This window comes from Streptomyces sp. NPDC101110 (assembly GCF_044759525.1).
GTDB lineage: Bacteria > Actinomycetota > Actinomycetes > Streptomycetales > Streptomycetaceae > Streptomyces.
In genome coordinates, this window is the sequence record NZ_JBIVZM010000005.1 from 1 (window position 1) to 222005 (window position 222005).

The window sequence follows — 222005 nt, forward strand, 5'->3', positions numbered from 1 at the left end:
GATGGTACTGCAGGGGGGACCCTGTGGGAGAGTAGGACGCCGCCGAACAATTTTTGGGAAAACCCCGCATCTTCGGATGCGGGGTTTTCTGCGTTCAGGGCCGCTTTTCAGGCTTTCGTTCTGCGCTTTCTCACGACGGCTGAACCAGCTTCGTGTCATAGGCCAGGATGACCGCCTGAATGCGATCGCGAGAGCCCGTCTTCGCGAGGATGCGGCCCACATGGGTCTTCACCGTCGATTCGGCGAGGTGCAGGCGCGTGGCTATCTCCGTGTTCGTCCAGCCCTGGCCGACGACCGTGAGGATCTCGCGTTCCCGGTCGGTGAGGGAAGCGATGCGGGGGTCCTCCTGGGTGCCGGCCTCCGCGGTGGGGTCGGACGGCAGGTGGTGGACGTAGGCGTCCAGGAGCCGACGGGTCAGGCTGGGGGCCACGACCGCTTCGCCGGTGGCCACCGCGCGGATGCCTGACAGGAGTTCCTCGGGCTGGGCGTCCTTCACGAGGAAGCCGGAGGCGCCCGCGCGCAGGCCCGCGTAGGCGTACTCGTCCAGGTCGAAGGTGGTGACGATCAGGATGCGCGTGCGATCGCCGGCGGCGGTGATGCGGCGGGTCGCCTCGATACCGTCCAGGCCGGGCATGCGGATGTCCATGAGGACGACGTCGGGGTGGAGCTCGGCGGCCATGCGGACCGCTTCGCTGCCGTTCGTCGCCTCGCCCACGACCGTCATGTCGTCCTGGCTCTCCAGGAGCATGCGGGAACCGAAGCGCTGGAGGGGCTGGTCGTCGGCGATCAGGACTGTGGTCACTGCGGGGATTCCTCCGGGAGGTGTAGACGGACGCACCAGCCCTGCTCGGGGTGCGGACGCGGGCCGGCCTCAAGTGTGCCGCCGTACAGGGCCGTTCGCTCGCGCATTCCGGGAAGCCCCCGGCCCCCACGGTCGCGGCCGGGGGCGTCGGCAGGGCGGCAGTGGCCGGTGTCCGTGATCGTGACGGTGACGGAGGCCTTCTCCTCGTAGGAGAGCTCTATCGCGGCGGTGGCGTGGGGGCCGCCGTGCTTGAGGGTGTTGGTGAGGGCTTCCTGGACGACGCGGTAGACGGTGAGCTGGCGGCCCGGGGGGAGCTCGGGGACGCCGTGGGCTATGACGCTGACGGGGAGCCCCGTGGAGCGGACGCCGTCGAGGAGCCGGTCGAGGTCGGTGAGACCCGGCTGGGGGGCCAGGTCGGGGTGGTTCTTCTCCTCCTCGCGCAGGACGTCGAGGAGGCGGCGCAGCTCGGTGAGGGCCTGCCGGCTGGTGGTGGCGATGGCGTCCAGGGCCTGGGCGGCACGCTCGGGGGACTTGGCGGCGGCGTACCGGCCGCCGTCGGCGAGGCCGGTGATGACGGAGAGGTTGTGGCCGATGATGTCGTGCATCTCGCGGGCGATGCGGGCGCGCTCGGCGGCGGTGGCCAGCTGGGCCTGCTGGTCGCGTTCGGTCTCCAGGCGGCGGGCCCGGTCCTCCAGGGCCTCCGTGTAGTCGCGGCGGGTGCGGACCGTGACGCCGATGAGGACGGCCACCGTGACGGACATCAGGTGGGAGCCGATCTGCTGGTCCCAGGTGCCCTCCCCGTGGCGGACGGCGGACACCAGGACCGGGCCGAGGACCAGGGCCGTCGCCCACCACAGCTCGCGCAGTGGGCGGCGCAGGGCGAGGTGGTAGACGAGGACCAGTTGGAGCAGGGCCGCCTGGAGGGCAGCGCCGGTCCAGGCGTTGGCGACGGCGAAGGGGATCGTGACGGCCAGGGCGGCCCCGGGGTGGGTGCGGCGCCGCACGAGGGGGACCGAGAGGCCGAGGCTCATGGTCAGGAGCAGCCAGCCGGGGACGTCGAGGCTGTGGGCGTTGTGGCGCCAGCCGCCGCCGGCGTAGTCGATCAGGGCGGCTGTCACCCAGAAGGCGGTGAAGTGCAGGTCCCACAGCAGCGGGTGGCGTCGGTCGAAGGCGCGCACCCTGCGGGTGAGGCGGTGGGCGTACTCGGTGAGGGGCTCCGGCGCCCGGTTTTCCGTCACGGGGTCCATCGTGGCGGTTCCGGTGCCGGGCGTCACACGTCCCGGCGGCGCAGGACCGCCGAGGCGAGCGTGAGGACGGCCGTCGTCCACAGGGCCATGGCCAGGAGGGCCGTGCCGGGTGTCGCCAGGCCGGGCGACGACTGCGCGGTGGTGAGGGCCTCCAGGGCCTTGCCGGGGAAGTAGCGGGCGGCGTCGTCGACGAACGCGTAGGGGAGTGCGGCCAGTACCTCCGGGAGGATCATGACGATGCCGATGAAGACGCCGATGGCCATCGGGACCGAGCGCAGCAGAGCGCCGATGCCGAGGGCGAGGACGGCGAGGAGGGTGAGTCCGGCCGCGTTGCCGACGAGGGCGCGAAGGACGCCGGGATCGCCGAAGGAGGCCGCCTGGTCGGTGCCGGTGAGGAAGGACTGGGCCAGGGGGAAGGTCAGGAGGTTCGTCGCCAGGGTGAGGGGGAGGGCGACCCCGGCCAGGACGGCGGCCTTGGACCACAGAACGGGCAGACGGCGGGGCACGGCCGTCATGGTGGCGCGGATCTGGCCCGTGGAGTACTCGCCGGCGGTGGCGAGGATGCCCAGCACGCCGAGGGTGATCTGGGCGAACTGGGTGCCGAGGAGGACGAAGAGGACCGTGTCCATGCCGTCCTCGCCCGTGCCGTCGTAGGCGGCGGCGAGGCCCACGCCCATCGCCGCGCTGACGGCGCTGGTGACGACGAGGGTGATCCAGGTGGAGCGCAGGGTCCAGAACTTGTGCCACTCGGAGCGCAGGACGCGAGCCGGGGTCACGCGGTGGGGGAGGGTTGCCGTGGTCATGCTGCCGCTCCTTGCGGGGTCGCCGGGTACTCCACCGCGTCGCGGGTGAGATCCATGAAGGCCTCTTCGAGGGAGGCGGAGCCGGGGGTCAATTCGTAGAGGGGGATGCCGTGGGCGGCTGCGGTGCGGCCGATGTGTTCGGCGTCCGTGCCGCGGACCTGGAGGGTGCCGGGGGCGTCGGTGGTGATGTCGACGCCGGGTGCGGTGAGGAGGTCGGCCAGGGCGGTGGCGTCCGGGGTGACGACCTTGGTGGCGCCCGCTCCGCAGTGGCGTACGAAGTCGGTGACCGTGGTGTCGGCGAGGAGGCGGCCGCGGCCGATGATGACCAGGTGCTCGGCGGTGAGGGCCATCTCGCTCATCAGATGGGAGGAGACGAGGACCGTGCGGCCTTCCGCGGCGAGGGACTTGAGCAGGTTGCGGATCCACAGCACGCCCTCCGGGTCGAGGCCGTTGACCGGCTCGTCGAGGATGAGGGTGGCGGGGTCGCCGAGGAGGGCGGCGGCGATGCCGAGGCGCTGTCCCATGCCGAGGGAGAAGCCTTTGACGCGGCGGTGGGCGACGTCGGTCAGGCCGGTGAGGCCGAGGACCTGCTCGACCCGGGTGCGGGGGATTCCGTGTGTGTGGGCGAGGGCGCGCAGGTGGTGGTAGGCGGTGCGGCCTGGGTGGACGGAGCGGGCCTCCAGCAGGGCGCCGACCTCGGTGAGGGGCGCGGGGTGGGCGGCATAGGCGCGGCCGCCGACGGTGGCGTGGCCGCGGGTGGGGGCGTCGAGGCCGAGGAGCATGCGCATGGTCGTGGACTTGCCGGCGCCGTTGGGGCCGAGGAAGCCGGTGACGGTGCCGGGGCGGACGGTGAAGGAGAGGTCCGTGACGACCGTCCGGTCGCCGTAGCGCTTGGTGAGTTCGTGTGCCGTCAGCATGCTTCGATGCTCGTGCGGGCGGGGGCGGCGGTCGTCGGACCGGCGGCGGTAATCGGGGTGAGCGGGGTCGTACCCGGGTACTACCGTGGCCCGCATGAGCTATGTGATCCGGTCCGTACGTGCCGATGAGTGGCCCGCGGCGAAGGAGCTGCGGCTGGTGGCGCTGCGGGACCCGGTGGCGCACCTGGCGTTCCTGGAGACGTACGAGGAGGCCGCGGCGCGGCCGGACTCCTTCTGGCAGGAGCGGACGGCGGGGGCCGCCGAGGGGGCGGACAAGGCGCAGCAGATCATCGCCGAGGGGCCGGACGGGCGGTGGGTGGGGACGCTGACCGTGCTCGTGGAGGAGCCCGGGACGACCGACTGGGCCGGGTTTCCGGTGGAGCGGAAGCAGGGGCACGTGGTCGGCGTGTTCGTACGGCCCGAGGAGCGCGGTAGCGGGCTGACCGAGGTGTTGTTCGACGCGGCCCTGGAGTGGTCGTGGGGGCGGGGTCTGGAGCGGGTGCGGCTCATCGTGCACGAGGAGAACGGGCGGGCGCAGCGGTTCTACCGGCGGGCGGGGTTCCTGCCGAGTGGGCTGACGGTGCCGCTGGGCGATGCCGGGGAGCGGGAGTTGGAGTTCGTCCTCGAGCGGGAGTGAAGGGGGCGGCGCGACGGTGCGCCGCGGGTCAGCGGACCGGCAGCTCGTCGTGCGGCCAGCGGGCGCGGCCCTGTTCGCGGGACCGGAGCAGGGCCAGGGCCGGCATGCCCCGGTCCGCTCCGGCGGCCAGCAGCTCCGGGAGCTGGGGAAGCGGGGCCACGGCCGCGACGTCGTCCAGGACGAGCGTCATTGGTGGGTCGAGGCGACCGGCCGATGACCGTTCGGCCATGTGCCGGCCGCGCTCGACCACGCTGGAGACGAGGGCCGTCAGGAAGGGCATCGCGCCCGGGTTCGTCCTGGGGTCCTCGATGGATTCCCCCACCACATAAAGCGTGCCCCCTTCGTGGACGAAGGAATCCAAGGCGAGGGCATCAGTTCGGTTGGGAGTGCAGGCCTCGCGGATGTTGATGGTGGAGAGGGCCGTGAGGGCACGGGTCGTCAGCTGCTGGGCCATGTCGCGGCGTTCGGGGTGGGCGGTGAGGGCGCCTTCGAGTTCGCCGGCGGAGCCGGGGGCGGCTTTGGGGCTGGTGCGGAGGATGCGTACGGCGTCCTGGATCTGGGTGCCCTGGGACCAGCGGTGGACGTGGCGGATGGTGCGGCCGTCGATGGCGGCGGCGTGCAGATAGCTCCGCAGGAGGGTGGTGGCCGTGTCGCTGAGCGCCTGGTCGAGTTTGGCGGTGGGGCGTACGGGGGTGAGGAGGGCGGTGGCCGTTGCCGCCGCGGTGCGGGGGTCCTCGCAGCCGGTGGTGGGGGACCAGTGGAGGCGGGACGGGGTGTTGCAGAGGTGGCTGGGGTCGTAGAGGTGGGTGGGGCCGAGTTTGGCTCTGGCGTCCTTGGTGTCCTGCCAGAGGAGGGGGTTCGACGTGACGACGAGGACTGGACCCTCCGCGTCGCGTACGGCCTGGGCGGCGGTGGTTCGGCGGGTTTCCCTCGGGGCTACGAGGATCTTCTCCCACCCGGCCAGCCGTTCCTGGGCGAAGAGAGGTGCCGGGGTCGCGGGGGTGATCGTCGGCTGGGGGGAGTCGTCCGGGGTCGCCGTGGAGTCCACGGGGCTCGCAGGGTCGGAGGGCGAGCGGCGCGGTGTCGGAACCTCGTGCTGCACAGCTGTGGACGCCTGTTCCGGCGCTGCCTGCACCTCGTGCGGCGTAGGTGCCGGCCGTTCCTCCTCCGCCGGGAACCTCTCGTCCCGGTTCCTGGCCCGGACGGCCCGCCAGCGGGCCAGGGTGCCCATCACGAACACCGTCAGGACGACCAGGATCATGAGCTGGCCGATGAACAGGCCCCAGAACAGGCCGTAGCCGGAGAGGTCGCCGGGGGGTGTGTCGGGCCAGGCGCCGGGAATGTCGTGGGGCTTGGCAATGAGGGCGCGCATGGCGAGGGGCGTGCGGGTGAAGGTGACGCCGGACGGCCAGGTGCCGTGGGCGAACCAGGCGGCGAGGCCGGTGGCCGTCCACACCAGCAGGGTCATGCCGAGGAGGAACGCGAGTATGCCGACCAGCAGGCCGTCGGGGATGCCTCCCTGGCCGTCCCGCCGGGTGTGGTGGTCGTCCGGTCTCACGTGTCCTCCTCTGCCGTCTACGCCACCGTCGATTCCGAGTCGCCCAGGTGGTGCTCCACGAAGGCCGCGGCCCGTTCCTCCGCTTCGAGTTCCGCGGCGTGCAGGGCGTCGTCCGCGAGGTCGGCGGACGCCTCGGTCATCGCGCGGTCGGTGAAGACCAGGGGGCGTTCGGTCTCGGTGACCAGGTGTTTGACGACCTGGACGTTGCCGTTGACGTCCCAGACGGCGATGCCGGGGGTGAGCGTCGGGATGATCTCCACGGCCCAGCGGGGCAGGCCGAGGACCCGGCCGGTGGCCCTCGCCTCGTCGGCTTTCTGGGCGTAGATCGTCCTGGTGGAGGCCATCTTGAGGATGGCTGCCGCTTCCTTGGCGGCGGCGCCGTCGACGACGTCGGACAGGTGGTGGACCACGGCCACGAAGGACAGGCCGAGGCGTCGGCCGAACTTCAGCAGGCGCTGGAACAGCTGGGCGACGAAGGGGCTGTTGATGATGTGCCAGGCCTCCTCGACCAGGAAGATGCGCTTCTTCCGGTCGGGGCGGATCCAGGTGTGCTCCAGCCACACGCCGACGATCGCCATGAGGATGGGCATGGCGATGGAGTTGCGGTCGATGTGGGACAGGTCGAAGACGATCAGGGGGGCGTCGAGGTCGATGCCGACCGTCGTCGGGCCGTCGAACATGCCGCGCAGGTCACCGTCGACGAGGCGGTCCAGGACCAGGGCGACGTCGAGGCCCCAGGCCCGTACGTCGTCTATGGCGACGTTCATCGCCTCGGCCGACTCGGGTTCGGGGTGGCGCAGTTGTTCGACGATGTCGGTCAGGACGGGCTGGCGGTCGACGATGGTCTCGTTGACGTAGGCGTGGGCGACCTTGAGGGCGAAGCCGGAACGCTCGTCCAGGCCGTGGCCCATGGCGACCTCGATGATCGTCCGGAGCAGCGCGAGCTGGCCGGTGGTGGTGATCGCGGGGTCGAGAGGGTTGAGGCGGATACCCATGTCCAGGGCCGCCATCGGGTCCAGGCGGATGGGAGTTATGCCCAGCTCCTGCGCGATGAGGTTCCACTCGCCGACGCCGTCCTCGCCCTGGGCGTCCAGGACGACGACCTGGCGGTCGCGGAAGCGGAGCTGGCGCAGGACGTACGTCTTCTCCAGCGCCGACTTGCCGTTGCCTGACTCGCCGAGGACCAGCCAGTGGGGGGCCGGGAGCTGCTGGCCGTAGAGCTGGAAGGGGTCGTAGATGTAGCCCTTTCCGGAGTACACCTCGCGGCCGATGATGACGCCGGAGTCGCCGAGGCCGGGGGCGGCGGTCGGGAGGTAGACCGCCTGGGCCTGGCCCGTGGACGTGCGCACCGGGAGCCTGGTCGTCTCGACCTTCCCGAAGAGGAAGGAGGTGAAGGCGTCGGTGAGGACGGACAGCGGGTCCCGCATCAGGTCCTACCTCCGAATGCCGGTGGCGAAGGGAAGGGTGTTCACGAAGGCGCGGTGGTGCTCGCGGTCGCACCATTCCAGCTTGAGGTACGACTTTCCGGCCGAGGCTCTGATCGTCCGCTTGTCGCGGGCCAGGGCGTCGGGGTTGCGGGAGCTGACGGTGATGTAGCCGACGAGGTTGACGCCGGCGGCGCCGCTGGCGAGGTCCTCGCCGCGCTGGTCGAGCCGGGAGTGCGCGGCGACGTCGCGTGGGTCGACGGTGCGGTTCATCTTGGCCGCGCGGGACGCCTCGGCCTCGTCGTTGGTCTTCTCGGTGAGCATGCGCTCGATGGCGACCTCGGTGGGTTCGAGGTCCATGGTGACGGCGACCGTGCGGATGACGTCCGGGGTGTGGACGAGCAGCGGGGCGAGGAAGTTGACGCCGACGGGGGTCATCGGCCACTCCTTCACCCAGGCGGTGGCGTGGCACCAGGGGGCGCGGGTGGAGGACTCGCGGGTCTTGGCCTGGAGGTAGGTGGGCTCCACGGCGTCCAGTTCGGCCGGCCAGGCGTTGCGCTTGGTCATCGCCTGGATGTGGTCGATGGGGTGGTCCGGGTCGTACATGGAGTGGATCAGCGAGGACAGCCGCCCCTGACCGAGGGGCTGCCGGACGCGGATGTCGGCCTCCTGGAGGCGCGAGCAGATGTCGGTGAGCTCGCGGGCCATGACGACGGCGAGCCCGGCGTCCCGGTCGACCTTGCCGCCGTGGGCGCGGGCGGCCCGGGCCATGGCGTTGGCCTCGGCGGCGAGGTCGCGCGTGTAGTGCATGCAGGCGACGAGGTAGGCGCGGTGCTGCTCGCTGCTGGTGGACACCATCGACTGGAGCTGGTCGTAGGACTCCTGGAGCCACGGCAGGGCCTTGTCGTCGCCACGGACGGCGACGTCCTTGGCGTGGGCGTCCGGGTCGGCCGGGAGGGTGCGGGCCAGCATCTGCAGGCGGGTGACGAAGCCGTCGCCGTTGGCCACGTGCTTGAGCAGGGTGCCGAAGCGGTCGACGAGGGCTTCCTGGTCCTCGCTGTCGCGCAGACCGACGCCGGGGCCCTCGATCTCGATGGCGGCGGTGACGGTCTTGCGGTCGGCGTGCAGGAGCACGGCGATCTCGTCGGGGCCGAAGGGGGCGGCCAGCCAGGTGATGCGGCCGATGCCGGGGGGCGGGCCGACCTCGATCTCCTTGCCGTCCAGCCGGGTGCCGGCCTCGATGGCGGTGGAGCGGTAGGTGGTGCCCTGTTTGAGGGTCCGCTTGTAGCTGCGGTTGATCTCGAACCACTTGTAGAAGGTGCGGTGCTTGTACGGCACGTACACCGCGGCCAGCGCCAGCATCGGGAACCCGGCGAGCAGCACGATGCGCAGCGACAGGACCGGGACGAGGAGTCCGCACATCATGCCGAGGAACGCGCCCACGACGATCAGGGCGATCTCGCCGGTCTCGCGGTTGCGTCCGATGATCGCGTTCGGCCGGGCGCGGCCGATCAGATATGTCCGGCGGGGCGTGACCGGATGGGACACGTGGGACTCGGTCGTCAACGCCCTTCACCTCCCGTGCGGTTGGTACTGCTGTTGCGGGTGTTGCTGGCGTGGGGAGTGTTGACGGGGCTGCTCGAACGTGGGGCGGGTGCGGCGGAGGGGACGGATCCGCCGCCGCCGGTCGAGGGGCGCGCGCTGTGCGCGGCGACTCCGCCGGAGGCGGGGTTGCTGGGGCGGGGTGCGGTGGACTGGCTGCCTCCGCCGTTGTTGTCGGCGCGGGAGCTGTGGGTCTTGATGCCCTGCGCGACGAGGGTGGCCGGGGAACTGATGACCGCGGCGGCCTTGCTTTCGGCGCCCTGCATGAGGCGGTTGTTGCGGGAGCCGGCGATCTCGTCGCCGAAGCCGGGGACGAAGCGGTAGATCATCGCGCTGGCGAAGATGGCGAGCAGGATGATGGCGAGGCCGGAGACGACCGCGGAGAAGGCGTTCGGGCCGTCGTCGGCGGAGAGTGCGCCGGCGAGGCCGAGGACGATGACGATCACCGGCTTGATCAGGATGACCGCGATCATGATGCCGGCCCAGCGGCGGACGTGGCCCCACAGGTTCTTGTCGACGAGGCCGGCGTAGACGACGGTGCCGAGGAGGGCGCCGACGTAGAGGAGGGCGGCCCTGATGACGAGCTCCAGCCAGAGGACTCCGGCGGCGAGGATGCTGACCAGGGAGACGACGATCAGCATGATCGGGCCGCCGCCGATGTCCTCGCCCTTCTTGAGGGCTTCGGAGAAGGTGCCGAAGAAGGCGTCGGTCTGGTCGCCGGTGGCTTTGGCCAGGACCTCGGTGATGCCGTCGGTGGCCGAGACGACGGTGTAGAGGATGAGCGGGGTGAAGGCGGAGGCCAGGACGGTCAGCCAGAGGAAGCCGATGGCTTCGGACAGGGCGGTGGTCAGGGGGACGCCGCGGACGGCTCGTTTGGCGACGGCCAGGAGCCAGAGCAGGAGCGTGAGGACCGTCGAGGCGGCGAAGACGACGGCGTACTGCTGGAGGAACTTGGGGTTGGTGAAGTCGACGTTGGCGGTCTCCTTCACGGCGTCGCTGAGCTTGTCGACGGTCCAGGAGGCGGCGTCGGCACAGCCCTTGGCGAGGGAGGAGAGGGGGTCGAGGGTGGAGGTCGGGTCGAGCCGGGAGGTACCACCGCCGCCGCTGGACCCAGTGCCCTCTTCACAGTACTTTCTGGCCGGAGGAGCGATCAACGAGCAGTCGCCGCTGTCACTCGGCTTCGGTGTGGGAGCGGCCAGGGCCCGCGCGGCGAAGAGCATGGTCGACGCCTGCGCGGCGGCAACGAGACCAACGAGCCTGAGTACGCGGTGCGAGCTACCGGGCATATGTGAACCCTCCGTACTCCTCGACGGTCTTTGCCATCTCTTCGGCGCTGGAGGCTCTGTCATCACCGGGCACGGGGGCCGGACCGTCCTTCTGCGAGTGCGTCACGATCTTCCAGTCACCGTTGGACCATTCGAGTTGCATAGTGATGGTGAACCAACTGTTGGTGACCGGGGTCGTGGAGTTCTCGCCCGCGAGGCCCAGGAGACCGCTGCACCAAACGTCGACGTTCGCGGCGGTGGAGGAGTATTCGGTGACCTTGGTGCCGATCGGGCTGGTACGGGAGACGAATGTGACGCCCTTGGGTGCCGAGCCGTCTTCGTTCAGACCGATGTTCTTGTTGAACTCCGAGGTGTACGCCTTGTTCAGTTTCCTCTCGAAGTCGGCCACTCGGGAAGGAGCGATGATGGCCTGCAGAAGGGCATCACGCTTGGCCTTGTCGAACATGTCGGCAGAGCCCAGCACCACGGCGTAGTTCGCCGCGGCGCTCTGTGCTCCCTCCCGGTCCTGGGCGAAGCCGGAGGGGATGCCGTTGGCCGACTTGGACTTGACGGGGCGTTGGCCGGAGGGGGCCGTTGCCGATGATTCCGGTTTGCCCGAGGAGTCGTCCGCCGAGGAGGACGTGTCGCCGCCCCCCCGATTGGCGAAAGCGATCGCTGCGATCAGGAGGACCACCACGCCGACCACCGTGACCAGGCTGCGGGACGAGGTGCGGCGGCGGGGGTCGCCGAAGGCGTCGCCGGGGTCGGGCAGGCGGGTGCGGGTCTGGCCCGTGCCGGCGTAGCCGCCGGAGGACTCGTGGTCGTCACCGAGACTCATGCCGCGTACGCCCCCTCGACGTCGTGCGGAAACACTTCGTACCGGTCGTACTTCTCATACTCCTCGTACGACGGTAGCCGTGCTGGTTCCCGCGCGGGCGCGGTGTGGTGACTCGACATCAGGGAAACGCAACCTCAGCCGGTGGGCACGACGGGCGGGTGGGGTGGAGGGGAGGGGAGCGAACCGGGCGTCCCGGCGGGCGCAGGGGTGCCCGGGCTACACGGCCATGCCGTACACGATCGTGAAGAGGGTGCCGAGGGAGCCGATGATGAAGACCCCTGTGAGGCCCGCGATGATGAGGCCCTTGCCCTGTTCCGCGCTGAAGGTGTCGCGCAGGGCGGTGGCTCCGATGCGCTGCTTGGCGGCGCCCCAGATGGCGATGCCGAGGCAGAGCAGGATGGCCACCGCCATCACGACCTCGATCATCACCTTCGCCTCGTTGCCCAGGCTGCCGAAGGGGCCCCAGTCCGGAGCGATCCCGCCGATGATGGTGTTGATGTCTCCCTTGTCGGCCGCAAAGAGCATGTAAGTCACCGCCCCCTGTTGGGTAGTTCCGCATCCTCTGCGGTCGTGCAGAGGTCAGGCCTCATTGTCGCCGACAATGAGGCTGTCGGATGTCGACTTGGCGTCATTGATTGGCGGGTTTCGTACGAATACCTTGCCACCGTTCCGCTCCGGCCCCTAGGGGAGGTGACGGGCGATGCACGAAGGATCGTATGGTCACTCTGTGTATCACGGCAGGTCACGCCGGGCAATGAGGCCTGAGCGGAACCTGATGTGCGGTTCCGTCGTTGTGCTGCTCTTGCGGCCTTTCCCACCTTCACAGGCTGTTTCTGACGGCTGGTCGGGTGAGTGGTCGCGCCGGTGTTCTCCGGGTGAAGGCTACCCGGCGCGGCGAAGGGGCCGTGGCTGGGATGCCAGCGGCCCCGGAGGGACTCGGGGCCTTCACCGGCTGACGCACTTCCCTTCTGGTGACAGTCAGTCACCGGGAGGGCGCCGCCGTCCGGTGCCGTGAGGGCCCGGGACGGCTGGGAGGCGAAGGGGCCGCGGTGACGTCGTTCAGGGCGGTGGTATTCGCGGAGGGGAACCGGAGCCGGCGGACGGGGTGACGGCGGACGGGTCCAGGACGCCGTCGCGGCTGTACGGGCGGGCGGTGGGGAGAACGTGACGGGTCGTGAACCCGTGCGCCGGGCCGGGCCCTGGGTGCTCTCGCCGTGCTGTCCGTGCCGTGCCCGTCGCGCCGGGTGCCCCGACTCTCCTGCTCGTGATCATTCCCGGGCGTGGCGGCCGCCTCTACACTGGCCGACGGACTCCTGGGCGGCGAGGGGCGGTTGACGGTGCGTAAGGCATGGATCGTGGCGAGTGTTGCGATCAGTTCCGCGCTGGCCTTCGTGATGCTGCTCGTCGTCGGGGTCTATCTCGTCGCCGGGAACCTGGTCAACGGCGTGGGAGGCGGGGCGAAATCGCTGGCCAAGGGGTCGGTGCCCGCCGCGTACGCCGCCCTCGTGTCGAAGTGGGGCAACCTCTGCCCCGCCATCAGCCCGGCCCTGCTCGCCGCCCAGCTGTACCAGGAGAGCGGCTTCAACCCCAGAGCCCAGAGCCAGGCCGCGGCGCAGGGCATAGCGCAGTTCATCCCCGGCACCTGGGCCAGTCACGGCATCGACGGTGACGGTGACGGCGACCGTGACGTGTGGGATCCGAAGGACGCGATTCCGTCGGCCGCCTCCTACGACTGCGAACTCGCCTCCTACGTGAAGAAGGTTGGCGGGAATCCGACCGCGAACATGCTGGCCGCCTACAACGCCGGGGCGTACGCGGTGATCAAGTACGGGGGCGTGCCGCCGTACAGCGAGACCCGGAACTACGTGAAGCGGATCACGACGCTCTCCGAGAGCTTCGAGGCTCCGGTCGGGCGGGTCGATCCCTCCGAGCAGGCCGCCGCCGCGATCGAGTACGCGCAGAAGAAGCTCGGCACGCCCTATCTGTGGGGCGGCACCGGCACCGCTGAACAGGGCGGACGCTTCGACTGCTCGGGCCTGACCCAGGCCGCTTACGAGACCGTGGGCATCAAGCTCCCGCGTGTGGCCAACGACCAGTACAACGCCGGTCCGCACCCCTCTCGGGACGAATTGCTCCCCGGCGATCTGGTGTTCTTCTCGGACGACCTCACCAATTCCCGCGCCATCCGGCATGTCGGCATTTACGTCGGAGGCGGGTACATGATCGACGCGCCCCGGACCGGTGCCGTCATCCGATTCGACCCGATCGACACGCCCGACTACTTCGGAGCCACCCGCGTCACCGAAGATGGCGCGAAAGCACTGCCCACGACGGTGTAAACCGTGTGTGAACCCACCCCCTGAGCTGCGAAGACTTATCTCTCTTCGATAACGTCTGCGTGATCATTCGGTGGAGTGTGGAACGTATCAACGGGGACCATGCGTTCCTGTTGACGTAGCCGAGCAGACGTCCATTCGGTACGCGTCACGCATGCGTGCGGCGGAAGCGGATCTACAACCACGGGGGTGGCAGCAGCGGCGCACGCACGGGTGCGCCGGCACAGACGACGAAGGGGCCGCAGCACCATGGCTGGACTCGCCGAATCCGGGTCGAACCCCGACGTCGACCTGCTGTACGACATCAATGGCCTGGCCAAGGACGCGCCGGCCTGGTCGGACCGCGTCATGGAGTACGTCGGTGAGTACGGGCTGCTGCTCGGCATCGTCCTGCTCGTGGTGTGGTGCTGGTGGTCGGTGCGGCGGCGCGGCGGCGAGGACGCGGCGTCGACCGTCGCGGCCCTGGTCTGGGCGCCGTTGGCGGCCGGCATCGCGGTGCTGGTGAATGTGCCCATCCGGGGGTTCGTGGAGCGGCCGAGGCCGTTCCTGGACCACCAGGGGCTCGAGGTGCTGGTCCAGGGCAAGACCGACTACTCGTTCGTCAGCGACCACGCCACGATCGTCATGGCGATGGCGGTCGGACTGTTCGTCGCCCACCGCAAGTACGGTCTCGTCGCCCTCGTACTGGCGTTGTTCGGCGGGTTCATCCGCGTCTACATGGGCGTGCACTATCCGACCGACGTCGTGGGCGGGTTCGCGCTGGGCACCGCCGTGGCACTGCTGCTGTCGCCGCTCGCCATGGCTCTGCTGACGCCGCTGGTGAAGGCCGTCGAGCGCTCGCCCCGGGTGGGATGGCTCGTGCGCGGCAGAGGGCGTGCCGAAGGGGAGGACACGGTGATCCCCGAGACGCGCAGCGAGCGTCCCTCGGAGCGGGACCTCGCCGCGTAGCGGCACGGCAGCCCGGCGCGCAGCCGGGCAACCGGCCCCTGGCAACCCCCTTACAGCGCCTGGGGATACGTGAAGAAGCGGTTCGGGTCGTACTGCTTCTTCAGCTTGGCCAGGCGGGTCGCCGCGTCCCCGTAGTACGCCTTGCGCCAGTCGGTCAGGGTCGGGTCCGCGTAGTTCTGGTAGGCCGCCCCGGACGCGTGGGGGCGCATGGCCTTGTGGGCCGAGGCCAGCCAGCCGCGGGCCGTCGTGCCGCTCGTGCCGGCCCGCCACGCCCCGATGTACTGGGCCAGCATCCGGGAACGGCGGTGGACGAACGCCGTGGCCGTGGGGGAGACGCGGTTGACCGCTCCGCCCAGGGCCGTGAGGGCGATGCTGCCGGTGCCGCCGCGGACCGAGGCGATCTGGGCCAGCAGCGTGCGGATGCCGGCCGCGGACAGCGAGTGGTCGAAGAAGTCCGACGCAGCGGCGTACGTCTCGCGGCCCAGCGCGCCCTTCGGGGAGCGGCCCGGGGTCGAGCCGGGCAGATGGCACTGCGCGTCCGTCGGGAACGAGGAGCAGCCGGCGTACACCTCCATCGACTCCTCGTACGAGCGGCGCTTCAGGGAGACGCTGCGGGCCGGGGCGCCGACGCGGTCGGCCAGGCGGTCGACGGCGTTCTTCAGCTCGCCGTGGGTGCCGAGGGAGAACGCCGCGACCGAGACGGTCGGTGTGCCGCCCGCGGTGTTCGCCAGGTGCAGGGACGACCAGATCTCGTCGGGCTGCGAAGGCCCCCACTCCTGCCAGGCCTTCACCACCGCGGCCGCCTTCGACCAGGGCCAGGACAGGTACGCCGAGACGCCCTGCGGGGCCGGGTGGGTCTTGAAGTGCAGTTCCGTGACCACGCCGAAGTTGCCGTTGCCGGCGCCGCGCAGCGCCCAGAAGAGGTCCTTGTTCTCCCGGGAGTCGGCCGTAATCTGTTTGCCGTCGGCGGTCACGAGGGTGGCCTGGGTGAGGCTGTCGCAGGTCAGACCGTAGGCGCGGGAGACCACGCCGTGGCCGCCGCCGAGGGTGAGGCCGGAGACGCCGACGGTGGGGCAGGAGCCGGCGGGGATGGTGACGCCCTTGGCGGCGAGGGCCCGGTAGACGTCGATGAGTTTGGCGCCGGCGCCGACCACCGCGGTGGTGCCCGAGGCCCGGACGCGGTTGAGCTTGGAGACGTCGAGTATCAGACGGCCGTCGCCGGAGGACCAGCCGCCGTAGGAGTGGCCGCCGTTGCGGATCGCCACGCGCAGGGCGTGGGCGCGGGCGTAGGCCAGGGTCGTGCGGATGTCGTCCGTGTGGGACACGTACGCGACCGCGGCGGGCTTCAGGTTGTCGAAGCGGGTGTTGTAGAGCTGCCGGGCCGCGGGCCAGCCGGCGTCGCCGGGACGGACCAGCGGGCCGTCGAGGTCGCGGGCCAGGGCTGACCAGTTCGCGGCGGCGGTTCTCGACGTGGTGGAGGTGCGCACGGCGTCGGTGGCCGTACCCGCGGAGCGCGTGCCCGACGGGGTGCAGGCGGTGGTGAAGGGGGTCGCGGCCGCGGCGATCGCCGCCGTGCCGGCTGTGAGAATCGTGCGCCGTTCCATGGGGCCTCCCGGTGGTTCCGCCCTGGGAGACGGGGTGATGGGGGGTGGGGGTTCCATGGTCCGGACACGGACGGGGCGATGTCCGCCACCGTCTCAGCCCGTCGTGTGCCGCTCGGCGTCCGTGCGCGCCTGGCTTCTCGCCCTGCGGGCCGGACCACGCCAGCCGCAGCTGCAGTGGGCCATGCAGAAACGGCCCTTCTCCATGGTCGTCGTGCGGTGTTCCGGGAGGTTGGGGGGAGGCTCCGGCCCGTCCTGCTGCGCCACACCGACCACGTTACCCAGCGCCGGTGAGGGGTTCGTACGGCGGTCGGCGCCGGACTCGCGTGACGGGGGCACAAACCCGTCGTTAACCGGAACAACGAGGGGGCCCGTGACGGACGTACCGGCTGGGGGTAGGCAGGCGATGACTGGGCGGCAGCGGGAACGGCGGCACCGGCGGACGCGAGCGGCGGTCGCCGCGGCCGTGGTCCTGGCCGGAGCGGGCCCGGCGTGCGCCGGGTGCTCCGGGGGTGACGCGGTCGCCGGGGACTCCCGCGGCGGGGATGCCGTCACCGCGTTGCGGCAGGCCGCCGACCGGCTCGTCGACGCGGGCAGCTCCAAGGCCCGTACGTCGATGGAGATGGCCGCCGGCGGGACCCGGGTGACGATCCGCGGTGCCGGGGCGTACGACTACCGCAAGCGGATGGGGCGGCTGAAGGTGATGCTGCCGCAGGATCCCGCGGGGGCCGCCGAGCGCCGGCCGATCACGGAACTGCTCGCGCCCGGTGCGCTGTTCATGAAGAACCGGGGCGCCGGGGTGCCCCCGGACAAGTGGGTGCGGGTGGACACGCGGACCCTGTCCGACGGCAACCTCGTCACCGGCGGCGCCACCGACCCGTTCACGGCTGCCGAGGTGCTGCTCGGGACGCGGACGGCGACCTACGTCGGCAGGACGGAGGTCGCGGGGACCGCGGTGCGGCACTACCGGGGGACGGCGGACCTCGCCGACGCGGCCCGGCGGGCGTCGAAGGAGAACGAGGGACCTCTGAAGGCGGCGGCCGAGGGGTTCGCCACGGCCGCGGTGCCGTTCGACGCCTACCTCGACGACGAGGGACGCATCCGCAAGGTCAGGCACCGTTTCAGCTTCCTGAACGGGCACCAGAAGAGTCCCGTCGCCGTCGCCTCGACCACGCTGCTCTACGATTTCGGGGCCTCGGTGCGCGTACGGTTGCCCAGGACCGCCGACATCTACGCGGGCAGGATCGCCGAGGAGTGACCGGCGTGAACTAGCCCGTCCGTGCCATGCGCGGTGTGTGTGCCGCTCCCTACTCTAGGAAGTCGGCAACGGCAGAGACGAGGTGATGCACGTGGCTCCGGTCGGCGGTACGGCAGTTCAGGACCACGTGGCCCTCGCCGAGATCGAGCTGTGCGGAGAGCTGATCATCGCGGCCTCGGCCGCCCGCGAGCGGCTGAGCCTGGAGAGCATCGACGAGGTGCTGAAGGTGGCCGAGGAGCGGGGCTCCTCCGCAGGCTGAAACGGTGCCCGGCTCACGTCCGCAGCATGCGGGCGATCGCCTGGGTCGCCTCCTTCACCTTCGCGTCGATCTCGTCGCCGCCCTTGACGGCAGCGTCGGCGACGCAGTGCCGCAGGTGCTCCTCCAGCAGCTGCAGGGCGAAGGACTGCAGGGCCTTGGTGGAGGCGGAGACCTGCGTGAGTATGTCGATGCAGTAGACGTCCTCGTCGACCATGCGCTGCAGGCCGCGGATCTGGCCCTCGATGCGGCGCAGGCGCTTGAGGTGTTCGTCCTTCTGCTTGTGGTACCCGTGCACACCGTGGTCGTGATCGGCCGGCGTCCCGGTGCCGGCGCTGTCGGCGGTGCCGGTGGTGACATGTGCGACATGTGTGGTGTCGGTCACGTCCGTCATCGCTTCCTCCTGGTGAGCAGTGGGCCGACATATACCCCTGGTGGGTATATGGTACCGCTCTTTACTGGGTATACGGCCCTGGGAACCGCCCCCGTGCTCATCACTGTGCCTGATGGGCGACACTGGTGGGCGGCCCGATAGCCGTGGCCGGATGATGCGCCTAGCATCGGCCTGACCGAAACCGAAGCACCCCGAGGACCCCACGTGCGCTTTCGTCTGACCCCCAGGGAGACGAGCTTCTACGACATGTTCGCCGCCTCCGCGGACAACATCGTCACGGGCTCGAAGCTCCTGATGGAACTGCTCGGGGCGGACTCGTCCGCCCGGGCCGAGATCGCAGAGCGTATGCGGGCAGCGGAACACGCAGGTGACGACGCCACGCACGCGATCTTCCATCAGCTGAACTCCTCGTTCATCACGCCGTTCGACCGCGAGGACATCTACTCCCTCGCCTCGTCGCTCGACGACATCATGGACTTCATGGAGGAGGCCGTCGACCTGGTCGTCCTCTACAACGTCGAGGAACTGCCCAAGGGCGTCGAGCAGCAGATCGAGGTACTGGCGCGCGCCGCCGAACTGACGGCCGAGGCGATGCCGCACCTGCGGACCATGGAGAACCTCACCGAGTACTGGATCGAGGTCAACCGGCTGGAGAACCAGGCCGACCAGATCCACCGCAAGCTGCTGGCGCACCTCTTCAACGGCAAGTTCGACGCCATGGAGGTCCTGAAGCTCAAGCAGATCGTGGACGTCCTGGAGGAAGCGGCGGACGCGTTCGAGCACGTGGCGAACACGGTGGAGACCATCGCCGTCAAGGAGTCCTGAGCCCTTCATGGACACCTTCGCTCTGGTCGTGACCATCGCGGTCGCGCTCTTCTTCACGTACACCAACGGCTTCCACGATTCCGCGAACGCGATCGCCACGTCCGTCTCGACGCGGGCGCTGACGCCGAAGGCCGCGCTGGCCATGGCCGCGGTGATGAACCTCGCCGGTGCGTTCATGGGCTCCGGGGTCGCCAAGACCGTCAGTGAGGGGCTGATCCAGACGCCGACCGGCTCGAAGGGGATGGGCATCCTCTTCGCCGCGCTGGTGGGCGCGATCGTCTGGAACCTCATCACCTGGTACTTCGGCCTGCCCTCCTCCTCGTCCCACGCGCTGTTCGGTGGCATGGTCGGGGCGGCGCTGGCCGGCGGCACGACCGTCTACTGGAGCGGGGTGCTGGAGAAGGTCGTCATCCCCATGTTCATCTCCCCGGTGGTCGGTCTGCTGGCCGGTTACCTGGTGATGACCGCGATCCTGTGGATCTTCCGCAAGGCCAACCCGCACAAGGCCAAGAGGGGTTTCCGCATAGCGCAGACCGTCTCGGCGGCCGGCATGGCGCTGGGTCACGGTCTGCAGGACGCGCAGAAGACGATGGGCATCGTGGTGATGGCGCTGGTCATCGCCGATGTCGAGGACTACGGCGATCCGATCCCGGTGTGGGTCAAGATCGCCTGTGCGGTGATGCTGTCGCTGGGCACCTACGCCGGTGGCTGGCGAATCATGCGGACGCTGGGCCGGAAGATCATCGAGCTGGACCCGCCGCAGGGCTTCGCGGCGGAGACGACCGGCGCGTCGATCATGTTCACCACGGCGTTCCTGTTCAAGGCGCCGATCTCCACGACCCACGTCATCACGTCCGCGATCATGGGCGTCGGGGCGACGAAGCGCGTCAACGCCGTGCGCTGGGGCGTCGCCAAGAACATCATCCTGGGATGGTTCATCACGATGCCGGCCGCCGCGATCGTGGCCGCGGCGTCCTTCGGGATCGTGAATCTGGCGTTCCTGTAGCGCGCCGGACGCAGACGAGAGGGCCCGCCCCTGGGAGAGGGGCGGGCCCTTTTTCGGCCTCGCGGTGGCACCGCCATGCAGCACCGCGAGGAGTCGGGGGGGTGCGGCTCAGCCGAAGCGGCCGGAGATGTAGTCCTCCGTGGCCTGCACCGACGGGTTGGAGAAGATGCGCTCCGTGTCGTCGATCTCGATGAGCTTGCCGGGCTGGCCGACGGCCGCGAGGTTGAAGAACGCCGTGCGGTCGGAGACGCGGGCCGCCTGCTGCATGTTGTGCGTCACGATGACGATCGTGAAGCGCTCCTTGAGCTCACCGATCAGGTCCTCGATGGCGAGCGTGGAGATGGGATCGAGCGCCGAGCAGGGCTCGTCCATGAGCAGGACGTTCGGCTCGACCGCGATCGCCCGGGCGATGCACAGACGCTGCTGCTGACCGCCGGAGAGGCCCGAGCCGGGCTTGTTCAGGCGGTCCTTGACCTCGTTCCAGAGGTTCGCGCCCTTCAGGGAGCGCTCGACGATGTCGGTGAGTTCGCTCTTCTTGTAGTTGCCGTTCAGCCGCAGGCCCGCCGCGACGTTGTCGAAGATCGACATCGTGGGGAACGGGTTCGGACGCTGGAACACCATGCCGACCTCGCGGCGGACCGACACCGGGTCGATGCCGGTGCCGTAGAGGTCCTCGTCGTCGAGGAGCACCTTGCCCTCGACCCGGCCGCCCGAGGTGACCTCGTGCATGCGGTTGAGCGTGCGCAGGAACGTCGACTTGCCGCAGCCGGACGGGCCGATGAACGCCGTCACCGAGCGCGGCTCGACGGTCATCGAGATGTCCTCGATCGCCTTGTGGGAGCCGTAGAAGGCGGTCAGTCCGCTCACGTCGATTCGCTTGGCCATGACTACTTCACTTCCAAAAAGTCTGGGGGGTCGCTGTGGCCCCGGGCGGCGGTAGCCGCAGGTTGTCGCGTCAGCGACCGGTCTTCGGGGCCTTCCAGCGGGCGATACCGCGGGCCACCAGGTTCAGGAGCATCACGAAGGCGATCAGGGTGAGCGAGGCCGCCCAGGCGCGGTCGTACGCCGCTCCGGAGCCCGCGCTGTTCGCGTACTGCTGGTAGATGTACAGCGGCAGCGAGGCCTGCGCCCCCTCGAAGGGGTTGGCGTTGATGAACGCATTGCCCCACACCAGCAGCAGGACCGGGGCGGTCTCACCGGTGATGCGGGCGATCGAGAGCATGATGCCCGTGGTGATGCCGCCGATGGAGGTCGGCAGGACCACCTTCAGGATGGTGCGCCACTTGGGGACGCCGAGCGCCAGGGAGGCCTCGCGCAGCTCGTTCGGGACGAGCTTGAGCATCTCCTCCGTGGAGCGGACGACGACCGGCATCATCAGGATGGCCAGGGCCAGCGAGCCGGCGAAGCCGAAGGGCTGCATGTCGAACATCAGCATGAGGCTGAGGATGAACAGACCCGCGACGATCGACGGGATGCCCGTCATGACGTCGACGAAGAACGTGATGGCCTTGGAGAGCCTGCCCCGGCCGTACTCGACGAGGTAGATCGCGGTGAGCACGCCGACCGGCGCCGCGATCACCGTGGCGAGTCCGACCTGCTCCAGGGTGCCGAGGATGGCGTGGTAGATGCCGCCGCCGGGCTCGGTGTCGGCGACGACGCCCATGGAGTGCGTCAGGAAGTAGACGTCGAGGACCTTCACGCCGCGCGCGACGGTCGACCAGACCAGGGAGGCCAGCGGGACGACGGCGAGCAGGAAGGCGACCCAGACCAGGGAGGTCGCGATGCGGTCCTTCGCCTGCCGCTTGCCCTCCACGCCCGCGGCGATGGCGTACGTGCCGACGACGTAGAGGATCGCGGCGATCAGGCCCCACTGGACGCGGCTGTGCAGGCCGCCGACGAGGCCGATGCCGATCGCGAGGGCGATCGAGCCGGCGGCGATGGCGTAGGGGGACCACTTGGGCAGACGGGCGCCGCGCAGGGTGCCGGGGCCCTTGGGGGTGATGGTCGCGGTGCTCATGCGTTGGCCCCCGAGTACTCCTTGCGGCGGGCGATGATCGCGCGGGCCGCGCCGTTGACCAGCAGGGTGATGACGAACAGGACCAGACCGGAGGCGATCAGCGCGTCGCGGCCGAACTCGGTGGCCTCGCCGAACTTGCTGGCGATGTTCTGGGCGAACGTGCCGCCGCCCGGGTCGAGCAGGCTGGCCTGGATGTCGAAGGTCGGGGAGAGCACGGTGGCGACGGCCATGGTCTCGCCGAGGGCGCGGCCGAGGCCGAGCATCGAGGCGGAGATGACACCGGAGCGGCCGAAGGGCAGGACCGCCATGCGGATCACTTCCCAGCGGGTGGCGCCGAGCGCCAGGGCTGCCTCCTCGTGCATCTGCGGGACCTGGCGGAAGACCTCGCGGCTCACGTTGGTGATGATCGGCAGGATCATGATCGCGAGCAGGATGCCGACGGTCAGCATCGAGCGGGGGGCGCCGCCCTCCCACGAGAAGATTCCGGTCCAGCCGAAGTAGTCGTTCAGCCAGCCGAAGAGGCCGGTCATGTGCGGCACCAGGACGAGTGCGCCCCACAGGCCGTAGACGATGGACGGTACGGCGGCGAGCAGGTCGATCACGTACGCGATGGGGCCGCGGATCCGGCGCGGGGCGTAGTGGGTGAGGAACAGCGCGATGGCGACGGCGACCGGGACCGCGATGACCATGGCGACGATCGAGGAGACGACCGTGCCGAAGGCCAGGACGGCGATGCCGAAGTTCGGCGGGACGAGGTTGGTGTCCCACTGGAAGGTCGTGAGGAAGTTGCCCTGGTCCTTGCTGATGGCGAGGGAGGCGCGGTAGGTGAGGAAGACCGCGATCGCGGCCATGATCACCAGCAGCAGGATGCCCGAGCCGCGGGAGAGGCCGAGGAAGATCCGGTCTCCGGGACGGGTGGCCCCGCGCGCGGCGCGCTTGTCGGTGGTCGGCTGCGGAGCGGGGGGAGGTGCGTCGGTTATCTGTGTGGGTGTGCCCATCGGGTTCTCCGGTCTGCGGAGCCGTACGCGGGGTACGGCCACTGGCGGCGGTGCACCGGACGGTGCGGCCCGGTCCCGGGGAGGGGGCCGGGCCGCACGCGGGTCAGCTCAGGCCCTCGATGGTGGTGCGGACCTGGGAGATGATGTCGGCGGGGATCGGCGCGTAGTCGTTCTCCGAGAGGACCTTCTGGCCGTCCTCGGAGGCGATGTAGCGCAGGAACGCCTTGGTGCCGGGCAGGGTGTCGGACTTGTTGCCCTTGTCGCAGACGATCTCGTACGTGACGAGGACCATCGGGTAGGCGCCCTCGGCCTTGGTGCCGTAGTTCAGCTCCAGGGAGAGGTCCTTGCCCGTGCCGACGACCTTGGCCTCGGAGATCGCCTTGGTGGCGTTCTCGACCGTGGCCTTGACCGGCTGGGCGGCGCCCGTGTCCAGGTCGACCGTCTTCAGGCCGTCCTTGGCGTACGACAGCTCGAAGTAGCCGATGGCGCCGTTGGTCTGCTTCACCTGCTGGGCGACACCGGAGGAGCCGGAGGCGGACTGGCCGCCCTTGGCCTGCCAGGTCTTGCCGCCGTCGTAGGGCCAGTCGCCCTTGGCGGTGGCGATCAGGTACTTGGTGAAGTTGTCCGTGGTGCCGGAGTCGTCCGAGCGGTGGAACGCCTGGATCTTGAGGTCCGGGAGCTTCGCGTCGGGGTTCAGCTTCTTGATCGCCGCGTCGTTCCAGTTGGTGATCTTGCCGTTGAAGATCTTCGCCAGGGTCGGGGCGTCCAGGACGAGGTTGTCCACGCCGTTGACGTTGTAGCCGACCGCGATCGGGCCGCCGACCATTGGCAGGTCGATGCCCTGGCCGCCGTTGCAGACCTTCTTGGAGGCGACGACCTCGTCGGGCTTCAGTGCCGAGTCGGAGCCGGCGAAGGCGACCTGGCCCTGGGTGAACGCGGTGACGCCGGCCCCGGAGCCGCCGCCCTTGTAGTTGATCTGGAGGCCCTGGCAGGCCGCGGTGAACTGCTTCACCCAGGCGTCGATCGCGTTCTTCTGCGCGGACGAGCCGTCGGCGAGCAGCTGGCCCTTGGCGTCGTCGCACTTGACGTTGCTCGGCGCGGCGGCGTTCGAGGAACCGCCGCCGTTGCTGTTGCCGCCGGTGTCGTCGGAGCCGCACGCCGTGAGGGCCAGGGCGCCGGAGACGGCGAGAGCACCGAGAGCGAGGGCCCGCCGGTTCATGCGCTGAAGCTTCACTTGAGTTCCTTCCGGGAGCCGCCGTCCTGATCGGCGGCGTGCGAAGTCTGAGTGACGCGGACGCGTTCGCGCCCTGTGGGCGCGGCTCACGTCGGTAAGGCCGAAATTAGGCAGATCAGGTGAAGCCGCCGATGGCCGCACATGAACGAGGGGTGAACCCCTGCATAAGGCCTGGTTAGGTCACGGAATGCTCACGGGGAGAGAACGACGGCGTTCCGCTTCAGGGATGAAGCGGGACCGTTCGGTCAGCCGGTCGTGCGGGGCAGGTGCAGCACGGCGAGCAACTCGTCGACCAGGGGCCGGTCGTGGGGCTGGGTGAGACGGTCGTGGGCGGCGGCGGGCGCCAGCCACAGGACCCGATCCACCTCGTCCGTCGGCACGAACGCGCAGCTCACCGCCTCGGCGGCCCAGTAGCGGACCTGCTTGGGCCGACCACCCGCGAGATACCGCTGGGTGGACAGCTCGGGACCCGGCACGGCCTGGCAGCCCGTCTCCTCCGCCACCTCGCGCAGCGCTCCGGCGAGTGGCTCCTCGCCGCGCTTCAGTTTCCCCTTCGGCCACGACCAGTCGTCGTATTTCGGCCGGTGGATGAGGCAGAGCTCCGCCTCGCCGGTGGCCGGGGACGGGCGCCACAGGACGCAGCCCGCCGCCTGGACCGTGGTGTCCTTGGGGGTGTTCACCGGGTCTCACCGCCTCCTGGTGCCGGGCCTGGTCATGACACGCCCACGGGCTCCTTCTGCCAGGCCTGCTGGAACGCGAAGCGCGCCGCCTCCACCTCGTGCCGCTGGTCGGCGTGGAGCACGCCGAGGGCGTAGGCCGTGGCCGGGGCGATGCGCGGGGTACGGGCCGCCTGGGCCGCCGCTGCCGCCGCCTCCGAGGCGTCGCGGTGCAGGTTGAGGGCCTGGCCCGCGGAGAGCAGGCGCAGGTCCACCACGGCGTTGCCCTTGGGCCCGCTGACGGCCTCGCGGGCGTAGCGGTGCAGACGCAGCAGCAGCCTGACCTGGTGCCACGGGGCGTCCTGCGGGTGCGGGACCGTGTCCGGGGACAGGCCGTGGACGAGTGCCGTGGCGTTGTACGGGTTTCCCGCGGTGACCAGCGGCAGGGAGCTCACGGCGTCCGCGAGACGGTCCTGGGCGGCGGCGGCCAGGGGACGCAGGTCGGTGGTGCCGGCGGCCTCGGTCAGGGGAACCTCGCTGGCCAGGACCGCGACCTTGTCCGCGACGGCGTGGAAGCGGCTGCTGCCCAGGGCTTGCAGGGCCGTGGAGTGGGCCCGGGTGCGGGCGAGGGTGAGCTGGCGGTCGAGCAGGGCGCCGGCCTTGGCCGCTCCCACGGTCAGGTTGCCGCGTTCCGGTGCCGAGGCCGAGGCCGAGGCTGAGGCCGGGGCGGTGCGCAGCCCGGTGTCCCCCGGTGCCGCCTTGCGGGGCACGGGCGGCGCGCCGGTGGTACTGCCACCGGCAGTCGGGGCGGCCGCCCGGGACGGGAGGGCCGAAGAGCCCGACAGGCGGTGCAGGGCCGTCAGCAGGCGTTCCAGCCGGGCCGTGTACGCGTGTTCCATGGCCAACGTCCCCGACACCCAAGCCAGTTCGGGGCGCATGGCCTCGCACCAGTCCGCGTCGAGGAGGGACTGGAACGAGTGCAGGCTGGCGCTGATGCGCCGGGCCGAGCGGCGCAGGGCGCGTGCCGCCTCGGCCGAGCCTTCCGAGCCGCTCGCCCCCGACCCCGTCTCCCGGTGCAGGCGCAGCGCCCGGAGGAACTCCGTCGCCTGGGCCCGCAGATAGCCCGCGAGGGCGTCTCCCGTGGGGGCGGGCCCGACGTGCCTGGACCGGGGGTCCGTCGGGTCAAGGTGTCGCTGTGCCACGCCGGCGCCTCCGGGCGTCTATGAGCATCTCCTGGACGTTGCGCAGGGGCTGTCCGTCCGCGTCGGTCGCGTGCCGGGTCCAGTCGCCGTCCGGGCCGAGGTGCCAGGAGGCGGTGGAGTCGGACATGCCGGTCTCCAGCAGCCGGTTCAGGGCAGCCCGGTGGGCCGGGTCGGTCACCCGGACCAGGGCTTCTATCCGGCGGTCGAGGTTGCGGTGCATCATGTCGGCGCTGCCGAACCACACCTCGGGCTCGCCGCCGTTGCCGAAGGCGAACACCCGGGAGTGTTCGAGGAAACGGCCGAGGATCGAGCGGACCCGGATGTTCTCCGACAGGCCCGTCACGCCGGGGCGCACCGCGCAGATGCCGCGCACCCAGATGTCCACCGGCACGCCCGCCTGGGCCGCGCGGTAGCAGGCGTCGATGACGGCTTCGTCGACCATCGAGTTGACCTTGATGCGGACGTACGCGGGCCGTCCCGCGCGGTGGTGCTGGATCTCCTTGGTGATCCGCGAGACCAGGCCGTCGCGCAGCGACTTGGGGGCGACGAGCAGACGACGGTAGGTCTCCCGGCGCGAGTAGCCGGACAGGCGGTTGAAGAGGTCCGAGAGGTCCGCGCCGACCTGCGGGTCGGCCGTGAGCAGGCCGAGGTCCTCGTAGAGACGGGCCGTCTTGGGGTGGTAGTTGCCGGTGCCGACGTGGCTGTAGCGGCGCAGCGTCTCGCCCTCCTGGCGGACCACCAGCGACAGCTTGCAGTGGGTCTTCAGCCCGACCAGGCCGTAGACCACGTGGCAGCCGGCCTCCTCCAGCTTGCGCGCCCACTTGATGTTGGCGTGCTCGTCGAAGCGGGCCTTGATCTCCACCAGGACCAGGACCTGCTTGCCGGTCTCGGCGGCCTCGATGAGCGCGTCGACTATCGGGGAGTCGCCCGAAGTCCGGTACAGGGTCTGCTTGATGGCGAGGACGTCCGGGTCTCCGGCGGCCTGCTCCAGGAAGGCCTGGACGGACGTGGAGAACGAGTCGTACGGGTGGTGCAGCAGGACGTCCCGTTCGCGCAGCGCGGCGAAGATGTCCGGCGCGGACGCCGACTCGACCTCGGCGAGGTCGCGGTGGGTGCCGGCGACGAACTTGCGGTACTTGAGTTCCGGCCGGTCCAGGGAGGCGATGCGGAACAGGCCGGTGAGGTCCAGCGGGCCGGGCAGCGGATAGACCTCGGCCTCGCTGATCTTCAGCTCGCGCACCAGCAGGTCCAGGACCTCGCGGTCGATGGACTCCTCGACCTCCAGGCGCACCGGCGGCCCGAACCGGCGCCGCATGAGCTCCTTCTCCAGCGCCTGGAGGAGGTTCTCGGCGTCGTCCTCCTCCACCTCCAGGTCCTCGTTGCGGGTGAGGCGGAAGGCGTGGTGCTCCAGGACCTCCATGCCCGGGAACAGCTCTTCCAGGTGGGCGGCGATGACGTCCTCGATGGGGACGTAACGGCCCGGCGAGCTCTCCAGGAACCTGGACAGCAGTGGCGGCACCTTCACCCGGGCGAAGTGCTTGTGGCCGGTGACCGGGTTGCGCACCACGACGGCCAGGTTCAGGGACAGGCCGGAGATGTACGGGAAGGGGTGCGCCGGGTCGACCGCCAGCGGGGTCAGCACGGGGAAGATCTGGTGCCGGAACAGGGTGAACAGGCGGGCCTGCTCCTTCTCCTGCAGTTCGTTCCAGCGGACCAGGTGGATGCCCTCCTCCGCGAGTGCGGGGGCGACGTCCTCGTGGTAGCAGGCGGCGTGCCGGGCCATGAGCTCGCGGGAGCGGGCCCAGATCATCTCCAGCACCTCGCGCGGCTGGAGGCCGGAGGCGGAGCGGGTGGCCACGCCGGTGGCGATACGGCGCTTCAGTCCGGCCACCCGGACCATGAAGAACTCGTCCAGGTTGCTGGCGAAGATCGCGAGGAAGTTGGCCCGCTCCAGCAGGGGCGTGTCGGGGTCCTCGGCGAGTTCGAGCACCCGCTCGTTGAACGCGAGCCAGCTGCGCTCCCGGTCGAGGAACCGGCCCTGGGGCAGTTCGGCGCCGTCGGCCTGCGACTCCTCGTAGGCGTCGAGGTCGGCGTCGATGTCGGGTTCCAGATCGGAGACGGTTGCCGCGACCGTGTGCGGGCGGTGGGCTGCGATGGAGCCCACGGAGGGCTGCGCGTTGGGATTGCTGCTGTGGCCCGCAGAGCCTCCACCACGGGCGGTGGTGGGAGACGGGTGGCCTTGTGCCTGGGTGTTCGGCTGGCTCATGGACCCATTCTTCCGCGCCGCGAGCATCACGGGCGCGTCGGACAGCTCGGGCGGGAGCGGAGGTGCCACATGAGTGCTCCCGTTTCCCTCGGGACCCTCACGGGGCGGGGGAGGCTCGGGCACGGCGGGATTCATTGGCCGAGCTTCGCAAGCTCGTCTGAATCGATGGTTACGGAGACATGACGTGCGGGACACCGGGGGGCGGACCGCGGGCGTCCACAGGCCGGGTGGAAGGCCGGGTCTGCCGCCCACAGGCTGTGGACACCGCTCGGCGCGACGCCACGCCACCGGCCGGGACGTGTCCGCGCACCGGCGTCGGTGTGTACGGTCCGCGCGTCCATCCCCCCGTGGAAGGACGCGCGGACCGGGCTCAGGGGAGGCGGCGGGACAGGACGAGGAAGGCGGCGGCCGTCGCGGCGGCGGCCACGGCCAGCAGGAGGCCGGTTTCCACGTACTGCAGCGGCCAGAAGTGCGACTCGGGGTGGAAGGTCGCGCGGGTGAGCGTCACGCCGTGCCGGGGAGCGTCCTGCCAGGCGACCTGGAACGCGGAGCGGGGCAGCTCGAGGGTGCCGGCCTCGGTGCGGGTCACGGCCGGCCAGAGGTCCTCGCGGTGGCGCTCCAGGAGGCTGTGCACGAGCAGCGCGGCGGCGAGGGCGACACCCGTGGCGGGCAGGGCCCGGCGCCACACCAGGCCGGCGAGGGCCCCCAGGGCGAGGCCGGCCAGGGCGTAGGCCACGGCCACCGGGCCCGTCGACACGAACGCGTCGGGGTAGTACCAGTCGCCGACGAGGTCGGGATCGCCGTCCCCGCGCGCCCAGCGGTTCAGCAGGACGAGCGTGCCGGTGCCGGCGGTGAGCAGGGCGGCCGGGGCGGCCAGTTTCACGGCCAGCCAGCGCAGGGGGCCGACCGACTGGGTCCAGGCCAGCCCGGCGGTGCCGCTCTCCAGTTCGCGGCCGACCAGGGCGCCGCCCGCCCAGGCGGCCACGGGGAACATCACCCAGGACAGGGCGGTGGCGAGTACGGCGATGCCGTTCGCGTACGTCTCGTCGGCGCTGATCGCCTCGACCGCCGCGCAGGAGGGGAGCCGGTCGGTGGGGGGAGTGGCGCAGGCGCTCATGCCGGCCCTTGCCTCGTCCCCGAGGGCGTGCAGCAGGATCAGGGCGGCCGTCGCGGCGGCCAGGGCCGCCAGCGACAGGACGAGGGCCGTGCGGTGGGTCCGGGCGACCGCCCGGAGCAGGCCGCCCCGATGGGGGCCGGGCCGGGTGGCGGGTTTGGCGGGCACTGTGTCGAGGGCGGTCATACGGCGGCTCCCGTGCGGCGGCGCAGCAGGACGAAGGCGGTCGCGGCCGCCAGGGCGGCGACGGTGAGGAGGAGCCCGGTCTCCATGAGCTGGAGGGGCCAGAAGTGGGACGCCGGGTGGTAGTCGGCGTAGTAGTGGGTGATGCCGGTCCTGGCCTCGCAGCCGGGCTCGCCCGAGCACGCCGGGATCGGGACGCGGGCACCGGAGGCGGACAGGGCACCGGTCTCGACGATCATGCTGTCGGAGCCGGCGGTGCCCTCGTCCAGGCCCCTCACGACCGTCTTCACCGGCCACAGGTGCGGGCGCAGCTCGTCGATGACGTAGACGAGTGACACCACGGCCAGGACCGCGACGCCCAGGGCGGGCAGCGTCCGGCGCAGCAGCAACCCGACCAGGACGCCGAGGGCCAGGGCGGCGAGGGCCTGGGCGGCGGCGATGGTGCCGTTGATCTCGAAGGTGCCGTCGTCGTACCAGGCGCGCCAGCTCATGACGCCGAGCGGGGCACGGTCCGACGACCACAGCATGCGATGCAGCAGCGTCAGCGTGAGCGTGCCCGCCACCAGCAGCAGGGCCGGGACCGCGAGCTTGGCGGTCAGCCAGCGCAGGGGGCCCACCGACTGGGTCCAGGCGAGCTGAGCGGTGCCGTTCTCCAGCTCGCGGCCGATGAGGGCGCCGCCCGCCCAGGCCCCGATGAGTAGCGGGAGGAGCCTGACGAGGCCGATGCCGACCGCCACGGCCGTCTGGTAACGGCTGCTCGCGGGGCCGGGGATGTCGCAGCCCAGGTTCGGGCGGGACAGGTCGCAGCCCGTGTCCGCGTACTCGGTCCAGGCGGCGTCCGCACCCGGGCCCATCGCCCACAGCAGCGCCCCGGCGGCCACCACCACCAGCCCCAGCCAGAACAGCAGCGCCGAGCGGTGCAGCCGGAGCATGGCCAGGACCAGGCCGCGCGACGGTGAGGTGCGCCCGGGGACGGCTGGTGTCGCCATGGTGTCGAGGGCGGTCATACGGCGGCCTGCCGCGCGTCGAGCAGCAGCGGTGGGGCGTCGGGGGCGCGCAGGTGGGCCAGGACCACTTCCTCCAGGGACGGGCGGTCGCCGTGGAGTCCGTCGCCGAGGGGGCCCGCGGGCCGGACCAGGGCGGTCAGCTGGCGGCCCGTGGTGCGGGACTCGACCACCGTGTGCGGGTCGAGGGCGGCACCCGCGCGGCCCGTGACCAGGGTGTGCGCGGCGAGCAGCTCGTCGAGCGGCCCGGCGAGCCGGACCCGGCCGGAGCCGAGCAGCAGCAGGTGGTCGCAGGAACCCTCCAGTTCCGCGACGACGTGCGAGGACATGACAACCGTGGTGCCGTGTTCGGCGGCGTCGGCCATGAGCGTGGCCGTCAGCTGGTGCCGGGCGAGCGGATCGAGGTCGGCCATCGGCTCGTCCAGGAGCAGCAGTTCGGGGCGCTTGCCGAGGGCCAGGGCGAGGGCGACGCGGGTGCGCTGGCCGCCGGAGAGCGACCGGATCTTCGTGTCGGGGTCGAGGTCGCCCTCCGCGACGATCCGCTCGGCCGTGCGGGCGTCCCAGCGGCGGGGGTTGAGGTCGCGGCCCAGTCGCAGGGTCCCGGCGATGGTGAGCTGGGGGTACAGGGGCTTGTTCTGGGCGACGTGGGCGAGGCGCGCGCGGGCCGCGGCCGGGGTCGTGCCGAGCACGGTGACGGTGCCCTCGGTGGGGCGCAGCAGCCCGGCCGCCAGGGCGAGCAGGGTGGACTTGCCGGCGCCGTTGGGGCCGGTGAGGGCGCAGACGCGGCCCGCGGGGAGCCGGAATGCGCAGCCGTCCAGGGCCGGGGCGCGGCGTCGCCCGAACCTCCTGCCCAGGCCCGCCGCCTCGATGGCGGTGTCGGTCATGCGTCCCCCTTGAAGTCGGCGAAGTGCGCGTCGAGTACGGAAGTGAAGAGGGCGGCCACGTCCTCGCGCTCCAGGCCGGCCTCGCGGGCCCGGGCCGCCCAGGCGTCCAGGTCGGCGCGGAGCGGGGAGTCGGCGGGGGCGGTGCTCAGGGACTTGCGGACGAACGTGCCCAGCCCGCGGCGGGCCTCGACCAGCCCCTCGCGTTCCAGCTCCCGGTAGGCCTTGAGGACCGTGTTCGGGTTGATGGCGGTGGCCTCCACGACCTCACGGGCCGTCGGGAGCTTGTCCCCCGGCTCCAGCAGGCCGAGCCGCAGAGCCTGTTTGGTCTGCTGGACGATCTGGACGTAGGTGGCCACGCCGCTGCGCCGGTCGATGCGGTACTCGACCACTGCTTGAACCACCCTTTCACTAATTGAGTAGTGAAAGGGTGGTGGAAGGGGGGCCGGAAAGTCAAGCGCGGTTACCCTGCCCCTCGTGGACCTCAAAGCCGTACGGGCCTTCGTCGCGATCGCCGACTCCGGGCAGTTCCAGCGGGCGGCCGCGGATCTGGGCCTCACCCAGCAGGCAGTCTCCAAGCGGATCGCCGCGCTGGAGAAGGACCTCGGGGTGCGGCTGCTGGTGCGTACGCCGCGCGGGGCTGAGCCCACCATCGACGGGCAGGCCCTGCTGCCGCACGCCCGGGCCCTGCTCCGGGCCGAGGAGCGGGCAACGGCCGCCGTGCGCCCCGGAAGCCGGGCGCTGCGGGTCGACGTCGTCGGACGCCGGGCCGCCCCCGGCGGGCTGGTGCAGGACTTCCACCGGGCGCACCCGGAGATCCCGCTGGACGTCGTCACGCTCTTCGACGTGGACACGGCCGTGACCGCCCTGCGCGACGGGGCCGTCGACGCCACCTTCCGCGCCGTCACCATGCCCGGACACCCACTCCCCGACGGCATCGCCGCGCTGCCGGTCCTGGACGAGCCGATGCACCTGTGCGTCGGCCCCGGCCACGCCTTCGCCCGGGCCCCCTGGGTGACGCCGGAGCAGCTCGCCGGGCACCGCGTCTGGATGCCGGGCAACGCGCCCGGGACCGAGTGGCACGCGTACTACGAGGCGCTGGCCGCCGAGTTCGGGCCGGCCGTCGACACCATCGGACCCAACTTCGGCCTCGAGGCTCTCCTCGACACCATCGCGGGATCCCCGGCCCTGGCGACCTTCCTCAGCGAACGGACCCCGCACGTCTGGCCCGTGGGCCACGACCTGCGGCTCCCCCTGCGTGACCCCACGCCGGTCTATCCGCACTCCCTGCTGTGGCGCGCGGACAACCCGCATCCCGGTCTGACGGCACTGCGCGAACATCTGACGGCGACCCGCCCGCGACCGCCGGAGGGTGACCTCTGGCGGCCGTCTTGGGCGAACCCGGCGCCTAGGGAGTGTCGAGCCGCTTCTCCAACAGCGTGAAGGACTTGGGCGGTCCGCCCGGCTGCGGCTTGCCCGCCTTGTGGCCCACCACCCGGTAACCGGCCTCCGCGTAATAGGCGTTGAGCGGTGCGTTGCCCGCCAGGCAGTCCAGCCGCACCCTGGTCCGCCCCGCCTCGGCCACACGGCGTTCCGCGGCTGTCAGCAGCAGCCGCCCCGTGCCGGGCGCGGCGGCGGTCCGGTCCACCATCAGCCGGTGCACGTACCCGGCCACGGGCGGCTGCGCGCCCCAGGCGTCCTCGTCCTCCCACCACAGCTCCCAGGCCCCGACCGGACGCCCCCCGGCCTCCGCCAGCCAGACCTCGCCCCGGGTCATGATCCGGCGGAAGTGGTCCTCGTCCAGCTCCCCCGGCCGCCACTGCCCGGTGATGCCACGGGCCAGCATCCAGCGGGCGGCGTCGTCGCGGAGGCGGACGAGGGCGGCGAGGTCGGACTCGGCGGCGGGCCGGACACGCGGGCCGGTCGTCGACGGCACGGCTCAAGTCTCCGTCCGGTACATCAGGTCCACCTCGTGCGTGGTGAACCCCAGCCGCTCGTACACCGACACCGCCGCCTTGTTGTCGGCGTCGACGTACAGCATCGCCGTGGGCAGCCCCTGCCCCGCGAGATGCCGCAGCCCGATCGTGGTCAGGGACTTGCCGAGCCCGCCGCCCTGCGCGCCGGGGCCGACGCCGAGCACGTACACCTCGCCCAGGCCCTCCTCGGCGTGCACCTTCGTCCAGTGGAAGCCGACCAGTTCGTCGCCGCGGAAGGCCAGGAAGAAGCCCGCCGGGTCGAACCACGGCTCGGCCTTGCGGTCGTCGAGGTCGCGCTGGGTGAGGGAGCCCTGCTCGGGATGGTGGGCGAAGGCGGCCGCGTTCACCGCCAGCCAGGCCGCGTCGTCCTCGCCGGGGACGAACGTACGGACCGTGACGCCCTCGGGGAGCACCGGCTCGGGTGCGTCGAAGTCGGTCAACGGCCTTCTCATCTGCCGCAGTTCACGGAAGAGGGTCAGGCCGAGGACCTGCGCGAGGTGCCGGGCGGCGGAGTGCCCGCCGTGTGCCCACACCCGCAGCCGCTTGCCGGAGGCGGCCAGCAGGGCGGAGCCGAGTGCCCGCCCGTGCCCGTGCCCGCGGTGCCCGGGATGCACGACCAGCTCGGCGGCCGGCGGCTCCACCAGGTCCGTGTCCTCCAGCTGGGCATAACCGACAAGTTCCCCGCCGGCGGTCAGCAGCAGATGGGACACGCCCTCCCGCTCCCCGCCGCGCAGCTGCAACCGGCCCTGTTCGGACACCGCCTGCTGTCCGTCGGTCCGGGCCGCCTCGTCGAGCAGCCCGAGCACGGCCTCGGTCTGCTCCGCGGAGAGCGCGGCAAGGGTCTCGATCGAGCGGGGGCGGCCTGGCCTCACGGTGTCGTCGCTGGTCATGCGTACGAGGGTACGGGGCACCACCGGCAAATCGGCGGCAAAGAAGCAACCAGGTCGTAACCACGAAAGGCCTGTCGCGCTACGCGCGTTGACTCTAGGCTGCGCCGGACGGCAACACCGTCCGAGCACAACTGAAAGCACACCCACAGGGGGGCGAATGCCAGCCACTTCACCGGCGCACTCGGAGCGCCGCAAACGTCGTACGAACCGTTTGGTCGCTCTCGCCGCCGGTGTCGTCACCGTCGGCGCGCTGGCCGCCGCGGGGTTGCCCGGGTCGGCGACCGCCGGGGAGGAGCACCGCGCGGGCGGGTACTGGCCCGGCCGCTACCAGGACGTCCAGCTGCTGTCCTTCAACGACCTGCACGGCAACCTGGAGCCGCCCGCCGGTTCCTCCGGCCGGGTCACCGAAACCCAGCCCGACGGCACGACGAAGACCATCGACGCGGGTGGCGCCGAGTACCTCGCCACGCACCTGCGGCAGGCCCGCAAGGGCGAGAAGTACTCCATCACCGCGGCCGGCGGCGACATGGTCGGCGCCTCCCCGCTGATCTCCGGGCTCTTCCACGACGAGCCCACCATCGAGGCGCTGAACAAGCTCGACCTCGACGTCACCTCCGTCGGCAACCACGAGTTCGACGAGGGCGCCAAGGAGCTGGGCCGGCTGCAGAACGGCGGCTGCCACCCGAAGGACGGCTGCTACACGGACAAGAAGTTCAAGGGCGCCGACTTCCCCTACCTGGCCGCCAACGTCCTCGACGAGAAGACGAAGAAGCCGATCCTCAAGCCCTACTGGGTGTGGAAGAAGAACGGCGTCAAGGTCGGCTTCATCGGAGTGACCCTGGAGGGCACCCCGGACATCGTCTCCGCCGAGGGCGTCAAGGGCCTGTCCTTCAAGGACGAGGTCGAGACGATCAACAAGTACGCCAAGGTGCTGCAGAAGCAGGGCGTGAAGTCGATCGTCGCGCTCATCCACGAGGGCGGCTTCCCGGCGTCGACGTCGTACAACTACGACTGTGACTCCCCGGGTGCGGGCGACGGCGTCTCCGGCCCGATCGTCGACATCGCCAAGAACGTCACGCCGCAGGTGGACGCGCTGGTCACGGGCCACACCCACAACGCGTACGTGTGCAGCATCGCCGACCCGGCGGGCAAGCCCCGTATGGTCACCTCGGCCGCGTCGTTCGGCCGCCTCTACACCGACACCACGCTGACCTACGACCGCAAGACCGGCGACATCGCCCGCACGGCGGTGAAGTCCGCGAACCGCGTGGTCACCCGGGACGTCCCCAAGGCGCCCGACATGACCGAGCTGATCGGCAAGTGGAACACGCTGGCCGCGCCCATCGGCAACAAGCCGATCGGTTACATCTCCGGCGACATCGGCAACACCGGCAGCGAGTCCCCGCTCGGCGACCTCATCGCCGACGCCCAGCTCGCCCACGGCAAGCAGCTCGACCCGGAGACCGACCTGGCACTGATGAACCCGGGCGGCATCCGCGCACCGCTGACCTACGCGGCCAAGGCCGGTGAGGGCGACGGTGTGGTCACCTACGCCGAGGGCTTCACGGTCCAGCCGTTCGCCAACACCGTGAACCTCCAGGACTTCACGGGCGCGCAGGTCATCCAGGCGCTCAAGGAGCAGGTGTCCGGCCCGAACGCGGCCGCGCCGAAGATCCTCCAGATCTCGTCCGGCCTGACCTACACGCTGGACCTCACCAAGTCCGGTGCCGACCGGGTGGTCACGGACAGCATCAAGCTGAACGGCTCGGCCATCGACCCGGCGGCCACCTACCGCGTCGCGACGAACAGCTTCCTCGCGGGCGGCGGTGACGGCTTCCCGACCCTCGGGCAGGGCACGAACGACGTCGTCGGCAGTGACGACCTGACGGCTCTGGAGCAGTACCTGACGGCCAACTCCTCGGCGTCGGACCCGATCGCTCCGCCGAAGGCGGACCGCATCACCATCGTGAAGTAAGTCGCATACCCGGGGTTCAGGTTGCGAGTGGGGGAGGTACGCATGATCGGATGGATCGATGCGTACCCCCCACCACATCGATGCGCATCCCCGTCCGAACCCGTACGAGGAGCTCGCCGCCCTCGATGACGGGCCTCTGGAGGAGACCCCTCTGGAAGAGTTCCTCACGGAGGAACGCGATGCGGGCGCCGAGGACGCCTGGGCTCCGCCGGACCACCGCCGCGGCGGCAGGCGACGCAGGAAGAATCGTTTCGCTGGCCTGCCGCTCGCGGTGAAGGCGGTCGTCGGCCTGGTCGTCCTCGCCGCGTTCGCCGCCCTCGGCGACCGCTGGGCGGTGCTCTACGCCGAGCACCGCGCAGCGGACACCCTCAAGGACCGTCTCGACCTGGCCGCCGCGCCCGAGGTGGAGATCGGCGGCTTCCCCTTCCTCACCCAACTCGCCGACAAGCGGCTGGAGTCGGTGAAGGTGACCGTCCCGGATGTCGCCGCCGACCGGGTCTCCCTGGCCAAGGTGTCGGCCACGGCCCACGACGTGACGCTGAACGCCGACGGCCTCACCTCCGTGCGCGGCGCCCGCGTCCCCCGCTTCGACGGCGACGTCCAGCTCTCCTTCGCCGACCTCAATCGCGAACTCGGCGCCTCCCAGGTGACGTTCACCGGCGAGGGCCGCGACCGGGTCCGGGCGAGCGGCACCCTGCCGGTCGCCGGGCACGACCTGAAGCTGCGGGCCGAGGCCCGGATCCAGCGGCAGGGGGAGCGGGGCATCGCCACCGAGATCGGCGGCATGCGTCTGGACATCGGGGACCTGGCGACCTACCGCCCCGGCAAGCGCGCCTCCGAGGGACTGCACCTGACGCCCAAGGCCTCCGCCGACCTGGCCCGGGAGACCCGCAAGGCCAAGGCGCTGCTGTCGGTCCCGGCCATCGTGCAGCGCATGGGCGTGCCCGAGGCGACCGTGCGGCAGGCTCTCGCCGACGACGGCAAGCTCGCCGAGCTGACCGGCTCCCCGCGCTTCGTCCGCCAGGCCGAGCGTCTGAACCTCATCGACCTCGCCCTGGAGAATCCCCAGGTGCTCAAGAGCCTGGGCCTCGACCCCGATCTGCTCGGGGAGTTGTCGGGCCTGACCCGTCCGGTCCTGGCCGACCGGCTCGCCCTGGCCTTCGAACTGCCGAAGCCGGAGCAGGGGAACGTGCAGCTGGAGGACGTCCGGGTGGAGGAGGACGGCATCCGGGTACGGCTCTCCGGCTCGGGGCTGACCGTGGGCAGCTGAGACGTTCGGCCGAGACCTCGGCCAGAGACCTCCGGCCGAGGCGTTCGGCCGAGACCTCCGCCAGAGACCTCCGCCGGAGGCCTTCGCCAGGGACCCCCGCCAGAGACCTTCGGCCGAGGGCGCCCTTGGTGAAACTTTGTGTGCAGAAGTGTTGACCTCTGTTCGAGTCCCCTTCTAGTTTCGTGCTCCACTGAGCGGTCTCCTGGGGCCGCTCGCCTTCGCATCTGCTCAGAAGGGGATGTCGTGCCCACAAAGATCCAGTGCGGAACAGCCGGCGTGGGGGCGCTGCTGGCCTGCGTCACGGCATTCGGTGGAGCGTTCGCCTCCCCCGCCGCCGCCGCACCCGCTCACCGTCCGACCCCGCCGCCCGTCAGCGACTTCAAGGGCGTCAACTGGGCTGACCCGCGTGACAACTACGCCCACGACGCGGTCGTGCCCTCGGGTCTGTCCACCGCCGACAGCTACGCCACCACGTACGCCAAGTCCAAGGCGATCATCGGCGGGTTCTCCGGGCTGGGCGCCAACACCGTCCGCCTCCCGGTCAACCCGACGTCGGTGAACGGGCCGTTCTGGAAGTCGTACCGGGGCGCGATCGACGCCGCCGCCGACAAGGGCTTCAAGGTCATCCTCGGCTACTGGGAGGCCGACGACGCCAAGGACGGCAAGATCGACGACCAGGCGTCCTGGGACCGGATGTGGGCGCGGATCACCTCCGCCTACGCCCGCAACTCCAAGGTGTACTTCGAGCCGATGAACGAGCCCTTCGGCTACACCGCCCAGGAGTGGACCGACATCGCCGCGAAGTGGGTGGACACCCACGCGAACGTGCCCCGCGACCGGGTCCTGATCGGCGGCTACAAGTACAGCGAGGACGTCAAGCCGGTCTGCGCCGACCCGCGCCTCAAGGGCGTCCGGCTGGCCCTGCACAACTACGGCTTCTGGCACACCGACTGGACCAGCGTCGACCAGTGGAAGCAGGACTTCAAGGCGCGCATCGGCGACTGCGCCTCGCGCACGATCCTCGACGAGTTCGGCGCCTCCATGACCACCGGTCTGGACTACAACGGCCCCGCGGGCACGTCCAGCGAGATCGCCTACATCCAGGCCGCGACCGACACCATCCGGGAGCTCGGGCTGGGCTCGGTCTACTGGCCCGGCCTGCGCAACGGTGACACCTACTCCCTCACCACGCTCCAGGGCACGGGCACCGACCTCAGCCTGACGGTCAACAACCAGAGCGGCCTGGACCGGCTGCACTACGCCTGGAAGCAGTGAGCACCCCTTGAGGTGGTGGCCCTTCCGGGTCCGGCGCCGCTCGTCAGCCGGACCCGGAAGGGAGCCGTTCAGGACGCCGAAGGCGTCCAGCCGGCGAGCCAGTCCGCGACTTCCTGGTTCGCGGCCTGCGCGTCGGTCAGATGCGGCCGGTCGGCGCTCGCCTTGCCCGCGCCGGCGCCGTAGTTGCCGTACTCGGCGAACCGGTCGTCCTTCCACGAGAACCCGCTCATGTCGGTCCACGGGGTCGACTTGATCGCGTTGCTCAGGTTGGTGTTGCGGACCGTGGTCTGCGGATCGAGGGATGCGTCCCCACCGGCGTGCCAGGGCCGGCCGAGGTGGAAGCTCCCGGCCGACACGTCACCGTTCACCGTGGAGTTGGCGATCAGGAAACCCTTGCGGTTCGCCGCGGTGCTCGGCGCGGTGACGTACCCGGCCGAAGTGCCGTTCCAGCGCTTCTTCAGCGTGATCACGGACTTGTCGACGACGGCCGTGGCCCGGCCGAAGACGAAGTCGACGTTGCCGATGACGTAGGAGTTGCCGACGTAGACCCGGCCCAGCCGGTCCTTGGACGCGGTGTCGAGCAGCAGGGTGTCCTGGTCCCCGCTGACGATGATCCCGTCGAGGAACACCCTGTCGGCGGCGGTCCGCAGGGCGACGGCCTGCTGGTCCTTGATGTTCTGGTTGGCCTTCTCGTCGAAGTCGTTGGAGATCGTCAGGTTGCGCGCCTGGAAGTCGTCGGCCTCGACGGCGACGGTGGCGCTGCCGCCGGTGCCGTAGGTGCCGCCGCCGGGCTTGGGGGTTCCCGAGGCGTTGTTGTAGACGATGGTCGTGTCCTTGCGGCTGGCGCCGGTGCCCTGGATGGTGACGTGCGGCTTGTTCGAGGGCACCTTCACCAGTTCCCGGTACGTGCCCGGCTTCACGGCGATCACCACGCGCGAGGGGTTGTTCGCCGGTACGGCGTTCACGGCGGCCTGCACGGTGCGGTACTGGCCGCTGCCGTCCGCCGCGACGGTGAGGGTGGTCGCGGCCGCGGCCCTGGTGGAGGCGGTGGCCGTGGCGGTGCCCAGGGAAGGTCGTGGCCCGGCACCGGACTTGAGGATCGCCGGGAGGTCTTCGGCCCGGTCGAGGGTGTACGGGTAGTGGGCCTTCGGATCGAAGGCGCTCCCGCCGCTCTCGTTGCGCCCGCCGGTGCCGGAGAAGACGTTGCCGCGCTGCACGATCGCCGCGCCGCTGTCCTTGATCACCGGGTTCTTGACGCCCTGGAAGCGGGAGTTCTCCAGCACCATCTTCGTCTTGCCGCGCGAGTAGTTCCCGTACGACGAGCCGATGCTCGTGTTCGGCGCGTCCTCCAGGAAGTTGTTGTATAGGTGCGCGTGGGCGGCGTTGTCCGTGGAAGGGTTGCGCTGCTCGGTCTCACGGATCCAGTTGTGGTGGATCGTGATGTCGGTCTTGACGTTCTCGGTCCAGCCGATGCCGAAGGTCTTGTTGTTGTCGCTCAGCTTGTTCCAGGAGACGGTGACGTTCGTCGAGTCCTTGCGGACGTCGATGAGCCCGTCGGCCATGTGCCGCAGGTCGTTGTGATCGATCCAGACGTGATGGGCGCCGTCCATCTGGATCGCGTCGAAATCGTGCTCCTTGTCGTTCCAGATCCCCTGGTACGCGTCCCGGATGGTCAGGTTCCGGATGATCACGTTGTGCACGCCCTGGCCGAGGAAGAACCCGCCGCCGACGATGTGTCCGGCGGTCCCCTGACCCACGATGGTCTTGTCGGACTGCACCCTGATCTCTCTGCCGACGGGGTTCATGTCGATGACCCCGGCGACGACGATGACGTACGGCTGGGTCGCGGTGGCGTACTTCTCCAGTTCGGCCTGCGTCTTCACGGTGACGACCTGGCCACCGCGCCCGCCGTACGTCCCGTTCTGCCCGAGGGAGTTGACGGAGGCGAACCCGTCGGCGGTGTCGGCGACCCAGGAGGGGGTGGCGGAGGCGGCGGAGGCCTGCCATGCGGTGGAGCCCAGGACGCCGAGGTCACCGCCGTAGGCGAAGGCGCCGGCGGCGGTCAGGGCCAGCGGGACCCCGACCGCCAGGGCGGTACGGCTTCTGCGGCGACGGTGCTGGGCTGTGCTGCGCGGCTCACTCATGCGGCGATCCGTTCCGTGTGGGGGAATGACCGCTGACCAGTCGCCGCCCCACGGGGAAAGGTTGCCGGGGTGTCTGCCGTCATGGATCGCTGCGCGGCTGCGACTGACCGCGGCTGAGGGCGATCCGCAGCACGTCCGTCAGGGATTCCACTGCCCGGGTGAGAGCGAAACGCACGGCGCGGTCGGCGGCCTTGGGGTCGTCGAGTACGGCTCTGGCACCGGCGACGACCTGCTCGGCGGAGGCCAGTTGAGCGGCTTCCAGATCGTCCGCGAGCCGGGAGAGCAGGCTGTCGGGGTCGTCGGTGCTGAGGTAGCAGGGCCTGCCGTCGGAGCCGGTCCAGGGGAGCAGCCTCACGTGTGAGCCTCCAGGGTGGGGTGTGACGAGCGGTGATTACCGTTCGTGCCCACATCGTCACTACTTGCCCCTACGCTGCGGAAGAGGCCAGGTGTTGTCCGGGCGCTCAGGCAACGGGGAGGGGTGACGTGGGAGAAGTGGTTGACGGCGGGCGGGAGGTCCTGGGGCGGACGCTGAGGTTCCTGCGGGAGCAGGCGGGCAAGTCACTGGGGCAGTTGTCCGAGGAGACCGGCTACGACAAGAGTTACTTGAGCCGCCTGGAGAAGGGGGACCGGCTGTCCAAGCTGGCGGTCATGGAGGACCTGGACAGTTACTACGGCTCTGCTGACCTGCTGGTTCGTGAGTGGCGGAACGCGCGCAGGGAGGTCATCAAGGACAAGTACAAGGCATTCATGGACCTTGAGGCGACAGCACAGATCATGTGGATGTTCCAGCTGCGCGTGCCGGGCCTCTTGCAGACCGAGGACTACGCCCGGGCGGTGTTGTCAGGGTTGTCAGGCGCCCAGACAACGGCAGGCAACAGTGAGGAAGTCGAGGAACAGGTGGCTGCGCGGATGGGGCGGCAGGAGTTGCTGTGCCGTGAATCGGCGCCGGACGTGCGGGTGATCCTGGACGAGGTTGCTCTGCGGCGCTCTGTCCCTGACCGCAAGGTGTGGGCGGAGCAGTTGTCGCACCTCCTGGACGCGGCCGAGTTGCCCAACGTCGCGATCCAGGTGTTGCCCTTCCGCGCCGGGGTGCACGACTTGATGGACAGCCACCTCTGGCTGTTCTGGCGGCGTGGTGGTGATCCAGTCGCCTGGACGGAGGGAATTGGCTTCGGAGAGTTGATCACGGAAGCGGACAAGGTCATGCGTATCCGTTTGTCCTACGATCGCGTCAGGGACGCGGCGCTGACTCCCGTGGAGTCGACGGCGTTCATCAAGCGCCTTCTTGAGGAGTGCAGAGAATGAACCAAGCCCCCGACAACACCGCCGCCGCGTGGCGCAAGTCGTCCTACAGCGACGGGGGTGGCACGAACTGCCTGGAGGTCGCCGACGGCCACCCCGGCATCGTTCCCGTCCGCGACAGCAAGAGGCCTGACGGCCCGATACTCGTGTTCGCCGCGGGCCCCTGGGTGTCGTTTCTCGAGGGCGTCAGAAACACGTGACAGAGCGCTGACCTTGCGAAAGCGGGCCGCCCACACGCGTCAGGCCGAGGTGGGAGGGTTCTCCGGCGGAGGCACCGATGCCCCCGGCAGTCGTACCGTCGCCACCGTGCCGCCACCGTCCGCGCCGGACAAGGAGACCTCGCCCCCGGCCTGCTGCACCGTGCGGGCCACGATCGACAGGCCCAGGCCCGAGCCCGGGAGGGCTCGTGCGCTCGGGGAACGCCAGAAGCGGTCGAAGACGTGGGGAAGTTCCTCGGCGGGGAGGCCCGGGCCGTGGTCGCGGACCGTGAGGACGCCCCCGGTCAGGCGGACCTCGATCGTGCCGCCCTCCGGGCTGAACTTCACCGCGTTGTCCAGAACGTTGACCACCGCTCGTTCCAGCGCGGAGGGTTCCGCGCGGACGAACCAGGGCTCGACGTCCGCCGTGATCGTCAGCTCGGGGCCCCTCAGCCGTGCCCGCCGCAGCGCCGACTCGACCGTGTCGTGCCAGGCGACGATCTGTGTCCGGCCCCCGTGCTGGCCCGTGTCGGGACGGGACAGTTCCTGGAGGTCGCCGATGAGCGCGGCCAGCTCCGTCATCTGCGCCTTCACCGACGCGAGCAGCGCCTTGCGGTCCGCCTCGGGGATGGGCCGGCCCGTCTCCTCGCTGCGGGTGAGGAGTTCGATGTTGGTGCGGAGGGAGGTGAGCGGGGTGCGCAGTTCGTGTCCGGCGTCCGCGATGAGCTGCTGTTGCAGCTCCTGGGAGCTGGCCAGCGCAGACGTCATCGAGTTGAAGGAGCGGGACAGGCGGGCGATCTCGTCCTCGCTGTCGTCCTCCACGGGGATGCGGATGTGCAGGTCCTCGGTGCGGGCCACGTGCTCGACGGCCTCGGTCAGTTTGTCGACGGGGCGCAGCCCGGCCCGCGCGACGGCCAGGCCGGCGGCTCCGGCGCCGATGACCCCCACGCCGGAGACCAGGAGGAGGATCAGGGCCAGCTCGTTGAGCGTGGACTGCGTTCCCTTGAGCGGCAGGGCGATGACCAGGGAGTAGTCGGCGGCCACGCCCTGGGTCAGGGGCCCGTCCTTGATGACGACCGCCGTCGTCAGGACGCGCAGCCTGTTGCCCTCGTCGTCCGTGCCGTCGCGGATGTGACCCTGGTTCGGGTCGGGTTCCTTGGCCACGGCCTTGTCGTCGCCGGTGACGTTCACCTGGGTCGTGGACGTCGGGAAGAGACACACCTTGCCGTCGGCGTGGACCAGCTGTCCGTAGGTCTTGGGCCGTGCCCCCATGCCCAGCGAGTCGGAAGGCGTCTGGCGGCAACTCTCCGTGAGTTCCTGGAACTCTCCCGAACGCAAGGGCCCGACCGACGACTTCAGGTCGTTGTCGATCTCGTCGTACAGCTTCCCCTGCACGATGAACCAGCAGGTCACCGAGACCGCCGCCACGGCGAACGCCACCGCCGCCGCGACGAGCAGCGCCAGCCGGGAGCGGATCGGCAGGGCGCGGAAGCGGCGTACGGCCCTGTTCACTCGGCGCCGCCCTGCCGCAGCACGTAACCGACGCCCCGCACCGTGTGCACCAGCCGCGGCTCCCCGCCCGCCTCGGTCTTGCGCCGCAGGTACATCACGTACACGTCCAGGGAGTTCGACGACGGCTCGAAGTCGAAGCCCCAGACCGCCTTGAGGATCTGCTCCCGGGTGAGGACCTGGCGCGGGTGCGCCATGAACATCTCCAGGAGGGTGAACTCGGTCCGGGTCAGCTCCACTTGGCGCCCGCCCCGGGTGACCTCCCGCGTCGAGAGGTCCATGCGCAGGTCGGCGAAGGTGAGCGCGTCCTCGTCGGCCGGGTCGGCCGCGCCCACGGCGGCGGCGTAGGAGCTGCGGCGCAGCAGGGCGCGGATGCGGGCGAAGAGTTCGTCCAGCTCGAAGGGCTTGACCAGGTAGTCGTCGGCGCCCGCGTCGAGGCCGGTGACCCGGTCGCCGACCGTGTCGCGGGCCGTGAGCATCAGGATCGGCGTGGTGTCGCCGGTGGCGCGGATGCGGCGCGCCGCCGTCAGGCCGTCCATGTGCGGCATCTGGATGTCGAGGACCAGCAGGTCGGGCCGGTAGGCCGCCGCCTTGTCCAGGGCGTCCGCGCCGTCGACGGCGACCTCGGTCCCGTACCCCTCGAACGCGAGGCTGCGCTGGAGCGCTTCGCGTACGGCAGGCTCGTCGTCGACGATCAGGATGCGCTGCGGGTCACGGTCGCCGTCTGCGGGGCTCATGGGTCGGGGTCCTCGGGGGTGAAGGGGGACGAGGGTGCTGCTCGGACGCTCTCAGCGTCCCACGCCGGCCGTCCGCGCCGGGCGGAACGCCTGCCCGGGGGCGGGACGCGTCAGGGGCGGGTCAGCCTTGCACCGGCCGGCGGCCGGCCCGCCCTCCTGGGCGCCTGCCCGCCCGCCGACGCGACCTCTGCCGCCCGGCCCGTCGGCGCGTGCAGGGCGTACGCCACCGGCAGGACCCGCGGTGCTCGCCGCTCAGCCGGTCGGGACTCAGTCGGTCGCCCCCGCCCGCAGCTTCGCGAGGTCGGCCTTGACGGTGTTGATCGGGATGGCGAAGCCCAGGCCGACACTGCCGGCGTCGGTGGACGAGGAGGCCTGGCCGGCCGGTGAGTACATCGCGGAGTTGATGCCGATGATGTTGCCGTTCATGTCGATCAGCGCGCCGCCGGAGTTGCCCGGGTTCAGGGACGCGTCGGTCTGAAGCGCCTTGTACGTCGTCGTGTCGGAGCCGGTGTCGCCGTTGAACTGGCGGCCGCCGAACTCGAACGGCCACTGGTCGCCCTGCCCCTGGCCCTGCCCCCACTGCTGCCCGCCCTGGTCCTGACCCCCCTCGGTCGGGACGGTGACGTCGCGGTCGAGAGCCGAGACGATGCCGCTGGTGACCGTGCCGGACAGCCCCTCGGGGGAGCCGATCGCCACGACCTGGTCGCCGACCTGGAGCCCGGCCGAGTCACCGAGCGTGGCCGCCTTCAGGCCGGACGCGTTCTCCAGCTTGATCAGCGCCAGGTCCTTCTTGCTGTCGGTGCCGACGACCTTCGCCGTGTACGACTTGCCGTCGCTGGTCGTCGCCTTGATCTGCGAGGCCCCGGCGATCACGTGGTTGTTGGTGACGATCTCGCCGCCGCTGGTGATGATCACGCCGGAGCCGGTGGAGGAGCCCGCGTTGGAGTCGGCGCTGATCTCGACGATGCTCGGGCTGACCGCCTTGGCGACCCCGGCGACCGTGCCCTTCTGGCTGGAGGGGACCACGTTGGTGCTGGTGGAGCTGGAGGCGACGGTGTCGTCGCCGGTCAGCTCCTGGATGCCGTAGGCGGTGCCGCCGCCTATCGCCGCCGCGACGATCGCCACGGCGGCGATCAGGGCGACGGGGCCGCGGTTGCGCTTCTGCTGATGCGGAGCATGCGCCGGGGCGTACGCCGGCGGGGGCGGCCACTCGGGGTTCACCGGGGCCTGCTGCTGACCCTCGTAAGGGTTCTCGTACTCGCCACTGCGGTGGAAGCTCTCGGTCATGGAAGCGAGCTTGTCGCCCGACCATGAGAGCTTCCTGAGTGCTCCCTGAGAAGCCCGACAGAACCTCGTATGCCCGATATAAAGACCGCCTGTCGCCCGGAGGCCGCGGTCCACCGCCGGAAGGCTACGCGCAGCCGCAGGACTGCCGGGTGACCAGCCGCGACGGGAACACCTTCAGCCGCTCGCGCCGGGCTCCGGCGACCCGCAGCCCGTCGTCGAGGACGAGGTCGACCGCCGCCCGGGCCATCGCGGAACGGTCGGACGCGACGGTGGTCAGGGGCGGGTCCGCGAGGGCCGCCTCCTTGATGTCGTCGAAGCCCGCCACCGCCAGCTCGCCGGGGACGTCGATCCGCAGCTCGCGCGCCGCGCGCAGCAGGCCGATCGCCTGGTCGTCGGTGGAGCAGAAGATCGCCGGCGGGCGCTCGGGGCCGGAGAGGATCTTCAGGGCGGCCTGGTAGGCGTCGTAGCGGTTGTAGAGGGCCTCGAAGAGACGGCCCTCCGTGGAGATCCCGGCGTCGTCCATCGCGCGGCGCCAGCCCTCGACGTGGTCGGAGACCGGGTCGCCGACCGCGGGGGTCTCGGCTATGCCGCCCATACAGGCGACGTACTCGTAGCCGTGCTCCAGCAGGTGCCGGACGGCGAGCTCGGCGCCGCCCAGGTCGTCGGTGGTGACGGCGACATCGTCGATGGCCTCCGGCCGTTCGTGCAGCAGCACGACGCGGGCGTCCCAGGCCTCGATCTCGGCGGCCGCCAGGTCGTTGAGCGCGTGGCTGACGAGGATCAGGCCGGAGACCCGCATGCCCAGGAAGGCCCGCAGGTAGTGGACCTCGCGTTCGCCCACGTAGTCCGTGTTGCCGACGAGGACCATCTTCCCGCGCTCGGATGCGGCCTGCTCGACCGCGTGCGCCATCTCCCCGAAGAAGGGCTGGCGGGCGTCGGGGATGATCAGGCCTATGAGGTCCGTGCGCCGGGAGGCCATCGCCTGGGCCACCCGGTCGGGCCGGTACCCCAGTTCCTTGATCGCGGCGAGGACACGCTCGCGCGTGGCCGGGGCGACCGGCCGGGGTCCGTTGTTGATGACATAGCTGACCACGGCAGTGGAAGTCCCTGCCAGCCGCGCCACATCATCCCGAGTCACCTTGGCCACGCGCGGAGTCTACGCGGATATACCGGCTGTGGGCAGGGCGTAAAGGAGGTTCCGTACGATATCCCGACTGCCGTCCGGGACACCCTGTGCGGGGAGCGATGCCCAGGTCGGCGGGGCAATACGCCTCTTTACGCCTTGGCGCGGGCGCCGGCGGCTTCCGGGGCGGCCGACTTGTCCGCGGTGTCCTGCTTTGCCTTGGCCGCCTTGGCCTTCGCCTCCTCGGCGGCGCGCTCCATCTTCTCCGGCTTCTCCGGCGTAACAAATCGATAACCGACGTTCCGGACGGTGCCGATCAGCGACTCGTGCTCCGGGCCGAGCTTGGCGCGCAGCCGCCGTACGTGCACGTCGACCGTGCGCGTACCGCCGAAGTAGTCGTAGCCCCAGACCTCCTGGAGCAGCTGGGCGCGGGTGAAGACCCGGCCGGGGTGCTGGGCGAGGTACTTCAGGAGCTCGAACTCCTTGAAGGTGAGGTCGAGGACGCGGCCCTTGAGCTTCGCCGAGTACGTCGCCTCGTCCACCGACAGGTCGCCGTTGCGGATCTCCATCGGGGAGTCGTCGCTGACGATCTGCTGCCGTCCCATGGCCAGCCGCAGCCGCGCCTCGACCTCCGCCGGGCCGGCGGTGTCCAGCAGCACGTCGTCGATGCCCCAGTCCGCGGTGACGGCGGCGAGGCCCCCCTCGGTGACGACCAGGACGAGCGGGCAGCCCGGTCCGGTGGAGCGCAGCAGCTGGCACAGGCTGCGGACCTGTGGCAGGTCGCGGCGGCCGTCGATGAGGATGACGTCGGCGCCGGGGGTGTCGACGAGGGCGGGTCCCTCCGCGGGCGCCACACGCACGTTGTGCAGGAGCAGGCCGAGGGCGGGGAGCACCTCCGTCGACGGCTGGAGGGCATTGGTCAGGAGCAGCAGAGAACTCATACGTCTGGTTCCTCCTCGGTCCCTGCGAGGACGTTTGTTGGCACAGCACCGCTCTGCGATCCCGAAGGCCCCGTACACCTGCGGTTTCCCGCGTCGTATACAACGCTTCCGAAAGCACAAAAGGACCCGGGGGCTTCGCTGCCCGAGTCCTCTGTCCAGCAGAATAGCCCACATGAGCTCCGGTCGGGCAGGTCATGTGGCGCGTTCCACCGATCGTCCGCATGCCGAGACGAGTGGGGGAAAGCCTGTGCGGATGTCTTCGCGGGCGTTTTTGCGGACGTCCGACGGTGTCGCGATCGACGCCCTGTACGAGCCGGGAGCGGCCGTGCACGACACGTCGGGGACGCCTTCCGCTCATCCCGTGTTCGTCGTCGCCCACGGGTTCACGGGCGCGGTGGACCGCCCGCACGTGCGTCGGATCGCGCAGGCTTTCGCGCGGTACGGGGGCGTGGTCACCTTCTCCTTCCGCGGGCACGGGACGTCCGGCGGGCACTCCACGGTCGGCGACCGGGAGGTGCTCGACCTGGCGGCGACGGTGGCCTGGGCGCGCCGCCGCGGGCACGCCCGGGTGGTGACCGTGGGCTTCTCGATGGGCGGCTCGGTGGTGCTCCGGCACGCGGCGCTGCACCCGGGGCAGTCCGACGCGGTGGTGTCGGTCAGCTCGCCGGCCCGCTGGTACTACCGGGGGACCGCGCCCATGCGGCGGCTGCACTGGCTGGTGACCCGGCCCGAGGGGCGGATCGTGGGCCGGTACGGCTTCCGCACGCGCATCCACCGCCGGGACTGGAACCCGGTGCCCCTCTCGCCGGTGCAGGCGGTGCCGAGGATCGCCCCCACCCCACTGCTGATCGTGCACGGCGACGCCGACGGCTACTTTCCCGTCGACCATCCGCGGATGCTGGCCGCGGCCGCCGGTGACCAGGGCGAACTGTGGCTGGAGCCGGGCATGGGGCACGCCGAGCACGCGACGGGCGACGAACTGCTGGCCAGGATCGGGGAGTGGGGCGTCGCCCGGGCGGGCTAGCCTGACGGGGTTCACCGTCGAATTCATTGAGGAAGCAGATGCCAAAGGTCACGGTGCGCTACTGGGCCGCCGCCAAGGCCGCGGCCGGGGTGGCCGAGGAGCCGTACGAGGCGGTCACGCTCGCCGAGGCGCTCGACGGGGTGCGCGAGCGGCACCCCGGCGAACTCGAGCGCGTCCTGCGCCGGTGCTCGTTCCTCGTGGACGGTGACCCGGTGGGCACCCGCGGACATGAGACGGTACGGCTGGCCGACGGCGGCACGGTCGAGGTGCTCCCGCCGTTCGCAGGAGGGTGACGATGACCGACCAGCCGAACCAGCCCCACCAGCCGTACGACGGCTACGACCCCTACGGGCAGCAGCCACAGGCGTGGCCCGGCCAGGGGCCCCAGGGGTACGAGGACCCGCACGCCGCTCAGCAGTACACACAGCAGTGGCAGGGACAGACCTGGGAGACGCAGAATCACCGGCAGGTGGCCGCGCAGGCGCCGGACCCGGAGACGGCGATCCTGACGCCCCAGTCGTCCCGGTCACCCCGGCCGCCCCAGTCCCCCCGGAACCCCGCGACACCGCAGCACCAGGCACCCGCGGCCCAAGCCCACGCCCCGGCCACGGCCGACGCCGCAGGCGCCTCCGCCCCCGGCTACGGCCCCGCCACCGTCGGTGGCAACACGCGCGTCACGGACGCGCAGCGGGCCCGGGCGGAGGGGCGCTCCCCGATCATCGAGCCCGGCATGCAGCCGGCCGCGCTGACGGCGCTGCTCGGGCTGCTGCTGGCCGGTGCCGCTGCGGTCGGGACGTACGCGCTGCTCGTGCCGCTGGTCGTCCTCCAGGCCGTCACGGCGGCCGGCTGGTTCCGGCTGAACGGCATGTGGCCCGCCCGGCAGGGCATCGCGCTGGGCTTCGCGGGCGCGCTGGCCGCCGACGCGGCGCTGCTGGCCTCGGACCGCTCGCCGGCGGCGATCCTCGGCACACTCGGGGTGTGGGTGCTGCTCGCGCTGGTCCTGCAGCTGCGCTCGCACGCCGACCCGGACGAGCGGATGTACGGGCTGATGGCGACGGTCGCCGCCTCGGCGCTGGCGATCGTGGCCGGCGGATACCTCGCGGCCGAGGCGGACGCGGTGACCGTGGGCGCGGTCGGGGTGGCGGTGGCCGTCCTGGCCCGGGCCCTGCCGCTGCCGACCCCGGCCTCGGTGGTGGTGTCCCTCGTCGCCGCGGCGGGTGCGGGCATCGCGGCCGGGTCGGCCACGGGCCTCGGCACCCCGGGGGCCCTCCTCGGCGCGGGCGCCGCCGCCTGCGCCCTGATCGGCCACCGCGTCGCGAGCTACGACTACCCCTCCCGCTTCGTCCACTTCACGGCGGGCGTCGCCCTGCCGCTGGCCGCGGCGGCCCCGGCGGTGTACGTCCTGGGCCGGGCGCTGGCGTAACCGCGGCCCGGGAGGTCCGCGGGCGCGGAGGCCCGGATGGCGGGCCTCCGCGCCTGTCACAGGTGATCAACAATTCCGCGGTCCCCCTTCCCCTCGGCGTTACCCTCGCGCCAGGGACGGCCACCGGGTCGTCGAAGCACCGGACCGGTGGGGGACACACCGCATGCGCGCACTGCGAATACTGCTGATCTTCGTCGTGATCCTGGGTGGGCTGTTCGTGATCGCCGACCGCATCGCGGTGAACTTCGCCGAGGACGAGGCCGCCGACCGGCTGAAGACGACGGAGAACCTGTCGTCCACCCCCGACGTGTCGATCAAGGGCTTCCCGTTCCTCACCCAGGTCGCCGGCGGTTCCCTGGACGACATCGAGGTCGGCATCAAGGACTACGAGGCCGCCGCGGGCAACGACGGCCGGAAGATCCGTATCGACGATCTGCGGGCCGACATGAAGGGCGTCGAGTTCTCCGGCGACTACAGCTCCGCCACCGCCACCAGCGCGACCGGCACCGCGACCATCGCCTACGACGAGCTGCTGAAGACGGCGAAGTCCGAACCCACGCAGGTCGCCCCGGGCGTCACCGCCAACGTCGTGGGCCTCTCCGACGGCGGCAACGGCAAGATCAAGGTCACCGTCGAGGCCACGGTCCTCGGCACCAGGCTCCCCGAGCCGGTCTCCGTGCTCAGCTCGGTGAAGGTGGACGACGGCACCGTCCGCGTGCACGCCGACGGCCTGCCCAGGTTCGGCGGCGTCGACATCGCCGAGAACCGCGTCCGGGCGATCACCGACTTCCAGCAGAAGATCGACGGCCTGCCCGGCGGCATCGAGCTGGACACGGTCCAGGCCGCTCCGGACGGCGTCGAGATCACGGTGAAGGGTTCCGACGTCCGGCTGGCCGGGTAGGCGGAAGCACGGCGGCCCACGGCCCTCCGGGTGGCGGGCCCTCCGGCGGGGGCCCGCCGGCGACGGCCCTCCGGCGGGGGCCAGCCGTGGTGCCGGACCAGGGCTGTCCGGTGGGCGAGACGGCGATGTCCGTAGCGTAGATGTGATGGTGGATACGGTCGGCCGGAGGCCGTGCGGTGACCGGCTCGACAGTCTCTCGATCCCATATGGCGGATTATCGCGTCTCAATATGCGACACACCGGTGACACGCCTGCCCAACCGTCCCTACGATCGACGCTATGAAGCGACAGGCGGACCTCACGAAGCGGCGGGCAGTAGACCTGTGCCGCGTCGCCGCCATGCTCTGTCGCACCTTCTGAGCGATCGCGTCGGCAGTCGCGCCGACGCGCGCATCCCCGCAGCCCCGCACCAAGGGCACCCGTGCGCCGCCCTGCCTCAAGGGCGCGCCCTGCAGACCTCGCACGCCCCGCCGTAACTGCCCCGGAGGAGAAGAAGCATGAGCCGCAGCGACGTCCTGGTTGACGCCGATTGGCTCCAGGAGCACCTGGACGACCCGACCATCGCCATCGTCGAGGTGGACGAGGACACGTCCGCCTACGAGAAGAACCACATCCGCAACGCCATCCGGATCGACTGGACGCAGGACCTCCAGGACCCGGTCCGCCGTGACTTCGTCGACCAGGAGGGCTTCGAGAAGCTCCTGTCCGACAAGGGCATCGGCAACGACCACACCGTGGTCCTCTACGGCGGCAACAACAACTGGTTCGCCTCCTACGCCTACTGGTACTTCAAGCTCTACGGCCACGACAGCGTCAAGCTCCTCGACGGCGGCCGCAAGAAGTGGGAGCTCGACGCCCGCGAGCTGGTCCCCGGCGACGAGGTGCCGGAACGTCCGAAGACGGACTACAAGGCCAAGGCCCAGGACACCTCCATCCGTGCCTTCCGCGACGACGTCGTGGCCGCCATCGGTTCGCAGAACCTCGTCGACGTGCGTTCCCCCGACGAGTTCTCCGGCAAGCTGCTCGCCCCGGCCCACCTGCCGCAGGAGCAGTCCCAGCGCCCGGGCCACGTCCCGTCCGCGCGCAACATCCCGTGGTCCAAGAACGCCAACGACGACGGCACCTTCAAGTCGGACGACGAGCTCAAGGAGCTCTACGCCGCGGAGAGCGTCGACCTGGCCAAGGACACCATCGCCTACTGCCGCATCGGTGAGCGCTCCGCGCTGACCTGGTTCGTGCTGCACGAGCTCCTCGGCGTGGAGAACGTCAAGAACTACGACGGCTCCTGGACCGAGTACGGCTCCCTCGTGGGCGTGCCGATCGAGCTCGGCGCCAACAAGTAAGCAACCCCGACCGACCTTTCCAGACTTCAGGAGTACGACATGTGCGGTGCGAAGGCCGGCGGCCCCGACGCCTCGACGATCAAGCCCGGTGAGACCACCATCCAGGGTCAGGTGACCAAGGACGGCGAGCCCGTGGTCGGCTACGTCCGTCTGCTGGACTCGACCGGCGAGTTCACGGCCGAGGTGCCGACCTCGGCGACCGGACAGTTCCGCTTCTACGCGGCCGAGGGCACGTGGACCGTCCGTGCCCTCGTGCCCGGCGCCACCGCCGACCGCACGGTCGTCGCCCAGCAGGGCGGCCTGGCGGAGGTCGCGATCGCCGTCTGACGGCGACCGGTCCTCGAAGGGCCGCACCCCCCGGGTTGGACGCCTGGGGTGCGGCCCTTCGGCCTGCGCGGACCTACGCTGGAGACATGTACGCACGCCGGCGTCACACGTACTTCGCGATGATGGGCCTCTGCATCGGCCTCTTCGTGCTGGCCTGGGGTGTGGTGCGGCTGTGGTCCGTTCCCGTCGCCGTCGGGATGTGTGTGGTCGCCATGGTCATCCCGCCCGTCGCGGCCATGGTCGCGAACCGGCGCGGCCCCGAGGACCGGTGGTGGGACGACCCCTCCGGGGATCCCCAGTCCGACGACTGGTGGGACGAGCTGGACGGCAGGAAGCGGCCGCACTGAGCGGCGTCGTCCCGCCCTTCCGGGGTATCCCGGCCCCATGAGACTGACAGCGGCGGTCCTGGACGCTCCGAACGCCCGCGAGCTCGCGGACTTCTACCTGCGGCTGCTGCCCGGCTGGCGGGTGTGGTGCGGGCAGGACGGGAAGGACTGGGTACACATCCGCCCGCCCGGCGGCGGTACGGGGCTGTCGTTCCAGACCGAGCCCGCCTACCGGCCGCCGGCCTGGCCGAGCGCCGCGGACCGGCAGCAGATGATGATCCACCTCGACATCGAGGTCGACGACCTGGAGCAGGAGACCGCGCGGGCCGTCGCCGAGGGCGCGCGGCTCGCAGAGCTCCAGCCGCAGGACGACGTCAGGGTTCTGCTGGACCCGGTGGGCCACCCGTTCTGCCTCTACACGGACCCGTCTCAGTAGACGAGCGCCTGCGTCCCGTCCGCCGTGGCCTCCTGGACGAAGACCTGCGCGCCCGCGATCCGCACGCCGTCGAGGACGTCCTGCTCCGTGATGTCGCGGCGGGCCGCGCACTGCGTGCAGAGGGTGACGCGGCCGCCCGCGAGGAGGGCGTCCAGCAGGTCGGGCAGGGGAGCCGCGTGCGGCAGCTCGAACTCGGCGGCCCGGCCCGGCAGGGCGAACCAGGCTGACTCGCCGGTCAGCCACAGGGAGACGTCGACCCCGCTGGCGACGGCCACCGCCGCCACCGTGAACGCCTGGGAGCACCGCTCGGGGGAGTCCGCCCCCGCCGTCACCTTGATCACCAGCTTCTTCGCCATAGCCGGAAGCCTAGTCCGGAATCGAAGCGCCGAACGGGCCCGCGTAAGCTGGGCTCGGCCCTGTGCAACCGTTCGCACCCCCGCTCAAGGAGCACCCCGTGGAGATCTTCTTCGAAATCCTGTTGGTCCTGGTCGCCGTCGGCGTCCTCGCCTTCGCCGGACTGACCGTGAAGAAGCTGTACCAGGGCCAGCGCTGACCCACGTCTAGGAAGTTCCCATGATCGAGATCCCGTCCGACCTCCACAAGGACCTCGTCCCGCTCGCCTTCCTGCTCGGCAACTGGGCGGGCGCGGGCGTGCACGACTTCCCCGGCTCCGAGAAGTGCAACTTCGGGCAGGAGGTCACCTTCACCCACGACGGCCGGGACTTCCTGGAGTACCAGTCCCACAGCTGGGTGCTGGACAAGGACGGCAACAAGGTCCGCCCCCTGGAGTCCGAGCACGGCTACTGGCGGATCGACGCCGACCGCAAGGTCGAGGTGACGATGACCCGCGACGACGGCGTCATCGAGATCTGGTACGGCGAGCTGGCCGACAAGAAGCCGCAGATCGACCTCGTCACGGACGCGGTGGCCCGCACGGCCGCCTCGCAGCCCTACACCGGCGGCAAGCGCCTGTACGGCTACGTCAAGAGCGATCTGATGTGGGTCGGCGAGAAGCAGACCCCCGAGGTCGAGCTGCGCCCCTACATGTCCGCCCACCTGAAGAAGGTCGTCACTCCGGAGGAGGTCGAGCGCTGGGCCAAGGCCCTGCCCGACGACATGCCGGACGACGGCATCGCCTTCTTCAAGTAGCCGTACGCCTTCCTCGACCGGTCCTGTGCAAGTGGTCCTAGACTCTTGGGTGTGGTGAGCACCGACTGGAAGAGCGATCTGCGGCAGCGCGGCTACCGGCTGACCCCGCAGCGGCAACTTGTGCTCGAAGCCGTGGACACCCTTGAGCACGCGACCCCCGACGACATCCTCGTGGAAGTGAGGAAGACGGCGTCGGGGGTCAACATTTCGACGGTGTACCGGACGCTGGAGCTCCTGGAGGAGCTCGGCCTGGTCAGCCACGCGCATCTGGGGCACGGGGCGCCGACATACCACCTCGCGGACCGGCACCATCACATCCACCTGGTGTGCCGGGACTGCCAGAACGTGATCGAGGCGGACGTCTCGGTGGCCGCCGAGTTCACCGCCAAGCTGCGGCAGACCTTCGGCTTCGACACCGACCTGAAGCACTTCGCGATCTTCGGCCGGTGCGAGGACTGCACGCTCAAGGCTTCAACTACCGAGTCGTAGGCTTACGGATATGAAGAGCCCCCTGCTGACCCTGCCCGGTGCCGTCCCCGCCGAGGGCGTGGACGAAGGTGTCGCCGCCCACTACGGCGACCTGTTCCGTGAGCAGCGTGCCCTGGCCGACGGCACCGGTTTCGTGGACCTCTCGCACCGGGGGGTCGTCACCGTCACCGGCGAGGACCGGCTGGCCTGGCTGCACCTGCTGCTCACGCAGCACGTCAGCGACCTCCCGGTGGGCCGGGCGACCGAGGCGCTGATCCTCTCCGCGAACGGCCACATCGAGCACGCCCTGTACCTCGTCGACGACGGCGCCACGGTCTGGGCCCACGTGGAGCCGGGCACACAGGAGGCGCTGATCGCGTACCTGGAGTCGATGAAGTTCTTCTACAAGGTCGAGGTCGCCGACCGGACGGCCGACATCGCCGTCGTGCACCTCCCGGCCGGTTTCATCGCCGAGGTGCCGGACGGCGTCGTCGTACGGGAGACGCCGCACGGCCGGGACCTGTTCCTGCCGCGCGCCGAGCTGGAGTCGTTCGCCGGGCAGGCCGGGCCGCCCGCCGGGCTCCTCGCCTACGAGGCGCTGCGCGTGGAGCAGCACCGGCCCCGGCTGGGCTTCGAGACCGACCACCGCACCATCCCGCACGAGCTGGGCTGGATCGGCTCGGCGGTGCACCTGCAGAAGGGCTGCTACCGGGGGCAGGAGACGGTCGCCCGGGTGCAGAACCTGGGAAAGCCGCCGCGCCGGCTGGTCTTCCTGCACCTCGACGGCAGCGAGGTCCACCTGCCCGCGGCCGGGACGGAGCTCCGGCTGGCGGACGACGGCCCCGACGGCCGCAAGGTCGGTTTCATCACGACGTCGGCCCGCCACCACGAGCTCGGACCGGTCGCCCTCGCGCTGGTGAAGCGGAATGTGGCGGTGGACGCCCCGCTGGTGGCCGGCGACACGGCCGCGGCCCAGGAAGTCGTCGTCGAGCCGTAGGACTTGTAGATCTTTCGGGTCAGATTTCGATCTGCACCGTGAACGGGCCGTCGTTCGTCAGCGATACCCTCATCGCCGCGCCGAAGCGGCCCGTGGCCACCGTCGCGCCCAGGGAGCGCAGCTGGGCGACGACCTCGTCGACGAGAGGCTCGGCCACGTCACCGGGCGCGGCGGCGTTCCAGGTGGGACGGCGGCCCTTGCGGGCGTCGCCGTAGAGCGTGAACTGGCTGATCACCAGGAGCGGTGCGTCGATGTCGCTGCACGACTTCTCGTCGTGCAGCATGCGGATCGACCAGAGCTTGCGGGCCAGCTGGGCCGCTTTCTCCTTGGTGTCCTCGTGTGTGACGCCGACGAGGACGCACAACCCCTCGCCCTCGATCGCACCCACGGTCTCGCCGTCCACGACGACGCTCGCGCCGTCCACCCTCTGCACCACTGCTCGCATACGTCCATCATGCAGGGCGGTGACATCGGCGCCTCGCGCGGTCGGCGGATGGCCCGAAAGGGTGGTTTGCGCGGACGCCAACAGCCCCTGCACGGCCGTATTTTGCCGCTATACCGCCCAACTGGGGTCTATCGGGGGCACTCGTTCTCATAGCGGCCACTCGGGGTGGCACGATGCTTGCACACACCGGTCGAGGGGACGGTTGAGGCACATGAGCACATCAAGCACCGGACAGCAGCAGGCGGCTGTCCGGTCGACGTACACGGGGATGGGCGCGTCGGAGTACCACCGGCCGCCCACACAGCGCACGGACAGCCCGCGGCTGCCCTCGGACAGCTCCGCGCCCGAGCTGCCCGCGCTGAGCCTGACCGAGCTGCGCACGCTGCGCCGCGAGGCCCAGCGCGACGAGGCGGACCTCAGCTATCTGCGGCGGCTGCTCCAGGGGCGGATCGACATCCTGCGCGCGGAGGTGGCCCGGCGCACCCCGGCGGGAGCGGCCCGCGCCGCCGTGCCGGAGGAGACGTCGGTGGTGGAGCGGCTGGCGGAGATCCTGCGGGACGGCCCGGTCCGGCACCGCTCCTCGGCCCGCCACGTCACGCTGGGCACCCCGCAGGGCGAGGAGTGCCGGCAGCTGGCCGCGGAGATGCTCGCCGAGGTCGAGCTGTCCGACCTGGGCGCGCGCACGGACCTGGAGCTGGACACGGCGATGGGGCGGCTGGAGCGTCACGAGCAGCAGGTGTCCCGGCGCCGTCGGCGGCTCCAGCGCACGGCCGACGAGTGCAGTGCCGAGATCGCGCGCCGCTACCGCGAAGGGGAGGCCCAGGTCGACGACCTGTTGGTGTGAGCGGCTCGGGGGGCCGGGGAGGGGGGGGGAAGGGCCGGGGGCGGGATATTCGGACGACACCGGTCGGCCCTCCGCCTAGCGTGAATCCATGACCTCCGTGCCCCGTGCCGACGACATCGAGATACGCCCGATCGCCGAAGCCGAGTTCGCCGACTGGCTGCGTGCCGTGAACACCGGCTTCCTGCGGGCGCCGGCCCCTTCCGAGGAGGAGATCGAGGGCCGGCGGCGCGGGCGGTTCATCGAGGGTCGCTACCTCGGAGCCTTCGACCAGGGCCGATGTGTGGCGACCTTCCGCTCCTTCGACCAGGAGCTCACGGCCGTCGGCGGTGCCGTCGTCCCGGCCGACGCCGTCTCGGGCGTCACGGTCACCGCCACCCACCGCCGCCGCGGACTGCTCAGCCGCATGATGGCGCGGGATCTCACGGCCGCGAAGGACCGCGGGGACGTCGTCGCGACGCTGATCGCCGCGGAGTACCCGATCTACGGCCGGTACGGCTTCGGGCCGGCGACTTCGGTGGCGGAGTGGACGGTCGACGTGCCGCGCACGGGCCTCGACACCCGGTGGGCGGGTCCGGCGGACGGCGGGCGGATCGACCTGGTGGACGGCGAGGACGTCCGCAAGCTCGGACCCGAGCTGCACGAGCGGATGCGCCGCGGCCGGCCGGGCGCCATCGACCGCGACGAGTTCTGGTGGAAGGCGAACACCGGCGCCCTGCCCTGGGATCCGACGTGGAAGCAGCCCTTCTTCGCCGTCCACCGCTCGGCGTCCGGTGAGGTCCAGGGCATGGCCGCGTACGAGGTGGACGACAACTGGGGAGACGCCAAGCAGCCGTTGAACACGGCGACCGTGCAGTGGCTGATCGGCACGACACCGGCCGCGGAACGCGCGCTGTGGGAGTACCTGTGCTCCGTCGACTGGGTGGTGCGGGTGAAGAGCGGCCGGCGGGCGCCCGACGACCTGCTCCCGCACCTTCTCCCCGACCCGAGGGCGGCCAGGATCACCACGCTCGCCGACTGGCTGTGGGTGCGCATCCTGGACGTCGAGCGGGCGCTTGAGGCGCGGACGTACGAGGGTCGGGGGACGCTGGTGCTGGAGGTCGCCGGCGTGGACGGGCTGACCGGCGGACGCTACCGGCTGGAGGCCTCGCCCGAGGGGGCGTCCTGCACGCCCACCACCCAGAGCGCGGAACTCGAATTGGGGTTGGGCGAGTTGGCGGCGCTGTGGCTCGGGGACGAGTCGGCGGTGCGGCTGGCGGCGCTGGGACGGGTGCGTGAGGAACGAGTGGGCGCCGCCCGGAAGGCCGACGCCCTGCTGCGTACGTCCAGGCGGCCTTGGTGCCCGGACATGTTCTGAGCCGCTCCCTCCTGCCGGTGTGCCGGCGGTGGCCGCTGGTGTGCTGGGACCCGCATCCGTAGCGAGCTGTTCTGTTGTGGTTGCCGTGCGGCCGTGCCGGCCGGGCGGGACTCCCGGCTCCCCTCCGGATGGGAGTCCTGTGGCAGGTGGCCAACCGCCTTGAGGGTGTGACCATGTTCCTCAGGTTGGCTACCAACTTCACCGTACTTATCTCCGCCTGGAAGCGGCTCATAACCACCTTCCGCTGAACTGCCCAAAGATGGCGGGAAGTTGTACCGTGCCGATGTGGACCCGGAATCGGACCCGGAAGACGGTTCCGTCCCAGGACGGAAGAGGTCGGGGCGGCCACGGAGAACCCATCACGAGGTGGCCGAGGAGCTGCGTGCCCGCATCAGATCGGGGGCGCTGCGCCCGGGTGCGCGCATGCCCACCCAGGCCCAGCTGGCACACGAGTTCCAGGTCGAGCGCGGTGCCGTGCGGCAGGCGCTGCGCATCCTGCAGTCCGAGCGGTTGCTCACCAACGTGTCCAAGGGCAGCCCGGCGACCGTCGCGTACGATCCCGCCGGCGCGCTGACCGGCCCACAGGCGCTGCCGCGGCCCACGACGGTGGCCCTCGCTCCGCGGATAGCCAAGGCGTTCGCGGCGGAGCACGTCGAGATCGACGCCGTGTGCCTGACGTCCGTCTCCCTCACGCTCGCCATCGGCGAACCGCTGCGTCAGATCCACGCCGGGCGGCTGAAACCGGCCAAGGTCGACGTCCGGGTGCTGCTGCCGAGCCGGGACATCGACCTGGCCTTCCCGGTGCCCGTCGAGGGGCGCGGCGACGACTGGGTGCACGAACGGTGGCTGGCGATGCGCAACGCCCAGGGGCAGGTCCTCCAGCACAATCTGCTGGCCCTGCGCGCCACGCACGGCATCGACGTGCACGTCACGTTCCGGGCGCTGCCCTTCACCCCGCCGGTGAAGCTGTACCTGCTCAACGGCACGGAGGCGCTGTTCGCGTACTACACGCTGACGCGCCGGGAGGCCGATACCGACCGCGAGCAGCCGGCGCTGTACGACGCCCAGGGCACCCGGTCCATGCTGTTCGCCTTCCGGCAGGGCGCCGGGCTGCGTGACACGACGTTTGTGGAGCAGTCGCACCTGTGGTTCAACGCGCTGTGGGAGACGATCAGTTCGGAGCTGGTACTCACGGGCTGACGTCTCCCACGGGTCGTTCCGGGGTGGTGCGGTGACTCATCGGGCGGGCCCCGTCATCAGCAGTGCGAGCACGACCGCTCCCGCGGAGCTGACGGCCGGGCTCTTGGCCTTGACGCCCACGGTGAGAAGGATCAGGCCGACGATGCCGGCCGGACCGTACTTCCACTGGACGAGCTGCTCGAAGGCGACGACGAAGGCGGCGGAGAGGAGAGCGAGGGCGGGCATCGGTGTTCCCCCTTCGGAAGTCCGGAAGCAAAACTTCCGCCAACTCCGAGAAGTTGGCAACCAACTCTGATTAAGTTGTCCCCACTTGGCCCCTAGTCATAAACAACTTTCAAACAACTCCCGCCAGATAAATCAGAGTTGTAGCGTTTGGTCGTGACCCAGGAGAGTGTGGCGGAGAACGTGGCAGTCAACGGCAGCAAAAGGTCATCGCCCCAGGAGATCGCCGACAGCCTGCGGGAACGCATCCGAGCCGGTGAGCTCAAGCCGGGGGACCGCCTGCCCACCCAGGCGGAACTCGCGGAGCAGTTCGGTGTCGAACGCGGCACGGTCCGCCAGGCCCTCCGGGTCCTCCAGGAGGACGGTCTCCTCACCAACGTCAGCAAGGGCAGCCCCCCGCGCGTCGCTGCCCCGGCCCCCGCCCGGGGCGAGCCCCAGCCGACCATGGTGGGTCTGGCCCCGCGCCTGGTGGAGGCGTTCTCGGCACGGGCCGTACGTGCCGACGTCGTCTGCCACACCGCCGAGACGCTCATGGTCGCCCTCGGCGAGCCGCTGCGCCTGATCCACGAGGGCCGCATCCGCCCCGAGTCGATCGACGTCCGCATCCTGGTCCCGTCCCGCGACATCGAACTCGCCTTCCCCGTCCCGGTCGAGTCCCACGGCGAGGACGACTCCGTCCACCAGCGCTGGCTGGCCATGCGCAACGCCCAGGGCCAGGTCCTCCAGCACAACCTGCTCGCGCTGCGCTCCACCCACGGCATGGACGTCCGGGTCCGCTTCCGGGCGCTGCCGTTCACCCCGCCGGTGAAGCTGTACCTCCTCAACGCCGAAGAGGCCCTGATGGGCTACTACATGCTGACCAGACGCGAGGAGGAGTGGGGCAGCCGGACGCTGGACATGTACGACGTCCTGGGCTCGAAGTCCCTGCTCTTCTCCTTCGCCCGGCGGGCCGGCCGGCGGGACGCGGCGTTCGTGGAGGAATCCCAGAAGTGGTTCGACGCCCTCTGGGAAACCATCACGACCGACCTGACACTCTCCTAGTGACTCCTGATACGGCGCAGACTGGTGCGGTGACAATCGAGACCGAGAACGATCCGTACGAACTCCGCGATCTGACCGGACGCGCGCGCGTCGTGCTCTGGGACTTCGACGGGCCCATCTGCCGCCTGTTCGCCGGGCATTCGGCGGAGCGGGTGGCGAGCGACCTGGTCTGCTGGCTGGAGAGCCGGGGCCTGCACGGCCTGCTCACCGAGACCGAGCGGGAGTCCCTCGACCCGCACGTGGTGCTGCGCGCCGTGGACCGCCGTCACCCCGGCAGCGACCTCGTCGCCGAGCTGGAGGAGCGTCTCACCCAGGAGGAGCTGCGAGCCGCGTCCTCGGCCTGGCCGACCGCGTACGCCGACCCGCTGATCCGCACCTGGGCCGCCGTGGGCTCGCGCCTGGCCATCACCACGAACAACTCGCCCCGGGTGGTCCGCAAATACCTCGCGGGGCGCGGCCTCGCCGACTGCTTCGCCCCGCACATCTACGGCCGGACCCGGGAACTGCACCACCTGAAGCCGCATCCGCACTGTCTGAACCGGGCGCTGAACGCGATGGGGGTGGCGCCGGGCGATGCCCTGATGATCGGTGACACGCCGTCCGACCGCGAGGCGGCCGAGGGGGCCGGGGTGCCCTTCCTGGGGTACGCGCGCAACGGAAGAAAGGCCAAGCTCCTGAAGGCCGCCGGCGCCGACGTGGTCCTGGACTCCCTGGAGCCGCTGCTACGGCTGCTGCGCCTGCGTCGGCCCTGAGGGGCTTCTGACGGATCTCCGCGGTGGAAGGAGCCTCTAGTACCGGGCCAGTAACAGGCCCAGCAGGACGGCGGCGACGAGCAGGCAGGTCGGGTTCCGGGTGCGCAGGCCGGCTCCGAGGAGGAAAAGGCAGAGCATGCCGGAGGGCCCGTAGCGGGTCTCGATCATGCTCTCGAACGTCAAACCGAAGAGTGCGGACAGCAGTTGTGCGAGTTTCATGGCGCCCCCAGAACCACCCCGGAACCACTTCCCGATGAGCGATCAACTTGCAGTCAAATTGGACTGGTTGCCGCACAGTGGTTCTGCCCTGGGCTGCTGATCCCTTAACCAGCGGCCAAGTTGACTGCCCCAGTTGACCGAAGGCGGTTTGGCCACGTGGGGGAAGAGGTACGGTCGCGGTGTGAGTGAGGGGCACACCGGCGAGGGCGGCGGCAGATCATTCGAGCGCGTCGCGGGCGAGCTGCGGGCGCGGATGGCAAGCGGCCGCTACCCGCTGCACTCGCGCCTGCCGTCACAGCGCGAGCTGGCCGACGAGTTCGGCGTCTCCCGGGACACCGTGCAGCGGGTCCTCGCGGAGCTGAAGAGTGAGCGCTGGATCGAATCCCGTCAGGGGAGCGGCTCCCGGGTGATCAAGTCGCAGCGGATCCATTCGCCGACGAGCAGTCAACGGCTCGGGCCGCTCATCAGCGCGGCGTTCGAGCAGAAGGAAGTCACGCTGGACGTCTACACGTTGACGTCCGAGTCGCTGGACGTCCACATCCGGCTGCAGGCCGAGCGGATCCGCTCTGGCGAGATCGCGCCCGAGCGCATCGTCCTACGCATCCTCCTGCCGTCGGAGTCGCTGGAGCTGCCCTATCCGCGAGCCCTCGACGCCGCCGACGCCCCCCGCCTGAGGGACCGTTTCCGGACCATCACCAGGCGGAGCACCGAGTCCCTGATCCACGTGCTGAGGGACCTGAAGGCGGCGGCACTGGTTCCGTCCGTGGAGCTCCACATCCGGCACGCGCCCCTGACGCCGACCTTCAAGCTGTACGTGATCAACGGGGTCGAGGTGCTGCACGGCCTGTACCAGATCGTCGAGCGGGATCTGGTGCTGGACAGCGGGGAGCAGCTGCGGGCCCTCGACGTCCTGGGCCTCGGTGCCACGCTGACGCACCACGTGCAGGACGGCGATCCGGACTCGGCCGGCACCGTCTTCGTGGACACCATGCGCAAGTGGTACGGCTCCGTCTGGGACCTGTTGTCCGAGGGACCCGAGTAGCGGAAAAGGCCCTATGGAGACAGGAGGGGGCCGGGGGGCGGCTGGGTGTAGCATTCCCGCACCGTGCAGCGATTGAGTCAAACGCTCGCCCTCGTTCGTATGGGAAGGGGCCGACCGGCTGCCATCGAACAAGCTCGCGCACGCTCATGCGGACGAGTGGCAAACCACCCGTGATGGCGCACTCCGCCGTGCGCCGCACCGACCGCGAACCTACCGTTTGCCTGACCGTCCCCCCTTCTCGTACTTCCGGAGCGGCCCGTGGGCGCACCCTCTCCTTCCCGTCCTCTTCTCGGGGAGCGCGCCTCGCACGACGCCACCTGCCGGGCCTTCGTGCAACGGGCCGCCGAGCTGGGTGTGGCGACCAGCGGCCACCACAACCGGAACTACGTCCTTCCGCTCACGGAGGGCATGGCCCGCCTGGTCGGGCGTGAGGCCGGTACGTCGGTGACGGTTCGGATCCGGCGTCCGGACGCGCTGCCCGTCGTCATCCGGACGTGGGAGGACGAGGCGGAGATCCTCCGCGCGGTCCGGGGGGTCCTGCCGCACGCGCCGGAATGTCTGGTCAAGGGCGAGGACTTCGCCGTCCACAGCTTTGTGGAGGGCGTTCCGCTCTCCAGCGTCTGCGCCAACGGCAAGCCCGTCGACACCCTGCTCATCCGGGCCCTGGCCGGTCTGCTCGCCCAGATGGCACACGTACGGCGGGGTGCGCTGCCCGCTTTGCCGTCCGGCTGGCCCCGCAACGACACGGACAGCCAGGGCTTCCTCCAGACGCTGGTCCACCTGGCCGACCGGCAGATCAGGCAGCCCAACTGGACTGCTTTCGGTGGGCTGTTCGCGGCGCTCGGCATCCCGGAGGACGCGCTCGCCGGGCTGGCCGGGCGGGTGCCCGCGATGGCCCGGCGGCCGTACAGCCTGCTCCACGCCGACCTGCACCGCGACAACGTGATCGTGTCGTACGCGAGCGACCCGCCCCTGATCTGCGTCGACTGGGAGCTCGCCACCTACGGCGACCCGCTGCACGACCTCGCGACGCACCTCGTGCGGATGCGGTACCCGGCGCACCAGTGGGCCGAAGTGGTCGACGCCTGGGGCGAGGCCATGCAGCAGGTCCGTCCGGCCGCGGTCAGCGGTCTGACCCGGGATCTGCGGCACTATCTGGCGTTCGAGCGGGCGCAGTCCGTCTTCCCGGACGTGATGAGGGCCGCCCGGTCGCTGGAGGAATCGTTCACGCAGACGAGCCTGGACGAGGCGACGGCCGAGGTGCGCCGGGCCCTGGAGGCGGCGGCGGAACCGCTGCGGCTCGTCGGTGTGCCGCGGGAGGGCGAGATCCGCCGGGCCCTGTTCCGGTGGCTGGTGTCGCGGATGAACGGGGACATCAGCGGCCGGGCGTGGATCGCGGAGGCGTTCGAATGGCGCCCCGACCGTCGGGTGCCCGAGCGCTCCGACTTTCCGTCCGCGGCGGTGCGGGAGGCCCTGCTGGCAGAGGGGGCCGCGCCCGCGGGCCGGGTGTTCAAGGGCACCGCGCACCTGAACACCGTCGTGGCGGTGCCGGGTTTCGGTTCGCCCGTGGTCGTACGGCGGAAGCTGCCCGACGTGTGCCGCCGGGAGCGCGGCTTCCTCAGCGAGCACGCCGTGCTGCGCGCGATCGAGGAGTCGTCGGTCGGGGTGGCCGCGCCGCGGGTGCTCGCCCTGGGCGAGACCTACCAGAGCGACACCATCGCCCTGCACACCTATGTCGGGTCGCGGGACGTCGACCGGCCCCCCAGCCACCCCGTCCACGGTCTGCTGCCGCACGAGGCGGACGGCCTGGTGGACCAGCTGTGCGCCCTGACGCAGGTCAGGTACGAGCAGGTCGACCCGACCGCCGGGGAGGGCGCGTTCCACCGCTGGCTGCGCGACCAGCTGGTCGCCCTGGTGCGGGACCTGCCGAAGGCCTCGCAGCAGCTGGCGCGGCACCTCGGGCTGCCCGACCCGGAGCGGCTTCAGCTGATCCTCTCCCGGCACGAGGTGAGCGACCGGGAGCCCGCGCTGCTGCACGGCGACCTGAACCCCTGGAACCTCGTACGCCGCGACGACCGGCTGGCGCTGACCATCATCGACTGGGAGATGGCCGTCGTCGGCGACCCCCTCTACGACCTCGTCCGGCACATGCACCTCACCCCGACCCGGCCGGAGATCAGGGAGCGCATGTTCCGCCGCTGGGAGCGCCTGCTGCCCGCCGCGTACACCCGCGACTGGCGCAAGGACTGGCGGGTGTACCGCCGGCTGGAGATCGTGCGCTCCGCCTACGTCGACCTGGACCGCATCGTGACGGGCGCGAGCCTGGACGCCCCCAACGTCCGGCGGGCGGTGGACTCCTACGCGGTGACGCTGGCCGTCGCCACGGGCTCGCTCGGCCTGCCGGTGCGCTCCACGGCGAACCCGTACCTCGCCCGCGCCCTGGCCTGACCCCGCCGCTGCGTAGGCTCGCCGGTATGACCAAGCCGGGCCTGCGTGAGCGCAAGAAGCAGCGGATGTACGAGACCGTGTCGGACATCGCCGTGCGGCTCTTCCTGGAGAAGGGGTTCGACGCGGTGTCCGTCGCGGAGATCGCGGCGGCGGCCGACATCTCGAAGCCGACGCTCTTCCGGTACTTCCCGGCCAAGGAGGATCTGGTGCTGTACCGGATCGCCGACCACGAGGGGGAGGCGGCCCGGGTGGTGGCGGAGTCCGGGATCGCGCCCGTGGAGGCGCTGCGGCGGCACTTCGTGGACGGGCTGGAGCGGGGGGACCCGGTGACCGGGCTCAACGACCATCCCGAGGTGCTGGCCTTCCACGCCCTGCTCTACGGGACGCCCTCCCTGGTCGCCCGGGCGCACGCGCATCAGGAGCGGTCGGAGGCCGCGCTCGCCGAGGTGCTCGGAGGGGACCTGGACGCGCGGCTGGCCGCCGGGCAGATCATGGCCGTGCTGCGGGTGCTGGCGCTGGAGAACTGGCGGCGGATCGCCGCGGGGGAGCGGGTGGCCGACGTGCGGCCGGACGCGGTGGCGGCCGCGGAGCGGACCTTCGGCCGGCTCGCCGCCGTGCTGCCCTCCGGTCCCTGGCCCGGCCCAGCGAGTGAGACTCGGTAATTTATTTAACTCAGTTAGATTTTCGCGTACGCTCGGTGGAATGACCTCGACCGAGCCCTCCCTCCAGCACGCCCTCGACAAGGAACGCGCCCACCACGAGCGCTGCCGGGCCGCTCTCGCCGCGATGGTGGAGGGCGCCGGTGAACAGGTCGTCACCGGCGAGGACGTGTCCGCGTCCGGGGCCGACGCCGAAGTCCTCGGTTACCGGCTGCGCAGTCGGGCGAAGGCGCTGCGGGAACTGCCCGAGGGGCCGCTGTTCTTCGGTGCCCTGGAGAGCGGGGACGGGCCGTTGCACATCGGGCGGCTGCGGATCTCCGAGCACCCGGCCGAACCGCCCCTCGTCGTCGACTGGCGTGCGCCCGTCTCACGCGCCTTCTACCAGGCGTCGACCCGTGACCCGCAGGGCGTGGCGGTGCGCAGGCGCTTCGGGTGGGCGCCCGGCAGCCGGGGCGACTCCGGGGACCTCACCGGCCTGGAGGACGAGCACCTGGAGCAGGGGGAGACCCGCGACAGCGACATCGTCGCCCGGGAGATCGAACGGCCCCGGGTCGGGCCCATGCGGGACATCGCCGCGACGATCCAGCCCGAGCAGGACGACCTCGTACGGGGGGACCTGGCGGTGTCGGTGTGCGTGCAGGGCGCGCCGGGCACCGGCAAGACCGCTGTGGGGCTGCACCGGGCGGCGTATCTGCTCTACACCCACCCTCAGCGCATCCGGCGCGGTGGTCTGCTGATCCTCGGACCCAACCGCACCTTCCTGTCGTACATCGCCGAGGTGCTGCCGGCCCTCGGCGAGACCGGCGTGCGGCAGTCGACCCTGGGCGAGGAGATCGCCCGCTGCCCGGTCCGGGGCGCCGACGACGACCCGGCCGCGGTCGTGAAGCACGACGCCCGGATGGCCGAGGTGCTCCGGCGGGCGCTGTACGCGCGGGTGCGTGCCGACGGCGGCGGCGCGTCGCTCACCGTGCCGGACGGGTCGTACCGGTGGCGGGTCCCGGCGGGGGAACTGGCGCAGATCGTGGCACGGGTGCGGGAGGAGGAACCGCCGTACGGGGTCGGGCGGGAGCGGGTGCGGGCGCGGATCGTGCGGTGTCTGCGCGAGCAGGCCGAGCGGCGGGCCGGGCCGCCCCCGAACGCCTGGGTGCGGCGGATCGAGCGGGCACGGCCGGTGTCGACGTACGTCGATGCCGTGTGGCCGCGGGTGCGGCCCGAGGAGGTCGTGGCCGGACTGCTCGGCGACGCGGAGGCGCTGGCGACGGCCGCCGAGGGACTCCTCGACGCCGGTGAGCAGCGGGCGCTGCTGTGGCGGCGGCCGCCCGGGTCCTGGAAGTCGGCGCGCTGGTCGGCCGCCGACCTCGTGCTGCTCGACGAGGTGGCGGGGCTGATCGAGCACCCGGAGGGGTACGGGCACGTCGTCGTCGACGAGGCGCAGGACCTGTCCCCGATGGAGTGCCGGGCGATCGCCCGCCGGGCCCGCTTCGGTTCGCTGACCGTGCTGGGTGACCTGGCGCAGGGGACGACACCGTGGGCGGCCCGGTCGTGGCGCACGGTTCTCGCACACCTGGGGAAACCCGACGCGGCCGTGGTCGCCCTGACCACGGGGTTCCGGGTGCCGCAGGCCGTCGTCGGGCTCGCCAACCGGCTGCTGGAGCGCCTCGACGTGGACGTGCCGGCGGCCCGTTCGCTGCGCGGGGACGGGGAGTTGAGGATGCGGGAGACGACCGTCGACGGCGTCACCGGGGCGGTCGTGGCGGCCGTACGAGACGCGCTGGGGCGGGAGGGTTCGGTCGGGATCGTCGCGGCCGACGCGGACGTTCCCCGCCTGCGGGCGGCACTGCACGCGGCCGGTATCGAGGCGGCGGGCCCGGACGAACTCGGCGCGCGTGTCGCCCTGGTGCCGGCGAGCGTGGTCAAGGGCCTGGAGTACGACCAGGTCGTCGCCGTCGAGCCGGCCGCGATCGCCGAGGCGGAGGCACGGGGGCTGCACCGGCTGTACGTCGTGCTGACCCGGGCGGTCTCCCGGCTCGAGGTGGTGCGGGGGAGGCCAATGCCCTTCTAGGGAAAGGTGGGGGCATCCCCGTCCCGGGCAGCAAGTCGGCAGCCCCGCCGCTGAAGGAGCGGGTGCGCTGCGGCGGGGTCACCGTCGACGCGGGCGACACGGTCGACGCCGATCGGGAAGGCGTGGTCGTGGGCCCCCGGCCCGCCGCGCGGAGGCCCTGGCCGCGGCCGGGCCCAGCCGGCCGAGGAGGCCGGCGAGACCCAGGACGCCCGGGAGTCGGCCCCTCGCACGCGCATCGACGGGATCCTGGCGCACCAGGGCTTCGAGGGCTGACCGCCGGCCCCGGCCGGCCGGTCGCTACGCCGCCGCGAAGGGCCCTCCGCCGGTGAAGGCCCGTGCATGGAAGCGGTCGCCGATGTGGCGGTGGGTGGCCGCGTCCGGGTGGACGTGGTCGGGGAGGGGGAGGGCGGCGGCGTCCTGCGCGCCGTAGAGGTCGAGGCCGTCGAGGTAGTGCAGGTTCGGGTCGTCGGCGGCGCGCTGCCCGACGATGCGGGACAGCTCCTCGCGGATGACGGTGAGGGTGAGTTTGCCCAGGGGCTTCTCCGCCGGGTCGCCCATGGCGGAGAAGACCAGGCGGCCCTTGCCGATCTCGTCGCGGTCCGGGGCTGTGGGACCGGGCGTGTCCTCGTGGATGGCGCAGTGGATGGGGGAGACGAGCAGCAGCGGGGTGTCCGGGTGCCCCTCCCGGATCGTGTCGAGGAAGCCGTGCACGGCGGGGCCGAAGGTGCGCATCCGCATCGCGTCCTGGTTGACGATGTTGATGCCCATCTTCACGCTGATCAGGTCGGCCGGGGTGTCCCGCATGGCGCGTGCGGTGAACGGGTCGAGCATCGCGCTTCCGCCGAAGCCGAGGTTGACCAGCTCCACACCGCCCCGCAGTGCGGCGATCGCGGGCCAGATGGCCGTGGGGCTCGCGGCGTCCGAGCCGTGGCTGATCGAGCTGCCGTGGTGCAGCCACACCCGGCGTCCCCGGTCCGGGGCCGGCGCCACGGGGGCGTCCGTGCGCAGCGCGACCAGCTCGGTGGTCTCGTTGTGCGGCAGCCAGATCTCGACGTCCTTCTCCTCGGCCGGCAGGCCCTTGAAACGGACGGTACCGACCGGGCCGGGCGTGAGCTCGCTCTCCCAGGTGACGAGGTCGACGGTGAGGACGTTGCCGCCGGTCCCGGTGGCCTGGCCGGCCGGGCGGCCGTCGACGAGCAGGTCGTACAGGCCGTCCGGGCGCGACGGGAAGCCGGTGTAGTCGCGCTTGGTGCGCAGCGTGTCCAGCTCGACGACGGTCGCGGCGGTACGGAACGCCAGCCGTACGCCGGAGGGCTGGGCCTCGGCCATCGCCAGCTGCGGGTTGGTGTTCTGCGCGCGGGCCCGTGCGGGCAGGCGGTGGGGGAGCAGGCCGTGCTCGGTGCGTTCCACGTCGAGGGCGCCGCGCAGCAGGTCCGTCGTGAGGGGCGTGGTGATCCAGTCGTGCTCGGTGTGCATGGGTGTCAGCCTCGGGGATCGGTGGGGGCCACGGGCCAGTTCCGCAGCAGCGTGTCGAGGGCGTCGAGGATCCGGGCCCAGGTCTCCTCGGTGTCCGGCGCGCTGTGGCTGAAACCACCGCCGAGTTCCAGGCTGACGTAGCCGTGGAAGACGCTGCCGAGCAGCCGGACCGCGTGGGTCTGGTCCGGCTCGGTCAGGTCGTAGCCGCGCAGCAGGGCCCTGGTCATCCGCGCGTGCCGGACACCGGCGCTCGCGGCCGCGGTCTGCGGGTCGAGTCGCAGCTGGGCGGCGGCGTAGCGGCCGGGGTGTTCCCGGGCGTAGTCGCGGTACACGTTGGCGAGGGCGGACAGGGCGTCCTTGCCGGCCCGTCCGGCCAGGGCTTCCGCGGCCCGGTCGGCGAGTTCGGCGAGGGCGAGCAGGGCGATCCTCGTCTTCAGGTCCTGGGAGTTCCGCACGTGCGAGTACAGGCTCGCGACCTTGACGTCGAACCGGCGGGCCAGTGCCGAGACGGTCACCTGCTCGAAGCCGACCTCGTCGGCGAGTTCGGCGCCGGCCTCGGTCAGGCGCTCCGGCGTCAGTCCCACGCGTGGTGCCATATTGATGCTCCCCTCTACCTGAAGAGAGTGTGCATCTGCCTAAAGGTATTAGGCAAATGGCCTTGAGGTAGATGTGCTCGACCTTCTGCCCCGTCGGGTCTTGCCCCAGGGCTTGAGGACGGAGATCGCCGTCATGAACACATAGGCGGACAGCGACACGACCGGCCCGAACAGCACGTCACCGGCGTCCGGCAGCGGCCCGCCCGCGGCCACGGCCGTGACCGCCGCGTGCACCGCGGGGCGCAGGGCGAACACCGTGGCGGTGGTCGTGGCGAGGGTCAGCCAGAACTTCGTGTACACCCACCGGTACCGGGCCAGACCCCACACCGTGCCCAGCGACAGCACCAGGCCGCTGAGGAGCGTGAGCAGGGCGACGGGCGGCAGGAGCCAGTCGGCGAAGAGCCGCATGGCCCGGACGGACGCCGCCACGGTCACCGCGGACTCGGTGGTGGCCGCGGTGGTCCCGAGCGCGAGCAGCCCGAGCGAGAGCCCCAGCCAGCAGGCGGAGGCGGTGACGTGCACGACCAGAGCGGCCCGGCGGGCGGAGCGGCCCAGCCTCCGGGGCGGGCTCGGCCGCGGCTTCTGCCTCGTATCCGTGTCCATGCCCGGCACCCTGCCGGGCCGGCTCCGCGCGGTCGTCCTCCGGCGGGAGCAGACCGGTGTACCGACGCCGGAGTACGGCCCGGTGTCACAGCGGTCGTCTGGCTTCGCGGCATGACCGAACCTTCGCACCTCTCCGCGATCCGCGAGTCCTACGACACCGTCGCCGCCGCCTACGTCCGACTCGTCCCGGCGCCAGCCGAGTTGGACCCGGTGTCCCGTGCGATGCTGGCCGCCTTCGCCGAACTCGCCTCCCCCCTCGGGCCGGTCGCCGACCTGGGCTGCGGCCCCGGCAAGGTGACGGCACATCTGGCCGCGCTGGGCGTACCGGTCCACGGCGTGGACGTGTCGCCGAGGATGGTCGAACTGGCCCGGGCGGCGTACCCGGAACTCCGCTTCACCGTCGGCTCGATGACCGCGCTGGAGATCGGCAGCGGCGAACTCGGCGGCATCCTGGCGTACTACTCCACCCACCACACCCCTCCACAGTGGCTGCCGACCGTCTTCGCCGAGTTCCACCGCACGCTCGCACCCGGGGGCCGGCTGATGCTGGCGGGCCACGTGGGCGACGGCGAGCACCTGCACCCCACACGGGCCTACGGCGACCATCCGGTGTCCTACGAGTCCCACCTGCTGCCACCGGACCACATCGCCGAACTCCTCGACCGGGCCGGGCTGGTGGTCACGACGCGGGTGGTGCAGGAACCGGAGGGCAGGTCGAAACGCCGGGCGGGGACGTTTCTCGCGTACAAGCCGGGATGACGTACCGGGGCCGCGGATCAGGCCGACGGCTCGTGCACCCACACGCGCAGCGGTCCGACAGCCCCGAAACCGTGCCGGAGAGCGGCCGCCAGGTCATCGCCCTGCTCGTAGCCCACGACGGGCAGACCGGGGAAACGCAGGCCGACGGCGTGCAGGACCAGGGGCCAGATCGCGTGGGGCGGTCCGAAGAGGTTGGACACACCGACCACATGGTCACTGCGACGGGCCACCGCGCCACCGGCCACCCGCCCGTCGGCGGACCGCCCGGCGAGCACGGACGTCTGCGGATCGTCCAGCAGCCCCGGCCCGAAAAGATCCGCGTTCCCGCCCCCGTCGTCCCAGGCCAGCGCCCAGTCGCGCAGCGCGACCCGGTCGCTCACGACCTCCCACGCGAACTCCGGGGGCGGGGCGGGCACACCTGGCTCCCGATGGATCCACTCCGCCTCGAACAACACCCGGAACCCCGCCCCCGTCAGGTCGAGGTCGGCGAAACTGTCCTTCACCGAGGCGCCGGGGGAGGCCGTGTCGATCCGTCCCACGAGTGCGCCCGGGTCGGCGCCCGGCCGCAGCGTCACCGCGTCGGGGTAGTACACGGGCGTACGCCGCGCAGCGGCCCAGGCGTCCTCCCCGAACGAGCTCTCCACCCCGTGCACCCGGCACATCACGGCACACCAGGCGGCGTTGTCACGGGCGGCGGCCCGCACCAGGGCCTGCTGCGAAGTCGTCATGACACGGATCAAATCGACGGCCGTCCCGTCCGTCCACCGATTTGCCGGTCGCCCGAGTGAGGCGGTCGACCCGAAGAAGGGCACAAGCCCCGGCCGACGGGCGGCGGCTCGGTCAGGTGGCTCCTCGTACGGTCGGCCCCATGGCTGACGAGTGCTCCGGGCATCCACGGCGATCCCGGGTGCCGGCGCTTTCGGGAGCCGGGTCCAGGTGGTCGTCGCGCGACGTCCTTGGGGCGCCCCCGCAGGCTGAGGTGTGGAGAGCAGGCCGCAGGCGGTCGGGCGTGGTGTGGCGCACTATTGCAAGCGGGTGCTTGCAATAGTTAGCGGGGTGTTGCACTGTGGAGGCATGGCCTCGCTCAACGTCGGCAATCTCGGTGACTACCTGCGCGAGCAGCGGCGCACTGCGCAGCTGTCGTTGCGGCAGCTCGCCGACGCCGCCGGGGTGTCCAATCCGTATCTGAGCCAGATCGAGCGCGGGCTGCGCAAGCCGAGCGCGGAGGTGCTGCAGCAGGTCGCCAAGGCGCTGCGGATCTCCGCCGAGACGCTGTACGTCCGGGCCGGCATCCTCGACGCCGAGCGCGACCGGGACGAGGTGGAGACGCGTGCCGTCATCCTCGCGGACCCGACGCTGAACGAACGGCAGAAGCAGGTGCTGCTGCAGATCTACGAGTCCTTCCGCAAGGAGAACGGGTTCGGGGACGGGGACGGTGACGCGAACGACTCGGACGGTGCGGGTGTCGTCGGTGTCGTGACGGCCGACGGTGCGGTGAGCGTCGACGGGGACGCTCCCGGCACCGGGATACCCCCGGCCGGCCCGGCCGACGGCGACAGACCCGCCCGGCGCCGCAGCCGCACGAGCGCGGGACAGAGCGACAGCACGAACGACGGCGGTACGACCGCCACCCGCCGCACCCGCAAGGGCAGCGGGCGCAGTGACACCGATCCGCAGCAGACGGCCGGCTGAGCCGGACCAGGGCATGGGCCGCCCGCCGCGGATCACACAACCCTCAGCCGAACCCTCGAGCGAAACAGAATCCGGGAGGACCATCACCATGGCCATCACCGACGACCTGCGCAAGACCTTCAGCGACCCGACGCCGCTCTACTTCGCCGCAGGCACCGCCGACCTCGCCCTTCAGCAGGCCAAGAAGGTGCCGGCCCTGGTGGAGCAGCTGCGCTCCGAGGCCCCCGCGCGGTTCGACGCCGCCCGCAACACCGACACCAAGGCCGTCCAGGAGAAGGCCTCCGCCCGGGCCAAGGAGGCCTCCGCCCGCGTCAAGGAGACGCAGGAGACCCTGCAGACCAAGGTCACGGAGTTCATCGGCTCCATCGACGTCGACATCAAGAAGCTCGGCAGCACGATCGACGCGGACCTGAAGAAGATCGGCGAGAGCGCCCAGGACTTCGCGCTGCGCGGCGTCGGCGTGGCCGCCGAGTACGCCGTCAAGGCCCGCGAGACCTACGAGAAGGTCGCCGAGCACGGCGAGCAGGCCGTGCGGACCTGGCGCGGCGAGGCCGCCGACAGCATCGAGGACGTCGCCGAGGGCGTCGAGGAGCTGGCCGTGGCCGTCGAGCCGAAGCCGAAGCCGCAGCCGGTCGCGGTCACCGAGGAGCCGGCGAAGCCCGCCGCCGCCCAGGCGAAGAAGGCCCCGGCCGCCAGGAAGGCCCCGGCGCGCAAGCCCACCACCGCCAAGAAGACCACCCCGCCCGCCAAGTAGTACGGCGGAGCGGCCACACGGGCCGGGCACCCCGGGGGTGCCCGGCCCGTTGTACGGGTACGGTGACCGCGTAGGACGAGCCGAGTCAGGTGGTGGACGTTGTGCTGATGCAGGGCTTCGCAGGGTTTATGTGGCTTCTGAGCATGGCCCTGATCGTTTTCAGCGGTTTCGCGCTGCTCGACGCCGCCGTGCGCCGGGAGGACGCCTACCGCGCGGCCGACAAGAAGACCAAGCCCTTCTGGCTGATCATCCTCGGGATCGCCTTCGTGGTGAACCTGCTCTTCCCGATCCTGTCGTTCCTGCCGATCATCGGTCTCATCGCGACGATCGTGTACATGGTCGACGTACGCCCCGCGATCCGGGCGCTCCCGGGCGGCGGCCGCAGCCGGCGCGGCTCCAGCAGCGACGGCCCCTACGGCCCCTGGAACGGCGGCCGGTAAGGGCCCCTCGGCACTCCCTTGAAGCCCCTTGCAGCGGGTGAGGCCCTGCCACGGCCAAGGCCCCTGCCACAGGTATGGCCCCCGCCCCGGATAAGGCCCCGCAACAGGTAAGGGCCCTCGGCAGAGCGGAGCCGAGGGCCGGAGCAGCAGCGGCCGGGGCTACGGCACCCGGTCCAGCAGCAGCACCGCCACGTCGTCCGTCAGCTCGCCACCGTTGAGGTCGCGCACCTCGTTCACCGCCGCCCGCAGCAACTGCTCGCCCCGCAGGCCCTCGGCGAACTGGCGACGGATCATCTCCGTCATGCCGTCCTGCCCGAGCCGCTCCCGGCCCTGGCCGATGTGGCCCTCGATCAGGCCGTCGGTGTAGAGCATCAGGCTCCACTCGGCGCCCAGCTCCACCTGCATCCGCGGCCAGCGGGCGCCGGGCAGCAGTCCGAGGGCCGGGCCGTTGTTGTCGTAGGGCAGCAGACGCGCCGGCTTGCCCGGGCGGGCCAGCAGTGGCGAGGGGTGACCCGCCAGGCACAGCCCGGCCCGGCGGCCGTCCGGCGCGATGTCCACCGTGCACAGCGTCGCGAAGATCTCGTCGTCGGCCCGCTCGTGCTCCAGCACCTGCTGGAGCGTGCCCAGCAGCTGGTCGCCGCACAGACCCGCCAGGGTCAGCGCCCGCCACGCGATCCGCAGCTCCACACCGAGCGCGGCCTCGTCCGGGCCGTGCCCGCAGACGTCGCCGATCATGGCGTGCACCGTGCCGTCCGGCGTGCGCACCACGTCGTAGAAGTCGCCGCCGAGCAGTGCGCGCGAGCGGCCCGGGCGGTACCGGGCGGCGAACCGCAGCGACGAGCCCTCCAGCAGCGGCGTCGGCAGCAGACCGCGCTCCAGGCGGCGGTTCTCCTGCGCGCGCAGCCGGCCCTCGGCGAGCCGGCGCTCCGCCGACTCGGACCGCTTGCGCTCCACCGCGTAGCGGATCGCGCGGCTCAGCAGCCTGCCGTCCAGTTCGTCGCGGAAGAGGTAGTCCTGGGCGCCCACCCGCACCGCCTCGGCGCCGCGCTCGGCGTCACCGGACGCGGTCAGCGCCAGGACGGCGTGCCGGGGCGCGAGCTCCAGTACGTGCTTGAGCACGGCGAGCTCGTCCGCCGGGTCGCTGTGGCCCGGCGCGGGCAGCGCCAGGTCCAGCAGGATGCAGTGGACGTCGTCGGTCAGCAGCCGGCCGGCCTCCGTCAGGTTGCGGGCCGTGCGGACGCGGATCGGCTTGCCTGCCTGGTCGAGCATGTCCGGCACGATCGGCGAACCGGCCGGGTCGTCCTCGATCAGCAGCAGCGTCAGGTTGGTGTGGGCGGTGTTGTTCTCCACCTTGTCCGTGGTGTTCCCGGCGGCGTCCGGCGTGCGGGTCGCGGGCGAGACGTCCTTCGCGGACTCCTCGGCCGAGCCGCCGCGCGGGGACGCGGCCTGCGCCTGACCACTCTCCGCGGCCGGGATCGCTCTCTGCCGCGGTATGGGTACGGGCATCGTCTTGGGTTCCTTCCCTCCCCCCGAGGGCACGGTGGGGCGAGGGACCTCGACCCACCGAGCGGGACCATAGCGGGTGTCGGCGCCGCATTGGAATGGTGTGAGCCACGCCGCTGTGCCACCGGCCAGTGTCATATGCCGCGATATGCACCTCAGTTGGACAGCTCGGAGATGCTGCGGGGATGACGAACGTCACGTCAGCGCACGGACCGCTCGTGAGGGGGCGTGCGGTGGGTCACGTGGGCCAGGTCACCGCGGGCGTCCGCTATCCGGTGTACCCGGTCCGGCCGATGCCGTGCTCGGTCACGCCCGGGCCGTCGTCCGGCCGATGCCTGCTCGGTGGCATCGGGGCCGGTGTCCGTCCGGTCCGTTTCCACCGCTCAGTGGCGTGGGAGCCGGTGCCGCCGTCCGGTCCGCTTTCGCGCTCAGTGGCAACCGAGTCGGTGCCGCCGTCCGGCAGACGTCCGTGCTCAGTTGGCGTCGGTGCCCGTGTCCGGCCGAACCACCCCGAGGATGGGCATCGTGCCTGCCCCCGCGATCGTCACGGTCCGCCCGGGGCGCGGCGCGTGCACGATCGCTCCGTCACCGATGTACATGGCGACATGGCTGGCGTCGCCGAAGTAGATGATGAGGTCGCCGGGGCGCATGTCCTGGATGTCGATGTGCCGCAGCCGCTTCCACTGCTCCTGCGAGGTGCGGGGTATGCCACGCCCGGCGGATATCCAGGCCTGTGACGTCAGCCCCGAGCAGTCGTAGGTCCGCGGCCCCTCGGCGCCCCACTGGTAGGGCTTGCCGATCTGGGCCGTGGCGTACTTCACGGCCTTCTTGCCCTGCGCGGAGGCCTTGCCGTCGATCTCTTCGAGGATGCCGGAATCGAGCCAGGCGGTCTGCGCCTTGTCCGCCGCCTCCTTCTCCAGCTCGGCGAGGCGCTCCTGCTCCTCCTTCTGCAACTCGGATTCGAGCTTCTCCGCCTGCTCGATCTGCTTCTCGATCTTCTTCTGTGCGGCGGCCTTGGCCTTGCGGCCCGCCTCCAGCTTCTTCAGCTGGGCGGAGGCGTCCTTGGCGTACTGCTCCAAGGCCTCCTGGGTGCGGGTCAGTTCGCCGAGGAGGCCCTTGGTCGCGTGGTGGCCCTCGCGGACCCGGCCCGCGCCGTCGAGGAAGTCCTGCGGGTCGTCGCTCAGCACCAGGTGGGCCTCGGGCGGCAGTCCGCCCCCGCGGTACTGCGCGGCGGCCGCCGCGCCCGCGCGGTCCTTGAGTTTCCTGAGCTTCTCCTGGCCCTTGACGATCTTCTTGGCCAGTGAGACGACCTCGGCGGACTGCTTGTCCGCCTTCTCGTCGGCGGCGTTGTACTCGTCGGTGGCGCGGCCGGCGGCGCGGTAGAGCTTGTCGAGCTTCTTGCGGACGGCCTCGAGGTCCTTGGCGGGGGCGAGCGCCGCGCCCGCGCTCGGGGTGGGGGAGGGGGTGGGGTTCGCGAACGCCGTGCCCGGTGCCGCCAGCACCGTGACCGCGCAGACCACGGCCACCGCCGTCGCGATCAGGCCACGCTTGCCCGTTCCCATACCTCGGCCCCCAAACTGATTAACCGTCAGTAACTTGCGGCTCGCCTGGGGATGCTGCCATGCCGGCCCGGAAAGCGACAGGGGTAGTACTTCCCGCAGCTCCCACGCCGGCATGCCCCCGGTGGGACGATCTCCCGGTCCGTGTGACGAACGACTCAAAGAGATCGTTCCAACGGCCCCTGACCGGACGGGAGGAATCAGGCGCAGGGGGCCAAAGCCGCCCAGCGCACCGTCACTTCGCCCTGTCGCCACCGCGCGGGCCCGTCCACCACCGGCCAGTCGGCCGCCAGGTCCCGTACCGCGCGGATCCAGCGTTGCCGGGCGCCGTAGGAGGCGTAAGGGGCGGCGGCCGCCCAGGCGCGGTCGAAGTCGCGCAGGAAGGAGTGCACCGGCTCACCCGGGACGTTGCGGTGGATGAGTGCCTTCGGCAGGCGTTCCGCCAGGTCGGAGGGGCGCTCCAGGGAGCCGAGCCGGGTGGCGAGGGTGACCGTGCGAGGTCCCTCCGGGCCGAGCGCGACCCACACGTGCCGGCGTCCGATCTCGTCGCAGGTCCCCTCGACCAGCAGCCCGCCGCGCGATCCCGTCGCCGGGTCGGCCGGTGCGAGCCGTGCGCACAGGCGCTGCCACACGGCCGCGACCTCGCCCTCCTCGTACTGCCGCAGCACGTTGGCGGCGCGGACGAGTAGGGGCCGCTGCGGAACGGGGATCTCGAAGCCGCCGTGCCGGAAGGTGAGCCCCGGCCGCTCGTAGGGCAGCGCCGCAGCGACCCGGGCCGGTTCGATCTCGACGCCCACCACGCGCGTGCGGGGAGCGACCGTGCGCAGGCGCTCCAGCAGCTCTACGGCCGTCCAGGGGGCCGCGCCGTAGCCGAGGTCGACCGCCACCGGGTCGGCGGCGCGGCGCAGCTCGGCGCCGTGCGTGGCCGCGATCCAGCGGTCCATGCGGCGCAGCCGGTTGGGGTTGGTCGTCCCGCGCGTCACCGTGCCCAGGGGCCGGGTCGCTGCACGGGGTGTCATGCCTACGAGGTTAAGCGGCTTCCGGCACTGGTCGGGGCCGAGGTGCCGCATCACCTCGTCGAACGGTTGAGCGATACGCGGTAATGATTCGGTAAAACTCCCGAATCAGGAAATGGAGCACCCCCCTCCGGTGTTGCACCCCGTCGGAGGGCACCGTGCGCCCTGCGAAGGCATGCCCGGAGCGAGGAGGAACGCCACGTGAGCCAGTACATCGGCAGGCTCGGCAGGCGCTCCGCGTCGTCGCCGACGCGCCTGCGGCTGCACCGCAGGCCCCGTCGCGTCGCCATGCTCTCCGTGCACACCTCGCCGCTCCACCAGCCCGGCACCGGCGACGCGGGCGGTATGAACGTCTACATCGTGGAGCTGGCCCAGCGCCTCGCCGCGCACGGCGTGGAGGTCGAGATCTTCACGCGCGCGACCGCCGCCGCGCTCCCGCCGACCGTCGAGCTGGCACCCGGCGTCCTCGTCCGGCACGTCGACGCCGGCCCCTACGAGGGCCTCAACAAGGAGGACCTCCCCGCCCAGCTGTGTGCCTTCACCCATGGCGTGATGCAGGCCTGGGCGCATCACCGCCCTGGCCACTACGACCTGGTCCACTCCCACTACTGGCTCTCCGGCCACGTCGGCTGGCTCGCCGCCCAGCGCTGGGGCGTCCCCCTGGTGCACGCCATGCACACCATGGCCAAGGTCAAGAACGCCAACCTGGCCGACGGCGACACCCCCGAACCGGCCGCCCGCGTCATCGGCGAGACCCAGATCGTCGCCGCCGCCGACCGCCTCATCGCCAACACCACCGAAGAGGCCGACGAGCTGGTGCGGCACTACACGGCCGAGCCCGACAAGGTCGCCGTCGTCCACCCCGGCGTGAACCTCGGCCGCTTCTCGCCCGCCGACGGCCGCGCCGCCGCCCGGGCCCGCCTCGGCCTGCCGGGGGACGCGCTGATCCCGCTCTTCGCCGGCCGCATCCAGCCCCTGAAGGCCCCGGACGTACTGCTGCGCGCCGTCGCCGTCCTCCTCGACCAGCGTCCCGAACTGCGCTCGCGCATCCTCGTGCCCGTCGTCGGCGGCCCCTCCGGCAGCGGCCTCGCCAAGCCCGAGGGCCTGCAGAAGCTGGCCGCGCGCCTGGGCATCGCGGACGTCGTACGGTTCTGCCCGCCGGTCGGCCAGGAACAGCTGGCGGACTGGTTCCGTGCCGCCTCCGTGCTGGTCATGCCCTCCTACAGTGAGTCCTTCGGCCTGGTCGCCATAGAGGCACAGGCGGCCGGCACCCCAGTGCTCGCGGCCTCGGTGGGCGGCCTGCCGGTCGCCGTGCGCGACGGGCACACCGGCTTCCTCGTCCGCGGCCACGATCCGGCCGACTACGCGCGCGTGCTGCGCGACTTCGCCGACGACCCGCGGCTCACGCACCGGCTGGGCGAACAGGCCGCCCGCCACGCCCAGTCCTTCGGCTGGGACACGGCGGCCGCCGCCACCGTGGACGTCTACACGGCCGCGATGCAGGCCCACCGGCGTCGCGTACGCTCGCTGCATGGGTGAAACCGATCAGGAACAGCGTGCGGCACAGGTCATCGAGGGAGTGCTCAAGGACGCCGACCTGGAGTGGGAGAGCCCCGAGCGCGGTACCTACGTCGCCCAGCTCCCGGGCACCCGCAAGCTGAAGACGACGATCTCCCTGATCGTCGGCCGCCACTCCCTGTCGCTGAACGCCTTCGTCATCCGCCACCCCGACGAGAACGAACCGGGCGTCCACCGCTGGCTCCTGGAGCGCAACCTCAAGCTCTACGGCGTGAGTTACGCCGTCGACCAGCACGGCGACGTCTACGTCACCGGCCGCCTCTCCCTGGCCGCCGTCACCGCCGACGAGCTGGACCGTCTGCTCGGCCAGGTCCTGGAGGCCTCCGACGGCGCCTTCAACACCCTGCTGGAGCTGGGCTTCGCGTCGGCGATCCGCAAGGAGTACGAATGGCGGGTCTCCCGGGGGGAGTCGACCCGGAACCTGGACGCGTTCACCCACCTCACCCAGCACCCGGAGCGCTGACGGGCCCGGTACGACTTGGCAGCCGCACCGGAGCGCGACGACAGGACCTAGACGGCCCGGTACCGCCCCGGCGGTACGCCCACCAGCCTGCGGAAGTGCCGGGTGAGGTGTGACTGGTCGTAGAAACCGGCCGCCACCGCCACCTCGCCCGGTGGGCGCCCCTCCAGGAGCAGCCGCCGGGCGCGCGCCACGCGCAGGGACGTCAGGTACTGGTGCGGGGCGATGCCGTAGGCCGCGCTGAACGCCCGGACGAGATGGGCGGGATGGGCGCCGAGCAGCCCGGCGGCCTCGCGCAGGACGACGCCCTCGACGATCCGCTCGTCCAGCATCTCGCGCAGCCGCCGCGCGAGCACGGGATCGGCCGGCCGAGCGGCGGCGGGATCGCCCCGCAGGTGCCCGCGCAACCGCTCCCCGACGAACAACAGCCTGCTCTCGGCCTCCAGTTCCTCACCGGGCCGTCCCAGCGCGCCGTGCAACTGGCCCACCCGCCGGCGCAGCAGCGGATCGCGCAGATCGGGCCGGTCCACGGCCGCCCCGATGAACTCGTCCCCCAGGTACGTCCCGTCGAGGTACAGCACCCGCTTGCGGAAGCCCTCGGCGGTGACGGGGGAGCCGTTGTGCGGCACGTGCGGCGGCAGCAGCGTCACGGTGTCCTGCGGGGTGCCGTGCTCGTGCCGGTCGAGGTCGTACCGCACGGCCCCGGTGTCGACGATCAGCAGTGTCCAGGCGTCGTGGACGTGCATCGGATACGCGTACTCGGTGAACCGCGCGTGGAAGACCTCGACGACACCCTCGACGGCGGGCCGCCAGGCGGAGACGATCCGGGAGGACTCGGAGGCCATGCAAAGAACGTACAAGACCCCGGCGGCGGTGGGCGGGCACGCTCGGACCATGAACACCGAACCGATCCGCTTCGACACGAAGATCGCCGTGCTGCTGCGCGCGGACCTGGAGCCCTGGCAGCGCCTCAACGTGACGTCGTTCCTGGTCAGCGGCCTCGGAACGCAGGTCCCCGAGGTGATCGGCGAACCGTACGAGGACGCGGACGGCGTGCCCTACCTCCCCATGTTCCGCCAGCCGGTCATGGTCTTCGAGGCCACGAAGGAGACCCTGACCACCGCCCACACCCGTGCCCTCTCCCGCGCACTGCCCCGCGCGGTCTTCACCTCCGACCTCTTCACCACGGGCAACGACCGCGACAACCGCGCCGCGGTACGTGCCGTGCCGACCGCGGACCTGGATCTCGTGGGGCTCGCCGTGTACGGCCCGAAGAACGCGGTGGACAAGGTGGTGAAGGGGGCGCGGATGCACCCCTGAGCGGGGAGCCGCGGGGAGACCAAAGTCGCGGGCGCGTAGACCGACGGCTGCGGGCGCGTAGACCGACGGCTGACGACAGGGGGGTGGCTGCTCAGGAGACTGGCCGTATGGAGGAAGCCAGGAACGTTCCCATGCGGAAGAGCCCGGAGCCACGGACGGCCGGGGCCACCGAACTCGCCGAACCGGCCTGGGCGGTCGTGCTCTTCTGCGTGGCCTGCGGTGCCGTGGCCGGCGCGCTGCTGCCGCTCCTCGCCCGCCTGCTGCTCGCCCTGCCGTGGGCCCCCCTCGAAGGCCCTGCCGAACTGCTGACCTCGGTCCCGGAACCCGCCCTCACCCTCGGTACGACCACGGTGGGTGTGCTCGGCGGACTGCTGCTCGGCTTCACGGCGCTGCACGAGTCGCTGTCCGTCCGCGTCTGCGACACCCACGTGACCCTGGCCGTCCGGGACGGCGTCCAGGAGTTCACCCGAGAGGAGGCCTCCGTGTTCTTCCGGGACGGCAAACAGCTCGTCCTGCTCGGCCCGGACGGCCTCGAACGGGCGCGGGAGCGCAGCGGCCTGAACTGGAGCCGCCTCGCCGGCACCCTCACCGCACACGGCTACACCTGGGCGGAGCAGGACCCGCACCACGCCGAGTTCCGCCGCTGGGTCCCCGGCGCCCCCGGACTGCCCACGGGTGCGGACGCCCTGCTGCGGGCCCGTGCGCAGGCCCGCGAGGACGGGGGCGGCGCCGGGGAGGCCCGGGAGCTGCGCGGGGAACTGCTGCGGCTGGGAGTAGTCGTACGGGACGAGGACAAGCGGCAGTACGTCCGGGTCGTGCGGGGTGTGACCGGCGGATGACCTGAGGCGCCACGGCCCGGCCACGCGCCAAGGCGTCAAGGCGTACAGGCCGCGGCGATCGACACGCTGTTCTCGTACAGGTGGTGCCGGGTGATCCGCCCGCCTTCGACCGTGAGCCGCAGCGCGAAGGGTCCCTGGAAGGGCTTGCCGGTCGCCCGGACGGTTCCGGAGACATGCCCTATGAGCACGGCGTCCGTCCCGTCGACGAGGAAGGTGTCGACGGAGGCGCGGGCGTCCTCGGGGACGGTGTACCGGGCCAGCTCGCGGGCCTGCGCCGCGCACTCGGCGGCGGTGGAACGGGGCCGGATCCAGGGCACGGCGGGGTTCTCGGCGAGCACCCAGTCGACGGTGTCGGCGAAGAGGGCCGCCAGCCCATCGGTGTCACCGGCGAGCCGCAGTTCGAGGAACTTTTGGACGGTGGCGCGGGTGGCTTCGGCGGTGTCGGCGGCTGTCGGGTCGGCAGGCGTCATGGAACTCAGCCTGCCAGGGGGGCCGGGCGGAGTCGATTACCTCGCAGGTAGTCCGGGACACCTTTCCCTGAGCAGGGATGAAGGGCCGGGTGGGAAGGGCCGGGTGGGCCCGGGGGCGACCTGCTCCTAGAATCGAACGTATGAACGATCCAGAGTCGCGGCTCGCGCTGCTCCGCTTCCTGGAGCGCGTGCAGGCGCGCGACCTGGCACGCACCCGCCGATGGATCGCGGACGAGGAACGCCGCCAGGCCGAACACCGGCGTGGCCTCCAGGCCCGGCCGCCCGCGCCGGACTGGCTGATCGAACGCGGTCTGTCCGGTCGGGAGGCCGTGTACGTCCACGTCGGCGGCTGCTGGACCGCGGGCCGCCGCAGCAAGGGCGTCGACCGCGACCACGCCCGACGAGCCCTCGCCGAAGGGGTCAAGGCCTGCCCGCAGTGCCGCCCGGACACGGAGCTCGGCTTCGTGGACGGGTAGGGCGGCGATCGTCAGGGAGACTCGACAGCGCAGACCTGGATCATGAGTCCGGTAGGCCTGCGAACTGGTCCGCTGACAGGTCCGCCGGCAGTTCCCCTCGCTGGTCCGCCGGCCGGACCGGGACGCGGGTTCCGCCTCAGCTCGCCCCGACCTCCCGCTGCGGTTGCACCCCCACCGGTGGCTCGACCACCTTCTCCTCCCCGGGTATGCGCCGCATCAGCAGGGCGTACCCCGCCCCGGCCACCGTCCCCACCACCGCGCACAGCCCCCACAGCCACTCCGCCCCGAAGCGGTCGATGACGAACCCGGACAGCAGCGGGGCGACGAGGCCGGCCACCGCCCAGGACATCGTGTACATGCCCTGGTAGCGCCCGCGCCCGTGCACCGGGGAGAGCCGTACGACCAGACTGGTCTGCGTCGGCGCGTTGACGATCTCGGCCAGCGTCCACACGCACACCGTGAGCGCGATGACCCCCAGGGACCCCGCGAAGGCGGTGAGGGCGAAGCCGTACCCGGCGAGGACGGACGAGACGACCAGCAGCCGGCGGGGATCGCGGTGTTCGATGAAGCGGGTGACCGGGATCTGGAGCACGACGATCAGCACACCGTTGACGGCGACGGCCATGCCGTACTCGGCCGGGGTGAACCCGGCCTCGCCCATGGCCACCGGCAGGCCCACCGACCCCTGCTGGAAGATCAGCGCGACGAGGAACGACAGCCCGACGACGCTCATGAACCGTCCGTCGCGCAGTACGGTGCGCAGGCTCACGGAGTCGTCGCGGGCGCCCGCCGGCACCACCCGCTCGGCCGGCTTGGATTCCGGCAGCCGCAGGAAGACGAGGATCGCGCAGGCCATCGTCATCCCCGCCTCGATCAGGAAACCGGCGCGATAGCTGACCTCGGCGATGAATCCTGCGGCCATGGAGGAGACGGCGAAGCCGAGGTTGATGGCCCAGTAGTTGAGGGAGAAGGCGCGGATGCGGTCCTCGGGCCGGACGATGTCGGCCATCATGGCCTGCACGGCGGGCCGCGAGGCGTTGCTCGCCATGCCGACGAGGAAGGCGACGCCGGCGATCGCGACCGGATGGTGCACGAAGCCCAGCAGCGCGACGAACACGGCGGTCGAGGACTGCGCGATCAGCAGGGTCGGCCGTCGGCCCAGCCGGTCGGTCATCACCCCGCCGCCCAGCGAGGAGACCACCCCGCCGAGCCCGTGCAGGGCGGCGACCAGACCGGCGTACGAGGCGGAGTAGCCGCGGTCGAGGGTCAGGTACAGCGCCATGAACGTGGCGACGAAGGCGCCGAGCCGGTTGACGAGAGTGCTGGTCCACAGCCACCAGAACTCGCGGGGGAGACCGGAGACCGTCTCCCGGACGGCACGTCGGGCACGCAGGACGTACGGCATGGATCCCCCGGGGCAGCAAGGCGTGAGTGGCCGGTGTAAGTAGCGCTGAAGGCATGAGCACGTTACGAGCCCGGGGTTGACGGGGGCCACTCAATTAACAGATCCCGTCAAGCGTCCGCCTGCCGGGCAGCCACGCGAACGGGCGAAAGCGTGGATTACGCTCTGAGGCATGGCCGACGCACCGTACAAGCTGATCCTCCTCCGCCACGGCGAGAGCGAGTGGAACGCGAAGAACCTGTTCACCGGCTGGGTGGACGTGAACCTCAACGAGAAGGGCGAGAAGGAGGCAGTCCGCGGTGGCGAGCTCCTGAAGGACGCCGACCTTCTCCCCGACGTGGTCCACACGTCCCTCCAGAAGCGCGCGATCCGCACGGCCCAGCTGGCGCTGGAGGCCGCGGACCGCCACTGGATCCCCGTCCACCGCAGCTGGCGCCTCAACGAGCGCCACTACGGCGCCCTCCAGGGCAAGGACAAGGCCCAGACGCTCGCCGAGTTCGGCGAGGAGCAGTTCATGCTGTGGCGCCGGTCCTACGACACCCCGCCCCCGCCGCTGGATGTCGACGCCGAGTACTCCCAGTTCGCCGACCCGCGCTACGCGACCCTCCCGCCGGAGCTGCGGCCGCGCACGGAGTGCCTGAAGGACGTCGTCGTCCGCATGCTCCCGTACTGGTTCGACGCGATCGTCCCGGACCTCCTGACCGGCCGCACGGTCCTGGTCGCGGCCCACGGCAACTCGCTCCGCGCCCTGGTCAAGCACCTCGACGGCATCTCCGACGCGGACATCGCGGGCCTCAACATCCCCACGGGCATCCCGCTCTCCTACGAACTCGACGCCGACTTCAAGCCCCTGAACCCGGGCGGCACCTACCTCGACCCCGAGGCAGCGGCAGCGGCGATCGAGGCGGTCAAGAACCAGGGCAAGAAGAAGTAAGCAGCACTGAAGAAGCCCCCTGCCTGCGGGTTGTCCGCTGGTAGGGGGCGCTTCGCTGCCTCTGGGCCGTCAGGCCGACGGGGCCGTGGCCTCTCCGGGCTCCGGCTCTTGTCTCCACTCCGCTCTGGCTCCGGCGCTTTGGAGCAAAGCGACAGCGGACCACCAACAGTTATGTCACGGGTCGCAGCGTTGATCGATAGCACGGCCGCAGGTCAGAGCCCCGACCTGTCACTTCTTCGGCTACTGCTCACACACCGCGGCGCTTGACTCACCCATTGAAACTCCAGCCCAAGGCCGCGCCGCCGACCTCACGAAAGCCCTAGCGCCTAGCGGCGAGGGCCACACCCAGCATCCGGGCGAAAACTTCAACCATCGTGACGTCGTCTCGGTGCAAGTCGCCAGGCTTGAGGCAATCGACAGCCAGAAGCCCAAAAGCTCGATCCCCAGAAGTGACCGCGCAAGTGATATAGGTCTTATAGGTGTCGCTGTCAGGCTTCAGCTCATTAGGCAGCTGATCAACATCGGGGACAAACAGGCTCGTGCCCTCGTCGAGCATCTTCAGGAGCTCTCTTCCCCGCCTATCCGTCTCCCTGAAGACGGTAACCGGCGCAACATTACGCCCAGACCATAAGGCGTTCTGGCACTTGATTTCGCGTGCACCCGGCGCCCTGTTGGGGGTCTCTTCCAGGAAACATGCACGAGCGTCTGGCGGACCGATCAAGTTGGCCGCAAGGGAGACGATGGCCAACTTGGTCTGCTGTTTGAGTGCGCGCCTCTCAGTAACATCCGAACTGGATACGATGTGGTCCAGGTTCAGCGCGAGCGGAACCAGGACGTCCTCGAAGGCTCTGCGTTGATTCTTCGTCGCTGCCTCCGCCGCTTGATGCGACGTGGCTACCCGCCGGTTGGCCAGTAGAACAGTTGTCAACGTGGCAGCCGCACCAACGCTGGTAATGGTCCAGAACGCCCAACTCTCCATGTCTAGACCAATGACCATCTGGGCGACATATGCCAGGACGGCTAACCCGCCGGCAGCGATCACGCCCTTGCCCACTTGCAACCCCCACCCCCGGCTGTCCACCAGGGCGACACTGTAACGGACGACACACGGAGAGTAGCCCAAGTGGGCGAAGTCTGTTTCCAAACCGGCCGACTCGGGTACTTCTCCGTTAGTGTGTCGACTCGGCACACGTTGGCGCAGCCGGTCCAGAAGTGCGTGCATCGTCACCCCGCACCGTTTGCGGTCGCAAGATCGCATGGAGGCCGTGGCATCGATTCGCACGGTCAGGCGTAGCTGGCCAGCGATGACGAGCGCTCGCTTCAGGGTCAGGACGGAGCCTATGGCTGGTCGCGACGGCGAGGGAGCGCACGACACTGAGTCCTGGGGGGATTCGACCATGGCAAGAACTGCGGGTGTTTGGAGCGGTATCGCCTTAGAAACTGACCCTCGGATGAGGGAGTTTCAAGCGGACCCCGCCGCCTACATGGAACAGCGCGCCAGCACACTGCGGTCAGGTGATCTAAGCCAAGAGGAGGCACGCCTCCTTAAGCAGAAGAATCAGCACTTACGATCGGTTTTGTCCACTCTCTTGGACATCTTCCGTAAGAAGTAGACCCATGTGGGGGGTTACGGAAGAACCGACGTAGCCACACCTTTGACAGCGTCTCGCCTCTTCGACGGGTGGACTGTTCGTGGAGAGGCGAGCCGCTTGGGCGACGGCGGTTCTGACGGCAGCGGCCGCCTAAGCCCGGCATTTCAGACCTCCTCTAAGCGTCGGCCGGGTATGGGTGTTTAAGTGCGTGATGAGACGTTGACTCACCACGCCGCCATCAGGCTCAGCGGCGGAGAGCTTTACCGCCTGGCCCGCTGGTTGGACGAGGTCGAGCGGAACCCGGACACCTTCCCCTGGTATGCCAGCGAGCCCACCGACGTGTAGCCCGAAACACACCGGTTCGCGGTCGAGTTCACCAATGCACTGATGGACAAGGGCGTCAGGTTCATTGCCGTCCCAGCCACCCTGGTCGCCGCCCACTGGACCAGGCGAAGCATGGATAGAGCTGCTGATGCCGCAGTAGCCGTTGGACTTGGCCAGTCCGAGGCTGCTGTGCAGGCCTTCGATCAGCGGTGAGCGCTCTGGGGGGCCGTTCGCCGATGCCGCCTGCGGCTCTCTCGGAAGCGCTGTCACCTAGGCCGGCAAAGCACAGCGAGACGGGCTAACGGCCCGGAGTGAGGACCTCGATCCGCGCCGTCTCTGGGCCGTCCGAGGCCGCCCAGCACTGGCAAACAACGACCAACGACGACCATCCAGTGGTCCGGCCCCACTGCCCTGACCTGCAAAAACCCAGCTCACCAAGATCCCCGGCGAGACGCAGGGCGAGAAGAAGCAAGCAGTACTGAAGAAGCCCCTGGTGGGGGGCTTTTTGTTGGGCTTGGGCCGAGGTCGGTGAAGAGCGGCCGAGTGGTCGCCGGGCCGATGTGGGTGGAGCGGTCACCGCGGTGGGCTTGGCGGTCGTCGTCCCGGCCATTCGGGGGAGATGCGCGCGGCCTCGGGGGCGTTTCGCACCCTGTGGGGGCATCCCTTGCTGGGACGAAAGGGAGACACGATGCCGCTCTATCTGTCGAGGTTCAGCTACACGCCCGAGACTTGGGCGAGACTGATCGGCCACCCCGAGGACCGTGCGAAGGCCGCTCAGTCGTACATCGAGTCCGTCGGCGGCAAGCTGCACGGCTTCTGGTACGCGTTCGGCACCCGCGACGGCTACAACCTGTGGGAGGCCCCTGACAACGTCTCCATGGCCGCGGTCGCACTGGCGATCAGCGGAGGCGGCGCACTCAGCTCGTTCGAGACGACCGTTCTCCTGAGCATCGACGAAACGATGGATGCCCTGCGCAAAGCCGGGCAGATCGGGTACCGCGCCCCCGGCGCGTAGCGGTCCAGGTGGCCGGCGCCGACGGGTGAGGAGCGCGAGCTCACCGCCCCTGACTCTCGGGCCGGCTGTGTTGTCGGTGGCCCGCGATACGGTCGCGGCCTCCGGGCCGGACGGAGATCGTGAGGGGCTCGCGGCCATGGGGGGGTGGGTCGCACAGGCCCCGGCCGCCGGCTCGGGACTGGAGACATCTTGCCGTGACCCCACCCCCTCCCTCCCCGGCCCGGTGTGGTCACAGCGTCGAGCCCTCACGAGTAGAAGCCGGTCCAGTACTCGTCATGACCGCATGCGAAGTCGCCCGGGCGCTCCGCCCTGAGTACCTCGTACCTGGCGGCGAAGGCCGCCAGGGCCTCATGGAGAGAGCAGTCCAGATGCTCACGGAGGGCCTTGATGCCCAGGATGATCTGGTTGCTGAGGATCTGCTCGTCGGCAATGTCGACTGCGGCGCCATCGGTCATGGCTCCGATCGAATCCGACAGGTGACTCGCCGGGCAACAGGGTTTGCTGCGCCGGGCACTCGGCATCGGTGCGGGCCCGGCTTCCGCCAGTTCCCTCGTCCCTGCATGGATCCCGCGTCACCAGCACCTTGGCACGCCACAGGCTCGGCCCCGTCAGTCGACGCACGACCCGGACGACGTCCCCCACGTGTGCGCCGGAGTCGGTGAGCAGCGCGTCCCCGTGCTCCCGGCAACACCCGGTGCTTGCTCTGGCGAACAGTTACCGGAACGTAACTTCTTCAGGTGTTACCAGCGGTAACTACCAGTGCTAGTTTTTCGCGCAATCACGCACCGCAGTAGCGCGAGGAGTGAGCTGTGAGCCGTTACCGAAGCCGTCCGCGTTCCGTCTCCGAGCGTCTGATCGCCGCCGCGCTCGCCACTGTGGCCTGCGTCTGTGTGGGCGCGACCACGGCCGACGCGGCCGCAACCGGCGGCGCCGCAACCGACGCCGATCCCGTCGTGTCCCGGGGCGTCGGCATTCCGGCCTTCTACACCCCGCCCGCCCGACTTCCCGCCACCAACGGCACGTTGATCCGGCAGGAGCCCCTCTCCCTGGGGCTCTCGCTGCCCGGCCTCGACGGCCGGTCCCTGCCGGGCACCGCAACCCGGCTGATGTACAAGTCCACCGACTCCGCCGGCCGGGCCGTCGCGGTGACCGGCGCCTACATCGAGCCGTCGGCGAAGTGGGAGAGCGGCGGACCACGCTCGCTGGTGGCGGTGGCCTCGGGGACCATGGGCCAAGGCGACCAGTGCGCGCCCTCCTTCGCCCTTCAGCACCCGCTCACCGTCAACGGACAGACCCTCTCCGTCGCCTACGACATCCTCGCGATCTACCGTCTCCTCGCCACCGGAGCGGCCGTCGTCGTCACCGACTACGTCGGTCTGGGAGCCACCGATCGTCTGCACACCTACGTCAACCGTCTGGACGAGGGGCACGCGGTGCTGGACGCCGTCCGTGCGGCGCGCGCTCTCCCCGGCACGTCCCTCACCTCCGGTTCCCCCGTCGGCCTGTACGGGTACAGCCAGGGCGGCGGGGCCAGCGCGTCGGCGGCCGAACTCCAGCCCACGTACGCACCCGACGTCCGCCTCGCGGGCACCTATGCGGGCGCTCCGCCCGCCGACCTGACCGCCGTCATGAAGGGCATCGACGGGAGCGCCCTGGCCGCCGCCCTGGGCTGGGCGATCAACGGCTTCGTCCAGGCGTACCCCGGCATGCGGGACGTCGCCGAGGCGAACCTCAACGACGCCGGGCGCAAGGCCCTCGCCGACGCGTCGACCATGTGCGTCGGCGAGGCCGTCATCGGCTACGGCTTCGCCCGCAGCACCGCGTGGACGAACAGCGGCAAGTCCGTCGCCGAGGTCATCGCTGAGGAACCCCGCGCCCGGGCCGTCCTCGACGAGCAGCGCATCGGGACGCTCCGGCCGGCCGGTCCGGTCCGTGTGGCCACCGGCGTCCAGGACGACATCGTTCCGCACACCCAGGCCCGTCAACTGGCCCTGGACTGGTGCCGCAAGGGCGGCAACGTCACCTACGCGGCAGTCGACCTGCCCGACCTGGGCGACAGGATCCTCACCAACCACCTCGCCCCGCTCGTCACCGACCAGGGAGCGGCGATCTCCTGGCTCACCGAACGCCTGGAGGGCAAACCGGCCACGTCCAACTGCGGGACGATGCCCTTCCAGCGCTGACGGAGTCGCGGCGGCCCCGCCCGCCACCGCGATCCGAAGTGGTTGAAGCCGACCGGGGTCTCCCCGTCGAGCCGATGCTTGATCAGGGCGAGGGAGAAAGAGCCGTCGGAGAGGAAGCAACTCCCGTCCGGATCACGGTGGAAGAGCTCCATCGCGAAGACCGAGGTGTAGAACTCGGCCAGTTTCTCGGGGTCGCGGGCACAGCATGGCCGCGGTATCGCGGCCCCGGCTACTTCACGTTGTGCGAGAACCAGCCGTGGGAGCAGCTGCCGCAGGTGTCGTCGTCGCCTAGGGTCCACCCGTCGCACACCACGCAGACCAGGCAGTTCAGTATGTCCGTGCCACCGGCCAGGCCCACGTTCTCAAGGCGGGACAACGCCCTCCGGCGTACCGCGTCCAGCTGAGGTTCCAGCTGTGCGAAATCGGTCGCGTTCTCTTTGAACGCCTGCTTTTGCGCGTCGTTCACGTACGTATCGAGGCCCACGGTCTTCCCACCTTTCACAGTAGAGAAGCTGTGTATCTCCTCTTTCGATTGTCTCCCCGGCCGGGCACGGGAGCATCCGTACTCAAGGGCGTTCGCCGAACTGCAGGAGGCCGCCGAGGGAGAAGCACGCGGCGCCGAGGAGGGTGCCCCAGTTGGCGATGTCCGCGCTGGCCGGGTCGGCCGTGGCGGGGCGGGTGTAGGCGGCGAGCGCGGAGACCATGAAGAGGACGGAGCCGAACTGGTTCACGGCGACGATCAACCAGCCGAGACTGCGCCGGCCCGCACACGGACGCCGGCCGTGGCAGACCTCGACGAAGGCGAGGTGCCCGGAAATCAGGAACAACAGGCAGCCGATCACGTCCGGCACCCAGATCAGCCGGTTGATCTGCTGGACGCTCAGCCCTTGGATGAAGGAGTCCAGCAGGTTGACGCCGAACACCAGCGTGCCGGCGAAGAGGACGAACGTGCTCAGCCAGTCCACCCGCGTCGGCTCGTAGCTCCACCAGCGCCAGCCGCTCGTGACCAGGCGGCCGGCACCCCCGGGGACGTGCCGGGGCGCGTTGACGACCTGGAGCAGCGAGACGTAGCCGCCGGTGTTGAAGAACAGGCCGCCGGTGAAGTAGATCGAGGCGCAGGTGGTGGCGTCGCCGGAGCCGAACTGGGCGACACCGCCGCCGAGCGCGAAGAGCGCGCCGCCGATGACGAAGGCGGTCGCGGCGATGGCGTTGAGTCTGCGCAGCCGGCCGAGCGCGAGATCGTCGGCCGGGGTGTGCCGCCCGTCCGGTGCCCCGGCCGGGCGGACCGCGATGATGCCGCGCCGCCGGGCGAGCCGTGACTCCCACACGGCGGTGCCGCCGCCGGGGACCTGCCAGGTGAGCCGGGTGGTGAACGGTCCCGCGCCCTCGGCGTGCTGCTCGGTGGACGTCACGCGGGCGGGAAGGCGGCGGTGCGAGTCCGGTCGGCGTTCCGTCCGCAGTCGCTTCGTGCGTCGGTCATGGCATGTCCCGGGTCGCTGGGCGCATGGGGCACGCGCTCGGCGCCCCTCGGACAGGCATCGACTCTGCCAGAGCGGCTCGCGCATCGCGGTCATTTGCTGTGCGTTTTGTCCCCATCCGCGCCCCATCCGCGCCCCATCCGCGCCTCATTCGCGCCTCATCCGTGCCTCGTGTCCTGCCGCGCCTCGTGCCCGCCGCGGCCCGTGCCCCGACGGCGCGGCCACGGCGGCCAACCCCTCGGGGAGACCGCGCAGTACGAGAGCGTCCCCGATATCCGGTGGCGGGCGAGCCCGCCCCCGGACACCATGCCCGCATGGTCTCGAGCGAGCACACCGGCGAAGCAGCGACGTCAGCGGAGACGGACCCGACCCGGTGGACACGGGCGACCGTCTATCCCGACATGTGGGTCGACCCCGGTGACGACCCCCGCGAGACGGATGCCCGGCCCGTCGGCGAACACGGCACCCTCCTGGATCACCTGCGCAGCTACCGCCTCACCCTGGAGATGAAATGCCAGGGCCTTGACGCCGGGCAGATGGCCCGGCGGTCCGTGCCGCCGTCCACGATGTCCCTGCTCGGACTGGTGCGGCACGTGACCGAGGAGGAGCGGCACGTCCGCCGGGTGATGGCGGGCGAGGACGCGCCGAAGCTGTACCGCACCGCCGAGGACCGGGACGGCGACTTCAACGGGGCGGTCGCCGACCCGGCGGTCGTGGACGCCGCCTGGCGCCAGTGGCGTACCGAGCTCGAACGCACCGATTGCTACCTGGCCGGCGTCACCGACCTCACCACCGGCAACGCCGGCCACTCCGACTACGGCCCCGAGCCCGGCGGCCTGCTCCGGCTCCGCGACGTCCTGCTCGGGCTGATCGGGGAGTACGCCCGGCACTGCGGTCACGCCGACCTCCTGCGCGAACGGATCGACGGCCGCGTCGGGCAGTGAGCACCTCCGGCCGGGCCCTGCGAAGCACCGCCCGCGAAACCGCCGGAAAAAACTTCGGCGCGGATGTCGAGAACCCGCGTCCGGCTCCGTCCCCGGGGTGAAAGCGGCCAAGATGGCCGCACCGGCACCGAGGAGAATCACCATGGCGAAGTACCTGCTGCTCAAGCACTACCGAGGCGCCCCCTCGGCCGTCAACGACGTACCGATGGACCAGTGGACGCCGGAGGAGATCTCGGCCCACATGCGGTACATGCACGACTTCGCGGCGCGGCTGGAGAAGACCGGCGAGTTCGTCGACGGGCAGGCGCTCGCCCCCGAGGGGGCGTGGGTCCGGTACGACGGTGAAGGGCGTCCGCCGGTCACGGACGGGCCGTTCGCCGAGACCAAGGACCTCATCGCCGGCTGGATGATCATCGACGTCGACGGCTACGACCGTGCCGTCGAGCTGGCCGGGGAACTGTCCGCCGCTCCCGGCGCGGGCGGCAAGCCGATCCACGAGTGGCTCGAGGTGCGCCCCTTCCTGACCGCCGCGCCCACCATCACGGAGTGACCTCACCCATGGACGAGGCCCTCATCAGAAGCCTCACCCCGGGTGTGCTCACGATCCTCGTCCGCCGCGGAGCCGACTTCGCGGCGGCCGAGGACGCCGTTCAGGACGCGCTGGTCGAGGCGTTCCGCGTCTGGCCGGCCGAGCCGCCGCGGGACGCGAAGGGCTGGCTGGTCACCGTGGCCTGGCGCAAGTTCCTCGACCGGGCACGCGCGGACAGCGCCCGCCGGAGGCGGGAGGACCTCGTCGAGGAGGAGCCTGCGCCCGGACCCGCGTCCGACGTGGACGACACCCTCCAGCTGTACTTCCTGTGCGCCCACCCCTCACTGACACCGTCGTCGGCGGTCGCGCTCACGCTGCGCGCCGTCGGCGGGCTCACCACCCGGCAGATCGCCCAGGCCTACCTGGTGCCGGAGGCGACGATGGCGCAGCGCATCAGCCGTGCCAAGCGCACCGTCTCCGGCGTGCGGTTCGACCAGCCCGGCGACGTGGCGACCGTGCTGCGCGTCCTCTACCTGGTCTTCAACGAGGGCTACTCGGGCGACGTCGACCTCGCCGCCGAGGCCATCCGGCTCACCCGGCAGCTCGCTGCCGCGATCGACCACCCCGAGGTGTCGGGGCTGCTCGCGCTGATGCTGCTCCACCACGCCCGGCGTGCCGGCCGTACCGCGCCTGACGGCAGCCTGGTGCCGCTCGCCGAACAGGACCGCGGCCGGTGGGATACCCGGCTGATCGCCGAGGGCGTCGGCATCCTCCAGGCGGCCCTCGCCCGCGACCGGCTGGGCGAGTTCCAGGCCCAGGCCGCCATCGCGGCGCTGCACGCCGACGCGGCCACCGCCGAGGAGACCGACTGGGTGCAGATCGTGGAGTGGTACGACGAACTCGCCCGTCTCACCGGCAGCCCGGTGGTGCGGCTCAATCGCGCGGTGGCCGTGGGCGAGGCCGACGGTCCGCGCGCCGGTCTCGCGGCGCTCGCCGAGCTGGACGACTCACTGCCCCGACGCGACGCGGTGGCGGCCTACCTCCACGAACGCGACGGCGACCCGGAGACGGCGGCCCGCCTGTACGCCGAGGCGGCCCTCAAGGCCCCCAACCTCGCAGAACGCGACTACCTGACCCGCCAGGCGGCCCGCCTCAACGCCGGCCGGCGCCGCTGACGGGCCGCACGCGACGGGTCACCGGCCTGCCACCCGGGACCCGTGCAACCAACTCCATGGGTTCAACCGGTTCAACGGGCCAACGGCTTCAACCGGTCACCGCACCGTCAACGGCACGGGGTGCACCTCGTCCGCCTTGTGCCCGGCGCGTTCGTGAATGCGCTGGACCGCTTCGGCCGAGGGGGCCTCGGAGAGGCAGTAGACATGGCCGGACTCCGGGTCCGCCCAGGCCATCTCGAAGTGGACCTGCTCGTCCTTCTCTATCGCGAGGTCCGCGTTGTGGGCTTCACGCAACTGCTCTTCCGTGATGCCCTTCATACCGCTGTGGACGTCCATGAACTTGGGCATGCCTCGCGCCTCCTTCCCGGCACGGTGCTCGCCCGCGCCGCCTTGCCTACCTCTCATGCTCCGCCCGTACGGCCGCTCGGGCGACCCCACGCCGAGGGGCCCCGGCGACTCTGTCGGGGCCCCTCGGGTGGTACGGACAGCGAAGCGCCGGCGTCAGCCGCACTGGCAGGGGCTGCCCGACTGGCACCCGCAGCCACAGCCCGAGCCGCAGCCGCACGCGGCGATCAGGGGCAGGCTCCTGATCTCGGCGGGCTGCTCGGTCTCACGCTGCCGGGCGGGGTCGGGCGTGGTGCTGGGGGATTCGGCCATGGGTCCCTCCTCGAGGCTGGTGCCTGTGCCCATTGGATGCCCGTTCGGCTGGGCGCATCAACGGCGCACTGAGGCGCCCCCGCGCCCCGACCGTCGCCGACCGTCCCCTGGGCACGCCCCCGACCGTCGCCGGTTCCCGCCCCGGACGGTCCCCGGTTCCCGCCCCGGACGGTCGCCGGTTCCCGCCCCGGACGGGGCCGTCAGGCGCTCTCCGACCCCGAAACGGCCTGGATCTCCGGCTGCACGTCCGTCTGGAGCTCGTCCGCGTGCTCACCCGTCACCAGGTACACCACGCGCTTGGCGACCGACACCGCGTGGTCGGCGAACCGCTCGTAATAGCGGCCGAGCAGCGTGACGTCCACGGCCGTCTCGATGCCGTGCTTCCAGCGGTCGTCCATCAGGTGCTGGAAGAGGGTGCGGTGCAGCAGGTCCATCTCGTCGTCGTCCTGCTCCAGCTGGAGCGCCAGGTCGACGTCCTTGGTGATGATCACCTCGGCGGCCTTGGCCATCAGGCGCTGCGCGAGCTGGCCCATCTCCAGGATCGTGGCGTGCAGGTCGCTCGGGACGGCGCGGTCGGGGTAGCGCAGGCGCGCGAGCTTCGCCACGTGCTGGGCGAGGTCACCCGAGCGCTCCAGGTCGGCCGACATCCGCAACGACGTGACGACGATGCGCAGGTCCGTAGCCACCGGCTGCTGCCGCGCCAGCAGGGCTATGGCCCGGGCCTCCAGCTCGTGCTGGAGCTCGTCGACCCGCTGGTCGGCCTCGATGACGTTCTCGGCCAGCTTCAGGTCGGAGTCGAGCATGGCGGTCGTGGCGCGCCCGATCGCCGACCCGACCAGCCGGGCCATCTCCACCAGACCGTCGCCGATCGAGTCCAGTTCCTCGTGGTACGCGTCCCGCATCAGGCTTCCCTCTCGTACGTCTCAGTCGGGGGTCCAAGGGCCGGGGCCCACCGGACAACCGGCGGTACGACCGTCGTATGACCGGCGGTCCGAACCCCACGCTCCCACGTTCCGCCTCGTACGCGTCCGTTTCCGGCATCCCAAATGAACCAATACTGGCTCCAAGGTGAACTCTGGGCGACGAGTGTTCGAGCTCGCAGCCCGACGGCTGTGGAGGGTGCCCGAGCCATGCCTAACCTGGGTGCATGGACGTGAACGCGGCGGTCGCCGCAGCGGCAGCGATCGCCGGGGTTCTCACCGGTGTCATCGCCATGCTCGCGTTCCGCTGGAGTGAGCGCGAGCAGAAGCGCCCCACCCGTAGCTCCCTGCACACCGACGCCGTGCTGCCGCCCGGCGTGGACACGGTCCTGTCGGTCCTCAGGTCGTCCGCCGTCGTCCTCGACGAGGCCGACGCCGTGGTCAAGGCCAGCTCGGCGGCGTACGCGCTCGGCCTGGTCCGCGGCGGCAAGCTCGCCGTCGAGCCGATGCTGCAGATGGCTCGGGACACCCGGCGGGACGGCGAGATACGCCAGGTCGAACTGGACCTGCCCCGGCGCGGCACCGGACGCGGAGAGGCCCTGGCCGTCTCCGCGCGGGTCGCGCCGCTCGGCTCCCGGCTGGTGCTGCTGCTGGTGGAGGACCTCACCGAGGCCCGCCGCATCGAGGCGGTCCGGCGTGACTTCGTCGCCAACGTGAGCCATGAGCTGAAGACGCCGGTCGGCGCCCTCTCGCTGCTCTCCGAGGCAGTGATGGACGCCTCCGACGACCCCGAGGCCGTGCAGCGGTTCGCCGGGCGCATGCAGATCGAGGCCACCCGGCTCACCAGCCTGGTGCAGGAGCTCATCGACCTCTCGCGCGTGCAGAACGACGACCCGCTGGAGGACGCCGAGCCGGTCCGCGTGGACGAGCTCGTCGCCGAGGCCATGGACCGCTGCCGGCACCAGGCCGGCGCCAAGCAGATCACCATGGCCGCGGGCGGCACGGCCGACCTGCACGTGTGGGGAAACCGCGGCCAGCTCGCCGCCGCGCTCGGCAACCTCGTCGAGAACGCGGTCAACTACTCGCCCGCTCGCACCCGCGTCGGCATAGCGGCCCGCAGCGTGAACGCCCCCGGCGGGGACCACATCGAGATCGCCGTCACCGACCAGGGCATCGGCATCTCGGACAAGGACAAGGAGCGCATCTTCGAGCGCTTCTACCGCGTCGACCCGGCCCGCTCCCGCGCCACCGGCGGTACGGGACTGGGGCTGGCCATCGTCAAGCACGTGGCCGCCTCGCACGGCGGGGAGGTCACGGTGTGGAGCGCCGAAGGCCAGGGCTCCACCTTCACCCTGCGCCTGCCGGAGGCCGGTGCGGCCCGCGGCGCACATCAGCAGCCCGCCCGACAGACGCGCGCAGGAGGCGCGGGCCTCGACGAGGAGGCCGGGCGGTCGACCCCCACATCCCCCGAATCAACCGCGTACGAAACGCTTCCCGCCCCGGAGGTCCTTCCGTGACCCGAGTGCTCGTCGTCGAGGACGAGGAGTCCTTCTCCGACGCCCTGTCGTACATGCTCCGCAAGGAGGGCTTCGAGGTCGCCGTCGCGACCACCGGGCCCGACGGACTCGACGAGTTCGAGCGCAACGGCGCCGACCTCGTCCTCCTCGACCTGATGCTGCCCGGCCTGCCGGGCACCGAGGTGTGCCGCCAGCTGCGCGGCCGTTCCAACGTCCCCGTCATCATGGTGACCGCCAAGGACAGTGAGATCGACAAGGTCGTCGGCCTGGAGATAGGAGCGGACGACTACGTCACCAAGCCGTTCTCCTCGCGCGAGCTGGTCGCGCGGATCCGTGCCGTGCTGCGGCGCCGCGGCGAGCCCGAGGAGGTCACCCCGGCGGCGCTGGAGGCCGGCCCGGTGCGCATGGACGTCGACCGGCACGTGGTCACCGTCGGCGGCACCAAGATCGACCTGCCGCTGAAGGAGTTCGACCTGCTGGAGATGCTGCTGCGCAACGCCGGCCGGGTGCTGACCCGCATGCAGCTCATCGACCGCGTCTGGGGCGCCGACTACGTCGGTGACACCAAGACCCTCGACGTCCACGTCAAGCGGCTGCGCGCCAAGATCGAGCCGGATCCGGGCGCCCCGCGCTACCTGGTGACGGTCCGCGGCCTCGGCTACAAGTTCGAGCCGTAGGCCGGCGGACGGCGACGGCAGCACGAAGGGCGGGCCCCCTCCGAGGAGGGGGCCCGCCCTTCGTGTCCGCTCAGTGACCGGCGCTCGCCGAGGCGGCGTCGCCCGGCGTGCCGGAGGCGTCGTGGCCGCCCGGCGTCTCTCCGGCCGCGGGGCTCTCCGGTGCGCCCGACTCGCCCTCGGCGGGAGAGCCGGACGGCGAACCCGACGGGGACGACGAGGCGCCCGGCGCGGCCGGGACCTCGGTGGGGCCCCACTCCTTGAAGTAGTGCTCGGCGGGGACGACGAACGCGGACAGGCTCACCGCGCCCGTCTTGCTGAAGGTGAAGGTGACCTTCTGGGCGTTGCCGTCCTGCACGGCCTCGCGGCTGCTCGGCAGCATCGCGGTGGCGTTGTCCTTGCCGCCCAGGATCAGTGAGCCGCCGGGCGGGATGCTGAGGCTGCCGCCCTTGGCGGGCTTGAGCTCGGCGGTCTTGCCGGTGCCGGGCAGGGTGATGGACTCCAGCGTCTCGGCGCTGCGGCCCGAGTTGAAGAGGGTGGCGGAGATCGCGGCCGGGCCGGTCGACTCGAGGTCGGGCTGCGTGATCACGATCGCGTTCTGGACCTTGATGTCGCCGACGCTCGTCGCCGCGTTGTCCGGCTTGATCTCCAGCGTCTGGGCGTCGTTGCCGGCGCCGCACGCGGCGAGCGAGGCGATCGAGAACGCGGTGACGACGGCGGCGAGGGCACCGCGTCGAAGGCTGCTGCTCACGGCGGCGGCAACTCCTTGACTCGAGCGGAGCGGCCGAAAAAGCCGCCCTAAGTGTCTGTCAGCGGGCCTTAGGTTACCGAGCCGCCCTCGTCCGGCCGCACCCGACCCCCCGGCGCCGCTGATCCCACCTGAGTCTCATGTGACTCCCGCGTCACATTGGCGTGGCCGTCGTCCCGCATTCACATAAGAGACCCGCGCGGCACCGCAAATGTTCCGTGAAGGAATGCGCGGGCCGCCTCGGAATTGATCACCGGCGGCTCGCCGGGGTACCCCGTGATCAATTCCGGATTCGACGTGAACCGTACAGGGCCGCCGAACGGAGTAGCGGAAGTCGATCATACGGAACCGGACATATGGGGAGGTTCGGCCTTCTGGAGGATGCTCCGGATGCGTGTAACGTACGCGTTTCGCTCGCCCCGAAGAGCCGCTCCCACCTGCGAATACCTTCTTCCGATCCCTGTCCGAAGCACGTTCCTGTCGGAGTTGTCAAGCCCCGAGATATGCCCTGACCTGCGAAAACGCCATTCAGTACCCGCAGTTTCCGTGTTACCCTGGATAGCCACGGAAGGGGTACCTGTCACATGACGTTCAAGGTTGGCGACACCGTGGTCTATCCCCATCACGGGGCCGCGCTGATCGAGGCCATCGAAACTCGCCAGATCAAAGGCGTGGACAAGACCTACTTGGTGCTGAAGGTCGCCCAGGGCGACCTGACGGTACGTGTGCCAGCGGACAATGCGGAGTTCGTCGGCGTGCGTGATGTGGTCGGTCAGGACGGGCTGGACCGGGTCTTCGAGGTGCTGCGCGCACCGTACGCCGAGGAGCCCACGAACTGGTCCCGTCGCTACAAGGCAAATCTGGAGAAGCTCGCCTCGGGCGATGTCATCAAGGTCGCGGAAGTGGTGCGTGACCTGTGGCGTCGTGAGCGTGAGCGCGGACTCTCCGCCGGTGAGAAGCGCATGCTCGCCAAGGCCCGCCAGATTCTGGTGAGCGAGCTCGCCCTCGCGGAGAACACCAACGAGGACAAGGCCGAGGCCCTGCTCGACGAGGTGCTCGCCTCCTGAGGCGGAACCCGTCGCACAGCGCCCTGCGCTTGCCGAAGCCGCTGATCAAGGCTGCTGGTCGAGGCTGATCAAGCGCGCGCCTGCACATCGAAATGCCGCGGTGCCCGATGACGAATTACTTTGTCGCCGGGCGCTGCGGCATGTTCGTACTCCGAAGCCGATGCGCCGTCACTCCGAGATGTGTTATCACTCACGCCCCGGTGTTCGGGGTGCCGGGCCCGGGCAGCCGGCTCGACCGGCGTCACGGAAGGGTCCGGTCGAGCGCGTCGCGCCCGGCACTCCTCCAGGCCATACCCACGCCGGGCCAGCACACAAACCTGACAGGAACCGATGTCTGACGATTCGCGTCCCTCGCCGACCGCCGGCCCCTCCGCGGCCCGCACCGCGGCCGTGATCCCCGCCGCCGGCCGCGGCGTCCGGCTGGGCCCGGGCGCCCCCAAGGCGCTCCGCGCGCTCGGCGGTACCCCCATGCTGATCCACGCCGTCCGCGCGATGGCCGCCTCCCGCGCCGTCGGCACGGTCGTCGTCGTGGCGCCGCCCGACGGTGCCGCCGAGGTCCGATCGCTGCTCGACGCGCACGCCCTGCCCGAACGGACGGACTTCCTCGTCGTCCCGGGCGGGCAGACCCGCCAGGAGTCGGTGAAGCTCGGCCTCGACGCGTTGCCGCCCGGCCACGACATCGTGCTGGTCCACGACGCGGCCCGGCCGCTGGTACCGGTGGACACCGTCGACGCCGTGATCGAGGCCGTACGGGACGGCGCCCCGGCCGTGGTGCCGGCGCTGCCGCTCGCCGACACCGTCAAGCAGGTCGAGCCCGCCGGCACCCCCGGCGAGCCGGAGCCGGTCGTCGCCACGCCGGAGCGCGCCCTGCTGCGGGCGGTGCAGACCCCGCAGGGCTTCGACCGGACCACCCTGGTCAGGGCGCACGAGACGGTGAGCGGCGAGGTCACCGACGACGCCGGCATGGTCGAACAGCTCGGCCTCACGGTCGTGGCCGTCCCCGGCCACGAGGAGGCCTTCAAGGTCACCCGTCCCCTGGACCTGGTCCTCGCCGAGGCGGTCCTGGCCCGCAGGAGGCTCAACGATGGCTTCTGACCTGCCCGTACTGCCCCAGGTCGGCATCGGCACCGACATCCACGCCTTCGAGGAGGGCCGCGAGCTGTGGTGCGCCGGCCTGAAGTGGGAGGACGCGGGCCCGGGCCTGGCCGGACACTCCGACGCGGACGTCGTCGCCCACGCCGCCTGCAACGCCCTGTTCTCCGCCGCCGGCCTCGGCGACCTCGGGCAGCACTTCGGCACCGGCCGTCCCGAGTGGTCGGGCGCCTCCGGGGTCACGCTCCTGACGGAGGCCGCACGCATCGTGCGTGAGGCCGGATTCCGCATCGGCAACATCGCCGTACAGGTGGTGGGTCCCCGCCCGAAGATCGGCAAGCGCCGGGACGAGGCGCAGAAGCTGCTGTCGGAGGCGGCCGGAGCGCCCGTGTCGGTGTCGGGCGCGACGACGGACGGGCTCGGCTTCCCCGGCCGGGAGGAAGGCCTGATGGCGGTGGCCACGGCCCTGGTGGTGCGCACCGGCTGAGGGCGGGCGCCGGGCGTTCCCGTTGCCTGTGTCACGAATGTGTGCGTCCCGTGGTGAAGGTCCTGAGGCACACCCCGGGGCCCACTACCCTGGAGTGGTGACTATTCGCCTGTACGACACCAGCGCCCGGCAGATCCGTGACTTCTCCCCGCTCCGGCCGGGTTGTGTCTCGATCTACCTGTGCGGTGCCACCGTGCAGGCGGCCCCGCACATCGGGCACATCCGCTCCGGGCTGAACTTCGACATCATGCGCCGCTGGTTCGAGTACCGCGGCTACGACGTCACGTTCGTGCGGAACGTGACGGACATCGACGACAAGATCATCGCGAAGTCGGCCGACCAGAACCGCCCCTGGTGGGCCATCGGCTACGAGAACGAGCGCGCCTTCAACGACGGCTACACCGTGCTCGGTTGCCTGCCGCCCACCTACGAGCCGCGGGCCACCGGCCACATCACCGAGATGGTCGAGATGATGCGCGGCCTCATCGAGCGCGGGCACGCCTACGAGGCCGACGGCAGCGTCTACTTCGACGTCCGCTCCTGGCCCTCCTACCTGGAGCTGTCCCGGCAGGACCTCGACGAGATGCGCCAGCCCGCCGAGGAGGGCATCACCGGCAAGCGCGACCCGCGCGACTTCGCCATGTGGAAGGCCACCAAGCCCGGCGAGCCCGACTGGGAGACGCCGTGGGGGCGCGGCCGGCCCGGCTGGCACCTGGAGTGCTCGGCCATGGCGCACAAGTACCTCGGGTCCGCCTTCGACATCCACGGCGGTGGCCTGGACCTGATCTTCCCGCACCACGAGAACGAGATCGCCCAGGCCAAGGCCTACGGTGACGAGTTCGCCCGGTACTGGGTGCACAACGCCTGGGTCACCATGAGCGGCGAGAAGATGTCCAAGTCGCTCGGCAACTCGGTCCTGGTCAGCGAGATGGTCAAGCGCTGGCGGCCCATCGTGCTGCGCTACTACCTCGGCACCCCGCACTACCGCTCGATGATCGAGTACAGCGAGGAGGCGCTGCGCGAGGCCGAGTCGGCGTTCGCGCGCATCGAGGGCTTCGTGCAGCGCGTGGTGGAGAAGGCCGGCGTCGTCGAGCCCGCCGCCGAGGTGCCGCTGGCCTTCGCCGAGGCGATGGACGACGACCTGGGCGTGCCGCAGGCCCTCGCCGTCGTGCACACCACGGTCCGGCAGGGCAACAGCGCGCTGGCCGCCGACGACAAGGAAGCGGCCGTGGCCCGGCTGGCCGAGGTCCGCGCGATGCTCGGCGTGCTCGGCCTCGACCCGCTGGACCCGCAGTGGGCGGGAGAGGGCGACCGAGGTGAGGACCTGCACGGCGTGGTCGACACGCTCGTGCGCATGGTCCTCGACCAGCGCGAGGCCGCCCGGGCCCGCAAGGACTGGCCCACCGCCGACGCCATCCGCGACCAGCTCGGCCAGTCCGGCCTGGTCATCGAGGACAGCCCGCAGGGGCCGCGCTGGAGCCTCGGCCCGCGCTAGGCCCGGCCGCGGCCGGAAGATCGATTGTGTCGCCCGGGCCTTCGGGCGGCACACTTCATAGACGTACGCACTTCACCGCCTCACGGCGACAGCAGAGACAGGTAGGTCATGGCAGCCAACAACCGCCGCATGTCCGGCAAGAAGGGCGCGCAGGTCGGCAGTGGCGGCCAGCGGCGCAGGGGCCTGGAGGGCAAGGGCCCCACCCCGCCCGCCGAGATGCGCAAGGGACACAAGAAGAACCGCGTCGCCAACGCCAAGGCGAAGCAGGCCGTGCGCCGGCCCACCGTGCGCGGCCGCGGCGGCAAGGGCACGTCCGAGCTGGTCGTCGGACGCAACCCGGTCCTGGAGGCGCTGCGCGAGGGCGTCCCGGCCTCCACGCTCTACGTCCAGCAGTTCATCGACAACGACGAGCGGGTGCGCGAGGCCCTCCAGGTCGCCGCCGAGCGCGGCGGCATCAACCTCATGGAGGCCCCGCGTCCCGAGCTGGACCGGATGACCAGCGGCCTCAACCACCAGGGCTTGGTGCTCCAGGTCCCGCCGTACGAGTACGCGCACCCCGAGGACCTGGCGGCCGCCGCCTACGACAACGGCGAGGACCCGCTGATCGTCGCCCTGGACGGCGTCACCGACCCGCGCAACCTCGGCGCGGTCGTCCGCTCCGTCTCCGCCTTCGGCGGTCATGGTGTCGTGGTCCCCGAGCGCCGCGCGGCCGGCATGACGGCCGGCGCCTGGAAGACGTCCGCCGGTACGGCGGCCCGCACCCCGGTCGCCCGCGCCACCAACCTGACCCGGGCCCTGGAGGCGTACAAGAAGGCCGGCATCACGGTCGTCGGCCTGGCCGCCGACGGCGAGGCCGAGCTCGGTGAGCTCGCGGCCCTGGACGGCCCGCTCGTCGTCGTCGTCGGCAGCGAGGGCAAGGGCCTGTCCCGGCTGGTCGGGGAGACCTGTGACGTCCGGGTGCGGATCCCGATGCCGGGCGGCGCGGAGTCGCTCAACGCCGGTGTGGCGGCGGGGATCGTGCTGTACGAGGCGGCCCGTCGACGCCGCTGAACAAGCGTCCGGAACTTCACCCGTACGGGGTGATTCCGGTGTCATCGGGGCGACGAGGACAAGCTTGACGGGGTCCGGACACATCCGGCGGGTCAAGGCAGTGTCCTAACGCGACGTCACTCGGTTAGATGAGTGTGGACACCAGAACACCCCGCACACCCACGGGGGACCGCTCGTCGGGACTCGACGACGCTCCCGCGCTGAGCATGGTGAAGGTGCCGAGCGACCCGGCGCAGGTCATCGTCAATCACGCGAGTTTCCGCGTGCAGTTGGGCGCATCGACGCGTCGCGTCCAGTCCCCCCGGGTCGCACGGCATCTGACCGCCACCGAGGACACCGCCCGCATCCCCCAGATGGGGGCAGGGACGGACGGGGCCACCGCCCGCCGCCGACCCGTCGTCTGGAGCGGCAGATCCGCCCCCGACGACACCGGAGCACACCGGCTCCTTCAGGCCGTGCGGCACGAGAGCGTCCGCCACGCCGACGAGCCCACCTCCGACGCCGGGGCCACCCAGGTCATCTCCCGCATGGGCCCGGGCCATGACACCCCCGGATACCAGGGCGCCGGCTACGGCGGCGACGGCTACGCGGGCGACGGCTACGAGGGCGACCTCGCCCAGACCGTCGAGACACCCGTCGTCGGCCCGCAGCGCACCCACGAGCCCGCCGACGGCACCCGGCTGCTGCCGCCCATGCGCACGGTCGGCAGCGCCTACGACGAACAGGCCTACGGCGAACCGGACTACGAGGACGACGAGTTCGAGGAGTCCGCGACCGAGGCGGACGGCACCGGACGCCGGGCCAAGCGGCACAGTGACGACCCGGCCCGGCACGCCTACTACCCCGGGCGCCGGATGAACCTCGGCGTCGTCCTGCTCCCGCTGCGCGTCTTCCTCGGCTTCATCTCCATCTACGCCGGCATGGGCAAGCTGTGCGACCCCGTCTACTTCGAAGGCGGCAAGCGCGGCTCCATGGTCAAGTGGCTCAACACCCTGCACCCGTGGGAAGTGGCCGAGCCGCTGCGCCAGTTCGCCCTGGAGCACCCGGTCGGCGCCGGCCTGGTCATCGCCTTCGCGCAGGTCATCGTCGGCGTCCTGACGGTGCTGGGCTGCTGGCAGCGCGTCGCCGCCTGCCTGGGCGCCCTGCTGTCGGCCGCGCTGCTGGTGACGGTCAGCTGGAAGAGCGTCCCGGCCTACGAGACCCCCGACATCATCTACCTCGCCGCCTGGTCGCCGCTGATCATCGCCGGCGCCCCCGTCTACTCGGTCGACGGCCGCCTCGCCGGCGGCGCCTGGCGCCGTCTCGGTCCTCGCACCGACATCTGGGACCTGCGCCGCTACGTGCTGCGGCGCGGTGCGCTCGTCACCGCGATCGTCACCGGCATCACCCTGCTCGTCGGCTCGCTGCTCGGCGGTGCGGTGCGGGACGCCGACCGGGTCGTCGTCCCGGGCCCCGGCGAAGCCCCGCGCAACGAGCTGCCGGGCTCCCCGCTCCCGGGTGAGCCCGGCAAGCGCCCGGAGAAGCGGACCCCGTCGGCCTCCCTGTCGCCCACCCAGGGCGCCACGGCCGGCTCGGCGAGCCCCAGCGCGGGCACCACGACGCGGCCGGGTGCCACCCGCGACACCGGCACCGTCACCGGCGGATCCCCCAGCCAGACCCAGGGGACCGCAGGCCAGGCACCGCCCCGGCAGACCTCCCCGGCCGACCAGGCCCCGAGCACCACCACCGGCCCCACCTCCGGCGGCGGCACGGCGACGGGCGGCACGGGCTCGACCGGCGGCACGGGCGACGGAGGCTCCTCCTCCACGGGCCGCCCGGGCCTGGTGGGCGGCCTGCTGGGCTAGCAGCCGACCCAAGGCAGCAGAAGGCCCCGCACCTCCCGGTGCGGGGCCTTCTGACGCGTCAGGGCTGGGCCTCAAGGGCCGCGGGGAGGAGGGGCTTCACGGAGCGACGGGCTCGGAGGCAACCGACTCAAGGGGTGCGGGGAGGAGGGGCTTCACGGAGCGACGGTCTCGGAGGTAACCGACTCAAGGGGTGCGGGGAGGAGGGGCTTCACGGAGCGACGGGCTCGGAGGCAACCGACTCAAGGGGCGCGGGGAACTGCGCGACAAGCCACGACGAACGGTCGGCCGCCGACGGGCAACGACCAGCCGAGCTCTCAGCGCCCCCACGCCGTCGGCTTCTTGACGGACCCGTCAGGTCTCTCACCGCCCGGCGCGACCGGCGGAGCCCTCAGCGTCCCAGCGCCGCCAGCTCCTTCGCCGCCTCGGTCAGATCCTTCGCCGTGTCGATGGCCCGCCAGTACGCCCCCTGCGGGATCGTGAACCCGGCCAGCCGCCGCTCACGGGCCAGATGCGGGAACGTCGTCCGCTCATGGTCTCCCCGGTGCGGCAGCAGCCCGGCGAACTCGGGGGAGAACACGTACACACCGGCGTTGATCTCGAAGGTCGACGGCGGTGCCTCGATGAAGTCGGTGATGCGCCCGAAGCCGTCGGTCTGCACCGCACCCCACGGCAGCCGGGGCCGCGCCAGCGCCAGCGTCGCGACGGCGTCCCGCTCGGCGTGGAAGTCGGCCATGTCCCGCAGCGAGAACCGCGTCCAGATGTCGCCGTTCGTGGCGTACCAGGGCTGGTCGGGGTGCGGGAGGTGCGCCGCGGCGTACTTGAGGCCACCGCCGCGCCCGAGCGGCTCCGGCTCGACGACCGTGGTGACGGAGACGGGCAGCTCGGCCGTCTCGAGCCACTTCTGCAGCACCTCGGCGAGATGCCCGCAGGACACCACGACGTCCGTCACACCCTCATCGGCGAGCCAGGACAGCTGATGGCCGATGATCGGCGTCCCCGTACCGGGGATCTCGACCATCGGCTTGGGCCGGTCGTCGGTGTACGGACGCAGCCGGGAGCCCTGGCCACCGGCCAGAACGACGGCTTGAACGGGGCGGGACGCGGCGCTCGGATCGCTCATGAGAACGAACTGTACGTGGCGTCCCGCCCGGGGCAGCAGCTGACGAGTGTTCCCGTGTCAGCCGTCGTGGACGTCCCGCCCGGCGGCGGGGTGGTGTGCGCCGGCAGGGCGGTGCGCTCAGCTGTGCGCGGCGGCGACGCCGGTCGCGAAGGCGGTGTCACAGACCGGGCGCGCGTAGGACTGCGCGCGGGTCGGGCCGTAGACCCGGACGGCGGCCTGGCCGAGAGCGCGGGCGATCGACGCGCAGTGCTTCGCCAGGGCCGGGCGGCCGTTGACGGCCTGCTGGAGGTGGGTGAGAGCGACGCCCGGGTCCTCCTCCTGCAGCTCGGTCAGCAGCTTGTCGCGCAGGACGTCCTGGGGGGCGCGCTTGGCGGCCTGCGGGGTGCCCACGGAGGTGTCCGCGGCGGTGAGCACCGGGTCCGTGGAGTTCCCCGACCAGTTGACCCGGGTGACCGCGAGGGTCCCGCAGAGCACCAGGACGACGGGCAGGACGAATGCGAGGGTGCGACCGATCCGGTGGGCGGGGCCCCGGCCGCGTCGCGTCTGTTGGTTCATGGAGTGCTTCACGCGTGTGAGGGTAGCGCCCAGTAATGGTTTGTAGACATTTAGTCACCGGTTCGGGGGATGAGAGAGCGCCACTTTCCGGGTAGCGGGTTGACGCACAACGCTCGAAACGTCCGATCTGCCGGGGTATTTGTCGACAACGGGAAGGGCCCCGCAGCACGCCGCGGGGCCCTTTTCGTCAACCCGGGTGATTCACCCGGTGTCGTGTGCTTGCTGGTTGATCAGTCCGACAGGCGCGCACCGGTCGACGTCGAGAACACGTGGGTCTCGCCGGAGCGGGGCACGATGTGCAGCTGGCTGCCCTTCTCCGGGACGTCACGGCCGCTGACACGGACGACGAGGTCCTTGGACTCGTCGCCGACCTTGGCGGTGCCGTAGACGTACGCGTCGGCGCCGAGCTCCTCGACGACGTTGACGGTGACCGCGAGACCCTGGTCGGACTCCGGGCCGGCCACGTCGAAGTGCTCGGGGCGGACGCCGACGGTGACGGTCTTGTCGGTGGCGGCGGCGATCGCGTCGCGCTGCACCGGCACGACCGACTTGCCGAACTTGACGCCGCCGTCGGTGATCGGCACCTCGACGAGGTTCATCGCCGGGGAACCGATGAAGCCGGCCACGAAGAGGTTGGCGGGCTTGTCGTACATGTTGCGCGGGGTGTCGATCTGCTGGAGCAGACCGTCCTTGAGGACCGCCACACGGTCGCCCATCGTCATGGCCTCGACCTGGTCGTGGGTGACGTAGACGGTGGTGATGCCCAGGCGGCGCTGGAGGCTCGCGATCTGCGTACGGGTGGACACGCGGAGCTTGGCGTCCAGGTTGGACAGCGGCTCGTCCATGAGGAACACCTGGGGCTCACGGACGATGGCGCGGCCCATGGCGACACGCTGGCGCTGACCACCGGAGAGTGCCTTCGGCTTGCGGTCCAGGTACTCGGTGAGGTCGAGGATCTTCGCGGCCTCCTCGACCTTCTGCCGGATCTCCGCCTTGTTGACGCCGGCGATCTTGAGCGCGAAGCCCATGTTGTCGGCGACCGTCATGTGCGGGTAGAGCGCATAGTTCTGGAACACCATGGCGATGTCCCGGTCCTTGGGCGGCAGGTGGGTGACGTCGCGGTCGCCGATGCGGATGGCGCCGGCGTTGACGTCCTCGAGCCCCGCGAGCATGCGGAGCGAGGTGGACTTGCCGCAGCCGGAGGGTCCGACGAGGACGAGGAACTCGCCGTCCTCGATGTCGATCTCCAGAGCGTCGACGGCGGGCTTGGTGGAACCCGGGTAGATCCGGGTCGCCTTGTCGAACTGCACAGTGGCCATGGTGAATGAACCCCTTCTACCGGCAGGAACGTGCCGGACGATCCGAGTAGGAAGGCGGTGCCACGACGGTGATCCCGTTGTGGTGTAGTCCACGCGTGTGAACTGGCTCAGGACGGTACCCGGCGTTCACACGTCTGTCAGTAGTTCCGGCCGTGTGAACTTCGCGGAAATTTTCGAAGCGGCTCGCATGCCTCGCCGTGCCCCGCCCGTCGCTTCTGCCCGTAGGGGCAGGCCGGCGGCGCCACGGCCCGGGGTCCGCGGCCGCGCACGGCTGTCACTCCTGCCCGTACCGGGCTCACTCCTGCCCGTACCGGCGGGCCAGTGCCGCCACGGCCCCAGCGACGGCCCGGCGCAGCTCGGGCGGGCCGAGCACCTCGGCCTCCGGGCCCAGCCGCAGCAGATCGCCGACGGCCACGGCCTCCGTCTCCACGCTCAACTCCACCTCGGTCCAGCCGTCCGCGTCCGGCGTGCCCGCGCCCTCAAGGGCGCGTACCCCCGCCGCCCCGAACTGCATCGGCAGCAGTTTCCGCCCGCGCGGTGAGAGCCGGACCCGGGCGACCCCGTGCCGCAGCGCGGCCTCCAGGTGCCGGGAGGACGCCTCCCAGTAGGCGGCCAGGTCGAAGCCGGCGGGGCGGTCGAAGCGCTCGCCCGTCTCCGCCGCGGACAGCATGCGGGAGACCCGGTAGGTCCGTACGGCCTCCTCCGCCAGGGCGACCAGGTACCAGATGCCGCCTTTCAGGACGAGCCCCAGCGGCCGCACCTCCCGGTGGACCTCGCCGCGCCAGCGCCGGTAGTGCAGCCGCAGTACCCGCCGCTCCCACACGGCCGCCGCCACGGTTTCCAGACACGGCACCGGATCGGCCTCCCGGAACCAGGCGGGCGCATCCAGGTGGAACCTCTCCTGGACCCGCCGCGCCTGCCCGGACAGCTCCGCCGGCAGGGCCGCCTGGACCTTCAGCTGGGCGCTGGCCAGGACAGCTCCCAGCCCCAGGTCCCGGGCGGGGCCGGGCATTCCGGCGAGGAACAGCGAACCGGCCTCGGCGTCGGTGAGACCGGTCAGCCGGGTCCGGTACCCGTCGACCAGCCGGTAGCCGCCCTCGGGCCCCCGGTCGGCGCACACGGGCACACCGGCCGCTCCCAGCGCCTCGACGTCCCGGTAGACCGTCCGCACCGACACCTCCAGCTCGGCGGCGAGCTGGGGTGCGGTCATCCGCCCGCGGTTCTGGAGCAGCAGGAGCAGGGAGAGGAGCCGGTCGGCGCGCATGGGGCCATTGTCGCGGCGTACGAGAGGTACCTGACAGGAGATGTCAGGTATGGCGCCCAGGCTGGTGGAGCACATCGACATCCGGCCCACCGAGAGGACCACCACCCATGCCCGGCACCCGCACCACCACCGGAACCTTCACCTTCGCCGACTGGCAGGAACGCGTGATCGGTCCCGCCGAGGACGCCATCCCCCGCCTCGCCCACGCGTCCGTCCGGAACACCTTCACGGGCGGCGTCGAGGCGGCCGGGACGAGCTGTGAGTACGCGATCGTCTACGTCACCGCGAAGACCGGCTCCTTCAGCGGCATGGAGCTCCTCAGCGGCCGTGTCGAGGGCCGTGAGGGGAGCTTCGCGGTGGAGGAGCGGGGGTCGTTCGGCGAGGACGGAACCGTGCACTGCTCCTTCGAGGTGGTACCGGGCTCGGGCAGCGGCGAGCTGACCGGCCTCACGGGGGAGGGCGGCTTCACCGCACGGCACGGCGAGACGGAGGTGGCGTACCGGTTCGCCTACACCCTGGAGGAGCCCACCGACGGCACGGAACTTCGTGGCTCGGCGTAACGGGCTCTGTGTAAAGTGGTGCCGCCCCTCACGCGCGGCAACGCGCACCACGGCACCCGCCTCCTTAGCTCAGCTGGCCAGAGCAACGCACTTGTAATGCGTAGGTCGTCGGTTCGAATCCGACAGGGGGCTCTGCTGAACCCCAGGTCGGATGTGGTCTGACCTGGGGTTTCGTCGTCAGTGGGTGTGGTGGCGTGGGCCTATGGTCCTGTACCTGATGGGCGCTCGGCATTCGCGCGGGATGTGGCTGCTGCTTCGTCGTCGCCTGCACGGGCGTAGGCAGTGGCGGACTGGTCCCATGCTTCCCGGACCCGGGACGCTTCGGCACCGGACACGTTCAGGGTGGCGGCGAACTCCGCCCAGGCCTCTCCGGTGCGTGCCCAGTCCGCCTCCTGGGTCAGCATCTCGATCGCCTTTTCCCCGGCTGCGATCGCCTCCGCGTACCGCTCCAGGCCGCGACAGGCGGTGCCGAGGTTGTTCCAGGCGACCGCTTGGCCGTGGGTGTCGCCGGTCTGCTCGTCCAGGTCGAGTGCGGTGCGGTAGGCGTCGAGTGCTTCGGGAAGGCGTCGGAGTTCCATCAGTACCGTGCCGAGGTTGTTCCAGGCGCTGGCCTGGCCGCTGATGTTGCCGGTCTGCTGGTGGAGGTCGAGTGCTGTTTGGTGGGCGTCGAGTGCTTCGGGGTAGCGCCGAAGGTCTTTGAGCGCGGTGCCAAGGGCGTTCCAGGCGTCTGCTTGGCGGTGGGTGTTGCCGGTCTGCTGGTGGAGGTCGAGTGCTGTCTGGTGGGCCTCGAGTGCTTCGGGGTAGCGCCGCAGCTCTTGGAGCGCCATGCCGAGATTGTTCCAGATGTCCGCTTGGCCGTGGGTGTCGCCCGTCTGCTGGTGGAGGTCGAGTGCGGTGCGGTAGGCGTCAAGTGCTTCCGCGTAGCGCCGGAGCTCCTTGAGTACCGTGCCGAGGTTGTTCCGGGTGACCGCTTGGCCGTGGGTGTCGCCCGTCTGCTGGTGGAGGTCGAGTGCGGTGCGGTAGGCGTCAAGTGCTTCCGCGTAGCGCCGGAGCTCCTTGAGTGCGGTGCCGAGGTTGTTCCAGGCGCTGGCCTGGCCGCTGGTGTTGCCGGACAGGTGGAACAGGTCGAGTGCGGTGTGGTGGGCGTCGTGTGCCTCGGTGTGGCGCCGGAGTTCCTGGAGCGCGGTGCCGAGGTTGTTCCAGGCGCTGGCTTGGCCGTGGGTGTTGCCGGTCTGCTGGTGCAGGTCGAGTGCCGTGCGGTGGGCGTCGTGCGCCTCGGTGTAACGCCGGAGTTCTTTGAGTGCGCCGCCGAGGTTGTTCCAGGCGCTGGCTTGGCCGTGGGTGTTGCCGGTCTGCTGGTGGAGGTCGAGTGCGGTGCGGTAGGCGTCGAGTGCTTCGGTGGAGCGTCGGAGTTCCTGCAGCGCACCGCCCAGGTTGTTCCAGGCGCCGGGCAGATTCACAGCGTCATTGAGTGCCTGGCAGGCTTCGAGTGCGTGTGCTCTGACGGTCACCGCGTCCTGGAGCCGTCGTCGCCACTCCAGGTAGCGGCCGAGGGCGAAGCCCAGGTCCAGGGCTGTCTGGGTACGCGCATGGGTGTGGGTGGTGGCGAGGAGGTTCTCACGCTCGGCGTCGAACCACAGCAGCGCCTGCTCCCGCCCGGTGAACAGCGTCGACACGGCTTCGCCGGGCGGCCGGAAGTGGGTGTCGGCTGCTCGGGCATGGCGGACGTAGTGGTCGGTGAGCCGGGTACGGGCCTGTTCGAAGCGCCGGCGGGGGACACGGCCGCGGTCCATGGTGATGCGGGCCTGTTCCTGGGCGTGGACGCGCAGGAGGTCGTGCATGGACCAGCGGTCGCGTGCCTGGCTGTTCTGGGTGAGCAGGCGTGCCCGGACGAGCTGCCGCAGGATAGGGGTGATCTTGTCCGCGGGCTGGTCGGTGAGGGCTGCGACGGCGGGCGTGGAGATGTCCGGACCGGGGTGGAGACCCAGCAGGCGGTAGAGGTCGGCCTCCTGGTGGGAGAGACGGGTCAGGCATTCGTCGAAGACGGCGCGCAGGTTGCGTTCACCGTCGTCCAGGCCGCCGAGGCGGGTGCCGGCGTCGGTGAGCATCCGCACCCGCTCGGACAGCGGCTGGTCGGGGTCGTCGGCGAGGAGCGCGGCGGCGATCTGCAGCGCCAGGGGCAGGTAGCCGCAGAGCGCTGCGAGTTCCTCCGCGGCCGTGGGCTCGTCCTCCACCCGCCGGTCGTCGGGGTCGGCCACCTCCAGCCGCTGGTGCAGGAGGTCCACGGCGGCATCCGGCTGGAGAGGGTGGAGGTTGAACAAGCGGGCACCGAGACCGGGCAGGGTGTGCCGGGAGGTCACCAGCACTGCGTGGTGACCGGCCGGAAGCAGCGGGCGGACCTGGTCCGAGGTCGAGGCGTTGTCCGCCAGGATCAGAACTCGATCCTCCTCCCGCCTCAGAGCGTCGAGCTGGGACCGATAGAGCCCCGCCCGTTCGTCCAGGGTGGGCGGGATGTGCTCCGCCGCGACGCCGAGGGCTCGCAGCAGCGCCTCCAGCGCGTCCTCGGGCGGGACAGGGGTCGGGTCGTAGCCGCGCAGGTTCACCATCTGCACTTTGGTGAACCAGCCCTTGCCGAGCGCGGCATGCCCCACGGCATGCGCGAGGGTGGTCTTGCCCACGCCTGGCAGCCCCGCGACCGACCCGATCGCCGCCCCCGGGCCGCTCCTGGGATCGAGGATGGAAAGGATCTTACGGATCTCGTCTTCGCGTCCGGTGAACTCCTGCGGCAATCCCGGCAGAGAGTTCAGCGCGGTCGGTACCGCCGCGTACGCCTGCACATTGATCTTCGTGGTCTGCGTCCCGCTACCGAGCACCTGACTGCGCTCGAACGACGCCCCCGCGAAACTGTTGCCGGTTCCTCGCCCCTGCCCCGGACGCTTGTCCTTCTTCCCGCCGCTCTTGCGCTTTCCGGACGCCTTCTTCGTCCCCATGCCCGCCGCCCGAACCGCTACCGGTTGATCGTGTTGTTCTGCGTGCCGCTGCCCAGAATCTGGCTGTCGGTGAATGTCGCGTTGCTGAAATCGTTGTGCGTGCTCTGCACCGGTGCCTGGGCGTGCGCCTGTTGGACCAGAGCCTGAAGCTCGGCGGCCACCTGCTGCCGCTCCTCCTCCGGGAGTTGCTCGAAGAGCATCTCCAGACGGGTCTGCCACCGGGTTGCCAAAACGGTCTGCACCCTGTCCGACCCGGCTCCGTCGCCAGCTGACTCCAGCTCGGCCCGGGTCTGATCAAGCCGCTCCAACTCGGCCTGCTCCCGCCCTGTTTCGCCACGACCGAGGAGGCGCGCGACACCGTTGCGGATCCCGGCCCACGCATCCGTCCCCGCCGCCTGCACGATCGCCCCGCCACCAGCCGCCGCCACCGCGATCAGTCCCTCGACCAACACGACAACACCCCCACGCATCAATGGACAAGAAGTTCAGCATAGGGAGGAACCCGTCACTCGATGAGCCGAACCATCAACCCGCATCCGTCGTCCCCGGCGTCGGCCGCCGAGAGGCCATCAACCCGCGCGATCCGGACGTGCGGTGTCCGTAGACCTACTGCACGTACCTGAGTAACTGTGGGCCCGTTCGTGGTGTCGGGCCTCAGCGCAGTAGTTGCTGTGACAGCTGTTCGATGCGTTCGAGGAGTCTTACGTTGAGTGCTGCTCGGAGTTCCTTGATGTGGGTGATTTGTCTTGAGAAGTCAGGGGTGGTCTCTCCGGGGCCGGGCCCGCGGATGATGCGGGATCGGATCTCCCAGGAGAGGTCCTGCAGTTGGTCGAAGATCTGCGCGGAGAGATCCTCCACTTCGCGGGAGGGGTCCGTCGCCGGTCTCGGTGGCTGGTAGCCCGCCGAAGCCGCTCCCTGGCTGGTTTTCGTGATCTCGTCGTCGAAGCGGTTCAGGTCGATGTCCCGGCCCGCTCCGAGACTCTGGTGGGCACGGAGCAGGACGTCGAACCAGGCCCGCCCCGTGGTCCGCAGCCGGGTGAGCCGGCTGATCTCCTCGCGGACGAGGCGCTCATGGAAGGCCCGCTCCTCGTCCCGGGACTGATGCCGGCGCTGCCGCATCGGTACCCAGACGGCGGCTGCGGCTCCGATCACGGCTCCGCCCAGCCCGGTGACCAGAGGGACCACGGTGGAAGCGTCTGTCATGCGGACGCCATACCCAGCGAGCGGCCCGAAGTCGACCGGAAGCCCTTCATCGACCACGCCGGGGCGCCCGGGTTCCGGCCTCTCGCAGACGGCGGGCGATCTCCAGCTGGGCGTCGTCGACGGGGCGCCCGTCCTCGATGTCCCACAGGGTGTTCTGGAGGACGCGGGCGAGGGTCCAGGCGTGGGCCCGGGGGCGGTCCAGGGCGAGGATGTCCGTCATGGCGTCGAAGCGCCAGCGCACGTCCTCGGGGTCGTAGCGGTTGTCCAGGGCGGGCCACAGTTCGAAACCGGGGTCGCCGGCGAGCGGCTTGGGGTCGATCGCGAGCCAGGGGGCGCGGCCGGAGGCGAGGACGTTCTCGTCGTGGAGGTCCCAGTGCAGGAGGCGGTCACCCGGCTCGTCCACCACCTCGCGTACGGCGGCCGCGCAGTCGGCGACCAGGCGGCGGACCTCGGGGTCGGGGATGCGGGCCAGGGCCCGGGGGGTCCGGTCGAGCATGTCCCGGGCGATGTCGCCGAGGCGGCGCATGCCGGGCGGGGCCGGGAGGGTCGTGAGGTGGGCCAGGAGCTCGGCGATGGTGACCACGGCCTCGTGGGCGTCCGGCACGTGGGACAGCATGCGTGTCTCGTCGAGGCGCTCCAGCAGCATGGTGCCGGTGGGCTCGTGGTGGTCGAGGAGGCGGACGGCCCCGTCGCCGTCCCAGGCGTGCAGCGCCACCGGTTCGCCCTCGCTCTCCTCGTCGAGGATCTGGAGCTTGAGGACCGCCGGGGTGCCGTCGCCGCGGACGACCGGCAGGACCAGGGCGGAGACGCCGTGCATGGGCGGTCCGTCGGTGCTGAGGCCCCAGCGGTCGAGGAAGCGGGCCGCCTGCCCGGGCAGCCCGGCGATGAACGCGCGGCCCGCCTCGCCGTTGAACTTCTCCTGTGATGCCGCCAGTTCCCGGGGAATGTCGATCACTCCGGGCACGGTAGTGCGGCGGGCCCAGCGGGGCATGCGCATTTCGCGGGGCGTTCCCGCTACCTCAGGTCACCTGTTCCGGTACGGGCGCGTGAGCCGGTGCGCCGTGTCCGGGGGCCTTCGTCGTGACCATCAGGCCCGCGATCAGCCCGGCCAGCAGCATGATGCCGGCGGCCCACCAGATGGCGACGGTGTAGCCGTGGACGACGCCCTCGCGCATCACCCGGGTGCGGTCGGACGGGTCGGTGAGGTGGGCCGTGACGTACGTGGCGGTGCTGGTGGTCGCGATGGTGTTGAGCAGGGCCGTGCCGATGGAGCCGCCGACCTGCTGCGAGGTGTTGACGGTCGCCGAGGTCACGCCCGAGTCGTGCGGGGCGACCCCAGCCGTCGCGGTGGCGAAGACCGGCATGAACGTCAGGCCCATCCCGAGGCCGAGCAGCAGCAGCGCGGGCAGGATGTCGGAGGCGTACGACGAGTGTGTCGTCATCCGGGTCAGCAGCACCATGCCGCCCGCCGCGAGGACCATGCCGGGGACCATCAGCATGCGAGGCGGCACCCGCTGGAGCAGCCGGGCCGAGATCTGGGTGGAGCCGATGATGATCGCGGCCGTCAGGGGCAGGAAGGCCAGGCCCGTCTTGACGGGGGAGTACACGAGCACGGCCTGGAGGTAGTACGTCATGAACAGGAACAGGCCGAACATGCCGATCACGGCCAGTGCCATGGTCAGGAAACAGCCGGCCCGATTGCGGTCCCGGATGATGTGCAGCGGCAGCAGCGGCATGGGTGCCCGGGACTGCCACCAGACGAACACGACGAGCAGCAGGAGCCCGGCCGCGAACAACGAGAGCACCATCGGGTCGGTCCAGCCGCGGGACTCGGCCTCGCTGAAGCCGTAGACGATCGCGACGAGGCCGCCGCAGCCGAGCAGGACACCGGGGACGTCGAGGCGGGCGCCGGCGTGGCCGGGGCGGTCGTGTAGCAGGGCGAGCGCGCCCAGGACGGCCACGAGGGCGATCGGCACGTTGACGTAGAGGCACCAGCGCCAGTTCAGGTACTCGGTGAGGAGCCCGCCGACCATGAAGCCGATCGCGGCGCCGCTGCCGGCCAGGGCACCGTAGATGCCGAAGGCCCTGCCGCGTTCCTTCGGGTCGGTGAACGTCGTGGTCAGCAGGGACAGCGCGGAGGGTGCCAGGACCGCGGCGAACGCGCCCTGGAGGGCTCGGGCGCCGAAGAGCATGCCCGCGTTGGTGGCGGCGCCGCCGAGCGCCGAGGCGGCGGCGAAGCCGACCAGCCCGATGACGAAGGTGCGCTTGCGGCCCACCAGGTCGGCGATGCGGCCGCCCAGCAGGAGCAGTCCGCCGAAGGCGAGGGTGTACGCGGTGATCACCCATTGCCGGTTGCCGTCGGACATGCCGAGGTCTCGCTGCGCGGAGGGCAGGGCGATGTTCACGATGGTCGCGTCGAGCACGACCATCAGCTGTGCCAGGGCGATGACGACCAGGCCCCACCAGCGGCGCGGGTCGGTGTCCACGGAGGGGCCCTCTTCGCCTGTCCGGGTGACACTCATCCCGCCAGAAGACCATGGATCGGGGCGGCCTGCATCCGCGGAATCCATAGCGGAACTTTGCAGAAGGGGGGAGGGGAGGAGAGGGGAGGGCCAGGACCGGGGCGCGGCTCGTCGTTGGTGGGGGTGGCGGGTCGTGGTTCGCCGTCGGCGGGGGGTGCCGGGGTGCGGCTCGCCGTCGTGGGGAGCCAGGTCGTCGTCGTCATTCCTCGTCGGCGGGGCGGCCTGCATCCCTGGGACCCTCGCCGCCGCCGGCGCGCCGGGTCACGGCTCCAGGACCACCTTTCCGATCGTCCCCCGGCTCTCCAGCGCCCGGTGAGCCGCCGCCGCCTCGCGGAGCGGGAAGCGCTGCACCGCCGGGGTGAGGCGGCCTGCCGCGGCCTCGGTGAGGGCGCGCAGTTCGAGGGTGCGGACGGGGTCGGTGCCGCCGGCCTTCCCCAGCATCACCGGGCCGAGGACCTGCTCGGAGACACCGTCGACGAGGTAGGGGCCGCCGTCCCGGATGCCCTCGCCGGACCAGCCGAAGACGATGTGCTTGCCGCCCGGGCCGAGGAGGGCGACCGCCTCGCGGGCGATGTCCCCGCCGACGCCGTCGAAGACCACGGTTGCGGTCCGGCCGCCGAGGTGCGCGCGGACCTTCGCGGGCCAGGCGGGATCCTTGTAGTCGACGGCGAGATCGGCGCCCGCCGCCTGCACCCGGGCGGTCTTCTCCGGCCCGCCCGCGAGACCCACGACGGTCGCGCCGGCGTTCTTGGCGTACTGCACGAGGAGCGTGCCGATGCCTCCGGCGGCGGCCGGGACGACGACCACGGAGTCGGGGCCGAGCTCGGCGAACTGCAGGATGCCCATCGCCGTGCGGCCCGTGCCGATCATGGCGACGGCCTCGGCGAAGTCCAGGTTGCCGGGGATCTCGTGCAGGCGCTCGACCTCGGTGACGGCCAGTTCGGCGTAGCCGCCGGGGACGAAACCGAGGTGAGCGACGACCCGCTTGCCGAGCCACAGGCCGGCGACGCCCTCGCCCAGGGACTCGATCACCCCGGCGACCTCGCGGCCGGGGACGGTGGGCAGGGCCGCCGGCTCGTTCGCCGGGCCGCCCGGCATGCCCTCGCGCAGGGCGGCGTCCAGGAGGTGGACGCCCGCCGCGCGTACGGCGATCCGCACCTGGCCGGGGCCCGGACGGGGGTCCTCGACCGGCTCGTAGGTGAGGTTCTCGGCCGGTCCGAAGGCGTGCAGGCGGATGGCGTGCATGACAGCTCCTCTGGTGGACGTTCGCTCTTCTATGGACGCTCGCCCCCCGGCGGACGTTCGCTCTCCGGTGGGGTGTTCGCTGCGACCAGCCTTCAACCTCAAGCTTGCTTGAGGTCAAGCTCGTGCCGGCCGAGGGCAAGGGAGACGGCCGTCAGGGCGCTGTTGAAGGACACCTCCGACAGCACGCCGGGGGCCGCGACCTGGTCCCCCGCGAGGTAGACCCCGTCACCCCGGTCCACGGCCGGCCGGTCGCGCCAGTCGGTGCCCGGCAGGTCGACCGCGCCCGTACGGCCGTTCGCCACCGACGCGCGCCGCCAGGTGAGCCGTTCGCGCCAGCCCGGGAAGCCGAGGTCGAGCAGCTGCTCGGCGCGCGCGGTGCCGTCGGCCTTCGACTCGTGCGGGGCGAGGGGGATCTGCCCCTGGATCAGCTGCTCGCTGGCCGGGGCCAGACTGCGGTCCTGGGCGGTGAACCGCTCCAGCCAGCCGGGCGCGTCCAGGTCGGAGACCGCGAAGGCGTCCCCGCGCCGGGTGCGCACGGCCAGGTCCACGAGGGCGGTACGTCCGCTCGGCCAGGTCAGGGAGTCGTCGCCGAGCAGACGGCGGGCGGCGTCGAGAGAGGTGGCGACGACGACGGGTGTGTCGGTGGGGAGTGTGTCGACGCGGGACAGGGTCTCCATCCGGACGCCCAGGTTCCAGGCGCACGCGGCCATCCGGTCGATGAGGCTCGCCCAGCCGCCGCGCGGATAGTGCGCCTCGGGCGGCAGCTTCGTGGCGCGGCGCAGCCGCTCCTGCACGAACGCGGCCGACAGCGAACCGGGGTCGTGGTGGAACAGGGCGACCGCCGAGTAGTGGGCGGCGGCCCGGGCCCCCTCCTCGCCCGCGATGTCCGTGGCCCAGGTGAGGAAGTCGGCGTCCACGGGCGCCTGCCGGCCCGTCCGGCGCAGCAGCTTCAGCATGGCGAACGGCGGGGTGCGGCGCAGCACGCCCTGGTGCCGCAGCCGGAGCCGGGCCGCCTCCAGGGGCGGGAGGGGCGCGAGCGGGCCGATGAGGTCGCGCTGCTTGAGCCAGACCCAGTGCGGGCCTCCGTTGTAGAGGGCGTGCGGGCCCTCGTTGGTGCGGTACGGACCCTCGGCGGTGCGCGCCCGGCCGCCGAGGGTGTGGTGGGCCTCGTGGAGGGTGACCTTGGCGCCTGCCTCGGCAGCGGTGATGGCCGCGGTCAGTCCGGCGAAGCCGCCGCCGATGACGGTGATGCGGTGCATGGATCGGGATCTCCCTCGAAGTCGGAGCCGGAACCGGAGACGGGTCGCCTTCCAGGACCGGGATGCCTTTGCCACGTACGACCGGTCGAGGGCGCCGGAATGTGACATCGCCGGTTTCGGCGCAGGTCGGGGGCGTTGTCAGTGGCGGGGTGCAGCATGGGGGGATGGCGAGGAGAGCGGCGGGCGGTACGGGGGTGAGGGGCGCGCGGCGACCGGAGGTGCGGCTGCCGGCGCTGGAGCCGTACGGGGGAGGTGAGCTGGAGCCGGACGGGGACTACGACGGGCTGGAGTTCCGCGAGGCCGACCTCTCCGGGCAGGACGGATCGGGCGCCCGGTTCATGGACTGCGCCCTGACGGGCTGCGCGCTGGACGAGACCCGGCTGCCGCACGCCCGGGTGCTGGACTCGTCCCTCACCGGCATCCGGGGCGTGGGCACCGACCTCGCCGAGGCGACCCTCCGCGATGTGCAGCTGACCGACGCCCGGCTCGGTGGGCCGCAGTTGCACGGGGCGGTGCTGGAGCGGGTGCTGATCCGCGGCGGCAAGATCGACTATATGAACCTGCGCACGGCCCGGCTCAGGGACGTCGTCTTCGAGGGCTGCGTGCTGGTCGAGCCGGATTTCGGCGGCGCCCGCCTGGAGCGCGTGGAGTTCGTGGACTGCGCGCTGAAGGGCGCCGACCTGCACGCGGCGACCCTCACGGACGTCGACCTGCGCGGCGCCGCGTCCCTGGAGATCGGCCGGGGGCTGGACCGGCTGTCGGGGGCGGTGATCAGCACCGCACAGCTGCTGGATCTGGCACCGGCGCTGGCGGCGCAGTGGGGCATCCGCGTCGAGGGCTGACGCCGGGCGGGCGGCTGCGGAACGCGGTCGCGGCGGCCACCGGAGCCGCTCTCCGGGCGGCGCCTGCGGAGGACGACTGTCGGGGGCCCACGGAAGACGCCGCCGGGCGGCGCCTACGGCAGGCGCGGGAAGCGGGCCTGGAGGGTCCAGATCGCGGGATTCTCCGCGAGGTCGTCGTGCAGGTCGGTGAGGTCGGCGATCAGGTCGTGCAGGAAGTCCCGCGCCTCGCGGCGCAGTTCGCTGTGGGAAACGGTGAGCGGGGGCTCCTCCGCGCGCATCCAGTCGGCCTCGATGTCCACCCAGCCGAAGCGGCGCTCGAACAGCATCCGGTCCGTCGACTCGGTGAAGTCCAGCTCGGCCCGCTGCGGCCGGGACGCCCTGGAACCCGCCGGGTCCCGGTCGATCCGCTCCACGATGTCGCACAGCGCCCACGCGAAGTCGAGCACCGGCACCCATCCCCAGGCTGTGGACACCTCGTGGTCGGTCTTGGTGTCCGCCAGATAGACGTCCCCGCAGAACAGGTCGTGCCGCAGCGTCCGGACGTCCGCGCGGCGGTAGTCGGTCTGCGGCGGGTCGGGGAAGCGGTTGGAGAGGGCGTAGCCGATGTCGAGCACGGAGGTGATGGTGTCACGTGATCGTAGGATCGCGGTCGTGGCCCGTTCTGCACGACTTGTCCCCACGCTTCCCGCAACCACGCTGCTCTCCACAACCAGGCTCCTCCGCGCACCCACGCTCCTCCGCGCACCCACGCTCCTCCGCGCAGCCGCCCTGCTCGCCTCGGCCGTCGTCCTCACCGCGTGCAGGGGCGGGGTGCACGGGATCCCGGGTGGCTCCGGCGTCCGCGACCCGTACTTCCCGAAGGCCGGCAACGGCGGCTACGACGTCCGCCACTACGGCCTGCGCCTCGGCTACGACCCCGGCGCCCACCGCCTCACCGGCACGGCCGTCCTCACCGCCCACGCGACCCAGGACCTCTCCGCCTTCAACCTCGACCTGCTCGGCATGGAGGTGGAGGAGGTCACCGTCGGCCCCCGGATCGCCCGCTGGAACCGCGCGGGGCAGGAGCTCACCGTCCGGCCGCACGACGACATCGAGCGGGACGAGACGTTCCGCGTGACCGTCCGCTACTCCGGGACGCCCGAGACCGTCACCGACCCGGACGGCTCCCAGGAGGGCTGGCTGCGCACCGCGGACGGGGTGCTCGCACTGGGCGAGCCGACGGGGTCGATGGCGTGGTTCCCCGGCAACCACCACCCCTCCGACAAGGCGGCGTACGACCTCACCGTGACCGTGCCGAAGGGATTGCGGGCCGTCTCCAACGGGGAGTTGCGGAGCGAGACGATCACGCGGGGGCGCACGACGTTCGTCTGGCACACCGGTGAGCCGATGGCGAGCTACCTCGCGACCCTCGCTATCGGCCGCTTCGACATCAGCCGCTCCCGGGCCGGGGACCTGCCCGTGTACACGGCCGTCGACCCGGCGGAGGCGGCGGCGAGCCGGCCCGTGCTCGGACGGCTTCCCGAGGTGCTGCGGTGGGCGGAGCGGCGGTTCGGGCCGTACCCCTTCGCCACCACCGGCGCCGTCGTCGACAGCGCGCCCTCCGTCGGCTACGCCCTGGAGACGCAGAGCCGCCCGGTGTTCCCCGGGGCTCCCGACATCCCGCTCCTCGTCCACGAACTCGCCCACCAGTGGTACGGCGACTCCGTCACGCCCGAGAGCTGGCGGGACATGTGGCTCAACGAGGGATTCGCGACGTACGCGGAGTGGCTGTGGGAGGAGGACCACGGCGGACGGACCGCGCAGGAGACGTTCGACGCGGTGTACTCGGGTGAGCACTTCGACACCGAGGAGGCGGCGGAGGAGATCTGGGAGTTTCCCCCGGCCGATCCGCCGAGCGCCGCGCAGATCACCGACCCGCCGGTGTACTGGCGCGGGGCGATGGTGCTGCAGAAGCTGCGGCAGGCCGTCGGGGACGAGCGGTTCTTCTCGATCCTCAGGGGGTGGGCGGCGACGTACCGGTACGGCAACGCCGGCACGGCCGACTTCACGGCGTTCGTCGAGAGGCGGGCACCCGGGGGCGATCTCCGGCCGGTCTGGGACGAGTGGCTGTACGGGGACGGGAAGCCCGAGCGGGCCTGAGGCCTCACCGAGTGGACAGTTCCTTGCGCAGGACCGCGCAGGGGCGCCCGTGTTGCAGGTCCTCACGGTGGTCGATGACCTGATGGCCGAGGGCGGTCCAGAAGGCCAGGGCCTTGGGGTTGTCCACCAGGACGGCCAGGCGGACGGCGCTGCGGCCCGCCGCGCGGAAGCGGTCCTCCACGAGTGCGGCCAGGCGGCGGCCGTGGCCCTGGCCGTGCAGGCGTGCGTCCACCATGAGCAGGCCGATCCAGGGGTCCGGGTCGGCGGGGTCGGGGTGGTGGTCGAGGGTGACGGCGATGCCGATGAGCCGGCCGAAGCCGCGGGCGAGCAGGATCTCGGTGCCGGGGTGTTCCCACTCCTCTGCCAGGGCGGCCGCGACCTGCTCGGGGCGGATGTCCTCCGGGTCGGGGAAGTCGCCGGTCAGAGCGTGGAACTCGTGGTTGGAGGTGTAGAGGGCGGTCAGCTCCGCGAGGAGGGGGCCGCTCAAAGGCGCCGAGGTCGGGGGCAGCGGGTCGAGGATCACGTGGGGAACGTATCCCGGCCGGGGAGGGTTTCGACGCGCCGTGGGGCCTTGGGTGCTCTGTTCGGTGCGGGGCGGTTGCGGCCGGTCGCGCCCCGCGGCGGAGCCGCCGATCGGCACGGCCCCGCGCCCGGGGGGCGAAGCCCCCAGGAGCCGGACGACCGGCCCCCGGGGCTTCCCTGCAAGACGCTTGGGCGTCCGTCAGACGTTCACGCCGAAGTCCTGGGCGATGCCGACCAGGCCCGAGGCGTAGCCCTGGCCGACCGCGCGGAACTTCCACTCGGCGCCGTTGCGGTAGAGCTCGCCGAAGACCATGGCCGTCTCCGTCGCCGCGTCCTCCGACAGGTCGTAGCGGGCGATCTCGGCACCGCCCGCCTGGTTGACGATGCGGATGTAGGCGTTGCGGACCTGGCCGAAGTTCTGGCTGCGGGTCTCGGCGTCGTAGATCGAGACCGGGAAGACGATCTTGTCGATGTCGGCCGGGAGGGCGGCGAGGTTGACGTTGATCGCCTCGTCGTCGCCGGCGCCCTCGCCCGTGCGGTTGTCGCCGGTGTGCACGATGGAGTTGTCCGGCGTCTGCTTGTTGTTGAAGAAGACGAAGTGGGCGTCCGAGTAGACCTTGCCCTGCGGGTTGACCGCGATCGCCGAGGCGTCGAGGTCGAAGTCCGTGCCGGTGGTGGTGCGGACGTCCCAGCCGAGGCCCACGGTGACGGCGGTCAGGCCCGGAGCCTCCTTGGTGAGCGAGACGTTGCCACCCTTGGACAGGCTTACAGCCATTGTTGGGAGTCCCTTCCCTCGTTTACATGCGGCGGAGAAGCTGCGGCTTCGAAGCTACAGCTACCCCCATGAACGCGGAGAGGGGTACACAGGGTTCCAGCTCCTTTACTTTCTTTACCCGTGATTATTGGGATGACGTGGACGGGACAGAAGCGGGAACATGGACGGCATGTCCGGTCACCACGTCATCCGCGGCTCCGTCTCCCTGCCCGAGGCCGAGCTCATGTGGCGTTTCTCGCGGTCGTCGGGGCCGGGCGGGCAGCACGTCAACACCAGCGACTCGAAGGTCGAGCTGAGCTTCGACCTGGCGAAGACCGAGGCACTGCCCGCGGTGTGGAAGCAGCGAGCCCTGGAGCGGCTGGCCGGACGGCTGGTCGACGGGGTCGTCACCGTGCGCTCCTCCGAGCACCGCTCCCAGTGGCGCAATCGAGAGGCCGCCGCCGTGCGCCTCGCCGCGCTCCTGGCCGAGGCCACCGCGCCCCCGCCCAAGCCCCGCAAGCCGACCCGGATCCCCCGGGGCATCAACGAGCGCCGGCTGCGGGAGAAGAAGCAGCGCTCGGAAACCAAGCAGGGGCGCTCCGCGCGGAACTGGGGCTAGCAGGCCCCCTTCAGGACAGGTCCAGGACGCCCACGGTCTGGTCACCGCTGGTCTCCCCGTTCGGACGGAATCCGAGCCCCGAATAGAAGCCCTCGGGGCCGGCCGGTCCCGGGTGCCAGGTGACGTACAGCTGCTTCGTGCCGCGGCGGCGCAGTTCCGCGGCGACCGACTCGACGGCGAAACGGCCGTACCCCCGACCCTGCTCCCCGGCGGCGATGTTCAGCCGCCACAGGCCCGAGCGGAACTCGCTGCCGTCCTCGTACCAGTCGATGTCGAGGCAGGCCATCAGGAAGCCGACCGGGCGGTCGCCGTCGACGATCAGGCGGGGCCAGGCCGCGCCGGGATGGACGTACGCCTCGGCGAGCGACTTCACGACCGGGGCGACCAGGTGTTCCTGGTCGGGGCGGACGCGGATGCCGAGGGCGGCGTCGAGATTCGCGGGTGTGATCTCTTCGAGGCGGAGGCCGGGTGCCGACATGCGCGCACCCTAGGTGGGCGGCTCGGCCCCCGGCCAATGGTTTCCGCTGAGCGCCTGGTTTCCGGTGGTTCTCCCGCGGCGCGCTCGCCCCGGGCGAATGGTTTCTGCGGCGCCGGCCCCCGGGCCCCATGGTTTCCGCTGCGCGTCCCGCCGGGACCGCTCAGCCCAACTGCCGGTAACGGCCGCGGAAATACGTCAGGGGGCCGCCCTCCGCGCTCGGCACCCGGGCGGTCAGGACGCGGCCGATCACCAGCGTGTGGTCACCGGCGGGCACGCGCTGCTCGGTACGGCATTCCAGGACGGCCAGGGCGCCGCCGACGAGCGGGGCGTCGGTGTACTCGCCGCGCGTGTACGGGATGTCGGCGAACAGCAGCCGGTCGCTGACGCGCCCCTTCATCGCGAAGCGGCCCGCGATGTGCCGCTGGCTCTCGGACAGGACCGAGACCGCCCACAGCTCCTGCTCCTCGAGCAGCTCGTCCATGCGGGAGCCCTCGCGCAGGCTCACCAGCACCAGGGGCGGGTCCAGGGACACCGACATGAACGCCGTGGCCGTCATGCCCACGTCCTCGCCGCCCGGCGCCGTGGGGTCGTCCGGGGCGAGCGGCGGCTCCTGCGCGGTCACCAGGACCACGCCCGAGGCCAGCCGGGCCATGGCGGCGCGGAACTCGTCGTTGCTCACCCCCTCAGCATGCCCGGAGGCGGGCGACGGAATGATCGGGGACGTGGCAGCGGAAGTGTTCGGCACACCCAGAACGCTAATCTCCGTCCCGCGGGGCCCGCATCGGACTCCCGCCCGATCACGGTCTTAGGACCACCGGCGGACATACGTGGTTTCGGCGGGGGAACCCGGTAGGGGCGGCAGCGTAGGGCAGGGGCACCGGGGAAATACATGTGCGCAATCCGACAAACTTTGCGTTCGGTAGCCGCACGTGAAGAACGCAGAAACTCCACTCAATTGTTCAGCTTTGCCTGTGACTTGAGTCACAAGGGGCAGGAATTGTTGACCCTGTGTACCGAGTGAGCAGCGCGCTGTGATTCAGTGGCGGGGAAGCTGCCAGGGCGATACGCCGACGAGACCCTTGAATCGCTGCGAGTACTCGGGGGGAGGGCGAGCATGGAGACCGAGTCGGAGCCCTACGTCCGTCTTGCGTCCCTGCGACAACTGCACCAGGTCATGGCCGACATGAATACGGCCCGCAGCCTGGCGGACACCTTGCAGACCGTCGCGGAGGGCGTCGTCGCCGCCCTCGGGTACGAGCTGGCGTGCGTGAACCTCGTACGGCCGGACGGCGACCTCGTCGTCGCCGCCTTCGCCGGGAACCCCGCCGCGGAGGCCCTCATCACCGGCCGTGTCGGCTCGCGCGAGTCCTGGGAACGTCGCCTCGGCATGGGCGAGCGCTGGGGCGACCTGGTGTTCATACCGCACACCGAGGGCTGGGTCCTCGACGACGACGACGTACCGCAGTGGTACACCGACGGCCCCGCCCCCCGCTTCGAGGACGAGTGGCACCCCGCCGACCGCCTCTTCGCCCCCATGTACGCGCCGGGCCCGCAGGGCAGCGCGGCGGGCGGTGAACTGATCGGCGTGCTCTCCGTGGACCGGCCGCGCAACGGCCGCCGGCCCGGGGCGTGGGGTCGCGAGGCGCTCCAGATGTACGCCTTCCAGGCCGCCATCGCCATCAGCAACGCCCGGTTGCGCGCCAACATGCAGCGCGCGCTGGTCCGCCTGGAGCGCGAGCAGCAGGCGCTGCGGGCGAGCGAGGAGAGCTTCCGGCAGGCGTTCGAGTACGCGCCCTCCGGCATGGCCATCGCCGAGATGGGCGGCGACCAGCACGGCCGGATCCTGCGCACCAACGACGCGCTGTGCCGGCTGCTGGGCCGCCCCGCCTCCGCGATGCGCCGCTACTCGTTCTCCGACCTGGTCCACCCCGAGGACATAGGCACCCTGCTGCGCACCTCGGCCGAGGGCGGACGCGCGGAGCTGCGCCTCGGCCGCCGGGACGGCACCTATGTGTGGGTCAGTCTGCGCAACAGCGTGGTGGCCGACGCCGCCGACGGCCCGCGCTTCCTCCTCACCCACGTCGAGGACATCGAGGAACGCAAGCGACGCGAGCTCCAGCTCGCCCACCGCGCCTCGCACGACTCGCTCACCGGTCTGCCGAACTCGGCGGAGCTGCGCTCCCGGCTGTCCGCGAGGCTCTGTCAACGCGCGTCGTCCCCGCACACCGCCGTGGAATCCGTCGACGCGGCCTACGGCCACCCGGCCTTCGACCTGGCCGGGCCCGGCTTCGACTTCCGGCAGGGCGCCGAGCCGTTCGACGCCTACGACCACCATGTGCACACCGTCGCCCCGGACGGGGCCCACGACGACGGCACCAAGGGTCTCGCCGTGCTCTTCTGCGACCTCGACGGCTTCAAGTCGATCAACGACCGGTTCGGGCACAACGCGGGTGACGCGGTTCTCATCGAGGTCGCCCGGCGGCTCAGCAACGGCGTGCGCGACGGGGACACGGTCGCCCGGCTCGGAGGTGACGAGTTCGTCATCCTGGCCGACGGGCTCGGCCGGGCCGATGCGCAGGACCTCGCGGTCCGGCTGCGCAACGAGATCATCCAGCCGATCCGCGCCGAGGGGCGGGCCGTGCGGGTCGGTGCCAGCTTCGGCATCGGATGGGCACACTGTGGAATGACGGCGGACGAAGTGTTGAAATCCGCTGACGAGCGGATGTACGTCGAGAAACGATCTCGTCCCAAACAACACAGACGCGCCGGGTGAAGCCCAGGTCAGCGAGTTGATGCGGTCCGAGTCACCCGTTTGGGTCTCCGGGAGCGGGTAGGCTCGCTAACTCACCCGTGTACCGCATGCACCGCACCTGACTGAGGAGACCAAGGGATGACGCCCGGCAACAACGGCGCGAGCACGCCCGAGGACGACGACCCGTTCGGCTATCTCTACGCCGACGGGCAGGCCAACGGAGCCCAGCCGCCGTCCGGGGGCTACGGCTACCCGAACTCGGTCAACCGGGTCAGGGCGGTCGGCACCCGCCAGTACGGCCAGCAGCCGCAGCACGCGCAGACGGCTCCGTACGGTCAGGTCCCGCAGCAGCAGGCTGCGTACAGCCAGCCGAACGCGCACTACGCCGCGCCGGAGACGTTGCCCGGCGGTGCGCAGACCGCACAGCAGCAGATGCCGGCCGGTGGTGGCGGCGGCCGTGGCCGCGGCCCGAACACCAAGGGCCTGCTGATCGGCGCGATCGCTGTGGTCGCCGCGGTCGTCATCGGCATCGGCGTGGCCATGCTGGGCGGCGACAAGGACAAGGACAAGGCGTCCGACGAGGTGGGCACGAGCCCGACCCAGTCCGAGGAGTCCAAGCCGAGCCCTTCGGCGAGCAAGGGCGGCGCGAGCACGGTGGATCTGCCCACGATCGACGCCAAGGCGCTGCGCCTCGGCGGTGCCGCGACCCTCGCCCAGGACGTCAAGGGCGCGCAGTCCGACGGCGGCATCTACGTAGGGAATCTCAACCAGGTCGGCTCGTCCGTCACCTGGACCGTCAACGGTGTTCCCAAGGACGGTGCCTACACGGTCTTCGCCCGCTACAGCACGGCGGACGAGGACCAGGAGATGACGCTCACGGTCAACGGCAAGCCGTTCGGCAACAAGCTCAACCTGGGCAACTTCACCCACGCCAAGGACGGCGACTTCGCCAAGGGCTGGACCAAGACCTACGCCTGGCCGACCCTCAACAAGGGCACCAACACCATCTCGCTGTCCTGCGAAGACGGCGACAAGTGCAACGTCCTCCTGGACCAGCTGTGGCTGAAGGCGGGCCAGGTCAAGGACTGACCCGGCTAGGCCGCGCTGACCTCGCCCGAGACCGTTACCCGTGCGAGGAGTTCCTCGTACAGCCCATGGTCGAACTCCCCGGCCGTCGGTGCGTTCACCGTCGCCGCGGCGAGGGCCGTCGCCCGGGTGAGGCGGGTGGGCCACGGGTGGTGTTCCACCAGGGCGGAGAGCAGGCCCGCTACCGCTGAGTCGCCTGCGCCTGTGGGGTTGCCCCGGAACGAGGTCGGTGGGGTGGCCTGCCACAGTCCCTCCCGGGTGACTGCCAGGAGGCCTGCGGGGCCCAGGGATGCGACCACCGCGGCTGCGCCGCGGCGGCGGGCGTCCTGGGTGGCGCGCAGCGGCTCGTGGGAGCCGGTCAGTTCCGCCAGTTCGCCGGCGTTGGGCTTGATGATGTCCGGGCGGGCCGCGACGCCCCGGCGCAGGGGCTCGCCGCTCGTGTCCAGCAGGACCGGGACCGAGAAGGAACGGGCGGTGCGTATCAGGCCCGCGTACGCGCCCACCGGGACACCCGGCGGCAGGCTGCCGCACAGGGCCACCGCTGACGCGGAGGGCAGCAGGTCCTCGTAGGCCTCCTGGAAGGCCGACCACTCGGCGGGCAGGACCGTCGGACCCGGTTCGTTCAGCTGGGTGGTGTCGCCGGTGCGCTCGTCGACCACGGCGATGGTGCGCCGGGTCGTCCCGGCGATCGGCAGCAGCGCGTCCACCACTCCCGGCACCGCCGCGAGCCTCTCCTGCACGACCCGGCCCGTCACTCCGCCCGTGAATCCCGTCACCGTCACCCCGTGCCCGAGCGCCGCCAGCACCCGGGCCACGTTGACGCCCTTGCCGCCGGGGCGTTCCGTCACCTCGGAGACGCGGTGGGAGGCGTGCGGCCGGAGGGACCGTACGCGGTAGGTGATGTCGAGAGCGGTGTTCAGCGTGACCGTGAGGATCACCGGGCCGACCTCCCCCGATGTGCGTGCCGACATGAACGTGCAGGTAGCCCGATCATGCCAAAGAGACGGCGGTCGGCCCAGTCCTGGAGCCGGCCACCGTCTCCCGACTGCGGGACGGATCAGCCCAGTTGGGGACCGACCACCCATTCGCCCCGGCGCATCACGCCCTTCAACTCGTATGCGGAGTCCAGGATCAGCAGGTCGGCGTATTTTCCGGGCTCCAGTGAGCCGATCGTGTCGGCCATGCCGAGGAGTCGGGCCGGGGTGGCGGACAGGGCCGTCACCGCGTCCTCGACGGACAGGCCGTCGAGGGTGACCGCCCGTTTGAAGGCGCGGTCCAGGGTGAGGGTCGAGCCGGCGATGGTGCCGTCCTCCACCAGACGGGCCACGCCGTCCGCGACCTCCACCTCCAGCGGGCCCAGCCAGTAGCGTCCGTCGCCGAAACCGGCCGCGTCCATCGCGTCCGTGATGAACGCGACCCGGTCCGCGCCCGCGTGGTGGAACGCCAGTCGCAGCGCGGCGGGGTGCAGGTGCGTGCCGTCGTTGATCAGCTCGACCGTGATCCGGTCGTCCTCCAGCAGCGCGGTGATCGGGCCGGGGGAGCGGTGGCCGAGCGGCGGCATCGCGTTGAAGAGGTGGGTGGCGACGGTGGCGCCCGCGTCGATGGCCTCCACGGTCTGCTCGTACGTGGCGTCCGTGTGGCCGATCGCCGCGATCACGCCGTGGTCGGCCAGGAGGCGTACGGAGTCCAGGCCGCCGGGCAGTTCCGTGGCCAGCGTGAGCATCTTCGCCCGGCCCCGGGCCGCGTCGATCAGCTTGCGGACCTCCGCGGGGTGGGGGTCGCGCAGGAGGGCCTCGGAGTGGGCGCCCTTGCGGCAGGGGGAGATGAACGGGCCCTCGAAGTGGACGCCGGCGATCTCGCCCTGCTCGGCGAGTTCGCTGAGCAGGCCCGCGCGGTGGGTGAGGTAGTCCATGTCGCCGGTGACCGTGGAGGCGACCAGGGTGGTCGTGCCGTGCAGGCGGTGGGTGTGGATGCCCTTGAGGATGTCGTCGACCGTGCCGGAGGTGAAGGAGGCTCCGCCGCCGCCGTGGTTGTGCAGGTCGACGAAGCCGGGGATGACGTAGTGGCCGGTGGCGTCGATGACCTGGGCGTTTTCGGGGGCGGTGGCGGTGATGCGGGTGCCGTCGACGCTCACCTGGCCGTTTTCGACGGGTCCTGTGGGGAGCACCACCGTCGCGCCGGTCAGGACCGTGGGGTGTCCGGCCGTTGCGGGGCGCGGGTGCGTGGGGGCTTGTCGCGCAGTTCCCCGCGCCCCTGGGTCGGCTGCCATCAGGGCGTTACCTCCATGCGGTCGGTCGATGCCAGAAGATCCCAGGCCAGTAGGCCCGCGCCGAGACAACCTGCGCTGTCGCCCAGGGCGGCCGGGACCAGTGACGGCTGCTTCTGGAAGGTGATGCGCGTGCGGATCGCTTCCCGCAACGGCGTGAACAGAGTGTCCCCCGCCTCCGCCAGGCCCCCGCCGATGATCAGAATGCGAGGATCCAGCAACGTCAGGGCCGTGACCAGGCCGTCGGCCAGAGCGTCGATCGCCTGTTGCCAGACCGCCCGGGCCTTCGGATCGCCGGAGTCCACCGCCTTCGCGCAGTCCGCCGCGTCCGCGCCCGGGTCGCCCGCGGCCATGGCCCACGCCTCGCTCACGGCCGCCGCCGAGGCGAAGCGCTCCAGGCAGCCGCGCTGCCCGCACGGGCAGGGGGCCCCGCCGGGGCGTACGACGATGTGGCCGATCTCGCCCGCGAAGCCGTGCGCGCCCGCCTCGACCCGGCCGTCCACGCCGATGGCGCCCGCGATGCCGGTGCCCAGCGCCACGAACAGGAACCGGTCCGCGCCCCGGCCCGCGCCGACCCGGCCCTCGGCGAGGCCGCCGGTGCGCACGTCGTGCCCGAGGGCGACCGGGATGCCCAGCCGCTGCGCCAGCAGCTCGCGCAGGGGGACGTCCCGCCAGCCGAGGTTGGCCGCGTAGACGGCGACGCCCTCCGCCTCGTCGACGATGCCCGGGACGGCCACGCCGGCGGCGGACGCGGGCGTGCCGAACTGCTCGGTGCCGTGGGCGTGCAGCTCGGCGGCGAAGTCGAGGATGCCCGCGACCACGGCGTCCGGGCCCTGGGCGCGTCCGGTGGCCCGGCGGGCCCGGTGCAGCACCTCGCCCCCCGGGCCCGCAAGGGCGGCCTTCATCCCGGTGCCGCCCACATCGAGGGCGATGACATGTCTCACGGGGACAGTGTGACCCGGGGACCCGCAAGAGGTCTAGTCCACTCACGTGGTGTAGACCTTGTTCCGGATATCGAAATGTTTCGGCGGCGGTGACGCCGGGGTTGGGGAAGAACAGCGGTGCAGCGGCGGCGGATGGCAGGAACGATCGCGGTGGTGTCCGCACTGGGCATGACGGCGGTCCTCGGCGGCTGCGGGCTCACGGGCGGCTCGGCCGACGTGACCCTGAAACTGGTCGCCGCCGACTACGGCGACAGCGCGGCCAACAGCTCCAAGAAGTACTGGGACAAGCTCGCCGAGGAGTACGAGGCCGACCACCCCGACGTCGAGATCGACGTCAGCGTCTACTCCTGGAACGACGTCGACCGCAAGGTCCGTGAGATGGTCGCCGCCGGTGACCCGCCGGACATGGCGCAGATCGGCGCCTACGCCGACTACGCGGCCGCGAACCAGCTCTACAAGGCCGACGACCTGCTCTCCATACCCGTGCAGGCCGACTTCGTGGGTCAGCTGGCCTCGGCGGGCCAGGTGAAGGGCGTGCAGTACGGCATGCCGTTCGCTGCCTCCACCCGCGTGCTCTTCTACAACAAGAGCCTCTTCGCCAAGGCCGGCATCACCCCGCCCGAGTCCTGGGACGACCTGGCCGAGGACGCCGAGGCGCTCAAGGCGAAGGGTGTGAAGTACCCGTACGCGCTGCCCCTCGGCCCGGAGGAGGCGCAGGCCGAGACCATGCAGTGGATGCTCAGCGGCGGGGGCGGCTACACCGACGGCGTCGACAGCTACGGCATCGACTCCCCGGAGAACATCGACACCTTCTCCTGGCTGAAGAACGACCTGGTCGGCAAGGACCTGACCGGTCCGGTCGCGCCGGGTCGGCTCAACCGGGCCGCGGCGTTCGCGGCCTTCGCCAAGGGCGAGGTGGGCATGCTCAACGGCCACCCCTCACTGATGAAGATCGCCGCGAAGCAGGGCGTCAAGTACGGGATGGTGCCCACGCCGGGTCACGAGGGCCCGAGCCGGTCCACGCTGGGCGTCTCCGACTGGATGACCGCGTTCCGCAAGAACGGCCACCGCGACCAGGTGGGGGACTTCCTCGACTTCGTCTACAGCGAGAAGAACGTGCTGGCCTTCTCGCGCGAGTACGACCTGCTGCCGGTCACCACGTCCGCGTCCGGCACGATGGCCGCCTCCGAGGAGGACCGGCACCTCAAGCCGTTCCTGGAGGAGCTGCTGGCCTCCGAGCTCTACCCGGTCGGCAAGACCTCCTGGGCCGACGTCAGTGCCCAGGTGAAGCAGCAGATCGGCAAGGCCGTCGCGCCCGGCGGCAGCCCCTCGGGCGTCCTGGGCCACCTCCAGGCCGAGGCGACCCGGGCGGAGAGCGCGGAGTAGCTCCGCTGTCGGTGGCAGGCGTTACCGTGCCGGGCATGGACGAGGACACGGGTGGGCAGGGGCTCGGGCGCAGGGAGCGGGACATCCTCGCGCTCGAACGCCGGGGCTTCGCCGGGCCGGGTGCGAAGGAGCGGGCGATACGTGAGGAGCTGGGGCTCGCGCCTGTGCGGTACTACCAGCTGCTCAACGCGTTGCTGGATGACGCGCGGGCGCTGGCGCACGACCCGGTGACCGTGAATCGGCTTCGGCGGGTTCGGGAGCGGCGTCGGTCGGAGCGTTGAGGGCCATGGGGCTTTCGGCCGTCGTGCGGGTGCTGGTGCGTGGGGGGTGTTCGGGCAGTTCCCCGCGCCCCCGGAGGCACCTGCCCCTCAGCCGATGTGGTCCGCCAGGGCCCTCAGCAGCTTCACGACTCCCTCCGGGCCGTCCACCACCACGTCCGCTCGCTCGCTGAGCTCGGTCACCTCGTCGCTGCCGCTGCACACCAGCAGGCCCGGGGTGCCGGTGGTGCGGAGGGTGTCCACGGCGGAGTAGGCGGGCAGGTCGCCCAGGTCGTCGCCGCCGTAGAGGACCGACGCGGCGCCGATCTCCCGGGCGTGGTCGCTCAGGGCGACGCCCTTGTCCATGCCGGGCGGGCGCAGTTCGAGGACCATGCGGCCGGGCTCGACGATCAGGCCGTGCCGGGTCGCCAGGGCGGTGAGCGGCTCCCGCAGCGCCTCGAAGGCGGCCTGCGGATCGGCGGCCCGGCGGGTGTGCACGGCCACCGCCCGGCCCTTGTCCTCGACCCAGGTCCCGCTCCCTTCGAGCAGCCCGGGCAGTTCGGCGCGGACGGCGCCGACGCCCGGGTGCGGCTCGGGCGCGGTGACCTTGCCGCTGCGGGCGTCCCACCGCTCGGCACCGTAGTGCCCGAGGACGACGAGGTGCTCCAGACCCGGCACGTCCGCGAAGCCGCCGTTGCGCACGGCGACCTCGGCGGGCCGGCCGGTGATCACCGCGATGGCGGCGACCTTCGGGGCGAGCGCCACCAGCGCGCCCAGCGCCTCCGGATGGGCCCGGGCCAGCTCGGGATCGGCCACGATCGGCGCGAGCGTCCCGTCGAAGTCCAGGGCGATCAGCGCCTTGCCGGGGTCGGCGAGCAGGGCGGCGAGGCCGTCCTGCCCGGCCTGCGTGACGGGTGTGGGCAACGCGTTGGCACTCATCGCCGCTCAGCCCCTCAAGGCGTCGAGCTGGTCCAGGAACCACTGCGCCGGTGGCAGGGCCGTCGCAGCCGCGGCCAGGCGCTTGCTGCGTTCGGCGCGTTCCTCCGGGCGCATCGACAGCGCCTCGTGCAGGGCGGCCGCCGTGCCCGTCACGTCGTAGGGGTTCACGGTGATCGCGTCCTCGCCCAGCTCCTCGTGCGCCCCGGCCTCCCGGGACAGCACCAGTGCGCAGCCCGCGTCGGAGACGACCGGGACCTCCTTGGCGACCAGGTTCATGCCGTCGCGGATGGGGTTGACCAGGGCCACGTCGGCCAGCCGGTAGGCGGCCAGGGAGCGGGCGAAGTCGTCCTTGACGTGCAGCACGACCGGCTTCCAGCCCGGCGTGCCGTACTCGGCGTTGATCTCGTCCGCGAGCCGCCGCACCTCGGCCGTGTAGTCCCGGTACACCGCGAGGTCCTGCCGGGAGGGGTAGGCGAAGGCGACGTGCACCACCTGCTCGCGCCACTCGGCATGGGTCTCCAGGAGGCGGCGGTAGGCCAGCAGGCCGCGCACGATGTTCTTGGACAGCTCGGTGCGGTCCACCCGGACGATGGTGCGGCGGCCCTCGCCGATCTCCTGCCGCAGCGCGGTGATCCGCTCCTCGACGTCCGGCTCGTGGGCCCGCTTGCGCAGGAAGTCCGCGTCGGCGCCGAGGCCGTGCACTCCGACCCGGGTGCCGCCCGGCCCGCCCGCGAACCGCTCGGCGCACGCGGTGAACGCCTCCGCCCAGCGCTCGGTGAGGAAGCCGAGGCGGTCCGCGCCGAGCATGCCGCGCAGCACCTGCCCGGCCACGTCGTCCGGCAGCATCCGGAAGTACTCGGGCGGCGCCCACGGCGTGTGCGAGAAGTGCCCGATGCGCAGGTCGGGGCGCAGCTCGCGGAGCATGCCCGGCACCAGCGTCAGGTGATAGTCCTGCACCACGACCGCCGCGCCCCGCGCCGCCTCCTCGGCCAGCGCTTCGGCGAACGCCCGGTTGTACGCCTCGTAGGACGCCCACTGCCGCCGGAACTCGGCGTCGAAGACGGGCTCCAGGGGCGTCTGGTAGAGCATGTGGTGCACGAACCACAGGACCGAGTTGGCGATGCCGTTGTACGCGTCGGCGTGCACGTCGGGCGGGATGTCCAGCATCCGCACGCCGTCCTCGCCGACGCCGCGCCGCACCGCCTCCCGGTCGCCGTCGGAGAGCGCCGAGCAGACCCACAGGGCGTCCGCGTCGGAGCCGATCGCGGAGAGCCCGGAGACCAGTCCGCCGCCGCCCCGTTTGGCCTCCAGCGAACCGTCCTCGCCCACCGTGTAGGAGACCGGGCCACGGTTGGAGGCCACCAGCACCTGTGCAGCACCGTACGTCGAAGCCATAAGCCTCAACCTAGCCCGGCCCCGAAACGCTCAAACGTGTGGATCCGCCGGGCCCGGCCGAAAACGGTCCCGGTCAGGCAGCCTTCCGCGCCTGGTACTCGGCGATCTCCACCATGGGCGGACGCTCCTCGGTGTCCACGGAGTACGTCCGCGGCTCGAAGCCGTCCGTGCCCCGCTCGAACTGGGTCAGGGACGGCCGGATCAGGTGCCCGCGGGCCAGCCGCAGCTGGGCCGTGCGGTAGATCGCGGCGGCCATCCGGCCCAGCGCCTGCCCGTCCTGGTGCCGGTGCTTGCGCACTCCCACGTCCACCTGGGCGAGGGCGTCGAGACCCACCAGGTGCAGAGCGTCGACCAGCATGCCCAGCTCCACGCCGTACCCGACCGGGAACGGCAGCTGTTCCAGCAGGGAGCGGCGGGCCGCGTACTCGCCGCCGAGCGGCTGCACGAAGCCGGCCAGCTGCGGCCAGTGCATGTTGAGCAGCGGGCGGGCCATCAGCTCGGTGACCCGGCCGCCCTGCCCGGAGGTCCTGCCGGAGGCGGGCGCGTCGAACTCAGCGGTCAGCGGGCGGTCGTACATGGCCTTCACGAGGTCCACGTCCGGGTCCGTGAGCAGCGGGCCCACGATCCCCGAGACGAAGTCGGACGAGAAGTCCCTGAGGTCCGCGTCGACGAAGCAGACGATGTCTCCGCGGGTGACGAGCAGTGAGCGCCACAGCACCTCGCCCTTGCCGGGCACGGCGGGCAGGCGCGGGAGTATCGCGTCCCGGTGCACGACCCGCGCGCCCGCGGCGGCGGCGACCTCCGACGTGCGGTCGGTCGACCCCGAGTCGACGACGACCAGCTCGTCGACGAGCGGGACCTGCCGCATCAGGTCGTGGCGGATGACGGAGGCGATGTCGCCGACCGTCGCCTCCTCGTTCAGCGCGGGCAGCACCACACTGACCGTCTGGCCCGTGCGCTGCTTCGCTGCGAGGATCTGGTGGAGCGGGCGATCGTTCGCGGACCAGGAACGGGTGCTCAGCCAGCGCTCGACTTCTTCCAGCACCGTGGCGGCTCCTTAGCGTGCTCCGGGCGGGACGGAGTGATCCATCTCGCGGTTCGGACGACTATCTCAACTGTCCTGGTCGTCGGTTACAGTCTTGAACAACGCGGATGACCATCGCATGTCCGGGGTCACCCGCTCTTTACAACCGCATACAGCTCATCCAGAGGGGCAGAGGGAAACGGCCCGATGAAGCCCCGGCAACCCTCCAGTCGGTACTCGTAGGTCACTGTCGACCACCAGCGCGAGGCTCCCGGCTCGGGAAGGTGCCAAATCCGTCTCACGGCGAGATGCGTCGTGAGGAAGATGAGGAGAAAGGGCCTCGCCTCACATGGCTGCGCAGACTGTTGCAAGCACCACTGAATCCACCGTAGACCTCGGCCCCGCCGCAGCGCTCAGCTGCCGCGAGTGCGGCCACCGTGTTCCCCTCGGCCCGGTCTTCGCGTGCGAGGAGTGTTTCGGCCCGCTGGAGATCGCGTACGACTTCTCGGCCTACGACACCGAGGAGCTCCGCAAGCGCATCGAAGCGGGCCCCGCGAACATCTGGCGCTACGCCCCGCTGCTGCCGGTCCCGGCCGACGTGGCGGACAAGCCGAACATCAATCCGGGCTGGACCAAGCTCGTAAAGGCCGACAACCTCGCGCGTGAGCTGGGCGTCGACGCCGGCAAGCTGTTCGTGAAGGACGACTCCGGCAACCCGACGCACTCCTTCAAGGACCGGGTCGTCGCCCAGGCCCTGGAGGCTGCCCGCGCCTTCGGCTTCACCACGCTCTCCTGCTCCTCCACCGGCAACCTCGCCGGTGCGGTGGGCGCCGCCGCGGCCCGCGCCGGCTTCCGTTCCTGCGTGTTCATCCCGCACGACCTGGAGCAGGGCAAGGTCGTCATGGCCGCGGTCTACGGCGGCGAGCTCGTCGGCATCGAGGGCAACTACGACGACGTGAACCGCTTCTGCTCCGAGTTGATCGGCGACCCGGCCGGCGAGGGCTGGGGCTTCGTCAACGTCAACCTCCGGCCGTACTACGCGGAGGGCTCCAAGACCCTCGCGTACGAGATCTGCGAGCAGCTCGGCTGGCAGCTGCCGGACCAGCTGGTGGTGCCGATCGCCTCCGGCTCGCAGCTGACGAAGATCGACAAGGGGCTTCAGGAGCTGATCAAGCTCGGTCTGGTCGAGGACAAGCCGTACAAGATCTTCGGCGCGCAGGCGCTCGGCTGCTCGCCCGTGTCGACGGCGTTCAAGGCCGGGCACGACGTGGTGCGTCCGCAGAAGCCGGACACGATCGCCAAGTCCCTGGCGATCGGCAACCCGGCGGACGGGCCGTACGTGCTGGACATCGCGCGGCGGACCGGGGGTGCGGTGGAGGACGTGACGGACGAGCAGGTCGTCGACGCGATCAAGCTGCTCGCGCGGACCGAGGGCGTGTTCGCGGAGACCGCCGGTGGGGTGACGGTGGGGGTGACGAAGAAGCTGCTGGAGAACGGGCTGCTCGACCCGTCGAAGTCGATCGTCGTGCTGAACACGGGGGATGGGCTGAAGACGCTGGATGCGGTGGCGGGGACGGGGCTTACGGCGACCATTCGCCCCAGCCTCGAGTCGTTCCGTGAGGCCGGACTCGTCTGAGCATCGTTGGTTCGGTGCGGGCCATGGGGGCTGGTCGCGCCCACGCGGCGGAGCCGCATGTCGAACACAGCCCCGCGCCCCTAGGTATCTCGCCCAACCGGAGGTTTTGAAGTCATGAGCGTCACCGTTCGTATCCCTACCATCCTGCGCACGTACACCGGCGGTCAGGCTGAGGTGTCCGCCGATGGCGGGACCCTCGGCGAGGTCATCGCCGATCTGGAGAAGAACCACACCGGGATCGCCGCCCGTGTGCTCGACGACCAGGGCAAGCTGCGCCGGTTCGTCAACGTGTACGTCAACGACGACGACGTGCGCTTCGAGCAGGGTCTGGAGACGGCGACGCCGGACGGGGCCGGGGTGTCGATCATTCCCGCCGTCGCGGGCGGCTGAACCAGGGAACCGGCTTGATTGTTACCTTCGGTAACGACGGTCACTGAGAGTTTATCGAATTGCCCCCTCCGTGAGAGAAGCGGAGGGGGCAATTCTGCGTGGTTGAGCGGGGTACAGTTGGGGAACGCGATCCCGATCCACTGATCGGAACCCTGAATTCCCGCTTCGAGCCCGACAAGATGTAGCCAAAGTGTGCATGTCTTTTGGGGCTTTTGTTACCTTTGCGTGGCCCGACTTGCCCTGGATTCGGGCGAATTCTCCCCACATTCCGGACCCTGTGCGTCCAGAATTCTCGTCCGATTGACCTGTTGCAGACGGCAGTTGGACAGATACATTCAGCCGCGGTCGACGCGTTCCGGCGCACGCCCCCAACCGTGGGGGGTGAGGTCTGACCCGGGTCCGCGAAGTGTGGATCTGTGCAAGGGCCAGTAATAGGGGAGTTAGGCATGGCTCAGGGCACCGTCAAGTGGTTCAACGCGGAGAAGGGGTACGGCTTCATCGCGGTCGACGGTGGTGCGGATGTTTTCGTCCACTACAGCGCGATCCAGATGGACGGCTACCGCACCCTTGAAGAGGGTCAGCGGGTCGAGTTCGAGATCTCGCAGGGTCAGAAGGGACCGCAGGCCGACATGGTTCGCGTCTCTGCCTGAACGCGCACCACGACCAAGGCGTCAGCAACCGGTCTTCTCAGAAGGGCCCGTACCCCCCGGGGTGCGGGCCCTTCGGCCTGTTCGAAGAGGATGCGGGGCGGTGTTCGCGGGTGGCTGACGCCCCCGCCCGGTCTCCGGGAGGCGCTTGCACTCGCAGGGGTCGAGTGCTAATCATTGCGTTAGCACTCTGAAGGTGAGAGTGACAACGTAAGGACCGGGTCGGTGAGGCCCGCAGGCCACGTGGGGGAAGGAACCCACGAGGCGAGCGAGCCGTCCGTCGCGGGCGCGGGCGCGGTCCGAAGTAATCACCCCCAGTCCTGGAGGGACCACTTCACATGGCCAAGATCATCGCGTTCGACGAGGAGGCGCGGCGCGGCCTCGAGCGCGGCATGAACCAGCTCGCGGACGCCGTCAAGGTGACGCTCGGCCCCAAGGGCCGCAACGTCGTCCTCGAGAAGAAGTGGGGCGCGCCCACGATCACCAACGATGGTGTCTCCATCGCCAAGGAGATCGAGCTCGAGGACCCGTACGAGAAGATCGGCGCCGAGCTGGTCAAGGAAGTCGCCAAGAAGACGGACGACGTCGCCGGTGACGGTACGACCACCGCGACCGTTCTCGCCCAGGCCCTGGTCAAGGAAGGCCTGCGCAACGTCGCCGCCGGCGCCAACCCGATGGCCCTGAAGCGCGGTATCGAGCGCGCCGTCGAGGCCGTCTCCGCCGCCCTGCTGGAGCAGGCGAAGGACGTCGAGACCAAGGAGCAGATCGCCTCCACGGCCTCCATCTCCGCCGCCGACACCCAGATCGGCGAGCTCATCGCCGAGGCCATGGACAAGGTCGGCAAGGAAGGCGTCATCACCGTCGAGGAGTCCCAGACCTTCGGTCTGGAGCTGGAGCTCACCGAGGGTATGCGCTTCGACAAGGGCTACATCTCGGCGTACTTCGCCACCGACATGGAGCGTATGGAGGCCGTCCTCGACGACCCGTACATCCTGATCGCCAACTCGAAGATCAGCAACGTCAAGGACCTGCTGCCGCTCCTCGAGAAGGTCATGCAGTCCGGCAAGCCGCTGCTGATCATTGCCGAGGACGTCGAGGGCGAGGCCCTGTCGACCCTGGTCGTCAACAAGATCCGCGGCACCTTCAAGTCCGTCGCCGTCAAGGCCCCGGGCTTCGGCGACCGCCGCAAGGCGATGCTGCAGGACATCGGCATCCTCACCGGCGGCGAGGTGATCTCCGAGGAGGTCGGCCTCAAGCTGGAGAACGCCACGCTCGACCTGCTGGGCAAGGCCCGCAAGGTCGTCATCACCAAGGACGAGACCACCATCGTCGACGGTGCCGGCTCGGCCGACCAGGTCCAGGGCCGCGTCAACCAGATCCGCGCCGAGATCGAGAACAGCGACTCGGACTACGACCGCGAGAAGCTGCAGGAGCGCCTGGCGAAGCTCGCCGGCGGTGTCGCGGTCATCAAGGCCGGTGCCGCCACCGAGGTGGAGCTCAAGGAGCGCAAGCACCGCATCGAGGACGCCGTGCGCAACGCCAAGGCGGCCGTCGAGGAGGGCATCGTCGCCGGTGGTGGCGTGGCCCTACTGCAGGCCTCCCAGGTCTTCGAGAAGCTGGAGCTCGACGGTGACGAGGCGACCGGCGCCAACGCCGTGAAGCTCGCGCTGGAGGCCCCGCTGAAGCAGATCGCCGTCAACGGTGGTCTCGAGGGCGGCGTCGTCGTGGAGAAGGTCCGCAACCTCGCCGTCGGCCACGGCCTGAACGCCGCGACCGGTGAGTACGTCGACATGATCGCCGAGGGCATCATCGACCCGGCGAAGGTGACCCGTTCCGCTCTGCAGAACGCCGCCTCCATCGCCGCGCTGTTCCTCACCACCGAGGCCGTCATCGCCGACAAGCCGGAGAAGGCCGCCGCGCCCGCCGGCGGTGGCATGCCGGGCGGTGACATGGACTTCTGATCGACCTGAGGGTTGATCAACGTCCTTACCGAGGGCGGCACTTCCTGTTCCGGCAGGAGGTGCCGCCCTTCGGCGTGCCCGGGGCCCTCGCGTGCGGGCGGGTCCCGTTCGGGAGCCGCGGCGTGTCCGGGATCACAGCGGGTGAGGGATGGCGGGGCGGGACCGGATGGTTGAGGGTGAGGTCGGTCCCATGCGTATGCACATACCCCCTGGTATCCGAAAGTGAGCCCTCACGTGACTGTCGCCGCCTCCGCTTCCCGCGCCGCCGAAATCCTGTCCCGGCCCGTATCGCTGGGCGGCCTGACCGTTCCGAACCGGATCGTGATGGCGCCGATGACCCGCATGTTCTCCCCCGGCGGTGTGCCGGGCGAGGACGTCGTGTCGTACTACGCGCGCCGCGCCGCCGCCGGAGTCGGCCTGATCGTCACCGAGGGCACCTACGTCGGCCACGAGTCGGCCGGGCAGAGCGACAGCGTGCCGCGCTTCCACGGCGACGAGCAGCTCGCGGGCTGGGCGAAGGTCGCCGAGGCGGTGCACGCCGTGGGCGGCACGATCGTGCCCCAGCTGTGGCACATCGGCATGGTCCGCAACCAGGGTGAGCCCCCGGTCGCCGACGCCCCGGCCGTCGGCCCCTCCGGCCTGCGCATCGGCGCCGACGAGCCCACCGGCAAGGTCATGACGCAGGCCGACATCGACGCCGTCATCGGCGCGTTCGCCGAGGCCGCGGCCGCCGCCGAGCGCATCGGCTTCGACGGTGTCGAACTGCACGGCGCCCACGGCTACCTGCTCGACCAGTTCCTCTGGGAGGGCACCAACCGCCGCACCGACGCCTACGGCGGCGACCGGGTCGCCCGCGCCAAGCTCTCCGAGGAGATCGTCGCGGCCGTCCGCGAGACCGTCTCCGCCGACTTCCCCGTCATCTTCCGCTTCTCCCAGTGGAAGCAGGAGGCCTACCGCGCCCGCCTCGCCGAGACCCCGGAGGAGCTGGAGTCCATCCTCGCGCCGCTGGCCGCCGCCGGCGTCGACGCCTTCCACGCCTCCACCCGCCGCTACTGGGTCCCCGAGTTCGAGGACTCCGACCTCAACCTGGCCGGCTGGACCAAGAAGCTCACCGGCAAGCCCACCATCACCGTCGGTTCGGTCGGCCTGGACGGTACCGACTTCCTCAGGTCCTTCCAGGGCGAGAGCGCCGACGTCGGCGACCTGGACAACCTCCTGGACCGCTTCGAGCGCGACGAGTTCGACATGGTCGCCGTCGGCCGCGCCCTGCTCCAGGACCCCGAGTGGGCCCGCAAGGTGCTCGACGGCCGCTTCGAGGAGCTGGCCCCGTACAGCCCGGCGGCGCTGAAGACCCTCAGCTGACCCGCCCACCTCACGGGGGTGGCGGCGCTGAAGACCCTCAGTTGACCCGCCCACCTCACGGGGGTGGCGGCGCTGAAGACCCTCAGCTGACCCGCCACTTCACGGGGTGCCTGGATCCGCTTGCGTCAGTCAAGGAGACTGAACGGACGCTTGTTCGCCGGCACCCCGTGAGGAGACCTCAGTGACGACGACCGACTCCCGCCCCCCGGTGGGCGGCCCCTCCGAACAGCCCGGCCCGGTGGTGCGCACCACTGCCGGAGCGGTGCGCGGACGGAGGGAGGAGGACCTCGCCGTCTTCCGCGGCATCCCCTTCGCCGCACCCCCGGTGGGCGAGGCCCGCTTCCAGGCCCCGCGGCCCGCCCCCGCGTGGGACGGCATACGCGACGCGTACGCCTTCGGCCCGCCGCCCCCGCAGGATCTCGGCCTGATGGGCGGCCCGGGTCTGATCGACGTGCCGCAGGGCGACGACTGGCTCACGGTCAACGTCTGGACCCCCGAGCCCGGCCCGGACGCGCGCCGCCCGGTGATGGTCTGGATCTACGGCGGTGCCTACAAGCTCGGCCACGCCGGCAGCCCCGGCTACGACGCCCGCCGCATCGCGGCCGACGGCGACCTCGTCGTCGTGTCCCTCAACTACCGCGTCGGCATGGAGGGCTTCGCCCACATCGAGGGAGCCCCCGCCAACCGCGGACTGCTCGACCAGGTGGCCGCGCTGGAGTGGGTGCGGGACAACATCGAGTCCTTCGGCGGCGACCCCGGCCGGGTCACGGTCTTCGGCGAATCGGCCGGCGCCGGTTCGGTCGCCTCGCTGCTCGCCATGCCGCGCGCAGCGGGACTGTTCCACCGCGCGATCGCGCAGAGCGTGCCGGGGACGTTCTTCTCCGACGCCCTGGCCCGCGACATCGGCACGGCCCTCGCCGCGGAGCTGGGTCTGCGCCCCACGGTCGCCGACCTGTCGGGGATCGCCCCCCGCAAGCTGACCTCGGCGGGCGAGACGCTCGGCCCGAAGATGCCCCGGAACATCGACCGCTGGGGCCAGGCGGCACCGACGGTCACACCGTTCTCGCCGGTGGTCGACGGCGAGGTACTGCCGACGAGCCCGTGGCAGGCGCTGAGGTCGGGGTCCGCGAAGGACATCGAGCTGCTCGTCGGCCACAACCGCGACGAATACCGCCTGTTCCTCGCCATGGCAGGCCGGCTCGGCCAGATCACGGACGAGCGGGCGGCCTCGGCCCTGCGCCTGTTCGCCCCCGGCCCCGACGGCGAACAGGCCTATCGCGCGGCCTTCCCCGACGCCTCCCCGTCCGAGCTGCACGAACGCGTCCAGACGGACTGGCTGTTCGGCATGCCCTCCCTGCACCTGGCCGAGGCGCAGCGCGCGGGCGGCGGACGCGCCCACGTCTACGAACTGACCTGGCCGGCGCCGGGCAACGGCGGCGCGCTGGGTGCGTGCCACGCCCTGGACATCCCGCTGCTGTTCGGCACGTACGGGGCGGACCTGGGGCTGCTGCTGTTCGCGGGCTCGGAGCCGTCCGCCGAGGCGCTCTCGCTGTCGTCCCGTTTCCGCGCGTCCTGGACGTCCTTCGCACGCTCGGGCGACCCGGGCTGGCCGGCGTACGACGACGAGCGGCGGCTGGTGCAGGTGCTGGACGCGGAGCCGGAGGTGCGGGCGTACCCGGAGGAGGCGTCGCGGCGGCTGTGGGAGGGGTACGACTTCCGGCCGCTGCCGCTGCTGGGGTGATCTACAGGTTGCCCATGGGCTCGATGTCGATCCGTATCGGCGTCCCCCACACCCGCAGCACCTCGTAGTCGGTGAACTCGTGCACCAGGCGGTACGCCATCGCGGCCCGGGGCGCCTTGCGCTGGGCCGCGATGAACAGCTCCGCCTCGCGGCGGTCCCGGCGCGGGGTGCCGCACAGCTGCCAGGCCTGGCCGTTCCACAGCTCCGCCAGCCAGCGCTGCTGGGGCTGGGGGCGGTCGCCGCGCACGCCGTAGCGGGACGGCGCGGGTTCGGCGGGCTGCTGCTGGGGGGCGGGGCCGTTGAACTCCGCCCGGCGGGCCGCCCTGCGCCGCGTCTCGCACAGCAGGCACAGATCGGGCGCGGCCTCGTCGACGGGGCCGTTCGGATGCTCGGGGCAGCGGGTACTGGGCGCCGCCGTGGTCACGCTGTCCTCCAGCAGGTCCAGCGCGCGCTTCAGATCGGCCTTGACCTCGTGCAGTCTGCCGTCCGGGGTGTCGGTGGAGAGAGCCTCCCCGTGCTCCCCGAGGAGCCGGAGGGCACGGCCTAGGGCGGTGAGCTGGGCGTGGTTCATGACTCCATTGTCCTCAGTCGGCGTCCGCACGGCGGCGCAGGGACATCGACGCCCGGATCCCGGCCGCGCGGTCGTGAACCGCGAGGGCGGGCAGAGGTGCGGGGGGTCGTGAGGGGGCGCGTTCCCCACGGCAGGCGCTGCAACGCCCCCCGGGCAGGGTTTCCGGACGTCCTGGGGCGCCGCAGTTCGCGCACTCCAGGACTCGGAGAGACGGAGGTGGGGCCGGTGGCGGCGGGAGTTTGCTGGTCAGACGGTTGCGGACCAGCGCGGCGGCGTGGTGCACGGGTGTCGGCAGGCCAGCGGTGAGCGCCCGCAGTACGTCCTCCTCCGTGGCGCCTCGCTCGAACCAGTCCGTCACCAGTGGTGCGAGCGTCGCGCAGTCCGCCTGGGAGAGGGACAGGACGGGTGCGGTGCGGCCGAGGGCGGCCAGAAGGATGTGGGCGCGGGAGCGGGTGGGGCGTGCTGTCTGCTGCGGTACGTCGCCGCGGGTGAAGGCGGCCCACCAGTCGTCATCCCGGGCGCTACGGGACCACCACGAACGGGTGATCCAGCGGGAGCTGCCGTCGTCGGCCGTGATGCACTCCCGGCCACGCCGCAGGTGGCCCGCCTGCTGGATCCGGTTGAGGGCGGTGCCGAGGGCGCACTGGCCGTAGGGGAGGTGCTTGGCCAGCGTCTTCACGGAGATGTCTGCGCCGTCGGGGAGCCGGTCCAGGTAGGCGGCGATGGCGGCTTCGCGGGGTGGGAGGTGGGAGAAGTCGTGGTTTGTGCCCCGTAGTTGATAAGGGGTCGTGCGTTTGCCGTAGCCCGGTCCCGCCATGGGGTGCGCGGAGGGGAAGGCACCACTAAAGTTGGCTTCAGCCATGGGATCGACGTTCCTCGATCTCGTTGGTTAAGCCCCCGCAGGTGTTGGCGCACCGGGCGGGGGCTGTTGCTTGTCCAGGAACGGTAGAGGCAGGTGACTGTCCGTGGCAAACCGGATGCGTCACGTCAACTCTCGGAGTGGGTGGGCGGGTTGAGGCCCTCCCCCCGTTCCTTGAAAGAAGGGCTCGAAGCCCGGGTCCCGAAGCTCAGGCCGTCTCGTCCTTGAGGTTCTCGACGAAAACGGACCGGGCGGCGGCCCGGAACACGAGCTTCGGGCGACCGGCGCGAGTGACGAGCCGTTCGTGCTGGTCGAGTTGGGGCAGTGCAACGTACGAACGGCCGAGCACCTGACTGACGTACTGCGCTCACTGCCCGTGCGGCAGGTCAACCGGGAGCCCGAGTCACGGTGAAGTAATAGTGGCCGGCAGGTGTACAACCATTCACCCGCCCATGCCGTCGAACAGGCGTATCGCGCATACACCCGGCGTTCGCCCCACCGCACGCCACTCCGGAAATACACGTCCTTTCCCAGAGAAAGCACTCCCCATGACGTTCCGTTGGCTGTGTGGTGTCCTGCGTGTGCGCGGGAAGACCGACCTTCTGCTCGTGTTCCTGTTCGCCGCCGGATTCGCCGCGCTGCCCGTCTTCGCACTGCTCCCGTGGCTGTGGGGCTTCGCCGTCGCCTCGGCCGTGACGTACGCCGTGGACGAGGTGCTGCACACGCGTTCCCCCGCGTTCGTGCGGAGGCTGGCCGCGCTGCAACTGACCCGCACGATGCGGTTCGCCGTACGGACGGTGATGCTGCTCGCGCTGGCCGACCGGATGGGTGCGCCGGGCGCGGTCCTGGTCGCCGCGCTGGCCGTGTTCGCCGCCCACTTCACCCTGGTGGTGCTGTACACGGCGGTGCACCACGCCATCCGGCGGCGGCGCACACTGCCGGTCGTGGTGCGCAACCTCGACATGAGCGGGGCGGGCATTCCGCAGTCGCCGCCCGCGCTCCTCTACCGGCGGTTCCTGCGCAAGCTGCTGCACCTGGACCTGCCCGCCCACGCGGGGCTGCTCGCGGCGCTCGCGGCGGGGACCTGGCAGCCCGCCGGCGTCGGTTTCGCGCTCACCGCCGGGCTCGCGGTCGCGGCCGTGGCGGCACTGCTCGGGCAGCTTCGCCGGGCCCGCCGGATGCCGTCGGGGGACGAGGTGATCGCCGAGGTCAACCGCCAACTCGCCGTGTACCGGCCGGAGGTGGCGCTCTACTTCAGTTTCGCGTCCGTCTCCCGGGACTTCATGTACCAGGTCAACATGTGGATCGAGACGCTGGAGCAGCTGGAGCGGCGGCCGTTGATCATCCTGCGGGAGCGGGCCTCGTTCCGCTACCTCAGCCGTACGTCGATCCCGGTCGTGTGCGTGCCGAAGGCCGACGACGTGGCACAGCTGGAGCTGCCCGAGATGCGGGTCGTGCTCTACCCGGGCAACGCGGGCAAGAACGTGCACATGCTGCGCGTCGCCGAGGCCAAGCACGTGTTCATCGGGCACGGCGACAGCGACAAGCTCGCCAGCAGCAACCGGGTCAGCAAGGTGTACGACGAGATCTGGGTGGCCGGACGGGCCGGGCGCGACCGCTACCAGCGGGTGCGGCACGCCATCAGCGATGAGGCGATCGTCGAGGTGGGCCGCCCGCAGCTGTCGTCGATCCGGCTGCACTCCGACCACGTGCCCGGGCCGCTGCCGACCGTGCTGTACGCGCCGACCTGGGAGGGCTGGAGCGACGACGACTGCCACACGTCCCTGATCCCGATGGGCGTGCCGCTGGTGGAGAAGCTGCTCGCGCAGAACGTACGGGTCCTCTACAAGCCGCACCCCCTCACCGGGAAGCGCTCACGGGCGGCGGCCGAGGCGGACCGGACGATCCGGGAACTGCTGCGCGCCGACAACGAGCGGCGGGACGGCGCCTCGGAGGAGGCCGCGCTCGCCGCCGCCCGGCCCCGGCTCGCGGAGATCCGGGCCCGGCTCGGCGAGTTGTCGGGTCGGCTCGCCGGTGACGACGCACAGCAGACGCGCGAGGCGCGGGTCGCCGGCCCGGACGGGGCGGCGCAGTGGCACGAGCTGCGTGCCGCATGGCACCGGATCTTCTGGGAGAGCCGGGGCCCCGTCGCACACCAGGTGATCACGCAGCAACTGCCGTCGCTGTACGAGTGCTTCGACCAGGCCGACATCCTCATCAGCGATGTGTCGTCCGTGGTCGCGGACTTCGTGGCGAGCCTCAAGCCGTACGTGCTGACCAACGCGAACGGCCTGACCGACGAGGCCTTCCGCGCCGCCTACACCACCGCCGGGGGCGCCTACCTCCTCGACCGGGACTGTGACCGGCTGCCGGAGATCCTCGACTCGGTGCGCGCGCCGCGGCGCGACCCGATGGCCTCCGAGCGCCGGATCCTCAAGGAGTACGTCCTGGGCCCGGACCGTCCCACCTCGGCGCAGCGGTTCAACGCCGCCGTCAACGCCCTGGCGCAGAAGGCCGCGACGGAGCAGGGGGAACGCTGCGGGGGGAGGCAGCCGCTGGTCGCCGGGCTTCCGGGCTGACCGGCGCCGGTCCCGCTCCGGTCGGCTGCGGCGCGGGCCGCGCGGATGCGGTCGCGGGCGCCGACGACCGTTCGAGCGGCAGGGGACCGGCTTGACCCTCACGCTGCGGGAGGCCGGAGGGTGAGGGCATGAGCGACTACTACGACGCGTTCGAGATGAGCCCCGTGCCCGCCCCCGGCCCCGACGCCGTCCCGCCGGAGCCGTTCCGCGGGATCTACGGGATGCCCGCGTTCGTGACGATCCCCACGAGTGATCTGGCCGCTTCGCTGGACTTCTGGGTCCGCGGGCTCGGATTCTTCGAACTGTTCGGCATCCCCGGCACGTTGGTGCATCTGCGCCGGTGGGCCTTCCAGGACGTCCTCCTCGTCGCGGCGGACAGCGTTGCGGAGCGGGCGCCGGCGATGAGCGTCAGCTTCGCGTGTGTGCTCGGCGAGGTCGACGCCCTCGCCGAGTCCTGCCGTGCGCTGCGGCCGGACTCGGTCGACGGTCCCCGGGACACCCCCTGGACCACCCGCGACGTGGAGGTGATCACGCCCGAGAACGCGCGGATCGTGTTCACGGCGGCCAAACCGTTCGACCCGGACAGCGAGGAGGCACGGAACCTTGCGGCAGTCGGCATCACCCCGCCCGGTATCGGTCGCGGCGACAATGGGGGGCATGCCTGAAGCCAGCGACGCCGACGCCGTAGCGGCCGCGGACGTCGACGGTCTGACCGTCGGTCAGGTCTCGGCGTGGCTGGGCGTGACGGTTCGCGCGCTGCATCACTGGGACGAGATCGGTCTGGCGCGTCCGTCACTGCGCACGGCCGCCGGGTACCGGCTCTACACCGCCGCCGACCTGGAACGCCTGCACCGCGTCGTCGTCTACCGGGAGATCGGCCTCGGTCTGGACAGGATCGGGGTCGTCCTGGACGACGCGACCGCGGACGTGCCCGGCGCGCTGCGGGCGCAGAAGTCCCGGGTCGCCGAGCGGATCGAGCGCCTGAAGCAGCTCAGCGCCGGACTGGACCGGATGATCGACGCACATGAGCGGGGCCTGCTGCTGACCGTCGAGCAGCAGGCCGCGATCTTCGGGCCCGAGTGGAACCCGGACTGGCCCGCTGAGGCCCGCCGGCGCTACGGGCACACGACGCAGTGGCAGCAGTACGCCGAACGCTCGGCGTCCCGGACCCCGGAGGAATGGCAGGCCGTCGCCGACACGGTGGCCGCCCTCGACCGGGCCCTCGGCGAGGCGATGGACGCGGGTGTCGCCCCGGGCGGCCCGGAGGCGCACCGGCTCGTCGAGCGGCACCGCGAGGTGTTCGCCGCGTACTTCCCCCTCACCCGGCAGATGCAGGTCTGTCTGTGGCGCATGTACGAGGACGACCCGGGGTTCGCCGCTCATTACGACGGTGTCCGCCCCGGCCTCGCCGCGTGGTTCCGCCGCGTCGTCGATGCGGACGCCCGGGCCCACGGCGTCGACCCGGACACCGCGACCTGGCAGTGAAGCGCGCCTAGTGCCGCGGCAGGCAAATTTGTCCGACGGGGCGAACGTTGCCTGCCGCGGCACTGGGTCGTGTCACCGGCGTCCCGGGACGGCACACCTAGGACGCCGGCCGGAGCCGGGACGCCAGACCGGTGAAGTAGCTGCGGTGCACGGAGGTCAGGTCGACATGCGACCTGCGGGCCGCGCTCAACCACGCGTACGCGGGGGCCGCCCGCGTGGGTTCCACGGCGGACCTGGCCTCCGTCACGGCGCCGACGCTGGTGCTGCACGGCACCGAGGACCCGATGTTCCCGCCCGCCCATGCCGAAGCCACCGCCCAGGCCGTTCCCGGTGCCCGCCTGGTCCTGATCGAGGGCATGGGCCACACCCTGCCCTCGCAACTGGACGACCACCTGGCCGACGAGATCCTCCGCCACACGGGGCGTGAGGCACACGCGCCCGCCTGACGGCAGGCCCTACGGGCGAGCCTCCAGAGCCGCCCTCAAGTGACCGTCGGACTCCTCCAGAAGGCGGGCCGCCGTCGGGCCGTCCACGTCGGCCAGGAGGGTCAGGATGGCGTTCTTCACCTCGCCGTCGGTGGCGGCCAGGGCGCGTTCGATCTCGTCGTCGGGGGCGCCGGTGGCGAGGGCCACGATGCGGTGGGAGCGGGCGCGGAGCTTGTCGTTGGAGGCACGGACGTCGACCATCAGGTTCCCGTACGTCTTGCCCAGCCGGATCATCGTGATCGTCGAGATCATGTTGAGGACGAGCTTCTGCGCCGTGCCGGACTTCAGGCGGGTGGACCCGGTGAGCAGTTCGGGGCCCACCACGATCTCGATGCCGTGGTCGGCGGCGGCCGCGAGCGGACTGCCGGGGTTGCAGGCGAGGCCGACGGTGAGGGAGCCGCGGGCCCGGGCGTGCTCCACCGCGCCGATGGCGTACGGCGTGCGACCGGAGGCGGAGATGCCGATCACCGAGTCCTCGGGCGTCAGGGCCAGGGCGTCCAGGTCCGCCCGGGCCAGTTCGCGGGAGTCCTCCGCGCCCTCGACCGAGGTGACCACGGCGTCCGGGCCGCCCGCGATCAGGCCGACGACCCGGGCGGGGTCGGTGTTGAACGTGGGCGGGCACTCGGAGGCGTCCAGGATGCCCAGCCGGCCCGCCGTGCCCGCGCCCGCGTAGACCAGACGCCCGCCCCGGGCCATGCGCTGCGCGACGGCGTCGATCGCGGCGGCGATCTGCGGCAGCCGCGCCCCCACCGCCCCGGCCACCGTCGCGTCCTCGCCGTTCATCAGCCGGGCGATGTCGAGGGTGGGCAGCCGGTCGATGTCCGCGAGCTCCGGCCGGAAGGCCTCGGTGGTCAGGGACTCCAACTCGGTCCTGAGGTCACGGGGGTGGGAGGTGGAGGTCATGGACGGCTCTTTCCGTGTCTTTCCGGTGCTGGGCGGGGCGGCTGCCTCAGGAACGATGCCGGTGGGCCAGCGCCTCGTACGACGCCGACAGCGCCGGCGCCGCCGTCTCGTACGTCCGCTGCGCCACGCCCACGAACAGGCAGTCCACCACGAGGAGCTGACCGGTCCGGGACGACATGGCCGCCGGGCGCAGCTCGCTCTCCCGTGCGGTGGACGTGGTGAGGACGTGGTCGGCGTACTGCGTGACCGGGCCGTCGGGTCGGCCGGTGATCGCCACCGTCGTCGCCCCGCGCTCGAAGGCCACCCGAAGCGGCTCGATGACGTCCCCCGTCGACCCGGAGTGCGTGACGGCGATCGCGACGTCACCCGAGCGCAGCTGCACGGCATTGGTGACGGCCAGGTGCGGGTCGCTGTGGGCGTGCGCCAGCATGCCTATGCGCAGCAGCTTCTGTGTGAGGTCCTGGGCGACCAGGCCGGACGCCCCGACCCCGTACACATCCGTGCGGCGGGCGGTGGCCAGGGCGGCGACGGCCGCGCCCAGTTGGACGGTGTCGAGGCCGGCGGCGGTGTCGGCGAGGGTCTGCTGCTCGTCGTAGGCGAGCTTGGCGACCACGTCGGCGATCGGATCGTCCACCGCGATGTCCGTCGTGATGGCCGGGGCGCGGCCCGACTGCTGCTGCGCCGCGAGCCCGGCGAGGGCCAGGCGCAGGTCCCGGTAACCCGGATAGCCCAGCAGGCGGGCGGTGCGTACGACGGTGGCCTCGCTGGTGCCGGTGAGCTCGGCGAGACCCGTGACCGTGAGGGCCGCGCAGCCGGCCGGATCGCCCGCGACGGCCTCGGCGACGCGCTGCATGGAACGCGTCATCGACGGTCCGAGCGTGCGGACCTTGGCCGCGAGGGCGGCCGGGGCGGGCGGGGCGCCGCTCGCGCCCGACGGACCGCCGCGCTCACGGGCGAAAATTTCCTTCACGTCTCGGGTCACGAATGAAAGATATTTTCGGCGCGGCGTTCGGGTCAAGAGTGCGCACAATGGGTGCATGGATCCCATCAGCCCCTTGGAGCAGGCGCTGCACGCCGCGCGCGCCCTCGTGCTGGCCGACCTCGTCGCGGGCCGCGTCGCCGACGCGGATGTCGTCTCCCTGGTCGAGGAGTCCGTCAAGCAGCGGCGGTGGTGGGTCGAGCAGTGGCCCGAGGGCGCCCGGTACGTGGCCGGACTGGTCGCGCAGGACGTCCAGGACGCCCTGCTGGAGCGCTACGGACGCTGGCCGCTGTGCCCGGTGTGCGGCACCGGCGACCCGCACGCCCTCGATGTGGAACCGGAGTTGGGGCCCGACCCGCACTGGGTGTGCAGCGAGGCGGGCGTGAAGGTCGCCGCGGTGGGATCGCTGGGCGAGGCCATCGGCGGTCCGGCGTCCTGATGAGGCCCGCGTGACGATCTACATCGACCCGCCGACCTGGCCCGGCCACGGCCGCCTGTGGTCCCACCTCGTCAGCGACGTCTCCTACGACGAACTGCACACCTTCGCCGAAGCCCTGGGCGTCCCCCGCCGGGCCTTCGAGCGCGACCACTACGACATCCCCGAGCAGCGCTACGCCGACGCGGTGCGCGCCGGGGCGGTGGAGGTCAGCAGCCGCGAGGTGGTGCGGCTGCTGCACGCGGCGGGGCTGCGGAGGCCCAAGGGACGCTATCCCTCGCGAGGCTCGCGCAGCTCGTAGGCCAAGTGCTCCGGGTCCTCGGCGACCTGGGTGAACCCGGCGCGCGCAAGCACGTTCTGCGACGGTGTGTTGTCCCGCTCGACGTTCGCGACGACGGTCCGCACCTCCGGGCGGCCCAGCGCCCACTGCGACAGCGCGCGCAGCGCCTCGGTGGCGTAGCCGTGGCCGCGGGCGCCCTCGACCAGGTCGTAGCCGACCTCGATGCGGCCCTCCGCGTCCGGGACGCTGTGGAAGCCCATGGCACCGATCGCGCGGCCGTCCTCGCGCCGGACCAGCACGTACATGCCCCACTCCGGCCGGTGGACGCCGTCCTCGTACTGCTTGTACACCAGACCCGCACCGACCCGGGTGCCCTCGATCGGGCCGCCCTCGATCCACTCGAAGCCGCCCTCGCCGACCGTGGACAGGTCGGTGGCCGCCGCCGGGGTGACGCCCTCCAGGGTGAGCCGCTCGGTGCCGATCACCACGTTGTTGTTCCAGCGCCACTCGGTGAGCGGGGCACGGCCGGCCAGTTCCCCGCGGCCCGTCGCCCACAGCAGGGTCGCCCACGGGGTGGGCCCCGGCTGGACGTGCGGGAAGATCCGGGTGAGCACGAAGTCGCACAGTACGGGCGCCGGTTCGTACGCCACGCCCAGTCCCTCGGCGATGTCGTGCGTGTGCAGCAGCACCTCGGCCACGCCCATCGCGGCGAACCCCTCACGGTTCACGCTGCGGAACGGGTACGGGTGGAAGGCCCGCACGTCACGCGGGGTGGTGCGGATCGCCGCGGCGAGCAGGGCCCCCGTCGTGCGGATCACCTGCACCGCGCCCGCGTTGTCGGTCCCCTCGTCCAGCGAGATCTCGAAGGGCGTGTACCCCTCGGGCTCCCGGCCGGCCAACTGGCCCGCGTACGCGATGAGATCACTCGCGATGTGCACGGCCGTCTCCCGGCAGCTCCACTCCAGCCGTCCGGCCCGCACACCCTCCCAGTCCCGCCCGGCAACCGCCCCCAGTACCCCGGCACACTCGCCGACGGCCTGCTCCACCTGTTCCGCTCCCGTTGTCCACATGGTGGGCAGGCTACGAGGCGTCGTGGGGCGGGGGCGACAGCATTTCCAGCTCGGCGGTCAGGTTGTGGCGCGCCGTGGACTCCCACTCGGTGGTGCCGTGGGGGGTTCGGAACAGGCGGGGCAGGTCCAGGAGTTGGCGGAGGATGGCGGCGCGGCCCGTGCGGAAGGCGTCGCTGGGGACGAAGTGGTACTCCTCGCGGACGGCCGTGGTGTACGCGGCGTACGCCGACGGGGGTGAGGCGAGGACCGCGAGGTCGGCGTCGCACAGGACCTGTCCGTCGGGGTCGTCGTCGGCGGGGTCGTGGGTGACGGTGAGGCGGACCAGGCGGGCCACCTCCGCGGTCTTCGCGTCGGGAACACCCGCTTCCGCGAGGGCGCGTTCGGCGAGGCGGGCCGAGCGCTCCTCGTTCTCCGAGCGGTCGGGCAGGTAGACCGCGTCGTGGAACCAGGCCGCCAGCCGGACCACGTCCGGATCGTGCGCGTACCGCTGGAGTTCGTCGACGCGGTCGAGGACCGCCGTGAGGTGCTCATCCGTGTGGTAGCGGCGCTGCGGCTCCTGCCAGCGGGCCAGCAGGTTGTCGGCGTACGGCGCCGGGTCCGGACCGCCGGCCGGGCCCCGGGCCGCTTCCAGGGCACGGGCGAAGCGGATGCGCAGGGAGTCGAGATCGGCCATGGGGGCATTCTCCCGCCGAACCTCGCCTGCCGCGGCACTAGCGTGGGGTTCATGACGACTCCTGCTGATGTGCACGACGTACGGGACCCCGAGCAGCCCGGGCGGCTGCTCACGATCGAGCGTGACGCGCTGATCCCGCTGCTGCGGGGCCGGACCGGGGAGGACTTCGCCCGGCCCGTCGCCGCGTGCCCGGGCTGGACGGTGCGGGACGTGCTGGCGCACTGCTCGTCCGCGCTGACGCGGGTGGTGGAGGGCCGGTTCGAGAAGGGCGTGTTCTCACCCGAGTCCAACGACCGGGACATCGCGGAGCGGGCCGACTGGAGCGACGCGCAGATCGTCGACGAACTGGAGCGGGGCATGGCCGCGGCCGGGCCGGTGATCGCCCGGGCCGACGGGACGCTGGACATCCTCGCCGTCGGTGAGTGGGTGCACGCCGGGGACGTGCGCGAGGCCTTCGGGGAGCCGGGGGCCTACGGCGGGGCCGGGCTGCCGGACGCGCTCGCGCTGCTCGCCCGGCTCACCCGTGAGCGGGGGCAGGTGCCGCTGCACGCCGACCTCGACGACCTGGACGAGCCTCTGCGGCTCGGCGAGAGCGGCGGGGAACGGCCCCCGGGCCGCTTCATCGGGGACGGGCCGACGCTCGTACGGCTGTACGCGGGGCGGCCGCTGGACGGGGCGCCCGCGTTCGAGCTGGCCGGGGTGGAGGCGAAGGAGCTGAACGTCTTCGGCTGAGGCACGCGTCCGGGGCCGGGGGCTCCGGCCCGCGGGATCGCCGCCCGGGGGCTTGGGAATCGGCGCGAATGGGCAGCGTAGTCTTTGATTGGACTAGACCTGTCATCGAACGCCGACGCATGCCGACGAAGGGGCCCCATGAGCAAGCGTGCAGTCCTGGAGGTGATCGCCCTCGGCGTCGAGGACGCCGTCGCCGCCCAGGCGGGAGGCGCGGACCGCCTCGAGCTGGTCACCGACATGGCGGCCGACGGGCTCACCCCGCCGACCGCCACCGTCGCCGGGATCCGGCGTGCGGTCGACATCTCCCTGCGGGTGATGATCCGGCTCGAAGGCGGTTTCGCGGCGGGTGACGTCGACCGGCTCGCCGGTACGGCGGCCAAGCTGCGGGAGGCCGGGGCGGAGGAGTTCGTGCTGGGCTTCCTCGACGGCGAAGGCGCGGTCGATCTCGCCGCCGTGGAGCGGCTGGTGGCGGTGCTGGACGGATGCCCCTGGACGTTCCACCGGGCGATCGACCGGGCCGCCGACCGGGACGCCCTGCGCAAGCAGCTGGACGGGATGCCGGGGCTCGACACGTACCTGACCGCGGGGGCTTCGGGCGGGGTCGACGAGGGGCTGCCCGTACTGCTCGCGGAGGCCGGGCGGTCGGGGGAGCCCGGGTACGAGCAGCGGTTGCTGGTGGGGGGCGGGTTGCGGCTGGAGCATGTGCCGGTGTTGCGGGGGGCGGGAATCGACGCCTTTCACATCGGCGGGGCGGCTCGGCCCCGGGGTTGGGACGAACCGGTGTCGGTGGAGGCGGTGGCCCGGTGGCGGGCGGCGCTTGACGCCCGCTGACGACGTATGCGGCGCTGCTGCGACCGGGCCTCCGGCCTGTGGATCACGCGAGGTGTCCGGTCCTGCACCAGCGTCTCGGCGACTGTGGTCAGGGGGCTGGAGCACTGCCACGCGGCCCCCATGGGGCCGACTGCGCAGGCGAGTCAGTGACCGGCCGGGGCCGGGCCGGCCGCCGCGCGTGCCGGGGTGGCGGCGGGTGATGACCTGTGTACGGCGAAGACCGTGTCGCAGCGGTCCCGGACGCCGGCGTCGTGGGTGGCGAGCACAACGGCGCACCCGGCTCGGCTCAACTCGCGGAGCAGGTCGATGACGGCGGTGGTGTTGACGTCGTCGAGGGCGCCGGTGGGCTCGTCGGCGAGGACCAGCGCCGGGCGTTGGACCAAGAGCCGGGCCAGAGCCACGCGTTGCTGTTCGCCGCCGCTCAGACGGTGGATCCGTTCCTTGCCCCTGCCCGCCAGGCCGACCCTGTCGAGGGCCTCCGCGATGCCCGGAGCTTCGCCATCCGGTCTTTCCCGCCGAGGTCTGACGGCCACTTCCAGGTTCTCCTGGACGGTCGCGTTCTCGATCAGGGCGTAGTGCTGGAACAGGTAGCCGAGGGTGTCACGACGGAACCGGCGTGTCCTTCCTCTGCCGAAGCGTGTGATGTCGTCCCCCTGGTACCGGATCGCTCCGGTGGTCGGCCTGTCGAGCAGTCCGAGGCAGTTGAGGAGGGTGGACTTTCCTGATCCGCTCGGGCCGACGAGTGCGAGCATCTCACCCTGGCCGACGGTGAGATTGACCCCGCTCCACAAAACCCGTGACTCGAACGACTTGGACAGGTCTTCGACCTCGATCACGATCTTCTCCGAATTGAACGAGGGAGTTCCGGTGATTGCGGAGTTCATATGGAGGCCGCGCCTTCCTTCACGATCCGACGATGAAAGAACGCGAGAGCGAGCAGCACCGCTCCGAATTCCACTGCAACCAGGGTCGTGATGACGCCGGCGTCCAGCGCGGTGAGATGAATGGGTTGAAAAGGAGCCGGCGCACCGGCGGCCGCATACTCTTTCAGTTCCTTCCCCTGCTGCCATGCCTGAAAAGGCACCCGGGTGGCGAATATCACTGCGATGGCCAGTTCCACGGCGAGGATGAAACGATGTGTGGTGACATATCTCCAGCCGCTGATGTGTCGCGCGAAAATCGTCTGCGCGTTTCTGCGGGAATAGATGATGCAAACACCGACACCGGCGATGAGGAGAATGATGGCGGAGATGATGAGATTGAATACGTGCAGCCGTAGTTCGCTGACCGCGTTCCTGAGGTCCAAGGCGGTTTTCTGGCCAACGGGACTGATCCCGCTGATGTAGTCCTGAAGGTTGTTCGCCTTGATGCCGTTCAGCGCGTCATCAGGGTCGGGGAAGACCACTCCCGCCTGGGAGGCATAGGTGGTGTATGCGTCGTCGGTGAGATATCTCGAACCATTGGGTACGGCGATGATCACCGGGTCGCGCACCAAGGACCTGTCCTCGTCGGGACCGTGTCCGGAGTTGTAGGCGTAGGCACCGGTGTTGTATCCGAAGAGACGCTGCCCCGCCTTGCTCCTCATTACCTCGAGCGGGATGTTCTGGTTTTTTCGTGAAGCCATGATCGAGGACGCCGTCTTCGCGATCACCGCCGTATGGGACGCGAGAGAATCCGGGACGAGAAGCCGTATCGGCGGCGAGTCCGGAGCTTTGTCCCGCCCGGTTTGCGCGGTGTAGCGGCGTCCTGCGGGGTCCCGTACCGGCTGTTCGGCGAGATACGTGTCGTTGACGACGAGGAACTCGCCGGACGGCAGCCGGGCGCCGGGGGCGGAGGTCTGGAGGTCTCTGCGGCCGGCGAGGACGACCCGGCCGTCGCGGTCGGCCTGGCGCAGCCATGGCCCCACGTGCTCGTCCAGTTGTTCCGTGCGCATGGCGAACGCGCCGCTGAGGCGGATCGAGACCGCGTCGCCCACCGTCTCGTAGACCTTCTGGTTGTCCAGACGCATCAGCACCCCGCGGCCGGCGACGGCGACGTTCGTGGCGATGCTGAGCGCGAGCAGGAGCGCGGGGATGCGTACGGCATACACGCTGAGGGACGCCGCCCGTGCGGGCAACTCGCCCTTGAGCGCCTGCAGTACGTCGACCTTGTGGGTCAGCGCGAGCACGGCCGCGTGGGCCGCGAGCACCAGGATGACCAGGAGGGCGGCGGCCACCGCGGCCACCGCGGCGAACAGGCCGAGCCAGGCGAAGCCGTTGTAGAGGCCGAGCGAGGCCAGTGCCACCGCCGTCACGGTGCCGGCGACCGCGAGCCAGTAGACCACCAACTGCCGCAGGTCACGCAGGAGGATGCCGGTGAACGACATGCCCTGCATCCGCAGGACCCCGTACGTCCTGGCGTTGAGCAGCACACTCGCGCCGGTTATCGTCACGGCTGCGAGCGCGACCACGCAGAAGGCCTGGAACAGCGGGTCTTCCGAGTACCGGCTACTCAGTTCCGCGTATGACAAGGGGTGGGTCACGCTCGTGGTGAGACCCAGGCCATCGAGCCGGGTCACCAGGTCGTTCACGTTCGAGGCTGTGCCGAACACGTAGTAGGAACCTCGGGGATCCAGTGCTCCGACCTCGGATATGGGGTGCACGCGTGTGGCACGGTTCCTGCTGAACTGCGGATAGCCGTCGTCCGGCCAGCTCTCGGTCATGGACGTTCCGGCGGATGTCAGATACAGATGCCGGAGACCGTCGGGGTTCACCATGTCGGGCATCTCGCGGGCTACCCCGACCTTGTGTTCGGCTGAGAAGCTTTCGATGGCCCGGATGACTTGGGTCCCGCTCTTCGACCCGTCGGAGTCGATTACTTCGACAAGGGCTGTGTTTCCGAGTATTCCCGTCTCGTCCAGGCCGCGCACGAAAAGGAAGGACAGTACTGCGGCGAAGGCGAGAACCGCGGCGTGGACGAATCTCGTGCCTCGATGCAGCATCTCTTATCAGTCAATCCATGAGGGAACAGCCATGGGGGCGAGGAGTACCCGCCCCCATAACTGGGTTGTCAGCAGCTGGGGTCGTAGTGGTACGAGATGCTGCCGCCGTTCTTCGTGCCCGAAGCCAGGGACCAAGGGCCCGGAGCGGTGCAGCCGCTCTTGAAGGTCTGGCTGCCGATCTTCACGGACGACGCGTGCCAATTCGACGCGTGCTTGAAGTTCGACCACGCCGTGTTGGCTCCCTGGTCGTAGCTCCACTTTCCGCCGGCCACGTCGACGGTGGTGGCGATCGCCGGTGTGGCCGCAGCGAAAATAAGGGCCGCGGATGCGACAGCCGCCCTGACCACGTTTCTCTTGTGCATGGCTCGTCACCTCTCACTATGAGTTTTTCGTGGACTTTCCGTGTACACCTCAAATCTTGAACGGAAAGTGATCACGACGCAACAGCCTGATCGTTTTCGGCTGCCAGTTGGCTGAAAGGCTGTGGATCATGAGGTGGAAGATGGAGTGAGGGGGTGAATCCGGACAGTGGCAGGATTCCACTGTGTGATGGCCCGCAGAGGCACGTTTGTTGCGGCGGCGGCCGCGCTGTCTGGCTTAAGGTGCTACGGGTCGCGGCCGGTGGTGACCCTGGGAATCCGGCCCCCATCGCCAACTGTCCTCGGGAGTCCACCGCATGTCGGCCAGTCAAAAGTTAGAGACGGCATTCCGCTTTTCCCGGCCGGAAAGGGAAGCCGTGGCGCGGACCGTTTCGTACCGCGTTGCCGCCGTCTGGCTGCTGCCGATGCTGTGGACGCTGACGTGCGGTCTGTGGGGGCTGACGCGGCAGGACAGCCTGTGGCGGGACGAGGCCGCGACCTGGCAGGTGGCCGAGCGCTCGACGGCGGAGATATGGCGCATGCTGGGCAACGTCGACGTGGTCCATGGGCTCTACTACCTGTTGATGCACGCCCTGTTCGAGTGCTTCGGCCCCGGCATCGTGACGCTGCGGCTGCCGTCGGTGCTGGCCACGGCGGTCGCTGCGGCTTGCGTGGCCGTCATCGGCCGCCGACTGGCCGGCGCCGGTGCGGGCCTGGCCGGTGGGATGGCACTCGGACTGCTGCCTGCCGTGCAGTTCTACAGCCAGGAGGGCCGGTCGTACGCGTGGGTGGCGGCCGGGGCCGGGGTTTCCACACTGCTCCTGGTGACCGCCCTGCAACGGCAGGTGCCCAGGCGTCACTGGGCCGCCTACAGCGGCACGGTCCTCGTCACGGGCCTGCTGAACTGGCTCTCGCTGATGGTCCTGGCGGCGCACCTCGTCACCCTGCTCTGGACTCGTGCCGGGCGCCCGGTACCGGCTCGCTGGGCGGTGGCGGCCGGGTGCGCAACCGCCGGCGCGCTGCCGTTGATCGTGTTCAGCCGTACTCAGTCCGGGCAGGTGTCCTGGATACCGCCGCTGTCCGGGCACATGCTGATAGGCCCCGGCATTCTGCTGGCGATAGGGGGCGTCGGCGCACTGCTGGACCGGCCGAGGGCCGGCCGGCTGTCATCGGCGGCGGTGGGATTGCCGCTGCTGGCGGTGCCGCAGCTGGGCCTCATCGCGCTGTCGCTGATCCAGCCGTTGTTCCTGGACCGCTACATCCTCTACAGCATGCTGGGGCTGGCTCTCCTGATCGGGACCATCGTCGACGCGGCGGTACGGGCGGCCGGTCCCCGCTTCCCGCAGGCGTCGAGGTGCATTCTCCCGATGACGCTCGCCGTGGCGATGCTGGCACTGCTGCCGCAGTCACTGGCCAAGCGGTCGCCGGCGAGCAGGGTGGACGACGTGCTGGCGGTGGCCTCGGAAATACAGCACCTGAAGCAGACCGGGAACGGGGTCCTCTTCATACCGTCGGCCCGTCGGGACACCAAGTCCGTGTCCCCGAACGCCTTCGCGGGTCTTCGGGACATAGCTCTGGTGGAGACCCCGGTGGGCTCAGCCACCCTGAAGGGCGTGGAAGCGGACCCGGACCGCATACGCGCCGCGCTGCTGGCCGAGCACCGGGTCCTCCTGGTGACGGACGCGTCTCGGGTGGCCCGCCCGGTGACGACTGCCCGGGACAGAGCGAAGACGGCCGTCCTGCACGAGTACTTCACCCCGGTGGCCGACGAACAGATCCGCGGCCGCCGGGTGACGGTGTACGAACGCCGGCCGGCGACCCGCTGACCACCGCCGTGGACACCCTGCCCGGGCAGTCGGCCGAGGTCCCCGGCCAGGTGGGCGGCGCGGACGGCGGGAAGGACTCGCCTAGGCCAACTGTGGTGGCAGCGGGGCCGTGTGGGTCACCGTCAGACCCGATACCGCCCTGGTCAGGGCCACGTACAGGCGGCGCAGGCCCGTGCGTTCGTCGGGTTCTGCGTCCACCACCGCCCGGGGCTCGTCCAGGACCACGTAGTCGTACTCCAGACCCTTCGCGAGCGATGCCGGGACCAGGGTCAGGCGGGTGTCCGCGGTCGTCTCCTCGCCGGGGCCGAGGTACGGGATCCCGGCCTGGTTCAGGGCCTCGGCCAGCTCCGGGACGCGGGCGTCCGCCGCGATGAGGCCGGTCGAGCCCTCGTGGCGCAGCAACTCGCGGCAGGCCTCGACCACGTCCGTCGTGCCGGAGACCGGCCGGACCTCGAAGTGGCCCGGATTGTCGCGGATCGACGCCACCGGGGTCAGCCCGGGGGCGATGTGCGGGAGCAGCCGGGAGGCGTAGGTGATGACGTCCGTCGGGACGCGGAAGCCGGCCGTCAGCTCCTCCACCAGGGCGTCCGGCTTGCCGAGGTGGGCCAGCGCCTCCTGCCAGCTCCGCGTCGCCCACGGCGTCGTGCCCTGCGCCAGGTCGCCGAGGACGGTCGCGCTGCCGGTGGTGCAGCGGCGGCCGACCGCCCGGTACTGCATGGGGGAGAGGTCCTGTGCCTCGTCGACGACGACGTGCCCCAGGGAGTGCGTGCGCTGGATCAGGTCGGTGGCCTCGTCGATCAGGACGGCGTCCGCGGTGGACCACTTCGCCGACTTCACACTGCGCGCCGGCCTCGCCCAGAGGATCGCCTTCTGCTCGTCCTCGTCGAGGATCCCCTCGGCGTGGACCGCGAGGAACTCCGCGTCCGAGAGCAGCCGCAGCACCAGCTTCGCCGGGTCGACGGCCGGCCAGAGCGTCTTCACGGCCGCCTTGACCGCGCTGTTGCGGGCCACCGCGTCCTGCACCCGGTCGTCCGGCGCCTCACCCGACCGTTCCATCTGCACCAGCACGGCGTGCGCGATGCGCTGCGGCAGGGCCTCGCGCGCGGCGCCGTAGCGGATGTCGCGGTCGAGCAACTCGCGGACGATGTCCTCCAGTTCGTACGCCGGGACCCGCCAGCGGCGCGAGCCGCGCACGACCACGACCGGCTCGGCGGGCATCGTGACGTACGAGTACAGGGCCCGGCGCAGCACCCGCGCCAGCCGGGCGTCGCCCTTGACGACGGCCGCGGTCACCTCGTCCGTGCCCTTGATCTCCACGTGCGCCACCAGGTCGGCGACGGTGGCCTGCTGCACGGTCAACTCGCCCAGCGCGGGCAGGACCTGCTCGATGTAGTGCAGGAAGGACCGGTTCGGCCCGATGACCAGGGTGCCGGTGCGGGCGAGGCGCTCGCGGTGGGCGTAGAGGAGGTAGGCGACCCGGTGCAGGCCGACGGCGGTCTTCCCGGTGCCCGGGCCGCCCTGCACGCACACCGTGCCGGACAGGCCGGAGCGGACGATCTCGTCCTGCTCCGGCTGGATCGTCGCGACGATGTCCCGCATGGGGCCGACGCGCGGCCGTTCGATCTCCTGCTGGAGCAGCTTGCTGGTCCGGGAGGCCTCGGCGGGGTCCGACAGGTGCTCGTCCTCGTACGCCGTGATGTCGCCGCGGGTGTAGCCGAAGCGGCGGCGCAGCGCGATGTCCATCGGGTCCTTCTTGGAGGCCCGGTAGAACGGCTGCGAGACCGGCGCGCGCCAGTCGATGACCATGGGGTCGCCGTCGTGGTCGTGCACATGCCGTCGCCCGATGTAGAAGCGCTCCCCCTCCGCTCCCTCGGCCTTCTCGCTCCCCGGGGCGTGCAGGTAGTCGAGCCGGCCGAAGAACAGCGGGGTGTCGCTGAGATCCGCCAGGGTCTTGATGCGCTCCTCGATCTGGCGGGCCAGCACCTCGGCGTTCACCCAGTTCGCGGTGACGTCGCTGATGTCGAGGGACTCGACGTCCTCGCGCATGGCACGCAGGGCGGTTCGGGACGCGGCGAGGTGGGAGCGCTCACGCGCGAGCGGGTCGTCGACGGGCGTGGACAAGGGGGTGCCTCCGGGGGACCTGCTGAAGAGTGGGCGGTGAGAAGCCGGCCGGTTTCCGTCCGGTCGGCGGCGCTCCGTGAGGGAGGCGGGCAAGAGCGGAGATCTTAGAGGAGCGGGGGTGGTGACCGCGAACGGTTTTCGTCCCCTAGGGGACGGGCCCTTCCTCCTCGGGGGAGCGGGTCGGTCCAGGGGCGTACGCGACGCCCGGGAGGTTCGGTCCCGAGACCGACGCGGACCTTATGGGTCGAATCGCACCATGGAGATATGAGCGCAGCAACCATCCACCCCGCCCCGGCACCGGGCCGCCCGCCCGGCGCCACCGCCGTGGCAGGCAGTCACCGTCACCGCCTCGGCGACGCCCTGCGCGCCGTCAAGGTCTTCGCGGGCGCCGCCTTCGACGTGATCGTCCTCGGCCAGTACGGAGAGGAAGTCGGCGTGGTCCGCCGCCACAAATGACCCGACCGTCCGTCCCGCGAAGTGACCCGACCGTCCGTCCCGTGAAGTTGGCCGACCGTCCGTCCCGTGAAGTTGGCCGACCGTCCGTCCCGTGAAGTTGGCCGACCGGCCCGCTCGCGAAGTGAGCCGACCCGCCGGTCCCCGGGGGGTGACCCGACCAGCAGGTCCCGGAAGTGAGCCGACCCGCCCGCCTGGGTGATGAGCCGGCCCGTCCCCCTGCTCAGCTCTCCGCGAGCAGCTCGTCCGCGTCCACGATCCGGTACGCGTACCCCTGCTCCGCCAGGAAGCGCTGGCGGTGAGCGGCGAAGTCCTGGTCGATGGTGTCCCGGGCGACCACCGAGTAGAAGTGCGCCTGGTGGCCGTCCGCCTTGGGACGCAGCACCCGGCCGAGGCGCTGGGCCTCCTCCTGCCGCGAGCCGAAGGTGCCCGAGACCTGGATGGCGACCGTCGCCTCCGGCAGGTCGATCGAGAAGTTCGCGACCTTGGACACCACGAGCACACTGATCTCGCCCTCCCGGAAGGCGTCGAAGAGCTTCTCCCGCTGCGCGTTCGACGTCTCGCCCTTGATCACGGGCGCCCCGAGATGCTCACCCAGCTCGTCCAGCTGGTCGATGTACTGCCCGATGACGAGGATCTGCTGCCCGGCGAACTTCCGGACGAGCGCCTCGGTGACCTTCCGCTTGGTCGCGGTCGTCGCGCAGAAGCGGTACTTCTCCTCCGTCTCGGCCGTGGCGTACGCGAGCCGCTCGGAGTCGGTGAGGTTGACCCGGACCTCCACGCAGTCGGCGGGCGCGATGTAGCCCTGCGCCTCGATCTCCTTCCACGGCGCGTCGAACCGCTTGGGACCGATCAGGGAGAACACGTCCGACTCCCGGCCGTCCTCGCGGACCAGCGTGGCGGTCAGGCCGAGCCGCCGCCGCGCCTGGAGGTCGGCGGTGAACTTGAAGACCGGCGCGGGCAGCAGGTGCACCTCGTCGTAGACGATCAGGCCCCAGTCCCGCGAGTCGAACAGCTCCAGGTGCGGGTAGACGCCCTTCCGCCGGGTGGTGAGCACCTGGTACGTGGCGATCGTGACGGGCCGGATCTCCTTCTTCGTCCCGCTGTACTCGCCGATCTCGTCCTCGGTCAGCGAGGTCCGCTTCACCAGCTCGTGCTTCCACTGCCGGGCGGAGACGGTGTTCGTGACGAGGATCAGCGTGGTCGATTTCGCCTGGGCCATCGACCCGGCGCCGACCAGGGTCTTCCCGGCACCGCAGGGCAGGACGACGACGCCCGACCCGCCGTGCCAGAAGTTCTCCACGGCCTGCTTCTGGTACGGCCGGAGCGCCCAGCCGTCCTCGGCCAGCTCGATCGCGTGCGCCTCGCCGTCGACGTACCCGGCGAGGTCCTCGGCCGGCCAGCCCAGCTTCAGCAGCGTCTGCTTGATCTGCCCGCGCTCGGAGGGGTGCACGACGACCGTGTCCGGGTCGATACGGGCGCCGACCAGGGGTGTGATCCGCTTCGACCGAAGGATCTCCTCCAGCACCGGACGGTCGGTCGTGGTCAGCACCAGTCCGTGCGCCGGGTGCTTGGACAGCGTGAGACGGCCGTAGCGGTCCATCGTCTCGGCGATGTCGACGAGCAGCGCGTGCGGCACGGGGTAGCGGCTGTACTGCACGAGGGCGTCCACGACCTGCTCGGCGTCGTGGCCCGCCGCGCGGGCGTTCCACAGACCGAGCGGGGTCACGCGGTAGGTGTGGATGTGCTCCGGCGCCCGCTCCAGTTCCGCGAAGGGGGCGATGGCCCGGCGGCAGTCGTCGGCCTGCTCGTGGTCGACTTCCAGGAGCAGGGTCTTGTCGGACTGGACGATCAGCGGACCATTCACGCGAGGCACCCTTTCTGTGGCCGGAGGGCTCGGACGGCTCGACAGCGCGACGCCCCGGCCAAACGTCCAGTGTGCCTGATCGACCGCGTCAGGCGGTGTGATCTGCGCGTCCGGTCGTACTGAATGCCTATTCATCCCAACGTGTGGTGTGAATTCAGTTTTTCCATCGCGGCCCCGAAGAATGGCGCGCGTGCGCAACCCGACGACCACCACGCTCGGATATGCCCTGTTCGCCACCCGCTGGCTTCAGGCCCCGCTGTACTTCGGGCTGGTGGCAGCCCAGGGCGTCTACGTCTACAAGTTCTTCAAGGAGCTGTGGACCTTAATCCTCATGTGCGTGAGCGGGCACGCCACCGAGACGTATGTGATGCTCGCGGTGCTCAAGCTCGTCGACGTCGTCATGATCGCCAACCTGCTGATCATGGTGATCGTCGGCGGCTACGAGACGTTCGTCTCGCGCATCGGCCTCCAGGGCCACCGTGACCAGCCGGAATGGCTCTCGCACGTGAACTCCAACGTGCTGAAGGTCAAGCTCGCCACGGCGATCGTGGGCATCTCCTCCGTGCACCTGCTCCAGATGTTCGTGGACGTCCACCACACCTCGCGGCACGCCCTGCTGTGGGGGACGGTGATCCACATGGCGTTCATCGTCTCGGCGGCGATCCTCGCCTACATGTCGGGGCCGATGGTGGCGCAGTCGGACCGCGGCCACCCCGACGGCGGTCACACCGACCGCCCACCGGCCGGCCAGGCGCAGGCCGGGCAGACCGGGCAGGCCCGGCAGGCGTCGGCAGCCCCCCGGGAGGAGAGCGACCAAGGAGACCCGCGGCGGGCCCGGCCGGAGCCCGAGCACGTGGTGGCCACACAGGCCGTCCCCCGGCAGCCCGCCCCTGACGCCGACGCCGAGGCCCGGATCCGTGCCGCCGGCTTCCCCGCCCGCAAGCTGCTGGAGGACTTCGACCAGCAGCACCCCCGGGACTTCGACCGGGAGGCCCTGGCCCGGCTCGGCAAGGCGGAGTTCGTCGCCGCCCGGCGCAATGTGGTGCTGGTCGGGCCGCCCGGCACCGGCAAGACCCATCTGGCCATCGCCCTGGGCGAACGGGCCTGCCGGGCCGGGCACCGGGTGCTGTTCGCGTCGGCCGCCGAGTGGGCCGCCCGGCTCTCGGACGCCCATGCCGCCGGCCGGCTCGACGCGGAACTGACCGCTCTCGACGATCACCCCCTCCTGATCGTCGACGAGATCGGCTACACGCCCTTCGACGCGGCGACCGCGGGCCTGTTCTTCCGGCTCGTCGCCCACCGCTACGAGCGGGCCTCACTGATCGTGACCAGTGACCGCCCGCTCGGCCGCTGGGACGAGGTCCTCGGACCGTGCGCCCCGGGGATCACGGACCGCCTGGCCCACCACGCCGACCTCGTACGCCTCGACGGGGACAGTTACCGCACGCGCCGCGCTACTTCAGCGTGGGCAGACTGAGGTTGTTGACCAGCGGGCCCTCGATGCCGGCCCCTTCGGTGACCAGTGGTTCCACGGCGGCGGCCGGCAGCGGCAGCGGCGGCGCGGGGGCCGCGGCGGCGCAGGGCGCGAGCACCCCCACGAGCGTGACGGCACAGAGGGCGACGGCGCGCAGGTTTCCGGGCATGGGGACGACAAGGCCTTTCGGAGAGCGACATCGGGGACGGCGGAACCGCGCCGCCGCGAACCGGCCCGGGCCTTCCCTGGACCGGCCCGCGGAGCGCACGCGAGCGGATCAGATCTGCGGTGTCTCGAGGACGAGCCCGGCGGCGTCGATGCCCACCGCGGAGGCCGGGGTGGCGAGCCCCCCGAACGTCATCAGGGCGGCGGTGACGAGGACGGCGGCGACCCGGCGGACAGCGCTCATGGAGGATTTCCTTTCGGCGGGACTCACAGGACACCCGGTGGCTGCCCCCGCACGCACGGTGTGATGCGGCACGCCCGGGAAGGTCGCCCGGGGGTGGGAAATCCCCGGCGTGGCGTGCATGAACGCCCGCTCGTACCCGAACGGGTGACGCGGCCCGCGCGGTGCCGTCAGCCCGCGTCGTCGGCGAGCTCCGCCACCCCGGTGATCCGGTGCAGCGGATACGTACGGACCTCGTCCGCGGTGTGGTCGTAGGCCGTGACGAAGCCGCCCTCGACGCGGATCGGGGCGATGACCCGCTGGCTCGCGGCGCCCTCGGCGTTGACGTAGCCGATCCACAGGGCCTCGCCGGTCAGGACGGCGGCCTGCATGGTGGCCAGGGTCTCGGCGGCACCGGTGCGGGGCAGTTCCCCGTTCGCCGCCGGGGTTGCGCCGGACTTGCGCGGGGTGGTGGAGGCCAGGTCACCGGCCCGGATGGCGCGCAGCGCGGCCGACAGGAGGGTGTCGTCGGGGACGGGCGGGCCGTCCGGGACCGGCTCGGGCGCGGCGCGGGGCGGGGTGCGGTGGGCCAGGGCGCGGGTGATCAGCACGTCGCCCTCCGCGGACTCGGCGGCCGGTGCGAACCCCATCGCCCGCAGGCCTTCCAGCAGCCCCGCCGGGTCGCTCCGGGCGGCCAGCACGGTCGGCGCGAGCCGGCGCAGTCCGAGCCCGGCGGCCCGCTTGTCGGCGAGGATCTCGCTGAGCACCGCGTCGTCGTCGCAGCGCACGTACGCCGAGGCCGCGCCCACCCGCAGATGGCCGTGCCGGCGGGCCACGTCGTCGATCAGGTACGCGAGGGGCTGCGGTACCGGCGTGCGGGAGTGCGCGGCGAGGAAGGCGTGCAGGTCGGAGGCGGCCTGACCGGCGTCGAGTGCCCGCCGCACCGAGCCGGGCGTGAACCGGTAGACGGTCGCACCGCCCTTGGACTCGACATCCGCCAGCACGCCCAGCATGTCCGCGAGCGGCCGCTGCAGGGGCCCGGGCGCCACCGCCGTCAGGTCGGCCTGGAGCAGCACGTGGTCCAGCGGTTCGGGCAGCAGTGGCGCGAGCAGCCGGGCCGCGGCGGCGGAGGCCACGGCCTGTTCGGCGGGGGAGAGGGGGGCGGGCGGGGCGGGGCGGTGGTGGTGGACGGGCAGTTTGTCGCCCGGCCCGGAGGGCTCTGCTTCCGGGCCCCTGACGGCAGCGGCGGCCGCGGGCGCCCCCAGCAGGGCCCGGCCCTGGGCCGACAGCGCGCCCCGGCCCGTGACACCCAGCAGCTCCGCCTCGGACAGCGCCCACTCGGCGAGCCGGCCCCGCAGGTCGTCCTCACGCCGGTCGCCGCGCAGGGGCCGCTCCCAGCGCAGCCGGGCCAGCACCGACCCGATGGCCGGTGCGGCACCCTCCGGCAGCCCGGCGAGCAGCGCCAGCACCCGGTGCCGTACCTCGGGGGCCGCCGAGCGGTCCAGGCCCGGACCGAGCGCCGACAACGTACGGTCCTTGGCGTCCCGCCCGCCCACCAGACCGGCCGTCCGGGTCGCCGCGAGCCATGCCGTGACCAGCACCGACCAGCGCTCGGCGGCGGGCTGTTCCAGCCACTCGTCGTACGCGGGGGTCGCCGCGTACCGCTCGTCGGCCTCGCCGTCCGAGGCGAGCAGGCCCGCGGCGTACGCCAGTTCCACCCAGAACGCGGCGGTCGGCTCCGGCACGTCGAGGGCCACCGCCGTGCGCTTCAGGTCCCGCACGCTCAGCCCGCCGGCCCGCAGCACCGCCGGCCCGCCCTCGTCCCAGTCCTTCAGCAGCTCCTCGACGGTCGCGAGCGCGGTGTACGCCTGGCCGGCCGCGGTGCTGTCCACAACCTGTGGACGATGTACGGCCGCCGCCTCGACCACCGGCGGCACCGGCTCGGGCGCCCGGTGCGCCAGGCCGCGCCGCAGGTGCAGGGCGACTTCGCGCGGCAGGACGACCGTGCCGGGCGCCGTCGGCAGCAGCAGGCCGCGGTCCAGCAGCCAGCGCAGCCGGGGCGCCGGATCGGCGGTGACCTGCCCGTACGGCGGCCCCCACACCAGGCGTTCCAGCACGTCGAGGGAGTCGGCCGGGGCCTCGGCGAGCAGCGCGGCCATCCGGGCCCGGTCCGTGAACAGCCCGGTCAGGGCGCCCACCGCGGAGACCGAGTCGTGCGTCGACGCCAGTCCGGCGGTCGTGACGATCTCCTGGATGCGGCCCGGGGACATCCCGGCGGTGGCCTCCTGGACCGTCGGGCCGAGCCCCGTGGGCGAAGGGTGCTGCGGCGAGGGGGCCAGCAGCTCGCGGGCCGTGCGGACCAGCCGCAGCCGGTCGTCGTCGCCCCACGCCAGCGCCTGCTCGCGCAGCAGGTCCAGGGCGTGCGGCAGGGCGGCGACGACGGCCGGGTCGGCGTCGTCCCCGGCCATGAGCCCGAGCAGTTCGTCGTACGTCGCCGGGTCCTTGGCCACGGCCAGCGCCTCCGCCGTCTGCAGCGCGAACCGGTCCAGCCGCTCCAGGGCCCGCACCACCGAGGCGCGGGTGCCGGCACGGGTCGCGAGCTGGGTCAGGTCGGTGGGGACGGGCGTGATGAGATCCGGGCGGCCGCGCAGGAGCGCGCCCAGCGCGGCATCGCCCCGCGCGCGGAGCGCTTCCGCGAGGGAGCGGGGGGCCGGGGGCCTGTCCTCGGTGCTCATCCGGTCCACGGTAGCGGGTCGCCTCCCCGGGCCGGGCCGACTGTTCGCCGCCTCGCCGCCGTACGCGGGACGGGCTTTTGGCCGCCCCGCGGGCACTCGCGGTACCGTCGTGCGACGGCGTCACGCAACGCACCCGCCCCGGAGGGGACTTCGTGGGGATTGAGAGCGACCAGGTCGTTTACGAGTATCTGAGCCGCGTCGGCGACGTGGCCCAGCAGCGGCAGTTGTCGTCGGCCACCCGGATGCGTCTGGTCGCGGATCTGCGCGACGAGATCGACAAGCGTCGCGCCAGAGCCACCGTCGACTCGCCCGCCGCGGTCCGCCGCATCCTGTCCCGTCTGGGCAGTCCCGACGACGTCGTGACCGCGGCCGCGGACGGCACGGGCGATGAGCCGCACCGCGCCGCCCCGGCCTCCGTCCCGGTGCAGCGCGACACCGAGCCGGTGGAGCGGGCCGATCGGGCCAAGGGCGTCGTACGGCGCGTCGTGCCCCGTCCCCGCCCGGCGCGGCCCGCCGACGAGCCGCACCCCACGCCCGCCGACGGGCCGTCCCCGCCGCACCTGGCCGCCGGGCACGAGCTCGGCGACAGCGCGGTCCAGCCCGACTGGTGGCGGGTGGACAGCGGCCCCTTCGGCGTGGGCGACGAGGTGCCGGGCTTCGTGGGCGGCGTGGAACTGCCGGACCTGCTGAGGCCGCCGGCGCCGCGGAAGCCGGAGCAGGGCAAGCCGGCCGCCGGGGAAACGGACCCGGCCGTGGAGGCGACCGAGGTGGCCGACGCGGCAGACGTGACCGGGAAGGGAAGCCGCCGCCGTCTGGTCCGTCTCCCCGCCGGGAACTGGAGCAACCCGCTCCTGCTGATCGCCGCCGGGTGCCTCGTCGCCGGTGCCGTGCTCGGCAACTGGTTCGTCCTGCTGCTCGGCTGGCTCATCGCCTACGCCTCACGTCGCCTGACCCAGGCCGAGACCAAGTGGGCGGTGGTGATCCTGCCCGGCCTCTCCGTGGCGGGGGGCCTGCTCTGGCTGTGGGGCCGGATGAACGGCCGCTGGGGCACCCCGATCGCCGAGGGCCAGATGAACGCGGCGGTGTCGGAGACCTGGCCGTGGGTGGTCCGGGGCGCGGCGGTGGCGTCGGCACTGTTCGTGGTGTGGCGCTCCCAACGCTCCCGCTAGCCGCGCCCAGCCCTCCCCCTGGCCGCGCCCAGCCCTCACGGCCGGCCGCTCTCAGCCCTCCCTCTAGCCGCGCCCAGCCCTCACGCCGGCCGGTCGCCTCCCTCACGTCAGCCGGTCGCTGCCCTCGTGCCGGTCGCTCGCTGCCCTCGTGCCGGTCGCTCGCTGCCCTCGTGCCGGTCGCTCGCTGCCCTCGTGCCGGTCGCTCGCTGCCCTCGTGCCGGTCGCTCGCAGGCCTCGTGCCGCCCGGTCACGGGCCGCCGTCCGCCGTTCACACCGCCTGGGCACAATGGCCCATATGGCACTCACCGTCGGCTTCGACCTCGACATGACCCTCATCGACTCCCGGCCCGGCATCCGCGCCTGCTACCTGGCGCTGTCCGAACGGACGGGCACGTACATCGACGCCGACCTGGCGGTCACCCGGCTCGGGCCGCCGCTGGCCGAGGAGCTGATCAACTGGTTCCCGGCCGAGGAGATCGCGGCCATGGCGGACCTGTACCGGGAGATGTATCCGACCATCGCCATCACCGCGACCCCGGCCCTGACCGGCGCCCGGGAGGCCATCGCGGCCGTACGGGCGGCCGGCGGACGCGCGATGGTCGTCACCGCCAAGTACGAGCCCAACGCCAAACTGCACCTCGCGCACCTCGGCATCGAGCCCGACGCCGTCATCGGCGACCTGTGGGCCGAGCAGAAGGCGGAGGCCCTGCGCGAGCACGGCGCGGGCGTCTACGTCGGAGACCACGTCGGGGACGTCCGCGGCGCCCGGGCCGCCGGGGCGCTCTCGGTCGCGGTGGCCACCGGCCCCTGCCCGCCGGAGGAACTGCGCGCGGCCGGCGCGGACGTCGTCCTCACCGATCTGACCGAATTCCCACAGTGGCTTTCGGACTACCGTCCCGCGCGCGCCTGACGTCGTCCCGCCGCCACGGAACACAGCACTCCGGCACCGGCCATCAGGAATCCGACGGCCATGAGCATGCTCAATCCGAACATGTACGTCGGAAAGGGAGTCGTCCCGAGCAGCAGAGGGGCGACCGTGACCAGTGTGGCCAGGGCACCGATGAAGAAGACGACGGCTCCGGCCCGGACCAGACGGTCACCGGGAGCGGCGGAATTCGTTTGGGTTTTGTCACGCACCCGACCAGGGTAGTTCCCAGCGCGAAGGAACAACCGGGTGACGTCTTGTCACCGGCTGCAAGAGCATTAGCCTTGGTACCGGCGGGTCCGTACGACCCGCCCGAGTGCTATCAAGAGCCGTTTCCCGAAGCAGTTTTCCGACGAGTACGAGGACGAGGACAGACGTGCCCACCGGCAAGGTCAAGTGGTTCAACAGTGAGAAGGGCTTCGGCTTTCTCTCCCGCGACGACGGCGGTGACGTCTTCGTCCATTCCTCGGTCCTCCCCGCCGGAGTCGAGACACTCAAGCCGGGTCAGCGAGTGGAGTTCGGCGTCGTCGCCGGACAGCGCGGTGACCAGGCGCTGTCCCTGGCGATCCTGGATCCCACCCCGTCCGTCGCCGCCGCGACCCGCAAGAAGCCGGACGAGCTGGCCTCCATCGTCCAGGACCTGACGACGCTGCTGGAGAACATCACGCCCATGCTGGAGCGGGGCCGCTACCCGGAGAAGACGGCCGGCAAGAAGATCGCCGGCCTGCTGCGCGCGGTCGCCGACCAGCTGGACGTGTAACGCCGATCAGGGAAAACGCAGCGCGTCAGGGCCGAGGGGCGGTACGAGTCCCTCGGCCGCCGCGCGCGTCAGCAGCCCGCGCACGGCCGCGTAACCGTCCTCGCCGAGTCCCGCGGTGAACTCGTTGACGTACAGGCCGATGTGCTGGTCGGCGACGGCCGGGTCCATCTCCTGGGCGTGCTCCATGACGTACGGCCGGGACGCCTCGGGGTCGTCCCAGGCGGCCCGCACGGACGTGCGGATGGAGTCGGCCAGCAGCCGCAGCTTCTGCTCGCCGAGCGACCGCTTGGCGATGATCGCGCCCAGCGGGATCGGCAGCCCGGTGGTGTGCTCCCAGTGCTCGCCCATGTCGGCGAGCTTGTGCAGCCCGTACTCGCCGTAGGTGAACCGTGCCTCGTGGATCACGAGCCCCGCGTCGACCTTCCCGTCCCGTACGGCCGGCATGATCTCGTGGAACGGCATGACGACGATCTCGCCGACCCCACCGTCCAGGGTGTCCGCGGCCCACAGCCGGAACAGCAGGTAGGCGGTGGACTTCTCACTGGGCACGGCGACGGTGCGGCCGGCCAGGTCGACATCGGCCTCCCGTGTCAGCACCAGCGGCCCGCAGCCCCGCCCCAGCGCGCCCCCGCACGGCAGCAGGGCGTAGTCGTCGAGGACGTAGGGCAGCACGGCGTACGACACCTTCAGCACGTCGAACTCGCCGCGCTCGGCCATGCCGTTAGTGATGTCGATGTCGGCGAACGTCACGTCGAGGGCGGGCGCGCCCGGGACCCGGTCATGGGCCAGCGCGTCGAAGACGAACGTGTCGTTCGGGCAGGGCGAGTAGGCGATCTGCAGCTGCTCAGCGGTCATGCCGGTTCCAACCCTCCAGTACGGGCGTGAGCTTCCCGAACCCCTCGGTCAAGGCTGCCAGGGCGTCGGCGATGCGCCACGCGGCGCGGTCACGCGGCCCCACGGGATTGGAGACCGCCCGGATCTCCAGCACGGGCACGCCGTGCGCGGCGGCGGCCTCGGCGACGCCGAAGCCCTCCATGGCCTCGGCGAGGGCAGTGGGGTGCCGCTCTCGCAGCGCGGCGGCCCGGGTGGCCGTGCCGGTCACGGTCGACACGGTGAGCACGGCCCCGGTGCGGGCCCCGGTGGCCTCGGCGACCCGCCGCACGAGACCCGGCGGCGGCTCGTGCCGCACGGTCCCGAACCCGAGCTCGGTGACCGGCACGAAACCGTCCGCGGTCTCGGCCCCCAGATCGGCGGCGACGATCCCGTCGGCGACGACCAGCGACCCCACGGGCGCCCCGGGCTGGAACCCGCCGCCGATCCCGGCGGACACGACGAGACCGTAGGGCTCACCGCGCAGCTCGGCGGCGGTGAGAGCCGAGGCCACAGAGGCCGCGGCACGCGCTGGCCCCACGCCCGCGGCGATCACATCGGTCCTGCCGTGGGCACCGCCGGCAGTGCCGAGCGCCGCTTCATCGGACGCCGGGGGCAACGCCCCAAGACCCGCAGCCACCGCGTCCCTCTCCACAGGAACGGCGGCGGCCACGAGAACCGGGCCAAGCCCAGCGGCAGCGATCAGGCGTCCTTCTTCAGCTTGAAGTTCCAGAGCCCGGACGGGTCCTTGTCGCCCTCCTTGATGGACACCAGCGTCGAGTTGCCCTGCGCGCCGTACTGGGCGTTGAAGAACACGCTGCCCGGAATCGTGCGGTAGGTCTTCGTGCTGGAGTCGGTCAGCGGCTGACCGTTCATCAGGATCGTCCAGCCCTCATCGGCGATCTCGGGGTCCACCCCGAAACGCACCGTCTCGTCGGGGTCGACGGAGATGCTCTTGATGCCCTTGTCCTTCAGGCACCCGGCGAGATCGGACGGCTTCAGGGCGTCGCCCTCGCCGCCGCAGGTGGCCTCGGAGTTCACCGAGTCGCTGCCCACGGTGACCGTGGCCATCGGCGTCGGCTTGTCACAGGCCGACAGGACGAGCAGTCCGGCGGATACGACGCCGGCGACGGCGACGGCGCGGCGGCGTCGCACAACGGATTGCAACGTGTTCATGGGCGAAGGCTATCGGGCCCGCGCGGCGGACCGCCCACGCGGGGTACGGCTCCCCGGGAGATCCATCGGAAGGGCGCCGGACGGGCCCCTGGGGCCCGTCTTTCGGATCATGCCGGTGTCACGGGGATCGGGTCGGCCGAAAGGCAGTCGCTCTCGGCCCAACTGATCCGGACGACAGGCCCTACGCCACACGCGCCCGGCCCGTGCCGCCACGCCGGGCCGAGTCGATCAGCCCCCGTACGGTCGTCAGCCACCCGATGCCGACGATCACGGCGCCCACCGCCAGCCCTGCCGTGCCGTTGAGCGGCATCGCGATGCCGATGGCGCCGCCCAGCACCCAGGACATCTGCAACAGGGTCTCGGAGCGGGCGAAGGCCGACGTACGGACGAGTTCCGGCACGTCCCGCTGGATCAGCGCGTCCAGCGACAGCTTCGCCAGGGCCTGTGCGAACCCGGCGATCGCCGCCAGGCCTGCCACCATGACCGCCCCGAAGAACACCGCCGCCGTGATCGCCGCCCCCGCCACGCCCGCCACGACCGTCACGATGATGACCTCCGGCGCCCGGGACCGCAGCCACGCCCCGACGGCCGTACCCAGCGCGTTGCCCACGCCCGCCGACACACCCACTATCCCCAGGGACACGGCGGCGCTCTGCCCGGAGACCGGGTGCTCGCGCAGCAGGAACGCCAGGAAGAAGATCAGGAACCCGGTCAGACAGCGGATGGCGGCGTTGGCGGCGAGGGCGTGGGTGACGGCCGGGCCGACCGTGCGCAGCCCCGGGCGCTTGACCGGCTGCCGGTGCGGCCCGTGCAGGTGTTGCTCGTCCGCCGCCAGCAGGGCACGGTCCTCGCCTTTGGCGGAGTCGACTTTCGGCGGCAGCCTGAACGACAGGAACGTTCCCACAACGAAGATCACGAAGGCGCCGATGAGGGGCCAGCGCGGTCCGATCTGCTGGAGGCCGGCGCCGACCGGCGCGGCGATGCCGGTGGCGAGGAGCCCGCCGAGGGTGACGCGCGAATTGGCCTTCACCAGAGAGAAACGCGGTGGCAGCAGCCGTGGCACGACGGCGCTTCTGACCACCCCGTACGCCTTCGAGGCGACGAGGACGCCGAGTGCCGCCGGGTACAGCTCGATGCTGCCGCTGACGACCGCGCCGGACAGGACGAGCGCGAGCAGCGCCCGGGCGAGCATCGCGCAGGCCATCGCCGCGCGGCGGCCGTGCGGGACGCGGTCGAGGAGGGGGCCGACCACCGGCGCGAGGAGGGTGAAGGGCGCCATGGTGATGGCGAGGTACAGCGCGACCCGGCCCCGGGCCTCGTCGGTCGGCACGGAGAAGAACACGGTCGACGCGAGGGCGACGGTGATCATCATGTCTCCGGCGCCGTTCACCCCGTGCAGTTCGATCAGCTTGCCGAGGCCGGACTCACCCGCGCCGTGCGCGTGAGTCGCCTTGCGGATGCCGCGGGCCGTGCCGGTCACCGGGAAATGCAGGGCACGGCCGACCTTGCGGAGGGAGCCGCCCACACGGCCCGGTCCGCCCGGTCGGATGCCTCCCTTGACCCCTTTCGACCCACCGGTCCCGGTGGCGCCCGGGGGTGTCTTCGCGGCTGCCACGACGTCATAGTGCCCCGATAAGGGCGTGGGTAGTGCCATTACCGCTTGTATAGGGCCTGTGGGGTGATCCCCTGGGCGGCGGCCCGCGGGTCCGGTGGGCGGCGCAACAGGACCGTCGGTGTACGCGAAGTGGGGCGGAAGGGTAGCGTGCGTATCTCAGCCATCCCGCAAAATGGATGAAGGACGTCGACGCGGTCCCCCGGTCCGCTCCGTCCGCCCCTGTGCCGGGAGTGGCGCACTCGTGAGACGGCGTATGGAGAGAAGCGATACCTGTGAGCGCAGCGACAACGCGAAGCCGCACCCCTGACCGTCTGTGCGCCGAGGCCGTCGACCTCGCACGCGCCGCAGCCGAGGAGGCCGCCGCGCCCGGAATCGTCGGGGAGCACGTGGGGCTGGTCTCCGAGGGGGACCGCGTTGTCACCCACTTCTTCGAATGCCGGGAGCTCGGCTACCGGGGCTGGCGCTGGGCGGTGACGGTGGCCCGGGCCTCCCGGGCGAAGATCGTCACGGTGGACGAGGCGGCGCTGCTGCCGGGCCCGGACGCCGTGCTGGCGCCCGAGTGGGTGCCGTGGAGCGAGCGGCTGCGCCCGGGCGACATGGGGCCGGGCGACCTGCTTCCCACCGACGCCGAGGACCTGCGGCTGGAGCCGGGTTACTCGGGCGAGGACGAGTCGGCGCCGACGGTGCCCGTGTCGCACGAGATGGCCGACCTGGTCGAGGCGGAGGACGCGGACCTCACCACCGGCTCCGCGACCGGCTTCACGGTGGCACCCTCCCGCGGTTCGATCCCGGCGGTCGCCGAGGAGCTGGGCATGCGCCGGGCCCGCGTCCTGTCCCGCTACGGCCTGCACAGCGCGGCCGACCGCTGGGAGGAGGCGTTCGGCCCGAAGACCCCCATGGCCCAGTCGGCCCCCGCGGCCTGCGTCAGCTGCGGCTTCCTCGTCCCCATCGGCGGCTCGCTCGGGCAGGCCTTCGGCGCCTGCGCCAACGAGTTCTCCCCGGCCGACGGCCGACTGGTCTCCCTCGCCTACGGCTGCGGCGGCCACTCCGAGGCCGCCGTCATGCCCCGGCCGCCCCAGCCGCCCGCCCCGGTCATCGACGAGACCCGCGTCGACCCGTTCCCGCTGAGGCCCGCCCCCGACTCCGGCTCGGTGACCCCGACCGCCGACGTGGACACGGAGGAACTGGGGCACTCGTAGCGGCAGGACCACCCCCTCCGCCGCACCGCCCGCCCCGGCCCGCGCCGGGCGGGCGCACGCCGTCCGCTCCCCAAGCGGTACCTTCTCCTCACGTCCACGAGGAGAAGGAACGGAACGTGAGCAGCAAGTTCGTGCGGCCCGCCGCCGAGGGGGCCGATCCGTTCGGTACCGCCCGTCTGCGGCGCGGTGTCCTCGACGCCTGGGCCACCAGCCCCGCCCGGTTCCGTGAGGACGCCAACGCCGAGGAGGACCTGGTCCTCGGCGGCTACCGGGACCGGCTCGTCGTGGAACTCGCCCAGAACGCCGCCGACGCGGCCGCCCGGGCCGGAGTACCGGGCCGGCTGCGGCTCACCCTGCGCGACGGCGTGCTCGTCGCCGCCAACACCGGCGCCCCGCTGGACGCGGCCGGCGTCGAGTCGCTGTCCACGCTGCGGGCGTCGGCCAAGCGGGACACCGGCGACACGTCCTCCGTGGGGCGGTTCGGGGTCGGCTTCGCCGCCGTGCTCTCCGTCACCGACGAACCCGCCGTCGTCGGCCGGCACGGCGGTGTGCGGTGGTCGCTGGCCGAGGCCAGGGCACTGGCCGCCGAGACCGCCCGGCACAGCCCCGGCCTCGGCGACGAGGTCCGGCGGCGCGACGGCCACGTCCCCCTGCTGCGGCTGCCGTACGCCGCCGAGGGCACCGCACCCGCCCCCTACGACACCGCCGTCATCCTGCCGCTGCGCGACACCCCGGCCGCAGACCTCGCCGAGCGCCTCCTGCGGGCCGTCGACGACGCCCTGCTGCTCACCCTGCCCGGACTCGAAGAGCTGGTCGTCGAGATCGACGGGGAGAGCCCGCGGACCCTCACCCGCCGTACCGACGGTGCCTTCACCGTCGTCGACGACTCCGCCCACGGCGTCACCCACTGGCGCACCGCCGCCGCCCAGGGGCCCCTCACCCCCGACCTGCTCGCCGACCGGCCCGTCGAGGAGCGGCTGCGGCCCCACTGGTCCGTGACCTGGGCGGTGCCCGTGGACAGCGACGGCAGTCCGGCCCGGCCCCGCACCAACGCCGTCGTGCACGCCCCCACCCCGAGCGACGAACCGCTCGGCGTCCCGGCCCTGCTCATCGCCTCGTTCCCGCTGGACTCCACCCGCCGGCACGCCGCCCCCGGCCCGCTCACCGACTTCCTCGTCCAGCGCGCGGCCGACGCCTACGCCGAACTCCTCGGTGACTGGCGGCCGGTGACCGGCGGGATCATCGACCTCGTGCCGGGCCCGCTCGGCAAGGGCGAACTGGACGGCGCCCTGCGCCAGGCCATCCTCCAGCGGCTGCCGCGGACCTCCTTCCTGCCGCCCGCGCTCCCGCCCCGCGAGGACGACGAGCTGCCGGAAGCCCTCAGGCCGCGCGACGCCGAGGTCGTCGAGGGCGCGGGCGCCGACACCGTTCGGGTGCTCGCCGAGGTGCTTCCCACCCTGCTGCCCGCCGGACTGGAGCGCCGCGCCGAACTGCGGACCCTGGGCGTCGCCCGCGTCCCGCTGGCCGACGCGATCGACCGGCTGGCCGGCTTGGAGAAGGAACCGGTCTGGTGGCGTCGGCTCTACGACAGCCTGGCCGGGATCGACCCGGACCGCCTCTCGGGGCTCCCGGTGCCGCTCGCCGACCGACGTACGGCCATCGGGCCCCGCCAGATCCTGCTGCCGGGCGCGGAAGCCGCCCGGATCGACCCCGAGGTGCTGGCCCGGCTCGGCCTGAAGGTCGCCCACCCCGACGCCGCCCACCCGATCCTGGAGAAGCTCGGCGCCCTGCCCGCGACACCCCGGGCGATCCTCACCACCCCGCAGGTCCGGGTCGCCGTCGCCGCGTCCCTGGACGACGAGGGCGGCGTGAACTGGGAGGAGGACTCCCTCGACGCCGACGAACTGGCCGACACCGTGCTCGCGCTGGTGCGGGACGCCGGCCTGGAGCCCGGCGACGAGCCCTGGCTGGGTGCGCTCGCCCTGCCCGACGAGGACGGCGAACCGGCCCCGGCCTGCGAACTCGTCTTCCCCGGCGGGCCCTTCGCCCAGGTCATGCGCGAGGGTGAACTCGCGGCGGTGGACGCGGAACTGGCCGAGAAGTGGGGCGAGCAGCCGCTCGCCGCCTGCGGGGTCCTGGTGGACTTCGCGCTCGTCCGCGCCACAGACGTCGTCCTCGACCCGGATGAACTCGAGCCCCGCGAGAGCGACTTCGCCGAACCCGACGACGCGGGCCTGCTGGACGCCGTCGACGTCTGGTGCGAGGACGTCCTCGACCGCTTCCCGGACAGCCCGGTCCCGCCGGTCGCCACCGAGATCGTCGCCGTACGGGACCTGGACCTCGTGGACGAGGACAAGTGGGCGCAGGCGCTGGCGCTGCTGTCCCGGCCGCCGCTCAGGGACGCGATCGTGCAACCCGTGCGGATCCTGCTGCCGGACGGGACCCATGAGGTCGTCCGCCCGTACACCGCCTGGTGGCTGCGCGGGAACCCGGTGCTCGACGGCCGCCGCCCGGCCGGCCTGAGGGCCGCCGGCGGCGACCCGCTGCTGCGCGGGCTCTACGACGAGGCCGACGCCACCGGCTTTGAGGACGAGCAGGTGCTGCGGGCGCTCGGCGTGCGGACGTCCGTCGCCGCGCTGCTGGACGAGCCCGGCGGAGCCGCCGAACTGCTGGACCGGCTCGCCGACCCCGAGCGCGAGGTGACGGGCGCTCAGCTGCACGCCCTGTACGGGGCGTTGGCCGATCTGGACCCCGAGCAGGTGACCCTCCCGGACGACCTGCGGGCCGTCGTCGACGGCCGGGTTGAGGTCGTGGACGCGGCCGACGCCGTGGTGTGCGACTCGCCCGACCTGCTGCCGTTCACCGAGGGCGTCCCGCTGCTCCCCGTACGCCCGTCACGTGCCGCCGGCCTGGCCGAGCTGTTCCAGGTGCGGCGGCTGAGCGAGTCGGTCACCGGGGAGGTCACCTCCGAGGGCACCGAGCACGAGGTGCCCGAGCCGGTGCGGGTGCTGCTCGGGCGGCTGACCCCGGCCTCCTACGTCGAGCACGAGGAACTCGTCGTCGACGGCGTGGAGATGGACTGGCGGCTCACCGACGACGGCGTCCTGCACGCCGCCACCCTGGAGGGCGTCGCCGCGGGTCTCGCCTGGGCGGCGGGACAGTGGCCGCGGCGGTTCGAGGTGGCGGCCCTGCTGGAGGACCCGTCCCGCACGGACGAACTGGCCCGGGACCGGTGGTTCGACTGAGCGGGCGGTGTCGTAAGGCCGGTGCGGCGCACCGCTGGGGCGGCGTACGGCACTTGGTGAAAACTCCCGCACAAACTTTTCACCTGCCGTACAACCATGCGCATCGCTGAACTATCTGATCACGTGAGTCAACAGACTCCACGATCACTTGGGCCCCGAGAGCCGACGACGAGCGCCGGGGCCCCTCTCCACCTGGAGAACGCATGCGTATCCGAGCCACCGTGGCCGCCGTCACCGGCGCCCTGGCCCTTTCCGCCTTTGCTGTGCCCGCCGCGCAGGCGGACAATCACGCGCCGAACCTGGCGTCGCTGGTGCCGTCCACCTCGAAGGCCACGCCGTTCACCGCCGCCGCTCCGGCGGACGAGTCCCTGGGCGACACCAAGATCACGGGTGTGACCGTCAACGGCGGCAAGAACATCGTGGTCGGCACGACCGTCAAGAAGTCCTTCACCGTCTCCGTGACGGCCACCGACCCGGAGGGCATCCAGGACGCCTTCGCGATGCTGTGGCACGGCCCGGACGCCGAGAACGCCGACGGTGCGATCGCTCCGGAGAACCTGGACGACGAGCAGGTCGGCAACTGCACCAACTCCAGCGCGACCACCGCCACGTGCAAGGTCACGCTGATCGCCGACCCGAACGAGAACATCTACAGCAACATCCTGGCGGGCACCTGGAAGGTGTGGGCCGGTGCCGCCGGCAACGATGGCGACTACGTGATCCGCGAGGCCTACAAGACGGCCAAGGTCCAGCGGGCCTCCAAGCTCACCGTCAACGCCTCGCCGGAGCCCGTGAAGAAGGGCAGGACCATCACGGTCACCGGCAAGCTGTCCCGTGCCAACTGGGACGACAACAAGTACCACGGTTACACCAACCAGTCGGTGAAGCTCCAGTTCCGCAAGAAGGGCAGCGACACCTACACCACCCTCAAGACCATCACGTCCAACAGCACGGGCGAGCTGAAGACCACCGTCACGGCCTCGACGGACGGCTACTTCCGCTACTCCTTCGCGGGCACCACGACCACCCCGGCGGTCAACGCCACGGGTGACTTCGTCGACGTGCAGTAAGCGCCCCAGCGGCTACGACACCGCCGGTCCCGGAATCATGACGGGACCGGCGGTGTCGTCCCCACGGCGTTCCTCTGCCACGCGCGTCAAACGTTGCGGATGAGACGGCAAAAGCCGGGGGCACTTCAGGGGCGCGGGGAACTGCGCGAACGGCCACACACGGCTCGCGGACGAAACGCGGCAGTTATTCTCACCGTACGAGCCGAGCGCTAAGCGGGAAAGCGGCGGTCCACCCACCTCCACAGGACTTCCAGGGCGGCCGCCGCCACCGCCGCGATGCCGACGGCAGTCCACGGCATCGTCACTCCCACCAGCTTCAGCGCGAAGAAGTGCTGCAGCCACGGCACGACCAGCACCACCAGGAACGCCCCGCCCATCGAGGCGACCAGGGCGATCCGCCACCACGTGTACGGGCGGGCGATGATCGCCAGCACCCACATCGAGACCAGGAACAGCGTGAGCGTCGCCGCGCTGGTCTCCGCGTCCAGCGCCCCCGAACCCGTGTAGTGCTCCCGGGCGAGCAGATACGTCGCGAAGGTCGCCACCGCCGCCACGCCCCCGCCCGGGATCGCGTACCGCATGACCCGCCGCACGAAGTTCGGCTTCGCGCGCTCCTTGTTGGGCGCGAGCGCCAGGAAGAACGCCGGGATGCCGATGGTCAGCGTCGACAGCAGGGTCAGGTGGCGGGGCAGGAACGGGTATTCCACCTGCGAGCACACCACCAGCACGGCCAGCAGCACCGAGTAGACCGTCTTGACGAGGAACAGCGTCGCCACCCGCGTGATGTTGCCGATGACCCGGCGCCCCTCGGCGACCACCGACGGCAGCGTCGCGAAGCTGTTGTTCAGCAGCACGATCTGTGCCACCGCCCGGGTCGCCTCCGAGCCGGAGCCCATCGCCACCCCGATGTCGGCGTCCTTCAGGGCGAGGACGTCGTTCACCCCGTCGCCCGTCATGGCGACCGTGTGCCCGCGGGACTGCAGCGCGCCCACCATGTTCCGCTTCTGCTGCGGGGTGACCCGCCCGAACACCGTGGCGTCGTCGAGGGCGTCGGCCATGTCCGCCTGCTCGGCGGGCAGCCGCCGCGCGTCCACGGTGGTGCCCGACAGGCCGAGCTTGGCGGCGACCGCGCCGACCGACACCGCGTTGTCGCCGGAGATGACCTTGGCCCGGACGTTCTGGTCGGCGAAGTAGCGCAGGGTGTCGGCGGCGTCCGGCCGCAGCCGCTGCTCCAGCACGACGAGCGCGGTGGGCCTCGCGCCCTTCGCCACCTCGGGATCGTCCAGGTCCCGCGCGACGCGGGCGAGCAGCAGCACCCTGAGGCCCTGCTCGTTGAGCCGGCCGGTCTCGGCGAGGGCCGGATCGTCCTCGGCCAGCAGCACGTCGGGCGCGCCCAGCAGCCACCGGCCGGACCGCCCGTCGCCCTCGCTGAACGCGGCGCCGCTGTACTTGCGGGCGGAGGAGAACGGCAGGGCCTCGGTGCAGCGCCAGCCCTCCACGCCCGGGTAGGCGTCGATGATCGCCTTCAGGGAGGCGTTGGGCCGCGGGTCCGACGCGCCGAGCGCGCCGAGCACCTTCCGTACATAGGTCTCGTCGGCGCCCTGGAGGGGGCGCAGCTCGGTGACGTCCATGCCGCCCTCGGTGAGGGTCCCGGTCTTGTCGAGGCAGACCGTGTCGACCCGGGCCAGTCCCTCGATCGCGGGCAGCTCCTGCACCAGGCACTGCTTGCGGCCGAGCCGGATCACGCCGATGGCGAAGGCGACCGAGGTGAGCAGGACGAGGCCCTCGGGGACCATCGGGACGATGCCGCCGACCGTGCGCGCGACGGAGTCGTCGAAGGCGTTCTCCTTCACGACCAGCTGGCTGACGACCAGCCCGATCGCGGTCGGGACCATCATCCATGTGACGTACTTGAGGATGGTGGAGATGCCCGAGCGCAGCTCGGACTGGACGAGGGTGAAGCGGGAGGCCTCCTCGGCGAGCTGGGCGGCGTAGGCCTCACGGCCGACCTTCGTCGCCTGGAAGACCCCGCCGCCCGCCACCACGAAGCTGCCCGACATGACGTGGTCGCCGGGGTGCTTGACGACCGGGTCCGCCTCACCGGTGAGCAGCGACTCGTCGATCTCCAGCCCGTCCGCCTCGACGCAGACACCGTCGACGACGACCTTGTCCCCGGGCCCGATCTCGATCAAATCGTCCAGCACGATCTCGGAGGTGCCGATCTGCCCGGCCGTCCCGTCGCGGCGCACGGTCGGGCGGACCTCGCCGATCAGCGCGAGCGAGTCCAGTGTCTTCTTGGCCCGCCACTCCTGCACGATGCCGATGCCGGTGTTCGCGAGGATCACGAATCCGAACAGGCTGTCCTGGATGGGCGCGACCACCAGCATGATCAACCACAGCACGCCGATGATCGCGTTGAAGCGGGTGAAGACGTTCGCGCGGACGATGTCGACGGTGGACCGGCTGCTGCGCACCGGGACGTCGTTGACCTGTCCGCGCTCCACCCGTTCGGCGACCTGAGCTCCGGTCAGGCCGGTCTCGCGGGAGGTGACCGTCGCCGGCCGTGCGGAGTCGGGGCGGGCACCCGCGTCGAGATGCGTCATGCATTCGACGGTACGTGCGGTTTTGCCGCTTCACCCGCTGAATGCGGTGAAGATCCGACTTGGGGTGGACGGACTCCGCGCCGTGGTCGTACGGCAGTTGTCTGCCGTGGGACCACGGTGCCACGCCCCGTCGTCAGTCCGCCCGGCGCGCCGTGAGGAGCAGGTACTCCCACTCCAGGGCGGTCCCGCCCGGGCCCGTGCCCAGGTCGCCGTCGCGGGCGAGGTCCACCAGGGCGGCGTCGAGGGCCGCGGCGCGTTCGGGTGCGCCGGCGATGTTCTTGTAGACGCTGATGGTGGGGCCGTAGCGCTCCTTGAAGTAGTCACGGAAGGCCTCGGGGGTCTCGAAGCGGTCGACGCGGACCGTGCGGCGCTCGGCGCGGACGTCCGTGACCCGGTCGCCGAGCAGGGCGCGGACATGGTCCTCGTCACCCCACAGCGGCGGGGGCTTGGCTCCGGGCGGGGGCGGCGGCGCGTACGGCTTCATCGCGGCGAACATCCGGCCGATGAAGCCCTGCGGCGTCCAGTTGAGCAACCCGATGGTGCCGCCCGGGCGGCAGACCCGGACGAGTTCGTCGGCGGCCTGCTGGTGGTGTGGGGCGAACATGACGCCGACGCAGGACAGCACGGTGTCGAACTCCGCGTCACGGAACGGCAGGGCCTCGGCGTCGGCCTCCTGCCAGGCGAGCCGCGCACCCTGCTTCTCGGCCACCCGACGGCCGGCCTCGAAGAGTTCCGGGGTCAGGTCGGAGGCGACCACGTCAGCGCCGGCCAGGGCCGCCGGGATCGCGGCGTTGCCGGAGCCGGCACCCACGTCCAGCACCCGCTGTCCGGACCGCACCCCGCACGCCTCGACCAGGATCGCGCCCAGCTCGGGTATGACCTCGGCGGCCAGGGAGGGGTAGTCGCCCTGGGCCCACATCGCCCGGTGCTTGGACTTCAGGGCGCGGTCGGCCTCGGCCACGCTGTTCTGCATCGTCATCACTGCGCTCCTCACCGGTCGGGCGGCGGTTCCGCGCCGACGGTTTTCGAGCGTTTCGCCGCCTTATACGAGCGTAGGGAGGGGGCGGGGGCGTGTCTCGGTGGAGAACGGACAGGAAGGCGCCTAGCCGACCGGCGGCGTCGTCGCCGGGTCGCCGGCGGCCGCCCGCTTGATCGCGGCGTCGCGCCTGCGGACGTACCAGACGCCGATCAGCCCCAGCCCGCCACCGGCCAGGCAGGTCCATACCCACCAGGTGTGGCCATGATCGTCGAACCAGCCGTAGAAGGGGAGCTGGACCAGGAAGAGGACGAACCACAGGATGGTGCCGCCGGTGATGGTGGCGACCACGGGGCCCTCCAGGGGCTCCGGCGCCTCGTGTCTGGGGGTCCACTTCGCCATGGGGACAGCTTACGAGGAGATCGGGTCTACGCGCGGAGATGGCCGATGAGGGTTTTATATGTTCATACTGAAACGGTTTGTGTCTGACCACTTCTCTTCGTAGGAATCACCAAATACATGTCGTCCTCGGCTCCCGCCAAGGTCCCCGCCCCTGATCAGCCGGGAGCCGGGCACCCCTACGGCGCACTCGACCGCTTCTTCCGGATCTCCGAGCGGGGCAGCACCCTGCCGCGCGAGGTCCGGGGCGGACTCGCCACCTTCTTCGCGATGGCCTACATCATCGTGCTGAACCCGATCATCCTCGGCAGCGCCAAGGACATGTACGGCCACCAGCTCGACAACGGGCAGCTGGTGACCGCGACGGCCCTCACGGCCGCGCTCACCACCCTCCTCATGGGTGTCATCGGCAACGTCCCGATCGCGCTGGCCGCCGGTCTCGGCGTGAACTCCGTGGTCGCCCTCCAGCTCGCCCCGCGCATGTCCTGGCCGGACGCGATGGGCATGGTCGTCCTCGCCGGGTTCGTGGTCATGCTGCTGGTCGCCACGGGGCTGCGCGAGCGCGTCATGAACGCCGTGCCGTACGGGCTGCGCAAGGCCATCTCCATCGGTATCGGCCTGTTCATCATGCTGATCGGGCTGGTCGACGCGGGCTTCGTCTCCCGGATCCCGGACGCTGCGCAGACCACCGTCCCGCTCCAGCTGGGCGGCGACGGTCACCTGAACGGCTGGCCGGTGCTCGTCTTCGTGCTCGGCGTGCTGCTGACCCTGGCGCTGATCGTGCGCAAGGTCTCCGGCGCGATCCTGATCTCGATCGTCGCCATGACGGTCCTCGCGGTGATCATCAACGCGGTGGCCAAGGTGCCGAGCTGGGGCCTGACCACGCCCAAGTGGCCCGGCAACCCGGTCGCGAGCCCCGATTTCGGGCTGATCGGGCAGGTCAGCCTGTTCGGTGGCTTCGGCAAGGTCGGCATGCTCACCGGCGTGCTGTTCGTCTTCACCGTGCTGCTGTCGTGCTTCTTCGACGCGATGGGCACGATCATGGGCGTCTCCGACGAGGCGAAGCTGACCGACGGCGAGGGGCAGATGCCCGGCATCAACAAGGTGCTGTTCGTGGACGGCCTCGCGGTCGCCGCCGGCGGCGCCAGCTCCTCCTCCGCGACGACCGCGTTCGTCGAGTCCACGGCCGGTGTCGGCGAGGGTGCCCGCACCGGTCTTGCGAACGTCGTCACCGGCGGCCTCTTCGCCGTCGCCCTGTTCCTGACGCCGGTCGCCACGATGGTCCCGTCCCAGGCGGCCACCCCCGCCCTGGTCGCGGTCGGCTTCCTGATCCTGGCCGGTTCGGTGAAGGAGATCGACTGGGCGGACTACACGATCGCCGTGCCGGCCTTCGTGACGATGCTGATGATGCCGTTCACCTACTCGATCACCAACGGCATCGGCATGGGCTTCATCACCTTCGTGGTGCTGCGGCTGGCGGCCGGACGGGGCCGGGAGGTGCCGCCGGCGATGTACGCGGTGGCGGCCGTGTTCACCTTCTACTACCTGATGCCGGCGCTGGGTCTGACCTGATCCTCATCGCCGGAGCCGGCGGAGCCGGGGGAGCCGACGGAGTCCGGGGAGCCGGGGGCGCCGTAGAACCGCTCCGTCTCCTCGACGGCGGCCTGGAACCGCTGGTCGAAGTCATCTCGAACGAGCGTCCGGACGACGTAGTCCTGGACGCTCATTCCCCTTTTCGCCGCATGGTGCCGGAGCCGTTCGAGCAGCTCGTGGTCTATTCGCAGGCTGAGCACACTGGTCCCCATGAGCACGAGGGTCGCGGCACCGTTCGGTCCGGCGTGGCGCCTTCTACGGCCGTGTCACCCATATGAGTGATGTCACGGTTCAGTGGCGGGTGTCACGGGCGACAGTGCGCGCCTCGGCTGGTCTTTAGCGAGAGTAATGAGTTAAGCTAAAGAACATGCCGGACCTCACCCATGGCGACGACGTAGCCGCCGTGAACTCCCTCCGATCCGCAGTGATGCGGCTGTCCCGTCGGCTCAAGCACCAGCGGGTCGACGAATCGCTCAGCCCCACCGAGATGTCGGTGCTGGGCACCCTGTCGCTGTGCGGCCGTGCCACACCGGGCGAACTCGCCCGCAAGGAGCACGTCCAGCCGCCGTCGATGACCCGCATCGTGGCACTGCTGGAGGCCAAGGGTCTGGTCCGGCTGGAGCCGCACCCCGAGGATCGGCGCCAGAAGGTCGTCACCCGCACCGAGCAGGCCGAGACCATGCTCGAGGAGAGTCGCGCCAAGCGGAACGCGTTCCTGGCCACGCTGGTGGAGAACCTCGACGAGGACGAGTGGGCGAAACTCCGCGCCGCCGCCCCCGTGCTGGAGAAGCTCGCGCATCTGTAAGAAGGCCGTTGCAAGGAGGCGACACATTTGAGTTCGGGATCCGGAGCAGCTTCCGCCCCCGCACCTGACCCCCACGATTCCCCGCCCACCTCCGACGCCCCCGCCGGCCGCCCCGCGCGCAAGTCCTCGATGTTCTCCTCCCTGAAGGTCAGGAACTACCGCCTGTTCTTCATGGGCCAGGTCGTCTCCAACATCGGCACCTGGATGCAGCGCATCGCCCAGGACTGGCTGGTGCTCTCCCTCACCGGCTCCTCCGCCGCCGTCGGCATCACCACCGCGCTGCAGTTCCTGCCGATGCTGCTCTTCGGCCTCTACGGCGGTGTCCTCGTGGACCGGCTGCGCAAGCGGCCCACCCTGCTCGTGACGCAGTCCTCGATGGCGCTCACGGCGATCGCCCTGGCCGTCCTCACCCTCACCGGGCACGTCCAGGTGTGGCACGTGTACGTCGCCGCCTTCGCGGTCGGCCTCGCCACCGTCGTGGACAACCCGGCCCGGCAGTCCTTCGTCTCCGAGCTGGTCGGACCGGGGCAGCTGCAGAACGCCGTCAGCCTGAACTCGGCGAACTTCCAGTCGGCCCGCCTGGTCGGCCCCGCCGTCGCGGGCATCCTCATCACCGGTGTCGGCACCGGCTACGCGTTCCTCTTCAACGGCCTGTCCTTCATCGCGCCGCTCACCGGCCTGCTGCTGATGCGCGCCCGGGAGCTGCACCTCGTGGAGCGCGCCCCGCGCGGCAAGGGCCAGCTGCGGGAAGGCGTGCGCTACGTCACCGGCCGCCCGGAGCTGATCTGGCCGATCGTCCTGGTCGGCTTCGTCGGCACGTTCGCCTTCAACTTCCCCGTCTACCTCTCGGCCTTCGCGGACGACGTCTTCCACGCGGGCGCGGGCGCGTACAGCATGTTCAACACGCTCATGGCGGTCGGCTCGGTGGTGGGCGCGCTGCTCGCCGCGCGCCGGGGCACCGCCCGGCTGCGGCTGCTGATCGTGGCGGCCATGGCCTTCGGCGCGCTGGAGATCCTGGCCGCGACGACCCCCACGCTGTGGATGTTCGCCCTGCTCATGGTCCCGCTGGGCCTGTTCGGCATGACGGTCAACGTCACGACGAACACCAGCATCCAGATGTCCACGGACCCGGCGATGCGCGGCCGTGTCATGGCCCTCTACATGATGATCTTCCTGGGCGGCTCGCCGGTCGGCGCGCCGATCGTCGGCTGGGTCACCGACACCTACGGCGCCCGGGTCGGCCTCGCGATCGGCGGCGCGGTGGCGGCCCTGGCCGCGGCGGTGATCGGCCTGATCCTGGCCCGGGTCGGCAACCTGCGCCTGTCGGTGGGCTGGCACCGGGGCCACCCGAGGGTGCGGTTCGTCCCCCGGGAACACCAGGAGGAGCTGGCCCCGGCGGCGTAGCAGGCGTCAGTCGCGGGGGAACTCGCCGGTCTCCAGGACGAGCCCGACCACGGTTCCGGTCAGGTCGATCTCGTCCCCGAAGTCCAGGCTCGGCTCGCCCCGGTACTCGCCGTCCTTCGGCTTGGTGTGCAGGTGCCAGCGGCCGGTGACCGGGACGCGCCCGGGCCGGCGGGGCGCCCTACACCCCGCGGGCCGGCAACTGCCCCGGCCAGGCGTGCTCGCCGACCGTGAAGGGCTCGGTGCGGGTGAAGCCGTCGGCCCCGTGGGAGACCTGCCCCTCCACGCAGCTGTCGAGCATGCCGAGTATCGCGGGAATGTCGTCGGTCCACCGTCCCGGATGGTGATCCGCATGGGCTCACGGTGCAAGGCTGGAGCCATGAGACTCTTCGCGGCCGTGCTGCCCCCGGACGAGGTGTGCCGTGAACTCGGCACCGTGGTCGACGAGTTGCGCGGACTGCCCGGTGCCGACGGCATGCGCTGGACCGGCCGCCCCGGCTGGCACTTCACGCTCGCCTTCTACGGCGAGGTCGACGACGGACTCGTCCCCGGGCTGTCGGAGCGGCTGGAGCGTGCCGCACGCCGTACCGAGCCGTTCGCCCTGGCCGTACGGGGCGGGGGCCAGTTCGGGCACGGGAAGGCGCTGTGGGCCGGGGCGGAGGGGGATCTGGCGACCCTCCGGCTGCTGGCCGAACGGGCGGAGGCGGCGGCGCGCAAGGCGGGGGTGCCGATGGGGGAGCACCGGCGGTACAAGGCGCATCTGACCCTGGCGCGGAGCCGGGCCGCGCGGGACGTGCGGCCCTACCTGGACGCCCTCGCGGGGTTCACGGGCCGCAGCTGGACCGTACGGGAGCTCTGCCTGGTGCGCAGCAATCTGCCGACCTCGGGGATGCCGGGGGAGCAGCCCCGGTACGAGGCGGTCGGGCGCTGGGCACTCGGGGGTGCCGGTTAGGCTCGATGCCGTGGACCCGAAAACCCGCAACCGGATCATGGCCGGTGTGCTCGTGCTGATGTTTCTCGTCGTCGCCCTCGCTTCCGTGATCGGGAGGTAGGGCAGGGGCGGCGGGGGAACCGCGGACGGCTGTTCCCCGGCGGGGGCCGGTCGCGCAGTTCCCCCCGTCCCCGAGAGGATCCCGGGGAACGGCGACGCCGACCCGCGGTCCCGCGCCCCTGTGGGGGCGTCCTACCAGGCGAAAGCTTCAGGGCTCGGTCCCGGGCCCGGGAAGATGTCGTCCAGGCCGGTCAGGATCTCCTCGGAGAGTTCCAGTTCCGACGCGCGGACGGCGGAGGCGAGCTGCTCGGCGGTGCGCGGGCCGACGATCGGGCCGGTCACGCCGGGGCGGGTGAGCAGCCAGGCCAGGGCGGCCTCGCCGGGCTCGATGCCGTGCTTGTCCAGCAGGTCCTCGTAGGACTGGATCCGCGTGCGGGTCGCGGGGTCGTTGAGCGCGTCGGCCGCGCGGCCGGAGGCGCGGCGCCTGCCCTCGACCTCCTTCTTGAGGACACCGCCCAGCAGACCGCCGTGCAGCGGTGACCAGGGGATGACGCCCAGCCCGTACTCCTGCGCGGCCGGGATCACCTCCATCTCCGCGCGCCGCTCGGCGAGGTTGTACAGGCACTGCTCGCTGACCAGCCCGATGGTCCCGCCGCGCCGGGCGGCGATCTCGTTGGCCTGGGCGATCTTGTAGCCGGGGAAGTTCGACGATCCGACGTAGAGGATCTTGCCCTGCTGGACCAGGACGTCGATCGCCTGCCAGATCTCGTCGAAGGGGGTGTCCCGGTCGACGTGGTGGAACTGGTACACGTCGATGTGGTCCGTCCGGAGCCGCTTGAGGCTGGCGTCCACGGCCCGCCGGATGTTGACCGCGGAGAGCTTGTCGTGGTTGGGCCAGGCCGGGCCGTCGGCGGCCATGTTGCCGTACACCTTCGTGGCGAGGACGACCTTGTCGCGCCGCCCCTCGCCCTTGGCGAACCAGTTGCCGATGATGCTTTCGGTACGGCCCTTGTTCTCGCCCCAGCCGTACACGTTGGCGGTGTCGAAGAAGTTGATGCCCGCGTCCAGCGCCTGGTCCATGATGGCGTGGCTGTCGGCCTCGTCGGTCTGCGGGCCGAAGTTCATGGTGCCGAGGACCAGCCGGCTGACCTTGAGTCCCGTGCGTCCGAGCTGCGTGTACTTCATGGTGTCCAAGCCAACGTCGTGGAGTGCGCTCCAGGCAAGCACGAACCCGTGTGTGCCCGCCGCCCCGTTCGTGGACGGCTACTGCGCGTACGGCCCGGCCAGGTCCCAGCCCTGGTACATCGCCTCCGCGAACGCCGCCGCGATCTTGTGCTCGCCGCTCGCGCTGGGGTGGGTGCCGTCGTAGGTGTCGGCGTGGACGTCGTACGACGAGGGCAGCGAGGCCAGGAGGACCGGGGAGCCGGGCTCGTCGAGGTCGGCCGCCGTCTTCGCCAGCAGTTCGTTGAAGCGGGTGACCTCGCAGGCGAAGGGCGCGTCCGTCGCCGCGCGCACGTTCGGGATCACCGGCAGCCACACCATCCGCACCCGCCGGTTCGCCGCGCGGGCCTCGGACACGAACGCCCGGACGTTCTCGGCGGTCTGCTCGGCGTTGGTGTAGAAGCCCAGGTCGATGAGGCCGAGGGAGACCAGCAGGACGTCCGCACGGCAGGACCGCACCGCCTCGCCGATCAGCGGCGCCATGTGCAGCCAGCCCTCGCCCCAGCCGGCCAGGTGGGCCCGCGGGAAGTCCGGTTCGGCGTACGCGTACGACTCCGGGGCCTCGGCGAGCTTGTCGTAGAGGGTCTCGCGGGGTCCGACGAGGGTGCAGGGGCCGCCGTAGGACCGGGACAGATGCTGCCACAGCCGGTAGCGCCATGTGTGTTCGCCCGCGCTTCCGATCGTCATGGAGTCACCGACGGGCATGAACCTGAGCATCCGCTCATGATGAACGATCTCGACGGCCGACGGGGTGTGAGTCGGGACACGCGCCTCGGCCGCTCATCCGGGCCTGTGATCCATTACGCCGGTGAACCGCCGGGCCGGATGGCAGGCTTGGGGTATGCGCAGACCGTTCGCACTGCTCGCCGCCGCCCTCCTCACGGGGGCCCTCGCCGCGCCCGCCTCCGCCGACGACGAGAAGTTCACGATCAAGGACCCGCGCATCACCGAGTCCAGCGGCCTGGCTGCCTCACGGCAGCACCCGGGCATCTACTGGACGCACAACGACAGCGACGACGGGGCGTACCTCTACGCCGTCGACAGCTCGACGGGCGAGACGGTCGCCACGATCACCCTGTCCGGCGTGGGCAGCCCGCGCGACGTGGAGGCCGTCTCCATCGGGCCGGACGACCAGATCTACGTCGGCGACATCGGCGACAACCTCGGCGGCACCTGGCCGTACGTCTGGGTCTACCGGCTGCCCGAGCCGAAGAACCTGCGCGACCAGACGATCAAGGCCACCCAGTACGTCGTGAAGTACTCCGACGGTGCGCGGGACGCCGAGTCCCTCGTGGTGCACCCGAAGACGGGCCGGGTCTACATCGTCGACAAGAACGAGAAGGGCGGGCACCTGTACGAGGGCCCGGCGCGGCTCTCCCCGTCCGGGACGAACGTCTTCCGTCCGGTCGCCGCGGTCCCCGACCTGGAGGCCACCGACGCCACGCTCTCCCCGGACGGGCAACACCTCGTCGTGCGCAGCTACTTCGGCGCGATCGCCTACGACTGGAACGGCGGGAAGATCAAGAAGAAGGAGCGGCTCGGCGTGCCGTTCCTGGGGCAGGGCGAGTCCGTCACCTACACCGCGGACGGTAAGACGCTGATGTACGGGGCCGAGGGGGCGGACAGCCCGGTGGAGCCGCAGGACGCGCCCGGGGGAGGCGGCGCCTCTTCCGGCGGCGGCGGTTCGGCATCACGGGACGACGGTGCCGCCGGTGACGGGTTCGGCGGCAACCTCAGGACCGGTGCCATCGCCGTGGCCGTGGCGTGCGCCGCCCTGCTCGGTCTGCGCGGGCTGCGGCGGCGGAAGTAGAAGCCGGAGCGCGGCCTGGCACCGGCGCCGGCCGGAGCCCCGGTGGTGGAGCCACGTGCGGAGCGGCCGACGACGTACCCACCGCGCGGTGGGGCGGGCCGGAACCCGGACCGGATCACCGGGCGACGAAGACCACCCGGAACATCTTCGGCCACCACTTGCCGGTGAGCAGGAACTCGTCGGTGCCCGGGACGGCGGCGATGCCGTTGAGCACCTCGGCGGGCCGCCGCTCCGTCGAGGGCAGCAGCCCCGAGGCGTCGATCTGGGCGGTGACCGCCCCGGTGCCGGTGTCGACGCGCACGATCCGGTCGGACGGCCAGACATTGGCGTACACCCGGTCGCCCACGCATTCCAGCTCGTTGAGCCGCGGCACCGGACGGCCCCGAAGCGTGACGAGGAGTTCGCCCGTCGGGGCCAGTGTGCGCGGGTCCCGCAAGGTGAGCCGAGCGGAACCGTCACTGGTGACCAGCCGCCCGCGCCCCGGCTGGTGGCATGCCCCCCAGCCCTCCGCCGGGTAGGGAAGACGGCGCAGCTCCGCGAGGGTTGCGGCGTCCCGTTCGATGGCGACGTGGTCCCGGAAGGTCAACTGCCACAGCGTCCGTCCGAGGACGGTGACCCCCTCCCCGAACAGCGGCGCCGGCAGGTCGGCACGGACGGTGGGACGCCGGCCGGGCGGCCCCCGGCGGATCGACGACGCACCGGGCATGCCCGTTCCCTCGTAGAGCGTGCGCCCGGCCATCTCCAGGCCCTGCGTATAGGCCGTCGGATCGTGGGGCAGGACGTCGAGGACCCTGGCCCTCAGTTGCTCGACCGGTCCCGCGGCGGATCCGGCCCGTGTGCGCACCGGTGAGTGGTCGTCAGCCGTACAGGAGGAGAGCAGCACGCAGCCTCCCAGGGCCGCGGCCGCGAGGGCCGGGAGCGCGCGTGTCCGCGCGCACCCGGCCATCGTCCAAGAGCCGCGAACCGCCACGCCGGGGCTCCCACGCCGACGACCGCCCGGCCGGCGGCGCGGCACCCACCGGGCGCGCCCCGCACCGGCCGCGGCGCCCTCTCCGAGGTCAGTACCGGCCGCGGTGTCCTCTCGGCGGTCAGTACCGGTCGCGGTGTCCTCTTCCGCGGTCAGTGATGCTCTCCGCCTTCCTGGGCAGCCACCGACGTGGTGTCCTTTCCCGACGGTGCGGCCGGCGCGGGGAAGGCGCCGATCGTCGCCGGCCTGCCGCGGCGGCGAAGGCGCGGCCTGAGCCTGAGCCAGAGCCGCTCCCGGCGTCCCGAGGCGTGAGGACGGTACCCATAGCCGTACTGCTCGATGTCACCCTTGGCGGGCACCATGTTGAGGACGCTGCCGAGCACGGTGGCGCCCACGTCTTGCAAGGTGCGCACGGCGTCGGTGACCTGACCCCGGGAGGTCTTCCCGTACCGGGCGGCCAGCAGGTAACCGTCGACCGCCGAGGCCATCGCCGGTGTGTCCGCGACCGGGAGGACCGGCGCGGTGTCGATCACCACATGGTCGAACCTGTCGGCGAGCGCGCGCACCACGCCGCGGAACTGCTCCGAGCCCAGCATCTCCGCGGGGTTCGGCGGCAGCATCCCACTGGCCAGCACCGAGAACGCGCCCGCCGACTGCATCACGTCCTCGGCGTTCGCCTGGCCGATCATCACGGTGGTCAGCCCGGCGTCCTGCACCAGACCGAGCGCGGAGGCCACGCTGGGGCGCCGCAGATCGGCGTCGACCAGGCAGACCGAGGAACCGAACTCGGCCAGGGAGGAAGCCAGGTTGACCGAGATGCTCGTCTTCCCCTCGGCGGACACCGCGCTGGTGACCGCGATGACCTTGGGCGGAGCATCGATGTCGACGAACCGGAGGTTGGTGCGCAGCCGTCTGAAGTCCTCCGCCCGCCGGCCGAACGCGTCGTCGTCCGCCGCCACCGCGTGCCGGGAGGCACTCTGGTCGAGGGCGACGCTGCCGAGTACGGCCGGTCCGCCGGTCTGGGCGAGACACCGGGCGAGGTCGTTGCGGCTGCGCACCGAGGTGTCCAGCGACTCCCGCGCGACCGCCAGGCCGGCACCGAGCCCCAGGCCGGCCACGAGGCCGAGTGCGAGGTTGAGCACCAGATTCGGGGAGGTCGGAGTCTTGGGCTTGGTGGCGTAGCCGGTGATGCTCAGCCGGACGGGCGAGAGCCGGGAGCCCTCCGGTCGTTCGATCTTGGCGATGACCTCGGCGAAGCGGTGGGCGACCGCGTTGCTGATCCGGGCCGCCCGGGCGGGTTGGGTGTCGGTGACGGTGATCTTGAGAAGTACCGTTTCGAGAGGCACCTCTGTGGTGATCTTCCGCGCCAGCTGAGAGGGCGTCATACGAAGGCGCAACAGCTCGGAGACCGGCCCGGTCACATAAGGGCTGGTGACCACTTCCGCGTAGGAGCGGACCCGGGCCTGGGCGAAGCTGTTGCCCTGATTGAGCTTGACCGAGTCGTCCCAGTCCTGGAGCGACACGAAGAGGGTCGAGGTGGCCTGGTACTGCGGTGTGGTGGTGTGGGTGACGAACACGCCGACCGCTGTTCCCAGCAGGCCCAGCGCCGCGATGATGCGCCAGCGCCTGACCAGGAACCGAAGGTAGTCGGACAGATCCAAGATATCCATCCCAGGTATGCAAAACGGCAGCAACATTTACATTCGGTAGCTGCGTGATCTTATCTGCGATAGATGGTCAAAACGTGCCATCTCCGGCCGAGTCGGTCGGAGCCGCCGTCGCCGTCGGCGAGGCGCGCGTTCCCGCACTGCCGGCCCGGAACCGGATCCCGTACCGGTGAGCTGCCGGATCAGCCGGTGCACGGACCGCTCGGGAGCGCGCCGGCCCGCAGGGGGTGCACCAGGGGCTGACGCAGCACGAAGGCAGGACGGTCCGCGGGACGCTCCAGCAAGTGGAGTACGAGGGTGCGCGCGGCGCCCGCGGGCAGCTCGACGTCGAGGGTGAAGACCGGGTGGCCCCGCTCGGTGCCGTGGCTGAGCTGAGCGGAGCGTCCGTCCAGGGTGGCACCGGACAAGGTGGCGCCGGCACTGGCGTAATAGGACACCAGGAGGCGGTTGTCCCCGGGCCGGGTGTCGTAGGGCGGGTCGTCCACCCGCTGGACGACGTACGGCGGGAGTCCCGAGGCGGGAGCCCGGTTGGCGAGGCGCGCGGTCACGGTGACCTCGCGCCGGCCGTCGACGCACCGGCCCGGTACCCACGTGAGCCGGCGCTCGAGGTAGTAGTCGAGCTTCGTGCCCGCCGCGTTGTTGACGACCAGTCCGGCCAGTGGAGCGGACCCCTCGGGCAGGGCTCCGCCGAACGACCGCGCCAGGATCTCGCGCTGCTCCGCCGCGTGCCCGCTCCACACCTTGATCCGCCCTTCTCCCAACTGCCGGTGCAGTGCCGAGAAGAGTGCGGTCCGGCGCGTGGAGTCCGTCGACGCGCCGAGCAGCCGGATGGCCACCGTGCGCGCCACATCGAGGAAGTAGGCCTTGCGCCGCTTGAAGTCCGGGTGGAGCGCGTAGCTGGCGCGCTCGCTGAGGTCCACGACGTTGCGGGCGGTGACGGCGCTCCCGTCGGGCAGCCGGGCGGGCCCGGAGGCGGTGAGGAGCCCGGAGACCGCACCGGGGTCCAGACCGAAGGCGCCGTCGACCCTCTGGCCGCTGTGCCGCTGCCACGCCGCGGCCCAGATCCGCGCCGCGTACGGGAAGTGCGGGCTCATGTTGGAGTTGACCCAGGTCCGGGTCGGGGCGCTGGGACCGTAAAGCCCGTTGAAATCCGCTCCCAGGTCGAGGTCCGCATGGGCCTCGCTCAGCTCGGTGTCGTTGCCGAAGTGCTCGAAGCTCAGCCGGCCCCGCTCCGCCCTGAGCACTGCGAAAGCGCCGGGCAGCCCGCCCGTTCCACGGGCCTCGGCGGTGTTCTCGAACACCGCCAGATACCGTCGCGGGCCGTCGGCCCCAAGCATCGGGGGCATCAACCGGGCGGCCGCGGCGGCATCGTGAGTCAGAGGGGTGATCCGGCCTAGCTGCCGGGCGAGTTCGGTGCGCGCCCGGTCGGTGGCCGGCAGCCAGGTGCCGTGCGGGAGGTCGTCGACGTCGGCACGCACCCTCGACGCACTGCGCGAGGCCTGTTCGAGCAGGGGAGCCACACGGCGCAGCGCGGAGAGGTTCAGGTGCCCGCCGTCGTCGGTCCCGCCGGAATCGAGTTCCGCGACGGTGTGCGCCAGGGGAGGGAGCACGTCGTGGGTCAGCCGGGCGGAGGCCTCCGCGATACCGCGCACCGTGCGGAGGGGGCCGCCGAGCACCGGCAGATGAGCCGCCGGGAACCAGGCCGGGCCGGTCGTGAGCCGATGAGCGCGGGCCGCGTGGCCGCCGGCGTCGCGCACCGCCTCCTGCACGGTCGCGGTCAGCGCCGCGGGCGGGCCGGCGGCGACGGCCGGGGTTGCTGCGGGCTGCGTGAGGTGCTGCCGCAGCGTCTCCAGGCTTCGCTGGGCGGCCATCAGCTCATTTCGGGCGAGCACCCCGGTGACCGCGATCCAGGCGGCACCGGCCAGGACCAGTGCGGCCGCGGCGTACAGCGGCATCCTGACGCGCCGGTCGCGCAGCCGGCGGACGAACACTTCGGGCAGGACCCACTCCCTGTACCGGCGCGGATTCCACCGGCCCCGCTCGGCACCGAGCGAGGGTTCCTGCCCCTGCCCCTGCTCCGCACCGAGCGAGGGTTCCTGCCCCCGCGACGCACCACGGCGAGTCTCGGACATCTGATGTCACTCCCTGGCTGATCTCGTTCGCTGGGGCCGTGGGCTCCCGCAACGCCCTGCGGGCGGTCGGCTGTGGAGAACCCCCGCGCGGGCGCCGGGCTCAGTAGGCGCCGTCACCGCGCAGCACGGCGGGAAGGGTCCGGCAGAGGATCTTCAGGTCGAGCCCGATCGACCAGGTGTCGACGTACTGGAGGTCCAGACGCAGGGCGTCCTCCCAGGCGAGGTCGGACCGTCCGCTCACCTGCCACAGTCCGGTGATCCCGGGGCGGACCAGCAGGCGGCGCCGGGCCTCCCCGGTGAACGCCGAGTCCACGACCGGGAGCGGACGGGGACCGACCAGGGACATCTGCCCCCGCAGCACATTGACCAGCTGCGGCAACTCGTCCAGGGAGTAACGCCGCAACCAGCGCCCCGCCCTGGTCACCCGCGGGTCCTCGCGGATCTTGAAGAGGTGCCCGTCGGTCTCGTTGGACTCCGTCATGGCGTCGCGCATCCGCTCCGAACCGACGTGCATCGTCCGCAACTTCAGGACGTGGAACTCCTGGCCCCGCCAGCCCGTGCGGCGCTGGCGGAACAGCAGCGGGCCCGGACTGTCGAGCTTCACCGCGACGGCGGCGGTGATCAGCACCGGCGCCATGAACAGGAGCAGGACGGCGGCCCCCGCGCAGTCGATCAACCGCTTGGCGGCCCGGGCTCCTCCGCGCGCACGCCCCCGGGGAGCCGGCCTGTCAGAGGCCGTCTTCGCAGCGGATACCGGCATCGCGCATCCCTTCGTCTTCTGCGGCGGAACGGGTGAAAGGTGTCCTTGTTCGGGCGCATTGCGGCCCGCAGAACATCCCAATCGGAGCATCTCTGACTAAGGAATAGAAACACGACATTGATCCACGCTTCGGCAATGACGCCGAAGCCCGCCCTCGCCATCAGCCTGGGCGGGGCGGCCGAGAGGACCTGCATGCGTGCGGTAGTGACGGGTGGGGCCGGGTTCCTCGGCTCCCATTTGTGTGAACGACTGCTTCAGGCGGAGCACGAAGTCGTCTGCGTGGACAACTTCCTGACGTCCGGTCCCGAGAACATCGAGCACCTCATGGGCGACCGGCGCTTCGAGTTCCGCCATCGGGACATCACCGAGGGCCTGGACGAGCCGGGGCGGGTGGACACCGTCTTCCACATGGCGTCACCGGCGTCGCCCGTGGACTATCTGAGGATGCCCCTGGAGACACTCCGAGTGGGCTCGGCCGGCACCTGGCACGCCCTGGACCTGGCCGCCGCCAAGGGCGCCCGCTTCCTGCTGGCCTCCACCTCGGAGTCGTACGGTGACCCGCAGATCCATCCGCAGCCGGAGAGCTACTGGGGACATGTGAACCCGGTGGGCCCGCGTTCGGTGTACGACGAGGCGAAGCGCTTCGGTGAGGCACTGACGATGGCGTACCGCAGGAGCCGCGGTGTGGACGCCAAGATCGTGCGCATCTTCAACACCTTCGGGCCGCGGATGCGCCCGGACGACGGGCGGGCGATCCCCACCTTCATCCGCCAGGCGCTGAGCGGGGAGCCGATCACGGTCACCGGCGACGGCAACCAGACCAGGTCCCTGTGCTACGTCGACGACGTCGTCGAAGGCCTGCTGCGCACGGTTGCCTGCGACCACAGCGGACCCGTCAACCTGGGCAATCCCCACGAGGTCTCCATGCTGGAACTGGCGCAGTGGATCGGCAAGCTCACCCGGACCCGCTCCGAGATCACGCTCATCCCCCGTCCCCAGGACGACCCCGAGCGGCGGCGCCCGGACATCGCCCTGGCCCGCGAGCTGCTGAACTGGGAGCCCACGACGCCCGTGGAACGTGGCCTGTGCGAGACCGTCACGTACTTCCGCCACCGTCTGTCCGTCGGGGAGTACGCCGGGAGCGGCCCGCGGCCGGCCGGACCCATGCCGAGCTCCGCCCCCGCCTCATGACCGCCCCTCCGAGCAGCGCGACGATGCCGGTGACCGCTCCCGTGGTCGAATGCCTCGGGGTGCCCATCACCGCGCACACCCGCGACAGTGCGGCCCGCCATGTCGTGCACCTGGCCGGCAGGGCGCGCGAGGCACGTCAGGGGCTCACCGACGAACCCGGCGCCTCCGGCAGCCGGCGCGGCAGTGACGTCCACCTGTCCAACGCCTACACACTCGCCCTCGCCGACCGGGACCCCCGACTGCGCGGCATCCTCCGCTCCGCCTCCCTGAACCTGCCCGACGGGCAGCCGGTCGTGTGGGCCAACCGGCTTCTCCACCCCACCGCGGTACTGCCGAGCACACGTGTGTACGGTCCCGACCTCCTCACGGACGTCTTCGCCCTGACCGAGCACACGGAAGTGAACCACTACCTTCTCGGTTCCACGCCCCAGGTGCTCGACGCACTCCACCGGGAGCTGCGGCGGCGCTATCCCGGGGCGCGGATCGTGGGCACCTGCTCCCCGCCGTTCCGGCCCCTGCACGTCGACGAACGGCTCCGGCAGGTGGAGCAGATCCGTTCCGCCGGGGCGGACATCGTCTGGGTGGGACTGGGCACGCCGAAGCAGGACCGCTGGGCCGCCGAACTGTGCGACGCGCTGCCCGTGGTGGCCGTGGCCGTGGGCGCGGCCTTCGACTTCGTCGCCGGCAACAAACCGCAGGCACCGCACTGGATGCGGCACAACGGGCTGGAATGGCTGTTCCGGCTCGGCTGTGAACCACGCCGTCTGTGGCGCCGGTACCTGTTCGGCAACGCGCGCTTCGTCCACGGGGTGGTGCGCCAGGCGTCCCGCCCGATGCGAACGGGCAGCGCCGTGGCAGCCGGAGGACCCGATCGCCTGAACCCGGGCGGACTCGTCCGCCACCGCCGGGGGACCCCGGCCCGGATCCCCGAGGTGCGGCCATGACGAACCCACCGGTCACACCCTCGATGGGGGAGCTGCAGGAGCGCGAGCACGGAGTCGGGCACGACTACGCGGCGGGCTCCCCGCACATTCGCCACCACACCCTTCGCGAACGGCTGATCGCGGACCTGCACACCCTGGTCCAACAGGTCACCGACCGGAACGGCCAGTGCCGGGTGCTCGAACTCGGAGCCGGGCACGGCACCTTCACCGATCACTTGGTGGCGGCGGGCGCGCAGGTCACGGTGACGGAGATGAGCGAGCCGAGCGTCCGTTTCCTCCGCGGCCGCTTCCGGCACAACCCCCGGGTCACCGTGATCCACGACAAGGACGGCAGCGCTGCCTGCCGGGTCGGGCCGCTCGACGCCGTGGTGTGCGTCTCCGTGCTGCACCACATCCCGGACTACCTCGGCACCGTCAAGCAGCTCATCGAGAGCATCGTCCCCGGCGGCGCTTTCTACAGCACCCAGGACCCCCTGTGGTATCCGCGCCGGTCCCGGGTGTCGCTGGGCCTGGACCGGAACGCCTACTTCCTCTGGCGCCTTGGCCAGGGCGAGCTCCGGCGCGGGCTCGCCACCCGCCTGCGCCGCGTACGCGGCGTCTACGACGACACCAATGAGGCCGACATGGTCGAGTACCACGTCGTCCGCGACGGCGTCGACGAGGACGCCTTGCGTGACCTGCTCGCACCCCACTTCGCGACGGTGGAGGTCCGGCGTTACTGGTCCACCCAGTCGGGGTTGCTTCAGGCCGTCGGAGAGCGCCTCTTCCCGCCGACGACCTTCGGCCTCGTCGCCACGGAACGCGTGTGACGCGCATGGCGGCGAGACACCTCACCCGGCGGATCAAGCTGAAGACGGCGGAGGTCGCGGTGCCGTGGCTGACCCGCATCCGGCCCGTCCGCGGTCTGGAGCGCTTCGGCAGCGACTACGGGGGCTGGTGGGTCCCCACCGATCTGATCGGCGCGGATTCCGTCGTCTACGCGGCGGGTGCGGGCGAGGACGTCAGCTTCGACCTGGCACTCCTGCGGCGCTTCGGCTGTGAGGTGTGGGCCATGGACCCCACGCCCCGCTCGATCGCGTTCGCCAGAGGAGTCACCGAACCGCGATGGCACTTCCTCCCCTTCGGGATGTGGAAGGAGGACACCGTGCTGCATTTCCATCCACCCGCCGACCCCGCGCACGTGTCCCACTCCGCCACCGAGGTCCGCGGCCGGGGTCCCGGGTTCGACGCCCGATGCCACACATTGACCACCTTCATGAAGATGCTGGGACACCAGCGGGTCGACCTGCTGAAGATGGACATCGAAGGAGCCGAAGGACCCGTGCTGGACAGGATTCTCGCCGAGGGCACACTGCCACGAGTGCTCTGCATCGAGTTCGACGCTCCGCAAGGCCCCTGGTCCCTGCGCCGACGGCTCCGCCGGCTGGAGGACGCCGGCTACGTGGTGCGCCACGCGGAGGCCCGCAACTACACCCTCACCCACGGCTGATGGCTCCCGGTACGGCCCTGCCGCACGGCTCGTCGTCCTTGCGCGTCGCCGTGGTGCACAGCTTCTACGGTTCAGCCACTCCCAGCGGCGAGAACCAGGCCGTGACCGATCAGCTGACGGCCCTCGCAAGAGCGGGGCACGAGGCACATCTCGTGGCCGCGCACACCGATGAACTCGCCCGCTCCCCGTTCCACCCGTTGCGTGCCGCCGTGACCGTGAGCAGTGGACGCGGCCGGTCCCCTCTGGCCGAGCTGCGCAGGCTGCGCCCGGACGTGGTCCATGTGCACAACCTCTTCCCGAACTTCGGCAGCTCCTGGCTGCGGCGCTGGCACGGTCCCGTCGTCGCCACCGTGCACAACTACCGGCCGTTGTGCGCCGCCGCCACGCTGTACCGGGACGGTGCGATGTGCACCCGGTGCCCCGACGGCGACCGGTGGGCCGGACTGCGCAACGGCTGCTACCGCAACTCGTCGGTGGCCACCGCGCCACTGGCGTGGGCCGGGCGCCACGGAGCCGTCGCCCATCCACTGCTGCGCCGCGCGGACCGTGTCGTGGTGCTGTCCGAGACCAGCCGCCGGATGTACATCCGAGCCGGGATCGAACCGGAGCGGCTGGACCTCGTGCCCAACTCCACCGCCGACGCCGCACTCGAGGTCCCCGCGCAGACAGTCCGGCACGGCACCGGCACGGACGAGGCCGCCTGGGTCTTCGCCGGGCGTCTCAGCCCGGAGAAGGGGCTGCTGGAGCTGTTGGACCGCTGGCCGGCAGGAGAACGCCTGGACGTGGTGGGTGACGGGCCCCTGCTCGACGACTGCCGCCTGGCCGCACCACCGTCGGTCCGCTTCCTCGGCGCGCTCGAGCACGGCGAACTGCGGCAGCGGCTGCCTTCCTGGCGGGGTCTGGTCTTCCCCAGCCGCTGGCTGGAGGGCGCCCCCCTGATCTATCCGGAGGCACTGGCCGCCGGGCTCCCGGTGCTGGCGTTCACCGGTTCGGCCGTCGCGGACTCGGTACAGGAGCAGGGCACGGGCACGGTGGTGGACTGGAACGAACCACTGGACGCCGCGCTGCGCCGCGCCGCCGAGTGCTTCCCCCCGCTGCGCCGGAGCTGCCGGGAGGTGTTCCTGCGTCATTACACGCAACAGGTCTGGGCGCAGCGCATCGAGGCCGTGTACGCCGCCGCGCTCGCGCACCCGGCCGACGCCCGGCACGTTCCGCCCGCCGGCCGGGCGAGCACGGCGGGGAACACGACGTGCTGAAGACCGGTCAGCACCCGAGGATCGTGATCGTCCAGCCCTATGTGCCCAGCTACCGGACCGGATTCTTCGAACGGCTCAGGAGCGAACTCCAGGCCGAGGGATGCACCCTCGACGTGCTGCACGGTCCTCCGCCCCCCTCTCATGTGGCACGGCAGGACTCTGCGCACTGCTCGGGCGCGATCCAGGTCCCGGTGCGCCGCCTGGGCGTACCCGGGGGCCGGTCACTCGTCTGGCAGCAGGTGTACGGGCGAGCGGCCTCCGCCGATGTCGTCGTGCTGGAACAGGCGTTGCGCAATCTCGAGGCGTATCCGCTCCTTCTCCGGCAGCAGCTGGCACGCATGACCGGTGGCCTCACCCCGCGTGTCGCGCTGTGGGGCCACGGCCGTACGTACACCAAGCCGGTGAGCCGTATGGAGACCGCCGCCAAGGACGCTCTCACCCGGCGCGCCTCGTGGTTCTTCGCCTACACCGAGGGCGGAGCCGACCACCTGGCCGCCGGGGGTTTCCCGCGTCGGCGCATCACCGTGGTACGCAACTGCGTGGACACCGTGGCGCTCGCCGAGGCCCGCGAGCGAGCGGGTACGCCCGGGACCCGGGAGTTCGCCGAGGCTGCGGCCCTGCGGTCGCGCCACGGGCTGCTGCCCGGACGCACAGCCCTGTTCGTGGGCGGGCTGGACGCTCCCAAGCGAATCCCCCTGCTGCTGGAGTCCGCCGGGCGCATCGCCGAAGCCCTGCCGGGATTCCGGCTGCTCGTGGCGGGGGACGGTACCGATCGGCCCTTGGTGGAGGCCGCGGCTTCCACGCCCGGGAGCCCGGTGGTCCCTCTGGGGCACATGACGGGACGACAGGTGGCGCTGCTCGGAGCGGTGTCCGACATCATGCTGATGCCGGGCAGGGTGGGACTGTGCGCGGTGGACTCGTTCGTCCTGCGGACCCCCGTCGTCACCACGGACTGGCCCTGGCACGCACCGGAATTCGAGTACCTGCGGAACGGCCACAACGCCGTCATCACGTCCGACGACCCGGTGGTGTACGCGGCGGCGGTGCAGACGCTGCTGACCGACCGGGCCCGTCTCGCCTCCCTCCGTGCGCGCTGCCGGGAGGAGGCCACCTCCTATACGACCGGTGCCATGGCCGCACGTTTCCGCGAAGGGCTGCTCCGGCTGCTCGGCGAGACACGCGGACGCGGCGGACACGCCGCGGTGCGGCGGTGAGCCTCTCAGGCGCCGCTCGGGAAGGGGCGGGGGCGGGGGCGGGTGCGGCGATCGGCGGCACGCGACCCCGTCCCGACGACCGGGCGGGTGATGCGTGCCGCAGGCCGGGGTGTGGCACCGAAGGCGGTCCGGTGCGGGGCTGTAGCGTCGCTCGCGTGTCCGTTGTGAAGAGCGTTGCCAGATCGGTCATCGGCGCCGTCAACCGCCCCGTCGCCAAGGCCCGCTTCGCGCACGCGGTCCGGTCGGGGCCCCTCCTCAAGATCGAAGTGGGCAGCTTCCGGGGTCGTCGGCCCGGCTGGATCTGCACCGATGTCTGCTGGCACACGCGGTCCTATCTGGATGCCACCAGGACGTGGCCCGTCCGCTCCGGCTCGGCGAGTCACATCTACTCCGACAACATGATCGAGCACATCCGCCTCGAGCCCGCCCGCCGCATGTTCCGTGAAGCCCGGCGCGTTCTCGCACCCGGTGGGCGTATCCGGCTGTCGACACCCGATGTCGAGCACGCCGTGCGGCTGTACCTGGCACGTGACGAAGAGACACGACGGGAGATGGAGGAGTGCCGGCGGCGGGGCTACCAGGCCGAGCATCCGGTTGATCTGCTGCGCATGACCTTCCAGGACTGCGGCCATCACGCCGGATTCCTCTGGGACTTCGGCGCGGTGGATGCGGAGCTCCGCTCGGCCGGGTTCTCCGAGGTCCGCCGTTACGCGCCCGGCCAGAGCGATGACCCGGAACTCCGGAACCTGGAGTCGCGGCCCCAGTTCGCCCTGATCGTCGAGGCGGTTGTCGCCTGAGCCCCGTCTCGTCCCGGCGGTGGGGGCTTGCATTTTCATACGCCTCGAAGGAGGAGCTGTGAAAAGCGGAGTTGATCTGCAGCGCGCCGCGATGGCGGAGATCTGCAGCACCCGGGACGACTGGTCCTTCCACATGACCAGCGATCCACTGACACGTTTTCTGCGCGACCGGCGGCTGCGGACCGCGCTGCGCATGCTGCGTGTCCGGGGACTGCTCGATCCGGCGCGGCAGAGCGTGCTGATCGTCTGCGGCGGGGTGGGCGGAGAGGGCGTCTTCCTGAGCCGATACGGCTTCAAGGACATCACGGTCAGTGATCTGTCCGAAGAGGCTCTCGCCGTGTGCCGCGGCCTGGAACCGACGCTGCGAACCATGTCCCTGAACGCCGAGAACATGGCCGAGATCCCGGATTCCAGTTACGACCTGGTCCTCGTCCAGGACGGCCTGCACCACTTGCCGCGGCCGGTTCTGGGTTTCACCGAGATGCTCCGGGTGGCCCGGACGGCCGTCATCGTGATCGAGCCGCACGACGGTCTGGTGGGAAGGCTCATCGGCACCGAGTGGGAACGGCACGGAGACGTCGTCAACTATGTCTTCCGGTGGAACCGCTCCATCCTGAACCAGGCCACCCGCAGCTACCTGCTGTGCAAGCGGGCGATCGTGCTGCCGCACCGGATGTGGGACCACAACGTGGTCGTCGGAAAGCTGGCACGCCGCTTCCCGGAACGGTGGCGCCTGACGGTCGCCAAGGCTGTCTACAGAGTGCTGCGGCCGGTTAACCGGGTCGGCAACATGATGGTCGCGGTGGTGGTGAAACCGGACGGCGACACAACACCAGGGAGTGGACTGTGAACCGCTCGCAGCGGGCCTACATCAGAGCCAGCGCCGCCCTTCCTGCCGCGATCTCCTTTCGGACGGATCTGCTGTTTCCACGCCTGGGAATGCCCGAACTGGGTCCGTTCAACGGGCAGCTCAAGCGCCAGGAGATCATCCGCGAACTGCTGGCGGCGATCGACTTCGACGAGATCGTCGAAACCGGCTCCTTCCGCGGCACCACGACGAGGTTCCTGAGCGGGGTCTCCGGCCTGCCCGTCCACTCGGCCGAGATCGCAGAGCGGTTCTACCGATACGCCGCGACGAAATGCCGCGGCCTGCCCGGCATCCGCCTGTACCGCACGGACTCACGGGAGATGCTGCACATTCTCTCGAAGCGGCCGGGAAACCCCGCGCTGTTCTTCTATCTCGATGCCCACTGGCAGGAGGACGTGCCTCGCTACCAGGAACTGGAGATCATCGAGGAGCGCTGGAGCAGAGCGGTCGTGATGATCGACGACTTCCGCGTACCGGGCGACCCCGGATATCAGTTCACCTCGTACCACGGAACTCCGCTGGACGTGAACTACCTCCCGGCGCTTCCCGGCTGGGGGGCTTTCTACCCGAGGAGCGGGTCGGCGGACGAGACCGGGGCGAAGCGGGGATGTGTCGTCCTGGCAAGCCCGGAACTCGCCCCGGCCGTGGACGCGCTCACCAGCCTGCGCGCGGGCGAACTCACCCGGCAGAGCATCCCGAACGGCTGAACCCCCGGACATGTCAGCGGCTCACCGCCCGACCCCCTCCGCCGGGCATGAATCCGCGGAAACCGCATCCCGGTCAGCGATGATCAGCCTGCGCTGGAACATCACCGGCTCCCTGGCGGTCGTGCTGCTCCAGCTCGGCTACACGGCCTACACCGCCCGCGCCGTGGATGCCCACGCCTACGGCGCCTACGCCGTCACGCTGACCGTCGTGCCGTTCTTCGGCTACTTCGCCAACGCCGGGCTGTCGGCCTGCGTGCTCCGGTGCGCGCACCTCACGCTGCCCTTCGTGCGGGCCGCCAGACGCCTCGGCATGATCTCCGGCGTCGTGTGCTTCCTTCTGGTGGAAGCCGTGGCCCCGGTCTTCGGCTCCTTCTTCCACATGCCGGAGCTCACCCTCATGACGCGGCTGCTGGCCTGCGTGTTCCTCGTGCAGCCGAGCGCCAACGTGACCGTCACGGCCATGCGTCGTGCGGGTGCGGCACCGATGGCGGTGCTGACCGAGACGCTGGGCCAGACGGTAGGGGTGGCAACGGGAGCGGCTCTCCTCGTATGCGGCTGGAACCCCTTCGGGCTGGCCCTCGCGCAGCCGGTCGCGGCGGCCGTGGCCCTGGCCGCGGGCACGACCTGGCTCGCTCACCGGCCACCGCCTCCCGGGCCCCGCGTCAGGGCTCGCGACCTGCTCGCCCCGTCGGGATTCATGACGAGCCACAGCCTGGGGCAGTTCGTCACCAACAACATCCCGCTGTGGGCCTCGGGCCGGCTGCTCGGCGCAGGCGCCGCGGGAGCGTACTCCCGGGCGTTCATCTTCACCGGGATGTTGCTGACGTTCCTGTACCAGGGGATCAACTGGGCGGTGACTCCGCTGCTCGCCGAGCGGCGCGCCGAAGGGGTCACCGGCCGGGACGTGCAGCGGACGCTGTGCGCGGCGTCGGCCGTGGCGTTCGTGGGGTTCGGTGTCACGGCGGGCATCGGGCCGGCTGCCCTCCGCCTGCTGCTGGGACCGGGCTGGGAGTCGGCCGTGGCGCTGGTGCCCGTCCTGTCGGCCGGGGCGGCCATGACCTTGCTGTGCTACTGCGGAGGGTTGATCGACCAGGTGCGAAGCGCGCCCCGGGCCCTGCTCGGCACGCTGTCGGCCACGGTCGTGGCGACCGCGGCGGGGGTTGCCGCAGCCGCGTCGGCGCAGTCCCTTCTGCTGGTCGCGGTCGCGGCCGCAGCAGGGCAACTGGTGGGCCATTCCGTACAGCTGGCGGCCTGGCGCCGCGCCGGCCTGATGCAGGCCGGCGCCACCCTGCGCATGCACGGGGCGCACCTCGCCGTCGGGGTGGCACTCGGCGGTGCTGCCGCGCTCGGCTCGGCGGACCGTTCCCCGGGGGTGGCCCTGGGGCACGGACTGTTCGCCATGGTGCCGGTCGCGCTGGGGTGCGTGCTGCTGCGCCGCTGGATTCCCGCGTTCAGGGTTGCCGTCGCCACAGGTCTGCTGGGGAGCCGTGGACCGCGCACGTCCCCTCTGCCGTCCGCCGCGGCCACGGATCCGTCCGACCGGCGCTGATCACACGCGCCCGAGCGCACCGTCAGCCGTGCCGCCGTGCCGCCCCGCGAGAGCGGCTTCGCGAAGGAACACCACGTCACACTGCAGCAGCTGCCCGGTGCGGTGGTCGCTGAAGCCGGGCGTCAGTGCCGCCAGGGTCATCCCGTACCGGCGCTGTGCGATCCCCAGCGCCTCCTCCAGGAGCAGACCTCCCTCGTACAGCGGGACACACGAGACCTCCATCTGCAGTCCGCTGCACTGACGGACGCGGTCCGCGGCCCCTTCCAGGACGGCTCCCTCGTACCCCTGGACGTCGAGTTTCAGGAACACGCGCTCCTCGGGTCCGGCCAGGTGCGGCCAGAGGGTGTCGAGGCGCCGCTGCTCGGCTCGCTGGACGGCCACGTAGCGGGACTCCGGGCAGGCCTCCGTGTGCCGGGACAGCATGGGCAGCACGGAACTGCTGGCCGCTCCGTTACCGGCCACGTTGACGTCGACGGTGCGATCACCGTCGCCGAGCGCGTAGGGAGACACCGTCCACAGCGGGTCCGCCGCAGCCCGGCGGCGCAACGTCCGCCGGGGCTCGTGGAGCGGCTCGAACGAGACGATCCTCCCTCGGTATCCGAACCGTCTGAGCATCGCCGCGTACTGACCACGGTTCGCCCCCACGTCGAGCACCACATCGATGCGGCTGCGGAGAATGAGCTGCACGACGCGGTGATCGAGAGAGCACTGCGGAAACCGGTTCACGTCAAGGCCGAAGCGCTGGGCGGCGAGACGGGCGCGATGGAGGAGTGTCATCGTCCCATTCTCGGGGTTCCTCCCGTTCCATCCCGGTATTCACCTTGTTCCGGATATCAGCCCATTCCTTCTGTTTCATTCCGCCGCGGTCGACGAGCGGGCTCCTCGGCCCGCCGCCGGACCGGTCTGCCGCGTCGGCACGCAGCTGCCACAGACACAACCCGAGCAGTACGCCTTGCTCGGGGAACGGAGAGTACGAGACGAAGAGCACGAGGTGGGAGACGACCACAAGCCGCAGTGCGGTCGTGCCGTCGCCGACGCGACCGAGCCGCCGCCACAGGACGAGGTACAGGGCCAGCAGCGTGAGCAGCCCGACCACGCCCAGGCGCAGCAGGACGTGCAGGTAGAAGTCGTGCGGGGAGACGGAGATGACCACGCCCCCGACCCACCGGTCGTAGCCGGTGCCGAACGGACTGCCCAGCAGCCATTCGACCAGGGTCTTCGGCCCTTTCAGCAGTTCCTGCCAGCCGAGGACCCGCCAGGCGAACGTGCTGTTCTCGTCCTGGGTCTCCAGGAAGGAGCCGGCGAGGACGCTGCCGACCCTGCCGAACATGCCGGCGGCGAACATCAGCGTGACCACGCACGCCGAGAACAGGGCCGCCGCCGCCAAGGTCAGGCGCTGACCTGCCCGGGCGGGGACGAGTGCCCACCCCACGACCGCCATCACGACGACGATCGCCCAGACGGTCCGGTGCTGCAGCAAGACCACGAGGACCAGACACAGCAGCGCCGGCAGGACCTTTCGTCGGCCGCCGTCCGTCCTCCGGCCCCCCTGTCGCCCCCTGTCGCCCCCGGGGCGGTGCTCCACGGTCCCGGCCGATGCGGACGAGTTCCCGCCGCTCCCGCCCCACGGGTACAGCAGGAGTACCGCGCTCTGCGCGAGGACCAGCGCGGACCTCGCCGGAACCGGCCTCGGGTCGTACACCTGCCCCCCTACGGTGGCGGCGTCGACGACCGAATGCAGTCCCGTGCTCACCCATCCGGCCAGGCTCAGTGCGGCGTACGCGGCCGCCGAGAGAAGCCACAGCCGTACGACGACCCGGGCCCTGCCGGCGTGCAGGGGCGCGGTCGCGACATACAGGGCCGAGGCGAAGAACTGCCAGAAGTAGACGCGGGCGTCATTGGCGGCGGACGTCAGGCCGAATGTTCCGATTCCTCGCTGGATCGACCACGCGATCAGGCACACGACGGCCAGCAGGAGCAGCAACTCCGCCCGGGGCGGCGCCCCCCGCCGCAGCAGCCGGGCGCCGGCCACGAGCACGGCACAGGCGGCCAGCAGATCACTCGGGAGGAGGCTGAAGCCGACATCGAGGAACGGGGTCTCGCCGCCTGCGGCGATCGCCCACACCTGTACGCCCAGGAGAAGACCGACGGCGATGTTGCAGTGCTGCGTGAAGATCCACAACAGGACGGCGAAGAGCGCCAGTCCCAGGAAGAGGGTCTGAATCATGTCCGAGGCGACGGCGAGGTGCTGCACCGGTGGTCCGTCCTGGGAGAGGTGAAGAGCCGCAGGCGGTGTAGCACATGGCAGCGCACCGCGGCCGTGGAGGGCGCTTCAGAGGGGCAGGTGATCCGTCGTCACCGGCGATGGCGGTGGCGGCGCGGGTACGCCCCCGGCCGGAGACCGCCGTCCCCACATCGCGGTGACGAACGTCCTCGCGTACGGGGAGCAGAAGAGGAGCGGCGACCAGACCCCGAAATGACGACGGCAGAAGCGCCACCAGGGCCCGAGGGGCTGTTCGCGCACCGACGTCGCCCGGCGCAGCGCGGTGCGCACCGTGATCCCGGGGGCCCGTGACGTGCCGGGGGCGAACGGCTGGTGGTCGTCGCAGACGCCCACGTGCCCCGGGGCCAGCAGCACCGGGATGCCGGCCCTGCGTGCCCGCAGTCCGTAGTCGCTGTCCCCCATACGGTGCGGGAACGCGGGGTCCAGGTCTCCGAGTGCCCGTCGTGCCGCGCGGGTGACGAGTACCGCGTTGCCGTTGCAGGAGTCGCAGGCCAGGGCCCGGCGGGGGTCCGGTTCGACCCGCTCGAGACGGGGCGGGCGCCAGCGGCCGGGACGGAGCCGGTAGCCGCCGTAGGTGGTGCGGCCGCCGTCGGCGGAGAGCATGGCGCCGACGACCACGGACGCGCGTCGCAGCGGGGCGGCGGTGTGCAGCAGCACCGCGAGCGCGTTCGCGGAGAGGACCACGTCGTCGTTGAGCCACAGCACATGGGCGCCGGGGTCCGCGCGGGCCGCCGCCATGGCCGTGCCGGTACCCCAGTACACATCGGGGCCCGCCCCGACCACATCGGTCGCCGGAAAGGCGGCGCGTACGGCGGCACCCGTTCCGTCGGTGCTTCCGGCGTCGACGAGGTGCACGGTCAGGGACGTCCCGGGCGGCAGACCGGTCTGCCCGTGCAAGGACGCCAGGGCGGCCAGAGTCTGCGCCCGGCGATTGTGACAGGTCATCAGGACGGCCACCTTCGGTGCGACCGGTCTCTCCGTGCGCGTCACCGCCCGACCAACTCCGGCGCCGTCGGAGCGGCGGGCGCGCCGACGGGGGCGGCAGCCGCCGGTGACAGGGCCGCGATCTCGGCGTCGACCATGAGCCGGGCGAGCTCCGGGGCGCGCACGGCCGGGCGCCACCCCAGGACCCGCTCGGCCTTGGAGGCGTCTCCGACGAGGTCGTCCACCTCGGTCGGTCTCAGGTATCGCTCGTCGAACCGCACATGGTCGCGCCAGTCGAGGCCGACGTGGGCGAAGCACTGCTCGACGAAGTCGCGCACGCTGTGGCTGACGCCGGTGGCGACCACGTAGTCGTCGGGTTCGTCCTGTTGCAGCATCCGCCACATGGCCTCGACGTACTCCGCCGCGTATCCCCAGTCCCGCCGGGCGTCGAGGTTGCCGAGGTAGACGACGTCCTCCAGGCCGGCCTTGATGCGTGCGGCGGCCGTGGCCACCTTGCGGGTGACGAACGTCGGGCCGCGGCGCGGAGACTCGTGGTTGAACAGGATGCCGTTGACGGCGTACATCCCGTACGCCTCCCGGTAGTTGCGCGTCGCCCAGTACGCGTACACCTTGGCGACCCCATAGGGCGAGCGGGGGTGGAAGGGGGTGCCCTCGTGCTGAGGCGGCGGGGAGGCGCCGAACATCTCGGAGCTGGATGCCTGGTAGAACCGGCAGGGCAGGCCCGTCGTCCTGACGGCTTCGAGCAGCCGCGTGGTGCCCAGCCCGGTGGAGTCCCCCGTGAACTCCGGCTCGTCGAAGGACACCCGTACGTGCGACTGGGCGGCCAGATGGTAGACCTCGTCGGGCCGCAGGCGCTCCAGCAGCCCAGCGATCCGGGTGCCGTCGGTCAGGTCGCCGTAGTGCAGGAACAGGCGTGCCTCGGGGTCGTGCGGATCCCGGTAGAGGTGTTCGATGCGCTGCGTGTTGAAGGTCGAGGCGCGGCGGACGATTCCGTGCACCACGTATCCCTTCTCCAGAAGCAGCTCTGCCAGGTAGGAGCCGTCCTGACCGGTGATGCCGGTGATGAGCGCGGTCTTGTCCGTCACGCCGATTCCTTTGCTGGGCTGTTGGGGGCAGGGGACATGCACCTGGGTGGGGGAGGGAGGACGGCGGTACGGCTCACCGCCTGGCGACCAGTGACTTGGGGAGCCCCGCGAAGCGTTCGAACCAGATGGTGGAAGCGGGGAAGTAGGACCGCATCTCGGACGCGGACAGCAGCTCGACCTCCTGGACGTCCCGGGTGGCCCGCGCCCGCCCCGCGCGTGGGACGTGTCCGCGCCCCCAGCGCCGGGAGACGGCGACACGGGCCGGGAACGGAAGCCACTGCAGCCCCGGGAACAGCCAGTGGGGTTCGACGGGGAAGTAGCGGTACGGGGTCTGCACCCAGTGGTGTTCGGCGTGGCTGTGCACCGTGTCGGCGAACTGGCGCCGCCGGTAATGCCCTCCCACGTGTTCCAGGACGGAGTTCGAGTACACGAGGTCGAACCGCCGGGTGCCCACGCGGTTCGGCAGCGAGAGGCCGCACGCGTCCCCGACGACCGGCGTGATGCCGGACTCGGTGTGCAGGGCCGTGCGCGGGTCGAGGTTGACGGTCACCACGCGGGCCGGCCGAACGGGTGCGACACGCCAGCCGGCCGGGGTGCCGCCGAGGTCGAGGACGTGCATCTCCGCCAGGTCGGGAAAACACCGCAGCAGTTCCTCCCAGCGCTTGGCGCGAGCCGTGTGGGCAAGGGATCCGGCCCTGGTGGGGTCGGCGATCTTCGTCCTCAGCATGCTGCTTCCTCTGGGCCAGGTGGCGTGCGGCGCTGTCCGTCACGACGGTCACACGCCTTCTTCTCCGGCAGGGCCGGCGGGAGGACGGGGCGCGGCCCGCACTCCGGCGCCTCGGGCACCTCCGGCACCCCGCAAAGAATACGGAAATCAGCGCTATCATCCGCTTCATCCATTTGTGTCGCGTTTTCAGGCGTCCTGCACCGGTTCCGTTCGGCTCGCAGGCGGTCCGTTTCCCGGAGCCGCGACAGACGGCACCCCCTGACACCCCGTCCGAGAAGGAGGGCAACGAGCCCATGAGCGCCCGTACTGATACCGGTGCCGCAGTCCCGGCCGCCTCTGCGGTGCACCCCGCCCCGGTGCCGGACGGCAGGGTGCACCGCCCCCTCGACCGCTCGGCGCGCGTGTTCGTGGCCGGAGGGTCCGGGCTGGCCGGTTCGGCGGTGCGCAGGGCACTTGGCCATGAGGGATTCACCGATGTGGTCGCGCCCGGTTCGGCGGAGCTGGACCTGAGGGAACGCCGGGCGGTGTTCGACTGGTTCGCGGCCAGGCGCCCGGAGGTGGTGGTACTCGCCGCGGCGCGGGTGGGCGGGATCAAGGCGAACGCCACGCGGCCCGCCGAGTTCCTCTCCGACAACCTGCGCATCCAGGTGAACGTGCTGGACGCGGCTCTGGAGCACGGGGTGGAGCGGCTGCTGTTCCTGGGGTCCAGTTGCATCTACCCGAAGTTCGCCGAGCAGCCGATCCGCGAGGAGGCGCTGCTGACGGGGCCTCTGGAGCCGACCAACGACGCCTACGCCATCGCCAAGATCGCAGGCATTCTGCATGTGCAGGCGGTACGGCGCCAGTACGGGCTGCCCTGGATCTCCGCCATGCCGACCAACCTGTACGGGCCGGGCGACAACTTCCACCCCGAGCACTGTCATGTGCTGCCGTCCCTGATCCGGCGCTTCCACGAGGCGAAGGAGTCGGGTGCGCGACGGGTGGTGAACTGGGGCAGCGGCACACCCCGTCGGGAGTTCCTCCACGCGGACGATCTGGCACGGGCGTGTCTGCACCTGATCGAGCACTACGACGCGGACGGGCCGGTCAACGTGGGCACCGGCACGGACCTGACCGTCCGGGAGCTGGCGGAGCTCGTCGCCGACGTCGCAGGGTACGAGGGGAGCGTCGAGTGGGACACCGGGCAGCCGGACGGCACTCCGCGCAAGCTGCTTGACGTGTCGAGGCTCACCACGCTCGGCTGGGCTCCTCGTATCGGCCTGCGGGAAGGGATCACCCGGACGTACGCCTGGTACGTGGAGAACCTCGAATCCGGCATGCTGCGGCACTGACGCGACAGCCGGCAGCGGATCCTCCGACGGATGCGTCGGGGATCCGCTGCCGGCTGCCGGTGACGCGTGGGCTTCGCGGCTGTCCGTTCGGCGGGCGGTCAGTCGTGCTTCCGCCGCCGGACGGCCATCATCGTGCCGGCTCCGAGCGCCAGCAGCGCCGCGGCTCCGCCCACCATGACGAGCGAGCGGTCCTCACCGGTGTCGGCCAGGTGAGGCTTGTGCGGGCGCACGATGATCTTGGCCCCCAGTGACCGTTTCGACCTCTCGCCCTTGAGGCGGAAGTGGTGCTTGCCCGGATCGGTCCACTTGGGGATGGTGACGGTGCCCCTCACCGTGCCGTTAGCGTCGGCGGTGAAGTGGCCCAGCTTGACGGGCTTCGAGAACAGGAATGCGTTCACCCCCTCGGTCGGAATGAACCCGGTTCCCGTGAAGCCGAGGTCGTCTCCCGCGGCGACCGTGGTGGCGGTGAGCGTCAGGGTGGGGGGATCCGGTGGATATGGCTGGGAGTGAGCAGGCTGGGCCCCGATGACGGGGACTGCGGCCAGAACAGCAGAGGCTGCCGCGGTCGCCAAGGCGGCACGACACTTCGATGACGCCGTCATCGCTTTCACGCTCCTCAAGTGCAATCAGGCGACGGCATGGTCCGACCCCGAGTCCGGTATGTGAATAGATAGCGCTGAAGGCCGCTACTTAGACATCTTTGGAAGATATAGCGCCTTATGGTGGATATGGATCACCGGACTGGCCGTCGGTTCCCCGGATCAGCGGGCCGAAGTCGCCCGGTGTGCGCTATGCGGTTGGTCGGCCTGCGGCGGCACACCCGCCCGCGCCGCCCGTACCGATCCCCTCTCTCCCGTTCTGGAGGGCGCGTGCCCCCGTTCCGCGTACTCGTGGTCTGCACCGGCAACCTCTACCGCTCTCCGCTCGCCGAGTCCCTGCTCAGGCATCAGCTGCTCGAGCATCGGCAGGTGATCCATGTGAGCAGCGCCGGTACCCGGGCCGTCGCGGGTGTGCCCGCGGCGCCCGCCGTCACCTCCTTCCTCGCCGGCCGCGGCCTGCGGCCCTGCGGGGCGGGCTCCCGTCGGCTGACCGAGGGTCTGGTCGAGAACGCGGACCTGGTGCTGGGTGCCGAGCGGGAGCATCGTGAGGCCGCCGTGCGACTCTCCCCGGTACGTGCGTTGACCCGTGCGTTCACCTTCCGTGAGTTCGTCCGGTTGGCGCGGCCCGAGGACGCCGCGGGCCTGCCGGATCCGGCCGCACGGTTCGCCGCTCTCGTGCGGGGCGCGGCCGCTCGCCGTGGTGCCGCGTCGACCCGTACGGGTGATGTGGATGTGAAGGACCCTCTCGGTGAACCCCCGCCCGAGGTGCAGCAGTGCCTGGTCCAGATCGAGGAGGCCGTGGAGCGGATCGCCGCGCTCGTGCGGGCCGAACGGCATCCGTCCGTGCCGGCTGCCGGCCGGGCCGGGCCCGGGGTCCGGCCGTAGCGGACAGCGGGGGTGCCGTGCGGCGTCACCGACCCGGCGGAGGCCCGAGCGGCGTGATGAGTGAAGGTGTCGGCCTCGGCGTGCTCAATCTTGACGTGCTCATGGTGTGTCAGTTTCCTGGAAGTGCGCGGTATGGATGGGAGCGCTCCCAACCGTTCCGGGGCCACGCCTCCCCGAGAGGAAGCAGCCATGTTCCGCACTCTGCGAAGAGCACTGTGTGTCGCCGCGGCGCTCCTGTTGCCCCTGGCCGGTACGCAGTCGGCGCTCGCCGGCACCGACGACGGCGCGCAGGCAGGCGCCGGCTACTGGCACACCAGTGGCCGGCAGATCCTGGACGCGGCCGGGCAGCCGGTCCGTATCGCCGGCATCAACTGGTTCGGCTTCGAGACCGGCAACCATGTCGTCCACGGCCTGTGGGCCCGCGACTACAAGAGCATGATCGACCAGATGAGGTCGCTCGGTTACAACACCCTGCGCATGCCCTACAGCGACGACATCCTCAAGCCCGGCACCATGCCGGACGGCATCAACACCGACGGCAGGAACACGGACCTGCGCGGCCTGACGTCCCTCCAGGTCCTGGACAGGATCGTCGCCTACGCGGGGCAGTCCGGCCTCAAGGTCGTCCTGGACCGCCATCGCCCCGACGCGGCGGGCCAATCGGCCCTCTGGTACACCGCGTCGGTCCCCGAGTCGACGTGGATCACGAACCTCAAGGCCCTGGCCACGCGCTACAAGGGCAACTCCACCGTGATCGGCATCGACCTGCACAACGAGCCCCACGACCCGGCCTGCTGGGGCTGCGGCGACACCTCCCGCGACTGGCGCCTGGCCGCCCAACGCGCGGGCAACGCGGTGCTGTCGGTCAACCCCGACCTGCTGATCATGGTCGAGGGGGTGCAGTCGTTCAACGGCACGAACGGCTGGTGGGGCGGCAACCTCATGGGCGTGGCCCAGTACCCGGTCCAACTGGACGTCCCCGACCGGCTGGTGTACTCGGCGCACGACTACGCGACCTCGGTGGCGCAGCAGTCCTGGTTCTCGGACCCTTCCTTCCCCGCCAACATGCCGGGGATCTGGGACAAGTACTGGGGCTACGTCTTCAAGCAGAACATCGCCCCGGTGTGGCTGGGCGAGTTCGGTACGACGCTGCAGCCGGCGGTGGACCAGAAGTGGCTGGCCGAGCTGGTGAAGTACCTGCGCTCGACGTCGGCGTACGATGCCGACAGTTTCCACTGGACGTTCTGGTCCTGGAACCCCAACTCCGGTGACACGGGCGGCATCCTGAAGGACGACTGGCAGACGGTCGACACGGCGAAGGACGCGTACCTGGCGTCGATCAAGGCCCCCGCCTTCGGTACCGGCACTCCCGGTCCCGGTCCGGGCGGCCCCGGTGACCCCGGCGGTGCCACGCCCGCCTGCACCGCCGCCTACGCCGTCAGCAGCGACTGGGGCGGCGGGTTCAACGCCGAGGTGAAGGTGAGCAACACGGGCGGCGTGCCCTTGAAGTCCTGGCGGGTGAGCTGGACTTGGAGCGGCTCGCAGAAGGTCACGAGCATGTGGAACGCGAGCCACACCCAGAGCGGGGCGACCGTCACGGCGGTCAACGCCGCGCACAACGGGGATGTGCCGGTGGCGGGTTCGGCGAGCTTCGGCCTGGGCGGCGCGCCCGGGGGCGGGAGCGTGCCGAGCCTTCGGTGCACGGCCACGTGATCACGGCATGAGGTGGTACGCCCGGTGCCCGCCGGGCGTACCCGGGCGGCGTGACCTGTCCGAAATGGCCTCAACTCACCGTTTCTGAGGGGTGACTGAGAACTGGCTATGACTCGATTCGGTCAAGTCTTGGTCGAATGCGTACGTGTGAGGCGTGCTCTTCCGAAACGATGCGGCACGGCCCGTGTCACTCACGGGCCCGACCCCCCTCACCGTTGCGAGAGAACTCCATGAGAAGAAGCGCAGCCGTCCTGTGCGGCGCCACGGTCGTCCTGGCCGGGACAATCACCGCCGTCCCCGCCAACGCCAGCGCGCCGCACTCCGCGAACACCGCCGCGGCCACCGCCGCGGCGAAGGTCGCATGGAAGAAGTGCGGGACCGACGACTCCCCGACGCTCCAGTGCGGATCGGTCAAGGTGCCGCTGAACTACGCGAAGCCGCGGGGGAAGCAGATCACGCTGGCGCTGTCCCGCGTGCCGCACACCGCGTCGAAGTCCCAGGGCCCACTGCTGGTCAACCCCGGCGGCCCCGGCGGCAGCGGCCTGTCGCTGGCCTCGTT

Annotated in this window: 221 protein-coding genes, 1 tRNA gene and 1 riboswitch (1 of these 223 running past the window's edge); of the genes, 109 read left to right on the plus strand and 113 right to left on the minus strand. The window is 71.2% G+C overall.

The genetic code is table 11. The annotated features are described in order from the left end of the window. Window positions 1–130: 130 nt before the first annotated feature. From ACIQU3_RS12425 to ACIQU3_RS12440, 4 genes are read right to left on the minus strand one after another with little or no spacing between them, the layout of a single operon-like run. A complete protein-coding gene (locus ACIQU3_RS12425; RefSeq protein WP_403743859.1) occupies window positions 131–802 on the minus strand; it encodes a response regulator in 672 nt (223 codons plus the stop codon). Beyond that, on the minus strand, window positions 799–2049 hold the full coding sequence (locus ACIQU3_RS12430) for a sensor histidine kinase (protein ID WP_403924730.1): 1251 nt from the start codon (window positions 2047–2049) through the stop codon (window positions 799–801). Before ACIQU3_RS12430 ends, ACIQU3_RS12425 begins: the two co-directional genes overlap by 4 nt. A 23-nt stretch (window positions 2050–2072) precedes the next feature. After that, complete coding sequence (locus ACIQU3_RS12435; protein WP_403924733.1) at window positions 2073–2852, minus strand: ABC transporter permease; 780 nt, start codon at window positions 2850–2852, stop codon at window positions 2073–2075. Then, window positions 2849–3769 carry an ABC transporter ATP-binding protein gene (locus ACIQU3_RS12440; protein ID WP_403743853.1) on the minus strand — a complete coding sequence of 307 codons (921 nt, stop codon included), beginning with the start codon at window positions 3767–3769 and terminating at the stop codon, window positions 2849–2851. Before ACIQU3_RS12440 ends, ACIQU3_RS12435 begins: the two co-directional genes overlap by 4 nt. A 94-nt stretch (window positions 3770–3863) precedes the next feature. Between ACIQU3_RS12440 and ACIQU3_RS12445 the strand changes: the two genes are divergently transcribed. Continuing rightward, on the plus strand, window positions 3864–4406 hold the full coding sequence (locus tag ACIQU3_RS12445; RefSeq protein ID WP_366710676.1) for a GNAT family N-acetyltransferase: 543 nt from the start codon (window positions 3864–3866) through the stop codon (window positions 4404–4406). Window positions 4407–4434: 28 nt separating this feature from the next. Here ACIQU3_RS12445 and ACIQU3_RS12450 read toward each other — a convergent pair whose 3' ends face one another. The 6 genes from ACIQU3_RS12450 to ACIQU3_RS12475 form a co-directional block, all read right to left on the minus strand. Continuing rightward, window positions 4435–5964, minus strand: a complete 1530-nt coding sequence (locus ACIQU3_RS12450) for a type VI secretion protein (protein WP_403924736.1) — start codon at window positions 5962–5964, stop codon at window positions 4435–4437. A gap of 17 nt (window positions 5965–5981) precedes the next feature. Continuing rightward, the gene (locus tag ACIQU3_RS12455; protein ID WP_403743847.1) at window positions 5982–7391 is read right to left on the minus strand and encodes an ATP-binding protein; all 1410 of its coding nucleotides are present in this window, start codon (window positions 7389–7391) and stop codon (window positions 5982–5984) included. A 6-nt stretch (window positions 7392–7397) separates the two neighbouring features. Beyond that, entirely contained in the window at window positions 7398–8954 is a 1557-nt protein-coding gene (locus ACIQU3_RS12460) for an SCO6880 family protein (RefSeq protein WP_403743843.1), read from the minus strand. Continuing rightward, window positions 8951–10276, minus strand: a complete 1326-nt coding sequence (locus ACIQU3_RS12465) for a hypothetical protein (protein ID WP_403924739.1) — start codon at window positions 10274–10276, stop codon at window positions 8951–8953. Before ACIQU3_RS12465 ends, ACIQU3_RS12460 begins: the two co-directional genes overlap by 4 nt. Beyond that, window positions 10266–11093: a hypothetical protein gene (locus ACIQU3_RS12470; protein WP_403924742.1), complete on the minus strand. Its 828-nt coding sequence runs from the start codon at window positions 11091–11093 to the stop codon at window positions 10266–10268. The genes ACIQU3_RS12465 and ACIQU3_RS12470 overlap by 11 nt, the downstream gene beginning before the upstream one ends. Before the next feature lie 216 nt (window positions 11094–11309). Continuing rightward, window positions 11310–11618, minus strand: coding sequence for a hypothetical protein (locus tag ACIQU3_RS12475; protein ID WP_003991275.1), 309 nt, complete (start codon window positions 11616–11618; stop codon window positions 11310–11312). A gap of 812 nt (window positions 11619–12430) precedes the next feature. Here ACIQU3_RS12475 and ACIQU3_RS12480 point away from each other — a divergent pair. Together ACIQU3_RS12480 and ACIQU3_RS12485 are read left to right on the plus strand one after the other, a co-directional pair. Further along, window positions 12431–13432, plus strand: a complete 1002-nt coding sequence (locus ACIQU3_RS12480; RefSeq protein WP_403743835.1) for an NlpC/P60 family protein — start codon at window positions 12431–12433, stop codon at window positions 13430–13432. Window positions 13433–13678: 246 nt separating this feature from the next. After that, the gene (locus tag ACIQU3_RS12485) at window positions 13679–14377 is read left to right on the plus strand and encodes a phosphatase PAP2 family protein (RefSeq protein ID WP_403743833.1); all 699 of its coding nucleotides are present in this window, start codon (window positions 13679–13681) and stop codon (window positions 14375–14377) included. Window positions 14378–14427: 50 nt separating this feature from the next. Here ACIQU3_RS12485 and ACIQU3_RS12490 read toward each other — a convergent pair whose 3' ends face one another. Further along, window positions 14428–15981 (minus strand): FAD-binding oxidoreductase, encoded by a 1554-nt coding sequence (locus tag ACIQU3_RS12490; protein WP_403743831.1) that lies wholly within the window; start codon window positions 15979–15981, stop codon window positions 14428–14430. Between the two features lie 93 nt (window positions 15982–16074). Further along, complete coding sequence (locus ACIQU3_RS12495) at window positions 16075–16317, minus strand: hypothetical protein (protein WP_403743829.1); 243 nt, start codon at window positions 16315–16317, stop codon at window positions 16075–16077. A gap of 67 nt (window positions 16318–16384) precedes the next feature. Between ACIQU3_RS12495 and ACIQU3_RS12500 the strand changes: the two genes are divergently transcribed. Together ACIQU3_RS12500 and ACIQU3_RS12505 are read left to right on the plus strand one after the other, a co-directional pair. Beyond that, on the plus strand, window positions 16385–17236 hold the full coding sequence (locus ACIQU3_RS12500; RefSeq protein ID WP_403924745.1) for a hypothetical protein: 852 nt from the start codon (window positions 16385–16387) through the stop codon (window positions 17234–17236). Between the two features lie 91 nt (window positions 17237–17327). Further along, window positions 17328–17495, plus strand: coding sequence for a hypothetical protein (locus ACIQU3_RS12505; RefSeq protein ID WP_234845600.1), 168 nt, complete (start codon window positions 17328–17330; stop codon window positions 17493–17495). Window positions 17496–17508: 13 nt separating this feature from the next. Here ACIQU3_RS12505 and ACIQU3_RS12510 read toward each other — a convergent pair whose 3' ends face one another. Next, window positions 17509–17886 (minus strand): metal-sensitive transcriptional regulator, encoded by a 378-nt coding sequence (locus ACIQU3_RS12510; protein WP_403743825.1) that lies wholly within the window; start codon window positions 17884–17886, stop codon window positions 17509–17511. A gap of 204 nt (window positions 17887–18090) precedes the next feature. Here ACIQU3_RS12510 and ACIQU3_RS12515 point away from each other — a divergent pair, with 204 nt between their 5' ends. Further along, window positions 18091–18711: a DUF47 domain-containing protein gene (locus ACIQU3_RS12515; RefSeq protein WP_234845528.1), complete on the plus strand. Its 621-nt coding sequence runs from the start codon at window positions 18091–18093 to the stop codon at window positions 18709–18711. Window positions 18712–18718: 7 nt separating this feature from the next. Continuing rightward, a complete protein-coding gene (locus ACIQU3_RS12520) occupies window positions 18719–19717 on the plus strand; it encodes an anion permease (RefSeq protein ID WP_403743823.1) in 999 nt (332 codons plus the stop codon). A gap of 108 nt (window positions 19718–19825) precedes the next feature. Here the strand turns inward: ACIQU3_RS12520 and pstB are convergent, their stop codons facing one another. The 11 genes from pstB to ACIQU3_RS12575 form a co-directional block, all read right to left on the minus strand. Further along, window positions 19826–20602: a phosphate ABC transporter ATP-binding protein PstB gene (gene pstB, locus ACIQU3_RS12525; protein WP_403924748.1), complete on the minus strand. Its 777-nt coding sequence runs from the start codon at window positions 20600–20602 to the stop codon at window positions 19826–19828. Between the two features lie 70 nt (window positions 20603–20672). Continuing rightward, window positions 20673–21734: a phosphate ABC transporter permease PstA gene (gene pstA / locus ACIQU3_RS12530; protein WP_403743817.1), complete on the minus strand. Its 1062-nt coding sequence runs from the start codon at window positions 21732–21734 to the stop codon at window positions 20673–20675. After that, window positions 21731–22732, minus strand: a complete 1002-nt coding sequence (gene pstC / locus ACIQU3_RS12535) for a phosphate ABC transporter permease subunit PstC (protein WP_403743814.1) — start codon at window positions 22730–22732, stop codon at window positions 21731–21733. Before pstC ends, pstA begins: the two co-directional genes overlap by 4 nt. 103 nt (window positions 22733–22835) lie before the next feature. Continuing rightward, window positions 22836–23966 (minus strand): phosphate ABC transporter substrate-binding protein PstS, encoded by a 1131-nt coding sequence (pstS, locus tag ACIQU3_RS12540; protein WP_403743811.1) that lies wholly within the window; start codon window positions 23964–23966, stop codon window positions 22836–22838. Between the two features lie 245 nt (window positions 23967–24211). Next, window positions 24212–24646, minus strand: a complete 435-nt coding sequence (locus ACIQU3_RS12545) for an NUDIX hydrolase (protein ID WP_403743807.1) — start codon at window positions 24644–24646, stop codon at window positions 24212–24214. Between the two features lie 32 nt (window positions 24647–24678). Continuing rightward, window positions 24679–25824, minus strand: coding sequence for a CHAD domain-containing protein (locus ACIQU3_RS12550; protein ID WP_403743802.1), 1146 nt, complete (start codon window positions 25822–25824; stop codon window positions 24679–24681). Beyond that, a complete protein-coding gene (locus ACIQU3_RS12555) occupies window positions 25805–28225 on the minus strand; it encodes an RNA degradosome polyphosphate kinase (protein WP_403743800.1) in 2421 nt (806 codons plus the stop codon). The genes ACIQU3_RS12550 and ACIQU3_RS12555 overlap by 20 nt, the downstream gene beginning before the upstream one ends. 235 nt (window positions 28226–28460) lie before the next feature. Next, window positions 28461–29390: a hypothetical protein gene (locus ACIQU3_RS12560; protein WP_403924751.1), complete on the minus strand. Its 930-nt coding sequence runs from the start codon at window positions 29388–29390 to the stop codon at window positions 28461–28463. Further along, complete coding sequence (locus tag ACIQU3_RS12565; RefSeq protein WP_403924754.1) at window positions 29387–30394, minus strand: ABC transporter permease; 1008 nt, start codon at window positions 30392–30394, stop codon at window positions 29387–29389. Before ACIQU3_RS12565 ends, ACIQU3_RS12560 begins: the two co-directional genes overlap by 4 nt. Next, window positions 30391–31275 carry an ABC transporter ATP-binding protein gene (locus ACIQU3_RS12570; protein ID WP_403924757.1) on the minus strand — a complete coding sequence of 295 codons (885 nt, stop codon included), beginning with the start codon at window positions 31273–31275 and terminating at the stop codon, window positions 30391–30393. Before ACIQU3_RS12570 ends, ACIQU3_RS12565 begins: the two co-directional genes overlap by 4 nt. After that, on the minus strand, window positions 31272–31664 hold the full coding sequence (locus ACIQU3_RS12575; protein ID WP_234845540.1) for a GntR family transcriptional regulator: 393 nt from the start codon (window positions 31662–31664) through the stop codon (window positions 31272–31274). The genes ACIQU3_RS12570 and ACIQU3_RS12575 overlap by 4 nt, the downstream gene beginning before the upstream one ends. 85 nt (window positions 31665–31749) lie before the next feature. Here ACIQU3_RS12575 and ACIQU3_RS12580 point away from each other — a divergent pair, with 85 nt between their 5' ends. Then, entirely contained in the window at window positions 31750–32715 is a 966-nt protein-coding gene (locus ACIQU3_RS12580) for a LysR family transcriptional regulator (RefSeq protein ID WP_403924760.1), read from the plus strand. Here the strand turns inward: ACIQU3_RS12580 and ACIQU3_RS12585 are convergent. Together ACIQU3_RS12585 and mshD are read right to left on the minus strand one after the other, a co-directional pair. Continuing rightward, a complete protein-coding gene (locus ACIQU3_RS12585) occupies window positions 32681–33208 on the minus strand; it encodes a GNAT family N-acetyltransferase (protein WP_403743787.1) in 528 nt (175 codons plus the stop codon). The two genes, ACIQU3_RS12580 and ACIQU3_RS12585, sit on opposite strands and share 35 nt — an antisense overlap. A 3-nt stretch (window positions 33209–33211) precedes the next feature. Then, complete coding sequence (mshD, locus tag ACIQU3_RS12590; protein ID WP_403924763.1) at window positions 33212–34138, minus strand: mycothiol synthase; 927 nt, start codon at window positions 34136–34138, stop codon at window positions 33212–33214. Between the two features lie 157 nt (window positions 34139–34295). Here mshD and ACIQU3_RS12595 point away from each other — a divergent pair, with 157 nt between their 5' ends. The 3 genes from ACIQU3_RS12595 (at window position 34296) to ACIQU3_RS12605 (ending at window position 38658) form a co-directional block, all read left to right on the plus strand. Continuing rightward, window positions 34296–36113, plus strand: a complete 1818-nt coding sequence (locus tag ACIQU3_RS12595; RefSeq protein WP_403743783.1) for a bifunctional metallophosphatase/5'-nucleotidase — start codon at window positions 34296–34298, stop codon at window positions 36111–36113. A 58-nt stretch (window positions 36114–36171) separates the two neighbouring features. Beyond that, a complete protein-coding gene (locus ACIQU3_RS12600; protein WP_403743781.1) occupies window positions 36172–37383 on the plus strand; it encodes a DUF2993 domain-containing protein in 1212 nt (403 codons plus the stop codon). 243 nt (window positions 37384–37626) lie between these two features. After that, window positions 37627–38658 carry a glycoside hydrolase family 5 protein gene (locus ACIQU3_RS12605; RefSeq protein WP_403924766.1) on the plus strand — a complete coding sequence of 344 codons (1032 nt, stop codon included), beginning with the start codon at window positions 37627–37629 and terminating at the stop codon, window positions 38656–38658. 68 nt (window positions 38659–38726) lie between these two features. Here the strand turns inward: ACIQU3_RS12605 and ACIQU3_RS12610 are convergent, their stop codons facing one another. Beyond that, the gene (locus ACIQU3_RS12610; RefSeq protein WP_403743777.1) at window positions 38727–40802 is read right to left on the minus strand and encodes a pectinesterase family protein; all 2076 of its coding nucleotides are present in this window, start codon (window positions 40800–40802) and stop codon (window positions 38727–38729) included. 79 nt (window positions 40803–40881) lie between these two features. Further along, complete coding sequence (locus tag ACIQU3_RS12615) at window positions 40882–41157, minus strand: hypothetical protein (protein WP_403743774.1); 276 nt, start codon at window positions 41155–41157, stop codon at window positions 40882–40884. Between the two features lie 128 nt (window positions 41158–41285). Here ACIQU3_RS12615 and ACIQU3_RS12620 point away from each other — a divergent pair, with 128 nt between their 5' ends. Both ACIQU3_RS12620 and ACIQU3_RS12625 read left to right on the plus strand, forming a co-directional pair. Continuing rightward, entirely contained in the window at window positions 41286–42107 is an 822-nt protein-coding gene (locus tag ACIQU3_RS12620; protein ID WP_403924769.1) for a helix-turn-helix domain-containing protein, read from the plus strand. Continuing rightward, window positions 42104–42304, plus strand: a complete 201-nt coding sequence (locus tag ACIQU3_RS12625; RefSeq protein ID WP_403924772.1) for a DUF397 domain-containing protein — start codon at window positions 42104–42106, stop codon at window positions 42302–42304. Before ACIQU3_RS12620 ends, ACIQU3_RS12625 begins: the two co-directional genes overlap by 4 nt. A 39-nt stretch (window positions 42305–42343) precedes the next feature. Here the strand turns inward: ACIQU3_RS12625 and ACIQU3_RS12630 are convergent, their stop codons facing one another. The 5 genes from ACIQU3_RS12630 to ACIQU3_RS12650 form a co-directional block, all read right to left on the minus strand. After that, window positions 42344–43813, minus strand: a complete 1470-nt coding sequence (locus ACIQU3_RS12630) for a sensor histidine kinase (RefSeq protein WP_403743766.1) — start codon at window positions 43811–43813, stop codon at window positions 42344–42346. Continuing rightward, window positions 43810–44547, minus strand: coding sequence for a response regulator transcription factor (locus ACIQU3_RS12635; protein ID WP_403924775.1), 738 nt, complete (start codon window positions 44545–44547; stop codon window positions 43810–43812). The genes ACIQU3_RS12630 and ACIQU3_RS12635 overlap by 4 nt, the downstream gene beginning before the upstream one ends. Window positions 44548–44814: 267 nt before the next feature. Then, window positions 44815–45834, minus strand: a complete 1020-nt coding sequence (locus ACIQU3_RS12640; protein WP_403924778.1) for a S1C family serine protease — start codon at window positions 45832–45834, stop codon at window positions 44815–44817. 124 nt (window positions 45835–45958) lie between these two features. Continuing rightward, window positions 45959–46981, minus strand: a complete 1023-nt coding sequence (locus ACIQU3_RS12645; protein WP_234845557.1) for a LacI family DNA-binding transcriptional regulator — start codon at window positions 46979–46981, stop codon at window positions 45959–45961. A 128-nt stretch (window positions 46982–47109) separates the two neighbouring features. Then, window positions 47110–47898, minus strand: coding sequence for a response regulator transcription factor (locus ACIQU3_RS12650; protein ID WP_403743761.1), 789 nt, complete (start codon window positions 47896–47898; stop codon window positions 47110–47112). A 172-nt stretch (window positions 47899–48070) separates the two neighbouring features. Between ACIQU3_RS12650 and ACIQU3_RS12655 the strand changes: the two genes are divergently transcribed. The 9 genes from ACIQU3_RS12655 (at window position 48071) to ACIQU3_RS12695 (ending at window position 53678) form a co-directional block, all read left to right on the plus strand. Next, window positions 48071–48922, plus strand: coding sequence for an alpha/beta hydrolase (locus tag ACIQU3_RS12655; RefSeq protein ID WP_403743759.1), 852 nt, complete (start codon window positions 48071–48073; stop codon window positions 48920–48922). 38 nt (window positions 48923–48960) lie between these two features. After that, on the plus strand, window positions 48961–49215 hold the full coding sequence (locus ACIQU3_RS12660) for a MoaD/ThiS family protein (protein WP_234845559.1): 255 nt from the start codon (window positions 48961–48963) through the stop codon (window positions 49213–49215). A gap of 2 nt (window positions 49216–49217) precedes the next feature. Beyond that, window positions 49218–50345, plus strand: coding sequence for a hypothetical protein (locus tag ACIQU3_RS12665; protein ID WP_403924781.1), 1128 nt, complete (start codon window positions 49218–49220; stop codon window positions 50343–50345). 163 nt (window positions 50346–50508) lie between these two features. Then, window positions 50509–51246, plus strand: coding sequence for a DUF2993 domain-containing protein (locus ACIQU3_RS12670; protein WP_403924784.1), 738 nt, complete (start codon window positions 50509–50511; stop codon window positions 51244–51246). A gap of 279 nt (window positions 51247–51525) precedes the next feature. Next, window positions 51526–51606, plus strand: coding sequence for a putative leader peptide (locus ACIQU3_RS12675; protein WP_350310325.1), 81 nt, complete (start codon window positions 51526–51528; stop codon window positions 51604–51606). A 137-nt stretch (window positions 51607–51743) separates the two neighbouring features. Next, window positions 51744–52589 carry a sulfurtransferase gene (locus ACIQU3_RS12680; protein ID WP_403743751.1) on the plus strand — a complete coding sequence of 282 codons (846 nt, stop codon included), beginning with the start codon at window positions 51744–51746 and terminating at the stop codon, window positions 52587–52589. Between the two features lie 39 nt (window positions 52590–52628). Next, a complete protein-coding gene (locus ACIQU3_RS12685) occupies window positions 52629–52916 on the plus strand; it encodes a DUF1416 domain-containing protein (RefSeq protein WP_003991226.1) in 288 nt (95 codons plus the stop codon). Between the two features lie 86 nt (window positions 52917–53002). Continuing rightward, the gene (locus ACIQU3_RS12690; RefSeq protein WP_403743748.1) at window positions 53003–53263 is read left to right on the plus strand and encodes a DUF3099 domain-containing protein; all 261 of its coding nucleotides are present in this window, start codon (window positions 53003–53005) and stop codon (window positions 53261–53263) included. 37 nt (window positions 53264–53300) lie between these two features. After that, entirely contained in the window at window positions 53301–53678 is a 378-nt protein-coding gene (locus ACIQU3_RS12695) for a VOC family protein (protein WP_403743746.1), read from the plus strand. Here ACIQU3_RS12695 and ACIQU3_RS12700 read toward each other — a convergent pair. Further along, entirely contained in the window at window positions 53672–54034 is a 363-nt protein-coding gene (locus ACIQU3_RS12700) for a DsrE family protein (protein ID WP_403743742.1), read from the minus strand. The two genes, ACIQU3_RS12695 and ACIQU3_RS12700, sit on opposite strands and share 7 nt — an antisense overlap. 217 nt (window positions 54035–54251) lie before the next feature. Here ACIQU3_RS12700 and ACIQU3_RS12705 point away from each other — a divergent pair, with 217 nt between their 5' ends. The 3 genes from ACIQU3_RS12705 to ACIQU3_RS12715 are packed head-to-tail and all read left to right on the plus strand — an operon-like array spanning window position 54252 to window position 56292. After that, the gene (locus ACIQU3_RS12705) at window positions 54252–54827 is read left to right on the plus strand and encodes an FABP family protein (RefSeq protein WP_234845565.1); all 576 of its coding nucleotides are present in this window, start codon (window positions 54252–54254) and stop codon (window positions 54825–54827) included. A 51-nt stretch (window positions 54828–54878) separates the two neighbouring features. Then, the gene (locus ACIQU3_RS12710) at window positions 54879–55316 is read left to right on the plus strand and encodes a Fur family transcriptional regulator (protein ID WP_398734608.1); all 438 of its coding nucleotides are present in this window, start codon (window positions 54879–54881) and stop codon (window positions 55314–55316) included. A 10-nt stretch (window positions 55317–55326) separates the two neighbouring features. Continuing rightward, window positions 55327–56292 carry a YgfZ/GcvT domain-containing protein gene (locus ACIQU3_RS12715; RefSeq protein ID WP_403924787.1) on the plus strand — a complete coding sequence of 322 codons (966 nt, stop codon included), beginning with the start codon at window positions 55327–55329 and terminating at the stop codon, window positions 56290–56292. 19 nt (window positions 56293–56311) lie between these two features. Here ACIQU3_RS12715 and dtd read toward each other — a convergent pair whose 3' ends face one another. Beyond that, a complete protein-coding gene (gene dtd / locus ACIQU3_RS12720) occupies window positions 56312–56737 on the minus strand; it encodes a D-aminoacyl-tRNA deacylase (RefSeq protein ID WP_030242984.1) in 426 nt (141 codons plus the stop codon). A gap of 211 nt (window positions 56738–56948) precedes the next feature. Here dtd and ACIQU3_RS12725 point away from each other — a divergent pair, with 211 nt between their 5' ends. From ACIQU3_RS12725 to ACIQU3_RS12735, 3 genes are all read left to right on the plus strand, one after another. Beyond that, window positions 56949–57581 (plus strand): aerial mycelium formation protein, encoded by a 633-nt coding sequence (locus ACIQU3_RS12725; protein WP_403743737.1) that lies wholly within the window; start codon window positions 56949–56951, stop codon window positions 57579–57581. 88 nt (window positions 57582–57669) lie between these two features. Beyond that, a complete protein-coding gene (locus ACIQU3_RS12730) occupies window positions 57670–58935 on the plus strand; it encodes a GNAT family N-acetyltransferase (protein WP_403743734.1) in 1266 nt (421 codons plus the stop codon). Between the two features lie 285 nt (window positions 58936–59220). Then, window positions 59221–60135 carry a winged helix-turn-helix domain-containing protein gene (locus ACIQU3_RS12735; protein WP_403743731.1) on the plus strand — a complete coding sequence of 305 codons (915 nt, stop codon included), beginning with the start codon at window positions 59221–59223 and terminating at the stop codon, window positions 60133–60135. Window positions 60136–60171: 36 nt separating this feature from the next. Here ACIQU3_RS12735 and ACIQU3_RS12740 read toward each other — a convergent pair whose 3' ends face one another. After that, complete coding sequence (locus ACIQU3_RS12740; RefSeq protein ID WP_031143363.1) at window positions 60172–60360, minus strand: hypothetical protein; 189 nt, start codon at window positions 60358–60360, stop codon at window positions 60172–60174. Between the two features lie 147 nt (window positions 60361–60507). Between ACIQU3_RS12740 and ACIQU3_RS12745 the strand changes: the two genes are divergently transcribed. Together ACIQU3_RS12745 and ACIQU3_RS12750 are read left to right on the plus strand one after the other, a co-directional pair. Next, window positions 60508–61398 (plus strand): winged helix-turn-helix domain-containing protein, encoded by an 891-nt coding sequence (locus ACIQU3_RS12745; RefSeq protein ID WP_403743727.1) that lies wholly within the window; start codon window positions 60508–60510, stop codon window positions 61396–61398. A 29-nt stretch (window positions 61399–61427) separates the two neighbouring features. Then, window positions 61428–62150, plus strand: a complete 723-nt coding sequence (locus tag ACIQU3_RS12750; RefSeq protein ID WP_403924792.1) for an HAD family hydrolase — start codon at window positions 61428–61430, stop codon at window positions 62148–62150. Window positions 62151–62186: 36 nt separating this feature from the next. Here the strand turns inward: ACIQU3_RS12750 and ACIQU3_RS12755 are convergent, their stop codons facing one another. Further along, the gene (locus ACIQU3_RS12755; RefSeq protein ID WP_403743723.1) at window positions 62187–62369 is read right to left on the minus strand and encodes a hypothetical protein; all 183 of its coding nucleotides are present in this window, start codon (window positions 62367–62369) and stop codon (window positions 62187–62189) included. 181 nt (window positions 62370–62550) lie between these two features. Between ACIQU3_RS12755 and ACIQU3_RS12760 the strand changes: the two genes are divergently transcribed. From ACIQU3_RS12760 to ACIQU3_RS12775, 4 genes are all read left to right on the plus strand, one after another. Further along, window positions 62551–63411 carry a GntR family transcriptional regulator gene (locus ACIQU3_RS12760; RefSeq protein ID WP_403743721.1) on the plus strand — a complete coding sequence of 287 codons (861 nt, stop codon included), beginning with the start codon at window positions 62551–62553 and terminating at the stop codon, window positions 63409–63411. 258 nt (window positions 63412–63669) lie between these two features. After that, window positions 63670–65859, plus strand: a complete 2190-nt coding sequence (locus ACIQU3_RS12765) for a phosphotransferase family protein (RefSeq protein ID WP_403743719.1) — start codon at window positions 63670–63672, stop codon at window positions 65857–65859. 26 nt (window positions 65860–65885) lie between these two features. After that, window positions 65886–66521 (plus strand): TetR family transcriptional regulator, encoded by a 636-nt coding sequence (locus ACIQU3_RS12770; protein WP_403743717.1) that lies wholly within the window; start codon window positions 65886–65888, stop codon window positions 66519–66521. Between the two features lie 40 nt (window positions 66522–66561). Further along, on the plus strand, window positions 66562–68580 hold the full coding sequence (locus ACIQU3_RS12775; protein ID WP_403924795.1) for a HelD family protein: 2019 nt from the start codon (window positions 66562–66564) through the stop codon (window positions 68578–68580). A 297-nt stretch (window positions 68581–68877) separates the two neighbouring features. On the opposite strand, the gene ACIQU3_RS12780 is transcribed toward ACIQU3_RS12775, so the two are convergent. The 3 genes from ACIQU3_RS12780 to ACIQU3_RS12790 are packed head-to-tail and all read right to left on the minus strand — an operon-like array spanning window position 68878 to window position 71255. Continuing rightward, window positions 68878–70056: a GDSL-type esterase/lipase family protein gene (locus ACIQU3_RS12780; RefSeq protein WP_403924797.1), complete on the minus strand. Its 1179-nt coding sequence runs from the start codon at window positions 70054–70056 to the stop codon at window positions 68878–68880. 5 nt (window positions 70057–70061) lie between these two features. Beyond that, complete coding sequence (locus ACIQU3_RS12785) at window positions 70062–70652, minus strand: TetR/AcrR family transcriptional regulator (RefSeq protein WP_403743711.1); 591 nt, start codon at window positions 70650–70652, stop codon at window positions 70062–70064. Between the two features lie 48 nt (window positions 70653–70700). Further along, on the minus strand, window positions 70701–71255 hold the full coding sequence (locus tag ACIQU3_RS12790) for a DUF2269 domain-containing protein (RefSeq protein ID WP_403924799.1): 555 nt from the start codon (window positions 71253–71255) through the stop codon (window positions 70701–70703). Between the two features lie 111 nt (window positions 71256–71366). Here ACIQU3_RS12790 and ACIQU3_RS12795 point away from each other — a divergent pair, with 111 nt between their 5' ends. Next, the gene (locus ACIQU3_RS12795; protein ID WP_403743707.1) at window positions 71367–72014 is read left to right on the plus strand and encodes a class I SAM-dependent methyltransferase; all 648 of its coding nucleotides are present in this window, start codon (window positions 71367–71369) and stop codon (window positions 72012–72014) included. A gap of 17 nt (window positions 72015–72031) precedes the next feature. On the opposite strand, the gene ACIQU3_RS12800 is transcribed toward ACIQU3_RS12795, so the two are convergent. Further along, on the minus strand, window positions 72032–72742 hold the full coding sequence (locus ACIQU3_RS12800) for a hypothetical protein (protein WP_403743705.1): 711 nt from the start codon (window positions 72740–72742) through the stop codon (window positions 72032–72034). A 346-nt stretch (window positions 72743–73088) separates the two neighbouring features. On the opposite strand from ACIQU3_RS12800, the gene ACIQU3_RS12805 reads away from it, so the two are divergent. The 3 genes from ACIQU3_RS12805 (at window position 73089) to ACIQU3_RS12815 (ending at window position 74900) form a co-directional block, all read left to right on the plus strand. Further along, entirely contained in the window at window positions 73089–73706 is a 618-nt protein-coding gene (locus tag ACIQU3_RS12805; RefSeq protein WP_403743703.1) for a helix-turn-helix domain-containing protein, read from the plus strand. A gap of 88 nt (window positions 73707–73794) precedes the next feature. Continuing rightward, on the plus strand, window positions 73795–74460 hold the full coding sequence (locus ACIQU3_RS12810) for a hypothetical protein (protein WP_403924802.1): 666 nt from the start codon (window positions 73795–73797) through the stop codon (window positions 74458–74460). Window positions 74461–74567: 107 nt separating this feature from the next. After that, window positions 74568–74900, plus strand: coding sequence for a DUF2516 family protein (locus tag ACIQU3_RS12815; protein ID WP_351636152.1), 333 nt, complete (start codon window positions 74568–74570; stop codon window positions 74898–74900). A gap of 159 nt (window positions 74901–75059) precedes the next feature. Here the strand turns inward: ACIQU3_RS12815 and ACIQU3_RS12820 are convergent, their stop codons facing one another. The 3 genes from ACIQU3_RS12820 to ACIQU3_RS12830 all read right to left on the minus strand — a co-directional run bounded on the left by ACIQU3_RS12820 (window position 75060) and on the right by ACIQU3_RS12830 (window position 78981). After that, window positions 75060–76406, minus strand: a complete 1347-nt coding sequence (locus ACIQU3_RS12820) for a PP2C family protein-serine/threonine phosphatase (protein WP_403924804.1) — start codon at window positions 76404–76406, stop codon at window positions 75060–75062. A 470-nt stretch (window positions 76407–76876) separates the two neighbouring features. Then, window positions 76877–77965 carry an NlpC/P60 family protein gene (locus ACIQU3_RS12825; RefSeq protein ID WP_403743695.1) on the minus strand — a complete coding sequence of 363 codons (1089 nt, stop codon included), beginning with the start codon at window positions 77963–77965 and terminating at the stop codon, window positions 76877–76879. A gap of 197 nt (window positions 77966–78162) precedes the next feature. Continuing rightward, the gene (locus ACIQU3_RS12830; protein ID WP_403743692.1) at window positions 78163–78981 is read right to left on the minus strand and encodes a class I SAM-dependent methyltransferase; all 819 of its coding nucleotides are present in this window, start codon (window positions 78979–78981) and stop codon (window positions 78163–78165) included. 198 nt (window positions 78982–79179) lie between these two features. On the opposite strand from ACIQU3_RS12830, the gene mshA reads away from it, so the two are divergent. Both mshA and ACIQU3_RS12840 read left to right on the plus strand, forming a co-directional pair. After that, on the plus strand, window positions 79180–80517 hold the full coding sequence (gene mshA / locus ACIQU3_RS12835; protein WP_403743689.1) for a D-inositol-3-phosphate glycosyltransferase: 1338 nt from the start codon (window positions 79180–79182) through the stop codon (window positions 80515–80517). Continuing rightward, entirely contained in the window at window positions 80510–81019 is a 510-nt protein-coding gene (locus ACIQU3_RS12840) for a YbjN domain-containing protein (RefSeq protein ID WP_403924807.1), read from the plus strand. The genes mshA and ACIQU3_RS12840 overlap by 8 nt, the downstream gene beginning before the upstream one ends. Before the next feature lie 47 nt (window positions 81020–81066). On the opposite strand, the gene ACIQU3_RS12845 is transcribed toward ACIQU3_RS12840, so the two are convergent. Further along, window positions 81067–81861, minus strand: a complete 795-nt coding sequence (locus ACIQU3_RS12845; RefSeq protein ID WP_403739818.1) for an AraC family transcriptional regulator — start codon at window positions 81859–81861, stop codon at window positions 81067–81069. 49 nt (window positions 81862–81910) lie between these two features. Between ACIQU3_RS12845 and ACIQU3_RS12850 the strand changes: the two genes are divergently transcribed. Together ACIQU3_RS12850 and ACIQU3_RS12855 are read left to right on the plus strand one after the other, a co-directional pair. Continuing rightward, complete coding sequence (locus ACIQU3_RS12850; protein WP_403739821.1) at window positions 81911–82336, plus strand: DUF2000 family protein; 426 nt, start codon at window positions 81911–81913, stop codon at window positions 82334–82336. Window positions 82337–82467: 131 nt separating this feature from the next. After that, window positions 82468–83175, plus strand: a complete 708-nt coding sequence (locus ACIQU3_RS12855; RefSeq protein ID WP_403924810.1) for a hypothetical protein — start codon at window positions 82468–82470, stop codon at window positions 83173–83175. A 35-nt stretch (window positions 83176–83210) separates the two neighbouring features. Here ACIQU3_RS12855 and ACIQU3_RS12860 read toward each other — a convergent pair whose 3' ends face one another. Then, window positions 83211–83645 (minus strand): nuclear transport factor 2 family protein, encoded by a 435-nt coding sequence (locus ACIQU3_RS12860; RefSeq protein WP_403739827.1) that lies wholly within the window; start codon window positions 83643–83645, stop codon window positions 83211–83213. 140 nt (window positions 83646–83785) lie between these two features. On the opposite strand from ACIQU3_RS12860, the gene ACIQU3_RS12865 reads away from it, so the two are divergent. Beyond that, window positions 83786–84121 (plus strand): DUF6233 domain-containing protein, encoded by a 336-nt coding sequence (locus tag ACIQU3_RS12865; RefSeq protein WP_403924813.1) that lies wholly within the window; start codon window positions 83786–83788, stop codon window positions 84119–84121. A gap of 136 nt (window positions 84122–84257) precedes the next feature. Here ACIQU3_RS12865 and ACIQU3_RS12870 read toward each other — a convergent pair whose 3' ends face one another. Beyond that, a complete protein-coding gene (locus tag ACIQU3_RS12870; RefSeq protein ID WP_403924815.1) occupies window positions 84258–85526 on the minus strand; it encodes an MDR family MFS transporter in 1269 nt (422 codons plus the stop codon). Between the two features lie 169 nt (window positions 85527–85695). Between ACIQU3_RS12870 and ACIQU3_RS12875 the strand changes: the two genes are divergently transcribed. After that, entirely contained in the window at window positions 85696–86457 is a 762-nt protein-coding gene (locus ACIQU3_RS12875) for a phosphoglyceromutase (RefSeq protein ID WP_366710791.1), read from the plus strand. 319 nt (window positions 86458–86776) lie between these two features. Here the strand turns inward: ACIQU3_RS12875 and ACIQU3_RS12880 are convergent, their stop codons facing one another. Then, window positions 86777–87511, minus strand: coding sequence for a GAF domain-containing protein (locus ACIQU3_RS12880; protein ID WP_403739840.1), 735 nt, complete (start codon window positions 87509–87511; stop codon window positions 86777–86779). Between the two features lie 757 nt (window positions 87512–88268). On the opposite strand from ACIQU3_RS12880, the gene ACIQU3_RS12885 reads away from it, so the two are divergent. Then, the gene (locus ACIQU3_RS12885; RefSeq protein ID WP_403924818.1) at window positions 88269–88394 is read left to right on the plus strand and encodes a hypothetical protein; all 126 of its coding nucleotides are present in this window, start codon (window positions 88269–88271) and stop codon (window positions 88392–88394) included. Window positions 88395–89061: 667 nt separating this feature from the next. After that, the gene (locus ACIQU3_RS12890) at window positions 89062–89388 is read left to right on the plus strand and encodes a GYD domain-containing protein (protein ID WP_403924821.1); all 327 of its coding nucleotides are present in this window, start codon (window positions 89062–89064) and stop codon (window positions 89386–89388) included. 245 nt (window positions 89389–89633) lie between these two features. Here the strand turns inward: ACIQU3_RS12890 and ACIQU3_RS12895 are convergent, their stop codons facing one another. Further along, the gene (locus tag ACIQU3_RS12895; protein WP_403739846.1) at window positions 89634–89843 is read right to left on the minus strand and encodes a hypothetical protein; all 210 of its coding nucleotides are present in this window, start codon (window positions 89841–89843) and stop codon (window positions 89634–89636) included. A 354-nt stretch (window positions 89844–90197) separates the two neighbouring features. Between ACIQU3_RS12895 and ACIQU3_RS12900 the strand changes: the two genes are divergently transcribed. Continuing rightward, entirely contained in the window at window positions 90198–91571 is a 1374-nt protein-coding gene (locus ACIQU3_RS12900) for a lipase family protein (protein WP_403924824.1), read from the plus strand. Between the two features lie 229 nt (window positions 91572–91800). Here ACIQU3_RS12900 and ACIQU3_RS12905 read toward each other — a convergent pair whose 3' ends face one another. Both ACIQU3_RS12905 and ACIQU3_RS12910 read right to left on the minus strand, forming a co-directional pair. After that, entirely contained in the window at window positions 91801–92037 is a 237-nt protein-coding gene (locus ACIQU3_RS12905) for a hypothetical protein (protein WP_403924826.1), read from the minus strand. A gap of 100 nt (window positions 92038–92137) precedes the next feature. Then, complete coding sequence (locus ACIQU3_RS12910; protein WP_403924829.1) at window positions 92138–92983, minus strand: hypothetical protein; 846 nt, start codon at window positions 92981–92983, stop codon at window positions 92138–92140. Between the two features lie 380 nt (window positions 92984–93363). Here ACIQU3_RS12910 and ACIQU3_RS12915 point away from each other — a divergent pair, with 380 nt between their 5' ends. The 3 genes from ACIQU3_RS12915 to ACIQU3_RS12925 all read left to right on the plus strand — a co-directional run bounded on the left by ACIQU3_RS12915 (window position 93364) and on the right by ACIQU3_RS12925 (window position 95697). Further along, a complete protein-coding gene (locus ACIQU3_RS12915) occupies window positions 93364–93993 on the plus strand; it encodes a DinB family protein (RefSeq protein ID WP_403739858.1) in 630 nt (209 codons plus the stop codon). 142 nt (window positions 93994–94135) lie between these two features. Next, the gene (locus tag ACIQU3_RS12920) at window positions 94136–94543 is read left to right on the plus strand and encodes a YciI family protein (RefSeq protein ID WP_403739861.1); all 408 of its coding nucleotides are present in this window, start codon (window positions 94136–94138) and stop codon (window positions 94541–94543) included. A gap of 8 nt (window positions 94544–94551) precedes the next feature. Further along, window positions 94552–95697: an RNA polymerase sigma factor gene (locus ACIQU3_RS12925; RefSeq protein ID WP_403925317.1), complete on the plus strand. Its 1146-nt coding sequence runs from the start codon at window positions 94552–94554 to the stop codon at window positions 95695–95697. Window positions 95698–95793: 96 nt separating this feature from the next. On the opposite strand, the gene ACIQU3_RS12930 is transcribed toward ACIQU3_RS12925, so the two are convergent. The 3 genes from ACIQU3_RS12930 to phoU form a co-directional block, all read right to left on the minus strand. Continuing rightward, entirely contained in the window at window positions 95794–96045 is a 252-nt protein-coding gene (locus ACIQU3_RS12930) for an SCO4226 family nickel-binding protein (protein WP_102909218.1), read from the minus strand. Between the two features lie 153 nt (window positions 96046–96198). Then, a complete protein-coding gene (locus ACIQU3_RS12935) occupies window positions 96199–96354 on the minus strand; it encodes a hypothetical protein (RefSeq protein WP_167345925.1) in 156 nt (51 codons plus the stop codon). Window positions 96355–96554: 200 nt separating this feature from the next. Next, complete coding sequence (gene phoU, locus ACIQU3_RS12940; RefSeq protein WP_403739865.1) at window positions 96555–97256, minus strand: phosphate signaling complex protein PhoU; 702 nt, start codon at window positions 97254–97256, stop codon at window positions 96555–96557. A 245-nt stretch (window positions 97257–97501) separates the two neighbouring features. Here phoU and ACIQU3_RS12945 point away from each other — a divergent pair, with 245 nt between their 5' ends. Together ACIQU3_RS12945 and ACIQU3_RS12950 are read left to right on the plus strand one after the other, a co-directional pair. Next, a complete protein-coding gene (locus ACIQU3_RS12945; protein WP_403739868.1) occupies window positions 97502–98791 on the plus strand; it encodes a sensor histidine kinase in 1290 nt (429 codons plus the stop codon). Beyond that, window positions 98788–99468 carry a response regulator transcription factor gene (locus tag ACIQU3_RS12950; protein WP_030243122.1) on the plus strand — a complete coding sequence of 227 codons (681 nt, stop codon included), beginning with the start codon at window positions 98788–98790 and terminating at the stop codon, window positions 99466–99468. Before ACIQU3_RS12945 ends, ACIQU3_RS12950 begins: the two co-directional genes overlap by 4 nt. A gap of 70 nt (window positions 99469–99538) precedes the next feature. Here ACIQU3_RS12950 and ACIQU3_RS12955 read toward each other — a convergent pair whose 3' ends face one another. After that, window positions 99539–100216, minus strand: coding sequence for a DUF461 domain-containing protein (locus ACIQU3_RS12955; protein WP_403739871.1), 678 nt, complete (start codon window positions 100214–100216; stop codon window positions 99539–99541). Between the two features lie 581 nt (window positions 100217–100797). On the opposite strand from ACIQU3_RS12955, the gene ACIQU3_RS12960 reads away from it, so the two are divergent. The 6 genes from ACIQU3_RS12960 to ACIQU3_RS12985 all read left to right on the plus strand — a co-directional run bounded on the left by ACIQU3_RS12960 (window position 100798) and on the right by ACIQU3_RS12985 (window position 107248). After that, on the plus strand, window positions 100798–101280 hold the full coding sequence (locus ACIQU3_RS12960) for a CarD family transcriptional regulator (RefSeq protein ID WP_003953493.1): 483 nt from the start codon (window positions 100798–100800) through the stop codon (window positions 101278–101280). 330 nt (window positions 101281–101610) lie between these two features. Then, entirely contained in the window at window positions 101611–102375 is a 765-nt protein-coding gene (gene ispD, locus ACIQU3_RS12965) for a 2-C-methyl-D-erythritol 4-phosphate cytidylyltransferase (protein ID WP_403739874.1), read from the plus strand. Next, the gene (gene ispF / locus ACIQU3_RS12970) at window positions 102365–102859 is read left to right on the plus strand and encodes a 2-C-methyl-D-erythritol 2,4-cyclodiphosphate synthase (protein ID WP_403739877.1); all 495 of its coding nucleotides are present in this window, start codon (window positions 102365–102367) and stop codon (window positions 102857–102859) included. The genes ispD and ispF overlap by 11 nt, the downstream gene beginning before the upstream one ends. A 97-nt stretch (window positions 102860–102956) precedes the next feature. Beyond that, window positions 102957–104354: a cysteine--tRNA ligase gene (cysS, locus tag ACIQU3_RS12975; protein ID WP_403924832.1), complete on the plus strand. Its 1398-nt coding sequence runs from the start codon at window positions 102957–102959 to the stop codon at window positions 104352–104354. A 108-nt stretch (window positions 104355–104462) separates the two neighbouring features. Further along, complete coding sequence (gene rlmB / locus ACIQU3_RS12980) at window positions 104463–105404, plus strand: 23S rRNA (guanosine(2251)-2'-O)-methyltransferase RlmB (protein WP_403924835.1); 942 nt, start codon at window positions 104463–104465, stop codon at window positions 105402–105404. A gap of 128 nt (window positions 105405–105532) precedes the next feature. Next, a complete protein-coding gene (locus ACIQU3_RS12985; RefSeq protein ID WP_403924838.1) occupies window positions 105533–107248 on the plus strand; it encodes a DoxX family protein in 1716 nt (571 codons plus the stop codon). 388 nt (window positions 107249–107636) lie between these two features. On the opposite strand, the gene ACIQU3_RS12990 is transcribed toward ACIQU3_RS12985, so the two are convergent. From ACIQU3_RS12990 to ACIQU3_RS13005, 4 genes are all read right to left on the minus strand, one after another. Then, on the minus strand, window positions 107637–108368 hold the full coding sequence (locus ACIQU3_RS12990) for a nucleotidyltransferase family protein (protein WP_366710807.1): 732 nt from the start codon (window positions 108366–108368) through the stop codon (window positions 107637–107639). 117 nt (window positions 108369–108485) lie between these two features. Continuing rightward, window positions 108486–108935: a hypothetical protein gene (locus ACIQU3_RS12995; protein ID WP_403739894.1), complete on the minus strand. Its 450-nt coding sequence runs from the start codon at window positions 108933–108935 to the stop codon at window positions 108486–108488. A gap of 218 nt (window positions 108936–109153) precedes the next feature. Continuing rightward, entirely contained in the window at window positions 109154–110242 is a 1089-nt protein-coding gene (locus ACIQU3_RS13000) for an ABC transporter ATP-binding protein (protein ID WP_403739897.1), read from the minus strand. 295 nt (window positions 110243–110537) lie between these two features. After that, window positions 110538–111506 (minus strand): helix-turn-helix transcriptional regulator, encoded by a 969-nt coding sequence (locus ACIQU3_RS13005; protein ID WP_403739902.1) that lies wholly within the window; start codon window positions 111504–111506, stop codon window positions 110538–110540. Between the two features lie 107 nt (window positions 111507–111613). Here ACIQU3_RS13005 and ACIQU3_RS13010 point away from each other — a divergent pair, with 107 nt between their 5' ends. Beyond that, complete coding sequence (locus ACIQU3_RS13010; RefSeq protein ID WP_403739906.1) at window positions 111614–112066, plus strand: DUF3224 domain-containing protein; 453 nt, start codon at window positions 111614–111616, stop codon at window positions 112064–112066. Window positions 112067–112124: 58 nt separating this feature from the next. Beyond that, window positions 112125–112198, plus strand: a tRNA-Thr gene (locus ACIQU3_RS13015). 68 nt (window positions 112199–112266) lie between these two features. Here the strand turns inward: ACIQU3_RS13015 and ACIQU3_RS13020 are convergent. From ACIQU3_RS13020 to ACIQU3_RS13050, 7 genes are all read right to left on the minus strand, one after another. Then, entirely contained in the window at window positions 112267–115056 is a 2790-nt protein-coding gene (locus ACIQU3_RS13020) for a tetratricopeptide repeat protein (protein WP_403924841.1), read from the minus strand. A gap of 17 nt (window positions 115057–115073) precedes the next feature. Further along, entirely contained in the window at window positions 115074–115508 is a 435-nt protein-coding gene (locus ACIQU3_RS13025; protein WP_403739978.1) for a hypothetical protein, read from the minus strand. Window positions 115509–115710: 202 nt separating this feature from the next. Then, complete coding sequence (locus tag ACIQU3_RS13030; RefSeq protein ID WP_403739983.1) at window positions 115711–116259, minus strand: hypothetical protein; 549 nt, start codon at window positions 116257–116259, stop codon at window positions 115711–115713. A 46-nt stretch (window positions 116260–116305) separates the two neighbouring features. Then, a complete protein-coding gene (locus tag ACIQU3_RS13035) occupies window positions 116306–117250 on the minus strand; it encodes an aminoglycoside phosphotransferase family protein (RefSeq protein ID WP_403740431.1) in 945 nt (314 codons plus the stop codon). A gap of 28 nt (window positions 117251–117278) precedes the next feature. Next, window positions 117279–118781, minus strand: a complete 1503-nt coding sequence (locus ACIQU3_RS13040; RefSeq protein ID WP_403739988.1) for an MFS transporter — start codon at window positions 118779–118781, stop codon at window positions 117279–117281. 261 nt (window positions 118782–119042) lie between these two features. After that, complete coding sequence (locus tag ACIQU3_RS13045) at window positions 119043–120026, minus strand: zinc-binding dehydrogenase (protein ID WP_403739991.1); 984 nt, start codon at window positions 120024–120026, stop codon at window positions 119043–119045. A gap of 98 nt (window positions 120027–120124) precedes the next feature. Next, window positions 120125–121285: an FAD-dependent oxidoreductase gene (locus ACIQU3_RS13050; RefSeq protein ID WP_403924844.1), complete on the minus strand. Its 1161-nt coding sequence runs from the start codon at window positions 121283–121285 to the stop codon at window positions 120125–120127. Between the two features lie 164 nt (window positions 121286–121449). Between ACIQU3_RS13050 and ACIQU3_RS13055 the strand changes: the two genes are divergently transcribed. Further along, a complete protein-coding gene (locus ACIQU3_RS13055; RefSeq protein WP_403924847.1) occupies window positions 121450–122127 on the plus strand; it encodes a pentapeptide repeat-containing protein in 678 nt (225 codons plus the stop codon). Between the two features lie 113 nt (window positions 122128–122240). Here ACIQU3_RS13055 and ACIQU3_RS13060 read toward each other — a convergent pair whose 3' ends face one another. Next, window positions 122241–122741: a hypothetical protein gene (locus ACIQU3_RS13060; protein ID WP_351338409.1), complete on the minus strand. Its 501-nt coding sequence runs from the start codon at window positions 122739–122741 to the stop codon at window positions 122241–122243. Between the two features lie 7 nt (window positions 122742–122748). Between ACIQU3_RS13060 and ACIQU3_RS13065 the strand changes: the two genes are divergently transcribed. Then, window positions 122749–124266 carry a M1 family metallopeptidase gene (locus ACIQU3_RS13065; protein ID WP_403925320.1) on the plus strand — a complete coding sequence of 506 codons (1518 nt, stop codon included), beginning with the start codon at window positions 122749–122751 and terminating at the stop codon, window positions 124264–124266. A 4-nt stretch (window positions 124267–124270) separates the two neighbouring features. Here the strand turns inward: ACIQU3_RS13065 and ACIQU3_RS13070 are convergent, their stop codons facing one another. Beyond that, window positions 124271–124789, minus strand: coding sequence for a GNAT family N-acetyltransferase (locus tag ACIQU3_RS13070; RefSeq protein ID WP_403924850.1), 519 nt, complete (start codon window positions 124787–124789; stop codon window positions 124271–124273). A gap of 198 nt (window positions 124790–124987) precedes the next feature. Further along, complete coding sequence (locus ACIQU3_RS13075) at window positions 124988–125563, minus strand: TerD family protein (protein WP_366710830.1); 576 nt, start codon at window positions 125561–125563, stop codon at window positions 124988–124990. A gap of 160 nt (window positions 125564–125723) precedes the next feature. On the opposite strand from ACIQU3_RS13075, the gene arfB reads away from it, so the two are divergent. Beyond that, window positions 125724–126161, plus strand: a complete 438-nt coding sequence (arfB, locus tag ACIQU3_RS13080; RefSeq protein WP_344466315.1) for an alternative ribosome rescue aminoacyl-tRNA hydrolase ArfB — start codon at window positions 125724–125726, stop codon at window positions 126159–126161. A 10-nt stretch (window positions 126162–126171) separates the two neighbouring features. Here arfB and ACIQU3_RS13085 read toward each other — a convergent pair whose 3' ends face one another. Both ACIQU3_RS13085 and ACIQU3_RS13090 read right to left on the minus strand, forming a co-directional pair. Further along, entirely contained in the window at window positions 126172–126639 is a 468-nt protein-coding gene (locus tag ACIQU3_RS13085) for a GNAT family N-acetyltransferase (protein WP_403740007.1), read from the minus strand. A gap of 160 nt (window positions 126640–126799) precedes the next feature. Beyond that, complete coding sequence (locus ACIQU3_RS13090; RefSeq protein WP_403924853.1) at window positions 126800–127384, minus strand: flavin reductase family protein; 585 nt, start codon at window positions 127382–127384, stop codon at window positions 126800–126802. 369 nt (window positions 127385–127753) lie between these two features. Between ACIQU3_RS13090 and cdgB the strand changes: the two genes are divergently transcribed. After that, window positions 127754–129412, plus strand: coding sequence for a diguanylate cyclase CdgB (gene cdgB, locus ACIQU3_RS13095; RefSeq protein WP_403740017.1), 1659 nt, complete (start codon window positions 127754–127756; stop codon window positions 129410–129412). Between the two features lie 117 nt (window positions 129413–129529). Next, complete coding sequence (locus ACIQU3_RS13100; RefSeq protein WP_403924856.1) at window positions 129530–130480, plus strand: carbohydrate-binding protein; 951 nt, start codon at window positions 129530–129532, stop codon at window positions 130478–130480. A gap of 5 nt (window positions 130481–130485) precedes the next feature. On the opposite strand, the gene ACIQU3_RS13105 is transcribed toward ACIQU3_RS13100, so the two are convergent. The 3 genes from ACIQU3_RS13105 to ACIQU3_RS13115 all read right to left on the minus strand — a co-directional run bounded on the left by ACIQU3_RS13105 (window position 130486) and on the right by ACIQU3_RS13115 (window position 133687). Further along, window positions 130486–131415, minus strand: coding sequence for a 1-phosphofructokinase family hexose kinase (locus ACIQU3_RS13105; protein ID WP_403925323.1), 930 nt, complete (start codon window positions 131413–131415; stop codon window positions 130486–130488). A 119-nt stretch (window positions 131416–131534) separates the two neighbouring features. After that, a complete protein-coding gene (gene nagA / locus ACIQU3_RS13110) occupies window positions 131535–132746 on the minus strand; it encodes an N-acetylglucosamine-6-phosphate deacetylase (RefSeq protein WP_403924858.1) in 1212 nt (403 codons plus the stop codon). Beyond that, window positions 132746–133687 carry an ROK family protein gene (locus tag ACIQU3_RS13115; protein WP_403740030.1) on the minus strand — a complete coding sequence of 314 codons (942 nt, stop codon included), beginning with the start codon at window positions 133685–133687 and terminating at the stop codon, window positions 132746–132748. The genes nagA and ACIQU3_RS13115 overlap by 1 nt, the downstream gene beginning before the upstream one ends. A gap of 132 nt (window positions 133688–133819) precedes the next feature. Between ACIQU3_RS13115 and ACIQU3_RS13120 the strand changes: the two genes are divergently transcribed. After that, window positions 133820–135073 (plus strand): ABC transporter substrate-binding protein, encoded by a 1254-nt coding sequence (locus ACIQU3_RS13120; RefSeq protein WP_403740033.1) that lies wholly within the window; start codon window positions 133820–133822, stop codon window positions 135071–135073. A 35-nt stretch (window positions 135074–135108) separates the two neighbouring features. Further along, entirely contained in the window at window positions 135109–135354 is a 246-nt protein-coding gene (locus ACIQU3_RS13125) for a DUF3263 domain-containing protein (protein WP_403740036.1), read from the plus strand. Between the two features lie 87 nt (window positions 135355–135441). On the opposite strand, the gene otsB is transcribed toward ACIQU3_RS13125, so the two are convergent. From otsB to ACIQU3_RS13140, 3 genes are all read right to left on the minus strand, one after another. Next, complete coding sequence (gene otsB / locus ACIQU3_RS13130; protein ID WP_403740039.1) at window positions 135442–136269, minus strand: trehalose-phosphatase; 828 nt, start codon at window positions 136267–136269, stop codon at window positions 135442–135444. Window positions 136270–136275: 6 nt separating this feature from the next. Further along, window positions 136276–137664 carry a trehalose-6-phosphate synthase gene (locus tag ACIQU3_RS13135; protein WP_403740042.1) on the minus strand — a complete coding sequence of 463 codons (1389 nt, stop codon included), beginning with the start codon at window positions 137662–137664 and terminating at the stop codon, window positions 136276–136278. Window positions 137665–137737: 73 nt separating this feature from the next. After that, the gene (locus ACIQU3_RS13140; protein WP_403924861.1) at window positions 137738–138709 is read right to left on the minus strand and encodes a glucosyl-3-phosphoglycerate synthase; all 972 of its coding nucleotides are present in this window, start codon (window positions 138707–138709) and stop codon (window positions 137738–137740) included. 153 nt (window positions 138710–138862) lie between these two features. Further along, window positions 138863–139019: riboswitch (SAM riboswitch) on the plus strand. A gap of 18 nt (window positions 139020–139037) precedes the next feature. Between ACIQU3_RS13140 and thrC the strand changes: the two genes are divergently transcribed. The 6 genes from thrC to ACIQU3_RS13170 all read left to right on the plus strand — a co-directional run bounded on the left by thrC (window position 139038) and on the right by ACIQU3_RS13170 (window position 146425). Next, window positions 139038–140324, plus strand: coding sequence for a threonine synthase (gene thrC / locus ACIQU3_RS13145; protein WP_403740050.1), 1287 nt, complete (start codon window positions 139038–139040; stop codon window positions 140322–140324). 114 nt (window positions 140325–140438) lie between these two features. Next, the gene (locus ACIQU3_RS13150) at window positions 140439–140714 is read left to right on the plus strand and encodes a MoaD/ThiS family protein (RefSeq protein ID WP_031135858.1); all 276 of its coding nucleotides are present in this window, start codon (window positions 140439–140441) and stop codon (window positions 140712–140714) included. 446 nt (window positions 140715–141160) lie between these two features. Beyond that, window positions 141161–141364 (plus strand): cold-shock protein, encoded by a 204-nt coding sequence (locus ACIQU3_RS13155; RefSeq protein ID WP_010035953.1) that lies wholly within the window; start codon window positions 141161–141163, stop codon window positions 141362–141364. A gap of 335 nt (window positions 141365–141699) precedes the next feature. Continuing rightward, the gene (gene groL / locus ACIQU3_RS13160) at window positions 141700–143322 is read left to right on the plus strand and encodes a chaperonin GroEL (RefSeq protein WP_403740054.1); all 1623 of its coding nucleotides are present in this window, start codon (window positions 141700–141702) and stop codon (window positions 143320–143322) included. A gap of 234 nt (window positions 143323–143556) precedes the next feature. Continuing rightward, window positions 143557–144684 (plus strand): NADH:flavin oxidoreductase, encoded by a 1128-nt coding sequence (locus tag ACIQU3_RS13165; RefSeq protein WP_403740057.1) that lies wholly within the window; start codon window positions 143557–143559, stop codon window positions 144682–144684. A 181-nt stretch (window positions 144685–144865) separates the two neighbouring features. Further along, a complete protein-coding gene (locus tag ACIQU3_RS13170) occupies window positions 144866–146425 on the plus strand; it encodes a carboxylesterase/lipase family protein (protein ID WP_403924864.1) in 1560 nt (519 codons plus the stop codon). Between the two features lies 1 nt (window position 146426). Here the strand turns inward: ACIQU3_RS13170 and ACIQU3_RS13175 are convergent, their stop codons facing one another. The 3 genes from ACIQU3_RS13175 to ACIQU3_RS13185 form a co-directional block, all read right to left on the minus strand. Next, a complete protein-coding gene (locus ACIQU3_RS13175) occupies window positions 146427–146996 on the minus strand; it encodes a hypothetical protein (RefSeq protein WP_403740065.1) in 570 nt (189 codons plus the stop codon). A 13-nt stretch (window positions 146997–147009) separates the two neighbouring features. Beyond that, on the minus strand, window positions 147010–147813 hold the full coding sequence (locus ACIQU3_RS13180) for a hypothetical protein (protein ID WP_403924866.1): 804 nt from the start codon (window positions 147811–147813) through the stop codon (window positions 147010–147012). A gap of 250 nt (window positions 147814–148063) precedes the next feature. Continuing rightward, on the minus strand, window positions 148064–148204 hold the full coding sequence (locus ACIQU3_RS13185; RefSeq protein WP_403740070.1) for a hypothetical protein: 141 nt from the start codon (window positions 148202–148204) through the stop codon (window positions 148064–148066). Between the two features lie 232 nt (window positions 148205–148436). Here ACIQU3_RS13185 and ACIQU3_RS13190 point away from each other — a divergent pair, with 232 nt between their 5' ends. From ACIQU3_RS13190 to ACIQU3_RS13205, 4 genes are all read left to right on the plus strand, one after another. Further along, window positions 148437–150434: a hypothetical protein gene (locus ACIQU3_RS13190; RefSeq protein ID WP_403924868.1), complete on the plus strand. Its 1998-nt coding sequence runs from the start codon at window positions 148437–148439 to the stop codon at window positions 150432–150434. Window positions 150435–150562: 128 nt separating this feature from the next. Further along, window positions 150563–151099: a VOC family protein gene (locus ACIQU3_RS13195; RefSeq protein WP_403924871.1), complete on the plus strand. Its 537-nt coding sequence runs from the start codon at window positions 150563–150565 to the stop codon at window positions 151097–151099. Beyond that, window positions 151092–151919 (plus strand): MerR family transcriptional regulator, encoded by an 828-nt coding sequence (locus ACIQU3_RS13200; protein WP_403924873.1) that lies wholly within the window; start codon window positions 151092–151094, stop codon window positions 151917–151919. The genes ACIQU3_RS13195 and ACIQU3_RS13200 overlap by 8 nt, the downstream gene beginning before the upstream one ends. A 173-nt stretch (window positions 151920–152092) precedes the next feature. After that, the gene (locus tag ACIQU3_RS13205) at window positions 152093–152365 is read left to right on the plus strand and encodes an alpha/beta fold hydrolase (RefSeq protein WP_403925325.1); all 273 of its coding nucleotides are present in this window, start codon (window positions 152093–152095) and stop codon (window positions 152363–152365) included. Window positions 152366–152374: 9 nt separating this feature from the next. Here the strand turns inward: ACIQU3_RS13205 and murQ are convergent, their stop codons facing one another. Continuing rightward, entirely contained in the window at window positions 152375–153307 is a 933-nt protein-coding gene (murQ, locus tag ACIQU3_RS13210; protein ID WP_403740082.1) for an N-acetylmuramic acid 6-phosphate etherase, read from the minus strand. A gap of 46 nt (window positions 153308–153353) precedes the next feature. Continuing rightward, on the minus strand, window positions 153354–154289 hold the full coding sequence (locus ACIQU3_RS13215; protein ID WP_403924876.1) for a MurR/RpiR family transcriptional regulator: 936 nt from the start codon (window positions 154287–154289) through the stop codon (window positions 153354–153356). A 55-nt stretch (window positions 154290–154344) separates the two neighbouring features. Between ACIQU3_RS13215 and ACIQU3_RS13220 the strand changes: the two genes are divergently transcribed. Both ACIQU3_RS13220 and ACIQU3_RS13225 read left to right on the plus strand, forming a co-directional pair. Then, window positions 154345–154725, plus strand: a complete 381-nt coding sequence (locus tag ACIQU3_RS13220; protein ID WP_403740090.1) for a hypothetical protein — start codon at window positions 154345–154347, stop codon at window positions 154723–154725. Window positions 154726–154735: 10 nt separating this feature from the next. Then, window positions 154736–155023: a DUF4031 domain-containing protein gene (locus ACIQU3_RS13225; protein ID WP_403740098.1), complete on the plus strand. Its 288-nt coding sequence runs from the start codon at window positions 154736–154738 to the stop codon at window positions 155021–155023. Here ACIQU3_RS13225 and ACIQU3_RS13230 read toward each other — a convergent pair. Both ACIQU3_RS13230 and ACIQU3_RS13235 read right to left on the minus strand, forming a co-directional pair. After that, window positions 154993–156048, minus strand: a complete 1056-nt coding sequence (locus tag ACIQU3_RS13230; protein WP_403925328.1) for a GNAT family N-acetyltransferase — start codon at window positions 156046–156048, stop codon at window positions 154993–154995. The two genes, ACIQU3_RS13225 and ACIQU3_RS13230, sit on opposite strands and share 31 nt — an antisense overlap. A 34-nt stretch (window positions 156049–156082) precedes the next feature. After that, window positions 156083–156745, minus strand: coding sequence for a hypothetical protein (locus ACIQU3_RS13235; RefSeq protein ID WP_403924878.1), 663 nt, complete (start codon window positions 156743–156745; stop codon window positions 156083–156085). Window positions 156746–156796: 51 nt separating this feature from the next. Here ACIQU3_RS13235 and ACIQU3_RS13240 point away from each other — a divergent pair, with 51 nt between their 5' ends. After that, window positions 156797–157477, plus strand: a complete 681-nt coding sequence (locus ACIQU3_RS13240) for a maleylpyruvate isomerase family mycothiol-dependent enzyme (protein WP_403740105.1) — start codon at window positions 156797–156799, stop codon at window positions 157475–157477. Between the two features lie 138 nt (window positions 157478–157615). Beyond that, a complete protein-coding gene (locus ACIQU3_RS13245) occupies window positions 157616–158308 on the plus strand; it encodes a copper homeostasis protein CutC (RefSeq protein ID WP_403740108.1) in 693 nt (230 codons plus the stop codon). A gap of 143 nt (window positions 158309–158451) precedes the next feature. Here ACIQU3_RS13245 and ACIQU3_RS13250 read toward each other — a convergent pair whose 3' ends face one another. The 3 genes from ACIQU3_RS13250 to ACIQU3_RS13260 all read right to left on the minus strand — a co-directional run bounded on the left by ACIQU3_RS13250 (window position 158452) and on the right by ACIQU3_RS13260 (window position 161650). Then, entirely contained in the window at window positions 158452–159192 is a 741-nt protein-coding gene (locus ACIQU3_RS13250) for an ABC transporter ATP-binding protein (RefSeq protein WP_403740111.1), read from the minus strand. Beyond that, entirely contained in the window at window positions 159189–161288 is a 2100-nt protein-coding gene (locus ACIQU3_RS13255; protein WP_403924880.1) for a hypothetical protein, read from the minus strand. The genes ACIQU3_RS13250 and ACIQU3_RS13255 overlap by 4 nt, the downstream gene beginning before the upstream one ends. A 68-nt stretch (window positions 161289–161356) precedes the next feature. After that, window positions 161357–161650, minus strand: coding sequence for a lactococcin 972 family bacteriocin (locus ACIQU3_RS13260; protein WP_403740119.1), 294 nt, complete (start codon window positions 161648–161650; stop codon window positions 161357–161359). Between the two features lie 422 nt (window positions 161651–162072). Here ACIQU3_RS13260 and ACIQU3_RS13265 point away from each other — a divergent pair, with 422 nt between their 5' ends. Next, the gene (locus ACIQU3_RS13265) at window positions 162073–163473 is read left to right on the plus strand and encodes a hypothetical protein (RefSeq protein WP_403740447.1); all 1401 of its coding nucleotides are present in this window, start codon (window positions 162073–162075) and stop codon (window positions 163471–163473) included. Window positions 163474–163554: 81 nt separating this feature from the next. On the opposite strand, the gene ACIQU3_RS13270 is transcribed toward ACIQU3_RS13265, so the two are convergent. Continuing rightward, on the minus strand, window positions 163555–165594 hold the full coding sequence (locus tag ACIQU3_RS13270) for a HelD family protein (protein WP_403924882.1): 2040 nt from the start codon (window positions 165592–165594) through the stop codon (window positions 163555–163557). 264 nt (window positions 165595–165858) lie between these two features. On the opposite strand from ACIQU3_RS13270, the gene ACIQU3_RS13275 reads away from it, so the two are divergent. Further along, on the plus strand, window positions 165859–166050 hold the full coding sequence (locus ACIQU3_RS13275; RefSeq protein ID WP_403740125.1) for a hypothetical protein: 192 nt from the start codon (window positions 165859–165861) through the stop codon (window positions 166048–166050). Window positions 166051–166270: 220 nt separating this feature from the next. On the opposite strand, the gene ACIQU3_RS13280 is transcribed toward ACIQU3_RS13275, so the two are convergent. Further along, entirely contained in the window at window positions 166271–167914 is a 1644-nt protein-coding gene (locus ACIQU3_RS13280) for a DNA repair helicase XPB (RefSeq protein WP_403740128.1), read from the minus strand. Between the two features lie 181 nt (window positions 167915–168095). Between ACIQU3_RS13280 and istB the strand changes: the two genes are divergently transcribed. Continuing rightward, the gene (gene istB / locus ACIQU3_RS13285) at window positions 168096–169391 is read left to right on the plus strand and encodes an IS21-like element helper ATPase IstB (protein WP_403924885.1); all 1296 of its coding nucleotides are present in this window, start codon (window positions 168096–168098) and stop codon (window positions 169389–169391) included. On the opposite strand, the gene ACIQU3_RS13290 is transcribed toward istB, so the two are convergent. The 3 genes from ACIQU3_RS13290 to ACIQU3_RS13300 form a co-directional block, all read right to left on the minus strand. Next, the gene (locus ACIQU3_RS13290; protein ID WP_403924887.1) at window positions 169369–169557 is read right to left on the minus strand and encodes a hypothetical protein; all 189 of its coding nucleotides are present in this window, start codon (window positions 169555–169557) and stop codon (window positions 169369–169371) included. The two genes, istB and ACIQU3_RS13290, sit on opposite strands and share 23 nt — an antisense overlap. A gap of 108 nt (window positions 169558–169665) precedes the next feature. Beyond that, on the minus strand, window positions 169666–169797 hold the full coding sequence (locus tag ACIQU3_RS13295; RefSeq protein ID WP_403924890.1) for a hypothetical protein: 132 nt from the start codon (window positions 169795–169797) through the stop codon (window positions 169666–169668). A 167-nt stretch (window positions 169798–169964) separates the two neighbouring features. Continuing rightward, window positions 169965–172508 (minus strand): helicase-associated domain-containing protein, encoded by a 2544-nt coding sequence (locus ACIQU3_RS13300; RefSeq protein ID WP_403924892.1) that lies wholly within the window; start codon window positions 172506–172508, stop codon window positions 169965–169967. 152 nt (window positions 172509–172660) lie between these two features. Between ACIQU3_RS13300 and ACIQU3_RS13305 the strand changes: the two genes are divergently transcribed. Both ACIQU3_RS13305 and ACIQU3_RS13310 read left to right on the plus strand, forming a co-directional pair. Then, window positions 172661–173677, plus strand: coding sequence for a hypothetical protein (locus ACIQU3_RS13305; RefSeq protein ID WP_403740143.1), 1017 nt, complete (start codon window positions 172661–172663; stop codon window positions 173675–173677). A 286-nt stretch (window positions 173678–173963) separates the two neighbouring features. Beyond that, the gene (locus ACIQU3_RS13310; RefSeq protein WP_403740146.1) at window positions 173964–174587 is read left to right on the plus strand and encodes an HAD family hydrolase; all 624 of its coding nucleotides are present in this window, start codon (window positions 173964–173966) and stop codon (window positions 174585–174587) included. Here the strand turns inward: ACIQU3_RS13310 and ACIQU3_RS13315 are convergent. Beyond that, window positions 174566–174814, minus strand: a complete 249-nt coding sequence (locus tag ACIQU3_RS13315; RefSeq protein ID WP_234849639.1) for a hypothetical protein — start codon at window positions 174812–174814, stop codon at window positions 174566–174568. The two genes, ACIQU3_RS13310 and ACIQU3_RS13315, sit on opposite strands and share 22 nt — an antisense overlap. Before the next feature lie 164 nt (window positions 174815–174978). Between ACIQU3_RS13315 and ACIQU3_RS13320 the strand changes: the two genes are divergently transcribed. Continuing rightward, window positions 174979–175362 carry a cold-shock protein gene (locus tag ACIQU3_RS13320; protein WP_003991106.1) on the plus strand — a complete coding sequence of 128 codons (384 nt, stop codon included), beginning with the start codon at window positions 174979–174981 and terminating at the stop codon, window positions 175360–175362. Between the two features lie 6 nt (window positions 175363–175368). Here ACIQU3_RS13320 and ACIQU3_RS13325 read toward each other — a convergent pair whose 3' ends face one another. The 4 genes from ACIQU3_RS13325 to ACIQU3_RS13340 form a co-directional block, all read right to left on the minus strand. Then, window positions 175369–176217: a 1,4-dihydroxy-6-naphthoate synthase gene (locus ACIQU3_RS13325; protein ID WP_403740151.1), complete on the minus strand. Its 849-nt coding sequence runs from the start codon at window positions 176215–176217 to the stop codon at window positions 175369–175371. Beyond that, window positions 176207–176872 carry a futalosine hydrolase gene (locus ACIQU3_RS13330; protein ID WP_403924895.1) on the minus strand — a complete coding sequence of 222 codons (666 nt, stop codon included), beginning with the start codon at window positions 176870–176872 and terminating at the stop codon, window positions 176207–176209. The genes ACIQU3_RS13325 and ACIQU3_RS13330 overlap by 11 nt, the downstream gene beginning before the upstream one ends. Window positions 176873–176934: 62 nt before the next feature. Further along, the gene (locus ACIQU3_RS13335; protein ID WP_170320984.1) at window positions 176935–177408 is read right to left on the minus strand and encodes a DUF2771 domain-containing protein; all 474 of its coding nucleotides are present in this window, start codon (window positions 177406–177408) and stop codon (window positions 176935–176937) included. 181 nt (window positions 177409–177589) lie between these two features. Then, the gene (locus ACIQU3_RS13340; RefSeq protein WP_403740155.1) at window positions 177590–179023 is read right to left on the minus strand and encodes an MFS transporter; all 1434 of its coding nucleotides are present in this window, start codon (window positions 179021–179023) and stop codon (window positions 177590–177592) included. 272 nt (window positions 179024–179295) lie between these two features. On the opposite strand from ACIQU3_RS13340, the gene ACIQU3_RS13345 reads away from it, so the two are divergent. The 3 genes from ACIQU3_RS13345 (at window position 179296) to ACIQU3_RS13355 (ending at window position 184537) form a co-directional block, all read left to right on the plus strand. Further along, window positions 179296–180222, plus strand: coding sequence for a DUF3027 domain-containing protein (locus ACIQU3_RS13345; protein ID WP_403740158.1), 927 nt, complete (start codon window positions 179296–179298; stop codon window positions 180220–180222). Between the two features lie 116 nt (window positions 180223–180338). Then, a complete protein-coding gene (locus ACIQU3_RS13350; RefSeq protein WP_403924898.1) occupies window positions 180339–183467 on the plus strand; it encodes a sacsin N-terminal ATP-binding-like domain-containing protein in 3129 nt (1042 codons plus the stop codon). Window positions 183468–183670: 203 nt separating this feature from the next. Beyond that, a complete protein-coding gene (locus tag ACIQU3_RS13355) occupies window positions 183671–184537 on the plus strand; it encodes a DUF5707 domain-containing protein (RefSeq protein ID WP_403740165.1) in 867 nt (288 codons plus the stop codon). Between the two features lie 209 nt (window positions 184538–184746). Here the strand turns inward: ACIQU3_RS13355 and ACIQU3_RS13360 are convergent, their stop codons facing one another. The 3 genes from ACIQU3_RS13360 to ACIQU3_RS13370 all read right to left on the minus strand — a co-directional run bounded on the left by ACIQU3_RS13360 (window position 184747) and on the right by ACIQU3_RS13370 (window position 188518). Then, entirely contained in the window at window positions 184747–187140 is a 2394-nt protein-coding gene (locus tag ACIQU3_RS13360; protein WP_403740168.1) for an HAD-IC family P-type ATPase, read from the minus strand. Window positions 187141–187273: 133 nt separating this feature from the next. Then, the gene (locus ACIQU3_RS13365) at window positions 187274–188119 is read right to left on the minus strand and encodes a class I SAM-dependent methyltransferase (RefSeq protein ID WP_403740173.1); all 846 of its coding nucleotides are present in this window, start codon (window positions 188117–188119) and stop codon (window positions 187274–187276) included. A 123-nt stretch (window positions 188120–188242) separates the two neighbouring features. Continuing rightward, window positions 188243–188518, minus strand: a complete 276-nt coding sequence (locus ACIQU3_RS13370; RefSeq protein WP_403740176.1) for a DUF2530 domain-containing protein — start codon at window positions 188516–188518, stop codon at window positions 188243–188245. A gap of 117 nt (window positions 188519–188635) precedes the next feature. Here ACIQU3_RS13370 and ACIQU3_RS13375 point away from each other — a divergent pair, with 117 nt between their 5' ends. Then, on the plus strand, window positions 188636–190087 hold the full coding sequence (locus ACIQU3_RS13375) for an NCS2 family permease (protein ID WP_403740179.1): 1452 nt from the start codon (window positions 188636–188638) through the stop codon (window positions 190085–190087). Here the strand turns inward: ACIQU3_RS13375 and ACIQU3_RS13380 are convergent. Next, window positions 190057–190320 carry a ribbon-helix-helix protein, CopG family gene (locus ACIQU3_RS13380; RefSeq protein ID WP_403740182.1) on the minus strand — a complete coding sequence of 88 codons (264 nt, stop codon included), beginning with the start codon at window positions 190318–190320 and terminating at the stop codon, window positions 190057–190059. The genes ACIQU3_RS13375 and ACIQU3_RS13380 overlap by 31 nt on opposite strands. A 155-nt stretch (window positions 190321–190475) precedes the next feature. On the opposite strand from ACIQU3_RS13380, the gene ACIQU3_RS13385 reads away from it, so the two are divergent. From ACIQU3_RS13385 to thpR, 3 genes are all read left to right on the plus strand, one after another. Next, a complete protein-coding gene (locus tag ACIQU3_RS13385; RefSeq protein ID WP_403740185.1) occupies window positions 190476–190913 on the plus strand; it encodes a MarR family winged helix-turn-helix transcriptional regulator in 438 nt (145 codons plus the stop codon). Window positions 190914–190940: 27 nt separating this feature from the next. After that, entirely contained in the window at window positions 190941–192317 is a 1377-nt protein-coding gene (locus tag ACIQU3_RS13390; protein ID WP_403924901.1) for an MFS transporter, read from the plus strand. Between the two features lie 376 nt (window positions 192318–192693). Continuing rightward, window positions 192694–193266: an RNA 2',3'-cyclic phosphodiesterase gene (thpR, locus tag ACIQU3_RS13395; protein ID WP_403924904.1), complete on the plus strand. Its 573-nt coding sequence runs from the start codon at window positions 192694–192696 to the stop codon at window positions 193264–193266. A gap of 231 nt (window positions 193267–193497) precedes the next feature. On the opposite strand, the gene ACIQU3_RS13400 is transcribed toward thpR, so the two are convergent. Together ACIQU3_RS13400 and ACIQU3_RS13405 are read right to left on the minus strand one after the other, a co-directional pair. Then, window positions 193498–194490, minus strand: a complete 993-nt coding sequence (locus ACIQU3_RS13400; protein ID WP_403740454.1) for an aldo/keto reductase — start codon at window positions 194488–194490, stop codon at window positions 193498–193500. A 78-nt stretch (window positions 194491–194568) separates the two neighbouring features. Continuing rightward, window positions 194569–195243, minus strand: coding sequence for an SGNH/GDSL hydrolase family protein (locus ACIQU3_RS13405; RefSeq protein WP_403740197.1), 675 nt, complete (start codon window positions 195241–195243; stop codon window positions 194569–194571). 124 nt (window positions 195244–195367) lie between these two features. Here ACIQU3_RS13405 and ACIQU3_RS13410 point away from each other — a divergent pair, with 124 nt between their 5' ends. Continuing rightward, window positions 195368–196336 (plus strand): WD40 repeat domain-containing protein, encoded by a 969-nt coding sequence (locus ACIQU3_RS13410; protein ID WP_403740201.1) that lies wholly within the window; start codon window positions 195368–195370, stop codon window positions 196334–196336. A 115-nt stretch (window positions 196337–196451) separates the two neighbouring features. Here ACIQU3_RS13410 and ACIQU3_RS13415 read toward each other — a convergent pair whose 3' ends face one another. The 4 genes from ACIQU3_RS13415 to ACIQU3_RS13430 form a co-directional block, all read right to left on the minus strand. Beyond that, complete coding sequence (locus ACIQU3_RS13415) at window positions 196452–197219, minus strand: glutaminyl-peptide cyclotransferase (protein WP_403740204.1); 768 nt, start codon at window positions 197217–197219, stop codon at window positions 196452–196454. 236 nt (window positions 197220–197455) lie between these two features. Continuing rightward, a complete protein-coding gene (locus tag ACIQU3_RS13420; protein WP_403740209.1) occupies window positions 197456–198973 on the minus strand; it encodes a polysaccharide biosynthesis tyrosine autokinase in 1518 nt (505 codons plus the stop codon). 179 nt (window positions 198974–199152) lie between these two features. Next, window positions 199153–201102: a DUF4012 domain-containing protein gene (locus ACIQU3_RS13425; RefSeq protein WP_403740213.1), complete on the minus strand. Its 1950-nt coding sequence runs from the start codon at window positions 201100–201102 to the stop codon at window positions 199153–199155. Window positions 201103–201202: 100 nt separating this feature from the next. Further along, a complete protein-coding gene (locus tag ACIQU3_RS13430; RefSeq protein ID WP_403740216.1) occupies window positions 201203–201862 on the minus strand; it encodes a sugar transferase in 660 nt (219 codons plus the stop codon). A 192-nt stretch (window positions 201863–202054) separates the two neighbouring features. Between ACIQU3_RS13430 and ACIQU3_RS13435 the strand changes: the two genes are divergently transcribed. The 10 genes from ACIQU3_RS13435 (at window position 202055) to ACIQU3_RS13480 (ending at window position 211877) form a co-directional block, all read left to right on the plus strand. After that, window positions 202055–203053, plus strand: a complete 999-nt coding sequence (locus tag ACIQU3_RS13435; RefSeq protein WP_403740457.1) for a UDP-glucuronic acid decarboxylase family protein — start codon at window positions 202055–202057, stop codon at window positions 203051–203053. Next, window positions 203050–203997 carry a WecB/TagA/CpsF family glycosyltransferase gene (locus ACIQU3_RS13440; protein WP_403924907.1) on the plus strand — a complete coding sequence of 316 codons (948 nt, stop codon included), beginning with the start codon at window positions 203050–203052 and terminating at the stop codon, window positions 203995–203997. The genes ACIQU3_RS13435 and ACIQU3_RS13440 overlap by 4 nt, the downstream gene beginning before the upstream one ends. Beyond that, complete coding sequence (locus ACIQU3_RS13445) at window positions 203994–204806, plus strand: class I SAM-dependent methyltransferase (RefSeq protein ID WP_403740223.1); 813 nt, start codon at window positions 203994–203996, stop codon at window positions 204804–204806. The genes ACIQU3_RS13440 and ACIQU3_RS13445 overlap by 4 nt, the downstream gene beginning before the upstream one ends. Window positions 204807–204811: 5 nt before the next feature. Continuing rightward, complete coding sequence (locus ACIQU3_RS13450) at window positions 204812–205486, plus strand: FkbM family methyltransferase (protein ID WP_403740226.1); 675 nt, start codon at window positions 204812–204814, stop codon at window positions 205484–205486. Further along, window positions 205486–206742 (plus strand): glycosyltransferase family 4 protein, encoded by a 1257-nt coding sequence (locus ACIQU3_RS13455; protein WP_403740229.1) that lies wholly within the window; start codon window positions 205486–205488, stop codon window positions 206740–206742. The genes ACIQU3_RS13450 and ACIQU3_RS13455 overlap by 1 nt, the downstream gene beginning before the upstream one ends. Continuing rightward, window positions 206736–207956: a glycosyltransferase family 4 protein gene (locus ACIQU3_RS13460; RefSeq protein ID WP_403740233.1), complete on the plus strand. Its 1221-nt coding sequence runs from the start codon at window positions 206736–206738 to the stop codon at window positions 207954–207956. Before ACIQU3_RS13455 ends, ACIQU3_RS13460 begins: the two co-directional genes overlap by 7 nt. 155 nt (window positions 207957–208111) lie before the next feature. Then, on the plus strand, window positions 208112–208753 hold the full coding sequence (locus tag ACIQU3_RS13465; protein WP_403740237.1) for a class I SAM-dependent methyltransferase: 642 nt from the start codon (window positions 208112–208114) through the stop codon (window positions 208751–208753). Window positions 208754–208811: 58 nt separating this feature from the next. Next, window positions 208812–209603: a class I SAM-dependent methyltransferase gene (locus ACIQU3_RS13470; RefSeq protein ID WP_403740244.1), complete on the plus strand. Its 792-nt coding sequence runs from the start codon at window positions 208812–208814 to the stop codon at window positions 209601–209603. 89 nt (window positions 209604–209692) lie between these two features. Next, complete coding sequence (locus ACIQU3_RS13475; protein WP_403740247.1) at window positions 209693–210328, plus strand: hypothetical protein; 636 nt, start codon at window positions 209693–209695, stop codon at window positions 210326–210328. A gap of 79 nt (window positions 210329–210407) precedes the next feature. Further along, on the plus strand, window positions 210408–211877 hold the full coding sequence (locus ACIQU3_RS13480; RefSeq protein WP_403924910.1) for an oligosaccharide flippase family protein: 1470 nt from the start codon (window positions 210408–210410) through the stop codon (window positions 211875–211877). On the opposite strand, the gene ACIQU3_RS13485 is transcribed toward ACIQU3_RS13480, so the two are convergent. From ACIQU3_RS13485 to ACIQU3_RS13505, 5 genes are all read right to left on the minus strand, one after another. Continuing rightward, window positions 211878–212654: an FkbM family methyltransferase gene (locus ACIQU3_RS13485; RefSeq protein ID WP_403924913.1), complete on the minus strand. Its 777-nt coding sequence runs from the start codon at window positions 212652–212654 to the stop codon at window positions 211878–211880. After that, window positions 212605–214131, minus strand: coding sequence for a hypothetical protein (locus ACIQU3_RS13490; RefSeq protein ID WP_403924916.1), 1527 nt, complete (start codon window positions 214129–214131; stop codon window positions 212605–212607). The genes ACIQU3_RS13485 and ACIQU3_RS13490 overlap by 50 nt, the downstream gene beginning before the upstream one ends. Before the next feature lie 78 nt (window positions 214132–214209). Further along, a complete protein-coding gene (locus ACIQU3_RS13495; RefSeq protein ID WP_403924918.1) occupies window positions 214210–215151 on the minus strand; it encodes a glycosyltransferase family 2 protein in 942 nt (313 codons plus the stop codon). Then, window positions 215148–216191 carry a GDP-mannose 4,6-dehydratase gene (gmd, locus tag ACIQU3_RS13500; protein ID WP_403740262.1) on the minus strand — a complete coding sequence of 348 codons (1044 nt, stop codon included), beginning with the start codon at window positions 216189–216191 and terminating at the stop codon, window positions 215148–215150. The genes ACIQU3_RS13495 and gmd overlap by 4 nt, the downstream gene beginning before the upstream one ends. Window positions 216192–216264: 73 nt before the next feature. Next, the gene (locus tag ACIQU3_RS13505; protein ID WP_403740265.1) at window positions 216265–216918 is read right to left on the minus strand and encodes a class I SAM-dependent methyltransferase; all 654 of its coding nucleotides are present in this window, start codon (window positions 216916–216918) and stop codon (window positions 216265–216267) included. A 293-nt stretch (window positions 216919–217211) separates the two neighbouring features. Here ACIQU3_RS13505 and ACIQU3_RS13510 point away from each other — a divergent pair, with 293 nt between their 5' ends. Continuing rightward, window positions 217212–218249, plus strand: a complete 1038-nt coding sequence (locus tag ACIQU3_RS13510; protein WP_403740268.1) for a GDP-L-fucose synthase family protein — start codon at window positions 217212–217214, stop codon at window positions 218247–218249. A gap of 98 nt (window positions 218250–218347) precedes the next feature. Here ACIQU3_RS13510 and ACIQU3_RS13515 read toward each other — a convergent pair whose 3' ends face one another. After that, window positions 218348–218821, minus strand: a complete 474-nt coding sequence (locus ACIQU3_RS13515; protein WP_403924921.1) for an LPXTG cell wall anchor domain-containing protein — start codon at window positions 218819–218821, stop codon at window positions 218348–218350. A 297-nt stretch (window positions 218822–219118) separates the two neighbouring features. On the opposite strand from ACIQU3_RS13515, the gene ACIQU3_RS13520 reads away from it, so the two are divergent. From ACIQU3_RS13520 to ACIQU3_RS13530, 3 genes are all read left to right on the plus strand, one after another. Continuing rightward, window positions 219119–219733 carry a low molecular weight phosphatase family protein gene (locus ACIQU3_RS13520; protein ID WP_403740277.1) on the plus strand — a complete coding sequence of 205 codons (615 nt, stop codon included), beginning with the start codon at window positions 219119–219121 and terminating at the stop codon, window positions 219731–219733. 189 nt (window positions 219734–219922) lie between these two features. Further along, window positions 219923–221446: a cellulase family glycosylhydrolase gene (locus ACIQU3_RS13525; protein ID WP_403924924.1), complete on the plus strand. Its 1524-nt coding sequence runs from the start codon at window positions 219923–219925 to the stop codon at window positions 221444–221446. Window positions 221447–221676: 230 nt separating this feature from the next. Continuing rightward, window positions 221677–222005: the 5' portion of an alpha/beta hydrolase gene (locus tag ACIQU3_RS13530; RefSeq protein WP_403740288.1), read on the plus strand. Its footprint extends 1279 nt past the window's final position; only the first 329 of its 1608 coding nucleotides appear in the window; it begins with the start codon at window positions 221677–221679; its stop codon lies off the right edge, out of view.

Bases quoted from the DNA above. Each gene is read 5' to 3' on its own strand.
- ACIQU3_RS13290 (WP_403924887.1), bottom strand. From the start codon at position 169,557: ATGCCCGGAAACCTGCGCGCCGTCGCCCTCTGTGCCGTCACGCTCGTG.
- ACIQU3_RS12685 (WP_003991226.1), top strand. From the start codon at position 52,629: ATGTGCGGTGCGAAGGCCGGCGGCCCCGACGCCTCGACGATCAAGCCC.
- ACIQU3_RS12985 (WP_403924838.1), top strand. From the start codon at position 105,533: ATGAGTGTGGACACCAGAACACCCCGCACACCCACGGGGGACCGCTCG.
- ACIQU3_RS12660 (WP_234845559.1), top strand. From the start codon at position 48,961: ATGCCAAAGGTCACGGTGCGCTACTGGGCCGCCGCCAAGGCCGCGGCC.
- thpR (WP_403924904.1), top strand. From the start codon at position 192,694: ATGAGACTCTTCGCGGCCGTGCTGCCCCCGGACGAGGTGTGCCGTGAA.
- ACIQU3_RS13450 (WP_403740226.1), top strand. From the start codon at position 204,812: ATGGCGGCGAGACACCTCACCCGGCGGATCAAGCTGAAGACGGCGGAG.
- rlmB (WP_403924835.1), top strand. From the start codon at position 104,463: ATGGCAGCCAACAACCGCCGCATGTCCGGCAAGAAGGGCGCGCAGGTC.
- ACIQU3_RS12705 (WP_234845565.1), top strand. From the start codon at position 54,252: ATGATCGAGATCCCGTCCGACCTCCACAAGGACCTCGTCCCGCTCGCC.
- ACIQU3_RS12945 (WP_403739868.1), top strand. From the start codon at position 97,502: ATGGACGTGAACGCGGCGGTCGCCGCAGCGGCAGCGATCGCCGGGGTT.
- ACIQU3_RS12920 (WP_403739861.1), top strand. From the start codon at position 94,136: ATGGCGAAGTACCTGCTGCTCAAGCACTACCGAGGCGCCCCCTCGGCC.
- ACIQU3_RS13035 (WP_403740431.1), bottom strand. From the start codon at position 117,250: ATGCCCCGCTGGGCCCGCCGCACTACCGTGCCCGGAGTGATCGACATT.
- ACIQU3_RS12640 (WP_403924778.1), bottom strand. From the start codon at position 45,834: ATGACCGAGAGCTTCCACCGCAGTGGCGAGTACGAGAACCCTTACGAG.
- ACIQU3_RS12845 (WP_403739818.1), bottom strand. From the start codon at position 81,861: ATGGCCTCCGAGTCCTCCCGGATCGTCTCCGCCTGGCGGCCCGCCGTC.
- ACIQU3_RS13050 (WP_403924844.1), bottom strand. From the start codon at position 121,285: ATGCACCGCATCACCGTCATCGGCGGCGGCTTCGCCGGACTGACCGCG.
- pstB (WP_403924748.1), bottom strand. From the start codon at position 20,602: ATGGCCAAGCGAATCGACGTGAGCGGACTGACCGCCTTCTACGGCTCC.
- ACIQU3_RS13295 (WP_403924890.1), bottom strand. From the start codon at position 169,797: ATGAGCGCTGTCCGCCGGGTCGCCGCCGTCCTCGTCACCGCCGCCCTG.
- ACIQU3_RS12610 (WP_403743777.1), bottom strand. From the start codon at position 40,802: ATGAGTGAGCCGCGCAGCACAGCCCAGCACCGTCGCCGCAGAAGCCGT.
- ACIQU3_RS13420 (WP_403740209.1), bottom strand. From the start codon at position 198,973: ATGGATATCTTGGATCTGTCCGACTACCTTCGGTTCCTGGTCAGGCGC.
- ACIQU3_RS12665 (WP_403924781.1), top strand. From the start codon at position 49,218: ATGACCGACCAGCCGAACCAGCCCCACCAGCCGTACGACGGCTACGAC.
- ACIQU3_RS12570 (WP_403924757.1), bottom strand. From the start codon at position 31,275: ATGACCGACACCGCCATCGAGGCGGCGGGCCTGGGCAGGAGGTTCGGG.
- ACIQU3_RS13505 (WP_403740265.1), bottom strand. From the start codon at position 216,918: ATGCTGAGGACGAAGATCGCCGACCCCACCAGGGCCGGATCCCTTGCC.
- ACIQU3_RS12635 (WP_403924775.1), bottom strand. From the start codon at position 44,547: ATGAGCCCCGCAGACGGCGACCGTGACCCGCAGCGCATCCTGATCGTC.
- ACIQU3_RS12565 (WP_403924754.1), bottom strand. From the start codon at position 30,394: ATGACCGCCCTCGACACCATGGCGACACCAGCCGTCCCCGGGCGCACC.
- ACIQU3_RS13125 (WP_403740036.1), top strand. From the start codon at position 135,109: ATGGACGAGGACACGGGTGGGCAGGGGCTCGGGCGCAGGGAGCGGGAC.
- ACIQU3_RS13020 (WP_403924841.1), bottom strand. From the start codon at position 115,056: ATGGGGACGAAGAAGGCGTCCGGAAAGCGCAAGAGCGGCGGGAAGAAG.
- ACIQU3_RS12830 (WP_403743692.1), bottom strand. From the start codon at position 78,981: ATGACACCCCGTGCAGCGACCCGGCCCCTGGGCACGGTGACGCGCGGG.
- ACIQU3_RS12465 (WP_403924739.1), bottom strand. From the start codon at position 10,276: ATGCCCGGTAGCTCGCACCGCGTACTCAGGCTCGTTGGTCTCGTTGCC.
- ispD (WP_403739874.1), top strand. From the start codon at position 101,611: ATGTCTGACGATTCGCGTCCCTCGCCGACCGCCGGCCCCTCCGCGGCC.
- ACIQU3_RS12470 (WP_403924742.1), bottom strand. From the start codon at position 11,093: ATGAGTCTCGGTGACGACCACGAGTCCTCCGGCGGCTACGCCGGCACG.
- ACIQU3_RS13250 (WP_403740111.1), bottom strand. From the start codon at position 159,192: ATGAACTCCGCAATCACCGGAACTCCCTCGTTCAATTCGGAGAAGATC.
- ACIQU3_RS12860 (WP_403739827.1), bottom strand. From the start codon at position 83,645: ATGACGCCTGCCGACCCGACAGCCGCCGACACCGCCGAAGCCACCCGC.
- ACIQU3_RS13135 (WP_403740042.1), bottom strand. From the start codon at position 137,664: ATGGCTTCGACGTACGGTGCTGCACAGGTGCTGGTGGCCTCCAACCGT.
- ACIQU3_RS12915 (WP_403739858.1), top strand. From the start codon at position 93,364: ATGGTCTCGAGCGAGCACACCGGCGAAGCAGCGACGTCAGCGGAGACG.
- ACIQU3_RS13200 (WP_403924873.1), top strand. From the start codon at position 151,092: ATGCCTGAAGCCAGCGACGCCGACGCCGTAGCGGCCGCGGACGTCGAC.
- ACIQU3_RS12730 (WP_403743734.1), top strand. From the start codon at position 57,670: ATGACCTCCGTGCCCCGTGCCGACGACATCGAGATACGCCCGATCGCC.
- ACIQU3_RS12560 (WP_403924751.1), bottom strand. From the start codon at position 29,390: ATGACCGCCCTCGACACAGTGCCCGCCAAACCCGCCACCCGGCCCGGC.
- ACIQU3_RS13085 (WP_403740007.1), bottom strand. From the start codon at position 126,639: ATGTCGGCACCCGGCCTCCGCCTCGAAGAGATCACACCCGCGAATCTC.
- ACIQU3_RS12600 (WP_403743781.1), top strand. From the start codon at position 36,172: ATGCGTACCCCCCACCACATCGATGCGCATCCCCGTCCGAACCCGTAC.
- ACIQU3_RS12455 (WP_403743847.1), bottom strand. From the start codon at position 7,391: ATGCGGGACCCGCTGTCCGTCCTCACCGACGCCTTCACCTCCTTCCTC.
- ACIQU3_RS12815 (WP_351636152.1), top strand. From the start codon at position 74,568: ATGCAGGGCTTCGCAGGGTTTATGTGGCTTCTGAGCATGGCCCTGATC.
- ACIQU3_RS12855 (WP_403924810.1), top strand. From the start codon at position 82,468: ATGCGGAAGAGCCCGGAGCCACGGACGGCCGGGGCCACCGAACTCGCC.
- ACIQU3_RS12700 (WP_403743742.1), bottom strand. From the start codon at position 54,034: ATGGCGAAGAAGCTGGTGATCAAGGTGACGGCGGGGGCGGACTCCCCC.
- ACIQU3_RS13180 (WP_403924866.1), bottom strand. From the start codon at position 147,813: ATGGCGGGACCGGGCTACGGCAAACGCACGACCCCTTATCAACTACGG.
- ACIQU3_RS12820 (WP_403924804.1), bottom strand. From the start codon at position 76,406: ATGCCCGTACCCATACCGCGGCAGAGAGCGATCCCGGCCGCGGAGAGT.
- ACIQU3_RS12795 (WP_403743707.1), top strand. From the start codon at position 71,367: ATGACCGAACCTTCGCACCTCTCCGCGATCCGCGAGTCCTACGACACC.
- ACIQU3_RS13440 (WP_403924907.1), top strand. From the start codon at position 203,050: ATGACCGCCCCTCCGAGCAGCGCGACGATGCCGGTGACCGCTCCCGTG.
- ACIQU3_RS12435 (WP_403924733.1), bottom strand. From the start codon at position 2,852: ATGACCACGGCAACCCTCCCCCACCGCGTGACCCCGGCTCGCGTCCTG.
- arfB (WP_344466315.1), top strand. From the start codon at position 125,724: ATGGACGGCATGTCCGGTCACCACGTCATCCGCGGCTCCGTCTCCCTG.
- ACIQU3_RS12430 (WP_403924730.1), bottom strand. From the start codon at position 2,049: ATGGACCCCGTGACGGAAAACCGGGCGCCGGAGCCCCTCACCGAGTAC.
- istB (WP_403924885.1), top strand. From the start codon at position 168,096: ATGGCGCGCGTGCGCAACCCGACGACCACCACGCTCGGATATGCCCTG.
- ACIQU3_RS13425 (WP_403740213.1), bottom strand. From the start codon at position 201,102: ATGTCCGAGACTCGCCGTGGTGCGTCGCGGGGGCAGGAACCCTCGCTC.
- ACIQU3_RS12740 (WP_031143363.1), bottom strand. From the start codon at position 60,360: ATGCCCGCCCTCGCTCTCCTCTCCGCCGCCTTCGTCGTCGCCTTCGAG.
- ACIQU3_RS13355 (WP_403740165.1), top strand. From the start codon at position 183,671: ATGCGTATCCGAGCCACCGTGGCCGCCGTCACCGGCGCCCTGGCCCTT.
- ACIQU3_RS12680 (WP_403743751.1), top strand. From the start codon at position 51,744: ATGAGCCGCAGCGACGTCCTGGTTGACGCCGATTGGCTCCAGGAGCAC.
- ACIQU3_RS13255 (WP_403924880.1), bottom strand. From the start codon at position 161,288: ATGCTGCATCGAGGCACGAGATTCGTCCACGCCGCGGTTCTCGCCTTC.
- ACIQU3_RS12655 (WP_403743759.1), top strand. From the start codon at position 48,071: ATGAGCTCCGGTCGGGCAGGTCATGTGGCGCGTTCCACCGATCGTCCG.
- ACIQU3_RS12695 (WP_403743746.1), top strand. From the start codon at position 53,301: ATGAGACTGACAGCGGCGGTCCTGGACGCTCCGAACGCCCGCGAGCTC.
- ACIQU3_RS13075 (WP_366710830.1), bottom strand. From the start codon at position 125,563: ATGGCTGTAAGCCTGTCCAAGGGTGGCAACGTCTCGCTCACCAAGGAG.
- ACIQU3_RS13375 (WP_403740179.1), top strand. From the start codon at position 188,636: ATGTCGTCCTCGGCTCCCGCCAAGGTCCCCGCCCCTGATCAGCCGGGA.
- ACIQU3_RS12935 (WP_167345925.1), bottom strand. From the start codon at position 96,354: ATGGCCGAATCCCCCAGCACCACGCCCGACCCCGCCCGGCAGCGTGAG.
- ACIQU3_RS12990 (WP_366710807.1), bottom strand. From the start codon at position 108,368: ATGAGCGATCCGAGCGCCGCGTCCCGCCCCGTTCAAGCCGTCGTTCTG.
- ACIQU3_RS13310 (WP_403740146.1), top strand. From the start codon at position 173,964: ATGGCCCATATGGCACTCACCGTCGGCTTCGACCTCGACATGACCCTC.
- ACIQU3_RS12485 (WP_403743833.1), top strand. From the start codon at position 13,679: ATGGCTGGACTCGCCGAATCCGGGTCGAACCCCGACGTCGACCTGCTG.
- ACIQU3_RS13335 (WP_170320984.1), bottom strand. From the start codon at position 177,408: ATGAACACGTTGCAATCCGTTGTGCGACGCCGCCGCGCCGTCGCCGTC.
- ACIQU3_RS13195 (WP_403924871.1), top strand. From the start codon at position 150,563: ATGAGCGACTACTACGACGCGTTCGAGATGAGCCCCGTGCCCGCCCCC.
- nagA (WP_403924858.1), bottom strand. From the start codon at position 132,746: ATGGCAGCCGACCCAGGGGCGCGGGGAACTGCGCGACAAGCCCCCACG.
- ACIQU3_RS13100 (WP_403924856.1), top strand. From the start codon at position 129,530: ATGACGCCCGGCAACAACGGCGCGAGCACGCCCGAGGACGACGACCCG.
- ACIQU3_RS13155 (WP_010035953.1), top strand. From the start codon at position 141,161: ATGGCTCAGGGCACCGTCAAGTGGTTCAACGCGGAGAAGGGGTACGGC.
- ACIQU3_RS13260 (WP_403740119.1), bottom strand. From the start codon at position 161,650: ATGCACAAGAGAAACGTGGTCAGGGCGGCTGTCGCATCCGCGGCCCTT.
- ACIQU3_RS13030 (WP_403739983.1), bottom strand. From the start codon at position 116,259: ATGACAGACGCTTCCACCGTGGTCCCTCTGGTCACCGGGCTGGGCGGA.
- ACIQU3_RS12725 (WP_403743737.1), top strand. From the start codon at position 56,949: ATGAGCACATCAAGCACCGGACAGCAGCAGGCGGCTGTCCGGTCGACG.
- ACIQU3_RS12870 (WP_403924815.1), bottom strand. From the start codon at position 85,526: ATGCCGTACGTCCTGCGTGCCCGACGTGCCGTCCGGGAGACGGTCTCC.
- thrC (WP_403740050.1), top strand. From the start codon at position 139,038: ATGGCTGCGCAGACTGTTGCAAGCACCACTGAATCCACCGTAGACCTC.
- ACIQU3_RS12890 (WP_403924821.1), top strand. From the start codon at position 89,062: ATGCCGCTCTATCTGTCGAGGTTCAGCTACACGCCCGAGACTTGGGCG.
- ACIQU3_RS12895 (WP_403739846.1), bottom strand. From the start codon at position 89,843: ATGACCGATGGCGCCGCAGTCGACATTGCCGACGAGCAGATCCTCAGC.
- ACIQU3_RS12510 (WP_403743825.1), bottom strand. From the start codon at position 17,886: ATGACGGACGTGACCGACACCACACATGTCGCACATGTCACCACCGGC.
- ACIQU3_RS12800 (WP_403743705.1), bottom strand. From the start codon at position 72,742: ATGACGACTTCGCAGCAGGCCCTGGTGCGGGCCGCCGCCCGTGACAAC.
- ACIQU3_RS12440 (WP_403743853.1), bottom strand. From the start codon at position 3,769: ATGCTGACGGCACACGAACTCACCAAGCGCTACGGCGACCGGACGGTC.
- ACIQU3_RS12650 (WP_403743761.1), bottom strand. From the start codon at position 47,898: ATGAGTTCTCTGCTGCTCCTGACCAATGCCCTCCAGCCGTCGACGGAG.
- cdgB (WP_403740017.1), top strand. From the start codon at position 127,754: ATGGAGACCGAGTCGGAGCCCTACGTCCGTCTTGCGTCCCTGCGACAA.
- ACIQU3_RS13275 (WP_403740125.1), top strand. From the start codon at position 165,859: ATGAGCGCAGCAACCATCCACCCCGCCCCGGCACCGGGCCGCCCGCCC.
- ACIQU3_RS13150 (WP_031135858.1), top strand. From the start codon at position 140,439: ATGAGCGTCACCGTTCGTATCCCTACCATCCTGCGCACGTACACCGGC.
- ACIQU3_RS12500 (WP_403924745.1), top strand. From the start codon at position 16,385: ATGACTGGGCGGCAGCGGGAACGGCGGCACCGGCGGACGCGAGCGGCG.
- groL (WP_403740054.1), top strand. From the start codon at position 141,700: ATGGCCAAGATCATCGCGTTCGACGAGGAGGCGCGGCGCGGCCTCGAG.
- ACIQU3_RS13485 (WP_403924913.1), bottom strand. From the start codon at position 212,654: ATGACACTCCTCCATCGCGCCCGTCTCGCCGCCCAGCGCTTCGGCCTT.
- ACIQU3_RS13445 (WP_403740223.1), top strand. From the start codon at position 203,994: ATGACGAACCCACCGGTCACACCCTCGATGGGGGAGCTGCAGGAGCGC.
- ACIQU3_RS12775 (WP_403924795.1), top strand. From the start codon at position 66,562: ATGACCTCGACCGAGCCCTCCCTCCAGCACGCCCTCGACAAGGAACGC.
- ACIQU3_RS13380 (WP_403740182.1), bottom strand. From the start codon at position 190,320: ATGGGGACCAGTGTGCTCAGCCTGCGAATAGACCACGAGCTGCTCGAA.
- ACIQU3_RS12520 (WP_403743823.1), top strand. From the start codon at position 18,719: ATGGACACCTTCGCTCTGGTCGTGACCATCGCGGTCGCGCTCTTCTTC.
- ACIQU3_RS13525 (WP_403924924.1), top strand. From the start codon at position 219,923: ATGTTCCGCACTCTGCGAAGAGCACTGTGTGTCGCCGCGGCGCTCCTG.
- ACIQU3_RS13480 (WP_403924910.1), top strand. From the start codon at position 210,408: ATGATCAGCCTGCGCTGGAACATCACCGGCTCCCTGGCGGTCGTGCTG.
- ACIQU3_RS13365 (WP_403740173.1), bottom strand. From the start codon at position 188,119: ATGACGATGCAGAACAGCGTGGCCGAGGCCGACCGCGCCCTGAAGTCC.
- ACIQU3_RS12770 (WP_403743717.1), top strand. From the start codon at position 65,886: ATGACCAAGCCGGGCCTGCGTGAGCGCAAGAAGCAGCGGATGTACGAG.
- ACIQU3_RS12790 (WP_403924799.1), bottom strand. From the start codon at position 71,255: ATGGACACGGATACGAGGCAGAAGCCGCGGCCGAGCCCGCCCCGGAGG.
- ACIQU3_RS13010 (WP_403739906.1), top strand. From the start codon at position 111,614: ATGCCCGGCACCCGCACCACCACCGGAACCTTCACCTTCGCCGACTGG.
- ACIQU3_RS13455 (WP_403740229.1), top strand. From the start codon at position 205,486: ATGGCTCCCGGTACGGCCCTGCCGCACGGCTCGTCGTCCTTGCGCGTC.
- ACIQU3_RS13400 (WP_403740454.1), bottom strand. From the start codon at position 194,490: ATGAAGTACACGCAGCTCGGACGCACGGGACTCAAGGTCAGCCGGCTG.
- ACIQU3_RS12840 (WP_403924807.1), top strand. From the start codon at position 80,510: ATGGGTGAAACCGATCAGGAACAGCGTGCGGCACAGGTCATCGAGGGA.
- ACIQU3_RS13370 (WP_403740176.1), bottom strand. From the start codon at position 188,518: ATGGCGAAGTGGACCCCCAGACACGAGGCGCCGGAGCCCCTGGAGGGC.
- ACIQU3_RS12755 (WP_403743723.1), bottom strand. From the start codon at position 62,369: ATGAAACTCGCACAACTGCTGTCCGCACTCTTCGGTTTGACGTTCGAG.
- ACIQU3_RS12675 (WP_350310325.1), top strand. From the start codon at position 51,526: ATGAAGCGACAGGCGGACCTCACGAAGCGGCGGGCAGTAGACCTGTGC.
- ACIQU3_RS13045 (WP_403739991.1), bottom strand. From the start codon at position 120,026: ATGCACGCCATCCGCCTGCACGCCTTCGGACCGGCCGAGAACCTCACC.
- pstA (WP_403743817.1), bottom strand. From the start codon at position 21,734: ATGAGCACCGCGACCATCACCCCCAAGGGCCCCGGCACCCTGCGCGGC.
- ACIQU3_RS12930 (WP_102909218.1), bottom strand. From the start codon at position 96,045: ATGCCCAAGTTCATGGACGTCCACAGCGGTATGAAGGGCATCACGGAA.
- ACIQU3_RS13510 (WP_403740268.1), top strand. From the start codon at position 217,212: ATGAGCGCCCGTACTGATACCGGTGCCGCAGTCCCGGCCGCCTCTGCG.
- ACIQU3_RS12780 (WP_403924797.1), bottom strand. From the start codon at position 70,056: ATGCACACCGAGCACGACTGGATCACCACGCCCCTCACGACGGACCTG.
- ACIQU3_RS12555 (WP_403743800.1), bottom strand. From the start codon at position 28,225: ATGAATCCCGCCGTGCCCGAGCCTCCCCCGCCCCGTGAGGGTCCCGAG.
- ACIQU3_RS13040 (WP_403739988.1), bottom strand. From the start codon at position 118,781: ATGAGTGTCACCCGGACAGGCGAAGAGGGCCCCTCCGTGGACACCGAC.
- ACIQU3_RS12810 (WP_403924802.1), top strand. From the start codon at position 73,795: ATGGCCATCACCGACGACCTGCGCAAGACCTTCAGCGACCCGACGCCG.
- ACIQU3_RS13065 (WP_403925320.1), top strand. From the start codon at position 122,749: ATGGTGTCACGTGATCGTAGGATCGCGGTCGTGGCCCGTTCTGCACGA.
- ACIQU3_RS13430 (WP_403740216.1), bottom strand. From the start codon at position 201,862: ATGCCGGTATCCGCTGCGAAGACGGCCTCTGACAGGCCGGCTCCCCGG.
- ACIQU3_RS13300 (WP_403924892.1), bottom strand. From the start codon at position 172,508: ATGAGCACCGAGGACAGGCCCCCGGCCCCCCGCTCCCTCGCGGAAGCG.
- ACIQU3_RS13245 (WP_403740108.1), top strand. From the start codon at position 157,616: ATGAGCAAGCGTGCAGTCCTGGAGGTGATCGCCCTCGGCGTCGAGGAC.
- ACIQU3_RS13235 (WP_403924878.1), bottom strand. From the start codon at position 156,745: ATGGCCGATCTCGACTCCCTGCGCATCCGCTTCGCCCGTGCCCTGGAA.
- ACIQU3_RS13055 (WP_403924847.1), top strand. From the start codon at position 121,450: ATGGCGAGGAGAGCGGCGGGCGGTACGGGGGTGAGGGGCGCGCGGCGA.
- ACIQU3_RS13360 (WP_403740168.1), bottom strand. From the start codon at position 187,140: ATGACGCATCTCGACGCGGGTGCCCGCCCCGACTCCGCACGGCCGGCG.
- otsB (WP_403740039.1), bottom strand. From the start codon at position 136,269: ATGAGTGCCAACGCGTTGCCCACACCCGTCACGCAGGCCGGGCAGGAC.
- ACIQU3_RS12825 (WP_403743695.1), bottom strand. From the start codon at position 77,965: ATGGGAACGGGCAAGCGTGGCCTGATCGCGACGGCGGTGGCCGTGGTC.
- ACIQU3_RS12475 (WP_003991275.1), bottom strand. From the start codon at position 11,618: ATGCTCTTTGCGGCCGACAAGGGAGACATCAACACCATCATCGGCGGG.
- ACIQU3_RS13220 (WP_403740090.1), top strand. From the start codon at position 154,345: ATGGATCCCATCAGCCCCTTGGAGCAGGCGCTGCACGCCGCGCGCGCC.
- ACIQU3_RS13405 (WP_403740197.1), bottom strand. From the start codon at position 195,243: ATGCTCAGGTTCATGCCCGTCGGTGACTCCATGACGATCGGAAGCGCG.
- ACIQU3_RS13410 (WP_403740201.1), top strand. From the start codon at position 195,368: ATGCGCAGACCGTTCGCACTGCTCGCCGCCGCCCTCCTCACGGGGGCC.
- murQ (WP_403740082.1), bottom strand. From the start codon at position 153,307: ATGACCTCCACCTCCCACCCCCGTGACCTCAGGACCGAGTTGGAGTCC.
- ACIQU3_RS12490 (WP_403743831.1), bottom strand. From the start codon at position 15,981: ATGGAACGGCGCACGATTCTCACAGCCGGCACGGCGGCGATCGCCGCG.
- ACIQU3_RS13175 (WP_403740065.1), bottom strand. From the start codon at position 146,996: ATGAACCACGCCCAGCTCACCGCCCTAGGCCGTGCCCTCCGGCTCCTC.
- dtd (WP_030242984.1), bottom strand. From the start codon at position 56,737: ATGCGAGCAGTGGTGCAGAGGGTGGACGGCGCGAGCGTCGTCGTGGAC.
- ACIQU3_RS12595 (WP_403743783.1), top strand. From the start codon at position 34,296: ATGCCAGCCACTTCACCGGCGCACTCGGAGCGCCGCAAACGTCGTACG.
- ACIQU3_RS12865 (WP_403924813.1), top strand. From the start codon at position 83,786: ATGAACGATCCAGAGTCGCGGCTCGCGCTGCTCCGCTTCCTGGAGCGC.
- ACIQU3_RS12785 (WP_403743711.1), bottom strand. From the start codon at position 70,652: ATGGCACCACGCGTGGGACTGACGCCGGAGCGCCTGACCGAGGCCGGC.
- ACIQU3_RS12670 (WP_403924784.1), top strand. From the start codon at position 50,509: ATGCGCGCACTGCGAATACTGCTGATCTTCGTCGTGATCCTGGGTGGG.
- ACIQU3_RS13325 (WP_403740151.1), bottom strand. From the start codon at position 176,217: ATGACCGCTGAGCAGCTGCAGATCGCCTACTCGCCCTGCCCGAACGAC.
- ACIQU3_RS12445 (WP_366710676.1), top strand. From the start codon at position 3,864: ATGAGCTATGTGATCCGGTCCGTACGTGCCGATGAGTGGCCCGCGGCG.
- ACIQU3_RS12960 (WP_003953493.1), top strand. From the start codon at position 100,798: ATGACGTTCAAGGTTGGCGACACCGTGGTCTATCCCCATCACGGGGCC.
- mshD (WP_403924763.1), bottom strand. From the start codon at position 34,138: ATGACCAGCGACGACACCGTGAGGCCAGGCCGCCCCCGCTCGATCGAG.
- ACIQU3_RS12625 (WP_403924772.1), top strand. From the start codon at position 42,104: ATGAACCAAGCCCCCGACAACACCGCCGCCGCGTGGCGCAAGTCGTCC.
- phoU (WP_403739865.1), bottom strand. From the start codon at position 97,256: ATGCGGGACGCGTACCACGAGGAACTGGACTCGATCGGCGACGGTCTG.
- ACIQU3_RS13240 (WP_403740105.1), top strand. From the start codon at position 156,797: ATGACGACTCCTGCTGATGTGCACGACGTACGGGACCCCGAGCAGCCC.
- ACIQU3_RS13000 (WP_403739897.1), bottom strand. From the start codon at position 110,242: ATGGCCACTGTGCAGTTCGACAAGGCGACCCGGATCTACCCGGGTTCC.
- ACIQU3_RS12805 (WP_403743703.1), top strand. From the start codon at position 73,089: ATGGCCTCGCTCAACGTCGGCAATCTCGGTGACTACCTGCGCGAGCAG.
- ACIQU3_RS13265 (WP_403740447.1), top strand. From the start codon at position 162,073: ATGCTGTGGACGCTGACGTGCGGTCTGTGGGGGCTGACGCGGCAGGAC.
- pstC (WP_403743814.1), bottom strand. From the start codon at position 22,732: ATGGGCACACCCACACAGATAACCGACGCACCTCCCCCCGCTCCGCAG.
- ACIQU3_RS12875 (WP_366710791.1), top strand. From the start codon at position 85,696: ATGGCCGACGCACCGTACAAGCTGATCCTCCTCCGCCACGGCGAGAGC.
- ACIQU3_RS13120 (WP_403740033.1), top strand. From the start codon at position 133,820: ATGGCAGGAACGATCGCGGTGGTGTCCGCACTGGGCATGACGGCGGTC.
- ACIQU3_RS12715 (WP_403924787.1), top strand. From the start codon at position 55,327: ATGAAGAGCCCCCTGCTGACCCTGCCCGGTGCCGTCCCCGCCGAGGGC.
- ACIQU3_RS12925 (WP_403925317.1), top strand. From the start codon at position 94,552: ATGGACGAGGCCCTCATCAGAAGCCTCACCCCGGGTGTGCTCACGATC.
- ACIQU3_RS13435 (WP_403740457.1), top strand. From the start codon at position 202,055: ATGCGTGCGGTAGTGACGGGTGGGGCCGGGTTCCTCGGCTCCCATTTG.
- ACIQU3_RS13475 (WP_403740247.1), top strand. From the start codon at position 209,693: ATGCCCGAACTGGGTCCGTTCAACGGGCAGCTCAAGCGCCAGGAGATC.
- ispF (WP_403739877.1), top strand. From the start codon at position 102,365: ATGGCTTCTGACCTGCCCGTACTGCCCCAGGTCGGCATCGGCACCGAC.
- ACIQU3_RS12690 (WP_403743748.1), top strand. From the start codon at position 53,003: ATGTACGCACGCCGGCGTCACACGTACTTCGCGATGATGGGCCTCTGC.
- ACIQU3_RS13005 (WP_403739902.1), bottom strand. From the start codon at position 111,506: ATGCGCGCCGACCGGCTCCTCTCCCTGCTCCTGCTGCTCCAGAACCGC.
- ACIQU3_RS12850 (WP_403739821.1), top strand. From the start codon at position 81,911: ATGAACACCGAACCGATCCGCTTCGACACGAAGATCGCCGTGCTGCTG.
- ACIQU3_RS13385 (WP_403740185.1), top strand. From the start codon at position 190,476: ATGCCGGACCTCACCCATGGCGACGACGTAGCCGCCGTGAACTCCCTC.